Origin of the sequence: Enterobacter cloacae complex sp. CARB60 (genome assembly GCF_036487345.1) — a bacterium.
Lineage (GTDB): Bacteria > Pseudomonadota > Gammaproteobacteria > Enterobacterales > Enterobacteriaceae > Enterobacter > Enterobacter asburiae_D.
On record NZ_JAZKLC010000002.1, the window covers coordinates 1,380,210 to 1,610,895 of the forward strand.

The 230,686-nt window shown below is 56.4% G+C and carries 192 protein-coding genes, 1 tRNA gene, 1 pseudogene and 1 riboswitch (2 of these 195 only partly in view); of the genes and pseudogenes, 123 read left to right on the forward strand and 71 right to left on the reverse strand.

Annotated features, from left to right (window positions below; genetic code table 11):
- Positions 1-122, reverse strand: the 5' portion of a protein-coding gene (locus V4835_RS07735) for a LacI family DNA-binding transcriptional regulator (protein WP_331411823.1). The gene continues 898 nt to the left of window position 1, outside the view; 122 of the gene's 1,020 nt are visible here — the first part of the coding sequence; the start codon lies at positions 120-122; its stop codon lies beyond the left edge, outside the window.
- Between the two features lie 235 nt (positions 123-357).
- On the opposite strand from V4835_RS07735, the gene V4835_RS07740 reads away from it, so the two are divergent.
- The 5 genes from V4835_RS07740 to V4835_RS07760 all read left to right on the forward strand — a co-directional run bounded on the left by V4835_RS07740 (position 358) and on the right by V4835_RS07760 (position 4,340).
- A complete protein-coding gene (locus tag V4835_RS07740) occupies positions 358-801 on the forward strand; it encodes a PTS sugar transporter subunit IIA (RefSeq protein ID WP_063145411.1) in 444 nt (147 codons plus the stop codon).
- Between the two features lie 80 nt (positions 802-881).
- A complete protein-coding gene (locus V4835_RS07745) occupies positions 882-1,154 on the forward strand; it encodes a PTS sugar transporter subunit IIB (RefSeq protein ID WP_023336413.1) in 273 nt (90 codons plus the stop codon).
- 21 nt (positions 1,155-1,175) lie between these two features.
- Positions 1,176-2,567, forward strand: coding sequence for a PTS ascorbate transporter subunit IIC (locus V4835_RS07750; protein ID WP_032659183.1), 1,392 nt, complete (start codon positions 1,176-1,178; stop codon positions 2,565-2,567).
- The gene (locus V4835_RS07755; RefSeq protein WP_029741928.1) at positions 2,564-3,394 is read left to right on the forward strand and encodes a transketolase; all 831 of its coding nucleotides are present in this window, start codon (positions 2,564-2,566) and stop codon (positions 3,392-3,394) included. The genes V4835_RS07750 and V4835_RS07755 overlap by 4 nt, the downstream gene beginning before the upstream one ends.
- Positions 3,387-4,340: a transketolase family protein gene (locus V4835_RS07760; protein WP_331411827.1), complete on the forward strand. Its 954-nt coding sequence runs from the start codon at positions 3,387-3,389 to the stop codon at positions 4,338-4,340. The genes V4835_RS07755 and V4835_RS07760 overlap by 8 nt, the downstream gene beginning before the upstream one ends.
- Before the next feature lie 115 nt (positions 4,341-4,455).
- Here V4835_RS07760 and pta read toward each other — a convergent pair whose 3' ends face one another.
- Both pta and ackA read right to left on the reverse strand, forming a co-directional pair.
- Positions 4,456-6,597, reverse strand: a complete 2,142-nt coding sequence (gene pta / locus V4835_RS07765; protein ID WP_063145414.1) for a phosphate acetyltransferase — start codon at positions 6,595-6,597, stop codon at positions 4,456-4,458.
- Between the two features lie 76 nt (positions 6,598-6,673).
- Complete coding sequence (ackA, locus tag V4835_RS07770) at positions 6,674-7,876, reverse strand: acetate kinase (protein WP_063145415.1); 1,203 nt, start codon at positions 7,874-7,876, stop codon at positions 6,674-6,676.
- Positions 7,877-8,213: 337 nt separating this feature from the next.
- Between ackA and yfbV the strand changes: the two genes are divergently transcribed.
- The 4 genes from yfbV to V4835_RS07790 all read left to right on the forward strand — a co-directional run bounded on the left by yfbV (position 8,214) and on the right by V4835_RS07790 (position 11,835).
- Entirely contained in the window at positions 8,214-8,669 is a 456-nt protein-coding gene (gene yfbV, locus V4835_RS07775) for a terminus macrodomain insulation protein YfbV (RefSeq protein ID WP_023312543.1), read from the forward strand.
- Between the two features lie 92 nt (positions 8,670-8,761).
- A complete protein-coding gene (locus V4835_RS07780; RefSeq protein WP_023312542.1) occupies positions 8,762-9,256 on the forward strand; it encodes a YfbU family protein in 495 nt (164 codons plus the stop codon).
- Between the two features lie 11 nt (positions 9,257-9,267).
- On the forward strand, positions 9,268-9,927 hold the full coding sequence (locus V4835_RS07785) for a sugar phosphatase (RefSeq protein ID WP_045402709.1): 660 nt from the start codon (positions 9,268-9,270) through the stop codon (positions 9,925-9,927).
- A 75-nt stretch (positions 9,928-10,002) separates the two neighbouring features.
- On the forward strand, positions 10,003-11,835 hold the full coding sequence (locus V4835_RS07790) for an SLC13 family permease (protein WP_331411831.1): 1,833 nt from the start codon (positions 10,003-10,005) through the stop codon (positions 11,833-11,835).
- A 49-nt stretch (positions 11,836-11,884) separates the two neighbouring features.
- Here the strand turns inward: V4835_RS07790 and yfbR are convergent, their stop codons facing one another.
- On the reverse strand, positions 11,885-12,484 hold the full coding sequence (gene yfbR / locus V4835_RS07795; protein ID WP_023312539.1) for a 5'-deoxynucleotidase: 600 nt from the start codon (positions 12,482-12,484) through the stop codon (positions 11,885-11,887).
- Between the two features lie 118 nt (positions 12,485-12,602).
- A complete protein-coding gene (gene alaA, locus V4835_RS07800) occupies positions 12,603-13,817 on the reverse strand; it encodes an alanine transaminase AlaA (RefSeq protein ID WP_008500204.1) in 1,215 nt (404 codons plus the stop codon).
- Positions 13,818-14,755: 938 nt separating this feature from the next.
- Here alaA and lrhA point away from each other — a divergent pair.
- The 14 genes from lrhA to nuoN all read left to right on the forward strand — a co-directional run bounded on the left by lrhA (position 14,756) and on the right by nuoN (position 31,347).
- The gene (lrhA, locus tag V4835_RS07805) at positions 14,756-15,694 is read left to right on the forward strand and encodes a transcriptional regulator LrhA (protein ID WP_021241557.1); all 939 of its coding nucleotides are present in this window, start codon (positions 14,756-14,758) and stop codon (positions 15,692-15,694) included.
- Between the two features lie 629 nt (positions 15,695-16,323).
- On the forward strand, positions 16,324-16,764 hold the full coding sequence (gene nuoA, locus V4835_RS07810; protein ID WP_003861475.1) for an NADH-quinone oxidoreductase subunit NuoA: 441 nt from the start codon (positions 16,324-16,326) through the stop codon (positions 16,762-16,764).
- 15 nt (positions 16,765-16,779) lie between these two features.
- Positions 16,780-17,454, forward strand: coding sequence for an NADH-quinone oxidoreductase subunit NuoB (gene nuoB / locus V4835_RS07815; protein WP_003861482.1), 675 nt, complete (start codon positions 16,780-16,782; stop codon positions 17,452-17,454).
- A gap of 89 nt (positions 17,455-17,543) precedes the next feature.
- On the forward strand, positions 17,544-19,346 hold the full coding sequence (gene nuoC, locus V4835_RS07820) for an NADH-quinone oxidoreductase subunit C/D (protein WP_023312537.1): 1,803 nt from the start codon (positions 17,544-17,546) through the stop codon (positions 19,344-19,346).
- 2 nt (positions 19,347-19,348) lie between these two features.
- The gene (gene nuoE / locus V4835_RS07825; RefSeq protein ID WP_006176513.1) at positions 19,349-19,849 is read left to right on the forward strand and encodes an NADH-quinone oxidoreductase subunit NuoE; all 501 of its coding nucleotides are present in this window, start codon (positions 19,349-19,351) and stop codon (positions 19,847-19,849) included.
- Positions 19,846-21,183, forward strand: a complete 1,338-nt coding sequence (gene nuoF / locus V4835_RS07830) for an NADH-quinone oxidoreductase subunit NuoF (protein ID WP_023312536.1) — start codon at positions 19,846-19,848, stop codon at positions 21,181-21,183. Before nuoE ends, nuoF begins: the two co-directional genes overlap by 4 nt.
- Before the next feature lie 55 nt (positions 21,184-21,238).
- Positions 21,239-23,962, forward strand: a complete 2,724-nt coding sequence (gene nuoG, locus V4835_RS07835) for an NADH-quinone oxidoreductase subunit NuoG (RefSeq protein WP_331411832.1) — start codon at positions 21,239-21,241, stop codon at positions 23,960-23,962.
- Positions 23,959-24,936, forward strand: a complete 978-nt coding sequence (nuoH, locus tag V4835_RS07840) for an NADH-quinone oxidoreductase subunit NuoH (RefSeq protein ID WP_047346615.1) — start codon at positions 23,959-23,961, stop codon at positions 24,934-24,936. The genes nuoG and nuoH overlap by 4 nt, the downstream gene beginning before the upstream one ends.
- A gap of 13 nt (positions 24,937-24,949) precedes the next feature.
- Positions 24,950-25,492, forward strand: a complete 543-nt coding sequence (gene nuoI / locus V4835_RS07845; protein WP_003861491.1) for an NADH-quinone oxidoreductase subunit NuoI — start codon at positions 24,950-24,952, stop codon at positions 25,490-25,492.
- A gap of 10 nt (positions 25,493-25,502) precedes the next feature.
- Entirely contained in the window at positions 25,503-26,057 is a 555-nt protein-coding gene (gene nuoJ, locus V4835_RS07850; protein WP_331411835.1) for an NADH-quinone oxidoreductase subunit J, read from the forward strand.
- Positions 26,054-26,356 carry an NADH-quinone oxidoreductase subunit NuoK gene (nuoK, locus tag V4835_RS07855; protein ID WP_003861496.1) on the forward strand — a complete coding sequence of 101 codons (303 nt, stop codon included), beginning with the start codon at positions 26,054-26,056 and terminating at the stop codon, positions 26,354-26,356. Before nuoJ ends, nuoK begins: the two co-directional genes overlap by 4 nt.
- Positions 26,353-28,194, forward strand: coding sequence for an NADH-quinone oxidoreductase subunit L (nuoL, locus tag V4835_RS07860; RefSeq protein WP_063143734.1), 1,842 nt, complete (start codon positions 26,353-26,355; stop codon positions 28,192-28,194). The genes nuoK and nuoL overlap by 4 nt, the downstream gene beginning before the upstream one ends.
- 159 nt (positions 28,195-28,353) lie before the next feature.
- Entirely contained in the window at positions 28,354-29,883 is a 1,530-nt protein-coding gene (gene nuoM / locus V4835_RS07865; RefSeq protein ID WP_023312532.1) for an NADH-quinone oxidoreductase subunit M, read from the forward strand.
- Positions 29,884-29,889: 6 nt separating this feature from the next.
- On the forward strand, positions 29,890-31,347 hold the full coding sequence (nuoN, locus tag V4835_RS07870; protein WP_029740937.1) for an NADH-quinone oxidoreductase subunit NuoN: 1,458 nt from the start codon (positions 29,890-29,892) through the stop codon (positions 31,345-31,347).
- A gap of 199 nt (positions 31,348-31,546) precedes the next feature.
- Here nuoN and V4835_RS07875 read toward each other — a convergent pair whose 3' ends face one another.
- Together V4835_RS07875 and rbn are read right to left on the reverse strand one after the other, a co-directional pair.
- On the reverse strand, positions 31,547-32,551 hold the full coding sequence (locus tag V4835_RS07875; RefSeq protein WP_331411836.1) for a chemotaxis protein: 1,005 nt from the start codon (positions 32,549-32,551) through the stop codon (positions 31,547-31,549).
- 64 nt (positions 32,552-32,615) lie between these two features.
- Entirely contained in the window at positions 32,616-33,533 is a 918-nt protein-coding gene (gene rbn / locus V4835_RS07880) for a ribonuclease BN (RefSeq protein ID WP_063143735.1), read from the reverse strand.
- 71 nt (positions 33,534-33,604) lie between these two features.
- Between rbn and V4835_RS07885 the strand changes: the two genes are divergently transcribed.
- The 10 genes from V4835_RS07885 (at position 33,605) to V4835_RS07930 (ending at position 43,473) form a co-directional block, all read left to right on the forward strand.
- Positions 33,605-34,066, forward strand: a complete 462-nt coding sequence (locus tag V4835_RS07885) for a GNAT family N-acetyltransferase (protein ID WP_063143736.1) — start codon at positions 33,605-33,607, stop codon at positions 34,064-34,066.
- A gap of 53 nt (positions 34,067-34,119) precedes the next feature.
- Positions 34,120-34,425, forward strand: coding sequence for a stress response protein ElaB (gene elaB, locus V4835_RS07890; protein ID WP_008500219.1), 306 nt, complete (start codon positions 34,120-34,122; stop codon positions 34,423-34,425).
- 86 nt (positions 34,426-34,511) lie between these two features.
- Entirely contained in the window at positions 34,512-35,807 is a 1,296-nt protein-coding gene (menF, locus tag V4835_RS07895; protein WP_331411840.1) for an isochorismate synthase MenF, read from the forward strand.
- A gap of 88 nt (positions 35,808-35,895) precedes the next feature.
- Positions 35,896-37,566 (forward strand): 2-succinyl-5-enolpyruvyl-6-hydroxy-3-cyclohexene-1-carboxylic-acid synthase, encoded by a 1,671-nt coding sequence (menD, locus tag V4835_RS07900; protein WP_331411842.1) that lies wholly within the window; start codon positions 35,896-35,898, stop codon positions 37,564-37,566.
- Complete coding sequence (gene menH, locus V4835_RS07905; protein WP_331411843.1) at positions 37,563-38,339, forward strand: 2-succinyl-6-hydroxy-2,4-cyclohexadiene-1-carboxylate synthase; 777 nt, start codon at positions 37,563-37,565, stop codon at positions 38,337-38,339. The genes menD and menH overlap by 4 nt, the downstream gene beginning before the upstream one ends.
- Positions 38,336-39,193: a 1,4-dihydroxy-2-naphthoyl-CoA synthase gene (gene menB / locus V4835_RS07910; protein WP_023312524.1), complete on the forward strand. Its 858-nt coding sequence runs from the start codon at positions 38,336-38,338 to the stop codon at positions 39,191-39,193. The genes menH and menB overlap by 4 nt, the downstream gene beginning before the upstream one ends.
- Entirely contained in the window at positions 39,193-40,158 is a 966-nt protein-coding gene (gene menC / locus V4835_RS07915) for an o-succinylbenzoate synthase (RefSeq protein ID WP_331411845.1), read from the forward strand. The genes menB and menC overlap by 1 nt, the downstream gene beginning before the upstream one ends.
- Entirely contained in the window at positions 40,155-41,516 is a 1,362-nt protein-coding gene (gene menE, locus V4835_RS07920) for an o-succinylbenzoate--CoA ligase (RefSeq protein ID WP_331411846.1), read from the forward strand. Before menC ends, menE begins: the two co-directional genes overlap by 4 nt.
- 124 nt (positions 41,517-41,640) lie before the next feature.
- The gene (locus tag V4835_RS07925) at positions 41,641-42,180 is read left to right on the forward strand and encodes a YfaZ family outer membrane protein (protein WP_024908211.1); all 540 of its coding nucleotides are present in this window, start codon (positions 41,641-41,643) and stop codon (positions 42,178-42,180) included.
- 93 nt (positions 42,181-42,273) lie between these two features.
- The gene (locus tag V4835_RS07930) at positions 42,274-43,473 is read left to right on the forward strand and encodes a nicotinamide mononucleotide deamidase-related protein YfaY (RefSeq protein ID WP_331411847.1); all 1,200 of its coding nucleotides are present in this window, start codon (positions 42,274-42,276) and stop codon (positions 43,471-43,473) included.
- A 33-nt stretch (positions 43,474-43,506) separates the two neighbouring features.
- On the opposite strand, the gene glpC is transcribed toward V4835_RS07930, so the two are convergent.
- From glpC to glpA, 3 genes are read right to left on the reverse strand one after another with little or no spacing between them, the layout of a single operon-like run.
- Positions 43,507-44,697 carry an anaerobic glycerol-3-phosphate dehydrogenase subunit GlpC gene (gene glpC / locus V4835_RS07935; protein WP_331411849.1) on the reverse strand — a complete coding sequence of 397 codons (1,191 nt, stop codon included), beginning with the start codon at positions 44,695-44,697 and terminating at the stop codon, positions 43,507-43,509.
- Positions 44,694-45,911 (reverse strand): glycerol-3-phosphate dehydrogenase subunit GlpB, encoded by a 1,218-nt coding sequence (glpB, locus tag V4835_RS07940; RefSeq protein ID WP_331411851.1) that lies wholly within the window; start codon positions 45,909-45,911, stop codon positions 44,694-44,696. The genes glpC and glpB overlap by 4 nt, the downstream gene beginning before the upstream one ends.
- On the reverse strand, positions 45,901-47,529 hold the full coding sequence (glpA, locus tag V4835_RS07945; RefSeq protein WP_331411853.1) for an anaerobic glycerol-3-phosphate dehydrogenase subunit A: 1,629 nt from the start codon (positions 47,527-47,529) through the stop codon (positions 45,901-45,903). Before glpA ends, glpB begins: the two co-directional genes overlap by 11 nt.
- A gap of 252 nt (positions 47,530-47,781) precedes the next feature.
- On the opposite strand from glpA, the gene glpT reads away from it, so the two are divergent.
- Entirely contained in the window at positions 47,782-49,134 is a 1,353-nt protein-coding gene (glpT, locus tag V4835_RS07950; protein ID WP_063143746.1) for a glycerol-3-phosphate transporter, read from the forward strand.
- Positions 49,135-49,145: 11 nt separating this feature from the next.
- Positions 49,146-50,201, forward strand: coding sequence for a glycerophosphodiester phosphodiesterase (gene glpQ, locus V4835_RS07955; protein ID WP_331411854.1), 1,056 nt, complete (start codon positions 49,146-49,148; stop codon positions 50,199-50,201).
- 89 nt (positions 50,202-50,290) lie between these two features.
- Here glpQ and yfaE read toward each other — a convergent pair whose 3' ends face one another.
- The 4 genes from yfaE to ubiG form a co-directional block, all read right to left on the reverse strand.
- On the reverse strand, positions 50,291-50,545 hold the full coding sequence (gene yfaE, locus V4835_RS07960; RefSeq protein WP_331411855.1) for a class I ribonucleotide reductase maintenance protein YfaE: 255 nt from the start codon (positions 50,543-50,545) through the stop codon (positions 50,291-50,293).
- On the reverse strand, positions 50,545-51,675 hold the full coding sequence (gene nrdB, locus V4835_RS07965; RefSeq protein ID WP_047346599.1) for a class Ia ribonucleoside-diphosphate reductase subunit beta: 1,131 nt from the start codon (positions 51,673-51,675) through the stop codon (positions 50,545-50,547). The genes yfaE and nrdB overlap by 1 nt, the downstream gene beginning before the upstream one ends.
- Before the next feature lie 81 nt (positions 51,676-51,756).
- Positions 51,757-54,042 (reverse strand): class 1a ribonucleoside-diphosphate reductase subunit alpha, encoded by a 2,286-nt coding sequence (nrdA, locus tag V4835_RS07970; RefSeq protein ID WP_063143748.1) that lies wholly within the window; start codon positions 54,040-54,042, stop codon positions 51,757-51,759.
- Between the two features lie 347 nt (positions 54,043-54,389).
- Positions 54,390-55,118, reverse strand: a complete 729-nt coding sequence (gene ubiG, locus V4835_RS07975; protein ID WP_058841537.1) for a bifunctional 2-polyprenyl-6-hydroxyphenol methylase/3-demethylubiquinol 3-O-methyltransferase UbiG — start codon at positions 55,116-55,118, stop codon at positions 54,390-54,392.
- Positions 55,119-55,264: 146 nt separating this feature from the next.
- Between ubiG and gyrA the strand changes: the two genes are divergently transcribed.
- Both gyrA and rcsC read left to right on the forward strand, forming a co-directional pair.
- Positions 55,265-57,901 carry a DNA topoisomerase (ATP-hydrolyzing) subunit A gene (gene gyrA / locus V4835_RS07980; protein ID WP_063143749.1) on the forward strand — a complete coding sequence of 879 codons (2,637 nt, stop codon included), beginning with the start codon at positions 55,265-55,267 and terminating at the stop codon, positions 57,899-57,901.
- 135 nt (positions 57,902-58,036) lie between these two features.
- The gene (gene rcsC / locus V4835_RS07985) at positions 58,037-60,883 is read left to right on the forward strand and encodes a two-component system sensor histidine kinase RcsC (RefSeq protein ID WP_331411857.1); all 2,847 of its coding nucleotides are present in this window, start codon (positions 58,037-58,039) and stop codon (positions 60,881-60,883) included.
- Positions 60,884-60,992: 109 nt separating this feature from the next.
- Here rcsC and rcsB read toward each other — a convergent pair whose 3' ends face one another.
- Positions 60,993-61,643, reverse strand: coding sequence for a response regulator transcription factor RcsB (gene rcsB, locus V4835_RS07990; protein ID WP_331411858.1), 651 nt, complete (start codon positions 61,641-61,643; stop codon positions 60,993-60,995).
- 16 nt (positions 61,644-61,659) lie between these two features.
- Positions 61,660-64,332 (reverse strand): phosphotransferase RcsD, encoded by a 2,673-nt coding sequence (gene rcsD, locus V4835_RS07995; RefSeq protein WP_331411859.1) that lies wholly within the window; start codon positions 64,330-64,332, stop codon positions 61,660-61,662.
- 744 nt (positions 64,333-65,076) lie between these two features.
- Between rcsD and V4835_RS08000 the strand changes: the two genes are divergently transcribed.
- The 6 genes from V4835_RS08000 (at position 65,077) to mgtE (ending at position 72,473) form a co-directional block, all read left to right on the forward strand.
- Positions 65,077-66,192 (forward strand): porin OmpC, encoded by a 1,116-nt coding sequence (locus tag V4835_RS08000; RefSeq protein ID WP_063143752.1) that lies wholly within the window; start codon positions 65,077-65,079, stop codon positions 66,190-66,192.
- Positions 66,193-66,306: 114 nt separating this feature from the next.
- Positions 66,307-67,362, forward strand: a complete 1,056-nt coding sequence (gene apbE / locus V4835_RS08005; RefSeq protein WP_331411860.1) for an FAD:protein FMN transferase ApbE — start codon at positions 66,307-66,309, stop codon at positions 67,360-67,362.
- Between the two features lie 72 nt (positions 67,363-67,434).
- Positions 67,435-68,493 carry a bifunctional DNA-binding transcriptional regulator/O6-methylguanine-DNA methyltransferase Ada gene (gene ada / locus V4835_RS08010; RefSeq protein ID WP_331411861.1) on the forward strand — a complete coding sequence of 353 codons (1,059 nt, stop codon included), beginning with the start codon at positions 67,435-67,437 and terminating at the stop codon, positions 68,491-68,493.
- Positions 68,493-69,149, forward strand: coding sequence for a DNA oxidative demethylase AlkB (gene alkB / locus V4835_RS08015; RefSeq protein WP_331411862.1), 657 nt, complete (start codon positions 68,493-68,495; stop codon positions 69,147-69,149). Before ada ends, alkB begins: the two co-directional genes overlap by 1 nt.
- 69 nt (positions 69,150-69,218) lie before the next feature.
- Positions 69,219-70,862, forward strand: a complete 1,644-nt coding sequence (locus tag V4835_RS08020; protein WP_063143814.1) for a multidrug ABC transporter permease/ATP-binding protein — start codon at positions 69,219-69,221, stop codon at positions 70,860-70,862.
- 174 nt (positions 70,863-71,036) lie between these two features.
- Positions 71,037-72,473: a magnesium transporter gene (gene mgtE, locus V4835_RS08025; protein WP_021241530.1), complete on the forward strand. Its 1,437-nt coding sequence runs from the start codon at positions 71,037-71,039 to the stop codon at positions 72,471-72,473.
- On the opposite strand, the gene V4835_RS08030 is transcribed toward mgtE, so the two are convergent.
- Positions 72,436-73,725 (reverse strand): SulP family inorganic anion transporter, encoded by a 1,290-nt coding sequence (locus tag V4835_RS08030; RefSeq protein ID WP_331414098.1) that lies wholly within the window; start codon positions 73,723-73,725, stop codon positions 72,436-72,438. The two genes, mgtE and V4835_RS08030, sit on opposite strands and share 38 nt — an antisense overlap.
- Positions 73,726-73,912: 187 nt before the next feature.
- Between V4835_RS08030 and mqo the strand changes: the two genes are divergently transcribed.
- The gene (gene mqo, locus V4835_RS08035) at positions 73,913-75,562 is read left to right on the forward strand and encodes a malate dehydrogenase (quinone) (protein ID WP_063143757.1); all 1,650 of its coding nucleotides are present in this window, start codon (positions 73,913-73,915) and stop codon (positions 75,560-75,562) included.
- 135 nt (positions 75,563-75,697) lie between these two features.
- Here the strand turns inward: mqo and eco are convergent, their stop codons facing one another.
- Positions 75,698-76,201 (reverse strand): serine protease inhibitor ecotin, encoded by a 504-nt coding sequence (gene eco, locus V4835_RS08040; protein ID WP_182071309.1) that lies wholly within the window; start codon positions 76,199-76,201, stop codon positions 75,698-75,700.
- A gap of 209 nt (positions 76,202-76,410) precedes the next feature.
- On the opposite strand from eco, the gene V4835_RS08045 reads away from it, so the two are divergent.
- Both V4835_RS08045 and V4835_RS08050 read left to right on the forward strand, forming a co-directional pair.
- Complete coding sequence (locus V4835_RS08045; protein ID WP_063143759.1) at positions 76,411-76,671, forward strand: DUF2534 family protein; 261 nt, start codon at positions 76,411-76,413, stop codon at positions 76,669-76,671.
- A 125-nt stretch (positions 76,672-76,796) separates the two neighbouring features.
- Entirely contained in the window at positions 76,797-77,984 is a 1,188-nt protein-coding gene (locus tag V4835_RS08050; RefSeq protein ID WP_331411867.1) for an MFS transporter, read from the forward strand.
- 38 nt (positions 77,985-78,022) lie between these two features.
- Here the strand turns inward: V4835_RS08050 and V4835_RS08055 are convergent.
- The 3 genes from V4835_RS08055 to V4835_RS08065 all read right to left on the reverse strand — a co-directional run bounded on the left by V4835_RS08055 (position 78,023) and on the right by V4835_RS08065 (position 80,179).
- Positions 78,023-78,099: transfer RNA gene (locus V4835_RS08055), tRNA-Pro, on the reverse strand.
- A 72-nt stretch (positions 78,100-78,171) separates the two neighbouring features.
- On the reverse strand, positions 78,172-79,932 hold the full coding sequence (yejM, locus tag V4835_RS08060) for an LPS biosynthesis-modulating metalloenzyme YejM (RefSeq protein WP_331411868.1): 1,761 nt from the start codon (positions 79,930-79,932) through the stop codon (positions 78,172-78,174).
- Positions 79,933-79,951: 19 nt separating this feature from the next.
- The gene (locus V4835_RS08065; protein WP_008500958.1) at positions 79,952-80,179 is read right to left on the reverse strand and encodes a YejL family protein; all 228 of its coding nucleotides are present in this window, start codon (positions 80,177-80,179) and stop codon (positions 79,952-79,954) included.
- Between the two features lie 134 nt (positions 80,180-80,313).
- Between V4835_RS08065 and yejK the strand changes: the two genes are divergently transcribed.
- Entirely contained in the window at positions 80,314-81,321 is a 1,008-nt protein-coding gene (gene yejK, locus V4835_RS08070; protein WP_331411869.1) for a nucleoid-associated protein YejK, read from the forward strand.
- 52 nt (positions 81,322-81,373) lie between these two features.
- Here the strand turns inward: yejK and rplY are convergent, their stop codons facing one another.
- Together rplY and V4835_RS08080 are read right to left on the reverse strand one after the other, a co-directional pair.
- A complete protein-coding gene (gene rplY, locus V4835_RS08075) occupies positions 81,374-81,658 on the reverse strand; it encodes a 50S ribosomal protein L25 (RefSeq protein WP_029740955.1) in 285 nt (94 codons plus the stop codon).
- Between the two features lie 125 nt (positions 81,659-81,783).
- Entirely contained in the window at positions 81,784-83,544 is a 1,761-nt protein-coding gene (locus V4835_RS08080; protein WP_331411870.1) for a DEAD/DEAH box helicase, read from the reverse strand.
- Between the two features lie 152 nt (positions 83,545-83,696).
- On the opposite strand from V4835_RS08080, the gene rsuA reads away from it, so the two are divergent.
- The 3 genes from rsuA (at position 83,697) to V4835_RS08095 (ending at position 86,240) form a co-directional block, all read left to right on the forward strand.
- Positions 83,697-84,404 (forward strand): 16S rRNA pseudouridine(516) synthase RsuA, encoded by a 708-nt coding sequence (gene rsuA / locus V4835_RS08085; RefSeq protein ID WP_331411871.1) that lies wholly within the window; start codon positions 83,697-83,699, stop codon positions 84,402-84,404.
- 15 nt (positions 84,405-84,419) lie between these two features.
- Positions 84,420-85,616 (forward strand): Bcr/CflA family multidrug efflux MFS transporter, encoded by a 1,197-nt coding sequence (locus V4835_RS08090; RefSeq protein ID WP_045402783.1) that lies wholly within the window; start codon positions 84,420-84,422, stop codon positions 85,614-85,616.
- Between the two features lie 279 nt (positions 85,617-85,895).
- Positions 85,896-86,240, forward strand: coding sequence for a YejG family protein (locus tag V4835_RS08095; RefSeq protein ID WP_028013883.1), 345 nt, complete (start codon positions 85,896-85,898; stop codon positions 86,238-86,240).
- Positions 86,241-86,243: 3 nt separating this feature from the next.
- On the opposite strand, the gene yejF is transcribed toward V4835_RS08095, so the two are convergent.
- From yejF to V4835_RS08140, 9 genes are all read right to left on the reverse strand, one after another.
- Positions 86,244-87,833, reverse strand: a complete 1,590-nt coding sequence (gene yejF / locus V4835_RS08100; protein ID WP_331411872.1) for a microcin C ABC transporter ATP-binding protein YejF — start codon at positions 87,831-87,833, stop codon at positions 86,244-86,246.
- Position 87,834: 1 nt separating this feature from the next.
- The gene (locus V4835_RS08105) at positions 87,835-88,860 is read right to left on the reverse strand and encodes an ABC transporter permease (protein ID WP_032641492.1); all 1,026 of its coding nucleotides are present in this window, start codon (positions 88,858-88,860) and stop codon (positions 87,835-87,837) included.
- The gene (locus V4835_RS08110) at positions 88,860-89,951 is read right to left on the reverse strand and encodes a microcin C ABC transporter permease YejB (protein WP_331411873.1); all 1,092 of its coding nucleotides are present in this window, start codon (positions 89,949-89,951) and stop codon (positions 88,860-88,862) included. Before V4835_RS08110 ends, V4835_RS08105 begins: the two co-directional genes overlap by 1 nt.
- A 9-nt stretch (positions 89,952-89,960) precedes the next feature.
- On the reverse strand, positions 89,961-91,766 hold the full coding sequence (locus V4835_RS08115) for an extracellular solute-binding protein (RefSeq protein WP_331411874.1): 1,806 nt from the start codon (positions 91,764-91,766) through the stop codon (positions 89,961-89,963).
- Positions 91,767-91,840: 74 nt separating this feature from the next.
- Positions 91,841-93,397, reverse strand: a complete 1,557-nt coding sequence (locus tag V4835_RS08120; protein ID WP_331411875.1) for a cyclic di-GMP phosphodiesterase — start codon at positions 93,395-93,397, stop codon at positions 91,841-91,843.
- A 127-nt stretch (positions 93,398-93,524) separates the two neighbouring features.
- On the reverse strand, positions 93,525-94,094 hold the full coding sequence (gene mepS / locus V4835_RS08125; RefSeq protein WP_047346578.1) for a bifunctional murein DD-endopeptidase/murein LD-carboxypeptidase: 570 nt from the start codon (positions 94,092-94,094) through the stop codon (positions 93,525-93,527).
- A 415-nt stretch (positions 94,095-94,509) separates the two neighbouring features.
- Positions 94,510-95,223 (reverse strand): phosphatase PAP2 family protein, encoded by a 714-nt coding sequence (locus V4835_RS08130; RefSeq protein WP_331411876.1) that lies wholly within the window; start codon positions 95,221-95,223, stop codon positions 94,510-94,512.
- Between the two features lie 33 nt (positions 95,224-95,256).
- Positions 95,257-96,243, reverse strand: coding sequence for a CobW family GTP-binding protein (locus V4835_RS08135; RefSeq protein WP_063143769.1), 987 nt, complete (start codon positions 96,241-96,243; stop codon positions 95,257-95,259).
- Between the two features lie 124 nt (positions 96,244-96,367).
- The gene (locus tag V4835_RS08140) at positions 96,368-97,834 is read right to left on the reverse strand and encodes a mannitol dehydrogenase family protein (RefSeq protein WP_331411877.1); all 1,467 of its coding nucleotides are present in this window, start codon (positions 97,832-97,834) and stop codon (positions 96,368-96,370) included.
- 205 nt (positions 97,835-98,039) lie between these two features.
- Between V4835_RS08140 and uxuA the strand changes: the two genes are divergently transcribed.
- Positions 98,040-99,230, forward strand: a complete 1,191-nt coding sequence (uxuA, locus tag V4835_RS08145) for a mannonate dehydratase (protein ID WP_063143771.1) — start codon at positions 98,040-98,042, stop codon at positions 99,228-99,230.
- Positions 99,231-99,347: 117 nt separating this feature from the next.
- Here the strand turns inward: uxuA and yeiP are convergent, their stop codons facing one another.
- The gene (gene yeiP / locus V4835_RS08150; protein ID WP_008500940.1) at positions 99,348-99,920 is read right to left on the reverse strand and encodes an elongation factor P-like protein YeiP; all 573 of its coding nucleotides are present in this window, start codon (positions 99,918-99,920) and stop codon (positions 99,348-99,350) included.
- A gap of 164 nt (positions 99,921-100,084) precedes the next feature.
- Between yeiP and V4835_RS08155 the strand changes: the two genes are divergently transcribed.
- Positions 100,085-100,339 carry a YkgJ family cysteine cluster protein gene (locus tag V4835_RS08155; protein WP_063143815.1) on the forward strand — a complete coding sequence of 85 codons (255 nt, stop codon included), beginning with the start codon at positions 100,085-100,087 and terminating at the stop codon, positions 100,337-100,339.
- Here the strand turns inward: V4835_RS08155 and setB are convergent.
- Positions 100,336-101,517, reverse strand: a complete 1,182-nt coding sequence (setB, locus tag V4835_RS08160; protein ID WP_331411878.1) for a sugar efflux transporter SetB — start codon at positions 101,515-101,517, stop codon at positions 100,336-100,338. The two genes, V4835_RS08155 and setB, sit on opposite strands and share 4 nt — an antisense overlap.
- Positions 101,518-101,879: 362 nt before the next feature.
- Here setB and fruB point away from each other — a divergent pair, with 362 nt between their 5' ends.
- Genes fruB through fruA form a run of 3 tightly spaced genes read left to right on the forward strand, consistent with a single transcriptional unit; the run spans position 101,880 to position 105,644 of the window.
- Positions 101,880-103,010 carry a fused PTS fructose transporter subunit IIA/HPr protein gene (gene fruB / locus V4835_RS08165; protein WP_331411879.1) on the forward strand — a complete coding sequence of 377 codons (1,131 nt, stop codon included), beginning with the start codon at positions 101,880-101,882 and terminating at the stop codon, positions 103,008-103,010.
- Complete coding sequence (fruK, locus tag V4835_RS08170) at positions 103,010-103,948, forward strand: 1-phosphofructokinase (protein WP_008500936.1); 939 nt, start codon at positions 103,010-103,012, stop codon at positions 103,946-103,948. The genes fruB and fruK overlap by 1 nt, the downstream gene beginning before the upstream one ends.
- A gap of 16 nt (positions 103,949-103,964) precedes the next feature.
- A complete protein-coding gene (gene fruA / locus V4835_RS08175; RefSeq protein WP_331411880.1) occupies positions 103,965-105,644 on the forward strand; it encodes a PTS fructose transporter subunit IIBC in 1,680 nt (559 codons plus the stop codon).
- A 47-nt stretch (positions 105,645-105,691) separates the two neighbouring features.
- Here fruA and nfo read toward each other — a convergent pair whose 3' ends face one another.
- The gene (gene nfo, locus V4835_RS08180; protein WP_063143775.1) at positions 105,692-106,549 is read right to left on the reverse strand and encodes a deoxyribonuclease IV; all 858 of its coding nucleotides are present in this window, start codon (positions 106,547-106,549) and stop codon (positions 105,692-105,694) included.
- Positions 106,550-106,613: 64 nt separating this feature from the next.
- Positions 106,614-107,660 carry a YeiH family protein gene (locus tag V4835_RS08185; RefSeq protein WP_023312477.1) on the reverse strand — a complete coding sequence of 349 codons (1,047 nt, stop codon included), beginning with the start codon at positions 107,658-107,660 and terminating at the stop codon, positions 106,614-106,616.
- Between the two features lie 97 nt (positions 107,661-107,757).
- Between V4835_RS08185 and yieE the strand changes: the two genes are divergently transcribed.
- From yieE to cirA, 3 genes are all read left to right on the forward strand, one after another.
- The gene (gene yieE, locus V4835_RS08190) at positions 107,758-108,624 is read left to right on the forward strand and encodes a DNA-binding transcriptional regulator YeiE (protein WP_023312476.1); all 867 of its coding nucleotides are present in this window, start codon (positions 107,758-107,760) and stop codon (positions 108,622-108,624) included.
- A gap of 180 nt (positions 108,625-108,804) precedes the next feature.
- Complete coding sequence (locus tag V4835_RS08195) at positions 108,805-110,274, forward strand: amino acid permease (RefSeq protein ID WP_063143776.1); 1,470 nt, start codon at positions 108,805-108,807, stop codon at positions 110,272-110,274.
- A gap of 224 nt (positions 110,275-110,498) precedes the next feature.
- Positions 110,499-112,469 (forward strand): catecholate siderophore receptor CirA, encoded by a 1,971-nt coding sequence (cirA, locus tag V4835_RS08200; RefSeq protein WP_331411881.1) that lies wholly within the window; start codon positions 110,499-110,501, stop codon positions 112,467-112,469.
- A gap of 99 nt (positions 112,470-112,568) precedes the next feature.
- Here the strand turns inward: cirA and fghA are convergent, their stop codons facing one another.
- Positions 112,569-113,396, reverse strand: coding sequence for an S-formylglutathione hydrolase (gene fghA / locus V4835_RS08205; RefSeq protein ID WP_331411882.1), 828 nt, complete (start codon positions 113,394-113,396; stop codon positions 112,569-112,571).
- A 138-nt stretch (positions 113,397-113,534) separates the two neighbouring features.
- Between fghA and V4835_RS08210 the strand changes: the two genes are divergently transcribed.
- From V4835_RS08210 to mglC, 7 genes are all read left to right on the forward strand, one after another.
- Positions 113,535-114,683 (forward strand): YbfB/YjiJ family MFS transporter, encoded by a 1,149-nt coding sequence (locus V4835_RS08210; RefSeq protein WP_331411883.1) that lies wholly within the window; start codon positions 113,535-113,537, stop codon positions 114,681-114,683.
- A gap of 102 nt (positions 114,684-114,785) precedes the next feature.
- A complete protein-coding gene (gene folE, locus V4835_RS08215; protein ID WP_008500927.1) occupies positions 114,786-115,454 on the forward strand; it encodes a GTP cyclohydrolase I FolE in 669 nt (222 codons plus the stop codon).
- 19 nt (positions 115,455-115,473) lie between these two features.
- On the forward strand, positions 115,474-116,631 hold the full coding sequence (gene yeiB / locus V4835_RS08220; protein WP_331411884.1) for a DUF418 domain-containing protein YeiB: 1,158 nt from the start codon (positions 115,474-115,476) through the stop codon (positions 116,629-116,631).
- A gap of 155 nt (positions 116,632-116,786) precedes the next feature.
- On the forward strand, positions 116,787-117,809 hold the full coding sequence (galS, locus tag V4835_RS08225) for an HTH-type transcriptional regulator GalS (RefSeq protein ID WP_331411885.1): 1,023 nt from the start codon (positions 116,787-116,789) through the stop codon (positions 117,807-117,809).
- Between the two features lie 295 nt (positions 117,810-118,104).
- Positions 118,105-119,103, forward strand: coding sequence for a galactose/glucose ABC transporter substrate-binding protein MglB (gene mglB / locus V4835_RS08230; RefSeq protein WP_063143782.1), 999 nt, complete (start codon positions 118,105-118,107; stop codon positions 119,101-119,103).
- Positions 119,104-119,182: 79 nt separating this feature from the next.
- Entirely contained in the window at positions 119,183-120,703 is a 1,521-nt protein-coding gene (gene mglA / locus V4835_RS08235) for a galactose/methyl galactoside ABC transporter ATP-binding protein MglA (protein ID WP_032658961.1), read from the forward strand.
- A 15-nt stretch (positions 120,704-120,718) separates the two neighbouring features.
- Positions 120,719-121,729 (forward strand): galactose/methyl galactoside ABC transporter permease MglC, encoded by a 1,011-nt coding sequence (gene mglC / locus V4835_RS08240; RefSeq protein WP_029740401.1) that lies wholly within the window; start codon positions 120,719-120,721, stop codon positions 121,727-121,729.
- A 50-nt stretch (positions 121,730-121,779) separates the two neighbouring features.
- On the opposite strand, the gene V4835_RS08245 is transcribed toward mglC, so the two are convergent.
- The 6 genes from V4835_RS08245 to V4835_RS08270 all read right to left on the reverse strand — a co-directional run bounded on the left by V4835_RS08245 (position 121,780) and on the right by V4835_RS08270 (position 127,145).
- A complete protein-coding gene (locus V4835_RS08245) occupies positions 121,780-123,168 on the reverse strand; it encodes a glutamine synthetase family protein (RefSeq protein WP_331414099.1) in 1,389 nt (462 codons plus the stop codon).
- Between the two features lie 124 nt (positions 123,169-123,292).
- Positions 123,293-124,009 (reverse strand): outer membrane permeability protein SanA, encoded by a 717-nt coding sequence (sanA, locus tag V4835_RS08250; protein ID WP_008500918.1) that lies wholly within the window; start codon positions 124,007-124,009, stop codon positions 123,293-123,295.
- 126 nt (positions 124,010-124,135) lie between these two features.
- Complete coding sequence (cdd, locus tag V4835_RS08255) at positions 124,136-125,020, reverse strand: cytidine deaminase (protein ID WP_331411886.1); 885 nt, start codon at positions 125,018-125,020, stop codon at positions 124,136-124,138.
- Between the two features lie 129 nt (positions 125,021-125,149).
- Entirely contained in the window at positions 125,150-125,845 is a 696-nt protein-coding gene (locus V4835_RS08260; RefSeq protein ID WP_063143785.1) for a CidB/LrgB family autolysis modulator, read from the reverse strand.
- Positions 125,842-126,237 carry a CidA/LrgA family protein gene (locus tag V4835_RS08265; protein ID WP_023312463.1) on the reverse strand — a complete coding sequence of 132 codons (396 nt, stop codon included), beginning with the start codon at positions 126,235-126,237 and terminating at the stop codon, positions 125,842-125,844. The genes V4835_RS08260 and V4835_RS08265 overlap by 4 nt, the downstream gene beginning before the upstream one ends.
- 191 nt (positions 126,238-126,428) lie before the next feature.
- On the reverse strand, positions 126,429-127,145 hold the full coding sequence (locus V4835_RS08270) for a type 1 glutamine amidotransferase (protein WP_331411887.1): 717 nt from the start codon (positions 127,143-127,145) through the stop codon (positions 126,429-126,431).
- A gap of 59 nt (positions 127,146-127,204) precedes the next feature.
- On the opposite strand from V4835_RS08270, the gene V4835_RS08275 reads away from it, so the two are divergent.
- From V4835_RS08275 to V4835_RS08300, 6 genes and pseudogenes are all read left to right on the forward strand, one after another.
- A complete protein-coding gene (locus V4835_RS08275; protein WP_331411888.1) occupies positions 127,205-128,002 on the forward strand; it encodes an AraC family transcriptional regulator in 798 nt (265 codons plus the stop codon).
- Between the two features lie 41 nt (positions 128,003-128,043).
- Positions 128,044-128,976, forward strand: a complete 933-nt coding sequence (gene dusC / locus V4835_RS08280) for a tRNA dihydrouridine(16) synthase DusC (RefSeq protein WP_331411889.1) — start codon at positions 128,044-128,046, stop codon at positions 128,974-128,976.
- Between the two features lie 357 nt (positions 128,977-129,333).
- Positions 129,334-130,623, forward strand: a complete 1,290-nt coding sequence (locus V4835_RS08285; protein ID WP_331414101.1) for a carbohydrate porin — start codon at positions 129,334-129,336, stop codon at positions 130,621-130,623.
- A 166-nt stretch (positions 130,624-130,789) separates the two neighbouring features.
- Positions 130,790-131,623: a BglG family transcription antiterminator LicT gene (licT, locus tag V4835_RS08290; protein WP_023336336.1), complete on the forward strand. Its 834-nt coding sequence runs from the start codon at positions 130,790-130,792 to the stop codon at positions 131,621-131,623.
- Between the two features lie 24 nt (positions 131,624-131,647).
- A pseudogene (bglF, locus tag V4835_RS08295) lies at positions 131,648-133,614 on the forward strand (PTS beta-glucoside transporter subunit IIABC).
- A 12-nt stretch (positions 133,615-133,626) separates the two neighbouring features.
- Entirely contained in the window at positions 133,627-135,021 is a 1,395-nt protein-coding gene (locus V4835_RS08300) for a glycoside hydrolase family 1 protein (protein ID WP_331411890.1), read from the forward strand.
- 39 nt (positions 135,022-135,060) lie between these two features.
- On the opposite strand, the gene yohP is transcribed toward V4835_RS08300, so the two are convergent.
- On the reverse strand, positions 135,061-135,144 hold the full coding sequence (gene yohP, locus V4835_RS24365; protein WP_015572324.1) for a small membrane protein YohP: 84 nt from the start codon (positions 135,142-135,144) through the stop codon (positions 135,061-135,063).
- Positions 135,145-135,346: 202 nt separating this feature from the next.
- On the opposite strand from yohP, the gene mdtQ reads away from it, so the two are divergent.
- Positions 135,347-136,765, forward strand: a complete 1,419-nt coding sequence (gene mdtQ, locus V4835_RS08305; protein ID WP_331411891.1) for a multidrug resistance outer membrane protein MdtQ — start codon at positions 135,347-135,349, stop codon at positions 136,763-136,765.
- 50 nt (positions 136,766-136,815) lie between these two features.
- Positions 136,816-137,580, forward strand: coding sequence for an SDR family oxidoreductase (locus tag V4835_RS08310; protein ID WP_331411892.1), 765 nt, complete (start codon positions 136,816-136,818; stop codon positions 137,578-137,580).
- 60 nt (positions 137,581-137,640) lie between these two features.
- Here the strand turns inward: V4835_RS08310 and V4835_RS08315 are convergent, their stop codons facing one another.
- Positions 137,641-138,213 (reverse strand): DedA family protein, encoded by a 573-nt coding sequence (locus V4835_RS08315; RefSeq protein ID WP_331411893.1) that lies wholly within the window; start codon positions 138,211-138,213, stop codon positions 137,641-137,643.
- A 157-nt stretch (positions 138,214-138,370) separates the two neighbouring features.
- On the opposite strand from V4835_RS08315, the gene V4835_RS08320 reads away from it, so the two are divergent.
- Together V4835_RS08320 and pbpG are read left to right on the forward strand one after the other, a co-directional pair.
- Complete coding sequence (locus V4835_RS08320; protein ID WP_033146018.1) at positions 138,371-138,958, forward strand: Yip1 family protein; 588 nt, start codon at positions 138,371-138,373, stop codon at positions 138,956-138,958.
- Between the two features lie 167 nt (positions 138,959-139,125).
- Entirely contained in the window at positions 139,126-140,049 is a 924-nt protein-coding gene (pbpG, locus tag V4835_RS08325) for a D-alanyl-D-alanine endopeptidase (RefSeq protein ID WP_023312453.1), read from the forward strand.
- 94 nt (positions 140,050-140,143) lie between these two features.
- Here pbpG and V4835_RS08330 read toward each other — a convergent pair whose 3' ends face one another.
- On the reverse strand, positions 140,144-140,698 hold the full coding sequence (locus V4835_RS08330; RefSeq protein WP_331411894.1) for a GNAT family N-acetyltransferase: 555 nt from the start codon (positions 140,696-140,698) through the stop codon (positions 140,144-140,146).
- Between the two features lie 112 nt (positions 140,699-140,810).
- Complete coding sequence (gene dld / locus V4835_RS08335; protein ID WP_331411895.1) at positions 140,811-142,559, reverse strand: D-lactate dehydrogenase; 1,749 nt, start codon at positions 142,557-142,559, stop codon at positions 140,811-140,813.
- Positions 142,560-142,748: 189 nt separating this feature from the next.
- On the opposite strand from dld, the gene bglX reads away from it, so the two are divergent.
- From bglX to V4835_RS08360, 5 genes are all read left to right on the forward strand, one after another.
- Entirely contained in the window at positions 142,749-145,046 is a 2,298-nt protein-coding gene (gene bglX, locus V4835_RS08340; RefSeq protein WP_331411896.1) for a beta-glucosidase BglX, read from the forward strand.
- Positions 145,047-145,193: 147 nt separating this feature from the next.
- Entirely contained in the window at positions 145,194-146,111 is a 918-nt protein-coding gene (gene osmF, locus V4835_RS08345) for a glycine betaine ABC transporter substrate-binding protein OsmF (RefSeq protein WP_331411897.1), read from the forward strand.
- A 12-nt stretch (positions 146,112-146,123) separates the two neighbouring features.
- Positions 146,124-147,281, forward strand: coding sequence for an ABC transporter permease (locus V4835_RS08350; RefSeq protein ID WP_331411898.1), 1,158 nt, complete (start codon positions 146,124-146,126; stop codon positions 147,279-147,281).
- Positions 147,274-148,224 (forward strand): ABC transporter ATP-binding protein, encoded by a 951-nt coding sequence (locus tag V4835_RS08355; RefSeq protein ID WP_331411899.1) that lies wholly within the window; start codon positions 147,274-147,276, stop codon positions 148,222-148,224. Before V4835_RS08350 ends, V4835_RS08355 begins: the two co-directional genes overlap by 8 nt.
- Positions 148,208-148,945 (forward strand): ABC transporter permease, encoded by a 738-nt coding sequence (locus tag V4835_RS08360; RefSeq protein WP_331411900.1) that lies wholly within the window; start codon positions 148,208-148,210, stop codon positions 148,943-148,945. The genes V4835_RS08355 and V4835_RS08360 overlap by 17 nt, the downstream gene beginning before the upstream one ends.
- Here the strand turns inward: V4835_RS08360 and V4835_RS08365 are convergent.
- Positions 148,920-149,033: a protein YohO gene (locus V4835_RS08365; RefSeq protein ID WP_008500895.1), complete on the reverse strand. Its 114-nt coding sequence runs from the start codon at positions 149,031-149,033 to the stop codon at positions 148,920-148,922. The genes V4835_RS08360 and V4835_RS08365 overlap by 26 nt on opposite strands.
- 69 nt (positions 149,034-149,102) lie before the next feature.
- A complete protein-coding gene (gene mlrA / locus V4835_RS08370; protein WP_063143802.1) occupies positions 149,103-149,843 on the reverse strand; it encodes an HTH-type transcriptional regulator MlrA in 741 nt (246 codons plus the stop codon).
- 217 nt (positions 149,844-150,060) lie between these two features.
- Between mlrA and V4835_RS08375 the strand changes: the two genes are divergently transcribed.
- Genes V4835_RS08375 through V4835_RS08385 form a run of 3 tightly spaced genes read left to right on the forward strand, consistent with a single transcriptional unit; the run spans position 150,061 to position 152,977 of the window.
- Positions 150,061-151,746 carry a sensor histidine kinase gene (locus tag V4835_RS08375; RefSeq protein WP_063143803.1) on the forward strand — a complete coding sequence of 562 codons (1,686 nt, stop codon included), beginning with the start codon at positions 150,061-150,063 and terminating at the stop codon, positions 151,744-151,746.
- Entirely contained in the window at positions 151,740-152,459 is a 720-nt protein-coding gene (gene btsR, locus V4835_RS08380) for a two-component system response regulator BtsR (RefSeq protein WP_032658907.1), read from the forward strand. Before V4835_RS08375 ends, btsR begins: the two co-directional genes overlap by 7 nt.
- Before the next feature lie 47 nt (positions 152,460-152,506).
- Positions 152,507-152,977, forward strand: coding sequence for a DUF1456 family protein (locus tag V4835_RS08385; RefSeq protein WP_006176388.1), 471 nt, complete (start codon positions 152,507-152,509; stop codon positions 152,975-152,977).
- A gap of 110 nt (positions 152,978-153,087) precedes the next feature.
- Here the strand turns inward: V4835_RS08385 and metG are convergent, their stop codons facing one another.
- Complete coding sequence (gene metG / locus V4835_RS08390) at positions 153,088-155,121, reverse strand: methionine--tRNA ligase (RefSeq protein ID WP_047346535.1); 2,034 nt, start codon at positions 155,119-155,121, stop codon at positions 153,088-153,090.
- 137 nt (positions 155,122-155,258) lie between these two features.
- Here metG and apbC point away from each other — a divergent pair, with 137 nt between their 5' ends.
- Together apbC and V4835_RS08400 are read left to right on the forward strand one after the other, a co-directional pair.
- Positions 155,259-156,368, forward strand: a complete 1,110-nt coding sequence (gene apbC, locus V4835_RS08395; protein WP_029740176.1) for an iron-sulfur cluster carrier protein ApbC — start codon at positions 155,259-155,261, stop codon at positions 156,366-156,368.
- A gap of 114 nt (positions 156,369-156,482) precedes the next feature.
- Positions 156,483-157,640: a DDE-type integrase/transposase/recombinase gene (locus V4835_RS08400; protein WP_331411180.1), complete on the forward strand. Its 1,158-nt coding sequence runs from the start codon at positions 156,483-156,485 to the stop codon at positions 157,638-157,640.
- A gap of 121 nt (positions 157,641-157,761) precedes the next feature.
- Here the strand turns inward: V4835_RS08400 and V4835_RS08405 are convergent, their stop codons facing one another.
- Together V4835_RS08405 and V4835_RS08410 are read right to left on the reverse strand one after the other, a co-directional pair.
- A complete protein-coding gene (locus tag V4835_RS08405) occupies positions 157,762-158,217 on the reverse strand; it encodes a GNAT family N-acetyltransferase (protein WP_331411901.1) in 456 nt (151 codons plus the stop codon).
- Complete coding sequence (locus V4835_RS08410; protein ID WP_023336316.1) at positions 158,192-158,524, reverse strand: RcnB family protein; 333 nt, start codon at positions 158,522-158,524, stop codon at positions 158,192-158,194. The genes V4835_RS08405 and V4835_RS08410 overlap by 26 nt, the downstream gene beginning before the upstream one ends.
- A 476-nt stretch (positions 158,525-159,000) precedes the next feature.
- Between V4835_RS08410 and V4835_RS08415 the strand changes: the two genes are divergently transcribed.
- The 4 genes from V4835_RS08415 to V4835_RS08430 all read left to right on the forward strand — a co-directional run bounded on the left by V4835_RS08415 (position 159,001) and on the right by V4835_RS08430 (position 163,361).
- Complete coding sequence (locus tag V4835_RS08415; protein ID WP_331411902.1) at positions 159,001-160,140, forward strand: polysaccharide export protein; 1,140 nt, start codon at positions 159,001-159,003, stop codon at positions 160,138-160,140.
- Positions 160,140-160,589: an arsenate reductase/protein-tyrosine-phosphatase family protein gene (locus tag V4835_RS08420; RefSeq protein ID WP_331411903.1), complete on the forward strand. Its 450-nt coding sequence runs from the start codon at positions 160,140-160,142 to the stop codon at positions 160,587-160,589. Before V4835_RS08415 ends, V4835_RS08420 begins: the two co-directional genes overlap by 1 nt.
- A complete protein-coding gene (locus tag V4835_RS08425) occupies positions 160,589-162,769 on the forward strand; it encodes a polysaccharide biosynthesis tyrosine autokinase (RefSeq protein ID WP_331411904.1) in 2,181 nt (726 codons plus the stop codon). Before V4835_RS08420 ends, V4835_RS08425 begins: the two co-directional genes overlap by 1 nt.
- Before the next feature lie 76 nt (positions 162,770-162,845).
- Entirely contained in the window at positions 162,846-163,361 is a 516-nt protein-coding gene (locus tag V4835_RS08430; RefSeq protein WP_331411905.1) for a protein disulfide oxidoreductase, read from the forward strand.
- Positions 163,362-163,398: 37 nt separating this feature from the next.
- Here the strand turns inward: V4835_RS08430 and V4835_RS08435 are convergent, their stop codons facing one another.
- From V4835_RS08435 to V4835_RS08445, 3 genes are all read right to left on the reverse strand, one after another.
- On the reverse strand, positions 163,399-164,865 hold the full coding sequence (locus tag V4835_RS08435; protein ID WP_063143809.1) for a pyridoxal phosphate-dependent decarboxylase family protein: 1,467 nt from the start codon (positions 164,863-164,865) through the stop codon (positions 163,399-163,401).
- A gap of 18 nt (positions 164,866-164,883) precedes the next feature.
- Positions 164,884-166,260 (reverse strand): diaminobutyrate--2-oxoglutarate transaminase, encoded by a 1,377-nt coding sequence (locus tag V4835_RS08440; RefSeq protein WP_014884533.1) that lies wholly within the window; start codon positions 166,258-166,260, stop codon positions 164,884-164,886.
- Between the two features lie 332 nt (positions 166,261-166,592).
- Complete coding sequence (locus V4835_RS08445; RefSeq protein ID WP_331411906.1) at positions 166,593-167,600, reverse strand: LacI family DNA-binding transcriptional regulator; 1,008 nt, start codon at positions 167,598-167,600, stop codon at positions 166,593-166,595.
- A gap of 238 nt (positions 167,601-167,838) precedes the next feature.
- On the opposite strand from V4835_RS08445, the gene V4835_RS08450 reads away from it, so the two are divergent.
- Together V4835_RS08450 and V4835_RS08455 are read left to right on the forward strand one after the other, a co-directional pair.
- A complete protein-coding gene (locus V4835_RS08450) occupies positions 167,839-169,080 on the forward strand; it encodes an MFS transporter (protein ID WP_121425345.1) in 1,242 nt (413 codons plus the stop codon).
- 17 nt (positions 169,081-169,097) lie between these two features.
- Entirely contained in the window at positions 169,098-170,531 is a 1,434-nt protein-coding gene (locus V4835_RS08455) for a glycoside hydrolase family 32 protein (protein WP_331411907.1), read from the forward strand.
- A gap of 67 nt (positions 170,532-170,598) precedes the next feature.
- Here the strand turns inward: V4835_RS08455 and V4835_RS08460 are convergent, their stop codons facing one another.
- The gene (locus tag V4835_RS08460; protein WP_331411908.1) at positions 170,599-171,069 is read right to left on the reverse strand and encodes a hypothetical protein; all 471 of its coding nucleotides are present in this window, start codon (positions 171,067-171,069) and stop codon (positions 170,599-170,601) included.
- 159 nt (positions 171,070-171,228) lie between these two features.
- Entirely contained in the window at positions 171,229-172,227 is a 999-nt protein-coding gene (locus V4835_RS08465; protein WP_331411909.1) for a YadA C-terminal domain-containing protein, read from the reverse strand.
- A gap of 617 nt (positions 172,228-172,844) precedes the next feature.
- Positions 172,845-172,941, forward strand: a riboswitch (TPP riboswitch).
- 35 nt (positions 172,942-172,976) lie between these two features.
- Here V4835_RS08465 and thiM point away from each other — a divergent pair.
- The 3 genes from thiM to V4835_RS08480 are packed head-to-tail and all read left to right on the forward strand — an operon-like array spanning position 172,977 to position 175,333.
- Positions 172,977-173,747 carry a hydroxyethylthiazole kinase gene (gene thiM, locus V4835_RS08470; RefSeq protein ID WP_331411910.1) on the forward strand — a complete coding sequence of 257 codons (771 nt, stop codon included), beginning with the start codon at positions 172,977-172,979 and terminating at the stop codon, positions 173,745-173,747.
- Positions 173,744-174,544 (forward strand): bifunctional hydroxymethylpyrimidine kinase/phosphomethylpyrimidine kinase, encoded by an 801-nt coding sequence (gene thiD / locus V4835_RS08475; RefSeq protein ID WP_331411911.1) that lies wholly within the window; start codon positions 173,744-173,746, stop codon positions 174,542-174,544. Before thiM ends, thiD begins: the two co-directional genes overlap by 4 nt.
- 42 nt (positions 174,545-174,586) lie before the next feature.
- Positions 174,587-175,333: a GntR family transcriptional regulator gene (locus tag V4835_RS08480; RefSeq protein WP_331411912.1), complete on the forward strand. Its 747-nt coding sequence runs from the start codon at positions 174,587-174,589 to the stop codon at positions 175,331-175,333.
- Here the strand turns inward: V4835_RS08480 and V4835_RS08485 are convergent.
- From V4835_RS08485 to V4835_RS08495, 3 genes are read right to left on the reverse strand one after another with little or no spacing between them, the layout of a single operon-like run.
- Positions 175,307-176,260 (reverse strand): PfkB family carbohydrate kinase, encoded by a 954-nt coding sequence (locus V4835_RS08485; RefSeq protein WP_063144555.1) that lies wholly within the window; start codon positions 176,258-176,260, stop codon positions 175,307-175,309. The genes V4835_RS08480 and V4835_RS08485 overlap by 27 nt on opposite strands.
- On the reverse strand, positions 176,257-177,261 hold the full coding sequence (locus tag V4835_RS08490) for an ADP-ribosylglycohydrolase family protein (RefSeq protein WP_331411913.1): 1,005 nt from the start codon (positions 177,259-177,261) through the stop codon (positions 176,257-176,259). The genes V4835_RS08485 and V4835_RS08490 overlap by 4 nt, the downstream gene beginning before the upstream one ends.
- Positions 177,258-178,535 (reverse strand): nucleoside permease, encoded by a 1,278-nt coding sequence (locus V4835_RS08495; RefSeq protein WP_331411914.1) that lies wholly within the window; start codon positions 178,533-178,535, stop codon positions 177,258-177,260. Before V4835_RS08495 ends, V4835_RS08490 begins: the two co-directional genes overlap by 4 nt.
- Before the next feature lie 250 nt (positions 178,536-178,785).
- On the opposite strand from V4835_RS08495, the gene fbaB reads away from it, so the two are divergent.
- Positions 178,786-179,838 carry a class I fructose-bisphosphate aldolase gene (gene fbaB, locus V4835_RS08500; RefSeq protein WP_023312424.1) on the forward strand — a complete coding sequence of 351 codons (1,053 nt, stop codon included), beginning with the start codon at positions 178,786-178,788 and terminating at the stop codon, positions 179,836-179,838.
- A 53-nt stretch (positions 179,839-179,891) separates the two neighbouring features.
- Here the strand turns inward: fbaB and yegS are convergent, their stop codons facing one another.
- Complete coding sequence (yegS, locus tag V4835_RS08505; protein WP_331411915.1) at positions 179,892-180,791, reverse strand: lipid kinase YegS; 900 nt, start codon at positions 180,789-180,791, stop codon at positions 179,892-179,894.
- Between the two features lie 141 nt (positions 180,792-180,932).
- On the opposite strand from yegS, the gene V4835_RS08510 reads away from it, so the two are divergent.
- Positions 180,933-181,433 (forward strand): DUF523 domain-containing protein, encoded by a 501-nt coding sequence (locus V4835_RS08510; protein WP_331411916.1) that lies wholly within the window; start codon positions 180,933-180,935, stop codon positions 181,431-181,433.
- 161 nt (positions 181,434-181,594) lie between these two features.
- Here V4835_RS08510 and trhP read toward each other — a convergent pair whose 3' ends face one another.
- The 7 genes from trhP to V4835_RS08545 all read right to left on the reverse strand — a co-directional run bounded on the left by trhP (position 181,595) and on the right by V4835_RS08545 (position 194,062).
- A complete protein-coding gene (gene trhP / locus V4835_RS08515) occupies positions 181,595-182,956 on the reverse strand; it encodes a prephenate-dependent tRNA uridine(34) hydroxylase TrhP (protein WP_023312421.1) in 1,362 nt (453 codons plus the stop codon).
- A 168-nt stretch (positions 182,957-183,124) separates the two neighbouring features.
- Positions 183,125-183,847: a two-component system response regulator BaeR gene (gene baeR, locus V4835_RS08520; RefSeq protein ID WP_063144549.1), complete on the reverse strand. Its 723-nt coding sequence runs from the start codon at positions 183,845-183,847 to the stop codon at positions 183,125-183,127.
- Positions 183,844-185,247, reverse strand: coding sequence for a two-component system sensor histidine kinase BaeS (gene baeS, locus V4835_RS08525; RefSeq protein ID WP_331411917.1), 1,404 nt, complete (start codon positions 185,245-185,247; stop codon positions 183,844-183,846). The genes baeR and baeS overlap by 4 nt, the downstream gene beginning before the upstream one ends.
- Positions 185,244-186,659, reverse strand: a complete 1,416-nt coding sequence (locus V4835_RS08530; RefSeq protein ID WP_331411918.1) for an MFS transporter — start codon at positions 186,657-186,659, stop codon at positions 185,244-185,246. Before V4835_RS08530 ends, baeS begins: the two co-directional genes overlap by 4 nt.
- Positions 186,660-189,737 carry a multidrug efflux RND transporter permease subunit MdtC gene (gene mdtC, locus V4835_RS08535; RefSeq protein WP_331411919.1) on the reverse strand — a complete coding sequence of 1,026 codons (3,078 nt, stop codon included), beginning with the start codon at positions 189,735-189,737 and terminating at the stop codon, positions 186,660-186,662.
- Entirely contained in the window at positions 189,738-192,860 is a 3,123-nt protein-coding gene (locus tag V4835_RS08540) for an MdtB/MuxB family multidrug efflux RND transporter permease subunit (protein WP_331411920.1), read from the reverse strand.
- Positions 192,860-194,062, reverse strand: a complete 1,203-nt coding sequence (locus V4835_RS08545; RefSeq protein WP_331411921.1) for an MdtA/MuxA family multidrug efflux RND transporter periplasmic adaptor subunit — start codon at positions 194,060-194,062, stop codon at positions 192,860-192,862. Before V4835_RS08545 ends, V4835_RS08540 begins: the two co-directional genes overlap by 1 nt.
- 710 nt (positions 194,063-194,772) lie before the next feature.
- On the opposite strand from V4835_RS08545, the gene ecpA reads away from it, so the two are divergent.
- From ecpA to V4835_RS08585, 8 genes are all read left to right on the forward strand, one after another.
- Positions 194,773-195,357: a common pilus major fimbrillin subunit EcpA gene (gene ecpA, locus V4835_RS08550; RefSeq protein WP_032658856.1), complete on the forward strand. Its 585-nt coding sequence runs from the start codon at positions 194,773-194,775 to the stop codon at positions 195,355-195,357.
- Between the two features lie 51 nt (positions 195,358-195,408).
- The gene (locus V4835_RS08555) at positions 195,409-196,083 is read left to right on the forward strand and encodes a hypothetical protein (protein WP_331411922.1); all 675 of its coding nucleotides are present in this window, start codon (positions 195,409-195,411) and stop codon (positions 196,081-196,083) included.
- A gap of 56 nt (positions 196,084-196,139) precedes the next feature.
- Complete coding sequence (locus V4835_RS08560; RefSeq protein WP_331411923.1) at positions 196,140-198,632, forward strand: TcfC E-set like domain-containing protein; 2,493 nt, start codon at positions 196,140-196,142, stop codon at positions 198,630-198,632.
- A gap of 4 nt (positions 198,633-198,636) precedes the next feature.
- On the forward strand, positions 198,637-200,250 hold the full coding sequence (locus V4835_RS08565; protein ID WP_331411924.1) for a fimbrial protein: 1,614 nt from the start codon (positions 198,637-198,639) through the stop codon (positions 200,248-200,250).
- Positions 200,247-200,927: a fimbrial biogenesis chaperone gene (locus tag V4835_RS08570; RefSeq protein ID WP_331411925.1), complete on the forward strand. Its 681-nt coding sequence runs from the start codon at positions 200,247-200,249 to the stop codon at positions 200,925-200,927. Before V4835_RS08565 ends, V4835_RS08570 begins: the two co-directional genes overlap by 4 nt.
- A gap of 152 nt (positions 200,928-201,079) precedes the next feature.
- Complete coding sequence (locus V4835_RS08575; RefSeq protein WP_331411926.1) at positions 201,080-201,760, forward strand: winged helix-turn-helix domain-containing protein; 681 nt, start codon at positions 201,080-201,082, stop codon at positions 201,758-201,760.
- Positions 201,735-202,208 carry a hypothetical protein gene (locus V4835_RS08580; RefSeq protein WP_331411927.1) on the forward strand — a complete coding sequence of 158 codons (474 nt, stop codon included), beginning with the start codon at positions 201,735-201,737 and terminating at the stop codon, positions 202,206-202,208. The genes V4835_RS08575 and V4835_RS08580 overlap by 26 nt, the downstream gene beginning before the upstream one ends.
- 326 nt (positions 202,209-202,534) lie before the next feature.
- Positions 202,535-204,004, forward strand: a complete 1,470-nt coding sequence (locus tag V4835_RS08585) for an EAL domain-containing protein (RefSeq protein WP_331411928.1) — start codon at positions 202,535-202,537, stop codon at positions 204,002-204,004.
- Positions 204,005-204,044: 40 nt separating this feature from the next.
- On the opposite strand, the gene yegD is transcribed toward V4835_RS08585, so the two are convergent.
- A complete protein-coding gene (gene yegD / locus V4835_RS08590) occupies positions 204,045-205,397 on the reverse strand; it encodes a molecular chaperone (protein ID WP_045355491.1) in 1,353 nt (450 codons plus the stop codon).
- A gap of 130 nt (positions 205,398-205,527) precedes the next feature.
- On the opposite strand from yegD, the gene alkA reads away from it, so the two are divergent.
- Complete coding sequence (gene alkA / locus V4835_RS08595) at positions 205,528-206,400, forward strand: DNA-3-methyladenine glycosylase 2 (RefSeq protein WP_331411929.1); 873 nt, start codon at positions 205,528-205,530, stop codon at positions 206,398-206,400.
- Here the strand turns inward: alkA and V4835_RS08600 are convergent.
- A complete protein-coding gene (locus V4835_RS08600; RefSeq protein WP_331411930.1) occupies positions 206,365-209,694 on the reverse strand; it encodes a diguanylate cyclase in 3,330 nt (1,109 codons plus the stop codon). The two genes, alkA and V4835_RS08600, sit on opposite strands and share 36 nt — an antisense overlap.
- 343 nt (positions 209,695-210,037) lie before the next feature.
- Between V4835_RS08600 and udk the strand changes: the two genes are divergently transcribed.
- From udk to asmA, 3 genes are all read left to right on the forward strand, one after another.
- The gene (gene udk, locus V4835_RS08605; protein ID WP_063144535.1) at positions 210,038-210,679 is read left to right on the forward strand and encodes a uridine kinase; all 642 of its coding nucleotides are present in this window, start codon (positions 210,038-210,040) and stop codon (positions 210,677-210,679) included.
- A gap of 91 nt (positions 210,680-210,770) precedes the next feature.
- Positions 210,771-211,352, forward strand: a complete 582-nt coding sequence (dcd, locus tag V4835_RS08610; protein ID WP_023312408.1) for a dCTP deaminase — start codon at positions 210,771-210,773, stop codon at positions 211,350-211,352.
- Positions 211,353-211,374: 22 nt separating this feature from the next.
- A complete protein-coding gene (gene asmA, locus V4835_RS08615; protein ID WP_331411931.1) occupies positions 211,375-213,225 on the forward strand; it encodes an outer membrane assembly protein AsmA in 1,851 nt (616 codons plus the stop codon).
- A gap of 89 nt (positions 213,226-213,314) precedes the next feature.
- Here the strand turns inward: asmA and V4835_RS08620 are convergent, their stop codons facing one another.
- The gene (locus V4835_RS08620) at positions 213,315-214,898 is read right to left on the reverse strand and encodes a TerC family protein (protein ID WP_331411932.1); all 1,584 of its coding nucleotides are present in this window, start codon (positions 214,896-214,898) and stop codon (positions 213,315-213,317) included.
- Positions 214,899-215,590: 692 nt separating this feature from the next.
- Between V4835_RS08620 and V4835_RS08625 the strand changes: the two genes are divergently transcribed.
- From V4835_RS08625 to cpsG, 15 genes are all read left to right on the forward strand, one after another.
- The gene (locus V4835_RS08625; RefSeq protein WP_063144532.1) at positions 215,591-216,727 is read left to right on the forward strand and encodes a polysaccharide export protein; all 1,137 of its coding nucleotides are present in this window, start codon (positions 215,591-215,593) and stop codon (positions 216,725-216,727) included.
- A gap of 6 nt (positions 216,728-216,733) precedes the next feature.
- Positions 216,734-217,177 (forward strand): low molecular weight protein-tyrosine-phosphatase Wzb, encoded by a 444-nt coding sequence (gene wzb / locus V4835_RS08630; protein ID WP_331411933.1) that lies wholly within the window; start codon positions 216,734-216,736, stop codon positions 217,175-217,177.
- A gap of 2 nt (positions 217,178-217,179) precedes the next feature.
- Positions 217,180-219,342 carry a tyrosine-protein kinase Wzc gene (gene wzc / locus V4835_RS08635; RefSeq protein ID WP_331411934.1) on the forward strand — a complete coding sequence of 721 codons (2,163 nt, stop codon included), beginning with the start codon at positions 217,180-217,182 and terminating at the stop codon, positions 219,340-219,342.
- A gap of 151 nt (positions 219,343-219,493) precedes the next feature.
- Positions 219,494-220,336 (forward strand): colanic acid biosynthesis glycosyltransferase WcaA, encoded by an 843-nt coding sequence (gene wcaA, locus V4835_RS08640; RefSeq protein WP_063144529.1) that lies wholly within the window; start codon positions 219,494-219,496, stop codon positions 220,334-220,336.
- The gene (wcaB, locus tag V4835_RS08645) at positions 220,336-220,827 is read left to right on the forward strand and encodes a colanic acid biosynthesis acetyltransferase WcaB (protein WP_023312402.1); all 492 of its coding nucleotides are present in this window, start codon (positions 220,336-220,338) and stop codon (positions 220,825-220,827) included. The genes wcaA and wcaB overlap by 1 nt, the downstream gene beginning before the upstream one ends.
- A complete protein-coding gene (gene wcaC / locus V4835_RS08650) occupies positions 220,824-222,041 on the forward strand; it encodes a colanic acid biosynthesis glycosyltransferase WcaC (protein WP_331411935.1) in 1,218 nt (405 codons plus the stop codon). Before wcaB ends, wcaC begins: the two co-directional genes overlap by 4 nt.
- Entirely contained in the window at positions 222,016-223,236 is a 1,221-nt protein-coding gene (gene wcaD, locus V4835_RS08655; protein WP_331411936.1) for a colanic acid polymerase WcaD, read from the forward strand. The genes wcaC and wcaD overlap by 26 nt, the downstream gene beginning before the upstream one ends.
- Before the next feature lie 16 nt (positions 223,237-223,252).
- Complete coding sequence (wcaE, locus tag V4835_RS08660) at positions 223,253-223,999, forward strand: colanic acid biosynthesis glycosyltransferase WcaE (RefSeq protein ID WP_063144526.1); 747 nt, start codon at positions 223,253-223,255, stop codon at positions 223,997-223,999.
- A gap of 15 nt (positions 224,000-224,014) precedes the next feature.
- Positions 224,015-224,563: a colanic acid biosynthesis acetyltransferase WcaF gene (gene wcaF / locus V4835_RS08665; protein ID WP_029742032.1), complete on the forward strand. Its 549-nt coding sequence runs from the start codon at positions 224,015-224,017 to the stop codon at positions 224,561-224,563.
- Between the two features lie 24 nt (positions 224,564-224,587).
- Complete coding sequence (gmd, locus tag V4835_RS08670) at positions 224,588-225,709, forward strand: GDP-mannose 4,6-dehydratase (RefSeq protein ID WP_063144525.1); 1,122 nt, start codon at positions 224,588-224,590, stop codon at positions 225,707-225,709.
- A gap of 2 nt (positions 225,710-225,711) precedes the next feature.
- Positions 225,712-226,677: a GDP-L-fucose synthase gene (fcl, locus tag V4835_RS08675; protein WP_013097874.1), complete on the forward strand. Its 966-nt coding sequence runs from the start codon at positions 225,712-225,714 to the stop codon at positions 226,675-226,677.
- Positions 226,678-226,679: 2 nt separating this feature from the next.
- Entirely contained in the window at positions 226,680-227,159 is a 480-nt protein-coding gene (locus tag V4835_RS08680; protein ID WP_024908101.1) for a GDP-mannose mannosyl hydrolase, read from the forward strand.
- The gene (gene wcaI / locus V4835_RS08685; protein ID WP_331411937.1) at positions 227,156-228,379 is read left to right on the forward strand and encodes a colanic acid biosynthesis fucosyltransferase WcaI; all 1,224 of its coding nucleotides are present in this window, start codon (positions 227,156-227,158) and stop codon (positions 228,377-228,379) included. The genes V4835_RS08680 and wcaI overlap by 4 nt, the downstream gene beginning before the upstream one ends.
- Positions 228,380-228,382: 3 nt before the next feature.
- Positions 228,383-229,819, forward strand: a complete 1,437-nt coding sequence (cpsB, locus tag V4835_RS08690) for a mannose-1-phosphate guanyltransferase (protein WP_023336268.1) — start codon at positions 228,383-228,385, stop codon at positions 229,817-229,819.
- 111 nt (positions 229,820-229,930) lie between these two features.
- On the forward strand, positions 229,931-230,686 hold the 5' portion of the coding sequence (cpsG, locus tag V4835_RS08695; protein ID WP_063144522.1) for a colanic acid biosynthesis phosphomannomutase CpsG. The gene runs 615 nt beyond the window's last position; only the first 756 of its 1,371 coding nucleotides appear in the window; its start codon is at positions 229,931-229,933; the stop codon falls past the right edge of the window.

Consider the following 230,686-nt stretch of genomic DNA (forward strand, 5'->3'; position numbering starts at 1 on the left):
TCGGAAACCTGTTCGGGCGTGCGGAGTGCACGGGACACGGTCATCGTGCCCACACCGGCAAGCTGTGCGACATCGGCGAGTGTCACTTTACCAGTACTGCGCCGTTTTCGGGTTAAAGACATACACCTTCCTGCTGACCAGACGCGTTCTTCATTTCCTTCGCTTCACGTGACAGGCAGTATACGCCTTAAATCCCTTTTTTTGCTGTGATTTAGCGCCGCGATTGCAATTTGATAGCGCTATCACATTTCTGCATGTTAACCGTTGGTAGCGCTATCTTTGTGATCGCGATCGCAGTCATCCAGCGATGTGTTGAATAAAGTTTGCTCATCTTTAAGCGTGTAGCGGGAGTGAAAAGTGCTCAAAAAATGGATATATGATACAACCATCACGCTGCAGGATAGCGTGGAAAACTGGCCGCAGGCGCTGGAGCTGTGCGCGAAGCCGCTTCTTGATTTGCAGGTGATTGAGCCTGAATACGTCACGGCCATCATCCAGCAGCACCACACGTTAGGACCCTATTATGTGCTGGCACCAGGGCTGGCGATGCCGCATGCGCGGCCGGAGGAAGGCGCCAAAGGACTGGGGTTGTCTTTATTAAAACTAAAACAGGGCGTCTCGTTTGGTGCCGGTGAGTTTGACCCTGTCGATGTCATTATTATGCTCGCGGCACCCGACAAAAATAGCCATATCGAGATGATCTCATCGCTGGCTGAATTATTTTCCAGCGATGCAGATATGGCTGAACTGCATCAGTCGAATACCCTGGAGGAAATTAAAACGATTATTGACCGCTTCTGATTTAATTCTTTAATCCGATTATTCACAACATTACGCGCCAGCGTGATGGGGCGTGCTCTACTCAAAATAAGGGGACAACAATGAAAATCATGGCTATTTGCGGTTCCGGCCTGGGCAGTAGTTTTATGGTCGAAATGAATATTAAAAAGGTGCTTAAAAAGCTGGAGATTGAGGCTGAGGTTGAACACTCCGATCTCTCCTCGGCCACGCCGGGCGCGGCCGATCTGTTCGTGATGGCAAAAGACATTGCGGCCAGCGCCAGCGTGCCGGAAAGCCAGCTGGTGGTGATTAACAACATCATCGACATCAACGAACTTGAAGCGCAGCTGCGCGCCTGGTTCGACAGACAATAACCCTGATAAGGCGAGGTGGATATGTTTATCCTTGAAACGCTGAATTTCGTTGTTGATATTTTAAAAGTCCCTTCGGTGCTGGTCGGTTTAATTGCGCTAATTGGTCTGGTTGCGCAGAAAAAAGCGTTTTCGGACGTGGTGAAGGGGACAATTAAAACTATCCTGGGTTTCATCGTGCTGGGCGGCGGCGCCACGGTGCTGGTGGGGTCGTTAAATCCTTTGGGCGGTATGTTTGAGCACGCCTTTACGATCCAGGGCATTATTCCAAACAATGAAGCGATTGTGTCAATCGCGCTGGAAAAATACGGTGCAGCGACCGCGCTGATTATGGCCTTCGGCATGGTGGCGAATATTATCGTCGCGCGCTTTACCCGCCTGAAGTACATCTTCCTGACCGGTCACCACACGTTTTATATGGCGTGCATGATTGGCGTGATCCTGACGGTCGCGGGCTTTGAGGGCGTGGGTCTGGTCTTTACCGGCTCGCTGATCCTCGGCCTGATCATGGCCTTCTTCCCGGCAATTGCCCAGCGCTACATGAAGCGCATTACCGGCAATGATGAAATTGCCTTCGGCCACTTCGGCACGCTGGGCTACGTGCTGTCCGGCTGGATTGGCAGCAAGGTCGGCAAAGGCTCCCGCTCAACCGAAGAGATGAACCTGCCGAAGAACCTGAGCTTCCTGCGTGACAGCTCGATCTCCATCTCCCTGACCATGATGATTATCTACCTCATCCTGGCGGTGAGCGCCGGGCGCGAGTACGTTGAGGCCACCTTCAGCGGCGGCCAGAACTACCTGGTCTACGCCATCATCATGGCGATCACCTTTGCGGCGGGCGTGTTCATCATCCTGCAGGGCGTGCGCCTGATTCTGGCGGAGATCGTTCCGGCCTTTACCGGCTTCTCGGAGAAACTGGTGCCGAACGCCCGTCCTGCGCTGGACTGCCCGGTGGTGTATCCGTATGCGCCAAACGCGGTGCTGATCGGCTTCCTGTTCAGCTTCCTCGGCGGGATTGTGGGGTTGTTGATCTGCGGTCAGTTTAGCTGGGTGCTGATCCTCCCGGGCGTCGTGCCGCACTTCTTTACCGGCGCAACGGCGGGCGTGTTCGGTAATGCCACCGGTGGACGTCGCGGGGCAATGATCGGCGCCTTTGCTAACGGCCTGCTGATCACCTTCCTGCCGGTCCTGCTTCTGCCGGTGCTGGGCGCCATTGGCTTTGCCAACACCACCTTCTCGGACGCCGACTTCGGCGCGGTCGGGATTGTCCTCGGCAACCTGGCGCGCTTCCTGTCGCCGCTTGCCATTACCGGGCTGGTCGTTGCGCTGTTCGCGCTGCTGGTGGCGTACAACGTCTTCGCGAAAAACAAACCTGCGGGCGGTAACGCGCAGGAAAACACCGGAGCCAAATCATGAATGAGAAAGAGATAACCGAACTCGCGCGTCAGATCCGTCTTGAGACGCTGAAATCCCTGACGCAGCTGGGCTTTGGACACTATGGCGGCAGTATGTCGGTGGTTGAAACCCTGGCCGTGCTGTACGGCGCGGTGATGAAAATCGACCCGGCGGATCCGGACTGGCCGGAGCGAGACTATTTTGTCCTGTCGAAAGGTCATGCGGGACCGGCGCTCTACAGCACGCTGGCGATCAAGGGCTACTTCCCGGTGGAAGAGCTGAGCACCCTGAACCAGAACGGCACGCGCCTGCCAAGCCACCCGGACCGCCTGAAAACGCGCGGCGTGGATGCCACCACCGGTTCGCTGGGGCAGGGGATCTCCATTGCCGGCGGTATGGCACTCTCGCACAGGCTGGCGGGGCGGCCGAACCGGGTCTTCTGCATCGTCGGTGACGGCGAGCTGAACGAGGGGCAGTGCTGGGAAGCCTTCCAGTTTATCGCCCACCATCGCCTGAACAACCTGACGGTGTTCGTGGACTGGAACAAACAGCAGCTCGACGGCGAGCTGGACGAGATCATCAGCGCGTTCGACCTGGAGGGGAAATTCCGCGCCTTTGGCTTTGACGTGGCGACGGTGAAAGGCGACGACGTTCCGGGTCTGCTGGCGGTAACGTCGCGGGTCCCGGCTGCCGATGCGCGTCCGTTAGTCGTCATCCTCGACAGCATCAAAGGGCAGGGGGTGCCGTACCTGGAGCAGCTGAGCAACTCGCACCACCTGCGGTTGACCGCGGAGAGCAAAGCGGCCCTCAACGAGACGATTCGCCAACTGGAGGCTTCACATGATTAAGGTTGCACCGGCAGGACAGAAAGACGCCGTTGAGATGCGCAAGGTCTACGCGGGCTTCGTGGCAAAGCAGATTGAGGCAGGAAGCGAGATTATCGCCCTGGAAGCGGATCTGATGAGCTCGATGGCGATGGACGGGGTGGCGCGCGATTACCCGCAGCACGTGATTAACTGCGGCATCATGGAGGCCAACGTGATCGGCACCGCGGCGGGGCTGTCGCTTACCGGACGTAAGCCGTTCGTGCACACCTTTACCGCGTTTGCCAGCCGTCGCTGCTTTGACCAGCTGTTTATGTCTCTGGACTACCAGCGCAACAACGTGAAGGTGATTGCCTCGGATGCGGGCGTGACGGCCTGCCACAACGGCGGGACGCATATGTCGTTTGAGGATATGGGCATCGTGCGCGGTCTGGCGCACTCGGTGGTGCTGGAGGTGACCGACGCGGTGATGTTCGAGGACGTGCTGCGCCAGCTTATCGACCTCGAAGGTTTCTACTGGGTGCGGACTATTCGTAAGCAGGCGCCGAGCGTGTATGCCCCGGGCTCAACCTTCACCATTGGCAAAGGCAACGTGCTGCGCGAAGGAACCGATATTACCCTGATTGCCAACGGCATCATGGTGGCGGAAGCGCTGGAAGCGGCGCGCCAGCTGGAGCAGGAGGGGGTAAGCGCGGCGGTCATCGACATGTTTACCCTGAAGCCCATCGACCGGATGCTGGTGAAAAACTACGCCGAGAAGACCGGACGCATCGTCACCTGTGAAAACCACAGTATTCACAACGGCCTGGGGTCGGCGGTGGCGGAAGTGCTGGTGGAAACCTGCCCGGTGCCGATGCGGCGGGTGGGCGTCAAGGAGCGTTACGGCCAGGTGGGGACGCAGGATTTCCTGCAGACGGAGTATGGCCTGACGGCACATGACATTGTGTCGGCGGCGAGAGAGCTGCTGTAAATAAAAAAGGCGACCCTTTGTGGTCGCCTTTTTGTTGCCCGGTGGCGCTAGCGCTTACCGGGCCTACGGTCCTGTAGGCCGGATAAGCGAAGCGCCATCCGGCAAGACCTTACAATTACTGCTGCTGCGAAGACTGAATCGCGGTCAGTGCGATGGTGTAGACGATATCGTCAACCAGCGCGCCACGGGACAGGTCGTTCACAGGTTTGCGCATGCCCTGCAGCATTGGCCCGATGGAGATCAGGTCTGCAGAACGCTGTACCGCTTTGTAGGTGGTGTTACCGGTGTTCAGATCCGGGAAGATGAACACGGTAGCACGACCTGCAACCGGAGAGTTCGGCGCTTTGGATTTCGCAACGTCGGCCATAACGGCAGCGTCGTACTGCAGCGGGCCGTCGATCATCAGGTCAGGACGTTTTTCCTGCGCCAGACGGGTCGCTTCACGCACTTTCTCTACGTCGCTACCTGCACCAGAGGTGCCGGTGGAGTAGGAGAGCATCGCTACGCGCGGTTCGATACCGAAGGCAATCGCAGAGTCCGCGGACTGGATAGCGATTTCTGCCAGCTGTTCTGCGGTTGGATCCGGGTTGATCGCGCAGTCGCCGTAAACGTAAACCTGTTCAGGCAGCAGCATGAAGAACACGGAAGAAACCAGAGAGCTGCCCGGTGCGGTTTTGATCAGCTGCAGCGGTGGACGGATGGTGTTCGCCGTGGTGTGAACCGCACCGGAAACCAGACCGTCAACTTCGTCCTGCTCCAGCATCAGCGTGCCCAGCACCACGTTGTCTTCCAGCTGTTCGCGCGCAACGGCTTCGGTCATGCCTTTGCTCTTACGCAGCTCAACCAGACGGGCAACGTAGCTTTCGCGAACCACTTCCGGGTCAACGATTTCGATGCCAGCGCCCAGCTCAACGCCCTGAGACGCCGCAACGCGGTTGATCTCATCCGGGTTACCCAGCAGCACACAGGTCGCGATGCCGCGCTCTGCACAGATAGCAGCCGCTTTAACGGTACGTGGTTCGTCGCCTTCTGGCAGAACAACGCGTTTGCCCGCTTTACGCGCCAGCTCGGTCAGCTGGTAACGGAATGCAGGAGGAGACAGACGGCGGCTGCGCTCGGAGGTCGCAGTCAGGGATTCGATCCAGTCTGCGTTGATGTAGCCCGCAACGTATTCCTGAACTTTCTCGATACGCTCGTGGTCATCAACCGGTACTTCCAGGTTGAAGCTCTGCAGGCTCAGGGAGGTCTGCCAGGTATTGGTGTTCACCATGAAGACCGGCAGGCCGGTAGCGAACGCGCGTTCGCACAGCTTGCTGACGCGTGGGTCCATCTCGTAGGCACCGGTCAGCAGGATCGCACCGATTTCCACGCCGTTCATCGCGGCCAGGCAGGCTGCAACCAGCACGTCAGGACGGTCTGCGGAGGTCACCAGCAGGGAACCTGCACGGAAGTGTTCCAGCATATGCGGAATGCTGCGCGCACAGAAGGTCACGGACTTCACGCGGCGGGTGTTGATGTCGCCTTCGTTAACCACGGTGGCGTTCAGGTGACGCGCCATGTCGATTGCACGGGTGGCGATCAGATCGAAGCTCCATGGCACCGCGCCCAGTACTGGCAGCGGGCTGGATTCCTGCAGCTTAGCCGGGTCAACTTTGACAACTTTCGCTTTGGAAGAGTCGTCGAAGATCTCGGACAGGTCAGGGCGAGTACGGCCCTGCTCATCCACCGGTGCGTTCAGTTTGTTCACGATCACGCCGGTGATGTTGGTGTTTTTCGCGCCGCCGAAGCTGCTGCGCGTCAGTTCGATACGCTCGTTCAGCTGCTCTGGAGTGTCGGTGCCCTGAGACATCACGAAAACGATCTCTGCGTTCAGGGTTTTCGCGATTTCAAAGTTCAGAGACTGGGCAAACTGGTGTTTGCGCGTCGGGACCAGGCCTTCAACCAGCACCACTTCCGCGTCTTGCGCGTTAGCATGGTAGTTGGCGATGATCTCTTCCATCAGCACGTCTTTCTGGTTGCTGGACAGCAGAGACTCAACGTGGCTCATCTTCAGCGGTTCAGCCGCTGGCAGATTGGAGTTCTTGCGAACGATAGTGGTGGTCTGGTCTGGCGCATCGCCACCGGCACGTGGCTGGGAGATTGGCTTAAAGACGCTCAGACGAACGCCTTTGCGTTCCATAGCACGGATAACGCCAAGGCTGACGCTGGTCAGGCCGACGCTGGTTCCGGTAGGGATCAGCATAATAGTACGGGACACGGTTTATCCTCTTTCGTTACCGCCCAAATGGGGCGGGTTACAAAACAGCACCGCCAGCATTGCTGGCGGTGTGGAATCAGGCAGTCAGGCGGTGCGCGTCTTGCGCAATGACCAGTTCTTCGTTAGTTGGGATAACGAGAGCAGGGCGGGTGCCTTCTTTGTTGATGAAGCCAGACTTGCCGAAGCGGGCAGCCAGGTTACGCTCGTGATCAACCTCGAAGCCCAGAACGCCCAGTTTGCCCAGGGACAGTTCACGAACCATTGCCGCGTTCTCACCGATACCACCGGTGAAGATAACCGCGTCCAGACGGCCTTCCATCAGCGCAGTGTAAGAGCCGATGTACTTCGCCAGACGGTGGCAGTAAACGTCCATTGCACGTTTAGCGTCTTCTTTCTCTGCGTAGTTGTCTTCAACGTAACGGCAGTCGCTGGTGACTTCGGTCAGACCCAGCAGGCCAGACTCTTTGGTCAGCATTTTGTTGATCTGGTCAACGCTCATGCCCAGGGTGTCGTGCAGGTGGAAGATGATCGCCGGGTCGATGTCACCGGAACGAGTACCCATCACCAGACCTTCCAGCGGGGTCAGACCCATGGAAGTATCAACACATTTACCGTTGCGGATAGCAGAAACAGAACCACCGTTGCCCAGGTGGCAGGTGATGATGTTCAGTTCTTCAACCGGCTTGTTCAGAACTTTTGCAGCTTCCTGAGTCACATAGAAGTGGCTGGTGCCGTGCGCGCCGTAACGACGTACGCCGTGTTCTTTGTACAGGCTGTATGGCAGGGCATAGAGGTAAGACTCTTCCGGCATGGTCTGATGGAACGCGGTGTCGAATACGGCCACGTTTTTGTCTTTCAGATTCGGGAAGGATTTCAGCGCTTCAGCGATACCGATCAGGTGAGCCGGGTTGTGCAGCGGTGCGAAGGACGCAGAGTCCTTGATGCCCTGGATCACAGATTCGTCGATCACGACGGAGCTGGTGTATTTTTCGCCGCCGTGGACGATACGGTGACCAATCGCAGTCAGCTGAGCAGACAGTTCTGGTTTTTGTGCCAGAATAGTGTTAACGATAAAGTTCAGCGCTTCACTGTGAGCGGCGCCTGCACCTAAAGCCGCTTCTTGTTTGCTGCCGTCCATCTTCCACTTGATACGTGCTTCAGGCAGATGGAAACATTCGGCCAAACCAGAGAGGTATTCGTCACCGTTGAGCGCATCGATGATGGCGAATTTCAGTGAGGAGCTACCGCAGTTCAGAACCAGTACTAACTTACTCGACATGGAAGTACCTATTATTGATACGTGGCTAAAAAAACGTCAGTGAGTCTAACAGCGTAACGCATGATGACTCAGACATTTATGATTAACATCATGCCAAACAAACATTGTGGCATGATGGAAGAAATAACTATGATTTTATGCCATTTTGCACAATTTTCAGCCAATGGCATAATATGCAATAATTTGACGAGTTAATGATTCTCGTCTATGGCCCTATCAGGCTGGCACAGGATACCCGATACGGGGTAGAGATGACAAAATATTTTGAACGTTGTCATAGCTTGTTGTGGTTTTGCACGAAAATTTTAATTTTTATATGTGAAGTTGAGGTACAGCCATGTCGACACCAGAAAACCCGTCCGTAAATTTCTTTAGTCTGTTTCGCCGGGGACAGCATTACGCAAAGACGTGGCCGATGGAAAAGCGCCTTGCGCCTATGTTCATTGAGAATCGCACCATTCGCGCCACGCGCTATGCGATTCGCTTTATGCCGCCTGTCGCTGTCTTTACGCTGTGCTGGCAGATTGCGTTGGGCGGGCAGCTTGGTCCTGCGGTCGCGACGGCGCTCTTCGCGTTAAGCCTGCCGATGCAGGGCCTGTGGTGGTTAGGTAAACGCTCCATCACCCCGCTTCCCCCTTCTATTTTACACTGGTTTTATGAAGTGCGCGGAAAACTGGAGGAGGCCGGGCAGGCGCTGGCCCCGGTCGAAGGCAAGCCGGATTACCAGGCGCTGGCGGACACGTTAAAGCGCGCTTTTAAGCAACTGGATAAAACATTCCTCGATGACTTGTGATTGATCATCGAAACGACGACGAAAAGAAGGCACAGTAACAATCAGTTACCGTGTCTTTTTTTTAAAGTGCAATGCGCTACAGGAGTCGAAAGATGGAAATGACCCATGCTCAACGTCTGATTTTGTCTAACCAGTACAAGATGATGACTATGCTTGATCCCGATAACGCTGCGCGCTACAGCCGCCTGCAAACCATCGTCGAACGCGGTTTTGGTTTGCAAATGCGCGAACTGGACCGCGAGTTTGGCGAGCTGAAAGAAGAAACCTGTCGCATCGTGATCGACATTATGGAGATGTATCACGCCCTGCACGTCTCCTGGACGAATCTCAAAGATCAGCAGTCCATTGACGAGCGCCGCGTGACTTTCTTAGGCTTTGATGCCGCAACGGAAGCGCGTTATCTGAGCTATGTTCGCTTTATGGTGAATACAGAAGGGCGCTATACCCACTTTGACGCGGGCACCCACGGCTTCAACGCGCAGACCCCAATGTGGGAGAAATATCAGCGTATGCTGAGCGCATGGCACGCCTGTCCGCGTCAGTACCATTTAAGCAGCAACGAAATTCAACAAATCATTAATGCCTGACGGAGGTGCGTGTGCAGTGTAGAGGTTTTCTGTTTGATCTGGACGGTACGCTGGTGGATTCGCTGCCGGTTGTGGAGCGTTCCTGGTGCCATTGGGCTGACAGACATGGCATCGACCATCAGGACGTGCTGAATTTTATCCATGGCAAACAGGCCATCACCTCGCTACGGCACTTCCTTGCCGGACGCTCTGAGGACGAAATTCAGGCGGAGTTCAAATACCTGGAACACATTGAAGCCACGGATACGGACGGCATCACCGCCTTACCGGGCGCGCGCGAGCTGCTTGAGCATCTGAACGAAGCGCAGATCCCGTGGGCTATCGTCACCTCAGGCTCCATTCCCGTCGCCCACGCCCGTCATAAGGCGGCAGGTTTACCGAAGCCAGAAGTGTTTATCACTGCGGAGCGCGTTAAGCGCGGCAAACCGGAGCCCGATGCATTTTTACTGGGGGCTGAACTGCTGGGCCTCGCCCCTGCAGAGTGCGTGGTGGTGGAAGATGCGGCCGCTGGCGTATTGGCCGGACTGAACGCCGGAAGCCACGTTATCGCCGTTAACGTTCCTGCGGGATCCCCCCGGCTGGAGGAGGCAGACTTTGTGCTGGATTCACTGACGGCACTGGCTGTTTCGAAAGCCTCTGACGGAGTTGTAACCGTCTCGCTAAAAATGTAATCACATGATATAGCCCCACATTGCTGGGGCTTTTTTATGGCACAATTTCTCCTCTCCCACTGACAAGGACATGTTGTGAACGGTGAACTGATTTGGGTCCTGAGCCTGCTTTTAATCGCCATCCTTCTTTTTGCAACGGGCAAGGTACGCATGGACGCCGTCGCCCTGTTTGTCATCGTCGCGTTTGTGCTGAGTGGTACGCTCACGCTGCCGGAAGCCTTCTCCGGGTTTAGCGATCCCAACGTTATCCTGATTGCCGCCCTGTTTATTATCGGTGATGGGCTGGTGCGTACCGGCGTGGCGACCATCATGGGGTCGTGGCTGGTGAAGGTGGCGGGCAGCAGCGAAACCAAAATGCTGATCTACCTGATGGTGACCGTCGCCGGGCTGGGGGCGTTTATGAGCTCAACGGGCGTGGTCGCCATCTTTATTCCGGTGGTGCTGAGCGTCTCCATGCGGATGCAGATCTCGCCGTCGCGCCTGATGATGCCCCTGAGTTTTGCCGGTTTGATCAGCGGAATGATGACGCTGGTGGCAACGCCGCCGAACCTGGTCGTCAACAGCGAGCTGCTCCGGGAAGGATTCCAGGGCTTCAGTTTTTTCAGCGTTACCCCGCTTGGGCTGGTCATTCTGGTGTTGGGCGTGGTCTACATGCTGCTGACCCGGTTTGCCCTGAAAGGTGAAAAACAGGATAAGAATAAAGAAGGGTGGAAGCGACGCACCTTCCGCGATTTGATTAAAGAGTACCGCCTCACCGGGCGCGCGCGCCGTCTGGCTATTCGTCCCGGCTCACCGATGGTAGGACAGCGCCTGGACGACCTGAAGCTGCGCGAGCGCTATGGCGCGAATGTGATCGGCGTAGAGCGCTGGCGTCGTTTTCGCCGGGTGATCGTCAACGTCAATGGGGTGTCGGAATTCCGCGCGCGGGACGTTCTGCTGATTGATATGTCCACCGCGGACGTGGATCTGCGCGAGTTTTGCAGCGAGCAGCTGCTGGAACCGATGGTGCTGCGCGGGGAGTATTTCTCCGATCAGGCGCTGGATGTCGGCATGGCAGAAGTATCGCTGATCCCGGAATCGGAACTGTTGGGTAAAACCGTGCGGGAAATGGGGTTCCGAACCCGCTATGGCCTGAATGTCGTGGGGCTGAAGCGCGATGGCGTAGCGATGGAAGGGGCGGTGGTGGATGAGCCGATCCTGCTGGGCGATATCTTCCTGGTTGTCGGTAACTGGAAGCTGATTAGCCAGCTCGGGCAAAAAGGGCGCGATTTTGTGGTGCTCAACATGCCTGTCGAGGAGAGCGATGCCTCCCCGGCGCACAGCCAGGCGCCCCACGCGATTTTTTGTCTGGTGCTGATGGTGGCGCTGATGCTGACCGATGAAATCCCCAATCCGGTCGCGGCAATCATCGCCTGCCTGTTGATGGGCAAATTCCGCTGCATTGACGCCGAAAGCGCGTATAAAGCCATTCACTGGCCGAGCATTATTCTCATCGTCGGGATGATGCCCTTCGCTCTGGCGCTGCAAAAAACCGGCGGGGTGGATCTGATCGTTAAAGGCTTAATGGACGTTGGCGGCGGGTATGGGCCGTACATGATGCTGGTCTGTCTGTTTATCATGTGCGCCACCATCGGTCTGTTTATCTCCAACACCGCGACGGCGGTACTGATGGCGCCGATTGCGCTGGCGATGGCCAAATCCATGGGCGTGTCGCCGTATCCCTTTGCGATGATGGTCGCAATGGCGGCCTCCGCGGCGTTTATGACACCAGTATCTTCACCGGTGAATACGCTGGTGCTGGGGCCCGGGAATTACAGGTTCAGTGATTTCGTGAAGCTGGGCGTGCCGTTCACCGTGCTGGTGATGCTGGTATGCGTGGTATTGATACCGGTCCTGTTCCCGTTTTGAGAATTTTGCCGGGTGGCGGCTGCGTCTTACCCGGCATACAAACTAAAAATTACAACGGTGAATCCTGGCTAATCTCATCCAACGATAAATGGAAGCTCGGCACAAACACCTGCATAAAGTAATCCATCTCTTCGCTGCGGCGGGATTCCAGCGTTTTTTCCAGACGCGTTTTCGCCAGTAAAAATTCGTTATTCCCCGCGGACAGCTCTTCCAGACACTTCAGGTAGGCGCAGAGCGCGTCGGCCTGTTTGACCAGCGACTTTTCATCTTCCGTGTACTGATGCTCATCAATGAGCGGCTCAAAGATGTCGCGCAACTCGTCCGGCACCATGTCAATCAGCTTCTGCTGGGCAATCTTCTCAATGGCCTTATATTCCTGCGCAATCTGCGAGTTGAAATATTTCACCGGCGTAGGCAGGTCGCCGGTCAGCACTTCTGACGCATCGTGGTACATCGCCAGCAGGGCAATGCGCTCTGGATTGACCTGACCGTTGAATTTGCGGTTTTTAATGGCGGCCAGCGCGTGAGCGACCATCGCAACCTGCAGGCTGTGCTCTGACACATTTTCCGTGCGGACATTGCGCATCAGCGGCCAGCGGTTGATGAGTTTCAGGCGGGAGAGGTGGGCAAAGAAATGACTCTGACTCATAGGTTACCTTTTGTCTTCACTGCGACAGGCGTTCATTGTGCGGGGAGGGGAGGGAAGATGCAAATCTGAGGGTGTTGTAGGCCGGGTAAGCGCAGCGCTACCCGGCAGAAAGCCAGCGTTACTGATGATAACCGGACAGGAAGCGCCCGAAGCGGCTGATGGCCATTTCGAGGTCATCTTCGCGCGGCAGCGTCACGATACGCACGTGATCCGGCCACGGCCAGTTAAACGCCGTACCCTGAACCAGCAGCACTTTTTCCTGCAGCAGGAAATCGAGCACCATTTTCTGGTCGTCGTGAATATTGAAGCGCTTCGCGTCAATTTTCGGGAACATATAGAGCGCGCCATTCGGCTTCACGCAGGAGACGCCCGGGATATCGTTGATCAGTTCCCACGCGCGGTTGCGCTGTTCGTACAGGCGACCACCGGGAACGATGAACTCGCTAATGCTCTGATAGCCACCCAGCGCGGTCTGGATTGCGTGCTGCGCCGGAACGTTGGCACATAAACGCATGGAGGCCAGCATTTCCAGCCCTTCAATATAGCCTTTGGCGTGCTTTTTCGGACCGTTCAGTACCATCCAGCCCTGGCGGAAACCGGCCACGCGGTAGGTTTTAGACAGGCCGTTAAAGGTGACGGTCAGCAGATCCGGGGCCAGCGCAGCGATCGAGTGGTGCTGTGCCGCGTCGTACAGGATCTTGTCGTAGATTTCGTCAGCAAAGATGATCAGGTTGTGCTGGCGGGCGAGCTCGACGATCTCCATCAGCAGCTCTTTTGAGTATACCGCGCCCGTTGGGTTGTTCGGGTTGATGATCACGATGCCGCGCGTGCGGGGCGTAATTTTTGCGCGAATATCATCGAGGTCCGGGAACCAGTCAGAGGACTCGTCGCACAGATAGTGCACGGCCTTACCGCTGGACAGTGATACGGCAGCCGTCCACAGCGGATAATCCGGCGCGGGTACCAGCATTTCGTCCCCGCTGTTCAGCAGCGCCTGCATCGCCTGCACAATCAGTTCGGAGACGCCGTTGCCGATATAAATATCTTCAACGGTAACATCACGCATACCGCGTGCCTGGTAGTGCTGCATGATGGCTTTACGCGCGGAGTACAGTCCTTTTGAATCGCAATAGCCTTGTGCAGTAGGAAGGTTGCGGATCACATCAACCAGAATTTCATCCGGCGCTTCAAAACCAAATGGCGCAGGGTTACCAATGTTGAGTTTCAGAACCTTGTTGCCTTCTTCTTCAAGGCGTTTTGCCTCTTTCAGAACCGGGCCGCGGATGTCATAACAGACGTTATCTAGCTTGCTGGATTTTTCGATAGGGGACATGAACCTTTAACCTTTTCGCTATTATTGCCACTCCCTGCCGTGGAAGTCAGCACGGAATAATGTACTCCCACCTCGCTTCGTTTTGAAGGGTGTGCAGTAGAAGATTTTGTGCCGGGAGGAAAATTTTGATAAATCTTTTTCGCTGTGCGGGCGCTTTTATGCTGGCGTAAAGTTGTGCGCATGGCGTCGTGTTGGGTTAAATGTGCTATTCATTTGTCAAAATTGTGTATATTGTGCTGGTGAAAATAAGTGGTAAGCAGGACAAAGGTAGCAATCACCCTGAGTGACATTTCGTTAAACCTGAATGCTTGATACCTGTTCCTGTAATAGCATACTGTGGCTAAAAGTTACTCATGTGAAATTAATGTTAAGTGCCATTAATGAATGGTCTTAATCTAAATTAAAATTTATTTATTATTAACCTAAAAAATGCAACTTTAGTTAATTCTAATAAAATTAGTTTAGAAGCTTAACATTCTTCTTTAATCCTCAATATTGCAATAAGACTTATAAATAAAGTGGATTTGGGTTAAGATGTCTTTCAGGAAAGCAGAGGTCAGATGCCAGCTTTTTGTATATCTGACACTGATTTTCCGAATTAATTGATTGTTATTGTTGGAGTTATCTCTGGCTGGAATGTGTCGAACATCTCCTGCTACGTTGACAGCGCTGCGATAAAGATGGCAGAAAAGGTGTTACACCTTTAATGTAATTTACATAAACCTGCGAACATCTAAATATCCTGAACGTTTAAGAGAATAAAAATAACGTCATGAAACGTGCTTTCTGACTGTTGATATAAAGCAGCACAATAACTATCTGTCAGGCAGTCTGCCGGGCCGGGATGCGAGGGAAAATCTTCAGAGGGAATTGCTTAACTGTACACACACAGCTTCAACCCGGGCAGCTCCGCACGAGCAACCTGAAAGTGAATAGATATGATAAATGCAAATCGTCCGATAATGAATCTCGACCTCGATCTGCTGAGAACGTTTGTTGCGGTCGCCGATCTCAACACTTTTGCAGCAGCTGCTGCCGCCGTTTGCCGAACTCAGTCCGCCGTCAGCCAGCAAATGCAGCGGCTGGAGCAACTGGTTGGTAAAGAGCTTTTTGCGCGTCATGGGCGTAATAAGCTCTTAACGGAACACGGTATTCAGCTTCTGGGTTATGCCAGGAAAATTCTTCGCTTTAATGATGAAGCATGTATGTCATTAATGTTTAGCAACCTTCAAGGGGTGCTAACGTTAGGCGCATCTGATGAGTCAGCGGATACTATATTGCCGTTTCTTCTCAATCGTATTAGTTCGGTTTATCCGAAGCTTGCGCTGGACGTTAGCGTAAAGCGTAATGCCTTTATGGTTGAGATGTTAAATGAGAATAAAGTTGACCTGGTGGTGACGACGCATCGTCCCGGGCAGTTTGATTGCCTGACGCTGCGCACATCGCCTACGCACTGGTATTGCGCAGCCGAATACGTGCTGCAAAAAGGCGAGCCGGTTCCACTGGTCTTACTGGATGACCCGAGCCCGTTCCGCGACATGGTGCTCACGGCGCTGAATGAGGCCAACATTCCGTGGCGTCTGGCGTATGTGGCTTCCACGCTGCCAGCGGTCCGTGCCGCCGTGAAGGCCGGTCTGGGCGTAACGGCCCGTCCGGTAGAGATGATGAGCCCCGATCTGCGCGTTCTGGGAAAATCCGATGGCCTTCCTGCGCTGCCGGATACGGAGTATCTGCTCTGCCACAATTCGTCCAGCCATAACGAGTTGGCCAAAGTGGTGTTCGAGGCGATGGAAAACTACCATAACCCGTGGCAGTTTGAGCGCGTTACCTCCGAAGGGGGGGACGACTCCCTGATCGTTGAAGGGGATTTTGAGTGATCGATAGCTCAAAATTCTGGTAACAAAATGTAAGTGTAAAAAAAAGCCACTCGTGTGATTTTCACATGCAGTGGCTTTTTTTAGCAATAATACCCGCTTATGGCGCATGGATTTTCAGGATATTCTATATTTATCAATAATCTAAATGCTTTTGCTTAAAACTTGTCCGTTTTCCGTTCTAACTTCATCCACATCCCTCTCATGTTAAAAAAACAGGAAATATGTTGCCGTTTTCCAGGTTGAATTAACAAAAGCGTGTCTCAGATCAAGAAAATACTCCTATTTGGGGGGAGGAATCGTTGGCAAATCCTGTCAAAATAGGAGGGTTATTTTTTTTACTTCCGAAACGGACACGATTCAACAACATACATTTGACGGAAAGTCATGCACCCACCAGGGTTAAAGGGCACCAAATGTTAATGAGAATCGCTCGATGTAATTTAATGTGAAGAAACCTTTGTTAAAGTTGACAATAGGTTATAGAAAGGAGTAAAAAACCCCATCATTTTGCTGTCTACGTCTCATTTATGACAGTTAGTGTAAGGTTATTTGTTCCTCCCCATGAATCGATGTGATGCCCATCTGCCAGCAAGAGCAGTGTCGTTGGTATCACTTTTGATGAGTAAGCAATGAGTATGTCAACATCCACAGAAGTCATCGCTCATCACTGGGCATTCGCAATCTTTCTTATTGTAGCCATTGGCCTGTGCTGCCTGATGTTAGTCGGCGGCTGGTTCCTGGGCGGTCGCGCCCGCGCAAGGCACAAAAACACACCTTTCGAATCAGGTATTGATTCAGTAGGTACCGCTCGCTTACGCCTGTCTGCCAAGTTCTACCTGGTAGCCATGTTCTTCGTCATCTTCGACGTGGAAGCGCTTTACCTCTTCGCGTGGTCTACCTCCATTCGCGAAAGTGGTTGGGTGGGCTTTGTCGAGGCCGCAATTTTCATTTTAGTGCTACTGGCCGGTCTGGTTTATCTGGTGCGTATTGGCGCGCTGGACTGGACACCTGTGCGTTCACGCCGTGAACACATCAACCCGGAAAACAGTATCTCTAATCGTCAGCAGTAACAGCGAGGCAATAAGATGGATTATACGCTCACCCGCATAGATCCTAACGGTGAGAATGACCGTTACCCCCTGCAAAAACAGGAGATCGTAACCGACCCCCTGGAGCAAGAAGTCAACAAAAGCGTGTACATGGGCAAACTCGAACATGCCATGCACGATATGGTCAACTGGGGTCGTAAGAACTCCATCTGGCCATACAACTTTGGCCTTTCTTGCTGCTACGTTGAAATGGTGACGTCATTCACTGCGGTGCATGACGTTGCGCGTTTTGGGGCTGAGGTACTGCGTGCTTCCCCACGTCAGGCTGACCTGATGGTGGTAGCCGGTACGTGCTTTACTAAGATGGCACCTGTCATTCAGCGTCTTTATGACCAGATGCTGGAGCCTAAATGGGTTATCTCCATGGGCGCATGTGCAAACTCTGGCGGTATGTACGACATCTATTCCGTCGTGCAGGGCGTAGATAAGTTTATTCCAGTGGATGTGTACATCCCGGGTTGTCCGCCACGTCCGGAAGCTTACATGCAGGCGCTGATGCTGCTGCAGGAGTCTATCGGTAAAGAACGTCGCCCACTGTCGTGGGTTGTTGGCGATCAGGGTGTGTATCGCGCGAACATGCAGTCTGAGCGCGAGCGTAAACGTGGTGAACGTATTGCCGTCACCAATCTGCGTACGCCTGACGAAATTTAATTTGCGCCTGTAGGCCTGGAGAACACCTTCGCATATCACTACTCAAATAGCGCGAAGCCAGGCTCAACAGTCACCACGGACCATTTGCAATGGTGAACAATATGACCGACTTAACCGCGCAAGAAGCCGCCTGGCAGACCCGGGATCATCTGGATGACCCAGTCATTGGCGAACTGCGCAACCGTTTTGGGCCGGATGCCTTTACTGTTCAGGCTACCCGCACCGGGGTACCCGTTGTTTGGGTGAAGCGTGAGCAATTGCTGGAAGTTGTCGATTTCCTCAAGAAATTGCCAAAACCGTACGTCATGCTGTTTGACTTACACGGCATGGATGAACGTCTACGTACCCACCGCCAGGGTCTCCCTGCTGCGGATTTTTCCGTTTTCTACCACCTGATCTCAATAGACCGTAATACGGATATTATGCTCAAGGTGGCATTGTCTGAAAACGACATGCATCTGCCGACTATCACCAAACTGTTCCCGAACGCCAACTGGTACGAGCGTGAAACCTGGGAAATGTTCGGCATGACCTTCGACGGCCACCCGCACCTGACGCGCATCATGATGCCGCAGACCTGGACCGGCCACCCGCTGCGTAAAGACTACCCGGCACGTGCAACCGAATTCGATCCGTTTGAGCTGACCAAAGCCAAGCAGGATCTGGAGATGGAAGCGCTGACCTTCAAGCCGGAAGACTGGGGCATGAAGCGCGGTACCGACAACGAGGACTTCATGTTCCTCAACCTCGGTCCGAACCACCCGTCTGCGCACGGTGCATTCCGTATTATTCTTCAGCTTGATGGCGAAGAGATTGTCGACTGCGTGCCTGACATCGGCTACCACCACCGTGGTGCTGAGAAGATGGGCGAGCGTCAGTCCTGGCACAGCTACATTCCGTATACCGACCGTATCGAGTACCTCGGCGGCTGCGTCAACGAGATGCCATACGTGCTGGCCGTTGAGAAACTGGCGGGAATCGTTACCCCGGATCGCGTTAACGTGATTCGCGTTATGCTGTCAGAACTGTTCCGTATCAACAGCCACCTGCTGTACATCTCCACGTTCATTCAGGACGTCGGCGCGATGACGCCGGTCTTCTTCGCCTTTACCGACCGTCAGAAAATCTACGATCTGGTGGAAGCGATTACCGGTTTCCGTATGCACCCGGCCTGGTTCCGTATCGGCGGCGTGGCACACGATCTGCCGCGCGGCTGGGACCGTCTGCTGCGTGAATTCCTCGACTGGATGCCAAAACGTCTGGCGTCTTACGAGAAAGCCGCGCTGCGTAACACCATCCTGAAAGGCCGTTCCCAGGGCGTTGCCGCCTACGGCGCGAAAGAAGCGCTGGAGTGGGGTACCACCGGTGCAGGTCTGCGTGCGACCGGTATTGATTTCGACGTGCGTAAAGCCCGTCCTTACTCTGGCTACGAGAACTTCGACTTTGAAGTCCCGGTGGGCGGCGGTGTCTCCGACTGCTACACCCGCGTGATGCTGAAAGTAGAAGAGCTGCGCCAGAGTCTGCGCATCCTTGAGCAGTGCCTCAACAACATGCCGGAAGGCCCGTTCAAGGCGGATCACCCGCTGACGACGCCGCCACCGAAAGAGCGCACGCTGCAACATATCGAAACCCTGATCACCCACTTCCTGCAGGTTTCCTGGGGTCCGGTCATGCCGGCGCAAGAATCCTTCCAGATGATTGAAGCGACCAAGGGTATTAACAGTTACTACCTGACCAGTGACGGCAGCACCATGAGCTACCGTACCCGCGTGCGTACGCCGAGCTTTGCGCACCTGCAGCAGATCCCGTCCGCCATCCGCGGCAGTCTGGTCTCCGACCTGATTGTGTATCTGGGTAGTATCGATTTTGTTATGTCAGATGTGGACCGCTAATTATGCACGAGAATCAACAACCACAAACCGAGGCTTTTGAGCTGAGTGAAGCAGAACGTGCCGCCATTGAGCATGAGATGCACCACTACGAAGACCCGCGTGCGGCGTCCATTGAAGCGCTGAAAATCGTACAGAAACAGCGTGGTTGGGTGCCGGATGGGGCGATCTACGAGATCGCGAAAGTGCTGGGTATTCCGGCAAGCGACGTAGAGGGCGTAGCCACGTTCTACAGCCAGATCTTCCGTCAGCCGGTTGGCCGCCATGTGATCCGCTACTGTGACAGCGTTGTCTGCCACATCACCGGTTATCAGGGCATCCAGGCTGCGATTGAGAAGAAGCTCAATATCAAGCCGGGCCAGACCACGTTCGATGGACGCTTTACTCTGCTGCCAACCTGCTGCCTGGGTAACTGCGACAAGGGGCCGACCATGATGATTGATGAGGACACTCACAGCCATCTGACGCCGGAAGCGATTCCTGACCTGCTGGAGCAGTACAAATGAAAACTGTAATTCGTACTGCTGAGACGCATCCGCTGACCTGGCGTCTGCGCGATGACAAACAGCCGGTATGGCTCGACGAATACCAGAGCAAAAATGGCTATGCCGGTGCGCGTAAAGCCCTCGGCGGCATGGCACCGGATGACATCGTTAATGCGGTGAAAGACTCCGGCCTGAAAGGGCGCGGCGGTGCGGGCTTCTCCACCGGTCTGAAGTGGAGCCTGATGCCGAAAGACGAATCCATGAACATCCGTTACCTGCTGTGTAACGCCGATGAAATGGAGCCGGGCACCTATAAAGACCGCCTGCTGATGGAACAGCTGCCGCACCTGCTGGTGGAAGGCATGCTGATCTCCGCGTTCGCGCTGAAAGCCTACCGTGGCTACATCTTCCTGCGCGGTGAGTACATCGAAGCGGCGGAAAACCTGCGTCGCGCGATTGCCGAAGCCACCGAAGCGGGTCTGCTGGGTAAAAACATCCTGGGCACTGGCTTTGACTTTGAACTGTTCGTGCACACCGGCGCCGGGCGTTACATCTGCGGTGAAGAAACCGCGCTGATTAACTCCCTGGAAGGCCGCCGCGCGAACCCGCGTTCCAAGCCACCGTTCCCGGCAAGCTCCGGCGTATGGGGTAAACCGACCTGCGTAAACAACGTTGAAACCCTGTGTAACGTTCCGGCTATCCTCGCCAACGGCGTGGAGTGGTATCAGGGCATCTCCTCAAGCAAAGATGCCGGTACCAAGCTGATGGGCTTCTCTGGTCGCGTTAAAAATCCTGGCGTCTGGGAACTGCCGTTCGGTACCACCGCACGTGAAATTCTTGAAGACTACGCGGGCGGCATGCGCGATGGCCTGAAATTCAAAGCCTGGCAGCCGGGTGGGGCAGGGACTGACTTCCTGACCGAAGCCCACCTTGACCTGCCAATGGAATTCGAAAGCATTGGTAAAGCAGGCAGCCGTCTGGGTACGGCGCTGGCGATGGCCGTCGACCACGAGATCGGCATGGTCTCGCTGGTGCGTAACCTGGAAGAGTTCTTCGCCCGCGAGTCCTGCGGCTGGTGTACACCGTGCCGTGATGGTCTGCCGTGGAGCGTGAAGATCCTGCGTGCAATCGAACGTGGCGAAGGCCAGCCAGGGGATATCGAGACGCTTGAGCAACTGTGTCGATTCTTAGGCCCGGGTAAAACCTTCTGTGCCCACGCACCGGGTGCCGTCGAACCTCTGCAGAGCGCGATCAAATATTTCCGCGACGAGTTCGAAGCAGGCATCAAGCAGCCCTTCAGCAATACCCATGCGATTAATGGGATTCAGCCGAACCTGCTTAAAGCGCGCTGGTAACGACAAGAATTTTGATTAACGCTCGGTTTCGACCGAGCCAACTGGAAGCATGCTAATGGCTACGATTCATGTAGACGGCAAAGAATACGAAGTCAACGGGGCGGACAACCTGCTGGAAGCTTGTCTGTCTCTTGGCCTCGATATTCCGTACTTTTGCTGGCATCCGGCGCTGGGCAGCGTCGGTGCTTGCCGCCAGTGTGCGGTGAAGCAATATCAAAACGCGGAAGACACGCGTGGTCGCCTGGTGATGTCCTGTATGACGCCAGCCACCGAAGGCACCTTTATTTCGATTGATGACGAAGAAGCGAAACAGTTCCGCGAAAGCGTTGTGGAATGGTTGATGACCAACCACCCGCACGACTGTCCGGTCTGTGAAGAGGGCGGTAACTGCCACCTTCAGGATATGACCGTGATGACCGGCCACAGCTTCCGTCGCTATCGCTTTACCAAGCGTACCCACCGCAACCAGGACCTGGGGCCGTTCATCTCTCACGAAATGAACCGCTGCATCGCCTGCTACCGCTGCGTGCGTTACTACAAAGACTATGCAGACGGTCAGGATCTGGGCGTATATGGCGCGCACGATAACGTCTACTTCGGTCGTCCGGAAGACGGCGTGCTGGAAAGCGAATTCTCCGGTAACCTGGTAGAAATCTGCCCGACCGGCGTATTCACGGATAAAACCCACTCCGAGCGTTACAACCGTAAATGGGACATGCAGTTTGCGCCAAGCATCTGCCAGCAGTGTTCCCTCGGCTGTAACACCAGCCCGGGTGAGCGTTACGGCGAACTGCGTCGTATCGAAAACCGTTACAACGGCACCGTTAACCACTACTTCCTCTGCGACCGTGGTCGTTTCGGCTATGGCTATGTGAACCTGAAAGACCGTCCGCGTCAGCCGGTTCAGCGCCGTGGCGACGACTTCATTACCCTGAACGCTGAACAGGCGATGCAGGGCGCGGCAGACATTCTGCGCCAGTCGAAGAAAGTGATCGGTATCGGCTCCCCGCGCGCCAGCATCGAAAGCAACTTCGCGCTGCGCGAGCTGGTTGGCGCGGAAAACTTCTATACCGGTATCGCCCAGGGCGAGCAGGAACGTCTGCAGCTGGTACTGAAAGTGCTGCGTGAAGGCGGTATTCACACCCCTGCGCTGCGCGAAATTGAATCTTATGATGCGGTCCTGGTGCTGGGTGAAGACCTGACGCAGACGGGCGCACGCGCGGCTCTGGCGGTTCGTCAGGCGGTGAAGGGTAAAGCACGTGAAATGGCAGCGGCGCAGAAAGTGGCTGACTGGCAGATTGCGGCAATCCTGAACATCGGCCAGCGCGCGAAGCATCCTCTGTTTGTGACCAACGTCGATAACACCCGTCTGGACGATATCGCGGCGTGGACCTACTGCGCACCGGTTGAAGATCAGGCGCGCCTTGGCTTTGCGATTGCCCACGCTCTGGACAGCAGCTCTCCGGCCGTTGAACTGGAACGCGACCTGCAGAACAAGGTTGACGTGATTGTTCAGGCGCTGGCGGGAGCGAAGAAACCGCTGATTATTTCCGGGACCAACGCCGGCAGCGCCGAGATTATTCAGGCGGCAGCCAACGTTGCCAAAGCTCTGAAAGGCCGCGGTGCGGACGTCGGCGTGACCATGATTGCCCGTGCGGTAAACAGCATTGGTCTGGGTATGATCGGCGGCGGCTCGCTGGAAGAAGCGTTAAGCGAACTGGAATCCGGTTCTGCCGACGCCGTTGTGGTGCTGGAAAACGACCTGCACCGCCACGCCTCTGCCGCTCGCGTTGACGCCGCGCTCTCCAAAGCGCCGCTGGTGATGGTCATTGACCATCAGCGCACCGCGATCATGGACAAAGCGCACCTGGTGCTCTCTGCGGCAAGCTTCGCAGAAAGCGACGGTACGGTGATTAACAACGAAGGCCGCGCACAGCGTTTCTTCCAGGTTTATGACCCGGCGTACTACGACAGCAACACCGTGATGCTGGAAAGCTGGCGCTGGCTGCACTCCCTGCACAGCACCGTGCAGAGCCGTGAAGTGGACTGGACGCAGCTCGACCACGTTATCGACGCGGTAGTCGAAAAACTGCCTCAGCTGGCAGGCATTAAAGATGCCGCACCTGAAGCAAGCTTCCGCATTCGCGGCCAGAAACTGGCGCGTGAACCGCACCGTTACAGCGGTCGTACCGCGATGCGTGCCAATATCAGCGTACACGAACCGCGCCAGCCGCAGGATAAAGACACCATGTTCGCCTTCTCTATGGAAGGGAACAACCAGCCGTCTGCTCCGCGTTCACAGATCCCATTCGCATGGGCTCCGGGCTGGAACTCCCCGCAGGCATGGAACAAGTTCCAGGCTGAAGTGGGTGGCTCCCTGCGCCATGGCGATCCGGGCGTGCGTCTGATTGAAGCCTCCGAAACCGGTCTGGACTTCTTCACGACCGTTCCGGCGAGCTTCCAGGCGCAGGATGGCAACTGGCGTATCGCGCCGTACTACCATCTGTTCGGTAGCGACGAGCTTTCCCAGCGTTCACCGGTCTTCCAGACCCGCATGCCGCAGCCGTACATCAAGCTCAACCCGGCGGATGCCGCGAAGCTTGGCGTTAACGCGGGCGCAAACATTGCCTTTAGCTATGACGGCCAGACAATCAGCCTGCCGCTGATTATCTCCGAAGGTCTGACAGCGGGGCAGGTGGGTCTGCCGATGGGTATGCCTGGCATCGCGCCGGTTCTGGCGGGTGCGCGTCTTGATAACCTGCAGGAGGCAAAAGCATGAGTTGGTTAACGCCGGATCTTATCGACATTCTGCTGAGCATTCTGAAAGCGGTTGTTATCCTGCTGGTGGTGGTCACCTGCGGCGCGTTCATGAGCTTTGGTGAACGTCGTCTGCTCGGTCTGTTCCAGAACCGTTACGGACCGAACCGCGTGGGCTGGGGTGGTTCACTCCAGCTGGTTGCGGACATGATCAAGATGTTCTTTAAAGAGGACTGGATCCCGCGCTTCTCGGACCGCGTGATCTTTACTCTGGCACCGATGATCGCCTTCACCTCGCTGCTGCTGGCGTTTGCTATCGTTCCGGTCAGCCCGACCTGGGTGGTTGCTGACCTGAACATCGGCATTCTGTTCTTCCTGATGATGGCAGGCCTCGCGGTTTACGCGGTGCTGTTCGCAGGCTGGTCCAGTAACAACAAATACTCGCTGCTGGGTGCGATGCGTGCTTCCGCGCAGACGCTGAGCTACGAAGTGTTCCTGGGTCTCTCCCTGATGGGCGTGGTGGCGCAGGCCGGTTCATTCAACATGACCGACATCGTCAATAACCAGGCCGACATCTGGAACGTTATCCCGCAGTTCTTTGGGTTTATTACCTTTGCTATCGCGGGCGTGGCCGTGTGTCACCGTCACCCGTTTGACCAGCCAGAAGCCGAACAGGAACTGGCCGACGGTTACCACATTGAATATTCCGGTATGAAGTTCGGTCTGTTCTTTGTGGGCGAGTACATCGGTATCGTCACCATTTCCGCGTTGATGGTAACGCTGTTCTTCGGTGGCTGGCATGGCCCGTTCTTACCGCCGTTCATCTGGTTCGCGCTGAAAACCGCGTTCTTCATGATGATGTTCATTTTGATTCGCGCAGCGTTACCGCGTCCGCGTTATGACCAGGTAATGTCCTTCGGCTGGAAAGTGTGCCTGCCGCTGACGCTCGTCAACTTGTTGGTAACGGCGGCTGTCATTCTCTGGCAGCAGCCATAAGGGGCTATAGACCATGACCTTAAAAGAATTACTGGTAGGCTTCGGTACCCAGGTACGCAGTATCTGGATGATCGGCCTGCACGCGTTTGCCAAACGCGAAACCCGGATGTACCCGGAAGAGCCGGTATATCTGCCGCCGCGCTACCGTGGCCGTATCGTGCTGACGCGCGACCCGGACGGTTCCGAGCGCTGCGTTGCCTGTAACCTGTGTGCGGTAGCGTGTCCGGTAGGCTGTATCTCTCTGCAGAAAGCAGAGACGGTAGACGGCCGCTGGTACCCTGAGTTCTTCCGCATCAACTTCTCACGCTGCATCTTCTGCGGTCTGTGTGAAGAAGCGTGCCCAACCACGGCGATTCAGCTGACTCCAGACTTCGAGCTGGGTGAGTACAAGCGTCAGGACCTGGTGTACGAGAAAGAGGATCTGCTGATTTCCGGTCCGGGCAAATACCCGGAATATAACTTCTACCGGATGGCGGGTATGGCAATCGACGGCAAAGATAAGGGCGAAGCAGAGAACGAAGCTAAGCCTATCGACGTCAAGAGCCTGTTACCGTAAGGAGAGGGCAATGGAATTCGCTTTTTATATCTGTGGCCTTATCGCCATCCTGGCTACGCTGCGAGTGATCACGCACACCAATCCGGTGCATGCGCTGCTGTACTTAATCATCTCGCTGCTGGCCATTTCCGGGGTGTTCTTCGCGCTGGGTGCACACTTCGCCGGTGCGCTGGAAATCATCGTCTACGCCGGGGCCATCATGGTGCTGTTCGTGTTCGTGGTGATGATGCTGAACCTGGGCGGCTCTGAAATTGAGCAGGAACGTCAGTGGTTAAAACCGCAGGTGTGGATTGGCCCGGCAATTTTGTCGGCCATCATGCTGGTGGTGATCGTTTACGCCATTCTGGGCGTGAACGATCAGGGTATCGACGGAACGCCAATCAGCGCTAAAGAGGTCGGTATTACGCTCTTTGGCCCATACGTTCTGGCGGTTGAACTGGCCTCAATGCTGCTGCTGGCAGGTCTGGTTGTTGCTTTCCACGTTGGCCGCGAAGAGCGCGCTGGCGAGGTGCTGAGCAACCGCACTGACGACCGCGCGAAAAGAAAAATGGAGGAGCGCGCATGATCCCCTTAACACATGGACTGATCCTCGCTGCGATTTTATTCGTCCTGGGTTTGACCGGTCTGGTTATCCGCCGCAATCTGCTGTTTATGCTGATCGGTCTGGAAATCATGATTAACGCCTCCGCGCTGGCCTTCGTGGTCGCCGGAAGCTACTGGGGCCAGACCGATGGTCAGGTGATGTACATTCTCGCCATCAGCCTCGCGGCTGCCGAAGCGAGTATTGGCCTGGCGCTGTTGCTGCAGCTCCATCGTCGCCGCCAGAACCTGAACATCGATTCAGTAAGTGAGTTGCGTGGATGAACATGCTTGCCTTAACCATTATTTTTCCGCTGATTGGCTTCGTGCTGCTGGCGTTTTCTCGCGGCCGCTGGTCTGAGAATCTGTCAGCGACCGTGGGCATTGGCTCCATCGGCCTGGCTGCGCTGGTCACAGCGTATGCGGGTATCGACTTCTTTAACAACGGGCGTCAGCCTTTCAGCGTGCCGCTGTGGACCTGGATGTCGGTCGGTGATTTCAACATCGGCTTCAACCTGGTGCTGGACGGCCTCTCGCTGACCATGCTCTCCGTGGTCACCGGCGTTGGCTTCCTGATCCACATGTTCGCCTCCTGGTACATGCGCGGTGAAGAGGGTTACTCCCGCTTCTTCGCCTACACCAACCTGTTTATCGCCAGCATGGTGGTTCTGGTGCTGGCCGATAACCTGCTGCTGATGTATCTGGGCTGGGAAGGCGTGGGTCTGTGTTCTTACCTGCTGATCGGTTTCTACTACACCGATCCGAAGAATGGCGCAGCGGCCATGAAAGCGTTCGTCGTAACCCGCGTGGGTGACGTCTTCCTCGCTTTCGCGCTGTTCATTCTGTACAACGAACTGGGCACGCTGAACTTCCGCGAAATGGTGGAACTGGCGCCGGCGCACTTCGCCGCAGGCAACAACATGCTGTGGTGGGCAACGCTGATGCTGCTGGGTGGTGCCGTGGGTAAATCCGCGCAGCTGCCGTTGCAGACATGGCTGGCCGACGCGATGGCGGGTCCAACCCCTGTCTCCGCGCTGATCCACGCCGCGACCATGGTAACCGCCGGTGTCTACCTGATTGCGCGTACCCATGGCCTGTTCCTGATGACCCCGGAAATTCTGCATCTGGTGGGTATCGTCGGTGCGGTAACGCTGGTGCTGGCAGGCTTTGCCGCGCTGGTGCAGACCGACATCAAACGCGTTCTCGCGTACTCCACCATGAGCCAGATTGGTTACATGTTCCTGGCGCTGGGCGTCCAGGCGTGGGACGCAGCCATTTTCCACCTGATGACGCACGCGTTCTTTAAAGCGCTGCTGTTCCTCTCATCCGGTTCTGTGATTCTGGCCTGCCATCACGAGCAGAACATCTTCAAGATGGGCGGACTGCGTAAGTCCATCCCGCTGGTTTATATCTGCTTCCTGGTGGGCGGCGCGGCGCTGGCGGCACTGCCGCTCATCACCGCGGGCTTCTTCAGTAAGGACGAAATCCTTGCGGGCGCCATGGCGAATGGTCATATCAATCTGATGGTTGCGGGTCTGGTCGGTGCGTTCATGACCTCCCTGTATACCTTCCGTATGATTTTCATCGTATTCCACGGTAAAGAACAAATTCACGCTCACGCAGGGAAGGGGATTACCCACCACCTGCCGCTGATTGTGCTGCTGGTACTGTCCACCTTCGTTGGCGCGATGATTGTGCCGCCGCTGCAGGGCGTACTGCCAGACACCACCGAGCTTGAGCACGGTCGCGTTCTGACGCTTGAAATCACCTCCGGCGTGGTCGCTATCGCGGGCATCCTGATTGCAGCATGGCTGTGGCTGGGTAAACGTACGCTGGTGACTGCCGTTGCCAACAGCGCCCCGGGCCGTCTGCTGGGCACCTGGTGGTACAACGCGTGGGGCTTCGACTGGCTGTACGACATGATCTTCGTTAAGCCGTTCCTGGGCATTGCGTGGCTGGTGAAGCGCGACCCTCTGAACAGCCTGATGAATATCCCGGCGATCCTCTCCCGCTTTGCAGGTAAAGGCCTGCTGTACAGCGAGAACGGTTACCTGCGCTGGTATGTGGCGTCCATGAGCATCGGTGCGGTTGTCGTACTGGCGCTGCTGATGGTGTTGCGATAGTGGTTTTGCCCGGTGGCGCTGCGCTTACCGGGCCTACGAGACCGTAGGTCGGGTAAGCGTGAGCGCCGCCCGACACCACAAACCGCACTAACGCGTGAATTTTGTCGAATTTGTTGAAAATCGGTCCCTTAGGGACTTTAACAAGGAATAAAAATCGCCATGTTACTACCCTGGCTAATATTAATTCCCTTCATCGGCGGCTTCCTGTGCTGGCAGACTGAACGCTTTGGCGTGAAGATGCCGCGCTGGATCGCGCTGATCACCATGGGATTGACGCTCGCGCTTGGCCTGCAACTGTGGTTGCAGGGCGGTTACTCACTGACCCAGTCTGCGGGTATTCCACAGTGGCAGTCTGAGTTCATCCTGCCGTGGATCCCGCGTTTCGGGATTACGATCCACCTGGCGATTGACGGTCTGTCGCTGCTGATGGTGGTGCTGACCGGTCTGCTCGGCGTTCTGGCGGTACTTTGCTCCTGGCGAGAAATCGAAAAATACCAGGGCTTCTTCCACCTGAACCTGATGTGGATCCTGGGCGGCGTTATCGGCGTGTTCCTTGCCATCGACATGTTCCTGTTCTTCTTCTTCTGGGAGATGATGCTGGTGCCGATGTACTTCCTGATCGCGCTGTGGGGCCACAAGGCGTCCGACGGTAAAACGCGTATCACGGCGGCAACCAAGTTCTTCATCTATACCCAGGCGAGTGGTCTGGTGATGTTGATTGCCATTCTGGCGCTGGTGTTTGTTCACCACAACGCGACCGGCACCTGGACCTTCAACTACGAAGATCTGCTGAAAACGCCAATGTCCCACGGCGTTGAATACCTGCTGATGCTGGGCTTCTTCATCGCGTTCGCGGTGAAAATGCCGGTCGTTCCGCTGCACGGCTGGCTGCCAGACGCGCACTCTCAGGCACCAACGGCGGGTTCCGTTGACCTGGCGGGCATCTTGCTGAAAACGGCGGCCTACGGTCTGCTGCGTTTCGCACTGCCGCTATTCCCGAATGCCTCCGCTGAGTTCGCACCGATTGCCATGTGGCTGGGTGTGATCGGTATCTTCTACGGTGCCTGGATGGCCTTCACGCAGTACGACATCAAGCGTCTGATTGCCTACACCTCCGTTTCCCACATGGGCTTCGTGCTGATTGCTATCTACACCGGCAGCCAGCTGGCGTACCAGGGCGCGGTAATCCAGATGATTGCGCACGGTCTGTCCGCAGCTGGCCTCTTCATCCTGTGCGGTCAGCTGTACGAACGTCTGCATACCCGCGACATGCGCATGATGGGCGGTCTGTGGAGCAAAATTAAGTGGCTGCCAGCGCTGTCCATGTTCTTCGCGGTGGCTACCCTGGGGATGCCGGGTACCGGTAACTTCGTCGGCGAATTTATGATTCTGTTCGGCAGCTTCAAAGTGGTGCCGGTGATTACTGTGATCTCCACCTTTGGTCTGGTGTTCGCTTCCGTGTACTCGCTGGCGATGCTGCACCGCGCTTACTTCGGTAAAGCGAAGAGCGAAATTGCTGCACAAGAACTGCCGGGGATGTCGCTGCGTGAGCTGTTCATCATCCTGCTGCTGGTCGTACTGCTGGTGCTGCTGGGCTTCTTCCCGCAGCCGATTCTGGATACCTCGCATAGCGCGATGGGTAATATCCAGCAGTGGTTTGTTAATTCTGCTTCTACTACAAGGCCGTAATTCGCCATGACAATAACTCCACAACAACTGATCGCGCTGCTACCGCTGCTGATCGTCGGATTGACGGTGGTGGTTGTGATGCTCTCCATTGCGTGGCGACGCAATCACTTCCTGAATGCCACGCTGTCGGTCATCGGCCTGAATGCCGCGTTAGTCTCTCTCTGGTTTGTTGGCCAGGGTGGGGCGATGGACGTCACCCCGCTGATGCGCGTTGACGGTTACGCCATGCTGTATACCGGTCTGGTTCTGCTGGCGAGCCTGGCAACCTGCACCTTTGCGTACCCGTGGCTCGAAGGCTACAACGACAATAAAGAAGAGTTTTACCTGCTGGTTCTGATTGCCGCGCTGGGCGGCATTCTGCTGGCGAATGCGAACCATCTGGCCGCGCTGTTCCTCGGTATTGAGCTGATCTCTCTGCCGCTGTTCGGTCTGATTGGTTACGCCTTCCGTCAGAAGCGCTCGCTGGAAGCAAGCATCAAGTACACCATTCTGTCTGCTGCTGCGTCCTCGTTCCTGCTGTTTGGTATTGCGCTGCTGTACGCACAGTCCGGTAACCTCTCCTTCATGGCGCTCGGCAAGAGCCTCGGTGACGGCATGCTGCATGAGCCGCTGCTGCTGGCGGGTCTGGGCATGATGATCGTTGGCCTCGGCTTTAAACTCTCTCTGGTGCCGTTCCACCTGTGGACGCCAGACGTATACCAGGGCGCTCCGGCTCCGGTGTCGACCTTCCTGGCGACGGCGAGCAAAATCGCTATCTTCGGTGTGGTCATGCGTCTGTTCCTGTACGCACCGGTAGGTGACAGCGAAGCGGTTCGCGTGGTGCTGGGCATTATCGCGTTCGTCTCCATCATCTTCGGTAACCTGATGGCGCTGAGCCAGACCAACATCAAGCGTCTGCTGGGCTACTCGTCTATCTCTCATCTGGGCTACCTGATGGTGGCGCTGATTGCGCTGCAGAGCGGTGAGATGTCGATGGAAGCCGTGGGCGTGTATCTGGCCGGCTACCTGTTCAGCAGCCTCGGCGCCTTCGGCGTGGTGAGCCTGATGTCCAGTCCTTACCGTGGTCCGGATGCCGATTCACTGTTCTCCTACCGTGGTCTGTTCTGGCACCGTCCAATTCTGTCCGCGGTGATGACCGTGATGATGCTCTCTCTGGCGGGCATCCCGATGACGCTCGGCTTTATCGGTAAGTTCTACGTGCTGGCCGTCGGTGTGCAGGCGCACCTGTGGTGGCTGACTGCGGGCGTGGTTATCGGCTCCGCGATTGGTCTCTACTACTACCTGCGCGTGGCCGTGAGCCTGTACCTGAGCGCGCCTCAGCAGCTCAACCGTGATGCCCCAACCAACTGGCAGTACAGCGCCGGTGGTATCGTAGTGCTTATCTCCGCGCTGCTGGTGCTGATCTTCGGTATCTATCCGCAGCCGCTGATTGATATCGTGCAGCGAGCGATGCCGCTGATGTAAGGTGAAAGCAAAAAGGCAACGAAAGTTGCCTTTTTTAATGTTTGCGCCCTCTCCCAGTGGGAGAGGGATGGGGTGAGGGCACCAGCCCGCACGTAACGAAAAAACCCGCCTCGGCGGGTTTTTTTTATGGTTTGCCCAGCGGCGCTACGCTTGCAGGGCCTACGGGTTTTGTAGGTCGGGTAAGCGTAGCGCCACCCGACTAAGCCAGCTGCTTCCGGCTAATCAACGGCCCGTCAATCTTCTTCATCGAGCGGTCCAGCACTTCCTCAATCACCGACGACAGCTCGTTCAGCTCAAACTTCGCGACATACCCGTCCGCCTTCACCTTGCGAATATGGTCTTCGTTGGCGTTGCCGGAAAGGGAAGAGTGGATCACCACCGGAATGTCTTTCAGGAACGGGTCGGTTTTAATTTTGCGCGTCAGCGTAAAACCGTCCATCTCCGGCATTTCGAGGTCGGTCAGCACCAGAGCGATCTTATCGGTGATGGGAACCCCTTCAGCCTGGGCCTGTGCCGCCAGCACGCCAATTTTTTCCCACGCCTCTTTGCCGGTGATATGCAGCTGCGCCGGGATCTCCATTGCCTGCATACCTTTCTCCAGCATCGAGCGCGCCACTTTGGAGTCTTCCGCGACGATGGCGACAGCGCCTGGCTTGATATGGAATTTGGTGGTCTTCAGGTTCGTGGCGTGCAGATCGTGATTGGCCGGGGTGATGTCATACAGGATCTGCTCAACGTCCAGCACCATCGCCAGATCGTTGGTATCGGTCTTCTCGTCAAGACACGCAATGCTGGTGATGTAGCGACCGCTGACGGCGGTTTCCGCCGCGTGCACCTGCTTCCAGTCCAGACGCATGATGTTCTCAACCGATTCCACGGCAAACGCCTGCACGCTGCGCGCATATTCGGTAATCAGCAGGATGTTCAGTCCGGTGGTGGGCTTACAGCCCGCCACGGCGGCCAGGTCAATCACCGGGATCACCTGATCGCGAATATTCACCATTCCCATCAGCGGTGATTTCATCCCGGCGGGTTTCGTGAACTCCGGCATCGGCACAATTTCACGCAGCTTAAAGACGTTAATGCCAAACAGCTCGGATTTATTTTCGTTAAGAGAGGTGCCAAGACGGAACAGCAACAGTTCAAAACGGTTCGACAGGGTCAGATTCGCCCTGTCATCAATATCTTTCTGGAAATTATCCATTCTACCCTCGAGAGAAATGCTGACCTTTTAATCGTTATCGGCATCCTGAGGGAAAAATGAAGGACTAAACGCTGACCTGAGCGAAATCTTCGGCCAGCTCACATTCCGGAAACAGCGTGCGGCACTCTGCCAGCAGGCTTGCGCATCCCCGCGCGTCGTAGCGCGAGCTGACGTGGGTGACGATGAGCCGCCCGACGCCCGCGTCACGGGCAAGCTGCGCCGCCTGACGCGTGGAGCTGTGGCCCCGGCTGTTGGCTTTCTCTTCCATCGCCGCTTCAAGCGTCGCTTCATGCACCATTACGTCCACGCCCTGGGCCAGCGTGAGCGCCGCCGGGCACGGGGCCGTATCGCCAAAAATCGCCAGTTTTTTGCCGGGCTGCGGTGCGGCGAGATAATCCTGGCCGTTGATGACGCGTCCGTCCTCCAGCGTGACGGTCTCTCCGTGCTTCAGACGCTGGAACAGCGGCCCGGGTTTTACGCCGTCGGCCATCAGCGCGGCGGCATCCAGCGCGCCGGGTTTGTCATGCGCCTCAATGCGGTAGCCATAGCACTCCACAGGATGATTGAGCGGTTGAGCAGTCACCCGATAATCCCCGTCGTCGAAAACCAGGCCTTCGGTTATCTCAACGACCTCCAGCGGATAATCGGTCCATGACCCGCTCAGGCGCAGCGTAGCTTCAACAAATTCACGAATACCCGCTGGCCCGTAAATCGTCAGCGGGTTGGCGTTACCGGCCATCGAGCGGCTGCAGAGCAGGCCGGGCAGGCCAAACAGATGGTCGCCATGCAGGTGGGTGATAAAAATTTTATCCAGCTTGCCGGGGTGATAAACGGTGTGTAACAGCTGATGCTGCGTCCCTTCACCGCAGTCAAACAGCCACAGCCCGCCCCGGGTGGGGTGCTTAAGATCCAGCAGGATCGCCGTCACGTTCCGTGAGCGGGTTGGCACGCCAGCGGACGTACCCAGAAAAATCAGTTCCATAACGCAATCAGCCCTTTGCCGAACGGGGAGGGGTTTAGTATAACGTGATGAACCCCAGGAAGGAGACTGACATGATCCAGTGGCAAGATTTACATCATAGTGACCTCACCGTTAATGCACTTTACGCCCTGCTGAAACTGCGCTGCGAAGTGTTTGTTGTGGAACAGACCTGCCCGTATCAGGACATCGACGGCGATGACCTCGTTGGCGAGAACCGCCATATCCTCGGCTGGCGGGATAACGAGCTGGTGGCGTATGCGAGGATTCTGAAAAGCGAAGACGATTTTGAGCCTGTCGTCATTGGCCGCGTCATCATCAGCGGCAAGGCGCGCGGCGAAAAACTGGGCTATCAGCTGATGGAAAAAACGCTGGAGGCGTGCCGGAAACAGTGGCCGGACAAGGCGTTATACCTGGGCGCGCAGGCGCACCTGCAGTCGTTCTATGCCCACTTTGGCTTCACGCCGGTAACGGAAGTGTATGACGAAGATGGCATTCCCCACATCGGCATGGCGCGGGAAACGAAACAGGCGTAATGGCGGCACGTTGGCTATAGTTAGCGGACTGGTGTACTAACATGGAGAAAAATATGTCATTTCAATCCTGGGATACCCGTATCGACGACGACCTGGCCTTACTGAGCGAAACGCTTGAAGAGGTGTTACGTTCCTCGGGCGACCCTGCCGATCAGAAATATATTGAGCTAAAGGCCCGTGCCGAGCAGGCGCTGCATGAAGTGAAAAACCGCGTCAGCCATGCGTCAGATACTTACTATTACCGTGCCAAAAAAGCGGTGTATCGTGCCGATGATTACGTGCATGAAAAACCGTGGCAGGGCATTGGAGTGGGTGCTGCCGTAGGTCTGGTACTGGGGCTGCTCTTAGCCCGTCGTTAAGCCGCTTAACCACTCCCTATACGTGGGTACTGCTATTTATGGTCAGTACCCCGTATAATACGAGGTTTTAACAGGGAGAGGTTCGCGTGAATTCGATTTTCCTCGCGCTGGAGCAACTGCGTAGCCAGCTATCGCAAGCGTTACCCGCAGCACCCGGCATACGTCATTTCGACGTCTCTTTCCCGTTAAACGACGCCTTCGATCCCCTCGCCTGGCTGGGCGAGCAGCAGTGTTATCCGCAGTTTTACTGGCAGCAGCGTAACGGCGATGAAGAGCTGGCCGCGCTGGGGGCAGTCACCCAATTTTCCTCTCTGGCGTTAGCCTCGCAGTTTTTGCGCGAGCAAAACGCAGCAGGTGATACCCGTATCTGCGGCCTGAACGCCTTTAATCCGGAGCAGGGTAGCCTCTTTTTACCGCGACTGCTCTGGCGACGCACCGCCGGTAACGCCACGCTGCGCCTGCAGCTGTGGAGCAACCGCTCGCTTCAGGAGGATGCCCGCGCCGCGCTGGATTTTTTACAGCAGCTCCGTCCTGCGAGATCTATCCGTCCGCTGTCCGTTCAGGTTGAGCACGAAACCCATCAGCCGCAGCAGGCCGAATGGCTGAAGCTTATCCGCACGGCGACGGAGACCATCGTGCGCGGTGATTTTGAAAAGGTCGTCCTCGCGAGGGCAACCGATCTGCAGTTCACGCAGCGCGTTAACCCCGTCGCGCTGATGGCGGCCAGCCGCGCCCTGAATTTACACTGCTACCATTTCTGCATGGTATTCGACGCCAGCAACGCGTTTCTTGGCTCTACGCCCGAGCGTCTCTGGCGGCGGCGCGGCAAGCTGCTGCGCACGGAAGCGCTGGCGGGCACCGTCGCCAGCCACAATGATGATAAACAGGCGCAGCGTCTGGGCGAGTGGCTGCTCAATGACGATAAAAACCAGCGCGAAAATATGCTGGTCGTGGAAGATATCTGCCAGCGACTTCAGCACCATACGCAGACGCTTGAGGTACTGCCCGCCCAGGTGGTACGCCTGCGTAAAGTGCAGCATTTGCGCCGCTGTATCTGGACCGAGCTCAAACAGGCCGATGATGAGCAGTGTCTGCTCATGTTACAGCCGACCGCGGCCGTTGCCGGATTACCCCGACAGCCTGCGCGCGAGTTTATCCAGAAGGTTGAACCCTTTAACCGCGAATGGTACGCCGGTTCGGCCGGATATTTATCTCCCGAACAGAGTGAGTTCTGCGTGGCGTTGCGCTCCGCGCGCGTTCTGGAGGATTCTCTGCGGCTCTACGCCGGCGCCGGTATTGTCAGCGGGTCTGACCCGGAGCAGGAGTGGCAGGAGATTGAAAACAAAGCCGCCGGATTGCGCTCTCTGCTCCTAAGGGATTAATACTGAATCGCGCAATCCCGATTCATATCAAAATTCCAATTTTTTCTATTATTTATACTGTGTCGCATTCTTGATACCGGACAATCTCATGTCAGTAAGTTCTTTTAACCGACGCTGGGCGGCGGTGATCCTTGAAGCCTTGACGCGCCATGGCGTCAGGCACGTGTGTATTGCACCGGGTTCTCGTTCAACGCCGCTGACGCTGGCGGCCGCTGAAAACCGGGCGTTGATTCACCACACCCACTTTGATGAACGCGGTCTCGGCCATCTTGCGCTCGGGCTGGCGAAAGTCAGCAAAGAACCTGTAGCGGTGATCGTCACCTCCGGTACCGCCGTGGCGAACCTCTATCCGGCCCTGATTGAAGCCGGGTTAACCGGTGAAAAACTGATCTTACTGACGGCCGATCGCCCCCCTGAGCTTATCGACTGCGGCGCCAATCAGGCCATTCGCCAGCCGGGGCTCTTTGCTTCGCATCCTTCGCAGACGATTTCGCTACCGCGTCCCACCCACGATATTCCGGCAAGCTGGCTGGTCTCCACCGTCGATCACGCCATGGAGACGTTGCGCAGCGGGGCGTTGCATATCAACTGCCCGTTTGCCGAGCCGCTCTACGGTGAGCTGGACGACACGGGTCTTGACTGGCAGCAGTCGCTTGGCGACTGGTGGGAGAGTGAAAAACCGTGGCTGCGCGAGCAGACGCATCTTGAGAGCGCAAAGCAGCGCGACTGGTTCTTCTGGCGGCAGAAGCGCGGCGTGGTGATCGCCGGGCGCATGAGCGCCGCCGAAGGCAAACTGGTTGCCGAATGGGCGCAAACCCTTGGCTGGCCCCTGATAGGCGACGTGCTTTCCCAGACCGGTCAGCCGCTGCCGTGCGCCGATCTCTGGCTGGGTAATGCCAAAGCGGTCACCGAGCTGGCGCAGGCGCAGATTGTGGTTCAGCTTGGATCGAGTTTGACCGGCAAACGGTTACTGCAGTGGCAGGCCACCTGCACGCCGGAAGAGTACTGGCTGGTGGACGCGCTGGAAGGGCGGCTTGACCCGGCGCACCACCGCGGTCGTCGTCTGGTCAGCAGTATTGACGCCTGGCTGACGCTTCATCCGGCTGAAAAACGCAAGCCCTGGGCGGTGGCCATCCCGGACCTTTCGCGCCAGGCGTGGGAGCTGACCAAAGCGCACTGTGAAGCGTTTAGCGAGGCCGGGCTGGCGCACCGTATTCGCCAGTGCCTGCCTGAACAGGGGCAACTGTTTGTCGGCAATAGCCTGGTCGTGCGCCTGATTGACGCGTTTTCGAAGCTGCCCGTGGGCTACCCGGTGTACAGCAACCGCGGTGCCAGCGGCATCGACGGGCTGATCTCCACGGCGGCGGGCGTGCAGCGCGCCAGCGCGAAGTCGACGCTGGCGATCGTGGGCGATCTCTCCGCGCTCTACGATCTCAACGCGCTGGCGCTGCTGCGTCAGGCGTCAGCCCCGTTTGTGCTGATTGTGGTCAACAACAACGGCGGGCAGATTTTCTCCCTGCTGCCAACGCCGCAGAGCGAGCGCGAACGCTTTTATCTGATGCCGCAGAACGTGCAGTTCGAACACGCCGCGGCGATGTTTAGCCTGAAATACCATCGCCCGGAAAGCTGGGAACAGCTGGACGCGGCGTTAAGCAGCGCCTGGAAGCAGCCGGGGGCGACGCTGATTGAGCTGGTGGTGAACGATGCTGACGGTGCGCAGGCCCTGCAAAGCCTGCTTGCGCAGGTGAGCCAGCTGTGATCCTCTCTGGCGTGCAGCGGGCTGGAAAACCAGGCTATCCCTGGCTGGTCTTTTTGCACGGTTTTTCCGGGGACTGCCGCGAGTGGCAGAGGGTCGGTGAAGGGCTCAGCGATTACCCCCGGCTGTACCTGGATCTGCCGGGTCACGGTAGATCCCGGGATCTGGCCGTGGCGGGGTTTGACGAGATGAGCAGGTTGCTCACCCGAACCCTTCTTAGTTACAACATACTGAAATTCTGGCTTGTCGGGTACTCCCTCGGCGGCCGCATTGCGATGTTCCATGCCTGCCAGCAGCCGAAGGGGCTGCTGGGCGTGATGGTGGAGGGCGGTCATCCGGGCCTGCAGGATGCCGATGCGAGAAATGCGCGGCGGGCATCCGACCGCCGCTGGGCGACGCGTTTTCGCACCGAACCGCTGGAGAAGGTGTTCACTGACTGGTATCAACAGCCCGTGTTCGCCTCCCTCACGGACGCCCAGCGCGAGGCGCTGATTACCCTGCGCAGCCAGAACTGCGGCGCGACGCTGGCGATGTTGCTCGAGGCGACCTCGCTGGCCGTGCAGCCTGATTTGCGTGCCGCGCTTGGCGCACGCGATTTCTCTTTTGACTATCTCTATGGCGAACGGGATGAGAAGTTCGCGGTCCTTGCCGCGGAAGTGAACGCCGTTCGCCATGTAATTCCCAATGCCGGACACAACGCACACCGGGAAAACCCCGATGCGGTTATCGCGAGTCTGGCTCAGATACTGCGTTATCGAATAAAGGACACTCTATGATCTATCCTGATGAAAACATGCTCTACGCCCCGGTTGAATGGCAGGACTGCTCCGAAGGCTACACCGACATTCGCTACCACAAATCCACCGACGGCATTGCCAAAATCACTATTAACCGCCCGCAGGTGCGTAACGCCTTCCGTCCGCTGACCGTGAAAGAGATGATTCAGGCCCTGGCGGATGCGCGGTACGACGACAACATCGGCGTGATTGTCCTGACCGGCGAAGGCGATAAGGCGTTCTGCTCCGGCGGCGATCAGAAAGTGCGCGGCGACTACGGCGGATACCAGGACGATGCGGGTACGCACCATCTGAACGTCCTCGATTTCCAGCGTCAGATCCGCACCTGTCCAAAACCGGTGGTGGCGATGGTGGCGGGTTACTCCATCGGGGGCGGTCACGTGCTGCACATGATGTGCGATCTGACCATTGCCGCCGAGAACGCCATCTTCGGCCAGACCGGTCCGAAAGTGGGATCCTTCGACGGCGGCTGGGGTGCCTCCTACATGGCACGCATCGTCGGGCAGAAAAAAGCCCGCGAAATCTGGTTCCTGTGCCGTCAGTACAACGCTCAGGAAGCGCTGGATATGGGCCTGGTGAATACCGTAGTACCGATTGCCGATCTCGAAAAAGAGACCGTGCGCTGGTGCCGTGAAATGCTGCAAAACAGCCCGATGGCGCTGCGCTGTCTGAAGGCCGCGCTCAACGCCGACTGTGACGGTCAGGCGGGTCTGCAGGAGCTCGCGGGCAACGCCACCATGCTGTTCTACATGACCGAAGAGGGTCAGGAAGGGCGCAACGCGTTTAACGAAAAACGCCAGCCGGACTTCAGCAAATACAAACGGAACCCGTAATGCGTCGCGCGCAGGTTTACCGCTGGCAGATACCGATGGACGCGGGCGTGGTGCTGCGTGAACGGCGGTTAAAAACCCGTGACGGCTTCTTTGTGCATCTGCAGCAGGACGAGCGGGAAGGCTGGGGCGAGATTTCGCCTCTGCCGGGCTTTAGCCTGGAGTCGCTGGATGACGCGCAGTCAGCATTGCTGGCGTGGGCGGACGCGTGGCGTGAGGGGGCGGATCCGGCGCTGCCGGACGTGCCTTCCGCGGCTTTTGGTCTCAGCTGTGCGCTGGCGGAGCTGGACGGTAGCCTGCCTGAAGAGGCTAACTACCGCGCGGCACCGCTCTGCACGGGCGATCCTGACGAGCTGTTCGCGCTGCTCTCCGCCATGCCGGGCGAGAAGGTGGCGAAAATTAAAGTCGGTCTCTACGAAGCGGTGCGCGACGGCATGGTCGCCAACCTGCTGCTGGAGGCGATCCCCGACCTTCATCTGCGTCTGGACGCTAACCGCGCCTGGACGCCGCTCAAGGCGCAGCAGTTTGCAAAGTACGTCAACCCGGCGTACCGCAGCCGCATTGCCTTCCTCGAAGAACCGTGCAAAACCCGCGACGATTCGCGCGCGTTCGCCCGCGAAACGGGGATAGCCATCGCCTGGGATGAAAGCCTGCGCGAGGACGATTTTGAATTTGTCGCCGAGCCCGGCGTCAGCGCGGTGGTGATTAAACCGACGCTGACCGGCAGCCTGGCGAAGGTGCGCGAGCAGGTCGCGGCAGCGCACGCCTCTGGGCTGACGGCGGTCATCAGCTCGTCGATTGAGTCCAGCCTTGGGCTGACACAGCTGGCGCGCATTGCCGCCTGGCTAACGCCGGACACGATCCCCGGCCTCGACACGCTGAACCTGATGCAGGCTCAGCTTATCCGCACGTGGCCGGACAGCGCGCTGCCGTGCCTCGACGTCGCGGCGCTGGAGCCGCTGCGATGAGTTTTACCGACTGGCCGTGGCGGCACTGGCGCGCGCAGTTTGCTGATAAACCTGCCCTCAGGCTGAACGACGAGGTGCTCAGCTGGCAGCAGCTGTGCACCCGCGTCGACCGCCTGGCGGCAGAGTTTCACCTGCAGGGCGTGGAGGAGGGCGACGGCGTGCTGCTGCTGGCCCATAATCACCCGCAAACCCTGCTGGCGTGGCTGGCGCTGCTCCAGTGCGGGGCGCGTATTCTTCCCGTTAATCCGCAGCTGCCGCGCCCGCTGCTGGACGTGTTGCTCCCGCAGATGACGCTGCGCTTTGCGCTGGTGCTGGACGGTACCTGTGAGGGTCTTCCTGCCCTGCGCATGCGCGAGCGCGCGGGTGGATATCGCGTTGCGTGGCAACCGTCGCGGCTCGCGTCCATGACGCTGACCTCCGGCTCTACCGGGCTGCCGAAAGCGGCTGTGCATACCTGCGAGGCCCATCTCGCCAGCGCGCGCGGCGTGCTGGCGCTGATGCCCTACGGTGAAGACGACGACTGGCTGCTTTCGCTGCCGCTGTTTCACGTTTCCGGGCAGGGGATTTTATGGCGCTGGCTGCAGGCCGGGGCGCGGTTAACCGTGCGCCAGAAACAGCCGCTGGCGCAGGCGTTGCTCGGCTGCACCCACGCCTCGCTGGTGCCGACCCAGCTCTGGCGCCTGCTTAATACCCACCAGCCTGTCGCACTGAAAGCGGTGCTTCTGGGCGGAGCCGCCATCCCTGTTGAATTGACGCAGCAGGCGCGCGAGCAGGGGATTCGCACCTTCTGCGGCTACGGACTGACCGAGTTTGCCTCTACCGTCTGCGCGAAAGCGGCGGACGGCGAGCCGGACGTAGGCGATGCGCTGCCGGGCAGAGAGGTGCAGGTGGTTAACGGCGAGGTCTGGATCCGGGCGCAGAGTATGGCTTCAGGCTACTGGCGGGACGGCGATCTAGTTCCGCTGACCAACGCGCAGGGATGGTTCGCCACCCGCGATCGCGGTGAATGGCATGATGGCCGCCTGACGATCCTGGGCCGCATGGACAACCTCTTTTTTAGCGGCGGAGAAGGGATCCAGCCGGAGAGCCTTGAGCGTGTTATCGCCCGCCATCCGCAGATTAACCAGGTGTTTATCATCCCGCTGGACGACGCCGAGTTTGGGCAACGTCCGGTGGCGGTGGTGGAGTGCGAGCCGGGCACGGATATCACCTGTTTACCTGACTGGGTCAGGGATAAGGTGGCGCGTTTTGAGCAACCCGTTCGCTGGCTGCTGTTGCCGACCGAGCTCAAAAATGGCGGCATTAAAGTCTCGCGCCGCGCGTTGCAGCAGTGGGTGAACGCATCGCTGAAGGGATAACAGCCGTTTCAATTAGTTACAATCTACCGTTCTGCCGCACGCAGAGTGCTTGATCCCCGGGAGACTCCGGTTAAAATCTCGCGGTTTTGGGACTTCTTTATAATAATTGTGCGGGATCACGACAATGAAAAAAGTGGCATTACTGGGCTTCGGCCTGATGGTTGTATCTGCGGCGGCTAACGCTATCAGCATTAACGGCTCGGCGGGTCAGGATTACACCCACCTGGGCTTTGGCATGGGTACCGAGACTTCCGGTCTGGCGATGACCGGCGGCTGGACGCATAACGATGACGACGGCGACGCGGCGAGCCTCGGCCTGGGTCTGAACGTTCCTCTTGGTCCGTTCCTGGCCACCGTCGGCGGTAAAGGTATCTATACCAACCCAAATGACGGTGACGAAGGGTACGCGGCGGCAGTGGGCGGCGGGCTGCAGTGGAAAATTGGCGACAGCTTCGGCCTGTTTGGTGAGTACTACTATTCACCGGATTCCCTCTCAAGCGGTATCGAAAGCTATGAAGAGGCCAACGCCGGCGCGCGCTGGACTATCATGCGTCCGATTACCATCGAAGCGGGCTATCGCTATCTGAACCTGGCCGGCAAAGACGGCAACCGCGATAACGCGCTGGCCGACGGCCCGTACGTGGGCGTCAGCGCAGGCTTCTAATCACTCCGGCGCGGCGTTCTGCCGCGCCAGTTTCTCTCTTCTCCACCCCGCGTTTGCGCTATAGTGTTTTGACCAAATAAGCGGGAGAACATAATGATTAACGTGGAGATGTTATCCACCGGCGACGAAGTGCTGCATGGACAAATTATTGATACCAATGCTGCCTGGCTTGCCGATCTTTTCTTTGAGCAAGGATTACCGTTAACGCGCCGCAATACGGTGGGCGACAGTCTGGAGTCGCTGGTTGCTATTCTGCGCGAGCGCAGCGAGCACTGCGACGTGCTGATTGTGAACGGCGGGCTCGGCCCCACCAGTGACGATCTCAGCGCGCTAGCCGCCGCTACCGCAAAAGGCGAAGGGCTGGTGCTGCACGAGGCGTGGCTTTCGCAGATGGAGCGCTTTTTCTCCGAACGTGGCCGCGTGATGGCCCCCAGCAACCGCAAACAGGCTGAAATTCCCGCCAGCGCCGAGCTGGTCGATAACCCGGTCGGGACCGCGTGCGGGTTTGCCATGCAGCTGAACCGCTGCCTGATGTTCTTTACGCCGGGCGTGCCCTCAGAATTTAAAGTGATGGTCGAGCAGCAGATCCTGCCGCGCCTTCGCGATCGTTTTACCCTGCCTCAACCTCCGCTGTGCCTGCGTCTGACCACGTTTGGCCGCTCGGAAAGCGATCTGGCCCAGAGCCTAGACCCTCTCCCGCTGCCGCCGGGCGTCTCCATGGGCTATCGCTCCTCCATGCCGATCATTGAACTTAAGCTGACAGGCCCGGCCGAGCAGAAAGAGGCGATGCTGGCCCTGTGGCCCGAGGTGCAGCGCGTGGCGGGCGAAAGCCTGATCTTTGAAGGAACGGAAGGTCTACCCGCGCAGATTGCGGCGCATCTGCAGTCGCGTCAGCTGAGTGTGACCTTAAGCGAGCAGTTCACCGGTGGCCTGCTGGCGCTGCAGCTGTCGCGCGTCAACGCGCCGCTGCTGGCCAGCGAAGTGGTGCCGTTCCAGCAGGAGACCCTGGCGCAAACCGCCCGCTGGGCTTCCGAGAGAAGGGTGAAGCATTTTGCCGGTCTGGCGCTGTTTGTCGGGGGGCTGGATGAGGAATACCTTAACTTCGCGCTGGCGACGCCGGAAGGCACCTGGGCGCTGCGGGTTAAAATGAGCATCACCCGCCATAGCCTGGCGGTGCGTCAGGAGGTTTGCGCCATGATGGCGTTGAACATGCTGCGCCGCTGGCTGAATGGTAAAGAGGTTGCCAGCGAGCACGGCTGGATCCATGTGGTCGAGTCGCTGTTCATCGAGTAAAACCTGTGCCGGGGCGTTTCGCCCCGGCTATGTTCAGCCCAGCGCCTTCGCCAGCAGGGTAATCGGATGTTCACAGCGCTTGCTGGTGGACATCTCAATCTGCCACTTGCAGGTTTCGCAGTCGGTCACCACGATATCCGCGCCGCTCTCTTCAATCTGACGGAACAGCGGGGCGCCGATCGCCTGTGACGTTTCGTAGTTCTCACGCTTAAAGCCGTAGGTTCCCGCAATCCCGCAGCAGCGCGAATCCAGCACCGTCAGCTCCAGGCCTGGAATAAGCCGCAGCAGCTCAAGCGTATAGAGCGACCAGCCCATTTTCTCCATGTGACACGGCGTGTGGTAGACCACTTTCAGCGGTAATGTCCCCAGCGGCAACGTCTGCCCGCTATCCTGTTTGCGCCATAGGAAGCGTGTCGCCAGCTCGATGTGCTCGCGCAGGCCGGTGTTATCCACGTCCAGCAGATGCGGGTACTCGTCGCGCAGGGTGAAGGTACAGGTGGACGAGGTCGCCAGCACCGGAATACCTTTATCGACAATCGCTTCGCGCAGGGAGGTGACATTGCTTTGAGCCTGCCTGCGCGCTTTATCGGTAAACCCGTTGGCAATCAGCGGCACGCCGCAGCACTTCTCTTTGTTCAGTAGCTGAACGCCCGTTCCCATGGCGTTCAGCACCTTCAGCAGATCTTTACCCAGCTGCGGGTGGTTGTAGTTCACATAGCAGCCGTGGAAAAAGACCACCTGGTCGGCATACTTCGCCTGTTCCGCCGCGACGGATTTGTACCAGCGGCGGAAGGTGCCGTGAGAATATTTCGGCAGGCTGCGGTGATGGTCTATCTTCAGCGTCGCATCCAGCAGCTGGCGCACCGGCTTGAGCGAGGTCGCGGCATTCACCATCGGGGCAAACGGCGTCGAGACGCTGCCCATCAGGTCGGTATGGCTCAGGATCGCGTCCCGCAGCGTCGGCTTTTGCGTGCTGTAGCGCGCCCGGGCACGCTGGATGATATCGCCGATTTTAACATCCGACGGGCAGGCGACTTCGCAGCGTTTGCAGTTAATGCAGTATTTCAGCGCCTCGTCGTACAGCTTGCCGTCCTTCAGACGCAGACGCTCGCCGTCCGGCCCGGCCTGCTTTGGCCCGGGATAGCGTGGGTTCACGCCGCTGACCGGGCAGACGGTGGTACACACCGTGCATTTAATGCAGCTTTCAAAACGGGTGTCGTTCATTGTTCAGCCTCCGTGCGCTGGCTAATCTGCTCTGCCACATACAGCGCCGTGACGGCGCAGACCCCGCCACCGCATCCCTGGGCAATGGGATCGTACCCGCCCAGCAGCGAGCCGATGGCAAAGAGATTACTGACGGGCTTACCGGAAAGCTGCGGATGCAGCTGGCTATCGACAATCACGCCGAACTGCTGCCAGGGCTGCGGCGAGAAGAAATCACTCTGATACCAGTCCGCGCGGGAGGCTCGCTGGCGAACATCCAGCCCCATAATGGCTTCCCGGATGCCCTCCCGGCTGCTCAGCAGCCCGTTGCTGAAGAAGCTGCCGCTTGCCAGCACCGTATAGCGGGCACGAAGCGGAATATCGTCGTGGTTGCGCGTCCAGATTTCGCTCACCGCGCCGTCGGTCAGGGTGATTTTTTTCACCTCATCACCCGCCATCCACACGCCGCCCTGCGCGACAAACTGGCGCTGGAGCTGGGTATGCAGGCGAATGCCGGGTACGGAAGGGGGCAGCGTGGGCAGCAGGCCGAGCGAGCAGGGCAGACGATCCGAGAGCCAGCGCCAGAGCCGGTTGTCGCGTAAACCAAAGCAGGCGGGCATCAGCAGGGCGTCACAGCCGTCGCTAAGCGGCCTGAGCGCGTCATACAGCAGCGGCCATTTGTCCTCGTTATCCAGAAAGCGGGCGATATTCACCGCGCGAAACTCGCTCGGGTTATCGCGCAGGACATCAAGCTCGGGCAGCTCTATCTCTGCCGTTTCGGCGTTAACGCCCTGGCGACAGAGCGACGCCGCCGCGAGATGGGGCTGAAAATCCAGAAAGCCGCTAATACCCACGACCCGCACGCGCGCGGCATTGAAGGGAGCAACGGGTACCTCCTCCGGGCTGAGCCAGGCAGAGCGCAGGGTGCCGAGCGGCGTGACGCGCTGGTGATTGAGCCGGGCGCTCCCCTTCAGACGCGCGCCGCAGTCCGCCAGCAGCGCTTCGGTTTCCAGCGCAAAGCGGTCAATATGCTGCGCGCCAATCAGGTGATACGGGTGCTCCGGCGGCAGCTTGTCGCGGTACGCTTCGTCCACCAGATCCAGCGAGCCCGACGAGAAGTGCAGGGCGCTCTGGCCCCGGGTGATAATGGCGCAGCGCAGCCCCTGCTTCGTGAGCTTGATGCCGCAGAGCAGGCCTACCAGCCCGCCGCCGACGATGACGGTATCAAATTTCATCGCGTTGCTCCTTCTCAAGACCGCAAAGCCCCTGGTAGACCCAGCGGGTAAATTCGCTTTCGCGCAGGGCATCGCCCCACGCGACAGGCTGAATGCCTTTCCAGCGCTCGTTTAAAAACGCGCTGAGCTGATCGAGCGACTGGGTGGCGGTGGTGGTGTGAAAACGCTGCAATAGTCCGGCGGCACGACAGGCGCACAGCTCGCCCTGACAGGTCCCCATTCCAACGCGGGTGCGGCGGCGAAGATCGAGCAGGCTGTTGACCGTCAGGCTCTCCACCGCGTACTGCACCTCACCGGCGGTGACGGCTTCGCACTCGCACACCAGGCTGCGGCTCAATCTTCCTTCACCGAGCCACTGTGGCGTTCTGTCGCCGTGGCGGTAAATAGCGGATCCGCGCAGCGGCGCGGGCAGGGAGATAATTTTTTGCAGCGTTTTTTCGGTGGACTGACGCGAGCCGGGCAGGGCTTGTTCTGCCGTCACGCACCGTTCGGTATTGCCCAGCTTGCGGCAGACGGCGTCGGTCGCCCACTCGGCCATCAGGCGGTAGGTCATCAGCTTGCCGCCGGTGATGGTGATAAACCCGTCCATGCCGTCGCGCTCGGCGTGATCGAGCAGCACGATGCCCCGGCTGACGTTACGTCCGCTCGGGTCGTTATCGCTGGCGACCAGCGGACGCACGCCCGCGTAGGCGCGCAGAATACGCGTCTGCGCCATCACCGGGGCCAGTTTTTCCCCTTCGCGCAGCAGGATGTCGACCTCTTCGGCGGTCACGCGGTTGTAGTCAATCTCGCTGTAGTCCACGTGGGTTGAGGTGGTACCGATTAACGAAATGGTGTCGCCAGGGACGAGGATATCAGCATCAGACGGTTTACGGCAGCGGTTGATCACGTGGTTATTGATGCGGTGGTCGAGGATCAGCAGCGAGCCTTTCGCCGGGAACATGCGCACCGACAGGTCCGCGTATTCCGCGATGCGCTGCCCCCAGATCCCCGCCGCGTTGACCACAACGGCGGCATACAGCTCGCTGTGTTCGTTATATTGCGTATCAAGGATCCGCACGCCGCAGATGCGATGACCTTCGCGGATAAGCCCGGTCACCTCGTGCCCGGTCAGGATGTGCGCGCCATGCTCGCGGGCGTCCAGCATATTGGCGGCGGTCAGGCGGAAGGGATCAACGGTGCCGTCAGGCACTTTCACCGCGCCAATAAGCGCCGGGTTAACCGACGGCTCCAGCCGTCGCGCTAGCGCCGGGTCCATGGCCTCAGCCTGAATGCCTGCCACAGTGCAGGCGGTAATAAAGGTGTCCTGAAAGGCGAGGTCATCTTCGGGAAGGGTAATAAAGAGGCCGTCGGTCGGCTCAATGCAGTGGCGGGCGATACGCTTGAGGATCTGGTTTTCAGCAATACATTCGCGCGCGGATTCACCGTCGGTAACCGCGTACCGCGCGCCGCTGTGCAGCAGGCCATGGTTACGTCCGGTTGCGCCCGTGGCGATATCATGGCGCTCCAGAAGCGTGACGCTTAAGCCGCGAAGGGCGCAATCGCGTGCGATCCCGGCGCCGGTTGCGCCACCGCCAATGATTATCACATCGCTGTAGCGAGGATCGTGAATGGTCATTGTTTACCCTCTATGTTCGTTTTTTTATCATTTAGCCATATCAATAGTGTGGTTTGTTTGATTTCGAACATAAACGCGCGAAATTCGAAAGTGAAACGTGATTTCATGCGCTTTTTTGCGCATTCTGTCATATTTCTGTAACAATCTGTGCGTTGATTCACAGTAACAATCACCGTGATTTCTTAACATCCCCGCCTCTGGAATTCAGGTGCGAGCCACCTGCTCATTCAATTCAAGGCCACGGAGGCTGTTATGCTCAGTATCTTCAAACCTGCGCCGCATCGGGCGCGTCTGCCAGAGGCAGAAATTGATCCGCTATACCGCCGCCTGCGCTGGCAAATTTTCCTGGGGATCTTCTTCGGGTACGCGGCGTACTACCTTGTACGTAAAAACTTCGCGCTCGCCATGCCGTATCTGGTGGAGCAGGGCTTCTCCCGCGGCGATCTGGGGTTCGCGCTGTCGGGGATCTCAATCGCCTACGGTTTTTCCAAATTCATCATGGGTTCCGTGTCGGATCGCTCGAATCCGCGCGTGTTCCTGCCCGCCGGCCTAATCCTGGCGGCCGCGGTCATGCTGTTCATGGGCTTTGTGCCGTGGGCAACCTCCAGCATTGCCGTCATGTTCGTCCTGCTGTTCCTCTGCGGCTGGTTCCAGGGGATGGGGTGGCCGCCGTGCGGACGCACCATGGTGCACTGGTGGTCGCAGAAGGAGCGCGGCGGCATCGTGTCGGTGTGGAACTGCGCGCATAACGTGGGTGGCGGTATTCCGCCGCTGCTGTTCCTGCTGGGGATGGCCTGGTTCAACGACTGGCACGCTGCGCTGTATATGCCTGCCTTTGGCGCCATCGTCGTGGCGATTATCGCCTTCGCGCTGATGCGCGACACGCCTCAGTCCTGCGGCCTGCCGCCGATTGAAGAGTACAAAAACGACTATCCGGATGATTACAGCAAAGAGCACGAAGAAGAGCTGACCGCAAAACAGATCTTCATGAAGTACGTCCTGCCGAACAAGCTGCTGTGGTACATCGCCGTGGCGAACGTGTTCGTTTACCTGCTGCGCTACGGCATCCTCGACTGGTCGCCAACCTACCTGAAAGAGGTGAAGCACTTCGCGCTGGATAAATCCTCGTGGGCCTATTTCCTGTATGAATATGCCGGGATCCCGGGCACGCTGCTGTGCGGCTGGATGTCGGACAAGGTGTTTAAAGGTAACCGCGGCGCGACGGGCGTGTTCTTTATGACCCTGGTCACTATCGCGACCGTCGTGTACTGGCTTAACCCGCCGGGTAATCCGGGTGTGGACATGGCCTGCATGATTGTTATTGGCTTCCTGATTTACGGTCCGGTGATGCTGATCGGTCTGCACGCGCTGGAGCTGGCACCGAAAAAAGCGGCAGGCACGGCGGCAGGCTTTACCGGTCTGTTCGGCTATCTGGGCGGTTCGGTCGCGGCGAGCGCCATCGTGGGCTACACCGTTGACTTCTTCGGCTGGGACGGCGGCTTTATGGTGATGATCGGCGGTAGCGTGCTGGCGGTACTGCTGCTGATTGTTGTGATGATCGGTGAGAAACGTCACCACGCGGAAGTGCAGGCGCGTCGTCAATAAGGAGCAATGCCATGAAATTATCTTACGTAACAACCGGCCTGCTGCTGGCGGGCCTGATGACCGGCTCCGCGCTGGCGGCGGATAAAATCGTTATCGCCCACCGCGGTGCCAGCGGCTATCTGCCGGAGCACACGCTGCCGGCAAAAGCGATGGCCTATGCCCAGGGCGCGGATTATCTGGAGCAGGATCTGGTGATGACGAAGGACGACCAGCTGGTTGTCCTGCATGACCACTATCTGGACCGCGTGACGGACGTGGCGGAGCGCTTCCCGGACCGCGCGCGAAAAGATGGCCGCTACTACGCCATCGACTTCACGCTGGCGGAGATCCGTTCCCTGAAGTTTACCGAAGGCTTCGAGATTGAAAGCGGCAAGAAGGTGCAGGTCTATCCGGGGCGTTTCCCGATGGGCAAATCTGACTTCCGCATTCATACCTTCCAGGAAGAGATTGAGTTTGTTCAGGGGCTGAACCACTCAACCGGCAAAAACATCGGTATCTACCCGGAGATCAAAGCGCCGTGGTTCCACCATCAGGAAGGAAAAGACATTGCTGCGAAGACGCTGGAGATGCTGAAACAGTACGGCTACACCAGCAAGAAGGACAAAGTCTACCTGCAGTGTTTTGACGCCGCCGAGCTGAAGCGCATCAAAACCGAGCTGGAGCCGAAGATGGGGATGGACCTCAATCTGGTGCAGCTGATTGCCTATACCGACTGGAATGAAACCCAGGAGAAGCAGCCGGACGGGAAGTGGGTGAACTACAGCTACGACTGGATGTTTAAGCCGGGCGCGATGAAGCAGATTGCGCAATACGCCGACGGCATCGGGCCGGATTACCACATGCTGGTGGCGGAAGGATCGGCCCCGGGCCACGTGAAGCTGACGGCGATGGTGAAAGAGGCGCACGCCAGCAAGATGCAGGTGCATCCGTACACGGTGCGTGCAGACCAGCTGCCGCCGTATGCCACGGACGTGAATCAGCTTTATGAGGTGTTGTATAACCAGGCGGGCGTGGACGGACTGTTTACAGATTTCCCGGATAAAGCAGTGAGCTTTTTGAAGGATTAACGCTGAAATTGCCGGGTGGCGGCTGCGCCTTACCCGGCCTACGAACTGCGGTTTTGTAGGTCGGGTAAGCGAAGCGCCACCCGACGCAATCACATCTCGATCTCTATATCGCCTTTTGCCCGGCAGCAGCAGGGCAAAATTTCCCCTTCGTTGATAAAGGCCAGCGGCTCGGTCAGCCAGTCCACCTGGCCGGCGATCAGACGGCAGCGGCAGGAGCCGCAGTAGCCGGAACGACACTGGTACTCTACTTCTACCTGATGCGCCTCAAGCGCCACCAGCAGAGAAGGGTGCTCCTCCCGACACAGTACCTCAGTGCCGGAAAGGCTTAACGTGACGCGTGACATCAGAGCTGGAAGTCGCTCAGGTCGTCGGTGTTGACTTCAGAATCAATCTGACCGACCAGATAAGAGCTGACTTCCACTTCCTGCGGCGCAACCTGCACGTTATCGGACACCAGCCAGGTGTTGATCCACGGGATTGGGTTAGAGCGCGTCTGGAACGGCAGGTCGAGACCGACGGCCTGCATGCGGATGTTGGTGATGTACTCAACGTACTGGCACAGGATGTCTTTGTTCAGGCCAATCATGGAGCCGTCGCGGAACAGGTAGTCTGCCCACTCTTTCTCCTGCTGAGCCGCCAGCACGAACAGGTCGTAGCACTCCTGCTTGCACTCTTCGGCGATTTCCGCCATCTCCGGATCGTCCGTACCGCTGCGCAGCAGGTTCAGCATGTGCTGGGTACCGGTCAGGTGCAGGGCTTCATCACGGGCAATCAGGCGGATGATTTTGGCGTTGCCTTCCATCAGCTTGCGCTCGGCAAAGGCGAAGGAGCAGGCGAAGCTCACGTAGAAGCGGATCGCCTCCAGCGCGTTAACGCTCATCAGGCACAGATACAGCTGTTTTTTCAGCGCGCGCAGGTTCACGGTAACGGTTTTACCGTTCACGTTGTGCGTGCCTTCACCCAGCAGATGCCAGTAGCTGGTCATCTCGATCAGCTCGTCGTAGTAGTGGGAAATGCCTTCCGCGCGCTTCTGGATCTGCTCGTTGGTGACGATATCGTCAAACACCACCGCCGGATCGTTCACGATGTTGCGGATGATATGGGTGTAAGAGCGGGAGTGGATCGTCTCGGAGAACGCCCAGGTTTCCACCCAGGTTTCCAGCTCAGGAATCGAGATCAGCGGCAGCAGCGCCACGTTTGGGCTACGGCCCTGAATGGAGTCCAGCAGCGTCTGGTATTTCAGGTTGCTGAGGAAGATATGCTTTTCGTGATCCGGCAATGCCTGGAAATCAATACGATCGCGGGAAACGTCCACTTCTTCCGGGCGCCAGAAGAAGGAGAGTTGCTTTTCGATCAGCTTTTCGAAGATGTCATATTTTTGCTGATCGTAGCGTGCCACGTTGACCGGCTGGCCGAAGAACATCGGCTCTTTGAGCTGGTCGTTTTTCGTCTGTGAAAAGGTGGTATATGCCATGAGTGTGTCCTGTGAGAGATTTTGTCAGTCGGGCAAACAAAATCGTAGGCCGGGTAAGCGTAACGCCACCCGGCATTTACATTAGATCTTACATGCGCCGCTTTCGCAGCCATCGTCCTGAATTGACGGCACCATGTCGTCCTGCGCGTCTTCCGCACCGTCACGGGTGTTGTGATAGTACAGCGTTTTCACGCCAAATTTGTAGGCGGTGAGCAGGTCTTTCAGCAATTGCTGCATCGGTACCTTGCCTGACGGGAAGCGCGTCGGGTCATAGTTGGTATTGGCAGAAATCGACTGGTCGATAAACTTCTGCATGATACCCACCAGCTGCAGGTAGCCGTCGTTGTTCGGCATTTCCCACAGCAGCTCGTAGTTATTACCCAGCGTTTCGTAGTCCGGTACGACCTGACGCAGCACGCCGTCTTTCGACGCTTTGATGCTGACGTGGCCGCGCGGCGGCTCAATACCGTTGGTGGCGTTGGAGATCTGCGAAGAGGTCTCGGACGGCATCAGGGCAGAGAGCGTGGAGTTACGCAGGCCGTGGGTCTTGATGGACTCGCGCAGGCCTTCCCAGTCGAGATGCAGCGGCTCGTTGACAATCGCATCCAGGTCTTTCTTGTAGGTGTCGATTGGCAGAATGCCTTTCGCGTAGGTGGTTTCGTTGAACCACGGGCACGCGCCTTGCTCTTTCGCCAGCTCGTTAGAGGCTTTCATCAGGTAGTACTGAATGGCTTCAAACGTCTGGTGCGTCAGGTTGTTGGCGCTGCCGTCAGAGTAACGCTTGCCGTTTTTCGCCAGCCAGTAGGCGAAGTTGATTACGCCGATACCCAGGGTACGGCGGCCCATTGCACCACGCTTGGCGGCCGGGATTGGGTAATCCTGGTAGTCCAGCAGGGCGTCGAGCGCGCGAACCGCCAGCACGGCCAGTTCTTCCAGCTCGTCCAGGCTCTTAATTGCACCCAGGTTGAACGCGGACAGCGTACACAGCGCGATTTCGCCGTTTTCGTCGTTCACGTCTTCCAGCGGTTTGGTCGGCAGGGCGATCTCCAGGCACAGGTTAGACTGGCGCACTGGCGCGACGACCGGGTCAAACGGGCTGTGGGTGTTGCAGTGGTCCACGTTCTGGATGTAGATACGGCCGGTAGAGGCACGTTCCTGCATCATCAGGGAGAACAGGTCTACCGCCTTCACGCGCTGCTTGCGGATGCTGTCGTCTTTTTCGTATTTGGTATACAGACGCTCGAACTCGTCCTGATCGGCAAAGAACGCGTCATACAGGCCCGGCACGTCGGAGGGGCTGAACAGCGTGATGTCTTCGCCTTTCAGCAGACGGGTGTACATCAGCTTGTTGATCTGCACGCCATAGTCCATGTGACGCACGCGGTTGCCTTCCACGCCGCGGTTGTTTTTCAGGACCAGCAGGCTTTCCACTTCCAGGTGCCACATCGGGTAGAACAGGGTCGCAGCACCGCCGCGCACGCCGCCCTGAGAGCAGGATTTTACTGCCGTCTGGAAGTGTTTATAGAACGGGATACAGCCGGTGTGGAACGCTTCACCGCCGCGAATCGGGCTGCCCAGCGCACGGATGCGACCGGCGTTGATGCCGATACCGGCACGCTGGGAAACGTATTTCACGATGGCGCTGGAGGTGGCGTTGATGGAATCAAGGCTGTCACCACACTCGATCAGTACGCAGGAGCTGAACTGACGGGTTGGGGTACGCACGCCGGACATGATTGGCGTCGGCAGAGAAATCTTGAACGTGGATACCGCATCGTAGAAACGCTTCACGTATTCCAGACGGGTGTCACGCGGGTAGTTAGAGAACAGGCAGGCGGCCACCAGAATATAGAGGAACTGGGCGCTTTCGTAGATCTCACCGGTTACACGGTTCTGAACCAGGTATTTGCCTTCGAGCTGCTTCACCGCCGCGTAGGAGAAGTTCATGTCGCGCCAGTGATCGATAAACCCGTTCATCTGCTCGAACTCTTCTTCCGTATAGTCTTCCAGCAGATGCGTGTCGTATTTGCCCAGCTCAACCATTTTCACCACGTGATCGTAAAGCTTCGGCGGCTCAAACTGGCCGTAGGCTTTTTTACGCAGGTGGAAAATCGCCAGACGCGCAGCGAGGTACTGATAATCCGGTGCTTCGCGGGAGATGAGGTCAGCCGCTGCTTTGATGATCGTTTCGTGGATATCAGACGTTTTGATGCCGTCGTAGAACTGAATATGGGAACGCAGTTCGACCTGGGAGATAGATACGTTGTTCAGTCCTTCTGCTGCCCAGTCGAGAACTCGATGGATTTTGTCCAGATTGATACGCTCGGTAGTACCGTCGCGCTTTGTCACCAGCAGACTCTGATTCATGTGGGTTTTACCTGTCCGTGAAATAAAAAATATCCCCCGCTTATCCACAGATCCGTCTTGTGACTAACTCTGTGGATAAATACTACATATAGGGGGTTTGCGATAAGAAAAACGCTATATGGTGAGTATTCTAGTATCGAATCTTTTCAGCACAAGGGTTGATTTTGACGTTAAATTGAGGTTGTGAAAGGGTAAAAAAGGCTAAGTCCTCGTACCGTAAGGCCTGGAAGACATGTCAATAATTAAGAAAAAAAATTCAAAATTTGATCGAGTGCTGATTTCTTCAACGGGAGGTCAGAATTGCGCAACATGATGTCGCGCAATCTTTATAAGAATAACGAATGACGTTAGTCGTTTTTGGCGGTGGTGTGCAACATATAGTTAACATCAACGCCCGGTGCGAGCTTGAATTTATCGGTCAGCGGATTGTAGTGCAGGCCGGTGATGTGCTGCTCTTTGAGCCACGTCTGGTCAACCCAGCTTAACAACTCCGCAGGCTTGATGAATTTCTTCACGTCGTGGGTCCCTTTCGGCACCATGCGCAGCACATACTCCGCGCCAACGACGGCCATCAGCCAGGCTTTACCGTTGCGGTTGATGGTTGAGAAGAAGACCTGACCGCCAGGTTTCACCAGTTTTGCACAGGCGTGCACCACCGACTGCGGATCGGGAACGTGCTCCAGCATCTCCATGCAGGTCACCACATCATACTGATGGGCGTGTTTCGCCGCGTGCTCTTCCACGGTTTCCTGCACGTATTCCACCTGTATACCGGACTCCAGCGCGTGAAGGCGGGCCACCTGCAGCGGTTCAAAGCCCATATCCAGGCCAGTAACATTCGCCCCTTCGCGCGCCATGCTCTCAGCCAGGATGCCGCCGCCGCAGCCGACATCAAGCACTTTCTTACCGAACAGACCGCCGGAACGCTCCGCGATATAGCCCAGACGCAGCGGGTTAATGCGATGCAGCGGTTTGAACTCACCTTCGAGATCCCACCAGCGGGACGCCACCGCTTCAAATTTGGCAATCTCTTCGTGGTCAACGTTGTGAACCACCGGGGATTTTTCGGCATTCATGGGCGCTTTTACTCCTTATTTAGCAAGACAAAGGAGTATATCAGGCAATCCCCGTGAATAAAGCGTATAGGTTTACCTCAATCACCTCGGCTGTGTTATAATTTGCGACCTTTGAATCCGGGATACAGTAGAGGGATAGCGGTTAGATGAGCGACCTTGCGAGAGAAATTACACCGGTTAACATCGAGGAAGAGCTGAAGAGCTCCTATCTGGACTATGCGATGTCGGTCATTGTTGGCCGTGCGCTGCCGGACGTCCGCGATGGCCTTAAGCCGGTACACCGTCGCGTACTATACGCCATGAACGTATTGGGCAATGACTGGAATAAAGCCTATAAAAAATCTGCCCGCGTCGTCGGTGACGTCATCGGTAAATATCACCCGCATGGTGATACCGCCGTTTATGACACCATCGTTCGTATGGCGCAGCCATTCTCCTTGCGTTACATGCTGGTAGATGGTCAGGGTAACTTTGGTTCAGTCGACGGCGACTCCGCTGCGGCGATGCGTTATACGGAAATCCGTATGTCGAAAATCGCTCATGAGCTGATGGCCGATCTGGAAAAAGAGACCGTTGATTTCGTCGATAACTACGACGGCACCGAGCGAATTCCTGATGTGATGCCAACCAAGATCCCGAACCTGTTAGTGAACGGTTCGTCCGGTATCGCGGTCGGTATGGCAACCAACATTCCGCCGCACAACATCACCGAGGTGATCAACGGCTGCCTGGCCTATATCGACGATGAAGACATCAGCATTGAAGGGCTGATGGAACACATCCCGGGTCCGGACTTCCCGACGGCGGCGATCATCAACGGTCGTCGCGGTATTGAAGAAGCGTACCGCACCGGCCGCGGCAAGATTTACATCCGTGCCCGCGCCGAAGTGGAAGCTGACGCTAAGACCGGCCGTGAAACCATCATTGTTCACGAGATCCCGTATCAGGTGAACAAAGCGCGTCTGATTGAAAAAATCGCCGAGCTGGTAAAAGAAAAACGTGTTGAAGGCATCAGCGCGCTGCGTGACGAGTCTGACAAAGACGGTATGCGCATCGTGATTGAGATCAAACGCGACGCGGTGGGCGAGGTTGTGCTGAACAACCTGTACTCCCAGACTCAGCTTCAGGTCTCCTTCGGTATTAACATGGTTGCACTGCACCATGGTCAGCCGAAGATCATGAACCTGAAAGAGATCCTGAGCGCGTTCGTGCGCCACCGCCGTGAAGTGGTGACCCGTCGTACCATCTTCGAACTGCGTAAAGCGCGCGACCGTGCGCACATCCTTGAAGCGCTGGCGGTTGCGCTGGCCAACATCGACCCGATCATTGAACTGATCCGTCGCGCGCCAACCCCGGCGGAAGCGAAAGCAGCGTTAGTGGCTCGGCCATGGGCGCTGGGTAACGTTTCTGCGATGCTCGAACGTGCGGGCGACGACGCTGCGCGTCCTGAGTGGCTGGAACCTGAGTTTGGCGTGCGTGACGGTCAGTACTACCTGACTGAGCAGCAGGCCCAGGCGATTCTGGATCTTCGTCTGCAGAAACTGACCGGCCTTGAGCACGAAAAACTGCTCGACGAATACAAAGAGCTGCTGGAACAGATTGCCGAGCTGCTGCACATCCTGGGTAGCGCAGAGCGTCTGATGGAAGTGATTCGTGAAGAGCTGGAGCTGGTCCGCGATCAGTTCGGCGATGAGCGCCGCACCGAAATCACCGCGAACAGCTCTGATATCAACATTGAAGATCTGATCAACCGCGAAGACGTGGTGGTCACCCTGTCTCATCAGGGCTATGTGAAGTATCAGCCGCTGACCGACTACGAAGCACAGCGTCGTGGCGGTAAAGGTAAATCTGCAGCACGTATTAAAGAAGAAGACTTTATTGACCGCCTGCTGGTGGCAAACACCCACGACACGATCCTCTGCTTCTCAAGCCGCGGTCGTCTGTACTGGATGAAAGTCTATCAGCTGCCGGAAGCAAGCCGCGGCGCACGTGGTCGTCCAATCGTGAACCTGCTGCCGCTGGAAGCGAACGAACGTATCACCGCCATCCTGCCGGTACGCGAGTACGAAGAGGGCGTGAACGTCTTCATGGCGACCGCCAGCGGTACCGTGAAGAAAACCGCGCTGACCGAGTTCAGCCGCCCACGTTCCGCCGGGATCATCGCGGTGAACCTGAACGAAGGCGACGAGCTGATCGGCGTGGATCTGACCTCCGGTTCTGATGAAGTGATGCTGTTCTCTGCCGCCGGTAAAGTGGTGCGCTTTAAAGAGAACGCCGTCCGTGCAATGGGTCGTACCGCTACGGGCGTTCGTGGTATCAAACTGGCTGGCGAAGACAGCGTTGTTTCTCTGATCGTTCCGCGTGGTGAAGGCGCAATCCTGACCGTTACGCAGAATGGCTACGGTAAACGTACGGCAGAAAGCGAATACCCGACCAAGTCTCGCGGCACGCAGGGCGTTATCTCTATCAAAGTGACCGAGCGCAACGGTTCCGTTGTGGGCGCGGTGCAGGTGGACGATGCCGACCAGATCATGATGATCACCGATGCAGGTACGCTGGTGCGTACCCGCGTGTCTGAGATCAGCGTGGTGGGGCGTAACACCCAGGGCGTAATCCTCATCCGTACAGCGGAAGATGAAAACGTGGTGGGTCTGCAGCGTGTTGCTGAGCCGGTGGATGACGAAGAGCTCGATTCCATCGACGGTAGCGTTGCGGAAGGCGATGATGATATCGCGCCGGAAGCCGACACTGACGATGACGCAGCGGATGACGCTGACGAGTAATGTCTCCTGATGCAAAAAAGGGCCGGATTCCGGCCCTTTTCTTTTGCAGAAGCAGATAAGTCAACGTTGCGACCTGGCGCGTTTACCGCTACCTTAACCACATTCTTTTGACCCCGACGGCGGAGCCTCGCCCCCTTGAAATACCTCGTCTCCTTTCGTACTACGCTGAAAGTCTCTCGCTATCTGTTTCGGGCGCTGGCGCTCTTGCTCTGGCTGCTGGTGGCATTGTTCTCGGTGTTTTACATCGTTAACGCGCTGCACCAGAAAGAAGCGGAGATCCGCCAGGAGTTTAACTTAAGCTCCGACCAGGCCCAGCGCTACATTCAGCGAACGTCTGACGTGATGAAGGAGCTGAAGTATATTGCCGAAAATCGTCTGACGGCGGAAAACGGCATCCTTGCGCTTCGCGGGCGTAATGACAAAACCGAAGTCCCGGACTTCCAGCCGCTGTTCCCGGACTCCGATTGCTCCACCATGAGCAACACCTGGCGCGGGTCGCTGGAATCCCTTGCCTGGTTTATGCGCTACTGGCGCGACAATTTCTCCGCCGCCTACGACCTGAATCGCGTATTCCTGATTGGCAGTGAGAATCTCTGCATGGCTGACTTTGGCCTGCGCGATGTGCCCGTTGAGCGTGACGATGCGCTGAAAAGCCTGCATGAGCGTATTGTGAAATATCGCAATGCGCCGCAGGACGAGCGCGGGAATAACATCTTCTGGGTTAGCCAGGGCCCGCGCCCGGGCGTGGGCTATTTCTACGCCCTGACGCCGGTGTATCTCGGCAATCGCCTGCAGGCGCTGCTGGGGATTGAGCAGACCATTCGCATGGAAAACTTCTTCACCCCAGGCAGCCTGCCCATGGGGGTGACCATTCTGGATGAAAACGGTCATCAGCTGATCTCGCTCGCCGGGCCGGATAGCCGGTTAAACGTCGAACCGCACTGGATGCAGGAGCGGTCGTGGTTTGGCTATACATCAGGTTTCCGCGAGCTGGTGCTGAAGAAGAGCCTGCCGCCTTCGTCGCTGAGTATTGTCTATTCGCTGCCGGTGGATATGGTGCTTGAGCGGATCCGCATTCTTATCATGAATGCCATTCTGCTGAACCTGATCGCGGGTGGGGCGCTGTTCACCCTGGCGCGCATGTATGAGCGGAAAATCTTTATTCCCGCCGAAAGCGACGCCCAGCGGCTGGAGGAACACGAGCAGTTTAACCGGAAGATCGTCGCTTCGGCGCCGGTGGGGATCTGTATTCTGCGTACTCAGGACGGGACCAATATCCTGAGTAACGAACTGGCGCATAACTACCTGAACATGCTGACGCATGAGGATCGGCAGAGACTGACGCAGATTATCTGCGGTCAGCAGGTTAACTTTGTCGACGTGCTCACCAGCACGCACACCAACCTGCAGATTAGCTTTGTCCATTCCCGCTATCGCAATGAAAACGTGGCGATTTGCGTGCTGGTGGATGTCTCCGCGCGCGTGAAGATGGAAGAGTCGCTGCAGGAGATGGCGCAGGCCGCGGAGCAGGCCAGCCAGTCGAAATCCATGTTCCTTGCCACCGTTAGCCACGAGCTGCGAACGCCGCTGTACGGGATCATCGGTAACCTCGATCTGCTGCAGACGAAAGAGTTGCCGAAAGGGGTCGACAGGCTGGTGACGGCGATGAACAACTCCTCCAGCCTGCTGCTAAAAATCATCAGCGATATTCTCGACTTCTCTAAAATCGAGTCTGAGCAGCTGAAAATCGAGCCGCGGGAGTTCTCGCCGCGCGAGGTCATGAACCACATCAGCGCCAACTATCTGCCGCTGGTGGTGCGTAAACAGCTGGGGCTTTACTGCTTTATCGAACCGGACGTGCCGCTGACGCTGCACGGCGATCCGATGCGCCTGCAGCAGGTCATTTCTAACCTGCTCAGCAACGCCATCAAATTCACCGATGTTGGCTGTATTGTGTTGCACGTCTGCCGGGCGGGGGATTACCTGAGCATTCGCGTGCGCGACACGGGCGTCGGCATCCCGGCGAAGGAAGTGGTTCGCCTGTTCGACCCGTTCTTCCAGGTCGGGACCGGCGTGCAGCGTAACTTCCAGGGCACCGGGCTGGGGCTGGCGATCTGTGAGAAGCTCGTCAGCATGATGGACGGTGATATCTCCGTGGATACCGAGCCCGGCATGGGCAGCCAGTTCACCATCCGTATTCCGCTCTATTCGGCGCAGTATCCGGCAAAAGCGACGGTGGATGGGCTGAGCGACAAGCGCTGCTGGCTGGCGGTGCACAACGCCTCGCTGAATGACTACCTGACGGCGCTGCTTGCCCACAGCGGCGTGAGGGTGTGTCGCTATGAAGGTCAAACGCCGGATGTGGACGATGTGCTGATCGCCGACGAGATGCCGGAACAGCCGTGGCAGGGGAGAGGGTCGGTGCTCTTCTGTCGTCGCCACATCGGCATTCCTGTCGAGCGTGCGCCTGGGGAATGGGTGCACAGCGTCGCTACGCCGCACGAGCTGTTGAGCCTGCTGGCGCGCATCTACAAAGTGGAGCTGGAAGAGCGCGACGGCGCGGGCGGATTGCCGTCACCGGACTCTCTGGCGTCGGTGAATGACGATATGATGATTCTGGTGGTGGATGACCATCCGATTAACCGCCGCCTGCTGGCTGACCAGCTTGGATCGCTGGGCTACCAGTGCAAAACGGCCAATGACGGCGTGGATGCGCTGAATGTGCTGAGTAAAAATCATATTGATATCGTGCTTAGCGACGTCAACATGCCAAACATGGACGGCTACCGTCTGACGCAGCGCATCCGACAGCTTGGCCTGACGCTGCCGGTGGTGGGCGTAACGGCGAACGCGCTGGCAGAAGAGAAACAGCGTTGTCTGGAGTCAGGCATGGACAGCTGTCTGTCGAAACCGGTGACGCTGGACGTGCTGAAACAGACATTGTCGATTTACGCGGATCGCGTGAGAAAAACCAGAATATAAAAAAGGCCCGCAAGGGCCTTTTTATTTGCCCGGCGGCGCTGCGCTTACGCGGGCCTACGGGCTCTGTAGGCCGGGTAAGCGCAGCGCCACCCGGCATTTACAGTGGGGATCAATCCTTGTCCGTTGCGCTCAGCGTAACGGAGGAGAGATAGTTCAGCAGTGCAATATCGTTGTCCACGCCCAGCTTCATCATCGCTGATTTCTTCTGGCTGCTGATGGTTTTAATACTGCGGTTCAGCTTCTTGGCAATCTCGGTCACCAGGAAGCCTTCTGCGAACAGGCGCAGAACTTCACTCTCTTTCGGGGACAGGCGTTTGTCACCGTAGCCACCCGCGCTGATTTTTTCCAGCAGGCGAGAGACGCTCTCAGGCGTGAACTTCTTGCCTTTCTGCAGCGCAGCGAGCGCTTTTGGCAGATCGGTCGGCGCGCCCTGTTTCAGCACAATCCCTTCGATGTCCAGATCCAGCACCGTGCTCAGGATCGCCGGGTTGTTGTTCATGGTCAGAACGATGATCGAGATATCCGGGAAGTGACGTTTAATGTATTTGATGAGCGTGATCCCATCACCGTACTTATCTCCTGGCATGGAGAGATCGGTAATGAGCACGTGTGCATCAAGTTTTGGGAGGTTATTGATCAGTGCTGTAGAGTCTTCAAATTCACCGACTACATTCACCCACTCGATCTGTTCAAGTGATTTGCGAATACCGAACAGTACAATCGGATGGTCATCGGCAATAATTACGTTCATATTGTTCATGTATAAGGCTACCTTGCTACAGCAAGCTTTTGACGTAGGCGTCAATGTCGCTGATGTATTTTTCAATGCCAGAGGCATCTTTCTCACGAATTAGATGTTCCAGCGTTTCACATAACTGCTTGCCGGGAACCAGATTAAGCATGGCAAACACCCCTTTAAGCCGGTGTGCTGTCTGTGCCAGCGCTGCAAAATCATTCGCAGCGGACTCAGTATACAACCGCTTAACATCATCTGGTACTGTATCAACAAAGAGTGAATAGTATCCGCTGGCGTGAAGCTCGGCATTTTCATTACCGCCTAACGGCGATTCCGCTATCTCTTCCTGCGCCAGCTGCTCTTCTATTAGTTGTAGTACAGCTTCCTGCATCGCATTGCTTATATTAAAGTTGACGCGCAGCTGGCCAGGGCCGATTTTCCGCACGCCTGACTCATCATCGCTTAAAAGCAAGCCGGAGGCAGTAAGATTAGACGGATTATCAGTTAAAAACAGATCAAATTCTTGACTTGCAAGTCTTTCATCCGGCGTGATGCAGGCCGCACCCCAGTTTTCTAACTGGCGAACAACAATATTGCGGATCTCGTTCGAGGTCACATCGACCATCACCACGACATCATCCAGCAGACGTTCTTCATCTTCTTCCTGCGGATTGGCCGCCATTTTCACGTGCAGAGAATAGCGGGTGCCGAGGGATTCACGGGCTTTGATATTCAGATGGCCGCCGAGCTTACGCGCCAGCTGATCGCATAGCCAAAAGGTCAGGGCATTGGCCTTGCCGTAGCGATCGCTTTGCGTGTCATTCAGGAACGGGAAGTGCAGATTATCAATTTCACTCGTTGTGACGCCTTCCCCGGTGTCCAGGATGCGGAACGCCAGGCGGTCTTCTGCCGACTCCTCCGCGCTGACTTCAAGGGTGATCTTGCCGATCTGCGTGGTGGTCACGGCGTACTGAATAATCATCAGCAGAATGCGGCGCAGCGCTTCGCGATCGCCGTGGCGTTTGTCATTCGCAGGGAGATTGTTATTGATCAGCAGCTGCAACCCTTTGCGTTTAATCACGGGCAGCACGTCCGGCACCACTTCATCAATCAGATCCTGAATGGAGAAGAGGGTTGGGGTTCCCTTCCAGAAATCATTCTCCAGCATGTTCGCCAGCTGGATCTCATCAACCATTCTGACCAGCGAATCGGCCTGGCAGGCAAGCTGGTGGCTTTCAGAGGTGTTTAACGCTGCCGCCTGGGTCGCTAGCGTTTTTAACGGCTGCTTGAAGGCATCGCCAATGTTCTGCATGAATGCGGCGCGCCCCTGCTGGTTTTTCTCATACAGTCTTTGTGCCTGCTTGAGCTTTTTATTGACCAGCACTTCGCGATCCTGGTCGCGAATAATGAAGATTTGCGTGCGGGGAGCCACCTGGCTGCGGAACTGACGGATCTCGTACAGTTCATTGTTAATGGTGGCCTGAATCACCCCCTGGTGTTGGTCCGCCATGGTGGTGATGTTCTGCAGGTTAAGATGCGGCAGCAGATGGTCGGCAATTTTGTTGCTCATCACCGTACGATTCGCCTCCTGGTCGTGAACCAGGACCCCAAGCGGCAGCACGGAAACAATCTCTTCATTCAGTGCACGCAATACGCGCAGCTCATTGCTGGTGCCGGCCGGAACCGCAGACGCGTCGCTCTGACGCCCCGACTGGAAACGGAAGGTGCTGTAGCCAAACAGCGCCAGCGCCAGCAAACCGATATTCAACAGCAGAGGCAGCAGGATATTTTGCAGGGTGTCGAGCAACAGCGTGCCAAACGGCACCTGCCACACCAGACGCATACCGGTCGAATTCAGCGATGAGGCAATTTCGATTTTCGAGCCGTTAAAGGAGATCGATACGCTCTCGGCGGCCTCTTTGTCCGACGCCGCACGCATGTTCTGGGTGCTGCTGTCTGGCTCCATGCGGAAGCTGTCGAGCGGCATGTCCGGCGGGATTAAATCATTAATCGGTAAATCGAAGGCCACCACCGTCGCCAGATGTCCTGGCTGGTTGAACGTGGTGCGCAGGGTAAAATAATGACCGTTTTGCCAGGCCAGACGGCGCAGGGAAGAGAAGCTCTCACGTTCATCAAGAGCATTCGCCTGCTGCAGCATCTCTGCCCGGCGGGAATCGACGATGCTGCCGACGGTTGTCTCTTTAAAACCGGAAGAGAGATCTTTTAACGGCAGCGTTGAGATCAGAATCATGCTGTTGTCCTGACCGTTCAGATAGTACATCGACCACGGCACCGTTTCAGCGCCCCAGAGGGTATCCAGATAGGTCGAAATACGCTGCGTCATCTCAAGCGTCGCGCTGTCGTGAGAGCCAAAGATAAGCGCCTCGGTCTTACGCTGCGGTTTTTCGAGATAATAGACATCCTGCTTAAGCCGCGTCTCCTGAAGTCCATCCCCGGACGAGGAGGTCGGGGCAGCCGCGATATTGTCGTAAATCTGCCAGGTGGCGTAGCGCCAGGTATCTATGCGCTTGTGCACGGCATGGGTGATATCAACGACCTGATAGCTCTTATCCTTCAGCCAGGCGTTAACCGCGCTTTGTACCATCACCCCCATGGTGACTAACAGCACAACAATCAAAAGAAGAAAGAAACGGGTGATGCTCCCGGGAAGGAGGGAAAATTTGCTCGGGGCGGTAGTTTCAGTCTGACTCATTGATATCTTTAACCCGTTATGGTCGTGCTCTGTGGCGATAGGGCAGTATAAAGGGTAATAACTGAATTTCCAGCGCCACCGTCCGGGAAGAGGCGACTTTTTCACTGGACAATATCGGCAGCGAGGCGTGCAGTAAACATGTACAAACTCGCCACAGGCGTACAAATAACAGGCGCATGCAGCCAGAAAATAGCACGAATTAACAAGAAATTAAGTTTTGCCTCAATTTTTTTCCCTCGCAAGTTACCCGACGAGAATTTAGTTAATAGTCGTTACAATTACGGAGCGGTAGCACAAAAAAAGAGAAGTTACGTAAAGAAAGGTAAAAAAAAAACCGAATGCGACGCATCCGGTTCAATTAGGGATAAACAGACATTCAAAACTGAATGACGGTAATAAATAAAGTTAATGATGATAGCGAGAGTTATTTTAGAGATTAGGTGCGATCTTGTTTTGTCATTCAGTGCTGTAACGGATTTTATTGTAACTCTTTGATGTTTATATGGTGATTTTTCTGTTTGATTATAAATGCTAATTTTCTAAGCTATTTGTGCTTTGTAAAAGTTCCTTGATATTTACATTTTGAAACATGTTGATAGATAAATGAAACATCTTCAAAGTTTTCGTATCATATTCGCATTGGATTATTCTGTAATTTTGCGGAGAATGAAATTGCCGACTGGTTAATGAGGGTTAACCAGTAAGCAGTGGCAATTATAAGGCATATAACAGAGGGTTAATAAAATGAAAGTTAAAGTACTGTCCCTCCTGGTACCAGCACTCCTGGTGGCAGGCGCAGCAAATGCGGCCGAAATTTATAACAAAGATGGCAACAAATTAGATCTGTACGGCAAAGTTGATGGTCTGCACTATTTCTCTGACGACAAGAGTGCCGACGGCGACCAGACCTACATGCGTCTTGGCTTCAAAGGCGAAACTCAGGTTAACGATCAGCTGACCGGTTACGGCCAGTGGGAATACCAGATCCAGGGCAACACCTCTGAAAGTGACAACCAGGCCTGGACGCGTGTGGCGTTCGCGGGTCTGAAATTCGCTGACGCGGGTTCTTTCGATTACGGTCGTAACTACGGTGTGATCTACGACGTAACCTCCTGGACTGACGTTCTGCCTGAATTTGGTGGCGATACCTACGGCGCGGACAACTTCCTGCAGTCCCGTGCTAACGGCGTAGCGACCTACCGTAACCAGGACTTCTTTGGCCTGGTGGATGGCCTGAACTTTGCCCTGCAGTATCAGGGTAAAAACGGCAGCGTAAGCGGCGAAAACGACACCGGTCGTAGTCTGCTGAAACAGAACGGCGACGGCTACGGTGCATCCGTGACCTATAACCTGGGTGAAGGCTTCAGCATCGGTGGTGCAATGTCTTCTTCCAAACGTACCGCTGACCAGAACAATACGGCTAACCTGGCGCTGAAGGGTGAAGGCGATCGTGCTGAAGTCTATTCTGGTGGTCTGAAATACGATGCCAACAACATCTACCTGGCGGCGCAATACTCCCAGACCTACAACGCGACGCGTTTCGGCAACTCTCAGAGCAGCAGCGAGATTTACGGCTTCGCTAACAAAGCGCAGAACTTCGAAGTGGTTGCGCAGTACCAGTTCGACTTCGGCCTGCGTCCATCCGTGGCTTACCTGCAGTCTAAAGGGAAAGACATCGAAGGATACGGCGATCAGGATCTGCTGAAATATGTTGATGTTGGTGCGACTTACTACTTCAACAAAAACATGTCCACCTACGTGGATTACAAAATCAACCTGGTTGATGAAAATGAATTCACCCGTCAGGCGGGTATCGGTACTGACGATATCGTCGCGCTGGGCCTGGTTTACCAGTTCTAATCGCTTCATCGTGTGACGTAAGGGGCCTGATGGCCCCTTTTTTGTGCCTCTCTGATTCTCACAACTCACCCGTTTTGGTGTACTCTTGCCGCCCTGGCATGAGGATAATAATGAATGGACATGACTTTTTTACGCGCCAGCTTTCTGGCTATGCTTTTTTTCCTGACCGCATGTAACGATCCCACCCCCGTGGCGAAAACCGACGCACCCGCCGCGACGGTGCTCGAAGGCAAAACGATGGGGACCTTCTGGCGCGTCAGCGTGATGAACCTCGATAAAACACGCGCAGATGAACTTCGCGGCAAAATTCAGTCGCAGCTGGACGCCGACGATCAGCTGCTGTCGACCTATAAAAATGACTCGGCGCTGATGCGTTTTAACCTCTCAACCAGCACCTCCCTATGGCCGGTGAGCGAGGCGATGGCCGATATCGTGACCGAGGCAATGCGCGTGGGTTACAAAACCAACGGCGCGATGGATGTGACCGTCGGACCGCTGGTCAACCTCTGGGGATTTGGCCCTAACAAACAGCCGGTGACCACGCCTGAACAGGCGGCTATTGATGACGCCCGCGCGAGGACAGGGTTGCAGCATCTGACGGTGATCAATCAGTACGGGCAACAGTACCTGCAAAAGGATATCCCCGATCTGTTTGTCGATCTGTCGACGGTTGGGGAAGGCTATGCGGCGGATCATCTTGCCGCGCTGATGGCCCAGGAAGGGATTTCCCATTATTTGGTCTCCGTGGGCGGCGCGCTAGTTAGCCGGGGCATGAACGCCAGCGATAAGCCGTGGCGCGTAGCGATTCAAAAGCCGACCGATCGGCAAAATGCCGTGCAGGCGATAGTGGATATCAACGGTCATGGCATCAGTACCTCCGGAAGCTACCGTAACTATTACGAGCTTGACGGGAAGCGTATTTCGCACGTTATCGATCCGCAGACCGGACGTCCCATCACGCATAACCTGGTCTCGGTGACGGTCATTGCTCCCACCGCGCTGGAAGCGGATGCCTGGGATACCGGATTAATGGTTCTCGGCCCGGAAAAAGCCAAAGAGGTGGTTCGTCAGGAAGGGCTGGCGGTGTATATGATCACCAAAGAGGGCGACGGGTTCAAAACCTGGCATTCACCGCAGTTCGACAGCTTCCTGGTGCGCGAAAAAAATTAAAAAGCAAGGTTGCGGGTTTTTTATCAGTGGCACTCAGGCAGGCTCTATGTATGCTTACAAGAGGAGCCGATAATGAGAAACTCGACCTTTATTACCGATGAGGATCGCTGGCAGGCCGTACTGGCCCGCGATCCGCTCGCTGACGAACAGTTTGTCTTCGCCGTGCAGACCACGGGTATTTTCTGCCGCCCGTCATGCCGCGCCCGCCACGCGCTGCGTAAAAACGTCCGCTTTTATCCCGATGCCCACCATGCCGTTCAGGCAGGGTTTCGTCCGTGCAAGCGCTGCATGCCGGACAAACGCAATCCGCAGGAACAGAAGCTGGTGAAAGTAGAACACGCCTGCCGTCTTCTGGAGCAGGAACCTACGCTAACCCTGGAGGGGCTGGCGCAGCAGGTTGCCATGAGTCCTTTCCATTTCCACCGTCTGTTTAAGGCCGTGACCGGCATGACGCCAAAAGCCTGGCAGCAGGCCGCGAGAGGCCAGCGCCTGCGCACCGCGCTGGCACAGGGAGACAAAATTACCGACGCCGTGCTGGCGGCGGGGTTTCCCGACAACAGCAGCTATTATCGTAAAGCCAACGATGCGCTGGGCATGACGGCGAAGCAGTACCGCAAAGGGGATGCGGCAGTGCGTTATGCCATCAGCGACTGTTCGCTAGGACGCTGTCTGGTTGCAGAAAGCGAGCGGGGGATCTGCGCGATCCTGCTGGGTGACAGCGATGCAGAATTAGCCGAGGAGCTTGCCGCGCATTTTCCAAAAGCAGCGCATGCGCCGCTGGAAGAAGATTTCGCGCAGCGGATCCAGCAGGTGATTGCCAGTATTGATAACCGCGACGTACCGCTTGCGCTGCCGCTGGATATTCGCGGAACCGCGTTCCAGCAGCGCGTCTGGCAGGCCCTTCGCAACATTCCCTGCGGCGAAACGGCAAGTTACCAGCAGGTGGCGCAGGCGATTGGCCAACCCAATGCGGTACGCGCCGTTGCCGGAGCCTGTGCGGCAAACACGCTGGCGATTGTGATCCCCTGCCATCGCGTGGTTCGTCACGACGGCGCGCTGTCGGGTTACCGTTGGGGCACGGCGCGAAAGGCGCTATTACTGAAACGTGAGGCGAAACGCCAGGAGGGATAATGCTCGATCTTTTTGCGGATGCTGAACCCTGGCAGGAGCCGCTTGCGCCTGGGGCGGTGATCCTGCGTCGCTTTGCACTCTCCCGTGCGGCGGCGCTGCTTGAGGGTATCGACGAGGTGACGGCGGTTTCGCCGTTTCGCCATATGGTGACGCCGGGCGGCTACACCATGTCGGTGGCCATGGCCAACTGCGGCGAACTGGGCTGGGCGACGAACGAGCGGGGCTATCTGTATGCCCCGAACGATCCCGCGACCGGCCAGCCGTGGCCGCCGATACCTGCCGTTTTTCAGGCTCTCTGCCACGAGGCCGCCGTAGCAGCGGAGTATCCTGACTTTCGGCCGGATGCCTGCCTGATTAACCGCTACGCCGTCGGCGCGAAGCTCTCGCTGCATCAGGACAAGGATGAACCCGATCTGCGCGCGCCTATCGTCTCGGTATCGTTAGGTCTGCCCGCCGTTTTCCAGTTTGGGGGATTACGCCGCAACGATCCGCTCAAACGCATCATGCTGGAACATGGCGATGTGGTGGTGTGGGGCAGGGCGTCGCGGCTTTATTATCACGGCATTCAGCCGCTGAAGCCCGGAGTCCACCCCCTTACGGGCGAATACCGTTTTAACCTGACCTTCCGTCAGGCGGGGGCGAGTAAACTAAAATAAGAATTATTCTTGATGTCCGCGCAGGGCAGTTTACACTGCTGGCTGTTTTTTATTGTCCGGATTGCCTGCATGCAACTACTTCTCCTTGTCTGGCGTCAGTACCGCTGGCCCTTCATCGCCGTAATGGCATTAAGCCTTGCCAGCGCCGCGCTGGGTATTGGCCTGATCGCGTTTATTAACGTGCGGTTGATCGAAATGGTCGACACCTCGCTCTCCGTATTGCCGGAGTTTCTCGGCCTGCTGCTCCTGTTGATGGCGGTTACGCTCGGCTCCCAGCTTGCGCTGACCGCGCTCGGACACCATTTCGTTTTCCGTTTGCGCAGTGAGTTTATCAAGCGGATCCTGGACACCCAGATAGAGCGCGTTGAGCAGCTCGGCAGCGCTTCCCTGCTGGCGGGGCTGACCAGCGACGTGCGCGCCATTACCATCGCGTTCGTGCGTCTGCCGGAGCTGGTGCAGGGGATCATTCTGACCTTTGGCTCGGCCGCATATCTCGCCTGGCTCTCCAGCAAAATGCTGGCGGTGACCGCGCTGTGGATTGCCATTACCATCTGGGGCGGTTTTGTGCTGGTGTCGCGCGTTTATAAACACATGGCGGTACTGCGCGAAACTGAAGATAAGCTCTATAACGATTACCAGACGGTACTGGAAGGGCGCAAAGAGCTCACCCTGAACCGCGAGCGCGCCGAGCATATCTTTAATCATCTCTATATCCCGGACGCGCGCGAATACCGCCACCATATTATTCGCGCCGATACCTTCCACCTGAGCGCGGTGAACTGGTCAAACATCATGATGCTGGGGGCTATTGGCCTGGTGTTCTGGATGGCGAACAGCCTGGGCTGGGCGGACACCAACGTCGCGGCAACCTACTCGCTGACGCTGCTGTTTTTGCGCACGCCGCTGCTCTCGGCGGTCGGTGCGTTGCCCACCTTGCTGAGTGCGCAGGTGGCATTTAATAAGCTCAAAAAATTCGATCTCGCGCCGTTTAAAGCCGAATTCCCACGCCCGCAGGCCTTCCCGAACTGGCAGACGCTGGAGCTGCGTAACGTCACGTTCCGCTATCAGGACAGCGGCTTCTCCGTGGGGCCGGTCAACCTGACGATCCACCGCGGTGAACTGCTGTTCCTCATCGGCGGCAACGGCAGCGGTAAATCTACGCTGGCGATGCTGCTGACCGGACTCTATCAGCCGCAGTCGGGCGAGATTTTGCTGGATGGCACGGCGCTGAGCGCGGAGAAGCCCGAGGATTACCGCAAGCTTTTCTCGGCGGTGTTCACCGACGTCTGGCTGTTTGACCAACTGCTGGGGCCGGAAGGGCAGCCGGCCAATCCTGCGCTGGTGGAAAAATGGCTGGCGCAGCTGCAGATGTCGCACAAGCTGGAGCTACAGGACGGGAAGATCCTCAACCTGAAGCTTTCCAAAGGGCAGAAAAAGCGCGTGGCGCTGCTGCTGGCGCTGGCGGAAGAGCGTGACATCATCCTGCTGGATGAGTGGGCGGCCGATCAGGACCCGCATTTCCGCCGCGAGTTTTATCAGGTGCTGCTGCCGCTGATGCAGGCGATGGGCAAAACCATTTTCGCCATCAGCCATGACGATCACTACTTTATTCATGCTGACCGCCTGCTGGAGATGCGCGACGGCAGGCTGAGCGAGCTAACCGGTGAAGAGCGCGATGCAGCCTCGCGTGACGCGGTGGCGCGTACGGCCTGATGCCAATGTGCCGGGTGGCGGCTTCGCCTTACCCGGCCTACGATTTTGTAGGCCCGTGCAAGCGTAGCGCCGCCGGGCATGCCGCTTTTTTCTCCATCCCGTCCCGTTGTTTATTCTTATTTACATATCCCCGCGCTATGCTTAACCCCAACTCATTTAATGGATTTATGATTGATGTCGGTATTAAAGAAAAACAGCGCCAGACAGCGTGACCAGGAGCGCGCGCGACTCATCTGGCTTCTCACGACCGATAAAGCGGTCACCTCTACGCTATTAGGCAAACTGACCCTGGCTGAGCAATATGATGTCGGCACCCTGGCCGACGATATTGCTGAGGTAGGCGCGCTGGTTGCTCATTTACCCCCGCCGGATCTCGCGGATACCCTTGAAGCGCTTCCCTCGGAAGAACGTCACGCCCTGTGGCGTCTGGTGCAGGATCACGAGCGTGGTCAGGTATTGCTTGAAGCCTCTGAAAACGTCTGGGATGACCTGATCGACGAGATGAGCGACCGGGATATTCTCGACGCTCTGCAAACGCTGGATATCGACGAGCAGATTTACCTCGTTCAGCACCTGCCGCGAAACCTGACCGGTCGCCTACTGGCGTCGCTGCCTGCCGATGAACGCGCGCGCGTGCGTCAGGTGATGCACTACGAGAAAAACAGCGTCGGCGCGATCATGGAGTTCGGCGTTATCACGGTGCGCCCGGACGTGACGCTCGGCACCGTGCAGCGCTACCTGCGTCGTCTGGGCAAGATGCCGGACAACACCGATAAACTGTTTGTCACCTCCCGGGATAAAACCCTGCTTGGCGAACTTGAGCTGAAAACCATCCTGCTCAACAGCACCCAGCGGAAGGTGAGCGAGGTGATGGAAAACGAGCCGATGGTCTTCTCCCCGGAAGACGATGCGGAGAAAGCGGCGCGTACCTTCGAACGTGACGACCTCGTCAGTGCCGCCGTCGTGGATTCTGTCGGCAAACTGATGGGGCGTCTGACCATCGATGAGATCGTTGATGTGGTCTACGAAGAAACCGACAACGACCTGCGCGCGCTCGGGGGGATCAGCGCCGAAGATGACGTCCATGCCTCCGTCGGCAAGGCGGTGAAAACGCGCTGGGCGTGGCTGGCCATTAACCTCTGTACCGCGTTTATCGCCTCCCGGGTGATTGACGGGTTTGAACACACCATTTCTCAACTGGTGGCGCTGGCCTCGCTGATGCCGATTGTGGCCGGAATTGGCGGCAACACCGGAAACCAGACCATCACCATGATCGTCCGCGCGCTGGCGCTGGAAAACATTCAGCCCGGTAACTTCGCCTTTCTGATCTTCAGAGAGATGGGCGTGGCGCTGATCAACGGCCTGGTGTGGGGCGGCATTATGGGCGGCATCACCTGGTGGCTGTATGACGATATGGCGTTAGGTGGGGTGATGATGCTGGCGATGGTGCTGAATCTGCTGGTGGCATCAATGATGGGGGTCATTATCCCGCTGACGATGACCAAACTGGGGCGCGACCCCGCGGTGGGGTCGAGCGTGATGATCACCGCCATCACCGATACCGGCGGTTTCTTTATTTTTCTTGGGCTGGCGACGATTTTTCTTCTTTAAGCCGACGCTTAATGCGGGCGGGGAGGAGCGCCATAACGATAATCCCGCCCAGCACGCCAATCGCCAGATTGCCGGTGGATACCGTGGCGGCTACGGTGACCAGCATGACTACCGTTTCTGCAATCGGGGCCGTTTTCACCGTGGCTGGCTGAAGGCTGTGCCAGCTGAAGGTTTTGACGGCGACAATTGCCATAATGCCCGCCAGCACCGCCATCGGGATTTTGGCCATCACTTCGCTGAGCGCCGTCACCAGGATCAGCAGCACAATGCCCGCCGCAAAGGTTGAAATGCGGCTTCGACCTTTCCCCATCTCCACGTTGACGATGGTTTGCCCAATCATCGCGCAGCCTTCAATTCCGCCATAAAATCCGGCCAGAATATTGCCGACGCCTAATCCAATGCTTTCGCGGCGTTTACCTGACGGTGTCGCGGTCAGCTCATCCACCAGCTTTGCCGTCAGCAGGGATTCCAGCAGGCCGACAAAGGCGATGCTCAACGCGCACGGCCAGATAATGCTCAGCGTCTGTACGTTGAGGGGGACCAGAAGTTCGGTAAGACCTGGCAAACCGCCGCTCATGGAGCCTTCATCGCCCACGGTCGGCAGGATTTGTCCGGTTGAAACGGTGAACAAAGTAAGCACAACAATCGCAATCAGCGGGGAAGGGATGCTTTTGATATAGCGCGGCGCCCACTGCACGATCAGCAGCGTCAGCACGAACAGGCCCACAATCAGCGGGCTTCGGCTCCAGAAATGCGGCACCTGAGCGAAGAAGATCAAAATACCCAGGGCGTTAACAAACCCGGTCATGACCGACTGGGGTATAAAGCGCATCAGCCTTGCCATGCCCAGCACGCCAAACAGAACCTGAATCACGCCAGCCATCAGCACGGCGGGAAGAATGTACTGGACGCCGTGCTGATGCACCATCGGGCCAATGACCAGCGCCACGGAACCGGCCGCAGCCGTGACCATCGCCGGACGACCGCCCAGCACGGACAGGGCAAGACACAGCACCACGGAGGCGATCAGGCTGACCTTCGGATCAACGCCCGCCACCACCGAAAATGAGATGACTTCGGGGATCAGCGCCAGGGCGGTAATCACGCCTGCCAGCGTTTCACGCGTCAGCTGCTTAGGGGAACGCAGCACGTTGGCTACGCGGTTTTCGGGAGATACGGCAGAATGGGGTAAGGACATAACAGTTCGCTGGTTAGGGCAGGCTTCCGTGCGCGCGATCACAAAGTGCAGGATAGTAGCCAGAAAATGCCCCTATTGCCAGCCGCCAGAGTAATCCCCCACAAACAATCCATCATTAAATTTCACAATTACAATAATTTCGTAACCTTTAAACAATATTTAAAAGTTGTTACCGTGCCCCCGCAGCTTTTTTCACCTGCAATTTCCACGCATCAAGCACTTTTACACTAAGGCATAAATTATGAAAAAAATGACTGCCATGCTCTTTTCTCTGGCCGTGGGGCTTAACACCGTCTCCATGGCGGCGAAAGCTGACGCACCAAAAGAGCAGGAAACGGACGTCCTTTTAATTGGTGGCGGTATCATGAGCGCCACGCTGGGAACCTATCTGCAAGAACTGCAGCCGGACTGGTCTATGACCATGGTCGAGCGCCTTGATGGCGTGGCGCAGGAGAGTTCGAACGGATGGAATAACGCCGGTACCGGACATTCGGCACTCATGGAACTGAACTACACGCCGCAGAAAAAGGACGGTTCCATTAGTATCGAGAAGGCGGTAGAGATCAACGAAGCATTCCAGGTTTCTCGCCAGTTCTGGTCTCATCAGGTCAACAGCGGCGTGATGCACGATCCGCACTCCTTCATCAACACCGTGCCGCACATGAGCTTTGTGTGGGGCGATCAGAACGTCAACTTCCTGCGCGCGCGCTACGCCGCTCTGCAGCAGAGCACGCTGTTCCGCGGGATGAAATACTCCGAAGACCACGCGCAGATTAAAGAGTGGGCTCCGCTGGTCATGGAAGGTCGTGACCCGAACCAGAAAGTGGCGGCGACCCGTACCGAAATTGGTACCGACGTTAACTACGGCGAAATTACCCGTCAGCTGGTGACGTCTCTGAAGAAAAAAGAGAACTTCAACCTGCAGCTCAGCACCGAAGTGCGCGGTTTCAAGCGCAACGCGGATAACAGCTGGAGCGTGACCGTTGCCGATCTGAAAAACAACGAAGCCGAGCACGTCATCAAGGCGAAGTTTGTCTTTATCGGTGCGGGCGGCGCGGCGCTGAAGCTGCTGCAGGAGTCCGGTATTCCGGAAGCTGACGACTACGCGGGCTTCCCGGTGGGCGGCCAGTTCCTGGTGTCGGATAACCCGGAAGTGGTGAACCGTCATCTGGCAAAAGTGTACGGCCAGGCTTCCGTTGGCGCACCGCCGATGTCTGTTCCGCACATCGACACCCGTATGCTTGACGGCAAACGCGTGGTGCTGTTTGGGCCGTTCGCGACCTTCTCCACGAAGTTCCTGAAAAATGGCTCCCTGTGGGATCTGCTCAGCGCCACAACCACCTCTAACGTCAAGCCGATGATGGACGTGGGTCTGGATAACTTCGACCTGGTGAAATACCTGATTAGCCAGGTGATGCTCTCTGACGACGACCGTTTCGAGGCGCTGAAAGAGTACTATCCGCAGGCGAAGAAAGAAGACTGGCGTCTGTGGCAGGCGGGTCAGCGCGTACAGATCATCAAGCGCGATCCGAAAGAGGGCGGCGTGCTGCGTCTGGGTACCGAAGTGGTGAGCGATAAGGATGGCACCATCGCCGCGCTGCTGGGTGCGTCACCGGGCGCGTCTACCGCTGCGCCAATCATGCTGCACCTGATGGAAAAAGTGTTTAAAGATAAAGTCGCCAGCCCGGAATGGCAGGCGAAGCTGAAAACCATTATTCCATCCTACGGCACGAAGCTGAACGGCAACGTGAGCGCGACGGAGCAGGAGCTGGAATACACCAGCCGCGTACTGCAGCTGCAGTACATCAAACCGCAGGCTGCGGATGCTGCGCCAAAAGCGGAGCTGAAGCCTCAGCCGGAAAACAAACCGGTTGCGGATATCGCGCTGTAAGGTAAAAGCAAAACGGTAACATCCGTTACCGTTTTTAGTGTTTTCTCCCTCTCCCGGTGGGAGAGGGTTGGGGTGAGGGCACCAGAGCGCACCCTTTCCGGGTCGGGTAAGGCGAAGCCGCCACCCGACTTAATTTCAACGTACTACGGCTTGACCTACAGTCTCATCGGCCTTCCACACGCGATACTTCACTTCCACGTTTTCAGGCGTATACACCACGATCGGCAGCTTGCTGTTGTAGCGCAACAGGCTGTTGTCGCCCAGATACGCCGTCACAAATTTCTTCTCTTTCTTGCCGTCCGGGCACGCCATCATGGTGGAGACCGGAGACGTCACTTTATCAAAGACGTAATAGTCGTAACCCCAGCCTTCCAGGGTTTTGCTTTCCAGCTGACCGCCCAGACGGTGCTGGTTGCAGTCCACTTCCAGCGTCTTGCCAATTAACAGTTCCACTTTGAAGTTCGCTTCATCCTGCTGAACCGGCAGCTGAATCACCTGACGCTTCATCCCTTTGTCCGCCTGCGGGTACGGAGCCACTTTTTCCAGCGGCTGCTCTTTTGGGGTTTCGCTGGCGAAAGCACTGCTGCTGACGCACGCGGCGGCGATGAGGGCGATGGCAAATTTAGGTGCGTTTTTCATTGTCATTCCTTTATGTCAAAACGGTCCTGCGCAGGTTAACATAACAACTATGAATGATTGGTGTTATTTACTTACATTTTCACTCTGTATAGCGTTATGCGCTTTTAAATTACCTGTTTAATGGTTGTTTATGCTGGTGTGGAGTCGGGTGCCAGTTCGTGTTATTTTAGACCTTATATAATGTTATTCATCTGTAAAAGGGAAGAGAGATGGTTCGTGCAAAACTGAAAACACCTGAAGGCCGCAAATTCCTCCTGGCGCTGCTGGTCGTGTTTATGATTGCTGCCGCGTGCGTGGGGCGGGCAACCATTGTTGGCGTGATCGAACAGTACAACATCCCCCTCTCTGCCTGGACAACCAGCATGTATGTCCTGCAATCGGCGATGATCTTCGTCTACAGCCTGGTGTTCACCGTTCTGCTGGCCATCCCGCTGGGCATTTTCTTCCTGGGTGGACGTGAGAAGCGCTAAGCATTCACCTCAGAGAATGAAGCCAGCCTGCGGGCTGGCTTTTTTTATATCAGATGATTTTTATTCGCATTTCCAGGATATTCTGTTTCGAACAAGATTGTTCGACATAAAGCAGGAGATGCGCAATGTTATCCCGGTTTGCAACGCTCAGCCGGATCCCGAAAGGAGTCTGGGTTGTGGGTGGCGTCAGTATGCTGATGGATATCTCCTCGGAGATCATTCACAGCCTGCTGCCGTTGTTTATGGTCACGACGCTGGGTGCCAGCGTGATTTTCATCGGTTTGATTGAAGGTCTGGCTGAAGCCACGGCGCTGTTTATCAAGGTGTTTTCCGGCGCAATCAGTGATTATCTTGGCAAACGTAAAGGACTGGCGGTTCTGGGCTACGGTCTTGGCGCGTTGAGTAAACCGTTGTTTGCTATTGCCTCTTCCTCCGGCATGATTCTTGGGGCACGCTTAATCGACCGGGTAGGAAAGGGGATCCGGGGGGCGCCGCGCGATGCGCTGGTCGCTGACGTTACGCCGCCGGAACTCCGCGGCGCGGCCTTTGGTTTGCGTCAGTCGATGGACACCATCGGCGCATTTCTCGGGCCGCTGCTGGCCGTCGGCTTAATGCTGCTGTGGAATGATGATTTTCGTACCATTTTCTGGATTGCGGTGATCCCCGGCGTACTCGCCGTTGCCTTGCTTTTCTTCGGCCTGCATGAGCCTAAAACCCCTGTCGAGCATAAACGAACGAATCCCATCAAAAGAGAGAACCTCAGGCGCCTCGGTAAAGGCTGCTGGTGGGTCATTGGCCTGGGGGCCATCTTCACGCTCGCACGTTTCAGTGAGGCATTTCTTGTGCTTCGCGCTCAGCAGTCGGGTGTACCGCTGGCGCTGATCCCGCTGGTGATGGTTGCCATGAATCTGCTCTATTTCCTCTCTGCCTATCCGTTTGGCAAGTTATCCGACGTGATGAGCCACACCCGATTATTGCAGTGGGGGCTGGTGGTGCTGATTGGCGCGGACATTGTGCTGGCGCTGAGCACCCACTGGGCAGGCATTATTTTAGGCGTTGCGCTTTGGGGGATACATATGGGCATGACCCAGGGGCTGCTGGCGGCAATGATTGCTAAAACCGCACCTGCGGATCTGCGCGGTACCGCCTACGGTATTTTTAGTCTGGTCAGCGGCGTGGGGTTATTAGTCGCCAGCCTGGGGGCAGGGGCCATCTGGGAGACGTTTGGTGCGCAGTATACGTTTTATGCCGGGGCGGTGATTTGTCTGGCGACGCTGGTTTATCTGCGAAAAACACCTGACGAAATGGAATAAAAAAACCAGCCGTAAGAGGCTGGTTTTGATAATAATTTTGGTCGGCACGAGAGGATTTGAACCTCCGACCCCCGACACCCCATGACGGTGCGCTACCAGGCTGCGCTACGTGCCGACGCATAAAAAGAATACTACTCGATTCCGTTTTGAATGCAAGGGAATCTGTCGCTAACTGGTTTATTATTAATCAGTTAGCGATAAACCGCTTCTCATCCGTCAGGACCTGCAGCAGGAGGCTCAGCTGCGGTTTCTGGTCTTTCAACCGTTCACCCTGCAGATTATACGTCTGATAATTCCCGTTGCTGTTCAGCACCAGCGTCAGCTTCGGCGTGGTCACCACCAGCGTATTATTCCCCGCAGCCGTTACCCAGTTGTGGCGGCGCGCGGCGCTGAAGAGATCCTGCCCCTGCGAATACTCGTTTGCCGGTGTGCTGACGTGCAGCAGGCGTTGCATCAGGGTAGTCATCACATCTTTATGCTCAGTGAGCATATTGATGCGCTGCGCAGGCGTGCCTGGCCAGTGGATCACCAGCGGAACCTGCAGATTCGGACGAGACCAGCTCATACTCTTCGTCTCGTCACCTAACGGCACGCCATGACCCGCGGTTACGATCACCACGGTGTTGTCCAGCTTGCCAGACTCACGTAGCGCGTCGAGCACGCGGCCTATCTGCGCATCAACATCGCCAGCCGCGCGGCCATAACGGCGCGCAAAGTCCTTCTTATTGCTGTCAGCAAGCGTTGTGCCGTTAAAGGCAACCCATGAGAACCAGCGGTTATCTTCCTGGGCGTAGCGCTGCAGCCAGTTTATCCATTGGCTGGCGGTCTGCGCATCGGACTGATTTTGTGCCGTTGGCAGTGAGAAATCGGACAGCAGCGCCTGGCGGTAGAGCGGGCTGTTAAATCCATCGGAGGAGAACAACCCTAACTGATAGCCTTGCTGATTCAGCCCGGTGATCAGCGCCGCAGGCGTGCGGGTAGACAGTACGCCGTCCATGTAGCCAGCTGAAATGCCATAGAAGAGGCCAAAAATGCCCGCATCGGTTGAGTTACCGGAGCTCATATGCTGAGTAAAGGAGACGTTTTTACTGGCGAAATCGGCCAGCGCAGGCATCTGCTTCTCGTAGCGCGAGTAGTTCAGGCCATCGACGGTGATCAGCAGGACGTTTTGCCCGCGTCCCATATCGCGGTACTGCAGGTCGCTCAGAGGATACTGAACGCTGACCGCTTCCGGGTTACCCTGTTCGACCAGGCGTCGCTGGTACTCCTGCGCATCAAGCAGGCCGTGTTTCTCGAGGAAGCGACGGGCCGTCATCGGATATGAGAGCGGCAGGTTAGCGCGCTGCATGGTAATAGGGCGATAGAAGTTCGCATCCGCCCAGATATACATGATGTGCGAACTGATAAAGGAGACGAAGAAGAGTGCGGCGACGGGCTTCGCGTAATGGCGTCGCCGGGTCAGGCTGCGAAGTTTTTGCCAGCTCCAGGTGGCAAACAGCATCTCAATCAACAGGATCACCGGGACGCTGATAAACATCAGCTGCCAGTCACGGGCCGTTTCGTTCTGGTCGGGGTTAATCACCAGTTCCCAGACGATGGGGTTGAGGTGCAGGTGGAAGCGGGTGAACACTTCACTGTCAATAAGCAGCAGCGTCATCCCCACCGTCGCAAGGATGGCGGACAAGAATCGCATCAGACGCTGCGACATGACGATAAACGTCAAGGGGAACAGGATCAGCAGATAGGTGGCGAAAACCAAAAAGCTAAAGTGACCGACAACGCTTATCCAGGAGTAGATACGCCCGGTTAGCGTTGTTGGCCAGTCTGCGACAAACAGATAACGACAGCCAATGACCGTCGCCAACAGAATGTTGAACAGGGCAAACCAGTGCCCCCAGCTGACCATCTGGGAGACTTTTTCACGGTAGCGCTGACGATTCGTCACCATAAACTGTTGTTCGTATCCCTTAATGGGCCGGGTCGTTGCTGACGGACGACTGTAAAGCCTGGGCGAACGATTTTGCGATCGCCTGACGCTGAGCCGGAGCAACGCTGGTGTTAATCAGGTTGGTGACCATATTTCCCAAAACCATCAGGGAGAGATCGGTCGGCGTTTTATGTTTTTCCAGTACGTTGACCAGCTCACTGAGCAGTTGTTCAACGTGTTCATCACTGTAGCGGGAATGTTGTGGCATAAATCAAAATCAGTTTGTTGATGAAAGGGCAACATATTACCGTAGCAACAGCTTTTTTTCCCCTTTTTTATCTGTTGTTGCACACATGTCCTGGTGGTGGTTGAATACCGCCCGGTCTAAAAGGAGAGTTTATCATGAGTCTGGAAATCAACCAGATTGCCTTGCACCAGCTTATCAAGCGTGATGAGCAAACCCTTGAAGTGGTGCTGCGCGATTCGTTAGTGGAACCCACGGCGACCGTTGTGGAGATGATGGCAGAGCTGCATCGCGTCTACAGTGCCAAAAATAAAGCCTATGGCCTGTTCAGCGAAGAGAGTGAACTGGCGGATAGTCTGCGCCTGCAGCGTCAGGGCGAAGAGGATTTTCTGGCGTTTAGCCGCGCCGCAACCGGGCGTCTGCGCGACGAGCTGGCGAAATATCCGTTTGCCGACGGCGGGATCGTGCTGTTCTGCCACTACCGCTATCTGGCGGTAGAGTATCTGCTGGTTACCGTGCTGAATAACTTAAGCAGCATGCGCGTGAACGAGCAGCTGGATATCAGCTCAACGCATTATCTGGATATCAACCATGCGGATATCGTGGCGCGTATTGATTTGACCGAATGGGAAACCAACCCGGAGTCGACCCGCTACCTCACTTTCCTGAAGGGGCGCGTGGGCCGCAAAGTGGCGGATTTCTTTATGGATTTCCTCGGTGCCAGCGAAGGTCTCAATGCCAAAGCGCAGAACAAAGGGCTGCTTCAGGCGGTTGACGACTTCACAGCAGAAGCGCAGCTCGATAAATCCGAGCGCCAGACCGTGCGTCAGCAGGTCTACAGCTACTGCAACGAACAGCTGCAGGCAGGGGAGGAGATCGAACTGGAGTCCCTGTCAAAAGAGCTGGCTGGCGTCAGCGAAGTCAGCTTCCAGGAATTTACGGCTGAAAAAGGCTATGAACTGGAAGAGAGCTTCCCGGCGGATCGCAGTACGCTGCGTCAGTTAACCAAGTTTGCCGGCAGCGGCGGTGGGTTAACCATCAACTTTGACGCAATGTTGCTGGGTGAACGCATCTTCTGGGATCCGGCCACCGATACGCTGACCATTAAAGGCACGCCGCCGAACCTGCGCGATCAGCTTCAGCGCCGCACCTCGGGCGGGAAATAACAGCCATAAAAAAACCCCGCAGAAGCGGGGTTTTTTTTCGACGTGTTTGCGATTACGCGCGAACGAAGTCGATGTGAGACAGTTTTGGCTTGAACGGGTGACGCTGAACAGCCTGAACTTTCACTTTTTCTTCTTTACCGCCAACAACGATGGTCAGAACTTCGCTGTAGAATTCAGCTTTGGTCTGCAGGTTCCACAGTTTGTCGTGATCCAGTTCGATTGCAACTGGAGCAGCTTCGCCACCGTAAACGATAGCCGGGAACTTGTTAGCGTTACGCAGGCGGCGGCTCGCACCCTTACCCTGCACGTTACGTACTTCTGCTTCGATAGTGAACATTGATTTCTCTCTGTATTTAAAACCCTGCTACAGGCGACCCAGCAGCAGGTGAGTGTTCTGCCTCACGGATGTGAAGCGGGCGGCATTTTATACTCAAATGCCCCTCACATCAATGAAAAGTCCCGCTAACCGCGCAATTCGTTGGCGCGACGGAAGCGACCTTCGTAGTCAAAGAGTTTCTCACGCACCTGCCAGAACTGGCCTTTCTTACGGGCGACGACAAAATCCGGATGGCGCAATAGCACCTGCTGGCGCACGATATCGGCCACGGTTATCCAGCGCAGGGGGACGCCCGGCGTTCGGGTATGCGGGCGGATAAACAGCTGTTCGAAGGCCATTCGCTGAGCAGGCGTCTGGACCCGGAAGCGCTCGCTGACGTCCGCCCCGTCTTCGTCGTAATAGGTGATTTTCAACCACTCACCTTTTTCATCGGCGCCGGGCTGCAGCGCCATGCCGGAACAGCGCAGCACCAGCGCATCTTTCAGCTTTAGCGCCGCTTTCAGCATGTCGTCCGGGTCAACCAGCACCGTGTCGCATTCCCGGCAGCGGCGCGCGGCAATGTCGTTTTCGGCGTTGCACTGCGGGCAGTTTTTGAACCGGAAGCGGAAATCGCACTGCTCGCGATGCCCGTCATCATCTTCAAACCAGCCCTGACAGCGGCGGCCAAAGTGTTCGATCAGCGTACCGTCGGCGGTGGTTTTTCCCCAGAAGGTGTTGGCAAACCCGCAGGCAGGGCAAAAGACCTGCACGGGCACGTTGTCGCTTTTCCCTTTTGGCGCGCCGACTTCAGGCGTATAGAGATCGTGCGGGTTACCCGCATAATCCAGGATCAGGCAGTCGGTTTTTCCCGGGGCCAGGCGCAGGCCGCGGCCAACAATTTGCTGATACAGACTGACCGATTCGGTCGGGCGCAGAATGGCGATCAGGTCGACGTGCGGGGCGTCAAAGCCGGTGGTCAATACCGACACATTTACCAGATAGCGGAACTGCTGGGCCTTAAACGCGTTAATCAGGCTGTCGCGCTCCGGGCCGGGCGTCTCGCCGGTGATTAACGCCGCGTCGCCGGAGGGTAGTAACCCGGTGATTTCTCGCGCGTGCTCAACGGTGGCGGCAAAGATCATCACCCCTTTACGCGTCGCGGCGAACTCCTCAATCTGGCTGATGATATGCGGCGTAATACGCTTCTGCTTTTTCAGCTCCTGGTTGAGATCCGCTTCGCTGAATAATCCGTTGCTCTGCGCCTGCAAACGGCTGAAATCGTACTGCACCACCGGCATATCCAGCCGTTCAGGCGGCGTCAGGTAGCCATGTTTAATCATGTAGCGCAGCGGAAGTTCGTAAATGCAGTCGCTAAACAGGGCCTTGTCATCGCCGCGCACCATGCCGTGATAATGGTAGCGATAGATCCAGCCTTTCCCCAGACGAAACGGGGTCGCCGTCAGGCCCAGCAGGCGCAGGCGAGGGTTCACCGCTTTCAGGTGAGCCAGGATTTGCTGGTACTGGCTGTCGTCGTCATCGCTGATGCGGTGACACTCGTCGACAATCAGCAGCGAAAATTCGCTGCGAAACAGGTCCAGATTGCGCGCCACCGACTGCACGCTGCCAAAGACCACTTTGCCGTGGCTCTCTTTGCGCTTCAGCCCGGCGGCGAAAATATCGGCTTCTAGCCCAAGTGCACAATACTTGGCGTGGTTTTGCGCGACGAGCTCTTTGACGTGCGCCAGCACCAGCACGCGACCGCGCGCCAGACGCGCCAGTTCGGCGATGACCAGGCTCTTGCCTGCGCCGGTCGGGAGCACAATCGCCGCCGGCTCGCGGTGTTTACGGAACCAGGCGAGGGTGGCGTCAACGGCTTCCTGCTGATAGGGACGAAGTGTAAAAGTCATAGGGTCTCGGTTTCGTTATTCCGCACATAGTATGCCACGAAACTTTTTCCCTTGAGTGGCGCAACCAGACCATTATACTGAACCGTTCCAGACTGCTTCTTTTTTCGGACCTGTTGTCCGACTTCCAGCACCATTAAGGCTAAAAAGATTTCATGCGACTTGATAAGTTTATCGCTCAGCAACTCGGCGTAAGCCGCGCTATTGCCGGGCGCGAAATTCGCGCCTGCCGCGTTACCGTGGATGGCGACATTGTGAGAGACACCGCTTTCAAACTCCAGCCCGAGCATCAGGTGGAATATGACGGCAATCCGCTGACCCAGCAGCACGGTCCGCGCTACTTCATGCTCAATAAGCCGGAAGGCTACGTCTGCTCAACGGACGATCCGGATCACCCAACGGTGCTCTATTTCCTCGACGAACCGGTGGCGCACAAGCTGCACGCCGCAGGCCGTCTCGACATCGACACCACGGGTCTGGTGCTGATGACCGACGACGGGCAGTGGTCGCATCGCATTACTTCCCCGCGTCACCACTGCGAGAAAACCTATCTGGTCACGCTGGAGTCGCCGGTGTCGGATGACACGGCAGAGCAATTCACGAAAGGCGTTCAGCTGCATAATGAAAAAGATCTGACCAAACCCGCCGTGCTTGAGGTAATCACGCCGACCGAAGTCCGTCTGACCATCAGCGAAGGGCGTTACCATCAGGTGAAACGTATGTTTGCCGCCGTGGGGAACCGCGTTGTGGGCCTGCATCGTGAGCGGATTGGTGCGATTGAACTCGATCCCGACCTGGCGCCAGGCGAATATCGCCCGTTAACGGAAGAAGAGATCGCCAGCGTCGGTCTGCCTTCGCACTAATTTCAGGAGAGCTCTGTGACCACCAGGCCACACTCGTCGTTCAAAATCGTCTTCATTCTTGGCCTGCTGGCCATGCTGATGCCGCTGTCTATTGATATGTACCTGCCTGCGCTGCCGGTAATTTCTGCACAGTTTGGCGTCCCGGCGGGCAGCGCGCAGATGACGCTCAGCACCTATATTCTCGGCTTTGCCCTCGGCCAGCTGTTTTATGGCCCGATGGCGGACAGCCTTGGACGCAAGCCCGTCATTCTGGGCGGGACGCTGGTCTTTGCGGCCGCAGCGGTGGCCTGTGCGCTGGCGCAGACCATCGATCATCTGATTGTCATGCGCTTCTTCCACGGTCTGGCGGCGGCAGCGGCAAGCGTGGTGATTAACGCCCTGATGCGCGATATCTACCCGAAGGAAGAGTTCTCCCGGATGATGTCGTTCGTGATGCTGGTGACGACGATTGCGCCGCTGGTGGCACCCATGGCCGGTGGTGCGGTGCTGGTGTGGTTTAGCTGGCACGTGATTTTCTGGATCCTGGCCCTGGCCGCGCTGCTGGCCTCCGCGATGATCTTCTTCTTTATTGATGAAACGCTCCCTGTCGAGCGCCGTCAGAAATTCCACATCCGAACCACAATCGGCAACTTTGCCTCGCTGTTTCGCCACAAGCGCGTGCTCAGCTATATGCTGGCAAGCGGGTTCAGCTTCGCCGGGATGTTCTCCTTCCTGAGCGCCGGGCCGTTTGTCTACATCGAGCTGAACCACGTTTCGCCGCAGCACTTCGGCTACTACTTTGCGCTTAACATCGTCTTCCTGTTCATCATGACCATCATCAACAGCCGTTTTGTCCGGCGGGTGGGGGCGCTGAACATGTTCCGCGCCGGGCTGTGGATCCAGTTTGTGATGGCTATCTGGCTGGTGGTGAGCGCGTTTCTGGGCGTGGGCTTCTGGGCGCTGGTGGTTGGCGTGGCGGCCTTTGTCGGCTGCGTGTCGATGGTGTCATCTAATGCGATGGCGGTGATCCTGGATGAGTTTCCGCACATGGCGGGCACCGCATCGTCCCTGGCGGGGACGTTCCGCTTCGGCATCGGCGCTATCGTTGGCGCGTTGCTTTCGATGGCTACCTTTACGACGGCATGGCCCATGCTGTGGGCGATGGCTTTTTGCGCAACCAGCTCGATACTCTTCTATCTTTACGCCAGTCGACCGCGAAAAGCGGCCCACTAAAACACAGAGAAGGCCCGACAGGGCCTTTTTTGTTGATGCATATCAACCAAACCCCCGTTCGTTTATTCCGTGTTTGTTTATTTTATGTAAAATCTATTTGTGTAAAAAGTCACATCATTGTATTCAAAAAGGTTGAGTTAGATCGCAGAAACGGGTACATATAGCGCCGACGCGAGCCTGGAAATAGATAAAAAAGCGCTGAATAGTGCAGGCTGGCGATGATGTGTTACTATAAATGTAAATAAATTGTGAAGTAAATTTTGCTTCCGGGGAACGAACGTGAATACATTACAACTCTCCATTGTCCATCGCTTGCCCCAGAGCTATCGCTGGTCGGCGGGTTTTGCAGGTTCGAAAGTTGAACCGATTCCGCAAAGCGTCGCGGGCTGCGAAAACTGCCTGGTCGCGCTCAAGCTGCTGAGCCCGAGCGACGAAAATGCATGGCGGGTGATGGAGCGTCTCAGTCAGGCCCTGACGGATATCGAAGTGGACAGCTCCGTACTGGAGTGTGAAGGTGAGCCGTGCCTGTTTGTGAAAAGCCAGGACGAGTTTGCCGCCACCTGCCGTCTGAAGAATTTTGGCGTTGCCATCGCTGAGCCTTTCTCCGGCCAGTATCCCTTCTGACCGCTAGTCTGCCGATAACAGCTGGCGCGTGTAGCGCTGCGTTGGCGCGCTAAATACGCGCTGGCACTCACCCTGCTCGACCACTTCTCCCTGTCGCAACACAATCACCTGATGGCATAGCGCCCGCACCACCTGTAGATCGTGGCTGATAAAGATATAGGCCAGCCGGTGCTTTTCCTGAAGCCCTTTCAGCAGGGCCAGGATCTGCGCCTGAACGGTTCTGTCCAGCGACGACGTCGGTTCATCCAGAATAATCAGCTCCGGTTTCAGGATCAGCGCGCGGGCAATGGCGATACGCTGGCGCTGTCCGCCGGAGAATTCAGCCGGATAGCGGTGGCGGGTCTCGGCGTCTAAGCCTACTTCGGCCATCACCCGCATAACTTCCTGCTCTCGCTGCTGAGCGCTCAGGCCGGGCTGATGCACGCGCAGACCCTCTTCGATAATCTGTAACACGCTGAGCCGTGGGTTAAGCGAGGAGTTAGGATCCTGAAACACCACCTGCATGCGGGGCCGCACGGGCAGCATCTGACGGCGGTTCCAGCGGTGCAGCGGCATATCGTCGAAGAGGATCTCGCCCTCAGAGGCAATTAAGCGCAGCAGCGCCAGACCGGTGGTGCTTTTGCCCGAACCGGATTCGCCCACCAGCCCGAGGGATTCTCCCGGGCGCAGCGAGAAGCGGATGTTTTTCAGCACCGGGTTCCGATCGACAATGCGGCGCAGAATACCTTTGCGGATCGGGAACGAGACGGACAGATCCTCAACGCGCAGCAGCGGTGTGCTGTCAGCCGCGAGAGGAACCGGGTCGCCGGAGGGTTCGCTGTCGAGCAAACGCTGCGTATAGGGGTGCTGCGGCGCGCTCAGCAGCGTGGACGCGGTATTCTGTTCAACGCACCGTCCGTTTTGCATCACCGCGACGCTGTCGGCCAGCTTTCTTACAATGCTCAGGTTATGCGTGATAAACAGCAGGCTCATGTTCAGCTCGTCACGCAGCTCCCGCAGCAGCGTCAATATTTGCGCCTGTACCGTCACGTCCAGCGCCGTTGTAGGCTCGTCGGCAATCAACAGCTCGGGGCGCGTGAGCAGCGCCATGGCAATCATCACGCGCTGGCGTTCGCCCCCGGAGAGCTGGTGCGGAAAATCGTTCAGCCGTTTGGCCGCGTTACGTATGCCCGTTCGCTCCAGACAGTCCAGAATTTCTCCCCGCGCGGCCTCTTTGCGCATCCCCCGATGCAGGGAGAGCACTTCATAGAGCTGTTTTTCAAGACTGTGCAGAGGGTTAAGCGAAACCATCGGCTCCTGGAAGATCATGGCGATTTTGTTGCCGCGAATGCCGCGCAGGGTATGTTCGTCGGCATGCAGCAGCGAACTGCCGTGAAAAAGAATATCTCCCTGCGGGTAGCTCACCGGCGGAGAAGGCAGCAGCCGCAGGATGGAGAGTGCCGAAACGCTCTTGCCTGAACCCGACTCGCCCACCAGGGCCAGCGTTTCCCCGGGCTGGATCTGCAGCGACAGGTCGGTGACCACGGTGCGCGTCTCGCCCTGCGTTGAAAAAGCAATCGACAGGTTATCAATACTGAGAAGGGGCTGGGTCATTTTATACCGCCTTGTTCGGATCGAAGGCATCGCGCACGGCTTCGCCAATAAAAATCAGCAGCGAAAGCAGCACGGCCACGGAAAGAAAGGCGGCGATGCCTAACCACGGTGCCTGCAGGTTGTTTTTGCCCTGCAGCAGCAGTTCGCCGAGCGACGGGGAACCCAGCGGTAGCCCAAAGCCAAGAAAATCCAGCGAGGTGAGGGTGGTGATGGAACTGCACAGAATAAACGGCAGGAAGGTGAGCGTTGCGACCACCGCGTTGGGCAGCATATGGCGGAAGATGATCCCGCGGTCGCTCACGCCAAGCGCCTGCGCGGCGCGAATATAGTCGAAATTACGGGTACGCAAGAACTCCGCCCGCACCACGCCCACCAGCGCCATCCAGCCGAACAGGACGGTGATGCCTAACAGCCACCAGAAGCCAGGCTGCACCACGCTGGAAAGCAGGATGATCAGAAACAGCGTTGGCATACCTGACCAGACTTCAATAACCCGCTGGCCCCACAGGTCGATTTTCCCGCCGTAGTAGCCCTGAACGGCGCCCGCCACGACGCCCATCACGCTTGAGAAGATCGTCAGCATCAGCCCAAAAAGAAGAGAAATTCGCGTGCCATAAAGGATGCGCGCCAGCACGTCGCCGCCGTTCGCATCGGTTCCCAGCCAGTTTTGCGCGGAGGGCGGGGAAGGGAAGGGGGTCGTAGTGGAGAAGTTAATGCTGTTTGCGCCAAAGCGCACCGGCGCCCAGAGTGCCCAGCCGTGCTGCTCAATCTGCTGGCGAAGCCACGGATCCTGATACTCCGCCGGTGTCGCAAACGGGCCGCCAAAGTCGCTTTCGCTGTAGTTGGCGATAACCGGCACGTACCAGCGGTCGTTAAAATGCACCAGCAACGGTTTGTCGTTGGCGATCAGCTCCGAACACATGCTTAAGGCAAACAGCACGGCAAAAATCCACAGCGACCAGTAGCCGCGGCGGTTGTGGCGAAAACGGGCCCAGCGGGCCTGGTTGACGGGGCTTAAACGCGGCATCAGCGGCCCTCAAAATCGATTCGGGGATCGACCAGCGTATAGCTGATATCACTGATGATATTCAGCAGCAGGCCAATCAGGGTGAAAATATAGAGTGTGCCAAACATCACCGGATAATCGCGCGATACGGTAGCCTCATAGCCCAGCAGCCCCAGGCCGTTGAGCGAGAACATCACCTCTATCAGCAGCGAGCCGGTAAAAAACATGCCGATGAACGTGGCCGGAAATCCGGCGATCACCAGCAGCATGGCGTTACGGAACACGTGTTTCCACATGATCTGCTTCTCGCTCACGCCCTTGGCGCGGGCAGTCACGACGTACTGTTTACGAATTTCATCGAGAAAGGCGTTCTTGGTCAACATGGTCAGGGCCGCAAACCCGCCGATGACCGTTGCCAGCACCGGCAGCGTGATATGCCAGAGATAGTCAGTGATTTTCTGATACCACGGCAGGGAGCTGAAATCGGCGGAGACCAGCCCCCGCAGCGGGAAGAGGTCGAAATAACTCCCCCCGGCAAAAAAGACAATCAGCAGGACGGCAAACAGAAACGCCGGAATGGCATAGCCGATGATGATGAACGTGCTGCTCCAGATATCGAAGCGGCTGCCGTTATACACCGCTTTGCGGATCCCGAGCGGTATAGAGACCAGATAGATAATCAGCGTTCCCCACAGCCCCAGCGTTATCGACACCGGCAGGCTTTGCTTGATCAACGTTAACACTGAGGCACTGCGAAACAGGCTATCGCCAAAATCAAAGCGGATGTAATCCCAGAGCATTTTGAAATAGCGCTCGTGAATCGGTTTGTCAAAGCCGTAGCGGTGGGTGATCTCGGCGATCACTTCCGGATCCAGCCCGCGGCCGCCGCGATAATGGCTTTCACTGATATTCCCTACGCCGGTTCGCGCATGGCTCGCGCCCATCCCTTCGCCGCCGCCGGGCATGCCGCCGCTGTTGCCAAATTCAATAGCGGCAATCGCCTGATCGACCGGGCCGCCGGGGGCGATTTGCACGATAAAAAAGTTAATCGTGATGATGGCCCACAGGGTGGGGACGATCAGCAGGAGACGACGTATAAGATAGGCACCCATGATGATTCCTTAGCGCCGCTCAGCGGGAAGTCTGGCGGCTTTGTTAACGTCATACCACCAGGTATCAAAGCCCAGGGAATAGACAGGGCGCACGGCGGGCACGGAGAACTTGTCCCAGCGCGCCAGGCGATCTTCGCCCATATACCACATCGGCAGCATGTAGTAGTTCCAGGTTAAGACCCTGTCGAGGGCGCGCCCGAGCGGCAGGAGCTTTTCTTTATCCCCCTGCGCCGCCACTATTTTCGCAATCAGCGCGTCAATCGCCGGGCTTTTTACCCCTGGCGCATTGTATGAGGAGTCGATGTAGCTGGAGGCCCAGGAAATTTGCAGGTCCGAGCTGGGCCACGGCTGGGCGGGCCACAGGCGCTGCATCATGTCGTAATCACGGCTGCGCATGCGGCTCGTTATCTGCGCGTTATCGACCTGGCGAATGTTCATGGTCACGCCCAGCCGCTCAAGGTTATGCTTGAACGGCAGTACCCACTGATCGTTGCCCCCGGACGAGAGCAGCAGCTCAAAGCTGAGAGGCTTACCCGTTTTGGCATCCACACGCTTTTGATTTTTCAGGTGCCAGCCCGCGTCATCCAGCAGCTTGCTGGCCTTGAGCAGGTTGTCGCGGTCGTAACCGTCCCCGTTCGAGGCGGGCGGCTGAAACACGGTGGTGAACACCTGCGGCGGAACCTCCGCTTTCAGCGGTGCCAGCAGAACCAGCTCGTCGGCTTTCGGATAATCACGCGCGGCGTACTCGGTATTTTGAAAATAGCTGTTGGCGCGGCTGTAAGCCCCGTAAAACAGCGCTTTGTTCATCCACTCAAAATCAAAGGCCAGAGATATCGCTTCCCGCACCCGGCGGTCATTAAATACCGGACGCTGAATATTAAACGCCAGCCAGCGGGTGTCCTGGGCAGACTCATTTTTGTGCTCGTCTTTGACGATATAGCCTTTTGCGAAATTTTTGCCGATATAGCGGGTCGCCCAGTTTTTGGCGCTGCTCTCTACGCGTAAATCGAAGGCGCCGGCTTTGAACGCTTCAAACGCCACGTTATCGTCGAGGTAGTAATCATAGCGAAGGGTGTCGAAATTCCAGCGCCCGCGGTTTACCGGCAGGTTGGCCGCCCAGTAGTCTTTAACGCGAGAGTAAACGACATATTGCCCCATGCGCCAGTCGGTGATGCGGTATGGGCCGCCCGCCAGCGGCGGCGTGGAAAGCGGGTCGCTTAGCTTATGATTTTTCCAGAATGATTCAGGCATCACCGGCAGAGAGAACAGGCTAAGCATGTTCTCCTTGTTCGGTTCGCTCAGCTCGATGCGCACGGTGAGCGGTGCGATGGCTCTGACGGATGCGCCTTTATACACGATGCGGAACTGGGGGACGCCTTCGGTCATGAATTTATGGAAGGTGAAGGCGACGTCGCTGGCCTTCACCGGCGTACCGTCATGAAAACGTGCCCGCGGGTTCAGCGAGATTTCCGCCCAGGCGAAGTTATCGGCGTAACGCACGTTCTCGGCAATCAGCGGATAGTAGCTGCCGGGCTCGTCATCAGACGTGACAAAGAGCGTATCGTAAAGCGATTCCGTCCGCGCGGCCGCCACGCCGCGCAGGGCGAAGCGGTTGAAGTTGTCGAAGGTGCCGGTAGCGGAAAGCGTGACCTTTCCACCCTTCGGCGCGGCTGGGTTAACGTAATCGAAGTGCGTGAAATTGACCGCATATTTCGGCTCGCCAATCACCGCGAAGGCGATATTTTCTTTGATGGCCTGCGCCTGGCTGGACAGGCTCGTTAATGCCAACATCAGCAACATAAAGCGCATAAGCATCTCGCGGCAGCTCCCTCTTTTACAGACCGGCTCGGTTAAGCTGAATAATAAGTGACGTCACGGGCAATGTGAAATTATTCACCGTCGGGTGAAACGTCAGGACGCCATTTGCGGAACTGTTCCAGCGGCATCGGGCGGCTAATCCAGTACCCCTGAAGGAAGTTAACGCCATGCTCGCGCAGCCAGGCGGCCTGTTCCGGCGTTTCCACCCCTTCGGCGACGGTCAACATACTCAGCCGTCTTGCCAGCGTCAGCACGGCATCCAGCACCGGTGACGTTACCGTCTCAGTCCCTATCGCATTAACAAACCCACGGTCGATTTTGAGGTAGTCCATGGTGAAATGCTCAAGATAAATCAGCGCGCTGTGGCCGGTGCCAAAATCATCAATGGCGATTTCAAACCCTTCGTTATGCAGCCATTCGAAGAGGCTGTTGGCTTCCCGATGATTCAGCATGTCGCGCTCGGTAATTTCCAGCACGATCTGGAAGTAATCCGGGGGCAGTAACGCTTTGAAGGTGCGCATATCGTCCTTGAAGCTTTCCGCATGCAGATGCCCCGGCGCAATGTTAATGCCCACCTTTGCGCCCGGAGGTAACAGGGTTTGTAACACGGGGGCATCGTGAATGATAAGGTCAAAGAGATGCAGCGTCAGCGGGACGATCAGCTTCTGCGCTTCGGCGAAGTTGATAAACGCGTCCGGCGGAATTTCCCCCATTGTCGGGTGTTTCCAGCGCATCAGCACTTCAAGGCCGGTCATTTTGAGCGATTTGGCATCAACGACGGGCTGATAGACCACGTAAAACTGGCCGCGCTTAATGGCGCTTAAAATCTCTTTACCCGGATTGAGCCGAATGCTGAGGATATAGTAGTTGAGCGATCCGGCACAAATACCGCACACCAGCCCGAAAAACAGGGCGTAGAGAATTTCATCGCTGGTCCATGCGTCCGCATACAGGTTTATGGTCAGGGGAATGTCTTTCAGCGTCGCGGTACGGGCCGGGATTTCATCCAGGTCATGCGCGTTGAGCAGCGTGCTGGACCGCGTTGACAGCGCATGATCGCCAATGATGATGGCTATCCCTGTGAATTCGTCCTGGCGCGCGGTGTAGAGCAGGTAAGGCGTCAAATTGAGATTCACCGAGGTGAACACGCCGCCGTCCTTCACTAACGGGTTACGGTACCAGATGGCGATGGCAGGCTTGTTGGGCAACATCGGGGTGCCTGGAAGCAACGCCATATCGATCTGCTTATCGATGTGCAGCTCGGGTATCAGCTCCTCCATCGGGAAATTCATCGGGCCGGTGGCGGAAGAACAGAACGCCATTTTGTCTCTGACCAGCAGGAATGCGCGAACATTAATGCTAAAGGCCGCGCGCGAGGTAAGCTCCTGATTGACGTCGTGGCAGTTGTTCAGCGTGAGCGGCTGGAGGGTATCGACAGCGTTTTTCAACTCATCGAAATAGCTCTCCATATAGCTGCTCACGTCGTGGATCAGGGTGTCGAATTTGACTTCCCGCTTGTGGTAGCTCCAGAAAAATTGCAACGAGCCCAGGAGCAGGGCGGCGATCAGGCCTGTGATAATGCTGAGGATTAATATCTTGCGATTGCTGGAGAAGTAGCGGGTGAACATAGACGTCGTGATTCCTGAAATGCCGCTGGATGTATTCAGTGTAACGGGCAAAAAAAAACACTGCCGAAGCAGTGCTTTTTTTCATCATATCGTCAGCCAAGGGATAACCAACGATACAATAGTCATATTAACTGCGGGTCAGTACGCGGCGTGCTTCGTTATAGCGCTTCTTCCAGTATGGTTCATTCATGCTGGAAATGGTCACACCGCTACTGGTGGAGGCATGTACAAACTGGTCATTACCAATGTAGATGCCAACATGTCGACCTGTAGAACCGGCACGGAACAGGACTAAATCACCGGTGCGCAGTTTGGTACGTGAAATCGACTTGCCCATCTCCTGCTGTTCATAGGTTGAACGCGGAAGATCTAACCCAAACTGCTCGCGGAACGTACGCTGTACAAAACCGGAACAATCAATACCTGTTTTTGTGCTGCCGCCAAGACGATAGCGCACGCCTTTCCAGCTTGCATACTGGTCCATAATACGGGACTTAACGTCCAGATTACGTACCATATTTTCAAATTCATCCTGAGAGGCTTGCAGTGACGAGGAATCTTCCATTCCCACAACACGCGTCTCAGGATGCATATTCTTTGCGGTGTTCGATGTACTACATGCAGACAACAGTACCGCGACTGCTATCGCCGGGATCCCCCGTAAGATATATCTCAGAAACGGTTGAGATTTGACCATGTTGTTTATTATCCCTTGAAGTCCTTAACGACAAATATCGTTATAAAAATGCCAAACGTGACGAGACTAATTATCTGTTCACATTGAGACAATTGTTTCTGGTCACATTTGTGGCACAGCGCACAAAATTATTCACCAAGGAAATAATTATCTCTATGGGGCAAAACGAGTTCGAGATTAACCGATTGCCAGGGGTATTGCGAGTAAAAAAAGCCTTTTTTTTATAAGAAAATGTGATACAGAAAGTAAAAACATAGAATTGCGCAAAATAGCGACGGATCCGCTGCGCCAGTATGCAATTGCTTCATTTTTAACATGAATATGATGACGAGAATATGACAGCGGGGAAAGATCGCGGCGAGAACGCTATCAGGGATCATGTCGATCCCTGATAGCCCACGTTAATTTAGGTTAGTTATTTGTTTAATTGTTGTTGCGCTTTACCGGGAAGATAGCGATCGAACAGCGCTATTATCCTGTCGCTCAGCGGGGTCATTAAACACCACGGCAGCGCAATCAGCGCCACGGAGAGCGAACCGACGGCAATATCGGTGAACCAGTGGGCGCCAATCATTACGCGCGGGAAGGCAAAAACCACAAAAATAATCAGGGCTATGGCAAAGGCTTTTCTGCCGAAATAGCGAAGCATAATTGCGGAAAAAATAAGCAGCATCATGCCGTGATCGCCGGGGAAACTGTCCTTCGACGCATCTTTTGTTGGAATATGCAGCAGTTCGCTGACGCGATTAATATCGGTGAAGAATAGCGTTGGGCTTGAACGCTTAACCGGAATAATCGCGGTTGCCAGCTGGTTAATGACGACGGCAAACAGCAGCATCACCAGACCGATAATGAGAATACGCCGACGCCCGGCTTTATCCTCTTTCAGCCAGAAAGAGAGCATCAGGCAGCCCATGGCCAGCAGCGAGAAGCCGTCGAAGGCGCGGTTGTTGGTAATTGCTACCAGCCACAGGAACGCGTTGCTCTTCACCAGCTCCTGGTTGAAGAAGTGAAAAATGGCAGAATCCAGCGGGAACCAGAAACCATGATCCGCCGGGATATACCAGGAGAAGAAAAGCGCCAGACCGGCGACATTAAGCAGTAATATCAGGGGAAATCGAGTTGTCATAACGTTCTGCATAGAGTGAAAACTGGGGCAACGTTAGCCGCCCGAACTTAAACGAATCCTCAACAGGCTGGACTGGAGGGCATTCCAGTCGGCGTTAACCGCACTAATTAACTCTATTCGGCTGTCAGGCGGCGCCACATTTTGGGTTTCAATAAAGAAATCGTCGCCCTGACGGTTGATCCGCACCAGCCCGTCCGGCGTGCGCATGATCCCTTTCACGCGATCGACGGGAGCAAGTCTGGCCCACTCCAGGATCCCGATGGTATCGAAAACGGTTTCAGCATCAAAAATCCATCCGCAGGCCTGATATCCCTGGCCGCTGTTCAGGTTACGACGCCAGCGCTGGTGCTCCGGCAGGCTGAGGGCAGCCAGGCCCTGCTTAACCGGATGACTGTGCGCATGATCGGCGCTGGCAGGCAGCTCGGTGAGGTTCAGACGAGGAAGGTCAAGCAGGGCGCTATCAATATTCCCCTGGGTGGTCTGCACCCGCGTGCGATTGCCGCCGAAATGTTGCCACCACGCGTCCAGCGCGGCCTGGCTTTCCGCCGTGGCGCGATCTTCTTTATTGGCGACGATAACGTCCGCCGAGGCGAGCTGATCGCGGAAGTTCTCATTGGCCACCGCCTTGTCATCCAGAAGCTGACGCGGATCGAGCAGGCACAGGGTGGCGCGCAGATCGATCCACGGCTCGTAAACCGGCGCGGTCAGTAAATCGAGGATCTGCTTCGGGTGACCCAGCCCGGTGGGTTCGATCAGCAGGCGGTCAGGTTTGCCCTGACGCAGCAGGGTATTGAGCCCGACCTGCATCGGCAGACCATTGACGCAGCACATGCACCCGCCGGGGATCTCTTTAATCATCGCGCCGCTGGATGACAGCAACGCGCCGTCAATGCCCACCTCGCCAAATTCATTGACCAGCACGGCCCATTTCTCGGCCGGATCTTTGTTTGCCAGCAGGTGGAGAATTGAGGTGGTTTTACCGCTGCCGAGAAAACCGGTGATAAGGTTGGTTTTGGTCACGTGTGCTCCGAAAGAGAATTGTGATGCTATAACACTGTTCTCTCTATCCTGGCGAAAAACGTGACCTGTGAGAAGAGGAGGGGCGAACGGAGGCCTCATCCGTTCGCGTTAAGCGCAATAATCGTTAAATATTTAACGTTTCGATAACAGCCTGACGTGCGCCGTGGCGGGTAATGCGCTGGTATGCCTGGCTGACCGCCTCTACAAACACGCTGTTTTGCGCGAGATCGTGACCAAAGACCTCGCTCAGCCCCAGCAGGGCGTTAACGCGGTCGGCGTCGCTGCTGGCGACGACCATCGTGCGGATTTTCTCGCTGAGGGGATCGCGAACATCAATCGCGTTGCCACGGTCGTCGGTGCCGCTGACGTAGCGTATCCAGCCGGCCACGCCCAGGGCCAGCAGCGGCCACGGTGTTTTTCGCTCAAGATGAACGCGGATCCCGTCCAGCATTCTTTGCGGAAGCTTCTGGCTACCGTCCATCGCGATTTGCCAGGTCCGATGCTGGAGTGCCGGGTTGGCAAAGCGCTCGAGCAGGCTATCGGCGTAGGCGGTGAGGTCGACATCCTTAATGCGTAATGTGGGTGCCTGCTCGTCCAGCATCAGCCGACGGGCGGCTGCACGGAACGCAGCGTCCTCCATGCATTCATTAATATGGGCGTAGCCCGCGAGGTACCCCAGATATGCCAGGAAAGAGTGGCTGCCGTTGAGCATGCGCAGTTTCATCTGCTCCCAGGGCAGAACATCCTGCACCATCTGGACACCCGCGACTTCCCACTCCGGACGACCGGCGACAAAATTATCTTCCACCACCCACTGAATAAACGGTTCACAGCTGATGGCGCACGGATCTTCAACGCCGAGCGCGTCGGTGATTTCCGCCAGCGAGGCGTCTGTCGCAGCGGGAACAATTCTGTCGACCATCGTTCCCGGGAAGCTCACGTGGCTATCAATCCATTCTGACAGCGCCGCGGAACGCTTTTGCGCCATGCCCAGCACCGCGTTTTTCACCACGTGCCCGTTGTCGGGGATATTGTCGCAGGAAAGCACGGTAAACGCAGGCAAGCCTCGCTCGCGGCGGCGGTGAAGCGCTTCGACCAGGATCCCGGGGGCGGAATGCGGCTCTGAGGGGGTTTCAAGATCGTGAATTATCCGGGCGTTGTGCAGATCGAGTTTCCCGGTCGCGGGATCGATGCAGTAGCCTTTTTCCGTGATGGTGAGCGACACAATAGCGACCTGAGGCTCGCAAAATTTCTCAATAATGGCGGGCAGAGAGTCCAGCTTTGCGTTCAGGCATTCATGAACGGCACCGACGATAATCGCCTCATTGCCTTCTGCACCTTTCTCCAGCACGGTGAACAGGTGATCCTGCGCGCGCAGCTGGCCCATCAGCACGTCGCCGCTGAAGAGGCTAATCTCACAAATCCCCCAGTCGCCGCCTTTTTCATTCAGCACCCGGTTTGTTAACAAAGCCTGGTGCGCGCGGTGAAAGGCACCAAAGCCAAAATGGACGATGCGGGAGCGTAACTGCGTGCGATCGTAGCGAGGTTGCTGAACGTGGGCAGGAAGGGCGGTGGAGGCAATTGTCTTCATGAGATACACACCTGATTAACCATTAATTAACAATGCCAGTGTAAAGTTATATGACAGCAAATAAAATTGGTGAGCCGTAAATATCCCCGTTCTGTGAGTTTGATCAATCAATGTGTGGCGGTATATTGACCCTTAGCGGTAAACATGTATGGTAGTCGTCATTGCAGTAACGCATATTGGTATAACAACTTAAGAGGGTGAGGCAATGGAACAAACCTGGCGTTGGTACGGGCCGAACGATCCGGTTTCTCTTGATGATGTGCGTCAGGCTGGCGCAACGGGTGTCGTCACGGCGCTGCATCATATTCCAAACGGTCAGGTATGGCCGGTTGAAGAAATTCAACAGCGTCAGGCGCTGCTGGCGGAGAAGGGGTTAACCTGGTCTGTAGTGGAAAGCATTCCGGTTCACGAAGACATCAAAACCCATTCCGGTGAGTACCAGACCTGGATTGCTAACTATCAGCAGAGCATTCGCAACCTGGCGACCTGCGGCATTGATACGGTCTGCTATAACTTTATGCCCATCCTCGACTGGACGCGCACCGACCTTGAATACCAGATGCCGGACGGCTCGAAAGCGCTGCGTTTCGATCAGATTGCCTTTGCGGCATTCGAGCTGCACATTCTGAAACGCCCTGGTGCCGAAGCGGATTACACCGCGGAAGAGCAGCAGCAGGCGCTTGCGTGGTTTAACGCCGCCAGCGACGCGGATATCGAAAAGCTGACCCGTAATATTATTGCGGGCCTGCCGGGGGCTGAAGAGGGGTATACCCTGGATCAGTTCCGCGCGCGCCTGGCGGAATACGGCGATATTGATAAGCACCAGCTGCGTGAAAACATGGCGTACTTCCTGCGCGCTATCGTGCCGGTCGCAGAAGAGGCGGGTGTACGCCTCGCCGTGCATCCGGACGATCCACCGCGTCCTATCCTCGGCCTGCCGCGTATCGTTTCCACCCTTGAAGATATGCAGTGGCTGAAAGAGACGGTAAACAGCATCTATAACGGCTTTACCATGTGTACCGGCTCCTACGGCGTGCGTGCGGATAACGACCTGGTGCAGATGATCGAAACCTTCGGCGATCGTATCCACTTCACGCATCTGCGCGCGACCTGCCGCGAAGAGAATCCAAAAACCTTCCACGAGGCGGCGCACCTGGGCGGCGATGTGAATATGGTGGCGGTGGTAGACGCCATTCTGGCGGAAGAGGCGCGTCGCAAGCAGGCGGGCGATGTGCGTCCTATTCCGTTCCGTCCGGATCACGGTCACCAGATGCTGGACGATCTGCGTAAGAAAACCAACCCGGGCTATTCGGCGATTGGCCGTCTTAAAGGGATGGCGGAAGTGCGCGGCGTTGAGCTGGCGCTGAAGATGACGAAGTATCCTGAGCTTCTGTAAGCTCTGTTGCCCGGTGGCGCTGCGCTTACCGGGCCTACAAAAAAACCGGCCTGAGAGCCGGTTTTTGTATTTTTCCAGGTCGGGTAAGGCGAAGCCGCCACCCGACAAACGCCGCAATCAGTCAGCGCGACCCATATAGCGTTTTTCTTCGATATGGATGCGGATTTTCTCGCCAGCGGAGAGGTATTCCGGCACCTGCACAACCAGGCCGGTCGTCAGGGTAGCCGGTTTGTTGCGGGCACTTGCGGATGCGCCTTTGATGCCCGGTGCGGTTTCAACGATTTCCAGATCGACGGTCTGCGGCAGCTCCAGCGCCAGCAGCACGCCGTCCCAGGTCAGGACCTGCATGTCAGGCATGCCGCCTTCAGGGATGAACAGCAGCTCTTCTTCAATCTGATCTTTGGTGAAGATGTACGGGGTGTAATCTTCTTTATCCATGAACACGTATTCGTTGCCGTCTATGTAAGAGAAATCAACATAGCGACGGGTCAGGGTCACGGTATCGACGATATCGTCACCTTTAAAGCGCTCTTCCACTTTCAGGCCGGTACGCACATCGGCGAAACGCATTTTGTACAGCGTTGCTGCACCACGGGCGCTCGGGGCCTGAATATCGATATCTTTCACAATCAGCAGTTTGCCGTTGTAATTCAGCACCATACCTTTCTTAATTTCGTTCGCTCTTGGCATTGCAGTAATCCTGTTTACGGGAGGTAAAAAATATCGCGCCAAATTACTCGCGCGCGGCCTTTCAGGCAAGAGGAATTCGTGGCTTTTGCTATCAATACGCAAAAGGTGTTACTGTGCGCGCGATGCCCGACTGCGCGGGCGATCGTCAGCGAAAGAGAGCATTTATGGATTGCCGTCCAGACTGTGGCGCGTGCTGTACTGCACCGTCCATTTCAAGCCCCATTCCAGGAATGCCGGAGGGTAAACCTGCCAATACCCGCTGCGTTCAGCTCTCTGAAACCAATCTATGCATGATCTTTGGCTCACCGTTGCGCCCGAAAGTCTGCTCCGGGCTTCAGCCCGCTGCCGAAATGTGTGGCAGCACGCGAGGGCAGGCGATGACGTATCTTCTTGAGCTGGAAGCGCTCACCGCGCCTTAAACGTCTTTAATCCTCGCCAGACAGCCAATCGTCAGGGTACACATCACCAGCGCAATCCAGAACACCGTGTGATAGTTCCAGATTTCGGCCACGACACCGGCCATTGAGCCCGCGATAATCCAGCCCACGCGGGTGGTATTAGTATAAAGGGTGGTGGCAGAGCCCGCCTGACCCGGCATCAGATCCTGAAAATAGAGCATGCCTATCCCGGCGAGAATGCCAATATAGATGGCGTTCAGCAGCTGTAATGCCAGCAACAGCCCCGGCGTATGTACCGTCAGCATACCGATATAGAACAGCAGGCCGGCGACGGCGGCGATGCGCATTAAAAAACGCTTCCCGAAGCGCTTTGCGTAATAGCCCGCTATAAGCATGGTCGGGATCTCCAGCCCGGCGGCGGTACCCATCATAATGCCCGCCAGCTTCTCCGACAGGTGCAGTTCATCAATAATAAACAGCGGCATATTGATGATATACAGGCTGTTGGTGCCCCACATCAGCGTGCAGACAACAAACAGGAGCAGGGCATCGCGGCGGTTGCGGCGCGGCGCTTCCAGCACTCCCGTTGCCACTTTCGGCTCTTTGCGCATGGACGGCAGGAAGAACCACACCAGCGCGCCGCACGCCACAAACGCGACGGCCGCACTCAGGTACATCACCGTAAAGCCAAAACCCATCGCCAGCGCGTAGGCCAGCGGCGGACCAATCACCCATGCCAGCGACACCTGAGCGCGCAGGACGGAGCTGAACATCACCGCTTCACGTCCGGTATGGTCGGCGTGTTCGCGGGCAAGGGCGAACAGCTGGGGGTTCGCCGTTGAGCCAAAGCTGCTCAGGAATACCCCGACGAAGAGCAGAATGAAATAGTTGCGGTTCCAGGCAAACAGAACGCAGGCCATGACCCCCAGCAGACAGCAGAAAACGATCAGGCTTTTACGATCGCCTTTTCTGTCGGAGCGTCCCGCCAGAAACTGGCTGACCAGGATGCCGATGATGGCGCTTCCGGTAAAAAAGAAGCCCACCATTGCCGGGCGGACGTGAACCTCATTTGTCAGGAATAAGCTCAATGTCGGGGTCTGTAACGCACCGGCAATGCCCGTGAAGAAGGCAACCACCAGGAATGCCGCTGAGGTCAAATCAAAGGGCTTCGGCGAGACGGCCGCAGGGGTGTTATGCATGTTTTATAATTAGCGAGTAGCAGAGAGGAGGCGGAGTTTACGCCGTCAGCTAAAAAATAAACAGTGGGTGCGGTCAATGATGCCACGAAAAATCAAAATGGCATTTCAACTTATCTCTCACCTGGCTGAACTTAGCTGAAACTGTCTTGCTGAACTTCAGCAAAATTCAGCTGAACGAAGAAGAAATGTGCTGTATCTCTAAATTCTGAGATCGGAAATACGAGTTTACTTGCAAGACATTGCAGAAAGCGCAAGACTTTTTGAAACGTTTCAGCGCTATCTTGTTTTAACAAACGGAGCAGGCTAGCGCATTTTTTCTCATTAAAGCTGAAACGATTCAAGTTCAGCAGGAGTGGAGAACCATGTTCCAGTTATCTGTTCAGGATATCCACCCGGGCGCTCAGGCCGGGGATAAAGAAGAGGCTATTCGCCAGGTTGCCGCTGCGCTCGTGCAGGCGGGTAACGTCGCGGACGGCTATGTCAACGGCATGCTGGCCCGCGAACAGCAGACCTCAACCTTCCTCGGCAATGGCATTGCCATTCCGCACGGCACAACCGACACCCGCGATCAGGTGTTGAAAACCGGCGTTCAGGTTTATCAGTTCCCTCAGGGCGTGCTCTGGGGCGACGGTCAGGTGGCCTATGTGGCTATCGGCATCGCGGCCAGCAGCGACGAACACTTAGGTCTGCTGCGTCAGCTGACGCATGTCCTGAGCGATGACGATGTGGCTGAACAGCTGAAGTCCGCTACCACAGCTGAAGAGCTGCGCGCCTTGCTGATGGGCGAAAAACAGAGCGAAGCGCTGAAACTGGATAATGAAACGCTGACGCTGGATGTGGCTGCCTCCGATCTGGTGACGCTGCAGGCGCTGAACGCGGGTCGTCTGAAAGAAGCCGGCGCGGCGGATGCCACGTTTGTGGCGCGCGTAATTAACGATAAACCGTTGAATCTGGGTCAGGGTATCTGGCTGAACGACAGTGCTGAAGGCAACCTGCGCAGCGCTATCGCCGTGAGCCGCGCGGCCAATGCGTTTGACGTGGAAGGCGAGCGAGCGGCCATGCTGGTGACCGTGGCGATGAACGACGATCAGCCGGTTTCCGTGCTGAAGCGTCTGGGCGATCTGCTGCTGAACAACAAAGCTGAAAAACTGCTGAACGCTGATGCCTCCACCGTGCTGGCTCTGCTGACCAGTGATGATGCGCCGACTGAAGACGTGCTGACCGCTGAGTTCGTGGTACGTAACGAACACGGCCTGCATGCCCGTCCGGGCACCATGCTGGTGAATACCATTAAACAATTCGAGAGTGAGATCACCGTGACGAATCTTGATGGCACGGGCAAACCGGCCAACGGCCGTAGTCTGATGAAAGTTGTCGCGCTGGGCGTGAAGAAAGGCCACCGTCTGCGTTTCACCGCGCAGGGTGCCGATGCTGAACAGGCGCTGAAAGCGATTGGCGACGCCATCGCGGCGGGTCTGGGGGAGGGCGCATAATGAGCAGACGTGTTGCGACTATTACGCTGAACCCGGCTTATGACCTGGTAGGATTTTGCCCGGAAATTGAGCGCGGCGAAGTCAACCTCGTGCGTACCACTGGCCTGCATGCTGCGGGTAAAGGGATTAACGTCGCGAAAGTGCTCAAGGATCTCGGTATCGACGTCACCGTGGGTGGATTCCTCGGTAAAGATAACCAGGATGGTTTCCAGCAGCTGTTCAGCGAGCTGGGTATTGCCAACCGTTTTCAGGTTGTTCAGGGCCGTACCCGCATCAACGTTAAGCTTACCGAGAAAGACGGTGAAGTGACCGATCTGAACTTCTCTGGCTTCGAAGTAACGCCGTCGGACTGGGAGCGTTTTGTTAACGACTCTCTGACCTGGCTTGGTCAGTTTGACATGGTCTGCGTCAGCGGCAGCCTGCCGTCCGGCGTGAGCCCGGAAGCGTTTACCGACTGGATGACGCGCCTGCGCAGCCAGTGCCCGTGCATCATTTTTGACAGCAGCCGCGACGCGCTGGTTGCGGGCCTGAAAGCCTCGCCGTGGCTGGTGAAGCCGAATCGCCGCGAGCTGGAGATCTGGGCGGGTCGTAAGCTGCCAGAATTAAAAGATGTGATTGACGCTGCCCATGCGCTGCGCGAGCAGGGTATCGCTCACGTGGTGATCTCTCTTGGTGCAGAAGGCGCGCTGTGGGTTAACGCGTCTGGTGAATGGATCGCCAAACCGCCGTCAATGGAAGTTGTCAGCACCGTTGGCGCAGGGGATTCCATGGTTGGCGGCCTGATTTATGGTCTGCTGATGCGTGAATCCAGTGAACATACTTTACGTCTTGCCACCGCCGTTGCTGCCCTGGCCGTAAGCCAGAGCAATGTCGGCATTACCGATCGTACCCAGTTAGCCGCGATGATGGCGCGCGTTGACTTAAAACCTTTTAACTAACAGCAGGAGAGGAATAATGAAAACGCTGCTGATCATTGACTCCGGTCTCGGACAGGCTCGCGCCTATATGGCGAAGACCTTGCTGGGCGCGGCGGCACAAAAAGCACATCTGGACATTATCGATAATCCAGGCGATGCAGAACTGGCCATTGTACTGGGCGACAAAATCCCGGCTGACAGTGCGCTGAACGGCAAAAAAGTGTGGCTGGGCGATATTAATCGCGCGGTGGCACACCCGGAACTGTTCCTGAGCGAAGCGAAAGGTCACGCGTCTGTCTACAGCGCGCCTGTCGCGACGGCACCGGCTGCGGGTCCGAAACGCATTGTTGCGGTGACGGCCTGCCCGACGGGGGTGGCTCACACCTTTATGGCAGCTGAAGCCATTGAAACCGAAGCGAAAAAACGCGGCTGGTGGGTTAAAGTTGAAACGCGCGGCTCCGTCGGTGCCGGTAACGCTATCACCCCAGAAGAAGTGGCTGAGGCCGATCTGGTGATCGTGGCGGCGGATATCGAAGTGGACCTGGCGAAATTTGCCGGTAAGCCAATGTATCGTACGTCTACCGGCCTGGCGCTGAAAAAGACCGCGCAGGAGTTTGATAAAGCGCTGGTGGAAGCGAAGCCGTATCAGGCAACCGGTGCGCGTCCAACCGCGACGGAAGGTAAGAAAGAGTCTGCAGGCGCCTATCGCCATCTGTTGACCGGTGTGTCTTACATGCTGCCGATGGTGGTTGCGGGCGGTCTGTGTATTGCCCTCTCGTTCGCATTTGGTATTACCGCGTTTAAAGAGCAAGGCACGCTGGCCGCTGCGTTAATGCAGATTGGCGGCGGATCCGCGTTCGCACTGATGGTCCCCGTTCTGGCAGGCTTTATTGCCTTCTCCATCGCTGACCGTCCTGGCCTGACGCCGGGTCTTATCGGCGGTATGCTGGCCGTGAGCACTGGTTCTGGCTTTATCGGCGGTATTATCGCGGGCTTCCTCGCCGGTTACGTCGCGAAGCTCATCAGCTCGAAGCTCAAGCTGCCGCAGAGTATGGAAGCGCTGAAACCGATTCTGATCATCCCGCTGATTTCCAGCCTGGTGGTCGGTCTGGCGATGATTTACCTGATTGGTAAGCCGGTTGCAGGCATCCTGGCGGGTCTGACCCACTGGCTGCAAACCATGGGCACCGCGAACGCGGTTCTGCTGGGTGCTATCCTCGGCGGCATGATGTGTACCGACATGGGTGGTCCGGTGAACAAAGCGGCGTACGCCTTTGGTGTTGGCCTGCTGAGTACCCAGACCTACGCACCGATGGCTGCCATCATGGCGGCAGGCATGGTGCCGCCTCTGGCGCTCGGTCTGGCGACGATTATTGCCCGTCGTAAGTTCGATAAAGCGCAACAGGAAGGCGGTAAAGCGGCGCTGGTGCTGGGCTTGTGCTTCATTACCGAAGGCGCGATTCCGTTCGCAGCACGTGACCCAATGCGCGTTCTGCCATGCTGTATCGTCGGTGGTGCGGTAACGGGTGCAATCTCCATGGCGATTGGCGCGAAGCTGATGGCACCGCACGGCGGTCTGTTCGTGCTGCTGATCCCGGGCGCCATCACCCCGGTCCTGGGCTATCTGCTGGCGATTATCGCGGGTACGCTGGTGGCGGGTCTGTCTTACGCGGTGCTGAAGCGTCCGGAAGCGGAAGTCGTGGCAAAAGTAGCGTAAGCGTTAAACAACAAAAAAGCCGGGTGCATAATGCAACCCGGCTTTTTTTATGCCGCCTGTTCAGCGGTTTGCTGTGCCTTCAGCCAGGCAATCTCTTCCGCCCAGATGTCCGGGTTAATGGTTTCCAGCACCATCGGAATACCGTCGAAGCGGGCGTCCTGCATGATGAAGCGGAACGCATCATGGCCAATGTTGCCTTCGCCCAGGCTGTGGTGGCGGTCAACGCGGCTGCCGAACGCACTTTTTGCATCGTTCAGGTGCATGCCGCGCAGGTACTGAAAGCCCACAATGCGCTCGAACTCATCAAACGTGTTTTTCGTTGCCTCGGTGGTGCGCAGGTCATAACCGGCGGCAAACGCGTGGCAGGTATCAATGCACACGCCAACGCGGGATTTATCCTCCACGCCGTCGATAATCGCCGCCAGATGTTCAAACCTAAAGCCGAGGTTGCTGCCCTGACCGGCGGTATTCTCAATCACCGCGGTGACGCCTTTAGTCTTGTCCAGCGTGATGTTGATGGATTCGGCAATGCGCGCCAGGCAGGCATCTTCGTCGATTTGCATCAGATGGCTACCAGGATGGAAGTTCAGCAGCGTCAGCCCCAGCTGTTCGCAGCGCTGTACTTCATCAAGAAACGCCTCGCGGGATTTTTCCAGCGCCTCTTCAACCGGGTGACCGAGGTTGATCAGGTAGCTGTCGTGGGGGAGGATCTGGCCGGGCCCGTAGTGGTATTTCTCACAGGCGGCTTTGAAATCATCAATCACCTCAGCGGTGAGCGCTGCGGCGCGCCACTGGCGCTGGTTTTTGGTGAACAGGGCGAAAGCGGTCGCCTCGATTTCGGCGGCGCGAATGGCGGCATTCGCAAGGCCACCTGCAGCGCTGACGTGCGCTCCAACGTATTTCATAAAAAAACTCCTGCTAACCCGAAACGCTTATGATAGCGGGTTAGCAGGAGAAGGACGAGATGGTTTATGCCATCAGGCTGTGCACCGCGAGGTTAATCGCACCGCCGCCGACAATCAGCCAGATGAAGAGCACCAGCGCCATCAGCAGCGGTTTGGCACCGGCTTTTTTCAGCGCGCTGACGTGTGTGGTGACCCCCAGCGCCGCCATCGCCATCGCCAGCAGCACGGTATCCAGCGTCACCAGCATATCGACAACGGCTTTCGGCAGCAGGTGGAAGGAGTTGAAAATCGCCACCACGATAAACAGGATCGCAAACCACGGAATGGTGATTTTGCTTTTCTGATTACTGTCCGCCGGTGCCAGCTGCTTAACCCGCGCCGCGAGGAAAATCAGGAACGGCGCCAGCATCATCACGCGCAGCATTTTGGCAATCACCGCCGCGTTTTCTGCTTCCGGGTTAATGGCATGTCCTGCCGCCACCACCTGGGCCACTTCGTGCATGGTCGAACCGATGTAGATGCCGTAGGTTTCCGGGCTAAACCAGTGCGCCACCAGCGGATACATTGCCGGGTAAAGGAAGATCGCCAGCGTACCGAAGATTACCACCGTCGCCACCGCCACGGTCACCTTGCTGGCTTCGGCTTTAACCACGGGCTCTGTTGCCAGCACCGCCGCCGCTCCGCAGATACTGCTCCCGGCACCGATCAGCCAGCTGGTTTGCTTATCCAGGCCAAAGACTTTCTGGCCGATAAAGCAGGCCAGTAAAAAGGTGCTGGTCAGGGTCAGGACGTCGATAGCAATTCCGCTCACGCCCACGTCCGCAATCTGCGAAAAGGTGAGGCGGAAGCCGTAAAGGATGATCCCGAGGCGCAGCAGGTGCTGTTTGGCAAAGATCACGCCGCCGTCGCAGGATTTCCAGATATGCGGGTAAACGGTATTTCCCACGACCATGCCCAGCAAAATGGCCAGCGTCAACGCGCTAAAGCCTGCGCCTGCGATAGCCGGGATGCTGCCGCCCCATAATGCTACGGCGGTCACTGCTGCGCTAAGCGCGAGGCCCGGCACGAAGTGCCACACTGTACGATGATGTTGTAAGGTGATTTCTGACATAACCTTCTCCTTTGTCTGGCTAAAGGTTACGGCGCTCTGGCTTAAAAATAAAATTGATTATATACTTATAATCAATCTATATAAGTGGTAAGTAACCATGCACATTACATTGCGTCAGCTGGAGGTGTTTGCCGAGGTGCTGAAAAGCGGTTCGACGACCCAGGCGTCACAAATGCTGGCGCTCTCGCAGTCTGCGGTCAGCGCGGCGTTGACCGATCTTGAGGGACAGCTGGGCGTTCAGCTTTTCGACAGGGTAGGGAAGCGTCTGGTGGTCAACGAGCACGGCCGTCTTCTTTATCCACGCGCGCTGGCGCTGCTCGAGCAGGCTATCGAAATCGAACAGCTGTTCCGCGAGGACAACGGCGCGATCCGCGTCTACGCCAGCAGCACCATTGGGAACTACATCCTGCCGGAAGTGATTGCCCGCTACCGCCGGGATTTCCCCACCCTGCCGCTGGAGATGAGCGTGGGCAATAGCCAGGACGTGATCAACGCGGTGATCGATTTCCGCGTGGATATCGGCCTCATCGAAGGGCCTTGCCATAACGTCGATATCATTGCCGAGCCCTGGCTGGAAGACGAGCTGGTGGTGTTTGCGTCCCCGGCCTCGTCGTTATTGCAGGGCGAGGTGACGCTGGAGCGCCTGGCGCAGGCGCAGTGGATCCTGCGCGAACAGGGCTCCGGCACGCGTGAAATTGTCGATTATCTGCTGCTTTCCCATCTGCCGCATTTCCAGCTAGGGATGGAGCTTGGGAACTCTGAGGCCATCAAGCACGCGGTGCGTCATGGCCTGGGGATCAGCTGTCTTTCGCGGCGCGTCATTGCCGAACAGCTTGAAACGGGGTCGCTGGTTGAAATCCCGGTTCCATTGCCGAAGCTGGTGCGCACGCTATGGTGCATTCATCACCGCCAGAAACACCTTTCCAGTTCTCTGCAGCGTTTTCTGCGCTACTGCGCCATTTAACGCTCCCCGGTGGCGCTTCGCTTACCGGGGCTACGCGCGCCTGTCACCCCACATTTTTATGCTTTACTTATAATCCTGGCCGAGTCATGAAGCTCTCTTATAACTGAGTATTTCTGCCGGAAGGAACGCGGATCGTCTGCTACAATCGCGCCTCATTTATTAAATGGACAGCATTTTCATATGGTTTCAGAAATTAAAACCACAGAAGCGCCCACGCTACGTCGTGAACTCAAGGCGCGTCACCTGACGATGATCGCTATTGGCGGCTCAATCGGTACAGGTCTTTTCGTTGCCTCTGGCGCAACAATTTCGGCAGCAGGCCCGGGTGGGGCACTCTTCTCTTATATCCTGATTGGCCTGATGGTGTACTTCCTGATGACCAGTCTCGGCGAACTGGCCGCGTACATGCCGGTATCCGGTTCGTTCTCGACCTACGGTCAAAAATACGTTGAAGAAGGCTTCGGCTTCGCGCTGGGCTGGAACTACTGGTACAACTGGGCGGTCACTATCGCCGTTGACCTTGTCGCCGCACAGCTGGTGATGAACTGGTGGTTCCCGGATACGCCGGGCTGGATCTGGAGCGCCCTGTTCCTGGTCGTCATCTTCCTGCTGAACTACATCTCCGTGCGCGGTTTCGGCGAAGCGGAATACTGGTTCTCTTTGATCAAAGTGGCAACCGTCATCATCTTTATCGTCGTCGGTGTGGCGATGATCGTTGGTATTTTCAAAGGCGCAGAACCTGCTGGCTGGAGTAACTGGGCGATAGGCGATGCGCCGTTTGCCGGGGGACTGTCGGCGATGATTGGCGTGGCGATGATTGTCGGCTTCTCCTTCCAGGGGACCGAGCTGATTGGTATCGCCGCCGGTGAGTCAGAGAACCCGGAGAAAAATATTCCGCGTGCGGTCCGTCAGGTCTTCTGGCGTATCCTGCTGTTCTATGTGTTCGCGATCCTGATTATCAGCCTGATCATCCCGTACACCGATCCAAGCCTGCTGCGTAATGACGTAAAAGACATTAGCGTCAGTCCGTTCACGCTGGTCTTCCAGCACGCCGGTCTGCTTTCAGCCGCGGCAGTGATGAATGCCGTTATCCTGACCGCTGTGCTTTCAGCCGGTAACTCCGGGATGTACGCGTCCACCCGTATGCTCTATACGCTGGCATGCGACGGTAAAGCACCGCGTATCTTCGCGAAGCTGTCCCGTGGCGGCGTACCGCGTAACGCGCTGTATGCCACAACGGTGATTGCCGGTCTGTGCTTCCTGACCTCCATGTTTGGCAACCAGACGGTATACCTGTGGCTGCTTAACACGTCCGGGATGACGGGCTTTATTGCCTGGCTGGGGATTGCCATTAGCCACTACCGTTTCCGCCGCGGCTTCGTCAAGCAGGGTCACGATATTAACTCGCTGCCGTATCGCTCCGGCTTCTTCCCGCTGGGTCCCATTTTCGCTTTCATTCTGTGCCTGATCATTACGCTTGGGCAGAACTATGAAGCGTTCCTGGCGGACACCATTGACTGGGGCGCCGTCACGGCGACCTACATTGGTATTCCGCTGTTCCTCGTCATCTGGTTTGGCTACAAGCTGACGAAAGGAACAAAATTCGTTCGCTACAGTGAAATGGAATTCCCGGAACGATTTAAACAATAACCGCACTTCCTCTCTTTTAACCCGCTCATTCGAGCGGGTTTTTTTATTCCCGCAGGCTGAAACAAAGATATATTTCTTAACAATTTAATTGATAATAATTATCGTTTGCTTTATCGTTATCAAAAATAAGCGTGTCACCGACCCACCGCAGATGTGGGCGGCAGGGAAGACGCTGTGAGCAATGATGATTTGATTTAGTTGTATTTACCTCATGGAGATATGGAATGTTTAGGTTGAATCCCTTCGTCAGGGGAGGACTTTGTGCGTCCGCAATGTCCCTGGCCCTGCCTGTTATCGCAGCGGAATCCGGCGACACAATGGTTGTAACGGCCTCCGCGACCGAGCAAAACCTGAAAGATGCACCCGCAAGCATCAGCGTGATTACCCAGGAAGATTTGCAGCGCAAGCCCGTTCAGAATCTGAAAGATGTGTTACGGGATGTGCCGGGCGTTCAGCTCACGAGCGAAGGGGACAACCGTAAAGGGGTAAGTATTCGTGGACTGGACAGCAGCTATACGCTGATCCTAGTCGACGGCAAGCGCGTCAACTCGCGTAACGCGGTGTTCCGCCATAATGATTTCGACCTCAACTGGGTGCCGGTTGACGCCATCGAACGAATCGAAGTGGTACGCGGACCGATGTCTTCTCTGTACGGTTCCGATGCGCTGGGCGGCGTGGTGAACATTATCACCAAAAAAATCGGCCAGAAATGGACGGGCACCCTGAGCGCCGACTCCACGATTCAGGAACACCGCGACCGTGGAGATACGTACAACGGCCAGTTCTATACCAGCGGTCCGCTGGTGGACGGCCTGCTGGGGCTGAAAGCCTACGGTAGCCTCGCGAAGCGTGAGAAAGACGGTCAGCAGAAATCCTCCACCACGGCGAGCGGTGAAACGCCGCGCATTGAAGGCTTCACCAGCCGCGATGCGAATGTGGAGTTCGCCTGGACACCGTCTGAAAATCATGACTTTACGGCGGGCTACGGTTTCGACCGTCAGGATCGTGACTCGGATTCCCTCGATAAAAACCGCCTTGAGCGTCAGAACTACTCTCTCAGCCACAACGGTCGTTGGGGCGTCGGCAACAGCGAGCTGAAGGTCTACGGCGAAAAGGTGGATAACAAAAACCCGGGCAACAGCAATCCGATCACCTCCGAGAGCAACGCGGTGGACGGAAAATACGTGCTGCCGCTGGGCGAAATCAACCAGCTGCTGACCTTCGGCGGCGAATGGCGTCACGATAAGCTGAAAGATCCGGTCAACCTGACGGGCGGTTCCAGCAGCAGTACGTCGACAAGCCAGTATGCTCTGTTCCTGGAAGATGAGTGGCGTATTTTTGAACCTCTGGCGCTGACCACCGGCATCCGTATGGACGACCATGATACCTACGGCGATCACTGGAGCCCGCGAGCCTATCTGGTCTACAGCGCGACCGATACCGTAACGGTGAAAGGGGGCTGGGCCACCGCGTTTAAAGCGCCGTCGCTGCTGCAGCTAAGCCCGGACTGGGTCACCGGCTCGTGCCGCGGTGCCTGTGAGATTGTCGGTAACCCTGATCTGAAGCCGGAAACCAGCGAGAGCTTCGAATTCGGTCTCTACTACAGCGGGGAAGAGGGCTGGTTAGAGGGCGTGCAGGCCAGCGTCACCACCTTCCAGAATAATGTGGATGATCGCATCAGCATTAACCGTACGGCCAGTGTGACACAGGCCCAAAGCTACCCTAACTACGTTGGCCTGAATGCGGACGGTGAACCGATTTTCCGCTACTACAACGTTAACAAGGCGCGCATCCGAGGGGTAGAGACCGAGCTGAAATTCCCGCTGGCGGACGACTGGAAAGTGACGCTGAACTACACCTACAACGACGGTCGTGACATCAGCAACGGCGGCAACAAGCCGCTGTCCGATCTGCCGTTCCACACCGCTAACGGTACCGTTGACTGGAAGGCGACGCAGGACTGGTCGTTCTATGTTCAGGGCAACTATACCGGTGAGAAACGCGCGCTGACCAGCAGTGCAGCAACGCCGGGTGGCTACGTCATCTGGAATACCGGCGCCGCGTGGCAGGCGACGAAAAGCGTGAAGCTGCGCGCGGGCGTGCAGAACCTGCTGGATAAAGATCTGAGCCGTGACGATTACAGCTATACGGAAGATGGCCGTCGCTACTTTGTCGGTGTGGATTATAAGTTCTGATGTAACCTTTATGCCCGGTGGCGCTTCGCTTACCGGGCCTACAACAACCACGAATGTAGGCCGGGTAAGGCGAAGCCGCCACCCGGCAATCACCCGCACTTACCCAAACAAATGCTTCGCATGGAAGCGGAGATGATCCTCAATAAAGGACCCGATAAAGTAATAGCTGTGGTCATACCCCGGCTGGATGCGCAGCGTTAGCGGCCAGTCCTTCTGGCGTGCCGCTTCTGCCAGCACCGCAGGCTGTAGCTGTCCGGCGAGGAACTGATCCGCATCGCCCTGATCGATAAGCATCGGGATCGCATTTGCCGAGCTGCTGGCCAGCATCAGCGCATAGCTGTCCCATTCCTGCCATTTTGCTTCATCTTCACCCAGATAGTTCGTGAAGGCTTTCTGCCCCCACGGCACCTGAGTAGGGTTCACAATTGGCGCAAATGCCGACACGCTGACGTATTTTCCCGGATTTTTGAGCGCCATGATTAGCGCTCCGTGTCCACCCATGGAGTGGCCGCTGATGGCGCAGCGGTCGCTTACCGCAAACCCGGAGTGAACCAGCGCGGGCAGCTCGTCGCGAATGTAATCATACATGCGGTAGTGGCGCGCCCAGGGCTGCTCGGTTGCATTCAGATAAAACCCGGCGCCTTTGCCCAGGTCGTATCCTGCGTCGTCGGCCACATCGTCGCCACGCGGGCTGGTGTCTGGCATCACCAGCGCAATGCCCAGCTCGGCGGCAAGTCGCTGCGCGCCCGCTTTGGTGGTGAAGTTTTCGTCGTTGCAGGTCAGGCCTGACAGCCAGAACAGAACCGGCGGATTTTCCGCTGGCGGCAGGAAAATGCTGAACGTCATCGCACAGTTCAGAACGGTGGAGTCATGCCGCCAGCGCTGCTGTCGACCTTCAAAACAACGGTGCTCTTCGAGCAGTTCCATGCAGGGCTCCTTAATGAGAATGCGTATTCATAAAAACCATAATACAGCCTTTTCATTGACCTGTGAGTAACTTTCACTTTCGCCAGACGGCGAGATGCTGCATCATAAATTTACTTTTCTTTAACAATTGGAGCCGTCATGGCGCTGCGTATTGCGCTCAGTGGGTTTGTCGTTCTGGTGGTGGCGATGGGGATAGGGCGCTTTGCCTTTACGCCTCAGGTGCCGCTCATGATTGCTGCCGGGCAGCTTACGCTGACCAGCGCGGGTCTGGTCGCGGCGATGAATTATCTGGGCTATCTGGTGGGCGCATGGGATGCCATGCGCGCGCACCGCTTTGTGGAAACGCGCCTCTGGCTTGGCATTACCGGTGCGGTTGCGCTGACGCTGCTCTCCGCGGCGGCGGATAATGCCGTCGTGCACGGCCTGCTGCGCTTCGTGATTGGCTGCATGAGCGGCTGGTCCATGGTACTGATTGCCGCCTGGACCAACGAACGGCTGGGGCAGCTGGGTAAACCGGGCCTGAGCGCTGCCGTGTTTGCCGGACCGGGGGCGGGCATTGCCCTGAGCGGGCTGCTCGCCGTCTATATTCAGGCGAAATCCCTTTCGGCCGGGGCGGCATGGCAAATCTACGGCGTGCTGGCGCTGGTGCTGATTGCGCTGGTGGCGCGTTACCTGCCGCGGTCCGGGCAGCTCCATCGGCCAGGCACCGCGCCGGAGCCGCTGGTGCTGACGGCGGATTTAAAGCGCCTTGTCTGGAGCTACAGCCTGACCGGGTTTGGCTATATCCTCCCGGCGACCTTCCTTTCACAAATGGCGGCGGTGCGTTTTCCCGGCAGCCTGTTTGCCCAGTTTGTCTGGCCGATTTTTGGCATCGCCGCCGTGGTGGGCATTGCGCTCAGTATTCTTTTACGCCACACCTCAACGGCTAACCGCAGGCTGGCTATCGTGCTGTGGTTACAGGGGGCTGGCGTGCTGGCGGCCTGGCTGCTGCCGGGGATTGGCGGTTTGCTGACGGGCGGGCTGCTGGTGGGCGGCGGCTTTTTGTGCGCCGTGCAGCTCTCTCTTTTATATGGTCGCGAGCTGGCGCCAAACCATACGCGCTATATGGCAGGCCTGCTCACCACCGGGTATGCGGTTGGGCAGTTGATTGGCCCGATGACCTCGGCGTTATCAACCTGGCTTACCCACCGGCTGGAGCCCGCGCTGGGGCTGGCGGGCGTTGCGCTGTTCGTCGGGGGAGCCCTGGTCTGGAATCGTCACGCTGAAAGGCAACAGCAATTGCAATAATTATCGTCGTGAATACTGGATTATGTGCGCGGCCTCACGCACAATGAGCGCATACTTTTGCCACAACGAGGGCAAAAGACGCCACACCTGCAGGAGAACAAAATGTCATCACTCAGTAAAGAAGCTGCCCTGGTCCACGAAGCCCTGGTTGCGCGCGGTCTTGAAACGCCACTGCGTCCGCCCGTACAGGATTTGGACAATGAAACCCGCAAGCGTCTGATTGCCGGTCATATGACCGATATCATGGAGCTGCTGAATCTCGATCTGAGTGACGACAGTCTGATGGAGACGCCGCACCGCATCGCGAAAATGTACGTCGACGAAATTTTCTCCGGTCTGGATTACGCCAACTTCCCGAAAATCACCGTCATTGAAAACAAGATGAAAGTGGATGAGATGGTGACGGTACGCGATATCACGCTGACCAGCACCTGCGAACACCATTTTGTGACCATCGACGGTAAAGCGACCGTGGCGTATATCCCAAAAGATACGGTGATTGGCCTGTCGAAGATCAACCGCATCGTGCAGTTCTTTGCTCAGCGTCCGCAGGTGCAGGAGCGTCTGACGCAGCAGATCCTGACCGCGCTGCAAACGCTGCTGGGCACCAATAACGTGGCCGTATCTATCGACGCGGTTCACTACTGCGTGAAGGCGCGCGGCGTGCGTGATGCGACCAGCGCGACCACAACAACCTCGCTGGGCGGCCTGTTTAAATCGAGCCAGAATACCCGCCAGGAGTTCCTGCGCGCGGTACGTCACCACAACTAAGTCTTACAGGGCAGGAACCATGGAGCGAAACGTCACGCTCGATTTTGTTCGCGGCGTCGCCATTCTCGGTATCCTGCTGCTTAATATCAGCGCCTTCGGTCTGCCGAAGGCGGCTTATCTCAATCCAGCCTGGTATGGCGACATCACGCGCAGTGATGCCTGGACCTGGGCTGTCCTCGATCTCTTCGCGCAGGTTAAATTCCTCACGCTGTTTGCCCTGCTGTTTGGCGCTGGTCTGCAGCTCCTCCTCAAACGCGGTACGCGCTGGATCCAGTCGCGCCTGACGCTGCTGGTGCTTCTCGGCTTTATCCACGGCCTGTTCTTCTGGGACGGCGATATTCTTCTCGCGTATGGGTTAGTCGGGCTCATCTGCTGGCGTCTCATTCGCGATGCGCACAGCGTAAAAAGCCTGTTTAACACCGGCGCGATGCTCTACGTCATGGGGCTTGCTGTACTGCTGCTGCTGGGGATGATCTCCGGCGAGGCGACAAACCGTGCCTGGATCCCGGATGCCGCCAACCTGCAGTACGAGCAGTTCTGGAAGCTGAAGGGCGGTACGGAAGCGATAAGCAACCGCGCGGATATGCTGGGGGATAATCTCCTTGCGCTGGGGGCGCAATACGGCTGGCAGCTGGCGGGCATGATGCTGATGGGCGCGTCACTGATGCGCACCGGCTGGCTGAAAGGCGAATTCAGCCTGCGTCACTATCGGCGAACGGGTGTCGGGCTGGTGCTGCTCGGCGTGCTGATTAACCTCCCGGCGGTCATTGCGCAGTGGCACCTCCACTGGGATTACCGCTGGTGCGCATTCCTGCTCCAGGTGCCGCGCGAACTGAGCGCACCGTTCCAGACCATCGGCTACGCGGCGCTGATCTATGGCTTCTGGCCAACGCTTTCCCGCCTGTGGATCGTCAGCGCTATCGCCTGCGTGGGCCGCATGGCGTTGAGCAATTACCTTCTGCAAACACTGATATGCACCACGCTTTTCTATCGCTTTGGCCTGTTTATGAAATTCGACCGCCTCACGCTGCTGGCGTTTGTTATCCCGGTCTGGGTGATTAACCTGGCGTTTTCTGTTCTCTGGCTACGCTATTTCCGCCAGGGACCGCTGGAGTGGGTGTGGCGGCAGTTAACCGCACATGCTTCAGGGGTATCATTGAGAAACACATTCAGATAACGATCTGGATCACAATCATTAACAAAACGGATGTAAGCGTTTTCATGAGTGTGAGCTTCTTCACGTAGTCCCCTTCCTCTCGCTGCCAAAATAGCCACCTTGCTAAACACAGGGGGTGTCTGTGAGTTGCTGCAATCCTTTGAAGGATGGTGAATATGATCACCATTCGTGACGTCGCCCGTCAGGCGGGCGTTTCTGTGGCTACCGTGTCACGCGTTCTTAACAATAGCGCGCTGGTCAGCCCTGATACCCGTGAAACCGTAATGAAAGCCGTGACCCAGCTCGGGTACCGGCCAAATGCCAATGCGCAGGCGCTTGCGACGCAGGTCAGCGACACCATCGGCGTGGTGGTGATGGATGTATCGGATGCCTTTTTCGGCGCGCTGGTGAAAGCGGTCGACGTGGTCGCCCAGCAGCATCAGAAATATGTCCTGATCGGCAATAGCTATCATGAGGCGGAAAAAGAGCGCCATGCCATCGAAGTGCTGATTCGCCAGCGCTGTAACGCCTTGATTGTCCACTCAAAAGCCTTGAGTGATGAAGAGCTAACCGGCTTTATGGATCAGATACCCGGCATGGTGCTGATCAACCGCATCGTTCCCGGCTATGCCCATCGCTGCGTCGGGCTGGATAACGTCAGCGGCGCCATGATGGCCACGAAAATGCTCATCAACAACGGACATCAGCGGATCGGTTATCTGGCCTCCAGCCACCATATTGAAGATGACGACATGCGGCGCGAGGGGTGGCAAAACGCCCTGAAAGAGCACGGCATAACGCCGTCAGAAAGCTGGACAGGCACCGGTACGCCGGACATGCAGGGCGGTGAGGCGGCTATGGTCGAGCTGCTGGGCCGCAACCTGCAGCTTTCTGCGGTGTTTGCCTATAACGACAGCATGGCGGCAGGGGCCCTGACGGCGCTGAAAGATAACGGCATTGCAGTGCCACAGCATTTGTCACTCATTGGCTTTGATGATATCCCGATTGCCCGTTACACCGACCCGCAGCTGACAACGGTGCGCTACCCCATTGCTTCTATGGCGAAACTGGCGACTGAGCTGGCGTTACAGGGGGCGGCAGGGCTGCTGGACCCGGGTGCAACGCATTGTTTCATGCCGACTTTAGTGCGTCGGCACTCCGTCGCGGCTCGACAAATTGTGGTTCCGATCACTAACTGATTACATGATGTGATGTAACCGTTTTCAATCTGTGAGTAAATTCACAGTATCTTAACAAGGCGCTGACTATGATGTCAGCGTTTTAGGAGCTGAAACGCTATGTAACGGTGATTATTCACTTTCACTATAGCCAACGTGCCGCAAACAACGAATAAAACGCATTTCTGGAGCGTTACCGAACACGGAAGATAGAAATTTTATAAGTGAACTTCGGCTGTCAGTAACGTTTTATTAACACCTGCCCGCCGATCGTTATTCACAAGAACTACCCTGCATAAAAAAAACCGGAGATACCATGAATAAGAAGGTGTTGACCCTGTCTGCTGTAATGGCAAGCATGCTTTTTGGTGCAGCAGCGCACGCTGCGGATACCCGTATTGGTGTGACCATCTATAAATACGACGACAACTTCATGTCTGTTGTGCGTAAAGCGATTGAGAAAGATGCGAAAGCAGCGCCAGACGTTCAGCTGCTGATGAACGACTCCCAGAACGACCAGTCCAAACAGAACGACCAGATCGACGTTCTGCTGGCGAAAGGCGTGAAGGCCCTGGCCATCAACCTGGTTGACCCGGCTGCAGCAGGCACGGTTATTGAAAAAGCGCGCGGCCAGAACGTGCCAATCGTCTTCTTCAACAAAGAACCTTCCCGTAAAGCGCTGGATAGCTACGACAAAGCGTTCTACGTCGGTACCGACTCCAAAGAGTCCGGTATTATTCAGGGCGATCTGATCGCCAAACACTGGGCGGCGAACCCGAACTGGGACCTGAACAAAGACGGTCAAATTCAGTTCGTGCTGCTGAAAGGCGAACCTGGCCACCCGGATGCTGAAGCCCGTACCACTTACGTTATCAAAGAGCTGAACGACAAGGGTCTGAAAACCCAGCAGCTGGCGTTAGATACCGCGATGTGGGATACCGCTCAGGCGAAAGATAAGATGGACGCGTGGCTGTCCGGCCCTAACGCGAACAAAATCGAAGTGGTTATTGCCAACAACGATGCGATGGCAATGGGTGCGGTAGAAGCGCTGAAAGCGCACAACAAATCCTCCATTCCTGTGTTCGGCGTCGATGCGCTGCCGGAAGCACTGGCGCTGGTTAAATCCGGTGCAATGGCCGGTACCGTGCTGAACGATGCCAACAACCAGGCGAAAGCGACCTTCGATCTGGCGAAAAACCTGGCCGACGGTAAAGGTGCGGCTGATGGCACCAACTGGAAAATTGAAAACAAAATCGTTCGCGTACCTTACGTGGGCGTAGACCAGTCCAACCTGGCTGAGTTTATCGGTAAATAAGTTAGTTGTTATGTCTCCACTGGGCGCAATTCGTTGCGCCCATTTATAACGCGATATGCGAGGCCAACAAGGTATAATTATGGTCAGCACAAATACTCAGTCGTCCGGTGAATACTTGTTGGAAATGAGCGGGATCAACAAGTCCTTTCCCGGTGTTAAGGCACTCGATAATGTTAATTTAAAAGTGCGTCCTCACTCTATTCACGCCTTAATGGGTGAGAACGGTGCGGGTAAATCAACATTATTAAAATGTCTTTTTGGGATCTATCAAAAAGATTCTGGCAGCATTCTTTTTCAGGGGAAAGAGATCGATTTCCATTCAGCGAAAGAAGCGCTGGAAAACGGTATCTCGATGGTTCACCAGGAATTAAACCTGGTGCTGCAGCGTTCAGTCATGGATAACATGTGGTTGGGGCGTTATCCAACCAAGGGTGTCTTTGTCGATCAGGAAAAAATGTATCGCGACACCAAAGCGATTTTCGATGAGCTGGATATTGATATCGATCCGCGCGCCCGCGTGGGAACATTATCCGTCTCCCAGATGCAGATGATCGAAATCGCCAAAGCGTTCTCCTATGATGCGAAAATTGTCATCATGGACGAACCAACATCGTCATTAACGGAAAAAGAGGTTAATCACCTTTTTACCATTATTCGTAAGCTAAAAGATCGCGGCTGCGGCATTGTGTATATCTCCCACAAAATGGAAGAGATCTTCCAGCTGTGCGATGAGATCACCATCCTGCGCGACGGTCAGTGGATTGCCACGCAGCCGCTGGAAGGGCTGGACATGGACAAGATCATCGCCATGATGGTTGGCCGTTCCCTGAACCAGCGCTTCCCGGATAAAGAGAACAAGCCGGGCGAAGTCATCCTGGAAGTGCGCAATCTGACCTCGTTACGCCAGCCGTCCATCCGCGATGTCTCCTTCGACCTGCACAAGGGTGAAATCCTGGGGATTGCCGGTCTGGTCGGTGCAAAACGCACCGATATCGTGGAAACCCTGTTTGGCATCCGTGAGAAAGCTCAGGGCACCATTACGCTGCACGGAAAGAAAATTAACAACCACAACGCCAACGAAGCCATTAATAATGGTTTTGCGCTGGTGACGGAAGAGCGTCGTTCGACCGGTATTTATGCCTATCTGGATATTAACTTTAACTCGTTAATTTCTAACATTCGCAATTACAAAAACAAAGTCGGACTGCTGGATAACTCCCGCATGAAGAGCGATACCCAGTGGGTTATTGACTCCATGCGCGTGAAAACGCCAGGACACCGCACCCAGATTGGTTCGCTGTCAGGCGGTAACCAGCAGAAAGTCATTATCGGACGTTGGTTATTAACCCAGCCAGAAATTCTGATGCTGGATGAACCGACCCGCGGTATTGACGTCGGCGCGAAGTTTGAAATTTATCAGCTGATTGCCGAGCTGGCGAAAAAGAATAAAGGGATCATTATTATTTCTTCCGAAATGCCGGAATTGTTAGGGATCACGGATCGTATTCTGGTTATGAGCAATGGTCTCGTCGCCGGTATTGTTGACACCAAAACGACAACGCAAAACGAAATTTTGCGTCTTGCGTCTTTGCACCTTTAAGATCAGGGGCTCCTCATGAGTGCGTTAAATAAAAAAAGTTTTCTCACTTACCTGAAAGAAGGCGGTATTTACGTTGTTCTTTTAGTACTGCTGGCTATCATTATTTTCCAGGACCCTACGTTCTTAAGCCTGCTGAACCTGAGTAACATTCTGACCCAGTCCTCCGTGCGTATTATCATTGCGCTGGGCGTGGCGGGCCTGATCGTGACCCAGGGGACGGACCTTTCTGCCGGTCGCCAGGTGGGTCTGGCGGCGGTTATCGCGGCAACCCTTCTGCAGTCGATGGAAAACGCCAACAAGGTCTTCCCGGAAATGGCCACCATGCCGATTTTCGTGGTGATCCTGATTGTCTGCGCCATCGGTGCCGTGATTGGTCTGATCAACGGTATTATCATCGCCTACCTGAACGTGACGCCATTTATCACCACGCTGGGTACGATGATCATCGTTTACGGTATCAACTCCCTGTACTACGACTTTGTCGGTGCTTCACCTATCTCGGGCTTTGACAGCGGCTTCTCGACCTTTACGCAAGGGTTTATCGCGCTGGGCAGTTTCCGCCTGTCGTATATCACCTTCTATGCGCTGATCGCGGTGGCCTTCGTCTGGATCCTGTGGAACAAAACGCGCTTTGGTAAAAACATCTTCGCTATCGGCGGTAACCCGGAAGCGGCGAAAGTCTCCGGCGTAAACGTTGCCCTGAACCTGCTCTTCATTTATGCGCTGTCCGGCGTGTTCTACGCCTTCGGCGGGATGCTGGAAGCGGGCCGTATCGGCTCTGCAACCAACAACCTTGGCTTCATGTACGAGCTGGATGCGATCGCAGCCTGCGTGGTGGGCGGCGTTTCCTTCAGCGGCGGTGTGGGTACGGTACTGGGCGTGGTGACCGGTGTGATCATCTTCACCGTCATCAACTACGGGTTGACCTATATCGGCGTGAACCCGTACTGGCAGTACATCATCAAAGGCGCCATCATTATCTTCGCAGTTGCGCTGGATTCACTGAAGTACGCGCGTAAGAAGTAAGCTTCTCGCGTGTTACACGGCCCGCTCACCGAGCGGGCTTTTTTTATGCATTATGCCAGCTGTGACTCCTCTCGGGTCACAATGCGTTCAAACCAGTCGAGTTCAGAGAGCTTGCAGGCGACCCACTGTTCGGAAAAGGCGTCGCCCAGGCTGTCGGTGAGGTATTGACAGCGGGCAAAGGTCTCAATCGCCTCCTGCTGAAACAGCGGCAGTTCGGGCTGCTCATCCTGCGGTTCGGGCAACTCCTCCTCGTCGATGTTTTCCAGCCCGTACAGCATACCGGTAAGGATAGTGGCTGCCACCAGATACGGATTGGCATCAGCCCCGGCCAGCCGGTATTCGATACGACGGTTGTGGTCATCCGAGCAGGGAATACGCAAAGCGGCGGAGCGGGTGTTATAGCCCCAGGAGTTAAATACGGGTTCCGTCAGGTTTTTACGCAGGCGACGAAACGCGTTGACGCCCGGCGCAAGAATGGCGATAGAGGCGGGCATCAGCGCCAGCTGGCCCGCGATGCACAAGCGCATCATGCTGTTAAGCGCGTTCACCGGAGAAGCAAAGACGTTTTCGCCGTGACTGTTATTCAGGCTGAAATGGAAGTGCAAGCCGCTGCCGGACAGCTGGCTGAAAGGCTTAGCCATAAAGTTTGCCTGCAGGCCGTGCTTTTCGGCAACGTATCGGGTCAGGCGACGAAGCGCCAGCACATTATCGCAGACCTCAACGACGCGATGGCCGTGCTTCAGGTTTAATTCGTACTGACTGGACTCGGCCTCCGCCACGATCCCGGACAGCGGGATGCGCTGCAGGTGCGCCAGCTGTTCCAGCTCGTCAAACAGCGCCGCGCGGGCTGTCGTAGTATCCATGTGAAAACAGCCCTGATTTTGCGGATCCCGATCGTCATGCCCCGTCAGATAGAACTCGATTTCCGGGGCAATCACCGGGAAGAGGCCGTGCTGGTGGAAGCGGGCCAGCACGTTCTGCAGTATCACGCGCGGCTCAAGCGGGCAGGGGGTGTCGTCGCTATCTTTCATCGTCAGCAGGATCTGCGCGTTGTGCTGCGGATCTTGCGGACAGGGGCGCAGGGAACCGGCGACCGGAACGCAGAGTCGGTCCGGCTCATCATGAAGCGGGGCGGCGATTTTTCCTTTCTGATCCATCAAGTAGACCGAAAGGGGAAAATAACAGCCTTTTTCCAGGGTCAGCATGCTCTCCACCGACAGACGCTTGCCGCGCATCGTGCCGTTGATATCGTTCAGGTAAACGTCTACATGTTTCGTCTGCGGGTAACGTTCCAGATAATCTGCCACTTCCACTGAAATGTTGTGCTGCAGGGCGTCAATTTTTTCATCAAGCCAGAGACCGGAATTGAGAGCGCCGGGAAGTGATAAACCGGGAAAGTTAAAATACGGACGGAGACTTTTGAGGAAAAACGCATTCATTATTGAGTTCATAGTCATTCTTCAATGAAGCCGTAGCGGCAGTGAACTCAGCTTAAAGGGGGCGGCGTAAAGGGGGGATAAAAAGCCTCAGGACCGGCGTAAAGAAAGCATAAAGGCGGTCCTGTTATTTCTCTTTTTTCTGCATATCAAGCAGCTGTTCGGGCGTGACGGCCGGGTAACCCTGGGCATCTTCCGGTACTTCATGCATCGCCGGAATGGGCACCAGCGGGCCTAAAAAGCGCGGTTCGCGTTTGAAAATATACAGGTCAGCCAGCGCGCCAAAACGGGCGCCAAACTCGCGGACGCGCACGCTCAGCATATCTTTTGGCGACGGCACCGCGTAGCACTGCGCCTGAATGCCCATGTGCAGCGCGATAAACAGCGCGCGTTCGCAGTGGAAGCGCTGGGTGATGATGATGAAGTCGTTGGTGTCGAAGACTTTGCGCGTGCGCACGATGGAGTCCAGGGTGCGGAATCCGGCGTAGTCGAGCACGATATCGGCAGGGTCCACGCCCGCCGCAATCAGGTCCTTCCGCATCGTCACCGGTTCATTGTAGCTTTGCAGGGCGTTATCCCCGCTTAACAGCAGGTAGTTCACCTTGCCGCTGTTGTAGGCGTTCAGCGCGCCCTGAATGCGGTAACGGTAATACTGGTTAATGACGCCGGTGCGGTAATACTTGGCGGTGCCGAGCACCACGCCAACCTGACGATAGGGCAGGTCCTGCAGGTCATCAAAGATGTAGGGGGCGGTTTTCCAGCTCATCCAGCGGTCGAGACCCAGCACGATCAACAGCAGTATGCCGACCAGGACAGACAGGCTGTAAAAAACGCGCTTTAACATGGAGATGGCTCGTTCGTGGATGAAATTTAACTCAGGCTACTTTACCCGCCTGGTTAGCGCAAGAAACAGCGACTCAACTGAGGGGTTTTTCAGCAAACTGGCGGGCATTTCTGCCCGCCAGAAGGATTACGCAAGCAGTACGCGGTCAATTGTCGTACAGCCTAACGCTTTGAGCGTTGCGGCGGTGGCATCCCACTGGAGCAGTGGCGCATCGGCAATCTCAGCCAGAACGGCGCGCTGAATGTCCGGATAGTCATAGCCGTTCAGGCTCAGCAGGTTAAGCGCGCCCTGCAGCGGTGGCAGCGTTGGGTTAAACGCGGCGTTTTCCGCATAGCTGCCGCTAAAGATTCGGCCATCGCGGCACTGCAGCGCCACGCCGCTCGGGGACTTGCTGTACGGCGTATGGCTCTTGTTGGCCGCGGCAATGGCTGCCTGGTTCAGGTCATCGCCGGACAGGGCGAAACCGTGGTCCTGTTCGTCCATCAGCAGCGTTTTGATCTCCAGATCTTTCGGGCCAAACGCGTCTGGAAGGTAATCTGCCAGCGTGTGCGGCGCGCGGCCCGGCAGGTTGATGCGCAGCTGCAGCCCGCTGTTCAGCTCGTTCATGAACTGACGGCAGTGGCCGCAGGGGGTGTAGTTAACGGTAATGGCGCTCAGGGCTTTTTCACCGCGCAGCCAGGCGTGGCTGATGGCGCTCTGCTCGGCGTGAACGGTCTGCTGCATGGTCGCGCCCAGGAACTCCATGTTGCCGCCGAAGTACCAGGTTCCACTGACGCCGCGCGCAATCGCCCCGACGTTAAAGTGGGAGAGATCGGCGCGCGCGCAGGCGGCAGCCAGGGGAAGCAGTGCGAAAGCCAGCGCGTCTTCGTCCAGTCCCGTTGCCTGTTTCAGCATCGTGACCTGCTCCGCGGTCAGCAGGGCGGGGAAGTGTGCATCTGCCAGAACGGGAGCCAGGGCTGACTGCAAATTCTCTGCAAGCTGGGCGAAAGCAGCTTGAAAACGTGGGTGCATGGCGTTTGCCTCATAAAGGTTAATGGATCGGTAGTTTACGGAGCCGTCAGGGCTTTATATGTGATCCACTTCTCATTATGTATGCAACTTATGAAATCAAAATGAAATTTGCGCGACGCATCGCAAATTTTAGCCCATCACCGCCAGAATCAGCGGGAAAATGAACGGGGCCAGCAGGGAGGTAATAATCCCGCAGATCACCAGCGCCAGCGAGCTAAACGCCCCTTCCTGATAATCCAGCTCCGCACAGCGTGCAGTGCCCAGGGCGTGGGAGGCGGTCCCCATCGACAGCCCACGTGCCGCTTTAGTGTGAATACGCATGCCGTTCAGCAGGGTATGACCAAACACCGCACCGAGAATACCGACGAAAATGACGCACATCGCGCTGATGGCCGGGATCCCGCCGAGGCTGCCACCGACCGCCATCGCGATAGGCGTGGTCACCGATTTAGGCAAAATAGAGGCGGCAATCTGCGGGGAGGCCCCCATCAACAGCGCCACCGACGTGCCGGTGATCATCGCCACCAGGCTGCCCACAAAACAGATGGTGATGATGGATTTCCAGCGGGCGCGGATCTGGTGGAGCTGCTCATATAAAGGAAAGGCGAGCGCCACAACGGCGGGTTGCAGCAGGTCGTTTAGAATTTTGCTGCCGGCAAAGTAACGTTCGTAAGGAATGCCGGTGAGCAGCAGGAACGGAATAATGACCACCATCGCCACCAGCAGCGGGTTCAGCAACGGCATTTTGAAACGTGCGGCAAGCTTGCGCGCGGCGAAGAATACCACCAGGGTTAACGGCAGCGACCACCAGATATTGGCCATCATTTTTTTGTTTTCTCCCCGACCACGTTACGTTCGCCATGCACCAGATGCGAACTCCAGCTCACCACCAGGAAAACCACCAGCGTGCTGACCGCGCAGGAGACCACAATCGGGCCGAACTGGGCTTTGAGCAAATCAAAATACTGCATGACCCCGACGCCGATAGGCACGAAAAGCAGCGCCATATAGCGAATGAGGACGAAGCAGCCGGGGTTGACCCATTTTGCGGGCAGGATTTGCAGCGCCAGCAAAACAAAGAGGATCAGCATACCGATAATGCTGCCGGGAATGACGATGGGCAGCAGCGACGCGATGAAAATCCCGGCATACAGGCAGGCGTAAATCAGGACGAATGCGCGCAGATATTGCCAGATAATGTTCAATGATTTGCTCATGGTGTTAGTCCTTGCTGAAACGCATTCATCATACAATTAAACCTAAAAATGTGCCACGGATCACATCATGAAATTTGAGCATACCAGACATTCCAGAATGGAACGTCCGGTATCTCCGCACAGGGCCAGGCTACAGTTTAGAGGAAAGGGCGTGCGGTGGCGAAGTGAGGAGCCAGTGAAATGCCTCTGAGTCAGGCATGGTGTTGGGCGGTGAGTTTATCCAGAAAGGAAAACAGCACCTGATTCATTTCGCAATAATCATGCGAGCGAAGTTTTTCCGCCGTTTCGACAAAACGAAATTCAGCCGCGCGGCGGAGATCGTTCTGCGAATGTTCAATCAGCCGCTCAACGACCTCCGGCGTCAGCTCCATATGGCACTGAAAACCGTAAACCCGTTCGCCATATTGCACGATCTGACGGGGACAGCCCTCGCTGTAAGCGAGCACCTTAGCCTGCGGCGTTAACCCTGGCATGTCGTTATGCCAGTGACCGACGCTCAGCTCGTGGCCAAAATCCTTAAACAGCGGGTTGGCCTTGCCTGCCTCTGTGAGCCTGACGGGGAATTTGCCGATCTCTTTTTCCGGGCTATGGCAAAACGCTGCGCCCAGCGCTTCACCGATAAGCTGCGAGCCCAGACAAACGCCAATCACCGCTTTACCCGCCTCTATCGCGCGGCCGATGAGCCGCATTTCCGCCTGCGCATCAAACCAGGGGCACTCCTTAAGCGTGGTGGCAGGCGACTGCGGGCCTCCCATGATGATAAGCACGTCTGTGCTCTCCAGGTCTTCGGGTAGCGGATCGCCCTGATAAACTCTGGAGTAGCTCAGGCTACAGCCGCGATTTTTCCCCCAGATTTCATAGGCGCCTGGCGCTTCGAAATGTTCATGAATGATAAAATGAATGTGCATTGCGTCTCTCTCCGGTTACGTGTACAAGCAGCATCATAAGAGGAAGGGAGGAATGTGAAATGCCAACCGTTATCGATAAAACGCCAATTCACGACGATGCCATCGGATGGTCCAGAGGGGCAATTAGCTATACGCGCGGCGAAGTGGATCCGCCTCACCGGCATTCGCAGGGGCAACTTTTGTTTGCCATCAAAGGGGTGATGCTGGTCGAAACCGGCAATAAGCGTTGGGTCATACCGCCTCAGCGCGCGCTGTGGATCCCTCCCTTTCAGGAACACACCTACAGCGTGTTATCCGCAACGGAGCTCCGGGCGGTCTGGTTTAGCCCGGCGCTGATATCACAATGTGAACCTTTTAAACGAAAAGAAGAGGTTCACGTGATTATGGTGACAGCGTTGTTCAAAGAGCTGATTGCCGGGCTGTTCAGCGCGGAATACCGGCCAGCCACTCAGCGCAGCATGGCCGTTTTGCTGCTCGACATCCTCAGCGAGACGCAGCAGATTTCGGCCGAATTACCGATGCCCGTTGATGAGCGCTTACATCGCGTTGCCTGTGACATCATTGCCAACAATCTCTGGGATGTTTCTATGGAAAGGCTGGCGGAACAGGCCGCGATGTCTGAACGCACATTTTCACGCGCGTTTATCAAAGATACAGGGTTTAGCTTCCGGGCGTGGCGACAGCGCGCAAGGATTTGTGCCTCGCTGGACCTGCTCGCAAACGGATACCCGGCTAAGCAGGTGGCCTGGACGCTGGGGTTTTCTGGCCCGGCGGCATTTGCGGCGGCGTTTCGCGCCATTGTCGGGGCAACGCCGGCTGACTTTTTCCCTGAACAGAAGCGCTTCCCAGCGGTATAGAGAGCGGCTACTATAGCGCGTCTTTTTTCACAGGTACTGCTATGCGTGTTTTACTGGCCCCAATGGAAGGCGTGCTCGACTCCCTCGTGCGCGAGCTTCTGACCGAGGTGAACGATTACGATCTCTGCGTGACGGAATTTCTGCGCGTGGTTGATATGTTGTTGCCGGTAAAATCCTTCTTCCGCCTGTGTCCCGAGCTGCACAACCAGAGCCGGACCTCTTCCGGCACGCTGGTGCGTATTCAGCTGCTCGGCCAGTACCCCGAATGGCTGGCGGAGAACGCCGCCCGCGCGGTTGAGCTGGGTTCTTTCGGGGTGGATCTCAACTGCGGCTGCCCGTCGAAGCTGGTGAACGGCAGCGGCGGCGGGGCGACGTTGCTGAAAGATCCTGAGCTGATTTACCGCGGCGCGAAAGCAATGCGTGAAGCCGTGCCCTCGCATTTGCCGGTAACGGTTAAGGTGCGCCTGGGGTGGGACAGCGACGCGCGGCAGTTTGAAATCGCCGATGCGGTGCAGCAGGCCGGGGCCACCGAGCTGGTGGTGCATGGCCGCACCAAAGACGATGGCTACAAAGCCGAGCGCATTAACTGGCAGGCTATCGGTGAGATCCGCAAACGCCTCACCATTCCGGTGATCGCCAACGGCGAAATCTGGGATTACGAGAGCGCGCAGGCCTGTCTGAACGCCACCGGCTGCGATGCGGTAATGATCGGTCGCGGCGCGCTGAATGTGCCCAACCTCAGCCGGGTGGTGAAATATAACGAGCCGCGTATGCCCTGGGCAGACGTCGTCACGCTGCTGCAAAAATACAGCCGTCTGGAAAAGCAGGGCGACACCGGTTTGTATCACGTCGCGCGAATTAAACAGTGGCTGAGTTATTTACGCAAAGAGTACGATGAAGCGCTGGGGTTATTTCAGGAGATTCGGACATTACAGACTTCGTCTGATATTGCCCGGGTGATTCAGTCTAAATAATAAGCGTTAAATTGCTCACACTTTTTTAAATCAGAAAACAGTTTAGGTTTTCAACGTGGCGCGACGGTGTTAAGGTGCCACTGTTTTCAACGCAGGATTGTTACTGGTTAACAGGCAAAACCTAAGCGTTTCACAGCATTTTGCTGTGGAGCGCTTAGGTTTTTTTTTGCCTGTCGTTTACGCAGGAGTGACATTTGGCTTAGCGCTTTTTACTGATTTTAAAAAATGAAATATCGACAGGAAATAGAAAAATTTCCTGCGGCCGGTTACGCACTCAATACTCAATCACAGGTTGTTATCATGGCATATAAAAATAAACTCTATGCGCTCGCCTTATTGACGATATCCCCGCTGTCGATGGCGCAGGACTGGAACGGAACGGTATTAGGGTTTGAAGCTCCACCGGAGCCTGTTCTGGGCGAAATGCTCGGAATACGTAAAATCCTTAACGATAACGGATTTACCTATAACCTCGGATACCTGAATGAAATTGGCTGGAACGGCGGTGGCGGATATAACCACGACTCCCACGTGGCCTATATTGACCAGTTTGCGCTGACCTTCAACCAGGACCTGGAGCGCTGGACCGGTATCCCGGATGCGCGTATCGAGGGGAACATCGTCAACCGTAACCACAATGACGACCTCACCACCAAACGCGTGCAGGATCCGCGCGTCAACTTTAACGACCTCACCCAGGAGAGCTGGGGCGGGCAGTCGATTACTCGTCTCGGCTGGCTGACCTTTGCCCGCAGCTTTGACGACCGGCGTCTGACCTGGCGCATCGGGATGATGAACAAGGTGCAAACCTTCGATCAAATTATCCCCTGCGATTTCCAGCTGCTGTCGCAGTGCGGCGGGAAGTCAGCCAACTCGCTGACCTGGAACAACTGGAACGTTCACACCTGGGGCACCACGCTTGCCTATAAATTAACGCCGACGCTGACCCTGAAGGGCGGCGTGATGGAGCAAAATCCGGAGGCCTCCAGCCGCAGCCACGCCTGGAGCTGGTCGACGAAGGGCAGCAAAGGGGTCTTACTGCCGGTTGAAATCGAAGCGCGTCCGCTGATTAACGGCCTGCCGGGCGCGTACAACCTGGGCGTGGTGTTTACCAACGCGCCGCAAACCGATCTCTATCGCGGTAAATCCGGCGGTGCGGGCGCGACGGACCCTAACGGCTTTGATACCCACAGCCGGACCTGGTTCATGTATGCCGGTCTGAACCAGCAGATAACGCAACATCAGGATGACCCGAATCGCGGGTTGAGCACCTCTTTCAGCATGAGCCTTGCGGATCAGAGCACTAACTACATGCACCAGGTTTACGCCGCCTCGCTGCGCTACCGGGGGCTGTTTGATGCGCGACCGGAGGACTGGATTGGCTTTGGCTTAACCTGGATTGATATGAGCAGCCAGTACGCCCGCAATCAGCGTTACCTGAACAGCCTGAGCGGCGTGAGCGATTACAACAATCCGGCATATCACCCGGTGCCGGGCCATTCCCTGAACGGCGAGTTTTACTACCGTTTTCGTCCCGTGCCGTGGCTTGAACTGCAGCCGGGCATTCAGTACTGGCACCATCCCGGCGGGGTCAGTCGCACCCAGGATGCCTGGGTCACCGAGCTGAAAACGGTGGTGAGCTTCTGATATCAGCGTAGCAAGTTCGATCCGCGTCACGTTTCTGATGCGTGACGCATTGAGGCTACGAATGAAACTGATAGAGTGCCAGAACTGGATTGTTACTGCTTAGGCAGGCAAAACCTGATTTTCTGGCATCTGCCGGAGGTCAGGTTTTTTTGTTTCTGGGGTTCAGATGAAAATCGCCAAGATACTCAATAATAACGTGGTGGTTGTTCAGGATGAGCGCGGGCGCGAACAGGTGGTGATGGGCCGTGGGCTGGCCTTTCAGAAGCGCGTCGGTGAAGCGCTGGATACCGCGTTGGTTGAAAAGGTGTTTGCGTTACAAAGCGATGAGCTGGTGCGTCGACTTGGGGAGCTGCTGAGTCAAATTCCGCTGGAGGTGATGACCACCTGCGACCGCATCATCGGGCTGGCGGCGCAGCGGCTGGGCAAGTTGCAGGAGAGTTTGTATATCACCCTAACCGATCACTGCTACTTTGCTATTGAGCGGCAGAAGAAAGGGCTGGCCATCAAAAACGTGCTGCTGTGGGATATTAAACGGCTGTATCCGAAGGAGTTCGAATTAGGGCAGGAGGCGCGGGCCATTATCGCCAGACGCCTTAACGTCGAACTGGAGGAGGATGAGGCCGGGTTTATCGCGCTGCATCTGGTCACCGCGCAGCTGAACAGCGAAATGCCGGAAGTGATGCACGTGACGCGGGTGATGCAGGAGATCCTGCAGCTGGTGAAGTATCAGCTGCAGCTTGAGTACGATGAAGAGTCGCTCAGCTATCAGCGTTTTGTTACCCACCTGAAGTTTTTTGCCCAGCGGATGCTGACCCGCACCGTGGTGGAAGATGACGACGTCTCGCTGCATACGGCAGTAAAAGACAACTACGCGAAAGCGTGGAAATGCGCCGAGAAAATCGCGCAGCACCTGAACAAAAGCTATCAGCGTGAGCTGACAACCGAAGAAATTATGTTCCTCGCCATTCATATCGAGCGGGTGAGAAAAGAGGGGCGTTAAGCCTCAAAACAGGATTGTTACTGCATCACGCAGGCAAAACCTGAGCGCGGCCTTCGTAAGAAGGTCGTTCTCGGGTTTTTTTATTTTTTGTACTCAGTCAACAGGTGCCTGCGGGCATCGGATGTAAGGAAATCGAGATGGAATACCAGGCTTTAGCGAAGGATATTCTCGGCCACGTTGGCGGAAAAGAGAACATCGTCAGCCTCGTGCACTGCGCGACCCGGCTTCGCTTCAAACTGAAAGAGAACCAGAAAGCGGATGCGGAAGGGCTTAAGAAAAACCCGGGCGTCATCATGGTGGTCGAAAGCGGCGGCCAGTTTCAGGTGGTGATTGGCAACCACGTTCACGACGTCTGGCAGGCGGTGCGCAATGAAGCAGGCCTTTCCGATGACGCGCCCGTGGCGGAAGAGAAGGGCGAAAAGGGTAATCTGCTGGGCCGCCTGATTGATATCGTCTCCGGGATCTTCACCCCGTTTATCGGCATTCTGGCCGCGTCCGGTATTCTGAAAGGGCTGCTGGCGCTGGCGGTTGTCTGCGGCTGGCTGAGCACCGAGAGCGGCACCTATAAAATCTGGTTTGCCGCCAGCGACGCGCTGTTCTTCTTCTTCCCGCTGGTGTTGGGCTACACCGCCGGGAAAAAATTCGGCGGCAACCCGTTTATTACCATGGTGATCGGCGGGGCACTCACTCACCCGATGATGATCGCCGCCTTTAATGCCAGCCAGCAGCCGGGGGCGGTTTCCGAGGCGTTTCTCGGCATCCCGGTGACCTGGTTTAACTACAGCTCGTCGGTGATCCCGATCATTCTCGCCGCGTGGGTCAGCTGCTGGCTGGAAAAACAGAGCACCAGGCTGCTGCCGTCCTCGATGAAAAACTTCTTCGCGCCGCTGATCTGCTTAGGATTAACCGTGCCGCTGACCTTCCTGGTGATTGGCCCGCTGGCAACCTGGCTCAGCCAGCTGCTGGCCAACGGCTACCAGTGGATTTACGTCCTGGCACCGTGGCTGGCGGGCGCGGCGATGGGCGCGCTGTGGCAGGTCTGCGTCATCTTCGGCCTGCACTGGGGGCTGGTGCCGCTGATGATTAATAACCTCGCGGTGCTGGGGCATGACTCCATGCTGCCAATGCTGCTGCCTGCGGTGTTCGGCCAGGTGGGGGCTGCGCTGGGGATCTTCCTGCGTACCCGCGACGCACGTCAGAAAATGCTGGCCGGGTCGTCCGTGACGGCAGGGATCTTCGGCATCACCGAGCCAGCGGTCTATGGCGTTAACCTGCCGCTGCGCAGACCGTTTATTTTCGGCTGCGTGGCGGGGGCAATCGGCGGCGCGATTGTCGGCTTCAGCGACACCCACGTGTACTCCTTTGGCTTTGCCAACGTCTTTACTATCGCCCAGATGATCCCGCCGGGTGGGGTAGACGCCACGCTGTGGGGCGGCATTATCGGCACCGTGGTGGCGCTGGTGCTGAGCTGCGCCCTGACCCTGGTGGCGGGCATGCCGGCACGCTCAGCGCCCGAGGCGGTTGCGCCAGCGGGTGAAAACGATGTGCTGGCGCCGATGACCGGCACCGTTCTGGCGCTCGACCAGGTGCCGGATACCACCTTTGCCAGCGGCCTGCTGGGCAGCGGTGCCGCGATCATTCCCTCCGACAACAGGGTGGTTGCCCCGTTTGCCGGCGTGGTGGCTTCGCTTTTCCAGACCAAACACGCCATCGGCCTGCTCAGCGACAGCGGGATTGAAGTGTTGATCCACGTGGGTATCGACACCGTGAAGCTTGACGGCAAGCCGTTTACCGCCCACGTGACGGTGGGCGACAAGGTGCGGCCGGGCGACCTGCTGCTGGAGTTTGACCGACAGGCGATTATCGACGCCGGATACGACCTGGCGACCCCGATTATTATCAGTAACAGCGATGAGTATCGTGACGTGGTGACCGTGGCGGCAACGTCCGTCAACGCCGGTGCGCCGTTACTCAGCGTAAGCCATCAATAACAGGAGAACGTGATGAAAACTTTCCCGGACGATTTTTTATGGGGCGGCGCGGTTGCCGCGAATCAGGTAGAAGGCGCGTATCTGGAGGATGGCAAAGGGTTGTCCACCTCAGACGTTCAGCCGCAGGGGGTCTTCGGCCCGGTGGTTGAGCGCGTGGCGGGCGACAGCGGCATCAAGGATGTCGCCATCGACTTCTATCACCGCTACCCGGAAGACATCAAGCTGTTCGCAGAGATGGGCTTTAGCTGCCTGCGCGTCTCCATTGCCTGGACCCGCATTTTTCCGAACGGCGACGAGCTGCAGCCGAACGAGGCGGGGCTGGCGTTTTACGACCGGCTGTTTGACGAGCTGGCCGCGCACGACATTACCCCGCTGGTGACGCTGTCGCATTACGAGATGCCGTGGGGGCTGGTGAAACAGTACGGCGGCTGGGGCAGTCGCCAGACCATTGGCTTCTTCGAGCGCTACGCCCGTACCGTGTTTACGCGCTACAAAGAGAAGGTGAAGCTCTGGCTGACCTTCAACGAGATCAATATGTCCCTGCACGCGCCGATGACCGGCGTGGGCCTGCCGGAAACCAGCAGCAAAGGGGAGGTGTACCAGGCGATCCACCACCAGCTGGTGGCCAGCGCGCTGGCGGTGAAGGCCTGCCATGAGATTATCCCGGATGCCAGAATCGGCAACATGCTGCTGGGCGGCCTGATGTATCCGCTGACCTGCAAGCCGGAGGATGTCCTGGAGACGCTGCAGGAAAACCGCGCGTGGCAATTCTTTGGTGACGTACAGTGCCGCGGGTCGTATCCAGGGTATATGCAGCGCTTCTTCCGCGACAGCGGGATCCAGCTTGAGGTCACGGATGCCGACCGCGAGGCGCTGAAATCAACCGTCGATTTTATCTCGTTCAGCTACTACATGACGGGCTGCGTCACCGCGGATGACGCTCTCAACCAGCAGGCGCGCGGCAACATCCTGAGCATGGTGCCAAACCCGCATCTGGCCAGTTCCGAATGGGGCTGGCAGATTGACCCCATCGGTCTGCGCACCCTGTTAAACGTGCTCTGGGATCGCTATCAGAAGCCGTTGTTTATCGTGGAAAATGGCCTCGGGGCGAAGGATAAACCGGAGGCGGACGGCGTGGTGCAGGATGACTATCGCATCAGCTACCTCAACGACCATCTGGTACAGGTGCGTGAAGCGATTGAAGACGGCGTTGAGGTGATGGGGTATACCAGCTGGGGGCCAATTGACCTGGTGAGCGCGTCTAAAGCTGAACTCTCTAAGCGCTACGGCTTTATTTACGTCGATCGCGATGATAGCGGTAACGGCACGCTGGCGCGCAGCCGTAAGAAAAGTTTCTACTGGTATAAAGAGGTTATTGCCACGAAAGGCGCTTCGCTGAAAGCGTGATATCAAGGCCGTTGCCCGGCAATGCGCCGGGCAAATAAATCAGAAAATCATCTTGAATACGCCGGTGACCACTAAGAGCCCTATCAGAAATATAATCAAAATAACCCACAGTAATATTTTCATTCCCTTCTCCTGCTCATGTATGTCCTGAATAAGTGTAGCAGCGTATTTATATTTGGCATGAATGTATTCAACTTAATCATTATCTTTGGGAATAAATTTCCGAGTATTAAAATGTATGACAATTTGCGGATTGCCACGCGTTACTAAAACAACGAACGACATCGAGCGTAACGTGCGCCTTTATTTTTGAGTTTATGGCGTCATGAAACGTTCTCTTATTTTATCTCTGAGTGCTCCCTTCGTTTTTATTCTGGCCGCCTGTGCGCCTGAACATGCCACGGTATCTCCCATTAAAGCGCAAACCACTGCGGCGTCGGTGAATACGGTTCTGAATCATCAGGACTGGCCGAAAAATGAGTGGTGGAAAGCGTATAACGATCCCCAGCTTAACGGGCTGATTGCGAAAGCATTAAGCGATGCGCCGGATATGCAGATTGCCCGCCAGCGTATTACGCTTGCCGAAGCCCAGGCCAAAGCCGTTATGGCGGCCGATGGTCCACAAATTGATTTTTCCGCCGATGCGGAACGGCAGAAAATGTCCGCCGAAGGGCTGATGGGGCCCTTCGCCGTTACCGACCCGGCTGCAGGCACCACCGGGCCGTGGTACACCAACGGCACCTTTGGCCTGACCGCAGGCTGGGATCTCGATCTGTGGGGCAAAAATCGCGCCCGGGTCGAGGCCCGGATTGGCAAAGTGAATGCGCAAAAAGCGGAGCTGGAGCAAACCCGCCAGCTGCTGGCCGGCAGCGTGGCGCGGCTCTACTGGGAGTGGCAAACTCAGGCCGCCGCGGGGGAGGTTCTCGCGCAGATCAAACATGAGCAGGACAACATTATCGGCGCCGACCGCGAGCTGTATCAGCACGGGATCACCTCCTCCGTTGAAGGGGTGGAAACCGATATCGACGCCAACAAAACCGAAGAGCAGCTGGCAGAAGTCAACGGGAAGATGAAAGCCGTCGAGGCGCGTCTGGTCGCGCTGACGAACTCTTCCTCCGTGACGCTTACGCGCCATGTGCTGCCAACGGTAGACGCTTCGTTACCGTCGACGCTCGGTTATGAACTGCTGGCACGCCGTCCGGATCTTCAGGAAGCGCACTGGTACATCGAAGCCTCCATGAGCGAGGTGGAGGCGGCCAGAGCGGCGTTCTATCCTGACGTAAACCTGATGGCGTTCTTACAGCAGGATGCCCTCCATCTGAGCGATCTGTTTCGCTCGTCAGCGCAGCAGATGGGCGTGACCGCCGGATTGACGCTGCCGATTTTTGACAGCGGCAGGCTGAACGCCAGCCTTGATATCGCCCAGGCGCAGAATAATCTCTCGGTGGCAAACTACAACAAAGCGGTGGTCGAAGCCGTCAATCAGGTGGCACGCACGGCCAGTGAAGTCGAAACGCTGACGGCGAAGAACCGCCATCAGCAGCTGGTTGAAAAAGATGCGGCGCGGGTTGTGGCGCTGGCGCAGGCGCGTTTCAGCGCGGGGATCGTTGCGGGCTCCCGGGTCAGTGAAGCCAGAATACCGGCCCTCAGGGAACAGCTCGCCGGAGTGCTGCTGAAAGGCCAGTATGTTGACGCCACGCTGCAGCTGACGTCGGCGCTGGGCGGTGGCTATCACCACGGCTAAAAAAGGTCATTATCTATACTTACCTCTTCGCAGTTTTTCAGGAGGTGAGTATGACCAGAGTAGCGATTGTCACCGCATCGGATTCCGGGATTGGTAAAACCACGGCCCTGATGCTCGCCGGGCGCGGGTTTGATATTGGCGTCACCTGGCACTCGGATGAAAAAGGCGCGCTGGAAACCTGCCGCGAAGTCGAAGCGCAGGGGCAGCGCGCAGAGGCTATCCATCTTGATTTAAGCACGCTGCCGGAAGGCGCAGAGGCCATTGAAACGCTGATTGCGCGTTTTGGTCGGCTGGACGTGCTGGTCAATAATGCGGGTGCGATGACCAAAGCGCCGTTCCTTGATATGCCGTTTGACGACTGGCGGACGATTTTCACCGTCGACGTGGACGGCGCCTTTCTCTGTTCACAAATTGCCGCCCGGCAGATGGTGAAGCAGGGGGAAGGGGGGCGAATTGTGAACATTACCTCGGTGCATGAGCACACGCCGCTGCCGGAGGCCAGCGCCTACACGGCGGCAAAACACGCGCTCGGCGGGTTAACCAAATCCATGGCGATGGAACTGGTTAAGCACAATATTCTGGTGAACGCCGTCGCGCCGGGTGCCATTGCCACACCGATGAACGACATGGACGACAGCGAAGTGAAGGACGGTTCAATGCCGGAAATCCCGCTGGCAAGGCCAGGTCACACCAGAGAGATTGCCAGCCTGGTCGCGTGGCTGTGCGACAGCGACGCCAGCTACACGACGGGGCAATCGTTTATTGTCGACGGGGGTTTTATGCTGGCGAACCCGCAGTTTAAGCCGGAGGGGTAGATACCTTATTCCCTCTCCCTGTGGGAGAGGGTTAGGGTGAGGGCATCAGGCCGCACCCGGCTACTCATCATCCCGCGTCTTTTCCCGATGCTTCAGCCACAGCCTGACCCCAATCACCGCCACAACCACCAGAATCAACCACGCCCAGTGCTTCAGGTGCTGGTCGAGATTATGCAGCCATGGCGCAATCACTTCGCCCCCCACGTAGCCGAGCGTCGTAAAGATCAGCGCCCAGGCAATCGCACCCGCAATATTGAGCGGCAGGAAAATTTTGGGCGGCAGATGGCTGGCGCCAATCAGTATTGGCCCGATGATGCGAAAGCCATACATAAAGCGCGTGCCGATGACGAACAGATAGGGATGACGCTGAATGAGCCGTTGAGCGCGGCGGATTTTCTTCTGGTGCTTTGCGAAACGCTTAAGCAGCGTTGGCCCGAAGCGCAGCCCGAGAAAGTAGAGCAGCTGATCGCCAATCATCCCGCCCAGCGCGACCGCGGCGACGACCAGCGGGAATTTCAGCAATCCCTGATGCGCGGCGACGCCGCCTAACAGCGTGATGGTTTCACCTTCTGCCACGCTGCCGATGACCAGCGCGGCATAGCCATATTGTTCAATGAGTGCGTTAATATCCATTACGTAAATGTTATCTCCCTCTGCGTACCTCGTTTAATCATATACCCCATGAATCAACAGCGGGGAAATCAACGGAAATTTCCCACTGTACAGAAAATAATCTAAAGCCTGCATTATACTTAAGGTATCGCTGACGGGCCGACAACAAGGGGGCGCTATGAACCATGTCTGGGGACTTTTCTCCCATCCCGATCGTGAAATGCATGTCATTAAAAGTGAGAACGAAACGGTCTCGCATCATTACACGCATCATGTGCTGCTGATGGCTGCGGTGCCGGTAATATGCGCTTTTATCGGAACAACACAAATCGGCTGGAACTTCGGTGACGGCACCGTGGTTCAGCTTTCCTGGTTTACCGGGCTCTATCTTGCCATTGTTTTTTATGGCCTGATGCTGGCGGGCGTGGCGATAATGGGGCGTGTCATTCACTGGATGGCGCGCAACTACCCGCAACGTCCATCGCTGGCGCACTGTATGGTCTTTGCCGGATACGTCGCGACCCCGCTGTTCTTAAGCGGTATTGTTGCGCTCTATCCACTGGTCTGGCTGTGCGCGCTGATCGGTACTATTGCCCTCTTTTACACCGGGTATCTGCTGTATCTGGGGGTTCCAACCTTCCTCAATATCAATAAAGAAGAGGGCCTGAGTTTTTCCAGTTCGACACTCGCCATTGGGGTGCTGGTGCTGGAGGCGCTACTGGCGCTGACGGTTATTCTTTGGGGTTATGGATACCGTCTCTTCTGAGTCCACTGCATTGCTGGCGTAAATGCCAGCAATGCAGCATCTGTTCACGATTATCCGCTGGCGACAACGCCCGGTGACCGCTATGATGCCGAAGCCAGCCTGTGTTTATCCGTTGATACAGGCGGTGTACGTCATGACGTGCGTGAATAATTATCAGAAGTCTCACCATGCTGAAATTCCGAGTCTCTTTACTTAGCCTGGCGCTGCTGCTGGGCGCGTCCGCTGCCGTGCCGGCCGTCGCTAAAACGCCCGCGGTGACCGCCGCCGCTGCCCAACCGCAAATTGCGTCCGGCAGCGCGATGATTGTCGATCTCAACACCAATAAGGTGATCTACGCCAGCCACCCGGACCTGGTGCGCCCGATCGCCTCGATTACCAAATTAATGACCGCGATGGTGGTGCTTGATGCCCATCTGCCGCTGGACGAAAAGCTGAAAGTGGATATCAGCCACACGCCGGAGATGAAAGGGATCTACTCTCGCGTGCGTCTGAACAGTGAAATCAGCCGTAAAAATATGCTGCTGCTGGCGCTGATGTCGTCTGAAAACCGTGCGGCGGCGAGCCTGGCGCACCACTATCCGGGCGGCTACGACGCCTTTATCCGCGCGATGAACGCGAAAGCCAAAGCGCTGGGGATGACCAATACGCATTATGTTGAACCGACGGGTCTGTCGATCAACAACGTCTCCACGGCCCGCGATCTGACGAAACTGCTGATTGCCAGCAAACAGTATCCACTGATTGGTCAGCTCAGTACCACCCGTGAAGAGATGGCGACCTTTGCTAACCCGGCCTATACGCTGCCGTTCCGCAACACTAACCATCTGGTATACCGCGATAACTGGAATATTCAGTTAACGAAAACCGGCTTTACCAACGCGGCAGGACACTGTCTGGTGATGCGCACCGTGTTTAACGGTAAGCCGGTGGCGCTGGTGGTGATGGATGCCTTCGGCAAATATACGCACTTTGCGGACGCGAGCCGCCTGCGTACCTGGATTGAGACCGGGAAAGTGCAGCCCGTTCCGGCCGCAGCATTGACGTATAAAAAGCAGAAAGCGGAACAGATGGCGACGGCGCAGAACGACTGAGCCGTTTGTGCGCGCTGATGCCCTCACCCCGACCCTCTCCCACAGGGAGAGGGAGAAAACACTAAAAACGGTAACCCAGGTTACCGTTTTGCTTTTATTCCGGCAGCGTCCAGTCTCCATCGTTGAGCGGGCGCTGCATAATCACCGTATCCCGCCAGTCGCCTTTCTTATACCCCACGCTGCGCAGCTGGCCGACAATCTCGAAGCCGTGCTTTTTATGCAGCCGCAGCGAGCCTGAATTATTGTTGCCATCTCCCACAACGGCAATCATCTGCCGCCACGGGCCTTGTTCGCAGCGTTCAATCAGCGCAGACATTAACGCCGAGCCAAAACCGCGCCCGGTAATGCTGGCATCCACGTAAATCGACTCTTCCAGGGTATAGCGGTAGGCGTGTCGCGGACGGTAAGGCGTGGCGTAACAGTAGCCCACCACGATGCCGCGATACAGCGCGATAAGCCACGGTAAACCGCTCTCAGCCACGCTTTTCATACGCTGACGCATTTCATCAACGGTGGGGGGAACTTCTTCAAATGACGCGCGCCCGTGAAGCACATGCCAGGCATAGATCGCGGCGATGGCATGCACATCATCGGGAAGGGCATCGCGCACTTCCAGTTCGGTCTCGGATAAAACATCAACAGCCGACATGATGTGCCTGCTCCTCGTTATAGAATGCCGGAGAAACGTTACTCCGGCGTCAGAGAGTCACTCTATTACGATTAAGGCGCGCTAAACAATCTCTCAAATTTGGCTGTAGGAATTAATCAGACGCTTGCGTTATGCGCTGCTCCGCATCTGCGCTCTCTTTCCAGTATTTCTTCCGCGTTGTTTTACCAATCCCGGGATTCATGCTGTTTGTGGGGTCATTCTCGCGATAAAACTGCTTAAGTGCGTCAGGGGCATTATAAAGATGCCCGACGTTGTGTTCCGCAGGATATTGTGCGCCGCGTTCATGCAGCAGGGCGAGCATCTGCTCCTTCAGTTCGTGTGCATCGACCCCTTTTTTGACGATGTAATCCTGATGGAAGACATAACACATAAAGTGGCCGTAATAGAGCTTATGCACCAGCTTGCTGTCGATTTCCGGCGGGAGGTGCTCAAACCACTCGGTGTCGTTACGGCGCAGGGCGATATCCAGCGCCAGAATATCTTCCACCTCTTCGGAATGCACCGCCTGGTAACGGATGGCGGCACCCGCAGCAGCGAAGCGGTGCAGGAAGGCTTTGCTGCCTTCTTCCGGCGTGCAGGCAAAGAAATCACCCTCAGCGGTTTTGAAGAACTCGGTAAGCCAGGTCTGCGCTTCGGCAATCCCGTCCCCGGCCATTTTCAGCAGCAGGTGGTGTTCGTATTTGTCGCGCCAGGTTTTCATTCTCTCCGGTAAATGCGCCGGGAAAACGTTGCCCAGCTTCTGCATAAAGCGGTCGGTGAAGTGGGGTTTGAACAGCGACACTTTCTCCAGCATCGCGTCGGTGCGGCCCTTCATGGTGAAGAAGAACGGCATTTTGTCGGTGCCGAGCTTGTCGATCATCAGGAACGTATCTTTGCCGTAACGCTCGGCGATGTCGTAAATGTCCCGGTGCATGTACTCGCCCGCTACCGGCAGATGGCTGAATTCCCCCAGAATATGACGGCGGATCTCCGTCAGAACCTCAGGCTGATTGGTACCGATGTAAAACACCTGCTGCTTTTTCTCTGCCGGGAAGGTATCCAGACGCACGGCAAAAACGGCAAGCTTCCCGGCGCAGCCGGAGGATTCAAACAGGCGGTCCGGGTCGGCGTTATAGCGCGCAGGCGTATCCGCGTCGATATCCCGCACGCGGGTCACGTAGTCGTGATCGTGCGCGTGGCGGCCATCGTGCTGCACGTCTTCGTCCTTCACGCGATCGTCATCAAGCTTGCTGAGGATCTGCTCTGGCGTCACGCCGAGATCAATCCCCAGATGGTTCACCAGCGTCAGCTTGCCGTTTTCGTCAATACGGGCAAACAGCGACATCTCGGTGTAGGCCGGGCCGCGCTGCACCAGCGAGCCGCCGGAGTTATTACAGATCCCGCCGACCACCGAGGCGCCAATACAGGATGAGCCAATCACCGAGTGCGGCTCACGACCCAGCGGCTTAAGCGCTTTTTCCAGGGAGTAGAGCGTCGTGCCGGGGAACGCGAGCACCTGCTCGCCTTTATCGAGCAGGTGAAGCTTGTCGAGGCGCAGGGTGCTGATAATCACGATGTCGCGATCGTAATCGTTGCCGTTCGGCGTAGAGCCTTCAGTCAGGCCGGTATTGGCGGCCTGCATTAAAATAATCTTGTCGGCGGTGACGCAGGCGCTGAGAACGCGCCACAGCTCCAGCAGCGTGCCGGGGAACACCACGGCCAGCGCCTCGCCCTGACCGGAGCGGAAGCCCTTACGGTAGCGGGCGGTTTTGGCCGGGTCGGTAAGCAGGTGAGAGGAGCCAACCAGGCGCGACAGTTCGTTAATAAAAGTCGTGTTATCGTTTGTTCGAACAGAAGACATCTTCCACTCCTTGTGGTGGGGCAAATTTCTCGTTTTAAAGCATAGCGCGATTAACTGTTAAGCGGTCGAGTATTCACGAGAAAAATCAGAGAATAACCCTGCAACGTTCTGAGGGTTTATGGCACACTGCGCTTTTCGCACGGTATGGCCGAGATCGTCCGGCGGTTATTGATGAGAGAGTAAAACGACATGAAATGGCTATGTTCTGTAGGTGTCGCCGTCAGCCTGGCGCTGCAACCTGCGCTGGCAGAGGATTTGTTTGGTAATCACCCGCTCACGCCTGAAGCACGGGACGCGTTTGTCACGGAATTGCTCAAGAAAATGACGGTCGATGAGAAAATCGGCCAGCTGCGTCTTATCAGCGTCGGCCCGGATAACCCGAAAGAGGCCATCCGTGACATGATTAAAGAGAGCCAGGTGGGGGCGATTTTTAACACCGTCACCCGTCAGGATATCCGCAAAATGCAGGATCAGGCGATGGAACTCAGCCGCCTGAAAATTCCGTTATTCTTCGCCTATGACGTGCTGCACGGCCAGCGTACCGTCTTCCCTATCAGCCTCGGCTTAGCCTCCTCCTTTAACCTCGACGCGGTGAAAACCGTCGGGCGCGTGTCGGCCTATGAAGCGGCGGACGACGGCCTGAACATGACCTGGGCGCCAATGGTGGACGTCTCGCGCGATCCGCGCTGGGGCCGTGCGTCGGAAGGCTTTGGCGAAGATACGTATTTAACGGCCACGATGGGGAAAACCATGGTGGAAGCGATGCAGGGCAAAAGCCCGGCAGACCGCTACTCGGTGATGACCAGCGTCAAACACTTCGCAGCCTATGGCGCAGTGGAGGGCGGCAAAGAGTACAACACCGTCGACATGAGCCCGCAGCGCCTGTTCAACGACTACATGCCGCCGTACAAGGCAGGGCTGGATGCGGGCAGCGGCGCGGTGATGGTCGCGCTGAACTCGCTGAACGGCACGCCTGCGACGTCCGATTCCTGGCTGCTGAAAGACGTGCTGCGCGACCAGTGGGGCTTTAAAGGCATCACCGTTTCTGACCACGGCGCGATTAAAGAGCTGATCAAACACGGTACCGCCTCCGATCCGGAAGACGCCGTGCGCGTGGCGCTCAAGTCCGGCATCAACATGAGCATGAGCGACGAGTACTACAGCAAATACCTGCCGGGGCTGGTGAAGAGCGGCAAGGTCACGATGGCGGAGCTGGACGATGCCGCGCGGCACGTGCTGAACGTGAAATACGACATGGGGCTGTTTAACGATCCATACAGCCATCTGGGGCCGAAGGATTCTGACCCGGCAGATACCAATGCAGAAAGCCGTCTGCACCGCAAAGAGGCGCGTGAAGTGGCGCGCGAAAGTCTGGTGCTGCTGAAAAACCGCCTCGACACGCTGCCGCTGAAAAAATCCGGCACCATTGCCGTGGTGGGCCCGCTGGCCGACAGCAAGCGCGACGTGATGGGCAGCTGGTCTGCCGCGGGCGTGGCCGATCAGTCCGTGACCGTGCTGACCGGGATCAAGAGTGCCGTGGGTGATAACGCGAAGGTGGTGTACGCCAAAGGGGCGAACGTCACCAACGATAAAGACATCGTCACCTTCCTCAACCAGTACGAGGAGGCGGTGAAGGTCGATCCGCGCACGCCGAAGGAGATGATCGACGAGGCGGTGAGTACCGCGAAGCAGTCTGACGTGGTTGTCGCGGTCGTGGGCGAAGCGCAGGGGATGGCGCACGAGGCCTCCAGCCGTACCGATATCACCCTTCCGCAGAGCCAGCGCGATCTGATCGCCGCCCTGAAAGCCACCGGCAAGCCGCTGGTGCTGGTACTGATGAACGGGCGTCCGCTGGCGCTGGTGAAAGAGGATCAGCAGGCTGACGCTATTCTGGAAACCTGGTTCGCCGGTACCGAAGGCGGTAACGCCATCGCCGACGTGCTGTTTGGTGATTACAACCCGTCGGGCAAGCTGCCGATGTCCTTCCCGCGCTCCGTCGGGCAGATCCCGGTCTACTACAGCCACCTGAACACCGGTCGCCCGTACAATGCCGACAAGCCGAACAAGTACACGTCTCGTTACTTCGACGAAGCTAACGGCCCGCTGTATCCGTTTGGTTACGGCCTGAGCTACACCACCTTCAAGGTCTCTGACGTGAAAATGTCGGCACCGAGCCTGAAGCGTGACGGCAAAGTTACCGCCAGCGTTGAGGTGACCAACACCGGCAAGCGCGAAGGGGCGACGGTGATTCAGATGTACGTTCAGGATGTCACCGCGTCGATGAGCCGTCCCGTGAAGCAGCTGCGCGGCTTCGAGAAGGTCAACCTGAAGCCTGGCGAAACCCAAACCGTCAGCTTCCCGATTGACGTGGATGCGCTGAAGTTCTGGAACCAGCAGATGAAATACGATGCGGAACCCGGCAAGTTTAACGTCTTTATCGGCGTGGATTCCGCCCGCGTGAATAAAGGCGAGTTCGAGCTGCTGTAACCTTTCCCTCCTTTGCATCCCCCGTTCTGCGGGGGATGCGTCTTACCTTATGCTAAAAAGGCATTTTGACGGTTAATTCGGCCGTTTTAAGCTACGCTTTTCTCTCAAGCCTCTGAAAAAGGCAGCAAAATAAATGAGGATAGTAGAATGACGATGGCAAAGGGGATGTTGGGATCTGCGATGCTGCTGGCGGCGCTGAGTCTGCCGCTACAGGCGGCGGAGCCGGTAAAAGTGGGCTCAAAGATCGATACCGAAGGGGCGTTGCTCGGCAATATTATTTTGCAGGTGCTGGAAAGCCACGGCGTGAAAACCGTCAATAAAGTCCAGCTTGGCACCACGCCCGTCGTGCGCGGCGTGATCACCTCCGGCGAGCTGGATATCTACCCGGAATACACCGGCAACGGCGCGTTCTTCTTCAAACAAGAAAACGATCCTGCATGGAAAAACGCCAGCGCCGGGTATGAAAAAGTCAAAAAACTCGATGCGGAGCAGAACAAGCTGGTCTGGTTGACGCCTGCGCCTGCGAACAATACCTGGACCATCGCGGTGCGCAAGGACGTGGCGGAGAAAGGTAAGCTGACCTCGCTGGCGGATCTCAGCCGCTATCTGAAAGAGAAGGGCGACTTTAAGCTCGCGGCGTCCGCGGAGTTTATCGAGCGTCCTGATGCGCTCCCGGCGTTCGAAAAAGCGTACGACTTCAAGCTCGACCAGGCGCAGCTGCTTTCGCTGGCGGGCGGGGATACCGCGGTGACCATCAAGGCGGCGGCGCAGCAAACCTCTGGCGTTAACGCGGCCATGGCCTACGGTACCGACGGCCCGGTGGCGGCGCTCGGCCTGCAAACCCTGACCGATCCTAAAGGCGTACAGCCGATTTACGCCCCGACTCCGGTTGTGCGTGAGGCGGTGCTGAAAGCCTATCCGGAGATTGCCGACTGGCTTAAGCCGGTCTTCGAAAAGCTGGATGAAAAAACGCTGCAGCAGCTGAATGCCAGCATTGCCGTCGAGGGGCTGGATGCCAAGAAAGTGGCCGCTGACTTCCTGAAACAACAAGGGCTTGTGAAGTAACGGGAAAGGGCTGTGCCAATAAAATGTCATAACCGCGTACTGCTGCTGTTGGCCTGCGTGGCCATCGCGGCAGTCGCGCTGCCGTTTGTGAATGTCGCTCCTAACCGCCTGATGTCAGGGGAGGGGCGCTATCTCTGGGAAGTGTGGGCGTTCACGCCGTGGTGGCTGGCGGCGGCGCTGGGTGCGTGGGTGGCGCTATCGCTCTGGCAAGGGCGTACGGCGCAGTGGCTGACGCTGCTCCTCGCGGAAGGGCTGTTTATCATCCTGTTCTGGGGGGCCGGACAGGCGGCGACGCATATGGCGTCGGCGGAAAGTCCGCTGGCGAGAACCACGGTGGGCAGCGGCCTCTGGCTGTGGCTGGCTCTGTGCCTGCTGGCCAGCAGCGATGCTATTCGTCGACTCATCTCCAGCGCCGTCTGGCGCTGGGTGCTCAACGCGCAGATATGGTGCATTCCACTTTTCCTGCTGTTCAGCGGTGAGCTGAACAATCTCTCGCTGTTAAAAGAGTACGCCAACCGTCAGGAGGTATTTGATGATGCCCTGGCGCAACACCTGACGATCCTCTTCGGCACGCTTTTTCCGGCGCTCCTGCTCGGGATCCCCCTGGGCATGTGGTGCTATCGCCACCCTTCACGACAGGGCGGGGTCTTTGCGGTACTCAACGTTATCCAGACCATTCCTTCCGTTGCGCTGTTTGGCCTGCTGATTGCCCCGCTGGCCGGGCTGGTGAAGTCATTTCCGGTGCTGGGAACGCTCGGCATAGCCGGAACGGGGTTAACGCCCGCGCTCATCGCGCTGGTGCTGTATGCGCTGTTGCCGCTGGTGCGCGGCGTGGTCGCGGGGCTGGGCCAGGTCGCGCCGGATGTGCTTGAAAGTGCCCATGCGATGGGGATGAGCGCACGGCAGTGTTTCTGGAAAATTCAGCTCCCGCTGGCGCTGCCCCTGCTGCTGCGCAGCCTGCGGGTGGTGGCGGTACAAACCGTCGGCATGGCGGTGATTGCGGCGCTGATTGGCGCGGGCGGCTTTGGCGCGCTGGTGTTCCAGGGGCTGCTGAGCAGTGCGCTCGATCTGGTGTTATTGGGCGTGGTTCCCACGATTGCGCTGGCGGTTGTCGTCGACGCGCTGTTTGCCTTATGGCTCGCGCTGCTCAGGAGAAGAGCCAATGATTGAATTTCATGATGTCAGTAAAACCTTTGCAGGTCGCCCGGCGGCGAGCCACCTGAACCTCAACTTTGCCGAGGGCGCGTTTTCCGTGCTGATTGGCACCTCTGGCTCGGGAAAATCCACCACCCTGAAGATGATTAACCGTCTGGTTGAGCATGACAGCGGGTTGATCCGCTTTGCGGGAGAAGAGATCCGCAGCCTGCCGGTGCTGGAGCTGCGCCGTCGGATGGGCTATGCCATTCAGTCTATCGGTCTCTTTCCCCACTGGACGGTGGCGCAGAACATCGCCACCGTGCTGCAGCTGGAGAAATGGTCGCGGGCAAAAATCGCTGACCGGGTGGATGAACTGATGTCTCTGCTGGGCTTAGAGCCCGCGCTGCGCGACCGCTATCCTCATCAGTTATCCGGAGGCCAGCAGCAGCGCGTGGGCGTGGCGCGCGCGCTGGCGGCCAACCCCCAGGTGCTGCTGATGGATGAACCCTTCGGCGCGCTGGACCCGGTCACGCGCGGGGCGCTGCAGGCAGAGATGACCCGCATTCACCGCATTCTCGGACGCACGATCGTTCTCGTGACGCACGATATTGATGAAGCGCTGCGCCTGGCCGACCATCTGGTGCTGATGGATCATGGTGAAGTGGTGCAGCAGGGCTCGCCGCTTGAGCTATTAACATGGCCGAAGAACGACTTTGTGCGCGAGTTTTTTGGCCGCAGCGAGCTGGGCGTGAGGCTGCTCTCCCTGCGGACGGTCAGCGACTATATGCGTCGGGAGGAGCTCCCGGTGAGCGGCGAACCGCTGCAGGCGCAGATGAGCCTGCGGGATGCTCTCTCGGCGTTTGTCGCGCGCCAGTGCGAGGTATTGCCCGTCTCGGACTCCGGCGGGGCGCCGTGCGGAACCTTACATTTTCGCGATCTGCTGGCCGGGGAGGTGACGCGTGAAGGCACTGCGTGATCCGCTCCTCTGGCTGGTAGCGCTCTTTATCGCCTTACTGTTTCTGATGCCTCACAGCGCGGCGCTGTTTAACACCCTTTTTCCCGGGCTGCCGCGGCCGGTCTATCAGCAGGAGAGCTTTATTAATCTCGCCCTGGCGCATCTCTGGCTGGTGGCGCTCTCAAGCGCCATCGCGGTTGTGTTGGGGGTAGGGGCAGGTATCGCGGTCACGCGGCCTGCGGGCAAGGAGTTTCGTCCGCTGGTGGAGACGATAGCGGCCATTGGTCAGACGTTTCCCCCGGTGGCGGTGCTGGCGATAGCGGTTCCGGTGATGGGCTTTGGCCAGCAGCCCGCCATTATTGCGCTGATTTTATACGGCGTATTGCCGGTGCTGCAGGGCACGCTGGCGGGCCTCGCGGCGGTACCGGCGTCGGTGCTGAGCGTGGCTGAAGGGATGGGGATGAGTCGCGGCCAGCGGCTGCGCAAGGTTGAACTGCCGCTTGCGGCACCGGTTATCATTGCCGGGATCCGCACGTCGGTCATTATTAACATCGGGACGGCAACCATTGCGTCAACTGTAGGTGCCAATACGCTGGGAACGCCGATTATTATCGGCCTGAGCGGGTTTAATACGGCTTATATTGTGCAGGGGGCGGTGCTGGTCGCGCTGGCGGCAATCGTCGTCGATCGCCTTTTTGAGCGGCTGGCGCTGTACCTCAGCCGACACCGCCGCGAACAATAAACGAATATCCTGCCAGCATCACGCCGCCGATACCGCTCACGGCCATCAGGACAAAAAGGGTAATAATGGCCAGTTTGGTTGCCTTCATCATGTGCTCCTGTTGTTAATGGAACAATTATACGGTGAAGCGCAACTGTTAATGAACCATTAAATGCCGTTATGGCTCATCCGGGCCAAGGGAATAAACCGGGTAACCATTCTCGCGCCATTCCGTCAGCAGCTGTTGCTGCGTGGCGGAGGGCACTTCACCACACCAGACCAGCAGGGTCTGGCCGTCGAAAAACTCGGGCTTAAGCTGCGCCAGCGAGTGCGCCAGGACATCCACGCGCCAGCCCTTCTGGGTCGCAATCCACGCTTCCAGCCACAGGCGGGTGGTATCGTGCACGTTCCAGCCGACCACCAGCGCATCTTTTCCGGCTTTGTTCTTCGCCGAGGCCAGGCAGACGGCAATGTAGTTGATCAGCACCCCGTCGAGCATGCTGAGCAGCGCCTGCAGGGTGGACTGCTGGCACTGCAGGCGTCGACGGAGCGGAATGAAAAGGTGGTTGATCAGCGTCTGTGCCGGATAATCACGGCCCTGCTCTTTTATCCATGCGCGCAGGCGCTGAAGATTGCCCGCCTGCAGGAGTCGCAGCAGGGTTTCCTGCTGTTCGCGCCAGAGGTGATGCGTGTCCGGATCGTCGTGGCTCAGCAGGGACTTCACCTTGCCGACCTGCACCCCGTTGTCGATCCAGCTTTTAATTTCGCGAATGCGGTCGATATCGGCCTCATTGAAAAGGCGATGCCCACCGTCGGTCCTCTGCGGTTTGAGTAATCCATACCGTCTCTGCCACGCCCGTAGGGTAACGGGATTGATATCACAAAGGAGTGCCACTTCACCTATTGTGTAAAGCGCCATATTCGCCCCCTGGCTTACGCGTCCCCAGCTTAACTGTAGACTCACTTTGGCGAACCAGGAAGGATTGGTTGATTTTTGAACAAACAATGCGAAGCATGTGCGATATTCTGAAAAAGGTGTGATAACGGACACGATTTTGCGCTTTTTTGGGATGCTTCAAAGAAAGTAAACCCGCATCAGTGTATGTTACGCGTTTTTAGCGTGTGCGGTTTTGAGTATGTACGAGTTTAATCTGGTGCTGCTGTTGCTTCAGCAGATGTGCGTGTTTCTTGTCATTGCCTGGCTGATGAGCAAAACGCGCCTGTTTATCCCGCTGATGCAGGTCACCGTACGTCTGCCGCATAAGCTGCTCTGCTACGTCACCTTCTCTATTTTCTGCATCATGGGGACCTATTTTGGTCTTCATATCGAAGACTCTATTGCCAATACGCGCGCGATCGGCGCGGTGATGGGCGGACTGCTGGGGGGGCCCGTCGTCGGTGGCCTTGTCGGTTTAACCGGGGGACTGCATCGCTATTCCATGGGCGGGATGACGGCGCTCAGCTGTATGATCTCCACGATCGTGGAAGGGCTGCTCGGCGGGCTGGTGCACAGCTACATGATCAAACGCGGCCGCCCGGATAAAGTCTTTAGCCCGCTCACCGCCGGTGCCATTACCTTTGTGGCCGAAATGGCGCAGATGGCGATCATTCTGCTCATTGCCCGTCCGTTTGAGGATGCGCTGCACCTGGTCAGCAGCATTGCCGCCCCGATGATGGTAACCAACACCGTGGGCGCGGCGCTGTTTATGCGTATTCTGCTCGACAAGCGCGCCATGTTTGAGAAGTACACCTCGGCGTTTTCCGCCACGGCGCTAAAGGTCGCCGCCTCGACCGAAGGGATCCTGCGGCAGGGATTTAACGAAGAGAACAGCATGAAGGTCGCACAGGTGCTCTACAAGGAGCTGGATATCGGCGCGGTGGCCATAACCGACCGCGAGCGGCTGCTGGCCTTTACCGGCACCGGGGACGATCATCATCTGCCGGGTAAACCGATCTCCTCAGCCTACACGCTGCGCGCCATTGAAACCGGTGAAGTGGTGTATGCCGACGGTAACGAAGTGCCTTACCGCTGTTCGCTGCATCCGCAGTGCAAGCTGGGCTCCACGCTGGTGATTCCGCTGCGCGGGGAAAATCAGCGGGTGATGGGCACCATCAAGCTGTATGAGGCAAAAAACCGTCTGTTCAGCTCGATCAACCGCACGCTGGGGGAGGGGATCGCCCAACTGCTGTCAGCGCAAATTCTTGCCGGGCAGTATGAACGGCAGAAAGCGCTGCTGACGCAGTCCGAAATTAAGCTGCTGCATGCCCAGGTCAACCCGCACTTCCTCTTTAATGCCCTCAACACGCTTAAAGCGGTGATCCGCCGCGACAGCGATCAGGCCGCGCAGCTGGTGCAGTTTCTGTCGACCTTTTTCCGCAAGAACCTGAAACGGCCGTCGGAGATCGTCACCCTCGCCGATGAGATTGAGCACGTGAATGCGTACCTCCAGATTGAGCAGGCGCGTTTCCAGTCGCGCCTGCAGGTGACGCTCTCCGTTCCGGACGAGCTGGCGTATCAGCATCTTCCTGCCTTTACTCTGCAGCCTATTGTCGAAAACGCCATTAAACACGGCACGTCACAGCTTCTGGGGACAGGGGAGATAACCATTGCCGCCAGCCGTTTTAATCACCATCTGGTGCTGGATATTGAAGATAATGCCGGGCTTTATCAGCCTTCCGCCTCCGGCGGTTTAGGGATGAGCCTGGTGGATAAACGCCTGCGCGCGCATTTTGGCGACGACTGCGGTATTACCGTCGCCTGCGAGCCAGACCGATTTACCCGTATTACCGTACGACTGCCGCTGGAGGAAAACGCATGTTAAGAGTGCTGATTGTGGATGACGAGCCGCTGGCACGGGAAAACCTGCGCGTTCTGCTGCAGGAGCAGCCTGATATTGAGATTGTGGGGGAGTGCGCGAACGCGATTGAGGCCATCGGGGCGGTGCACAAACTGCGCCCGGACGTGCTGTTCCTTGATATTCAGATGCCCCGCATCAGCGGGCTGGAGATGGTCGGCATGCTCGACCCGGCGCATCGCCCCTACATCGTGTTTCTGACGGCGTTCGACGAATATGCCGTTAAGGCCTTCGAGGAGCACGCGTTTGACTATTTACTCAAGCCGATTGAAGAGACGCGTCTGGAAAAAACGCTCACCCGTTTACGCCAGGAGCGAACCGTACAGGACGTTACGCTGCTGCCGGAAAACCAGCAGCCGCTGAAGTTTATCCCCTGCACCGGGCACAGCCGGATCTATCTTTTGCAGATGGATGATGTGGCGTTCGTCAGCAGCCGCCTGAGCGGGGTGTTTGTCACCAGCGCGGAAGGGAACGAAGGGTTTACCGAACTGACCCTGCGCACGCTGGAGAGCCGTACGCCGCTTATCCGCTGCCATCGCCAGTATCTGGTGAACATGGCGCACCTGAAGGAGATCCGCCTGGAAGATAACGGCCAGGCCGAGCTGGTGCTGCGTGCCGGGCAAACGGTACCCGTCAGCCGTCGCTATCTGAAGAGTTTGAAAGAGGCGATTGGCCTGTAAAACTGGTACACTGCGCGCCATTGCAACATCGACAGTTAAAGGCACTCATGATTAGTAATGACATTCTTCGTAGCCTGCGCTACACCCTGAAAGCAAACAATAACGACATGGTGCGCATTCTTGCGTTGTCCGATATGGAAGCCACGTCTGCAGGTTTCGATACCTGGATGACCAAAGAAGATGAAGAGGGCTTTGTTCGCTGCCCGGATATTATCCTTTCTGGCTTCCTGAACGGCCTTATCTACGATAAGCGCGGCAAAGATGAGTCTGCGCCAGAGCTGGCGCTGGAGCGTCGCGTGAACAACAACACGGTGCTGAAAAAGCTGCGCATCGCGTTCTCGCTGAAAACGGACGATATTGTGGCGATCATGACGGAGCAAAAATACCGCGTATCCGTGCCGGAAGTGACCGCCATGATGCGCGCGCCGGATCATAAAAACTATCGCGAGTGCGGCGACCAGTTCTTGCGCAATTTCCTGCGCGGGTTGACCCACCGGGTGCATCACCCGAAGGCGTGATTTTTAGCCGGGTGGCGGCTTCGCCTTACCCGGCCTACAAAACCCGTAGGCCCGTGCAAGCGCAGCGCCGCCGGGCAAAAAAAAGCCGGAGACACTCTCCGGCTTTTTTGTTATTTCACCTGCTGACCCGGCTTCGCGCCTTCGTCTGGGCTTAACAGGAAGATATCTTTCCCGCCAGGGCCCGCAGCCATCACCATCCCCTCAGAGATGCCGAAGCGCATTTTGCGCGGCGCCAGGTTCGCCACCATCACGGTCTGACGACCGATCAGCACCTGCGGGTCCGGATACGCTGAGCGGATGCCGGAGAAGACGTTGCGCTTCTCGCCGCCCAGATCCAGCGTCAGGCGCAGCAGCTTGTCAGAACCTTCCACGAACTCCGCGTTTTCAATCAGCGCCACTCGCAGGTCGACTTTGGCGAAATCGTCAAAGGTAATGGTTTCCTGAATCGGATCGTCCGCCAGCGGGCCGGTGACCGGTGCTGCAGCCGCCTTCACCTCTTCTTTAGACGCTTCCACCAGGGCTTCAACCTGCTTCATCTCGATGCGGTTGTACAGCGCCTTGAAGGTGTTCACCTTGTGGCCGAGCAGCGGCTGCGCCATTGCATCCCAGGTCAGTTCAGTGTTCAGGAACGCTTCAGCACGGGCTGCCAGCTGCGGCAGAACCGGCTTCAGGTAGGTCATCAGCACGCGGAACAGGTTGATGCCCATAGAGCAGATGGCCTGCAGATCGGCATCGCGACCTTCCTGTTTCGCCACCACCCACGGTGCCTGCTCGTCCACATAGCGGTTTGCCAGGTCGGCCAGCGCCATGATTTCGCGCACGGCTTTACCGAATTCACGGGTTTCCCATGCTTCGCCAATGGTCGCTGCCGCGTCGGTAAAGGTTTTGTACAGGGCAGGGTCAGCCAGTTCAGCCGCCATCACGCCGTCAAAACGCTTGGCAATAAAGCCCGCATTACGGGAGGCCAGGTTCACCACCTTGTTGACGATGTCCGCGTTCACGCGCTGCACGAAATCTTCCAGGTTCAGGTCGATATCGTCGATGCGGGAAGAGAGCTTCGCGGTGTAGTAGTAGCGCAGGCTGTCCGCATCGAAGTGGTTCAGCCAGGTGCTGGCCTTGATGAACGTTCCGCGGGACTTGGACATCTTCGCGCCGTTCACCGTCACGTAGCCGTGTACGAACAGATTGGTTGGCTTGCGGAAGTTGCTGCCTTCCAGCATCGCCGGCCAGAACAGGCTGTGGAAGTAAACGATATCTTTACCGATGAAGTGATACAGCTCGGCCGTGGAATCTTTCTTCCAGTATTCGTCGAAGCTGACGGTGTCGCCACGCTTGTCGCACAGGTTCTTGAAGGAGCCCATGTAGCCGATTGGCGCATCCAGCCAGACGTAGAAATATTTGCCCGGTGCGTTCGGGATTTCGAAGCCGAAGTACGGTGCATCGCGGGAGATATCCCACTGCTGCAGGCCGGATTCGAACCACTCCTGCATTTTATTCGCCACCTGCTCCTGCAGCGCGCCGCTGCGGGTCCACGCCTGCAGCATTTCGCTGAAGGACGGCAGGTCGAAGAAGAAGTGCTCGGAATCACGCATCACAGGCGTGGCGCCGGAAACCACGGATTTCGGCTCGATAAGCTCGGTCGGGCTGTAGGTCGCGCCGCACACTTCGCAGTTATCGCCGTACTGGTCCGGGGATTTACATTTCGGACAGGTGCCTTTGACGAAACGGTCCGGCAGGAACATGCCTTTTTCCGGATCGTACAGCTGAGAGATAGTGCGGTTTTTGATAAAACCGTTCTCTTTCAGACGGGTGTAGATCAGCTCCGACAGCTCGCGGTTTTCATCGCTGTGCGTGGAGTGATAGTTGTCATAGCTGATGTCAAAGCCAGCAAAATCAGTCTGATGCTCCTGACTCATTTCGGCAATCATCTGCTCCGGGGAAATCCCCAGCTGCTGCGCTTTCAGCATGATCGGCGTGCCGTGGGCATCGTCCGCACAGATGAAATTAACCTCGTGGCCGCGCATTCGCTGGTAACGGACCCAGACATCAGCCTGGATATGCTCCAGCATGTGGCCGAGGTGGATTGAGCCGTTGGCGTACGGCAGTGCGCACGTTACCAGAATTTTCTTCGCGACTTGAGTCATAGTAGGCATTACTTCTTTTAACTGTGAAAAGGGTTTTTGATATTACCAAAAGGGGCATTATTAAGTAAGCACAAACCACGGCCTTTCAGGTAAACTTGTTCATCTAAGGTCTTATTCACAAGAACAAAGGAGTCGGGATGAGTTCTCAATCCCAGGCCAAATCACCGGAAGCCTTACGAGCAATGGTCGCCGGGACGCTGGCTAACTTTCAGCATCCAACCCTGAAGCACAATCTCACTACGCTGAAAGCGTTACACCACGTTGCCTGGCTGGACGATACGCTGCACATTGAGCTGCAGATGCCGTTCGTCTGGACCAGCGCCTTTGACGCGCTGAAAGAGCAGACCAGCTCTGAGCTGCTGCGCATTACCGGCGCAAAAGCCATTGACTGGAAGCTGAGCCACAGCATCGCCACGCTGAAGCGCGTGAAAAACCAGCCGGGCGTGAACGGCGTGAAAAACATCATCGCCGTGAGTTCAGGCAAGGGCGGGGTGGGGAAATCCTCTACTGCCGTAAACCTGGCGCTCGCGCTGGCGGCAGAAGGGGCAAAGGTCGGTATTCTGGATGCGGATATCTACGGCCCGTCTATTCCGAACATGCTGGGCGCGGAAAACCAGCGCCCAACCTCGCCGGACGGCACCCATATGGCGCCAATCATGGCGCACGGTCTGGCGACCAACTCCATCGGTTATCTGGTGACCGACGATAACGCGATGGTCTGGCGCGGCCCGATGGCCAGCAAGGCGCTGCTGCAGATGCTGCAGGAGACGATGTGGCCGGATCTGGATTATCTGGTGCTGGACATGCCGCCGGGCACCGGTGACATTCAGCTGACGCTGGCGCAAAACATTCCGGTCACGGGGGCAGTCGTCGTGACCACGCCGCAGGATATCGCGCTGATCGACGCCAAAAAAGGCATCGTGATGTTCGAGAAGGTGGAAGTGCCGGTGCTCGGTATCGTCGAGAACATGAGCATGCACATCTGCAGCAACTGCGGTCACCACGAGCCTATCTTCGGTACGGGTGGCGCAGAGAAACTGGCCGCGAAGTATCATACCCAGCTGCTGGGACAGATGCCGCTGCACATTACCCTGCGTGAAGATCTGGACAGCGGAAAGCCGACGGTGGTCAGCCGTCCGGACAGCGAGTTTGCGGAGATGTATCGTCAGCTGGCGGGTCGAGTTGCGGCGCAGCTCTACTGGCAGGGCGAAATCATCCCAGGTGAAATCGCGTTCCGCGCGGTGTAATTCCCCAGCGCTGGATTGCCGGGTGGCGCTTCGGTATGAACCGGAAACATGGGTAACACTTTAGACCGGATACATGGGTAACAGTTATAACTGGCATAGAAGAGGAGACTCGCTATGCCCTGGACTGAGACCCGACCTATGCAACGCCTTGATTTTATCCGTGCCTGCCATGCAGGTACGGACTCCTTCTCCGCTCTTTGCCGTCTTTTTGGCATCAGCCGTAAAACCGGCTATAAATGGCTTCAGCGTTTTGACCCCTCTGACCTGTCATCTCTCTCTGACCGGTCGCGCGCGCCACACTCCCACTCCCGGACGGTTCCTGATGATATCGCCGGACACCTGACTGCCCTGAGGCAAAAACACCCTGACTGGGGCCCCAAAAAACTGCGGATGTGGCTGCTCAATCATCACGTCGATTTTACCGTCCCTGCTGCCAGCACTATCGGCGATATCCTCAAGCGTGAAGGCCTGGTTCCGGATAAAAAGCGAAAACGCAGAACACCGGGTAATCGCCAGCCTCTGACCATCATCAGTGAGAACAATCAGGTCTGGAGCGCTGATTTTAAAGGCAAGTTCAGGCTGCTGAGCAGAGAGTACTGCCATCCCTTCACCCTGACCGACAATCACAGCCGGTACCTTCTGAGCTGCCGGGGAACGGACCGGGAGAGCGAGCCCTTCGTCAGGCAGTGCCTGACGGATGCGTTCCTGGAGTACGGTCTGCCGGAAGTCCTGAGAACGGATAACGGTCAGCCGTTCGCGGGAACAGGTATCGCCGGGTTAAGTCGCCTTGCCGTCTGGCTGATAAAGCTGGGCATCAGACCGGAACGTATCAGAAAGGGGCATCCGGAAGAAAACGGCCGTCATGAGCGAATGCACCGCTCGCTGAAAAGTGCAGTGAAACAGGGCAACACCTTCATGACGATGGAAGAACAACAGCGGTGGTTCAGTGACTACCGGGAAGAGTTTAACCACGAAAGGCCGCATGAAGCCCTGGCGGGTGCAACGCCCGGAACGGTGTGGAAGCCCTCAGGCCGGCACTGGGATGGCAGGGTTCCTGAATATGCTTATCCGGAAGGAGGTACGGTCTACAGGGTGAAATCGAGGGGGACACTCTATATGGGAAAAAAGGGGACGGTGTTCCTGAGTGAAGCGCTGACTGATGAGTACATCATGCTGGAAGAACAAGATGATGGCCTTGAAGCCATCATCTTTAACGGAATAACGCTTGCGTACTATGACCGAAAAACCCAGAGTGTGCTCCGGATAGACTAAAAAGTGTTACCTATGTTCCCGGTCTGATCTGTCACCTATGTATCCGGTCATACACTTCGCTTACCCGGCCTACAAATGGCACCATCACGTAGGTCGGGTAAGGCGAAGCCGCCACCCGACTTTAACCCAACCGATAGTGCATCAAATAATACTCTCCGTCCGGAGAATTACCCGTCGCCTCAATGTGCCAGCCGTGTCGCTGGTAAAACGCAATAGCCCGCGCATTCTTCACCAGACACTTAAGCGAGCCCGTACTGGTAAACGTTTTCTGCACCTGTTCCAGGAGCACATGCCCGACTCCGAGGCTTTGATACCCCGGGTCAACAAACAGGTTGTGCAGGAAATTATCGTTCGCCCAGACGGAGGCAAACCCCAGGCGATGGCCGTTCTGAACAGCAACCCAAATCACTTCGTCACGGGTTGCCGCGTCAAAATCTTCAAGCTGCCAGTCAGAACTGTCCAGCCATGGCCAGGCAACGCGCCGGGCGTGGAGGTAGAGCGTGCGCAGGAAAGGGCGGTCACTTTCCTGCCAGGAGCGAATCAGAATTGCGTTAGCGGTGATAGAAAATATCTCCATTGTAGGCTTTGTAGATCTTGCCATCAGCATCGCCAATCAGCACGTAGTTCTCACCCATGTAGGTCCAGTGGGTTCCGGCATCCGGAGCCGGCAGGTTACGCAGCTGGTACTGTTTGATAGTGTACTCCGGCGTTTGATACTGCGCCGGTGCCGTGTCGCCAATCTTGAATTTCGTAAAGTCAGCGATGAACTCTTGTTCTTCATAGGCCTTGATGCCAGATGGCGCAGCGGCCGTTTGCGGGGCTGCGAATGCGGATCCCGCCAGAGACAGTAATACACCCAGAAGCAGCAATTTACGCTTAGCCATTTTTTCTCCAGTGATATCGTTACAGATACTTTTCGTCTGCGGATCGTGCAAAGCGGAGCAGACAGTCCATTTTAAGTATCAACGCAGGTGATGTTTGAAAAAAAATGTAACAAAAGTGGACGGTTTTGTGTAGTCGAATGGGATGATATTTATCGGTATGGTGAATATTGTATGTGTTTTATATTTTTAAAATTTATAATTTCATTAATCAATTCTGAAAATAACTTCCCGCGTCAAAATTACACTGCTATGCGAATGCTTTCCCACTTAAGAAGATTTAATATCGTCTTCGGGTGAAGCGCGCTTACTTCCGTTTTCTACAAGACCGTTGTTTTTTAAGAGACCGGATGGGGTGCGTTTTATCATGCCATAATTTCATATTGCAGAATAATAATTAATTAAATTTCATGGATTTACGTTGAGTCCCTTTGCAAGCTTGACGATAAACGCAACGTTAAAAAGAAATATTTATATAAATGAAAACTACAACTGCATTTTCGCTGTTATTTCTTACTGTCAGTCAGTTGACAGGGTGTGTATTTTCCCCCGGCCAGAGTTTGAGTGTATCCGGAAAAAAAGTCATTGCTGTGGAAGACGCTAATTATCAGCTTGATAAGCGCGTAGAAATTTTTCCTCTGACGCCGGGATTGATTGAAAAGCTACGCCCGACCGTATCGAAATCTCAGGCAAATCCTAATCTGGATGAGCAGATCAAAAACTGGGAATACCGTATTGGCACAGGCGACATCCTTACGGTCACCGTGTGGGATCACCCAGAATTAACGACGCCCGCGGGACAATATCGTAGTGCGAGCGATGCCGGCAACTGGGTCAACGCCGATGGTACGCTCTTTTATCCCTACGTCGGTAAACTGCGGGTGGCGGGTAAAACGGTTTCACAGGTCCGTGAAGAAATTACAGCTCGGCTGGATAAGGTCATTGAGAGCCCGCAGGTGGACGTCAGCATTGCCGCCTTCCGTTCCCAAAAAGCCTATGTCACCGGAGAGGTCGAAAAATCGGGCCAGCAGCCCATCACTAATATTCCGCTGACGGTGATGGATGCGGTCAACGCCGCTGGCGGTCTTTCTGCAGATGCCGACTGGCGTAACGTTGTGCTGACGCATGGTGGCCAGGACTCCCGCCTTTCGCTCTATGCGCTGATGCAGCACGGCGATTTGACTCAAAACAAGCTGCTTTATCCGGGCGATATCCTGTTTATTCCCCGTAACGACGCCCTGAAAGTGTTCGTGATGGGCGAGGTAGTTAAGCAAAGCACGCTTAAGATGGATCGTAGCGGCATGACGCTGGCCGAAGCTCTGGGGAATGCCGGAGGGCTTAACCAAAACATGGCCGATGCAACCGGCATTTTTGTTATTCGGCAGGTAGCGAAAAAAGGCGATACGGACAAAATTGCCAATATCTATCAACTGAATGCGGAAGATGCGTCAGCCATGGTGCTGGGGACGGAATTCCAGCTGGAACCGTATGACATTGTCTACGTCACCACAGCACCGTTATCGCGCTGGAATCGCGTGATCACCCAGCTGGTGCCTACCATCAGCGGCGTCCATGACCTGACCGAAACCGTTCGTTTCATCAGATCGTGGCCGCAGTAATGTTCCAGTCAATCTTAGTGGTCTGCACCGCCAATATTTGTCGTTCACCGATTGGTGAGCGGCTGTTGCGGCAGTTATTACCCGGCAAGCAGGTGACTTCGGCTGGTATTTTTGGACTGGAAGGACGCCCGGCGGATGCGGCTGCGCAGGCTGTCGCCAGGCGTCATGGCGTTTCGCTGGAAGGGCATGTTGCCCGCAAGGTGACGCGCAGCCTGTTGCAAAAGTCCGATTTGATTCTGGTGATGGAGCCAGAACACCTCCGTTTCATTGCCACTATGTCCCCCGAGAACCGGGGTAAATCGCTGCTCTTTGGACAATGGCTGGAAATCAGGGATATTCCCGACCCGTATCATAAAAGTCGTGAAGCCTTCGAATATGTTTTCGAGCAATTGGGAAAAGCCAGTCAGGAATGGGCTCGTCGTTTGAGTCAACAAGGAATGAAGCAGTAATGTCGTCTTCAAAATTAGAAAAATATAGTGCTGCGACGCCGCAGAATAATGAGATCGATCTACTTCAGCTGCTTGCTGAGATGTTTGATCACCGGATGATGATCGCGTGCGTCACGCTCCTGCTCACGGTATGTGCGGGGATCTACGCATTCAGCGCCACGCCTGTTTATCAGGCTGATGCCCTGGTTCAGGTTGAAGCGAAACAGAATAACTCGCTGCTCAAGGACCTGGCCTCGTTCGGGTCCGATCTTTCGCCAGATGTTGCACCTGAACTTTTACTCCTTAAATCACGGATGATCCTGGGAGAAACCGTCGATCGGTTAGGGATGACGTACCGCGTTAAGCGGCGCGTGTTCCCTGTCATCGGGGCGTTATGGGAAAACGTGCTGGGACTTAAATCCGATAAAATAACGATTGGCGCGTTGACTATTCCTCTTCTGGAAGGTAAGCCGCAAACGCTTTTACTCACCGTACGGGAGCAAGGGCGGTATCGTCTTGAGGGAAATACGGTTGAAGCAGACGGCGTTGTGGGGAAAACGCTGGTTAAAGATGGAATATCGCTTCTGGTGACATCCCTCAGCGCAGAACCCGGCACCCAGTTTACCCTCGAAACCGTCACCAGACTTGATGCGATCAACGCCATTCAGAACAGGCTTACGGTTGTTGAGTCGGCGAAACAGAGCGGTATGATCGCATTAACGTTAACGGGTGAAGACCCCGGCAAGATCGCCACGGCGCTTAATACGATTGCTGAAAATTATCTCAGTCAGAATATTGCGCGCCAGGAAGCGAAAGATTCGCGCAGCCTTACGTTCTTACAGGATCAATTACCTAAGATCAGCCATGAACTGGATGAAGCCGAAGCGCGACTGAATGCCTATAGAGAGCAGCGTGATTCTGTCGATTTATCTCTCGAGGCGAAGTCAGTCCTTGATCAGGTGGTTAACGTGGAGAATCAGCTTAACGAGCTGACGTTCCGCGAAGCGGAGGTTTCCCAGCTTTTCAAAAAGGACCATCCCACCTATCGTGCTTTACGCGAGAAGAAACAAACGCTTGAGCGGGAGCGCGCGCGTCTGAATAACCGCGTCTCATCCATGCCTTCCACGCAGCAGGAAATATTACGCCTGAGTCGTGACGTTGAATCCGGGCGTACCATATATCTACAGCTGCTGACGCGTCAGCAAGAGCTGAGTATCTCGCGCTCCAGCGCTATTGGAAACGTGCGGATTATTGATCCAGCGGTGACGCAGCCAGACCCAATCAAACCACGCAAAGGGCTCATTATCGTATTCGGTATGCTGATGGGGTTGATGCTCTCTGCAGGAACGGTCCTGGTGCGTTCAGCCTTTAAGCGGGGCATTACCTCATCTGAACAACTGGAAGTGCAGGGGATACCGCTTCTGGCGACGCTCCCGCGCTCGGTGTGGCTCTGGAAAAAAACGCACCTGCGCAGGAAAAACCTGTTTGCTTCCCACTGGAAGCACAGGACGTCGAACATACCTTTTCTGCCCGTTCACCGTCCGGCAGATATGTTCGTCGAGGCGGTACGCGGGCTGCGCACCAGTCTGCATTTTACCATTATGGATGCCACAAACCGGATCGTCGTGGTGTCTGGCCCCACGCAGGACTGCGGAAAGACGCTGGTCAGTACTTCACTGGCGTCGATTGCCGCTCAGGCCGGACAGCGAGTGCTGTTTATTGATGCGGATATGCGCAAGGGCTATGTCCACAATGTTTTCAAACTGAGCAATCATCGGGGATTATCCAGTGTGCTCGGAGGCGCCGTTGAGTGGCAGGAGGCGATTCAACGCTTCGAGAAAGGTGGAATTGATGTACTGACCTGCGGACCCCAACCTTCGCATCCCGTTGAGCTGCTCATGAGTGAACGCTTCCTGGGGGTGATATCGCAGATTGAAAAGCAGTATGACATGGTGATTGTCGACACTCCGCCTGTGCTTGCCGTGACGGATGCCTTGCTGATAGCCAGAGCTGCAGCCACCACGCTGCTGGTTGCCCGCTTTGGTAAAACCAGCGTTAAAGAGATCGAGACTAGCCTGAAGCGTATGGAACGGATGGGCGTGAAGGTAAATGGCGCGATCCTGAATGATATCGTGAAATCGGCTGCGCTCTATTACAACTCGGGATATAGCCATTACGACTACGGCTATACCCAGGAGTAAACCTGGCGCGACACTTCTTTACAGCGTAATGGCGTATTGCCCGTTAAGATGACCTTCGTTAAAACATGAGGTCACAATGGATAACCGCAAAATCAGTCGACTGCGTCGCTGGGCGAGGGAAGGGATCATGCTCGTTCTGCTGACGCTGGCCGTGGTGTGGGGTGTTGATCAGTATCGAAAACCGCAACTCCCCGTCAGTTTTAGTGCAACACCGATGCAGAGCATCGACGGCACTATTCACGATATCGCGGCGCTCAGCCAGGAGCGCCCGCTGCTGATATACGTCTGGGCCACCTGGTGCAGCATATGCCGTTATACGACGCCTTCGGTTAATCTGCTGGCAGAAGAGGGTGGAAACGTGGTGAGTATTGCCATGCGTTCCGGAGATAACGCAAAGCTTGCGCGCTGGGTTGAAAAGAAAAAGCTGAGTATGCCGGTGATTAACGATGCAAACGGTGACTTGTCGCAACAGTGGCAGGTGAGCGTCACGCCAACGCTTGTGGTTGTGTCGAAGGGAAAGGTGGTCAGTACCACGACGGGCTGGACGAGTTACTGGGGATTAAAAATCAGGATGTGGTGGGCAGGCGTATAAAGATAAACCCCTCTTCCGGCGGAAGAGGGGTTTTGTATTACTTAGCCAGAACTTCCTGCGCGGTGCGCTCAACCAGCGACAGCAGGATTTTAATATCCTCCAGCGTCACGGTTGGGTTCAGCAGCGTCAGCTTCAGGCAGGTGACGCCGTTATGCTCGGTCACGCCGACGTTCGCACGGCCGGATTCCAGCAGCGCATCACCAATTTTCTGGTTCAGCAGGGCAATACCCGCGTCGTCCACCTGGACCTGACCACGGAAGCGGAACAGAACGCTTGCCAGCTGTGGCTGCATAACCAGTTCCAGAGCAGGCTGCTCTTTCACGTAGGCCGCAACCTGCTGCGCCAGCGTCACGCCGTGATCGATGATCGCCGCGTACTGCTCCTGACCCAGCGCTTCCAGGCTCATCCACAGCTTCAGCGCGTCGAAACGACGGGTGGTCTGCAGAGATTTGGACACCAGGTTAGGCACGCCCGCTTCTTCGTCGAACTCAGAGTTCAGATAGGCCGCCTGATAGCGCATCAGCTCATAGTGACGCGCTTCTTTCAGCAGGAACGCGCCGCAGCTGATGGTCTGGAAGAACTGCTTGTGGAAGTCCAGGGTGACGGAATCCACTAGCTCGATACCGTCCAGGTAATGACGATACTGCTCAGACATCAGCAGCGCGCCGCCCCAGGCCGCATCAACGTGTACCCAGATGTTCTGCTTCGCGGCCAGCTCTGCAATGGCACGCAGCGGGTCGATAGCACCGGCATCGGTGGTACCTGCCGTCGCGACGATCGCCAGAATCTGTTCGCCGTTCGCATTGCACTGCTCAATTTTCGCCGCCAGATCGGTGAGATCCATGCGGGAGAATTCGTCCGTTTTCACCTGCACCACGGACTGGTAGCCCAGACCCATCAGCGCCATGTTTTTCTGCACGGAGAAGTGGGCGTTTTCGGAGCACAGCACGCGGATCTTACGCAGATCGCCCACCAGACCGTCCTGCTGAACGGAGTGACCCTGACGCGCGAAGAACGCATCGCGAGCCAGCATCAGGCCCATCAGGTTGCTCTGAGTACCGCCGCTGGTGAAGACACCTGCGTCGCCGGCCTGATAACCCACGCGGGTACGCAGCCACTCAATCAGTTTGATCTCGATAATGGTTGCGGACGGGCTTTGATCCCAGGAGTCCATACTCTGGTTAGTGGCGTTAATCAGCACTTCCGCCGCCTGGCTTACCACCAGGCTTGGGCAGTGCAGGTGCGCCACACACTGCGGGTGATGAACGGACAAGCTGTCTTTCAGGAAGAACTCTACGGCGCGTTCAATCGCCGCTTCGTTGCCCAGCCCTTTCGGGTTGAAATCCAGCTTAATACGGTCGCGCAGTTCCGCGACCGTTTTGCCCTGGTACATCTCAGGCTGTTTCAGCCACTGCATCACAGCCTGAGTGCTTTGCTCAATCGCCTGCTGGTAAGCTTCAATGCTCTGCGCAGAGGAGAACAAAATTGGGTTTGAATCAGACATCGTAATCAATAACTCCGGTTACGCCGGGCGAACGCCCGCAGCAAGCAGTGCCTGCTCAAATTTATCCAGGAAGATTTTCAGCTCTTCGTCGCTGATCAGCAGAGACGGCAGCAGACGCAGAACGATACCGTTACGGCCACCGCGCTCCAGAATCAGACCGGCTTCGAAGCACTTCTTCTGAATCAGTGCCGACAGCTCGCCGTCGCCCGGGAAGCAGCCCATGTGGTCAGCGGCTTCGTGTGGCTTAACGATCTCAATACCGATCATCATGCCCAGACCGCGCACGTGGCCGATGACCGGATAGCGTTTCGCCATCTCTTTCAGCTGGCCTTTCAGCCATTCGCCTTGAGCTGCCACTTTGCCTGCGATGTTCTGGTCTTTCAGGATTTTCAGCGTCGTCAGACCGGTTGCCATCGCCAGCTGGTTGCCGCGGAAGGTACCGGTGTGGTGACCTGGCGCCCATGCATCGAACTGCTTTTTGATACCGAGCACGGCCAGCGGCAGACCGCCGCCCACTGCTTTAGACATCACGATGATGTCTGGCTCAATCCCTGCGTGTTCGAAGGCGAAGAATTTACCGGTACGGGCAAAGCCAGCCTGAACTTCGTCGAGGATCAGCAGAATGCCGTGTTCCTGAGTCACTTTACGGATGCGCTGCAGCCACTCAGCCGGAGCCGGGTTCACGCCGCCTTCGCCCTGAACCGCTTCCAGAATCACCGCGGCAGGTTTACGCACGCCGCTTTCAACGTCGTTGATCAGGTTATCGAAGTAGTAAGTCAGCGCTTTCACGCCCGCTTCACCACCGATACCCAGCGGGCAACGGTACTCGTGCGGGTAAGGCATGAACTGTACTTCTGGCATCATACCGTCAACCGCTTCTTTCGGAGACAGGTTGCCGGTCACGGACAGCGCGCCGTGGGTCATACCGTGGTAACCACCAGAGAAGCTGATGATACCGCTACGACCGGTCACTTTTTTCGCCAGCTTCAGCGCCGCTTCAACGGCGTCCGCACCGGATGGACCGGTGAACTGCAGGCAGTACTCTTTGCCCTGACCAGGCAGCAGAGAGAGCAGGTATTCAGAAAACGCGTCTTTCAGAGGCGTAGTCAGATCCAGGGTATGTAACGGCAAGCCGCTGGTAATGACATTTTGGATGCTTTTCAGCACATCAGGATGGTTATGGCCAAGCGCAAGGGTCCCCGCGCCTGCTAAACAGTCAAGGTATTCTTTATTGTCTGCATCGGTGATCCACACGCCTTCTGCTTTAGTGATGGCTAAAGGCAGTTTGCGCGGATAACTCCTGACGTTAGATTCAAACTCGGCCTGACGGGCCAGATAGGTTTCGTTGCTTTTGTGGGCATCTACGGTGTCAATACGGACTTTATCCGTCATCATATCACTCCTACAACCGCCGCTTCGTTATGAGCCACGATTGAATAAAAAGTTAAAAAACAGATGGGGGCCTGAAAAAAACGCCGCCAATATAGAGCCTTTTGCCACGGGGCTCAATGGTTAATTTGTTTACTGTTTTGTGACACGGGGCTATGGGGAGAAAATATCCCCATTTTTAAAATGAAAATTGCATTTTATGCCAAATAAAAACAGCCTGTTACAGGCTATTTGTCCGGTGTGTAAAGTCGCAGAAAAGAGTGTGACAAAACGTGCCATCGAATGGCAAAAAGGAGGCTGGCTCTCTCTATTCCTTTGTCATGCGCAAAAAGCGGTGCTCATGATGCATGCACAATGGAATCACGCATTAAAAAAGGGCTTTCAACGCGCGTGGTGTTCTGATGCTCTTCACCGTTAATTATATGCAAGGCGCTCAGGCGACCAATTTCATAGTGCGGCAGTTGAACCGTAGTGAGGGGAGGCAGGAACAACTCCCCAATACCCACCATATTGTCATAGCCGATAACCGCGACATCCTCCGGTATGCGAAGCCCTTGCGCCAGCAGCGTCTGGTACACCATAAACGCAATACGGTCATTGCCGCAGATAACGGAGTCGAACTGGGGAATACCATCCTGCATGTGCGCCAGCAACACTGACGGGATATCACGATAGTGCTCGTCCCCTAAGGCCATATAGCTGTGCGACAGGCTGTGCGGGTCGAGCCCCGCTTCACGGCATGCGCGTTCCAGCCCCTGACGGCGTCGGGTTGTGGCCAGGTGTCCCGCAGGTAAATGCAGGCAGAGAGGTCGTCGATACCCCTGTGCGAGTAACGCCCGCACGGCGGTATATTGCCCCTGTTCATCATCGGGAATATAGCTGGCGACCTTTTCGCCGTCACTTTCGCAGTTGGCCAGCACGCAGGGAAGGGTGAGGAGTTTGGCCGGGAGAGGAACCTGACGTAACCCCATGGTGGTGTAGATAATTCCGTCAGGCCGATGAGAGAGGAGAAGGTCGACAATGGCGTCCGGGTTGTCATCGGTAAACATATTCATCACGAAGCTGTTCCAGCCGTGCATTCTGGCCGTCTCTTCAATAGACAGCGTGATGTCCACCGAGAAAGGTGTCGTCACCGTATCGAGCGCCAGTACGCCTATGGTTTTCGGCGAGGCATGCGCGCCGCGTATTTTCTTGGCGGACAGGTCAGGAACGTAGCTGGTCTGCTCGATAGCCAGCTGCACTCGCGCCAGCGTTTCCGGTTTAAGGCGCTCCGGGCTGTTAAGCGCGCGGGAAACCGTCATCAGCGATACGTTAGCCAGTTTTGCGACGTCCTTCAGGGAAGCCATTTTGTTACTCCGTTAATGCTCTGTGTGAGAGGGTATACAACTAAGTCGCTGATGTAAAAGGAAGGCTGATGCCCGGATGAGGTCATGCTGACCTCAGTGATGAATATTTGATCGCGATCTCACTTTCTCAATGTTAACGTTAACTTTCGTGATTAACATCTTAAATTTTAGCCAAACAGCATGAGAAAGAAACAATGTTATCGTTACCATTGCGTCATTACTCCAACATGAGAATGTCATGATGAAAACGCATCGCTCTCACAGCTACCCTTTACTGAGCGCATTACTGTTTTTCTTTTTTGTCACCTGGTCATCTTCCGGCTCGTTACTCTCCATCTGGCTTCATCAGGAAGTAGGCTTAAAAGCGGGGGATACCGGCGTTATCTATGCCGTGCTTTCCGTCTCCGCGCTTTTTGCACAAATCTGCTACGGGTTTATTCAGGACAAACTCGGCCTGCGCAAAAACCTGCTCTGGTTTCTGACCAGCCTGCTCGTTCTTTCTGGTCCGGCTTTTTTGCTGTTTGGCTATCTGCTGAAGATTAACGTGCTGCTCGGCAGCATTTTCGGCGGGATTTTTATTGGCCTGACGTTTAACGGCGGGATAGGAGTGCTTGAGTCCTATACCGAGCGCGTGGCCCGCCAGAGCCAGTTTGAGTTCGGCAAGGCGAGGATGTGGGGATCGCTTGGCTGGGCGGCGGCAACCTTTTTTGCGGGGCTGCTGTTTAACATTAATCCGAAGCTGAACTTTGCCGTCGCGAGCTGCGCAGGGCTGGTGTTTTTTGTTTTGCTGGCGCGTCTCAGGGTCTCTTCCGCACCGCACGCTATGCAGGAAGCGGTGTCCGGCGGTAAGGTCACGCTGGAAGATGCCTTGCGCCTGCTGACGCTGCCGCGTTTCTGGGCGCTGGTGTTTTTCGTTATCGGCACCTGTATTTATGGCGTTTATGACCAGCAGTTCCCGGTCTATTTCTCCTCCCAGTTCCCGACGTTGCAGGAAGGAAACGCCATGTACGGCTATCTCAACTCCTTCCAGGTTTTCCTTGAGGCGGCCGGTATGTTTTGCGCCCCGTGGCTGGTGAATCGCCTCGGTGCGAAAAATGGCCTGATTTTCGCGGGAATGGTGATGGCGATGCGTATGGTGGCATCGGGTCTGGTTGAGGGGCCGGTATTGATCTCCATTACCAAGCTATTGCACGCGGTTGAGCTGCCCGTTTTGCTGGTCTCAATCTTTAAATACAACAGCCTGCATTTTGACAAGCGGCTCTCTTCCACCCTCTATCTGGTGGGCTTTGCCTGTACAAGCTCGGTGATCGCCTCGGTTCTGTCGCCGCTGGCCGGTTACAGCTATGAGAAATACGGCTTTGCCCAGTCCTATCTCATTATGGGTCTGTTAGTTTTCAGCACCACGCTCATCTCCATCTTCCTGTTGCGCTCGGGTAAGTCCTCTTCTGACCCGTTAATGCCGCAACCCTCCACTATCTGACTGAAAAGAGTAGACAAATGACATATTCCATTGCCAAAGCTGAACAGGAACTGCAGGCCAGAGAAGGCAGTCTTAACCTGCGCTGGTATCCGCGTTACCACCTCGCCGCGCGTGCCGGCTGGATGAACGACCCGAATGGCCTGGTGTGGTTTGACGGCTGGTATCACGCCTTTTACCAGCATCATCCATACTCGACCCAGTGGGGGCCGATGCACTGGGGCCATGCGCGCAGCAGGGACTTAGTTCACTGGGAGCACCTCCCGGTTGCACTGGCGCCGGAAGGGCCAGAAGACAAGGATGGCTGTTTTTCCGGATCGGCGGTAGTCGATGGCGATACGCTGGCGCTGATTTACACCGGACATAAATTCCACGGCGACCCTGATGATGAGGCTAATCTCTACCAGGTGCAGTGTCTGGCGACCAGCCGTGACGGTATTCATTTTGCCCGGCAGGGAATGATTGTTGACACGCCGCCAGGCCTGCATCACTTCCGCGATCCGAAAGTGTGGCGTGAAGGGGAGAGTTGGTACATGGTTGTCGGCGCGCGGGACGGTGAGACGGGCCAGGTGTGCGTATACCGTTCTGCCGATCTGCACGAGTGGCAGGATATGGGCATTCTTGCGGTGGCTGAAAAAGAGATGGGCTACATGTGGGAATGCCCGGACTTTTTCACCCTCCAGGGTAAACGCGTGCTGATGTTTTCGCCACAGGGGTTGGCGGCAGACGGATTCAAAAATCGTAATCTTTTTCAGAGCGGCTACCTGCTGGGCGAGTGGCAGCCCGGTCAGCCTTTCGTGCGTGAAGGGGAATTTGTGGAGATGGATCGCGGGCATGATTTCTATGCGCCACAAAGTTTCCTGACTCCCGACGGCCGCCGCATCATTATTGGCTGGCTGGACATGTGGGAATCGCCCCTGCCGGAACAGCAGGATGGCTGGGCGGGTATGCTCTCTTTACCGCGCGAGCTGACGCTTGGTGCGGATAACCGTCTGCAAATGCGCCCGGCCAGAGAAGTCGAAAGCCTGCGCAGGGCGTGGTTCCCCTGGCCGGTGAGCACGCTTAACAATCAGCAAATCACTCAGGTGGAAAGCTGCGACGCGCTGGAGGTCATTCTCCAGTGGGATTGCGTCAACAGCAGCGCGGAGCAGTACGGTATTCGTCTCGGAGACGGGTTACGTATTTATGTCGATGCCCAGATGCAGCGCCTGGTGCTGGAGCGTCACTATCCGCAGTATGGCTTGTGTGGGACCCGAAGCGTCGCGCTTAACCTGAGCGACACGCTAAACCTGCGCCTATTTTTTGACAACTCGTCGGTGGAGGTGTTTGTCAATGAGGGGGAAGCGTGCCTCAGCAGCCGCATTTATCCTGAAGCGGGGGCTCGCGAGCTGGCGTTGTTTGCCTGGACGGGGAGTGCGTCGCTCATTGATGCCGGGGCGTGGCAGTTAGAGTAAATGGGTTACATCAGAAAAATCCAGTAAGGTTCGGGAATAATAAAGGCGACGGGTGTCGCCTTTATTATTATTTAATCTTTCTGGCGTAGCCCTGGAACTGACCTTCTTTACTCACCGCTAATTTGCCTTTAGCAGGGTAGTAAATGAAGGTGTATAACCCTTGCGAATAAACCTTTGCCCGAGGCTCGTTTTCATCCAGCGCGCCTAATACACCGTCAACATTTAGGATCTCTCCTCTAATCGCGATCGTCATCTTTTCCCATTTAAAGGCGTGCGTTGCTTTAGCTGCCTGAGCATGTTGTTTCGCGTCTTTCTTAACCCAGATACCCGTACCTGCGGCGGCATCACGCGCGTTCGCCCATGCTGCATTTTGTGCGGATTCATTGTACGCATTCTGGCGGTTTTGCTCAGCCAGGTAGCACGTATCTGTGCTAATCCCCTGGCGTTCACATTCAGCCATGCGCTGAGCAGGCGACGTACATGCAGAAAGCAGAGCAGCAGCACCCGCCATGACTACCGCTAAGCGTGTTTTTTTCATTATGCAAAGACCTTAAATTAAAAATATACAGCAGGAGGATGTTCAATATCCGCAAATATAATAAGAGTGATACATACAACCTAACCATATGCCAATAAGGATAAGTGCCATATATAATATTAAAGAGATAAAAATATACTTTGCCATGCTGCTTTTCTATTAAAAGCCGATACCTACACCGACGGAAGCACCCATGTTATTCGCGGTGTCATCAGAGAAACTGACTTTGGCGATCGTATGTGAATTGACGTTAACGGATGCCCCGACGGCAAGGGCGCTTTCACTATTGTACGTTGCACCGCCAGCAGAAAACATAACATGCTGATTTGTTTGTACCTGCGGTAAACCTGCCATCGCCATAGCGCCCGAGATACCGGCGTTGGCCTGCTTCTTATTATTATCCACTTCGTCGTGCAACGATTTGAACTGCTGGCTGGTGTTGTTATTCATTGCCTGTAACGTCTGCTTGGTTGCCTGAAGTTCCTGAGCGGTGGCGGTAACAGCCTGGCTGTTGTTGGCCACTTTCGTTTGCGTTGCTGCGTCTACCTGCACGCGCGTTACGGTAGTCGCCACGCCATCTTTACCGTTATGACCATCTGCGCCGTCGCGTCCGTTAATTCCTGCTGCCCCCTGTGCTCCCGTATCTCCCTTTTCACCTTTCGCACCATCTTTTCCATCTACGCCGTTGACTGGTTTTGGCACATTCTCTAAAGAGGTGATGCGTTGCTCGTGATCTGTCAATACGTTGCCTTGTAATTGGGTTTGGTTTTGAAGCTGAATGATATTAGAACCATTTTTTACAACGTCTAATAACGCAGTGTCTGCTTTTTGACTAGCGGTATCAGCAAGAGCACCGGCACGTTTAGCCTCACCATCAACACGATTAATTTCATCTACCCGATTACGGGATTCAGCATCTAAATCGCCGCGTAAAAGGGATATTGACGTGGAGTTAGAACTCACTCCACCTTTAAGCTTATCAATATCATCTAAATCATAAGATTTGATTGATTCGTCTTGACCGTGGATGGAAAGAAAAACATTGCTACCATCAGTTGTTTGGATCATCGCTTCAGCAGCTGTAGCAACATGGAATGAACCACCAGCAACCACATACAGTGCAAAAACAGAAATAACAGACTTATTCAAAGGTTTCATTTTAAAGGACCACATCATTAAAGTATTGAAAAATAATATTAGCTGAACGGTTTTCGTCAGACAGATGATTAACCATCAGTGACGGTTGAACTCTGTCTTATTCTTTTTTAGTAACGTGAATTAACTATCAATTAAACCCAAGCTAATGATTTTGATCTAAATCATAAATAATATGAATAAATACAGCGAAGGGGTGCGGTAACTCTATGATTTATTTAATGTATACATTAATTTGTGAGTTGCGTGATAAATTTATAACTCGCTTTAAGTAATTGATTAAATATGAATATTCAGCGTGGTTAAACAGCTGAGTGGATTCTCTTTATTTCATATGAAAGAGGTTCGTGTGTCTTATAAAAGAGTAAGTCACACGTAATAAGAGAGAAAAAATAATAGCCTTGGTAAAAGTGCGTAATAAAGGTTTTCAATAACGCGTTAACAATTATTGAACCAGAATTAACTAAAGCGTAATAAATATAGTCAAATGACTGGAAAGTACGACTAGAAATTTCCGCTGTGACTAGCCCGGCGATAAATCGAAACTCCTTGCGCCTGGCCTACGGCCGCGGTTACACTATATATTGTTAATGATTTTTCATAACTCTCTGTTTTATATGTATTTTGACTCGGGGTGCCCTTCTTTGTGAAGGCTGAGAAATACCCGTATTACCTGATCTGGATAATGCCAGCGTAGGGAAGTCAGATGCCTTCCCGGTCATCGCTTCTTCACGCAAGGCAGGAGCGAACCCATGCAGCCTGACCTGCTCGATTTACACGTATTACACCACTTCCGAACCCGTTCTCCGCTGACTCACTGTATGACCAACGATGTCGTACAAACCTTTACGGCCAACGTTCTGCTCGCGCTTGGCGCATCCCCCGCGATGGTGATTGAGGCCGAAGAGGCCGAACAGTTTGCCGGAATTGCCGATGCGCTGCTGATTAACGTTGGCACGCTGACTTCACCGCGCGCCCAGTCGATGCGCCGGGCGATTGAGAGCGCAGTGGCGGCAGGCAAGCCCTGGACGCTGGACCCGGTTGCCGTGGGCGCCCTGACGTTCCGCACCCGTTTTTGCCATCAAATCCTTGCCCTGAAACCGGCCGCCATTCGCGGCAATGCCTCTGAAATTCTTGCCCTTGCCGGAATGAGCGCGGGCGGGCGCGGCGTTGATACGACCGATACCGCCGCCAGCGCGGTGCCCGCCGCACAGGCGCTGGCTCGCCAGACTAATGCCGTTGTGGTCGTCAGCGGCGAGGTGGATTACATCACTGACGGGCAACGCACCCGCTCGGTAACGGGCGGTGACCCGCTGATGACGCGCGTAGTGGGAACCGGATGCGCGCTTTCTGCCGTTGTGGCGGCGAGCTGCTCGCTGCCGGGCGATCGGCTGGATAACGTCACCGCCGCCTGCGGATGGATGAAGCGGGCCGGAACGGTGGCCGTTGCGCAGTCACGTGGGCCAGGCAGTTTTGCCAGCGCGTTCCTGGATGCGCTCTATACGCTGGAGGAGCAGGCATGAAGCGGATTAACGCCCTGACCATTGCCGGCACCGATCCCAGCGGCGGCGCGGGTATCCAGGCTGACCTGAAAACCTTCTCGGCCCTTGGCGCGTACGGCTGCTCGGTCATTACCGCGCTGGTGGCGCAAAACACGCGCGGCGTGCAGTCGGTTTACCGTATTGAGCCGGATTTTGTTGCCGCGCAGCTGGATTCGGTGTTCAGCGACGTCCGCATCGATACCACCAAGATCGGCATGCTGGCCGAGACGGACATTGTAGAAGCGGTAGCCGAACGGCTTAAGCGCTATCAGGTGCAAAACGTGGTGCTGGATACCGTCATGCTGGCAAAAAGCGGCGATCCGTTGCTCTCCGTCTCCGCCGTCGAGACGCTGCGCAAAAAGCTGCTGCCGCAGGTGGCGCTCATTACGCCCAATCTGCCGGAAGCCGCCGCGCTGCTAGGCACATCGCATGCGCAAACTGAACGCGAGATGAAAGCGCAGGGGAACGCGCTGCTGGCAATGGGCTGCGGCGCGGTGCTGATGAAGGGCGGGCACCTGGATGATGCCGAAAGTCCGGACTGGCTCTTTACCCGCGACGGCGAAGTACGTTTTACCGCGCCGCGCGTGCGGACCAAAAACACCCACGGCACCGGGTGCACGCTCTCTGCCGCGCTGGCGGCGCTGCGTCCCCGGCATGATGGCTGGGCCGATACGGTGCGCGAAGCGAAAATCTGGCTCTCCGCGGCGCTGGCAAAAGCCGATACTCTGGAAGTGGGTCACGGTATTGGGCCGGTTCATCATTTTCATGCATGGTGGTAACCCAGTATACTGGCAGGAAACACCACGCCTGGGAAAACAGAGATGGAACAAGCGCATACCCGGTTAATCGCTCAACTGAATGAACGGATCGCCGCGCCTGACAACACGCCGCTGTACCTGAAATTTGCCGAAACGGTAAAAAACGCGGTGCGTAGCGGGGTGCTGGAGCACGGGAATATTTTGCCCGGCGAGCGCGATCTGAGCCAGTTAACCGGCGTGTCGCGCATCACCGTGCGAAAAGCGATGCAGGCGCTGGAGGAAGAGGGCGTGGTGACGCGTTCCCGTGGCTATGGCACGCAAATCAACAATATCTTCGAATATTCGCTGAAAGAGGCGCGCGGCTTTTCCCAGCAGGTGGTGCTGCGCGGCCAAAAGCCTAATACGCTATGGGTCAACAAGCGGGTGGTGAAGTGCCCGGAAGAGGTCGCAAACCACCTGTCGATCTCGCCGGACAGCGAAGTCTTTTTGCTCAAGCGCATTCGCTATGTGGATGACGATGCGGTGTCGATTGAAGAATCCTGGGTACCGGTTGGGTTAATTCCCGATGCGGATGCGATTGGCATTTCGCTGTACGACTACTTCCGCAGCCAGAATATTTTCCCGCAGCGCACCCGTTCACGGGTAAGCGCCCGTATGCCGGACAGCGAGTTTCAGGCGCACATAAAGATGGACGAAAAAATACCGGTGCTGGTGATCAAGCAGGTCGCACTTGACCAACAGCACCGGCCGATTGAGTACAGCATCAGCTACTGTCGCAGCGATCTATACGTCTTTGTGTGCGAGGAGTAGCGCCTCGCGAGTCGGGGCGCAATCCCCGCCGCGGTGGCTGACCACCCAGGACGCCACGGCATTCCCCAGCAGAACGGCGTCTGCCAGTGACCATCCCGCCGCCAGCCCGGCAAGCGTGCCGCCCGCGTGGCTGTCGCCAGCGCCAATGGTATCCACAACCGTCGCCGGGAACGCCGGAACAACGCCCGAGGCTTCGCCGTCATACCACGCGGCGCCGTCTTTATCATGCCGCACAATCAGCGCAGCGCCGAAACGCAGCTGCCACTCCGCTCCCAGATTTTCAGCCGCAACGCCCAGGCGTTCGGCTGCGATCTCCGCTTCCTGACGATTAAGCGACACAATCGGCCTGCAGGCCATAATCCGCGCCATCAGCGCGTCGGGGATATCCGCGATGCGGGGACCGAAATCAATAAAGGCCGTCACCTCCTGCAACCCCTCCAGCCAGCATGTCAGCAGCTCGCCGCACGGCGAGGCCAGCTGATAGCCGGATAAATAGATCAGGCTGTTCGACGGGATGTTAAGCACATCAAGCCAGCGCTGCTGCCACTGGTTCTCCACGCCGCTAAAGGACATAAAGGTGCGCTCGCCGTCTGGCTCCACGAGCGCCAGGCACCAGCCGTTATCGCCGGTTTCGGCCTCGATGGCGCTGTGCAGATCCTGCTTCGCCATGGCGTTGCGGATGATGTCCGCCCACACGCCATGACCGACGGGCAGGGCGTTTTGCGCCGTAATGCCGAGACGCTTCAGGGCGATGGCAATGTTCAGCGCGCAGCCGCCAATATTCACGCCCTGCTGTTTGAGCTCGATATCGCACCCGCGCCAGGGCAGGGCGTAGGCGTCGGCGATGACGTCAATCACCGCTGCGCCCAGCACCGTTACCGGGCGCGTGGCGTGCAGGGTGTCGAGGCGTTGGGCAAATGAATTCATAGGCCCTCCCTTTGCTCCCGGTAGTGCAGCAGTTTCTCGCAATAGTGGCCGAAATCGAGCCGGTTGACGGCGTCGAGTTCGGCTTTGAGCGCCGGGTTAATGGCCTGCACGCCGTGGAGCGCGCCGCAGATGGCCGTCGCCATTGCGCCAATGGTGTCGGTATCGCCGCCCAGATTGGCGCATAAAATGGCGCAGCGGTTCGGGTCGGTTCCCGCCAGTTCTACCATCGCGATGGCCGCCGGGACGGACTCAATGGTGCTGGTTCCTGCGCCGACAAGCTGATAAATCTGCTCGCTGGCGGAGTCGATGCCGTTGGCTTCCCGTACGGTCTTAAGCGCCAGCTCAATACGTGCCGCCAGCGACGCGCTGAAGGTGGTGGTTTTCGCCTCCTGCGCATAGCGGGCGATACCCGGCAGGGCATCGACGATGTTCTGCCAGCTTTCGCCGTCGACGGCGCGGGAAACCGCCCAGGCAATCACCGCCGCACCGGCAATGGCGAGATCCGATTTATGGGTCGGGCTGGAGGCCAGCGCGACCTGCTCAACAAAGTATTCCAGACGCGTGGCCGGGAGTAGGCAGCCCAGCGGGGAGGCGCGCATCGCCGCCCCGTTGGTCACGCCGTTGTTTTCCAGTTCGCTAACCGGTTTCCCGTCGCGAATCGCGTTAAGCGCGATTTTGGAGGTCGGGCCGAGCACGTTCTTATTAAATGCGTCGAAATCGAGCGCCCAGCGCAGAATATGCTTGCCGATAACGTCCGCGTTAATTTCTCCCTCACACTCGATAATTGCATCCGCCAGGCACAGCGCCATTGAGGTATCGTCGGTGAACTCTGCCTGTTTGAAGTAGCAGGCCGCATTATTCTCTGCCGGGCCGGGTAAAAAACGGTCGATCCAACCGAAGTGCGCCTTGACGCGCTTTCTCGGCCACAGCTCCGACGGCATGCCCATCGCATCCCCTAACGCCTGCCCGTAAAGGGCACCGAGAACACGTTCTTGTTTCATTTAACTTCCCCTTGTGTCAGCGCGGTATCGCCATCAACCACCTCAATTGCGGTGATCTCTTTATCCGATTCGCGGAAAAACAGCATAAACAGCACGGCAATCACGGCAATCATGATTGCACCAAACGCCCACATTCCGGCCCAGTTGAAGGTCAGCCCATTCACCGGCTCTTTGTATGCGAACATTTTTTCCATCATTACGCCGCCCAGGCGGTAACCCAGCAGGCTCCCAAAGCCCTGGCAGCACAGTGTAATCAGGCCCTGCGCGGCGGTGCGCATGTGCACCGGCGCTTTTTTATCCACGTAGATGTACGCGGTGACGTAGTAGAAGTCGTAGCTCACGCCGTGCAGCAGAATGCCGAGGAACAGCAGGGCGTAGGTGAAGTACTGTTCCGCTCCGCCGTAAACGAAGAAACCGTAGCGGATGGCGGCAGTGATCAGACCCAGCAGTAAGACCTTCTTAATACCAAAGCGTTTGGTAAAGAACGGCAGCGCCAGCATAAAGAAGATTTCGGAGAACTGGCCGAGCGTCATCCAGCCGGTGGCGTTTTTCATCCCCACTTCGGTGAGATAGCCGTTGGCGAAGATGTAATAGAAGGCCAGCGGCATGGCGAACAGGAACGAGCAGAAGAAGAACACCAGGAAGTTTTTGTCGCGCAGCAGGATCAGCGCGTCCAGCCCCAGCATCACTTTGATATCCAGCTTGCCGGTGCTTTTCGGCGGGGTGTTCGGCAGGAACAGCGCAAAGACGCCGAGCAGGGCGGAGCTGGCTGCCGTCATCAGCAGCGGGATATTGGTATCGGAAATGTCGCTGTAGCCCAGCATCTGCGGCAGGAACCCGCACGCCAGCCCGGAGGCGATCCAGCCGATGGTGCCCATCACGCGGATGCGCGGGAAATCGGCCTCGACGTCGTCTACGTTGGCGAAGGCAATGCTGTTGGTCAGCGCGATGGTCGGCATATAGGTCAGGGAGTAAACCAGCAGCAGCGGGAAGAAGGTGCTGAACTGGGTTTGCTGTGCGGCGAAGTACATCAGAATCGCACCGGCGAACATCAGCACCGCCAGCACTTTCTGGGCGGCGAAGAAGCGGTCCGTCAGCGAGCCGACCAGAATTGGGGAGAGGATAGCGGCAATGGCGGTACAGGCGTAAGACCAGCCGATTTCACCGGCGGTAAAACCGCTTTTGCTCAGCCACAGCCACAGCGGCACAAACCACGCGCCCCAGATAAACCATTCAACGAACATCATGAATGACAGTTGGACTTTCGTTTTCATTTTTTAATCCTGCATGTCAGAGAGGGTACGCCTTTAACATACCACTCAATAATACCTTTTAAATACCTTTGTGGTGATTGTTTGATCAATGTAACAGTTTTGTTGTACACGAATCGAGCCAGCAGATTGTGCTGAAAAAAAATGCAGAGGGTGGAAAATCTGTTAAGTCGGTACCAGGCTTAGTCTGCCCATAAAAGATGGGACTGGATAAACACACACCGACACGACGTCGGACTTACGGGAGTATCACATGACTGATATTGCGCAGTTGCTTGGCAAAGACGCCGACAGCCTTTTACAGCATCGTTGTATGACCATTCCAGCCGACCAGCTGTATCTGCCTGGTCATGACTACGTTGACCGCGTGATGATCGACAACAACCGTCCGCCTGCGGTCCTGCGAAATATGCAGACGCTCTACAATACCGGGCGGCTCGGCGGCACCGGGTATCTCTCTATTCTGCCCGTAGACCAGGGCGTTGAGCACTCGGCGGGCGCCTCTTTCGCGGCGAATCCGCTCTACTTCGATCCGAAGAACATTGTTGAGCTGGCGATTGAAGCGGGCTGTAACTGTGTCGCCTCCACCTACGGCGTGCTGGCTTCGGTTTCGCGTCGCTATGCCCACCGCATTCCGTTCCTCGTGAAGCTGAACCACAACGAAACCCTCAGCTACCCTACCGAATATGACCAGACCCTCTATGCCAGCGTCGAGCAGGCGTTCAACATGGGGGCGGTGGCGGTAGGGGCGACCATCTATTTCGGTTCTGAGCAGTCTCGTCGTCAGATTGAAGAGATCTCCGCGGCGTTTGAGCGTGCGCACGAGCTGGGCATGGTGACCGTACTGTGGGCATATCTGCGCAACAACGCGTTCAAGAAAGACGGCGTGGATTACCACGTGTCGGCCGACCTGACCGGGCAGGCGAACCACCTGGCGGCGACCATCGGCGCGGATATCGTGAAGCAGAAAATGGCCGAGAATAACGGCGGCTATAAAGCGGTGAACTTTGGCTATACCGATGACCGCGTTTACAGCAAGCTGACCAGCGATAACCCGATTGACCTTGTGCGCTACCAGCTGGCGAACTGCTACATGGGCCGTGCGGGGCTGATTAACTCCGGCGGCGCGGCGGGCGGTGATACCGACCTGTCAGACGCGGTGCGTACGGCGGTTATCAACAAACGCGCGGGCGGCATGGGGCTGATCCTTGGCCGTAAGGCGTTTAAGAAATCGATGGCCGACGGCGTGAAGCTGATCAACGCGGTTCAGGACGTCTATCTGGATAGCAAAGTAACGATTGCCTAACCTGAGGGCGAAACGTAGGCCGGGTAAGGCGTAGCCGCCACCCGGCAATACATTCAGCGCAAAAGCACACAGTCCGGCGGTAGCCGACACTGCAGCGCGCCGGGCAACACCTCAATGCGGAACTGCGTCCCGCTCAGCGGCTCTCCGTCGAGGTTAAAGGTCATTCCGTGCGGAGCATTCACTTCAAACCACGCCGATTTCCCGGCAATGATATTTGGACTCTCTTCCGGCTGCGTCAGCGTGGTAAACAGCGCGGGCAGCAGGCCGTCGCCAGTGAAAATACGCAGCTGTAGCTGACCGTCATTGATCAGCGCCTCCGGGCACAGCTGCTGCCCGCCGCCAGCCTGACGCCCGTTGCCGATGCCAATCACCAGCGCGTCACCCTGCCACTGGAAATCCTCGCCGCGAATTTCGCAGCGGTCAGGCTTGAGGGTGTCCATACGCATCAGGCCGTGGATCAGGTACGATACGCCGCCCAGCGCCGCCTTCAGTTTTTCGGGCGTTTCGCTGGTGATGCGCGTGCCGAACCCGCCCGTCGCCATGTTGATAAAGCAGGTTTTTTCATTCACCTGCGCAATATCCACAGCGGTGGCCTTGCCGAGGATCGCCAGCTGGAGCGCCTTCTCTAACTCTTCCGGGATCCCGGCGCTGGTGGCAAAATCATTGGCGGTGCCGAGCGGTAAAATGCCCATCACCGGCCGGTTTGCCGGGGGGAGGTCGATAAGCGCTGATGCAATCTCATTGATGGTGCCGTCGCCGCCGCCGGAAATGATGGTGTTGACGCCAAGCCCGAGGGCTTCATTGATATAGCGTGCCGCGTCGCCTTTTTCCCACGTCACCCTGACGTGGATGCGCGCGCCATCGTCACGCAAACCCTGAATCACCTGACGCAACAGATCGTTGCCCGCACTTTTGCCATTGAGAATCAATAAACTGTCTGGATAGGTTGCCATCCGCGCTGCTCCCTTTTTTAGCGTTAGTAAGAGTGTATAGCAGAGAGGAAAAAAGCGGGTAAGAACAGGATGAAAGGAACAAAATAGGCACGAAAGCGCGTTACACTTCAGCGATGACGTCAATGTAATCACAGGAAAGTGATGATGAATAAAATTTTGGTAAGCGCTTGCCTGATGGGCTTCAGGGTTCGTTATAACGGAAGTGAAAAAGCGCGAATGAACGAGCAACTCGCTCGCTGGCAACAGGAACAACGTCTGGTTATCCACTGTCCTGAACTTGCGGCCGGGCTGCCTGTACCTCGTCCTCCGGCAGAGATTATGTCCGCTGATGGCAAAGACGTGATGCACGGACAAGCCAGAATTATTGAAAATACAGGGCAGGATGTGACTGAGCATTACCAGCTTGCAGCCTGGCTCGCGCTACGTACAGCTCAGGAATCTGGGTGCAGCGCTGCATTGTTAACCGATGGCAGCCCAACGTGCGGGAGTCAGTTTATTTATGACGGATCTTTTGGCGGGATACATAAAGCGGGGATGGGTGTTGCGGCATCGTTGCTTGCAGAGCATGGAATAGCCGTGTTCTCAGAGAAGCAAATCGACGAGCTTATTGCCTGGGTTGAGGAAAGAGAAGGCAAAAAATAAGCCCGCGTAAGGGAGATTACGCAGGCTAAGGAGGTGGTTCCTGGTACAGCTAGCATTTATGGGTTATGTTTTTCAGCGGGGGGATAATACCCGTATTGAACGAAGCGGTATGTGATCCGATTCTAAGAATTATCCCAGCGCGAAAAAATTTCCCTGATCAACTATTTGCCGTGCGGGTTTCGGGTGCTTTCACCGTTGAAGTTACGCATCAGCAGCGCGAACTTCAGCTCCACCTCTTCCGGAACCGGCAGCCAGACGGTATGACCGTCACCCGGCGCCACGTCAATCGCTTCGCCTTTGCCGTTTTCCAGATGCTCCAGCGTAAAGTTCATGTTGCCCTGCGGGGTCATCAGCTCCAGGCTGTCGCCTTTGGTGAATTTGTTTTTCACCGCGACGGCCGCCAGCGCGCCTTTGCGCTCGCCGGTGAAGTCGCCGACAAACTGCTGGCGCTCGGAAACGGAGTAGCCGTGCTCGTAGTTCTGGTAGTCGTCATGGGTATGACGGCGCAGGAAGCCTTCGGTATAGCCGCGGTGCGCCAGGCCTTCCAGGGTTTCCAGCAGGCTGGTATCGAACGGTTTACCGGCAGCTGCATCGTCGATGGCTTTGCGGTATACCTGCGCGGTACGCGCGCAGTAGTAATAGGATTTGGTGCGGCCTTCAATCTTCAGGGAGTGCACGCCCATCTGGGTCAGACGCTCGACGTGGGCGATGGCGCGCAGATCTTTCGAGTTCATGATGTAGGTGCCGTGCTCGTCTTCAAAGGCGGTCATGTACTCGCCCGGACGTTTGGCTTCTTCAATCATAAACACGCTGTCGGTTGGCGCGCCGATGCCCAGCGTAGGCTCGACGTTGGTCACCGGGATCGGCTCGTGCTTGTGGACGATGTTGCCGACGTCATCCTCTTTGCCTTCCTGGACGTTATATTCCCAGCGGCAGGCGTTGGTGCAGGTGCCCTGGTTCGGGTCGCGCTTGTTGATATAGCCGGAGAGCAGGCAGCGGCCGGAGTAGGCCATGCACAGCGCGCCGTGAACGAAGATTTCGATTTCCATATCCGGCACCTGAGTGCGGATCTCTTCAATCTCTTCCAGGGAAAGCTCGCGGGAAAGAATGACGCGGGTCAGCCCCATCTGCTTCCAGAACTTGACCGTTGCCCAGTTGACGGCGTTAGCCTGTACGGACAGGTGAATATCCATCTCCGGGAAGTTCTCCCGAACCAGCATGATTAAACCCGGGTCCGACATGATCAGCGCGTCCGGCCCCATATCCACCACCGGCTTCAGGTCACGGATGAACGTTTTCAGCTTGGCGTTGTGCGGCGCGATGTTGACCACCACGTAGAATTTTTTGCCCAGGGCATGCGCTTCGTTGATGCCGAGCTGCAGGTTCTCGTGGTTGAATTCGTTGTTACGCACGCGCAGCGAGTAGCGCGGCTGGCCCGCATAAACGGCGTCGGCACCATAGGCGAAAGCGTAACGCATATTTTGCAGCGTTCCCGCCGGGGAAAGGAGTTCCGGTTTAAACATGTTTGTTCTCGTTCTGATGACAGGTCAGATCCGCGTGCACCAGGTGCAGCGGTAAGGGGAGATCCCCCACTTTAAGGGCGGGCATTGTAGCGCTGCGGGGCAGGGAGGTAAAGTTATTGTGCCGGGTGGCGGCTTCGCCTTACCCGGCCTACATTAACCAGCGGCTGACTAGGCAATCCTGCACGCATCCGCTTCCCAGCGATACCCCACGCCGTACACCGCGCGGATAAACGACTGCTCGGCGTCCAGCGCCTCCAGCTTGCGGCGCAGGTTTTTGATATGGCTGTCGATGGTGCGGTCGGTCACAACGCGGTAATCGTCATACAGACGGTTCAGCAGCTGCTCGCGGGAGAAGACTTTTCCCGGCTCGTGGGAGAGGGTTTTCAGCAGGCGGAACTCCGCAGGCGTCAGGTCCAGCAGCTTGCTGCGCCAGCTCGCCTGGAAGCGGCTTTCGTCGACAATCAGCGGGCTTTCGGCGTCAAGCACCTGAAGCTCGCGCTGCGGCCTGCAGCGGCGCAGAATGGTTTTGACTCGGGCGACCACTTCACGCGGGCTGTAGGGTTTGCAGATGTAATCGTCCGCGCCAATTTCGAGCCCCAGCAGGCGGTCAATCTCTTCAATTTTGGCGGTGACCATGACGATTGGCACGTCGGAGAAGCGACGAATTTCCCGGCACAGGGTCAGACCATCGGTACCGGGGAGCATCAGATCCAGCAGGATCAGGTCCGGTGGCGTCTGGCGCACATAGGGCAGCACCTGATCGCCGTGGCTGATAAGCGACGGGGCGTAGCTGGCCGCGCGTAAATAGTCGATCAGTAACTGCCCAAGTTTCGGCTCGTCTTCGACAATCAAAATGCGTGGCGTGTTTTCGTCAATCGGTAGCTCGGTCATACTTCTCTCGATAAATCCCGTTCCAGAGGTAACTCTACTGTAATGCTAACCCCGCCAAAAGGCGAATGGGCGGCGCGGATCGTGCCATTATGCGCCTCGACGATGTTAACGCAAATCGCCAGCCCCAGGCCGGAACCGCCGCTGGCGCGGTTGCGGGAGCCTTCGGTACGGTAGAAACGTTCAAACAGTTTTTCCAGCTGCGCGTCCTGCACGCCGGGGGCCGAATCCGCGAAGGTGAGGGCAAAGCGCCCGTTTTCCTGCCTGCCGGAGATGTGCAGGCCGCCGCCGCTGTCGGTATAGCGCAGGCTGTTCTCCAGCAGGTTGTTGAACAGCTGCATCAGCCGGTCTTTGTCGCCAAACACCACCGCGCTGTCCGGCAGGGAGTGGTTGATTGTCAGGTTGCGGCTGGCAAACCGCTCGCGGAAGGCGCCGCTGATCACTTCCAGAATGTTAATCACGTCCACCGGCGCTTTCTGGTAAGCCAGCGCGCCTTCGTCGGACATGGAGAGCTGGTGGAGGTCGTTCACCAGCTTGGTGAGCGTACCCACCTCCGCCTGCAGAGAGGCCACCGATTCGGGCGTAAACTGGCGCACGCCGTCCTGAATGGCCTCCAGCTCGCCGCGCAGCACCGCCAGCGGCGTGCGCAGCTCGTGGGAGATATCGGCCATAAAGTCGCGGCGCATCTGCTGGTTCTTCTCCAGCGTGCTGGCGAGCTGGTTAAAGTCCTGCGCCAGCTTGCCCAGTTCGTCCTGGCTGCGGGTATCGACGCGGGTGGTGAAATCCCCGGCGGCCAGCTTGTGCGTGCCTTCCACCAGCCGTTTCACCGGGGCGAGCAGACCGCGCGCCAGCGGGAAGGTGGCGAGCGCGGCGAGCAGGGTGGAGAGGGCGACAATCAGCCAGCTTGTCCGACGCTGCTGGCGGTCAAAGTTGATGTCGGTGTTGCGCGTCAGGCGCTCCACCGGAGAGGCGATAACCCAGCCGACTGTCGCATTATTGACTTTGATCGCACGACGGGTGCCGTCCGGCGGTATCGGCGCGCGCGGTCCCACCAGCGTGCGCATGTCCTGGTCAATCACCCAGAACTGGGTGCGCCAGCCGTGCGGCGGCATGCCTGGCCCCGGACGATCGTCACCGGTATCGTGCTCCAGCGAGCGCAGGATCTGGAAAATAAAGCGGTCGTTATTGCGCAGAAAACGCCAGTTGCCGTGCTGGGCGTACTGTTCACTCAGCGCATCGCTTAATCCCTGTAAACGCTGTTCATTGCCATGCTTGATGTAATCAATAAAACCGCGCTCGAAGCTGATCCGCACCGCCCAGTGCATGGTGACCAGCAGGACGATACAGGTGGCAAATATCGCCACGAAGAGCTTGCCGGTAATGCCCGGACGCCAGAATTTCATGAACCACTCCTTTTGCCGCGCCTAATCACGACGTTCTTGCTGGTATCATCCGGCACTCTGGCGAAGATGAAAGCGGGCAGGGCGATGATGACCGCCATGCTGAGATAGGTATACAAAAAGACCTGATGCGCCACCGGCGTGTCGACGCTGAGATGGTGCTGGCCGTACATGCCGAGCAGTAAGCCCGCGATGGTCACCCCGACGCTCATTGAGAGCTGCATGATCATCGACAGCAGGCTGTTGCCGCTGCTTGCCAGATCGTCCGGCAGGTCCTTCAGCGTCAGGGTATTCATCGAGGAGAAGCGCATGGAGTTGACGATCCCCTGGCAGAACAGCACCAGCGGCAGAACGTAGTACCAGCCCATCAGCGCCACGGCCATAAACAGCAGACTCACCAGCGCCAGCCCCAGTGTGGCGGTTACCAGCACGTGACGGTAGCCAAAGCGGTTCACCACCTGCACCACGATGCGCTTCATTCCCATGCTGCCGAGCACCATCGGGATCATCATCAGTCCCGCGTGGAAGGGCGAAAATCCCATTCCGATTTGCAGGAAAACGGGCGTCATAAACGGCAGCATGCCGCTGCCGACGCGCCCGGCGAAGCTGCCGAACAGGCCAAGGCGGTAGGTAGGGTTTTTAAACAGGTTCAGGCTGAACAGCGCCTTATCGTTACCTCTGGCGTGCCACAGGTACCACAGTATGGCGGTAACGCCGAGCGCGATCAGGAGCCCGAGCGTCAGGGGCGAAATCCCCAGCCCTTTTTGCCCGTCGAGCGCGAGGGTAAGCGTGGCCATCCCCCCTGCCAGCAGGATGAAGCCAAAGAGATCGAATCGCCGCGTCTGCATTTTGTAGTTCGGCATCAGCGTCAGGGTGGCAATCGCGCCGATGATGCCAACAGGAAGATTGATTAAGAAAATCCAGTGCCACGAGGCGTACTCCACCAGAATGCCGCCGAGCGCCGGGCCCAGCAGCGGCCCCACCTGGCCGGGCAGGGTCACAAAGGTCATCGCCGCCATGTACTGCTCGCGCGGCACAATCTTCATCACCGTTAGCCGCCCGACGGGCACCATCATCGCCCCGCCAACGCCCTGCAGCACGCGCGCCATCACCAGCTGGTCGAGGGTGTTGGCCTGCGCGCAAAACAGCGAGCCGATGGTAAACAGCACGATGGCGGTAAAGAAGATATTCCGCACCCCCACTTTGTCCGCCAGCCAGCCGCTGGCAGGCAGCATCACGGCAACCGTCAGCACGTAGGAGACAATCACCATATGCATATGCAGCGGGCTCTCCCCCAGGCTTTTCGCCATGGAGGGGAGGGCGGTGTTGACGATGGTCGTATCCAGCGACTGCATAAAGAAGCCGAAGGCGACTATCCATAGCTGCCAGCGAACGTTAGCGGGGAGATCGGTCATCTACTCGGTCACCGTGGTTCTGTTTTTACGCGAAAAGCGCAGCCGCAGGCGGTCGAAGAACAGATAGACCACCGGCGTGGTGTATAGCGTCAGCAGCTGGCTCATGACCAGGCCGCCGACAATGGTGATCCCCAGCGGCTGGCGCAGCTCTGAGCCGTCTCCACCCGAGATAACCAGCGGCAGCGCGCCAAACAGCGCCGCCAGGGTGGTCATCATGATCGGACGAAAACGCAACAGGCAGGCCTGGAAGATCGCCTCTTCCGGCGACAGATTTCCGTTGCGCTGGGCGTCCAGGGCGAAGTCCACCATCATGATCGCGTTTTTCTTCACAATACCGATCAATAGCATGATCCCGATGAGGGCGATAAGGCTGAACGGCGCGCCGAACAGCTCCAGCGCCAGCAGCGCCCCCACGCCCGCCGACGGCAGCGTCGAGAGAATGGTCAGCGGGTGAACGTAGCTCTCGTACAGCACGCCCAGCACAATATAGACCGTGGCGATGGCGGCCAGAATCAAAATCACCTGCGAGTTCATCGTCTCCTGGAACACCTGCGCGGTCCCGGCAAAGCTGCCGCGCACGGTGGACGGCACGCCAAGCTGCGTCATCGCGCGGTTGATTGCGTCGCTGGCCTCAGAAAGCGACGAGCCGGCGGGCAGGTTAAAGGAGATGGTCGACGACGCCGAAAGCCCCTGATGGTTCACCGACAGCGGCGCGTTGGCGGGCTGCCAGCTGGCAAAGTAGGAGAGCGGAATCGCCTTGCCGTCGTTGTTAATCACAAACATTTTGTCCAGGGCACTGATGTCCTGGGTATAGCGGGGATCAACTTCCATCACCACCTTGTACTGGTTCATCGGCTGGTAGATGGTGGAGATCTCGCGCTGGCCGAAGGCGTTGTTCAGCAGGCTGTTGGCGGCTTCAACGTTAATGCCCAGACGCGACATGGTTTCGCGGTCGTAGGTCAGGGCCATCTCGGCGCCGTTGTCCTGCTGATCGGAGTTGACGTCCGCCAGCTCCGGCAGGGCGGCCAGCGCCTTGCGGATCTTCGGCTCCCACTCGCGCAGGGCGGCTAAATCGTCCGAGAGCAACGTGTACTGATAGCTGGCGTTCGCCTGACGGCCGCCGACGCGGATATCCTGAACGGCCATCAAAAACAGGTTTGCCCCCGGCTCTTTGGCGAGCTTCACCCGCAGGCGGTCAATCACCTGCTGGGCGGTTTCGTTGCGTTCGCCGCGCGGTTTCAGGGTAATAAACATCATCCCGCTGTTGACGCGTGACCCGCCGGTAAAGCCGGTGACGTTATCCACGGCTTTGTCTTCACGAATGATCTTCATAAAGTCCTGCAGCTTGCCGCGCATCGCCTGGAACGAAATGCTCTGGTCCGCCTGAATCCCGCCCATCAGCACGCCGGTGTCCTGCTCGGGGAAGAAGGTTTTCGGGATGGTGATGTACATCCACACGTTGAGCACGATGGTGCCGATCAGCACCAGGCCAACCAGCCGGGTATGGTTCAGCACCCACTTCAGCGATTTGCCGTAGCCTTCCTGCATCGCCATCAGGAAGCGACCAAAGCCTTTGCGGCGCGGCTGCGAATGGGGTTTGCTGCGCTTGAGCATCCAGCCGCACATCATTGGCGTCAGCGTTAAGGAGATAACCAGCGAAATGCCGATAGCGACGGAGAGGGTGACGGCAAACTCGCGCAGCAGCCGCCCCGGCAGCCCGCCCATCAGCAGCAGCGGCAGGAATACCGCCACCAGCGACAGGCTCATGGAGAGCACCGTAAAGCCCACCTCGCGCGTGCCCTGCAGCGCGGCCTGCAGCGGCTTCACGCCCGCTTCCAGGTGGCGGGAAATGTTTTCCAGCACCACGATGGCATCATCCACCACGAAGCCCGTGGCAATTGTCAGGGCCATCAGCGACAGGTTGTTGAGGCTAAACCCGCACAGGTACATGGCGGCAAAGGTTCCGATCAGCGAGACCGGCACGGCCACCGCCGGGATAAGCGTCGCGCGGCCAGAGCGCAGGAACAGGAAGACCACCAGGATCACCAGCGCGACGGAGATAATCAGCGTTTGCTCCACCTCTTCAAGCGAGGCGCGAATGGTCGGCGAGCGATCCTGCGCAATTTGCAGATCGATTGCTGCCGGGATGGTCTCCTGCAGGTCCGGAAGGCGGGCGCGAATGCTGTTAACCGTCTCAATAATGTTCGCTTCCGGCAGCTTGCGGATCATCAGCAGAATGGCCGGCTTAGCGTTGGTCATCCCGGCGTTACGCACGTCCTGCACCGAGTCGGTGACGCTGGCAACGTCGCTTAAGCGCACCGCCGCGCCGTTGTTGTAGTGAATAATGAGCGGCTGATATTCCGCCGCGGTTTTCAGCTCGTCGTTGGTGTGGATCTGCCAGCGGTGGCTACCGTCCTCAATCGCCCCTTGCGGCTTGCGGACGTTGGCCGTGCTGATGGCGGAGCGCACGTCATCCAGCGACACGCCCTGGTTGAACAGCGCCTGCGGGTTTAGGCCCACGCGCACGGCGGGCAGGGAACTTCCGCCGACGCTCACGTCACCGACGCCGTTAATTTGTGAGATTGTCTGCGCCAGCTGGGTAGACGCAAAGTCGTAAAGCTGCCCCTGCGAGTACGTATCCGAGGTCAGCGTCAGGATCATGATCGGCGCATCGGACGGGTTGGCCTTGCGGTAGGTTGGGCGGCTCGGCATCCCGCTCGGCAGCAGGCTTTGTGCGGCGTTAATGGCCGCCTGCACGTCCCGCGCCGCACCGTTAATATCCCGGTCGAAGCTGAACTCCAGAATGATGCGCGTGCTGCCCAGCGAGCTGCTGGAGGTCATCTCGTTGACCCCCGCAATCCGCCCAAGGGAACGCTCCAGCGGCGTGGCAACCGACGAGGCCATGGTTTCCGGTGATGCTCCCGGCAGCGAGGCGCTCACCATGATCACCGGGAAATCCACCTGCGGCAGCGGCGCCACCGGCAGCAGCCGGAAGCCCAGCACGCCGCAGAGGGTAATGGCGAGCGAGATTAAAATCGTCGCCACCGGGCGATAAATGAAGAGGGCGAAAAACTTCACTTATGCCTCCTCTTCACGTTTCGGGAAGCGGCTTTTGGTCCACAGCGCCAGGCGGTCAAACAGCAGGTAGATCACCGGCGTGGTGAACAGCGTGAGTACCTGGCTTACCAGCAGGCCGCCGACCATGCCGATACCCAGCGGACGGCGCAGCTCCGCGCCGACGCCGGTGCTGAGCATCAGCGGCAGCGCGCCCAGCAGGGCCGCCAGGGTGGTCATCAGGATCGGACGGAAACGCAGCAGGCAGGCCTGGAAAATGGCATCGCGCGGCGACATGCCCTGCTCGCGCTCGGCGGCAAGTGCAAAGTCGATCATCATGATGGCGTTTTTCTTCACGATCCCGATAAGCAGGATAATGCCGATGATGGCAATGACGTCCAGCTCGCTGCCCGCCAGCATCAATGCCAGCAGCGCCCCCACGCCCGCCGTCGGCAGGGTAGAGAGGATGGTGATCGGGTGGATAAAGCTTTCGTACAGTACCCCGAGCACGATGTACATCGCCACGACCGCCGCGACGATCAGCCAGATGGTGTTACCCAGCGCGGCCTGAAACGCCAGCGTGCTGCCCTGGAACTGGGTCTGAATATCGGACGGGAAGCTGAGTTCTTTTTCAGCAGCCTGAATGGCCTCCACCGCTTCGCCGAGAGAATAATTGTCCGGCACGTTAAAGGAAATGGTGGTGGACGGGAACTGATCCAGATGGTTGATCGACAGCGGGGTATAGCGTTCTTCCACCGTGGCGATAGCGCTCAGCGGCACAATACCGCCGTCTTTGCTGGTCAGGCGCACCGAGTCCAGCCCCGCCAGGCCGGGCGTGTTCTCCGTATTGTGCTCCAGCACCACGCGATACTGGTTGGCCTGGGTGTAGATGGTGGAGATCAGGCGCTGACCGAAGGCGTTGTACAGGGCGTTGTCCACGTCCGACATGGTAATGCCCAGGCGGCTGGCGGTATCGCGGTTGACGTTCACGTACGCCGCCAGCCCTTTGTCCTGCCAGTCGCTGCTAACGTCGGCGAGCTGCGGCAGGGTTTTGAGCTTATCCACCAGCTGCGGCACCCAGGTGCTGAGCGCGTCCAGCGAGGTGGCCTGCAGCGTGAACTGATACTGCGTGCGGCTGACCTGGGTATCAATGGTCAAATCCTGAATCGGCTGCAGGTAAAGCTCCACGCCCGGCACGCGCGCGACGGCATTTTGCAGACGCTCAATGACGGCGTTGACGCGATCGTCGCGTTCATCCAGCGGCTTGAGGTTGATCTGCAGACGCGCGCTGTTGAGCGACGGGTTGGTGCCGTCGACGCCCACGTAGGAGGTTAGGCTCTCCACCGCCGGATCTTTCATGACGATCTCAGACACCTGCTGCTGGCGCTGTGCCATATTGGCGAAGGAGACCGACTGCGGGGCCTGAAGCGTGCCCTGAATAATGCCGTTGTCCTGGATGGGGAAGAAACCTTTCGGAATGAAAATCCACAGCATCACGCTGAGCGCCAGCGTTCCCAGCGCCACGCCGAGCGTGGCCCACGGATGGTTAAGGACTTTCGCCAGCATGCGACCGTAGGCGGCAATAATGCGTTCGAACATGCGCTCGGAGGCGCGCGAGAAGCGGTTTTGCTTGCGCAGGGACTCGTGGCTCAGCATGCGGGCGCACATCATCGGCGTCAGGGTCAGCGACACCACGGCGGAGATCAAAATGGCGACCGCCAACGTCACGGCAAACTCGCGGAACAGTCGCCCGACGATATCGCCCATAAACAGCAGCGGGATCAGCACCGCAATCAGCGAGAAGGTCAGCGAGATAATGGTAAAGCCGATTTCGCCCGCGCCTTTCAGCGCGGCCGCCAGCGGTTTTTCACCTTTCTCGATATAGCGCGAAATGTTCTCGATAACGACGATGGCGTCGTCCACCACGAACCCGGTGGCGATGGTGAGCGCCATCAGCGTCAGGTTATTAATCGAAAAATCGAGGAACACCATCACCGCAAAGGTCCCGACCAGCGAGAGCGGCACGGCGACGGCGGGAATAATGGTTGCCGGAACGTTGCGCAGGAACAGGTAAATGATCATGACCACCAGCGCAATCGCCAGCATCAGCTCAAACTGTGTGTCGGTAACCGACGCGCGAATATTCGTGGTGCGGTCTGAAAGCACCTTCACGCTGACCGATTTCGGCAGGCTTTCGATCAGCTGCGGCAGCATGGTGCGGATGCTGTCGGCGGTGTCGATGATGTTGGCGCCCGGCTGGCGCTGCACGTTCATCACGATCGCCTGCTGCCTGTTGGCCCAGGCGCCGAGCCAGCTGTTTTCAGCACCTTGCTCCACGGTCGCCACGTCGCCCAGACGCACCGGAGCGCCGTTCTGGTAAGCAACAATCAGCTGGCGGTATTCATCGGCGGACTGCATCTGATCGTTGGCAGAGAGCGTCACGGCGCGGGTGGGGCCGTCCAGCGAGCCTTTTGCCGAGTTAACGTTGGCACTGCTGATGGCGGTGCGGATGGTTTCGCTGGTCAGGCCCAGCGCGGCAATCGCCTGCGCGTTCAGCTTCACGCGCACGGCGGGGCGCTGGCCGCCCGCCAGAGTGACGAGGCCGACGCCTGAGACCTGAGAAATTTTCTGCGCCACGCGCGTTTCGACCATATCCTCGACCTGCGTCATCGGCATGGCGGAGGAGGTGACGGCAAGCGTCATGATTGGCGGATCGGCCGGGTTCACCTTGCTGTAGACCGGCGGGTTAGGCAGGTCCGACGGCAGCAGGTTAGTAGCAGCGTTAATCGCGGCCTGCACCTCCTGCTCGGCGACGTCCAGCGACAGCGCCAGCTGGAACTGCAGCGTTACCACGGATGCCCCGCCGGAACTCTGGGAGGACATCTGTTTTAGCCCCGACATCTGCCCAAACTGGCGCTCCAGCGGGGCGGTAATGGCGGACGTCACCACGTCCGGGCTGGCGCCTGGATAGAGAGTGACAACCTGAATGGTTGGGTAATCCACCTCCGGCAGCGCCGACACGGGCAGGAAACGATAGCCGATAATCCCGGCGAGCAGGATCGCCACCATCAGCAGCGTGGTGGCGACAGGGCGGAGGATAAACAGGCGTGACGGCCCGCCTGTAGAGCCTGGCGGCATAACCTGCATCAGGATTTCTCTCCCTGTTTCGCAGGTTCAACCACTTCCACTTTGGCCCCTTCGGTCAGACGGTCAATGCCGTCGGTGACCACGCGGTCGCCTGCGGAAAGGCCGGCGGCGATGACCACAGTCTGGCTGTCCTGAATCCCGGTTTTCACCAGGTGCTTGCTGACTTTGTTATCGCTGTTAAGTACCCAGACGAAGTTACCTTCGTTACCCATTTGCAGCGCAGCGGTGGGGATCACCACCGCGTTCTCTTCGGTAGCGACCAGCATTCGCGCGTTGACGAACTGGTTCGGGAAGAGGGCATCGTCCTGGTTATTAAAGCGCGCCTTCAGCTTGATGGTGCCGGTGGTGGTGTCGATCTGGTTATCCAGGCTGAGCAGGAAGCCTTCGCTCAGTTTCTGCTTGTTGGTGCGGTCCCAGGCTTCCACCACCAGCCCCTTTCCGGATTTCTGCGCCTGCACCACGGTCGCAATGTCGCTTTCCGGCAGGGTAAAGACTAAATCAATCGGGTGAGTCTGGGTGATCACCACGATGCCCGTGGTGTCGCCGCTGGAGATCTGGTTGCCGATATCGACCTGCTTCAGGCCCACGCGCCCGTCAATCGGCGCGGTGATGCGGCTCCAGTCCAGCTGCAGCTGTGCGCTGGCCACGGCGGCCTCGTCGGCTTTGATGGTGCCCTGCGTTTCGCTGACCAGCGACTGCTGGGTATCCAGCTCCTGACGAGACACAAGGTTGGTTTTCACCAGCTGCTGGTAGCGAGCCAGATCGCGACGGGCGTTGGCGAGGGTGGCTTTGTCTTTCGCTAGCTGCCCCTGCGCCTGGGCAAGGGCGACCTTAAACTGGCTCGGGTCGATTTCCGCCAGCAGATCGCCCGCTTTGACCTGCTGCCCTTCCTGGAAGTGAATGGCCATCAGCTGGCCGTCGACGCGGCTGCGCACCGTCACGGTGTTGGCGGCGGTAATGGTTCCGAGACCGGTAAGGTAGCGAGGAACGGCTTTATTCACCGCCGTCGCCGCCTGTACCGGCGCCAGCGCGCCGCCGCGCATGCCGCGACGGCCTCCGGCGGCTGGGCCCTGCGACGCGCTCCTGGCACCGGCGGGTGCCGGGGCGTTAGCGGATTGACTGTGCCAGTACCAGGCGGCGGCAAGGACCACCACAATGATGCCAGCGGCGATTGCCCAGCGGGATTTGTTACTGCCTTTCATCGTTATACGTTCTCATCCTGAAGACTTCGGGGAATGATACTAGTTTAGTCAGCTAACGCAGCGGAAAAATGGAGGAAATATGGAAGACTGTCAGGAATGGTCTGAATGGTGCCGGTGCGGCTTCGTTGCGTGACGCTTCGCGGATTCTGTTTAATCCAGGAATATTTCTTTATTCGTGGAATATTCCGAAGCCACACTGCTTCGATGAAAAATATAACCTGCTGCTCAGCGTTTATTATTAACTAACAGTCTAGGAATATTCCTGACATTATTAATATAGGATAGGATTTTTCCCTCGCTTACTAAATTGATGCATATTTTTAGCAAATATTTAACAAGTATTTTTATTTTAAATCGAGTTGAATAATTAATTGATTCATAATGTTTTTTAGCTTTTTCGCATTCTTTTTCTATTTTGATTTGTATCAAAAAATCAAAATAGATTTAAAATCCTTAATTTTTGTTAAAATCAGAATTAAAAACTATTAATTAATTATTAATAAGGTTTTAATGTTATCGTTGAGTGTTTCCAACCTATTCATGCTAAGAAAATTCCTAGATGTGTTAAGTTTTTTCGTATTTTGTGGTGTTGTGGGGAAGGTTATTTCGAATAATACTTTTTGGCGCGGCAAATCTCGCTCGCAATTAAATGGAGCATCCTGGTTCTTATAAAGAGTGCCTGGTTGCGCGTTTGTTCTCAGGAGAAAAAAATGAAAAAGTTATTATTGGTGGCCTCTCTGGTTTCTGTATTCGCAGCAGCAAATGCAATGGCTGATGTGACTGCATCTGCTACAGCGTCATGGGATGCAACGGCTACAAAAGATACAACCAGCATGCTGGTTGTTACTCCGCTGAACTCACTGACTTTCCAGTATGCGGAAGGCCTGAACGGGTTTAACTCTCAGGACGGCGCTTTTGACGTAACCATTCAGGGACAAGAAAGTGCGACAGATTTCGAGCTGACTGCACAGGTCATCAGCAATACACTGACCAACGCAAGCGGCGATGCGTCTACGCTGGACGTGGGTGTGGCATGGAACGGCAATGCGCTTTCCAGCGCGTCTGAAACCGTTCTGGTTAACTCCTCTTCAACCTCTGGCCTCGAAAGCCTGATGGCGGATGGTGCTTATAACGGTGCTGAGCGCGTGAGCGATCAGTCCAGCTTCAAGTTCTCCATTTCCTCTGCTACCTCTGACGGTACGACTCCGGTAACAGATTACTCAGCGCTGCCTGACGGCTACTGGACTGGCGATGTGAAAGTACAGTTCAACGCGACCTGGACCACTCCAGCGTAATGAATAAAATTCGGGAGAGTGACTCTCCCGAATTTTCTCAGGAAATAAGTAATGACTAAATATGTGCCAATAGCCATGTTGGTAGGGATTGCTACATCCTTTTCCAGCTGGGCAATTAATGTGGGTGATATTACATCGATAATGATTTCCGAAGAGAGTTCATTATCGAAAGAAATCATCAACACGACGGATTCTGCGCGCTACGTGAGTGTGACGGTAAAACAACTCTCCTCTCCGCTGCCCGGCGGCGTCGAGCTGAACGCTAATCCCGGTGAATTATTATCGACACCCGCCAGCCTTATTCTTCCTGGCGAAGCGAAAGATGTGTTCCGTTTTTTCTATAAAGGTCCGGAGGATGATAAAGAGCGTTATTACCGCCTGCAGTGGATAGACGAGCCGATCAGTGAAAGCGCAACCACCAAAGCCGGTAAAGCCGCGACGGCCACGGCCTCGGCGGAGATTGGCACCATTATGGTTGTTGCCCCGCGCAAGGAGCGCTTCGACTACAGCCGTCAGGGCGACCTGATTACCAATACCGGCAATGTCTCATTTCGCGTGATCGCCTACGGCGCCTGCAAGGACAAGGCGCAGGATCAGGGCAGGGGCTGCCGCGAGCGTTATTACGTCATGCCGGGCACAAAAATAAGGCTGCAAAAAAGCGATGTGTCGAATAGCCGTACTCGTATTGGCATCTGGCACGGCAAGCAATTTATTACAGTGAAGTAAAAACATAACGCCATTACCGGTACCAAAAATTAAAATGCCGATGTGTAAGGATGCGTATGTCGTTTAAATATCTCATTGGGGGAAGTGTATTTCTCTCGCTAGCGTTAACACCAGGCTTTGCACATTCTGCGCCTGTGAAGATCGGGAAATACGTTATTCCTGGCGCGTTTGCCCGTTCGCTGGAGCAGGGAATGACGGTTCCGGTATTTATTCGCTATCAGGAAACGGACGAAAAGAGTCAGCAGAAAATTGCGGACGCGGTGATCTCTCTGGTCGACGGGAACATTACCGTGAAGTCGATTATGGTTTCCGACCTGCCAAATAACGCCGTGCTGTCGGATAAAACCCGCGCCATGGTAGAAAAAATCGCTGACGCTAAGTTTGTGGATAACACCGCGATTGCCCTGACGCCGGAAGCCCGCCTGCAGCTGAACGTTTCGTCGTTTCACCTGGAGATGATCGTCAGCCGGGACGCGCTAACCGAGGCGGTAGTGGCGCGCAGCACCTTATTAGGCCCGTCCAGCGTGGACAGGCTCTCTAACGTGCTTAATTACAATTTCGGCACCTATTACAACGACTATCAGAATGGCAGCAGCTCGCGCAGCTATTTAACGCTGGATAACACCCTGTCGCTTCGGGAGCATCACTTCAATATTAACGGTTCGGTATACGGTATTGGCGAGAGCAACAGTTCGAGCAAGGTGTATCGCGCGATGTACGAACGCGACTACGAGGGCTATCGCCTGGCGCTGGGAATGCTTGATACGTGGAACGTGCAGTCCATTGCCAGCCTGAACGCGCTGAACGGCGGAAAAATCTACGGCGCCAGCTACGGCAATAAAGGCAGCACAGTGGTGGAAAATACCGCGCTGTCGCTGACTCCAATTACGGTCTTTCTTCCGGCCGCCGGGGAAGTCCACGTCTTCCGCGACGGGCGCTTGCTGAGCGTGCAGAACTTCAACATGGGCAGCTACGAAATTGACACCAGCCGTTTTCCCTACGGGGTTTACGACGTGACGGTGGATATCGTGGTGAACGGCCGCACGGTGAACACCCGGGTCAGCCGCGTGAATAAAATCTTCGCGCGCCAGCAGGCCGCCGGGCTGGACCAGCTCTCATGGCAGGTGTTCGGCGGATCGCTGGATTACGATCGCGTAAGCTACAAGCGCAATCACTACCACAATGCCGGCAGCGAGCGGACCTGGATTGCCGGCGGTGCGGCCTCTCTGACGCTGGCGATCCTCTCCGGCCTGAACGTGAAGTCCACGCTGTACGGCTTTGATTCCAACGCCGTTAACGAAACCGACCTGACCTTAAACGCCAATGAATACGTGAGCGTGGGCACTCAAACGCTGGTGGCAAACGACGGCACCTGGCGCAACGTCAGCAGCGTGAGCCTCAACGCTCCCGGCGGGTTTGGCTCGGTGTGGGCGTCACGCGAGGACAGCAAGATTGGCGACCGTTTGCCGGTGCAGGAGCGCGATAACTACTCCATTGGCGGCACGATTAACCTCGGACGCTTTATTCCGCACGGCGGATCGCTGACGGTGAGCCAGACGGAAAACCGCTACTCGGGCAACAAATATCGCAACCTGGATTACAGCACCACGCTGTACGCCGGGCGTTACGCCACCGTCGGCCTGCGCGCCGGGGTGCAGCGCTATTACTACAACAACCAGAATGACGACGGTCGCCAGGAGCGTTACGTCAGCCTCGACTTCTCGCTGCCGCTGGCCTCCTGGCTGAGCGTCGGGGCATCGCGGGATCGTTACGGTGCAACGCAGGGCAACATCAGCGCCCGCAGGCAGTTTGAAGACGGGCCAATTACCTCGGCGGGGATCGCGGCCTCCACCCGCCTGAGCGGCGAGCAGAACTACGGCAACGATTATTCCGTGAACGGCAACATGAGTTACGCCACCAAATACAACGCCGGGACGGTCTCCGTTACCCGATCGGCGGATAACGCCACCAACCTGAACTTCTCATCCCAGGGTTCGGTTGCCTGGGCGGGGGGCGATTTCGGCCTCAGCAAAGAGCGCCAGCGTTCCGGCATCATCGTGAAAACCGGGCTGGCAGGGGACGGCAAGCTGGCGGCGAAAATCAATAACCGTCACTACGTCCTGAGCGGCAAATCGAGCTTTATCGCGTTGCCGCCGTACGCACAGTACAAGCTGGAGATCATGAATGACCGCAACTCCGAGGACAGCTTCGATATCGTCTCCGGGCGTAAGCAGTCGCTGAACCTCTATCCGGGCAACGTTGGCGTGGTGGCGCCGGAAGTGAAAAGCATGGTGACCGTCTTCGGGCGCGTGCGCTATCCGAACGGACAGCTCGCGGCCAATACCGATATTCATAACCACATCGGCAAAACGCGCACCGATGCGAAAGGTGAGTTCGCGATTGATATCGATAAGACATTCCCCGTCATTACCCTTGTTTCGGCGAATGGCAACATCTGCGAAGCCGATTTAGATCTGGAAAAAGCCCGCGGCGCAGCGTGGGTCGGGGACGTGCAATGCGCACTGCAATCGACTATGGCGCAGAGATAATGCTATGAAAAATGTTAACCTTATTCTTCCGTTACTCGTTGCGGGTGCATTGACGCCGCTGGCGGCGAACGCGTTGACCGCGTCATCGTCCGGCTCGGTCAGCAATAACTTTCTGTTTATTGAAAACGCCGTGGACGGTGAGTATTTCATTACCCCCTCTGCGCTCGATCCTCGCTTTAGCGGATCCAACACCTGGGTGAAATACGGCACCTCGCAGGTGAGCCTCGGCTATCTCGGCTACGTGGGCTGGACGGCTCCGGCGAATAACTATCAGGATATGTGGATCGATAATTCGCCGATTGACGGGCCGTTTAGCGGCATCCGCTGTTACAGCGGTACGCAATGCCCAACGTCCGGCTATATCTCCGGTCAGGGCCGAGACAGCAATGGTTTCTACCACGCTCAGGTCGGCTCGGTCGCGGGCGTGGTGGGCGGGGCGTACGGCTTTGCGTCGCTGAGCGATTCGGCCTACGAATATTTTCGCGCGATGCCGACCGGCAGCAGCGAAACTTATGTCTTTAACCGCTGCTATACCTCGATTAACTATGATTACGCGGGGGGCGAGCGCTGTAAGGATCAAAGCACCGGGCGCTGGAACTACGTGAACTACACCTTAACCAAGCGCGGCCATCTGGCGCTGGAATCTACCAGTGCGTTCCAGGAGCTGTGGATCGCCAGCGACGGGACGCCGAGCATTACCAATGACTCCGGCGCCTGCGAGTTGGGGGTTGTCGGAAACGTAAGCGGCGTGATCTGCAAAATGGTCAGCTACAGCCTTCAGCAGACCGCGAATCTGACCGCCTCGCTCACCTTCAGGGCCTATATCGATTCCGCCGCGCTGGGCTTTACCCCAGCGGCGTCAACGGTGCGTTATTCCGGTAACGGCTCGAACTGGTATAACTTCAGCGCGACGACGGCCTATTACAATGTCTTCTCAACGGACGGCCATTACGTCTATCTCTTTTTGTCGAAGACGTTTCTTAAAAACCTTGTCGACTCGGGCTACAGCATTACCAACAGTCAGCCTTTTACCTTTGCTTTCCGCAATAGCTTAACGCCGGAGTCGGGGCATTACGAGTTCACGCCATCGTTGCAGCTGAACATTATTCCGAAGGAGTATGGAATCAGCATTGTCTCGTCGAATAACACCACGTCGGCAAGCGGCAGCGGCACCATCGGCGATGATACCCCGATTGGCATGGACTATGTCGTCACCGTTTCCGGCCCGCGCCAGGCGGACAGTATTACCGCTCAGGTCACGGGGGACACCACGACCATTAACAATACGCCGTACTGCCTGTTTACCTCCGCGCAGGGCGGGATCAGCGTGCCGATCCCGGCGTATCTGCAGTACAGCAACCAGTCGGGCAGCGTGACGCAGGTGCGCAATAGCTGCGGCGAGGCGCCCATCAGCCTCAACGATGCGTTGTGGCAGCAAACGCCGTGGGATGCGAATAACACCGACGACGGAAGCTACTTCAGCACCGGCTTATCGCTGCTGTTTCCGATGAATGACTCCCGTTCGGCGCTGACGGTTGCAGGCTCCGACTGGGAAGGCGTGGTTAGCGCCAGCGGCGAAATCAAAGTCACCGCAAACTGGCTGGGTGTCACCAAATGAAGCGCTGGTATGCGGCAATCATCAGTGCGGCGCTGCTGAGCTTTTCGGCGCACGCCCTGTATCTCGATTCCACGATTTACGAGATGCCTGCGGACAAGTCATTCATCAGCAAACGTATTTTTAACGACAGCAAAAAGCAGAATGTGTATCGAATTTCTGCGGTGAAAATTGATAAGCCCGGGCCGGGCGGGGAGAAGCGCCAGGATATAGAAGAAGGAGAGCTGATCTTTGCGCCGCTGACGTTCTCGCTGGCGCCGGATGCCGGGGAGTTTTTTAATATTTTCTACCGCGGCCCGCAGGATGACAGGGAGCGCTATTACCGGGTGCAGTTCACGGAGCTGCCCGTCACGATGTTCCCGGAGCGCAACGGGGGGAAAAGAAGCGAAGCGATACCGGCTATCGCCCTGGATACGATACTGGTGGTGCGCCCGAGAAAAATCGACCTGCGCTATACCCTGGATGAGCAGGACGGGGTGCTTAAAAATACCGGGAACACTTTTTTTAAAATCATTGTGCAGCAGGGATGCAATTCTACTGATGATGAGGCCACTATCCGTTACGTTCTCCCCGGAGAAACGTATCGAAGCAGCGGGTTAAAAAATCAAAATAAAAAATTCATTGTCGCTTTGCACAAGTATATGCCTATTGGCAATGCGTGTTTTAAACCCGACTCATAAAATCTAAATAAAAATATTCTTATATTGCTAACCTGTATAAGGTAAATATACTCTGTATAGGTTGTTTGCATAATGAACGAAAAATATAAGAGTTTGTCTGGATGAGAAAGATAATTAATGGTCGGGTTTTGTACGACTCTGAGAAACGAGAATTGAGCATACAAGATCAACAACTTGTTCTTTCCGCTTCGGTGGCAAGGTTACTGGATTTTTTTATTATAAATAATACTCGCCAATTAAGCCGCGAATTGATCATTGACGAAGTCTGGGCCAAGTATGGCATGAATCCCTCCGGACATAGTCTTAATAAAAGCATTAGTTTGTTACGCAAGGGGTTTTCTGCGCTAGGGATTGACGGTGTTATCATTACCATTCCGCGAGAAGGCTTTATTTTTCAGGCACAGGTCAACGATAACCGTGAACATATATTGGTTGCTACTGAGAAAGACGTAACGAATGTTAATCATGCAGTGACGTTTCCCTGGAACAAAACATTTTTAGTCTGGATTGTTTTTTTTCTGGTTGTGGTGGGATGTATGGGTATTTTTCTCACCGTAATGTTTCGCAGTAACGACGGCGTGGTGCATATTTCAAATGCCGGAGTCTGCGAAGTGTATACGATGGATGATAATTCGTCGGAGAAAATTTTTAAGTTTCTGCATTCGAAGCGATGGGAAGGTTTTAATACCATGTGTAACGGCACGAAGAAAACCATTATATTTTATGACGATAATAGCCTGTCTAAAGGCAATAAACTGAAAGAGCACTTCTTCAGTATTTGTATGATGGATGAAAAAGAGGTGGCGTATGAGTGCCAAAATTATTTTTATTAGCATCATAGCCGCGCTGGTCGCTCTGTTCTCCATTGTACTTCACCGCGGGGCAATCCCGGTGGCGCTGGTCTGTACCTCTAAATATCATATCGAGCTGGACACGCAAAAAGACGGGATAAAAATAAAGGGAGAGGTTCTCCAGGTATTCAGGATCTCTTCGGAAAAAGACGGGATGCTGTCGCAGGTTGGCGTGCTGGACGTAAATGATAAACAGTACGCCGTGAATCGCACAACGTCGCTGCGTTTTTTAGGCAAGGATAGCGACGGATATCTGCGTACAGAGCGCCTGGCAATAGTCAAGAACGATAATGACGATCTGCCTGAAGCGATAACGGATCTGCTGATGTCAAAACAGACGCTGTTTTATTACAAGGTCATCCATATTGACGACAATGTGTATGGTATCAGGGATTTGCGCCGCACGCTGATGGTCTGTCGTGCGAAGTGATCCTCTGCTTTACAATAATTTACAGGCATTTTTCTCTGTTGATTGATTTTTTTTGAAATTTAAGTTTGTGTGGTTGTGAATGTAAGGGCATTTGTTTGTACTTGCCGCAGCCAAGAAAATTCCCTGTTCTGGTGATGGGAATATTCTTATTATTTTAACTCTGATTGTAACCGTAGCCCGGGGGATATAAAAAGCTTTTCCGTAGCTTTGCAATGAGAATATTAATTATCTGACATGTATGTCGTTGGAAACCGAATCAATTGTGAATGTTCTCTCTATTTGAGGGAGGGGTAGCCTTTGCAATTAAAACCATGATGGTGATGATTATGAACACGAAAAAGGTCTTCCTGCTTAGTTATGACATTTATCTTTTCTCAGGGATTAGGTCATTTTTACCTAATCTGATACTGGTGGATACCGGAACCTATATCAACGATTCTGATATATCCACGCCCCAGTACAAAACCTGCCTGTTAATTATTGATAGCAGAATGCCATTTGGCCTGGTTAAAAGGTGGCTGCAAAGAAACAGCAGTCAGTTTATCAGCATCAAGAGCATGGTTATTAGGCTGAGTGAAAATAAATGTATTAACCGAGGCTTTGAATATGCGGAGTTTATTGATGCCAAACTGGACGCTGATGCCGTCTTTGATTCGCTGAAGCAGATTTTGATGGCGAATACTGAAAACGGTGCGCCCGCCAGAATAGGCCTTGTGGATGAATTTCGCCTGAGCGACTTTGAACAGGAAATGCTTAATGCCTCATTCACCCGAACCGGCCAGGAGGAATTTTGCCGGGCAAATTCGCTGGCGGTGAAATCACTTTATCGCTATCGGGATAAAATAACCCATCGTCTGGAATTTGATAATTTCAACGAGTCCATTATTTTTCTTTCCCGTAACGGCCTGCTGGCAGAAAGAATAAGTGGAAATGAAAAACCGCCGCGCTATGTCTGTGATAATAACGAGGCCGATCGATTGAGCCTGGCGCTGAAAAATGAGGAAATTATTCCGTATTATCAGCCTATCGTCGGCAGCAATGGAGAGCTGAGTGGGGTTGAGGTGCTAGCGCGCTGGCCGCTGGGTCATAATTACGCCATTTCCCAGCGTGAGTTTATTCCGCTGGCGGAAAAAAGCGGGCTTATTAATGAGCTGACCAGCTATTTAATGAATAAGGTAGCCAGCGATTTAAATCACAGCATTCACCGGCACGGACAGTCCTTTTTTGTCGCCTTTAACGTAAGCCCTTCAAGCCTGAGCAATCCCGTCTTTTACTGGGAGTGTCTTAACTTTTTAGAGTTAACGGAATCGTTGCCGATAAAGCTGATGATCGAAATAACCGAAAACCAGACGCTGGTGATCACTCCGGCAATAAAAGAGCTGATCCGCTCCCTGCGCAATCGCGGGGTGCTGTTTGCGCTGGATGATTTTGGCACGGGGTATGCGAATCTTTGCTATCTGAACGAGCTTGAACTCGATGTGATTAAAATCGACAAGACCTTTATCAACGGCATCCACGCGCATGAGCAGTCGCTGCCGATGCTGGAGTCGATAATAAACCTGGCCGCCATTCTGGGGCTGCAAACCGTGGCTGAGGGGGTGGAATATGACTACCAGCGCGACTGGCTTGTGGATAATCAGGTCGACTACCAGCAGGGGTACTTTTTTATGCCCCCGGTGGCGCTGGCGGAGTTCAAAGGCTTCATGAAGCGGTGTGAAAATATCGCGAGGCCCGTCCGGGAAAAGAAGTCTCCAGGGCAGGAAAAGCAGAATAATCCGCGCCTTACCGCACCCTGAATTCGCTCGCCCCGTATCATAGTCAGGGGCGAGCGTAGTTTTAACTAAACATCACCTGCGCCCAGCGTGCCAGCCCTGCGGTAACGGAGCCAAAGTCATCCCCACCGGCAATCGGAATGCCCGGCAGCTGTTCCGCCAGCGCTTTCTTGATCAGCGGCGAACGGGCGCTCCCCCCGGTCAGGTAAATGACGTCCGGCTTCTCTTTGCCGTTCTCCAGCGCCAGCTGCACCTGCTCCAGAATGCGCTGCAGCGGCTGCGCGAGCGCCGTCTCCAGCCCGTCCTGCGAAATCGCCGTGGCCAGATCGTCGCTGATAAACGGCAAGGAGACCGCATGTTCAGCGCGGTCGGAAAGGGCAATTTTGCTCTCTTCAGCAGTACGCACCACGCGGTAGCTCAGGCGCTGACGCCACACCTTATACAGCAGGGCGACTTTTTCGGCGTCCTGCGCGTCACGCACCAGATCGTTAAGGAAGCGGCCGTTTGCTGTGCTGTAAAAATCACTCTGCGCAGGCACGTCGTTAATGGCAATCGCGTTCCACCACGGCAGGATCGGCAGGGCGATGCCTTTTTCCGTCTGACCGCCCATGCCGAGCAGCGGCATCAGGCTCTTGAATGCCAGCGCGATATCCAGATCGTTACCGCCTACGCGACAGCCGCTGTGCCCCAGCAGGCTATTTTCACGATCGCGACGGTTATGCCACTGCGGTCCCATCAGCAGCAGCGAGCAGTCCGTTGTACCCCCGCCGATATCCACGACTAACACGCGCTTCTCTTCCGTCAGCGTGGCTTCAAAATCCAGCCCCGCCGCAACCGGCTCATACTGGAACACCACGTCGCGGAAGCCTGCGCGGTGCGCCGCGCGCTCAAGGATCCCCTGCGCCTGCTGGTTGGCCTCGTCGCCGCCCAGCCCCTGGAAGTTGATCGGGCGGCCAATCACCGCCTGGGTAATCGCATCTGACACCTGCGTCTGCGCCTGATTGCGAATATGCAGCATCATCGCGCACACCAGGTCTTCGAACATCGCCACCTGCTGCGGCTTCAGGCCGCTGGCGCCGAGGAAGGATTTTGGCGACTTAACGAAGTAAACCTCTTCCGGGTCTTCAATATAGTGCCCGAGCGAAGAGAGGCCGAACTGCACGCTGGACGGCGAAACGTCGATGTCTTCCTCGCGGTTAAAGCTGACAGCCCGGCGCAGCAGCGCCTGGGTCTCCGCCGCCGTGGCCGGAACCTGATGGTGGCGGAACAGCCATTCGCTTACCGCTTCACGCGTCGGCGCGCAGAGCATTGAGGGCAGCAGCGTGCTCTCTTTTTCCATTTTCAGGAGTTGTGGCTGTCCGTTTTGCATAATCGCAACCGAGCAGTTTGCCGTACCGTAGTCGAATCCAATAAACACGATAAATCCCCATGCCAGTGAGAAGGGGCGAGACTTTAACGAAATGTCTTCATGGCGACAACAGGAATATGAAAGCAAGGCAATACAAGGTCTTTCCGTTTATGCTGATAAGAACAAAAAAGGAGCAACGATGTATACCCTGACATGGCTTCCCCCTTACGACTGGCAGTGGATGTTTGGCTTTCTTGGCGCGCGTGCGGTGACGGGCATTGAAACCGTTACAAACGACTACTACGAGCGCAGTTTTGCCTGCGAAGGGCATCAGGGGATATTTCGCGTCACGCCGGATATCACCACCCATACGCTGACCGTCACGCTCAGCCCGGGGTTAATCCCGGTTGCGCAGACGTGCCTTGAACGCATCGAACGCCTGTTCGATCTCGCCTGCAACCCGCAGCACGTTGCGGATACGCTGGGGGATCTCGGTGCTGCCCGGCCAGGCTTGCGTTTGCCGGGGGCAATGGATGCCTACGAGCAGGGCGTCCGGGCGATCCTCGGACAGCTGGTGAGCGTGGCGATGGCGGCGAAACTGACGTCGCGCGTGGTGGCGCTGTGCGGCGAACCGATCGCGGATTGTCCGGGCTATCTCTGTTTCCCCACGCCGGACGCGCTGGCGGCAGCGGACCCGATGGCGCTGAAAGCGTTAGGTATGCCGGTAAAGCGGGCGGAGTCGTTAATTCATCTGGCACAGTCGGTCATCGACGGGACGTTTCCGCTTTTCCCGCCCGCGAATATTGAGGCCGGGATGAAAGCGCTACAGCAGCGGCCGGGGATAGGGCGCTGGACGGCAAACTACCTGGCCCTGCGCGGCTGGCAGGCGAAAGATGTCTTTCTGCCGGATGATTATCTGATTAAGCAACGCTTTGCCGGGATGACGCCCGCGCAAATACGTCGTTATGCCGAGCGCTGGCAGCCGTGGCGCTCTTACGCGCTGCTGCACATCTGGTATACCGACGGCTGGGCGCCGTCAGTTGATGGCGAAATAGCTGGTGTTGAGCAGTAGATCCAGCGGCTGCGGCTCGGCGATGGTGTCCCCATAGATAAAATCAATGCCGATGCCGGAGAGCGTATCCATCATGATGGGCTGGTTGCAGGGGCCCGCGATGGTTTTCATTCCCAGACGCTGGGCGTGGCCCTGAACAATGGTCACCATCATCTCATCCATCAGATTGCCATAGACGTTGCTTACCACCTCTGCGTCCAGCATCAGATAGTCGGCCATATTGGCCGTCAGGTGGGTAAAGACGTTCATGTCGCGGCCGACCTGGCTGAAGATCACGCGGCAGCCCGCCTGGCGAAGCTTTTGCAGACTCCGCTGCAGGTTTTTATCCGGGCTGCACACCACGTCGGCTGAGATAACCAGATGCAGGAGGCGGCCCGGCATCGGGCTTTTATCCAGCAGGTCGAGAAGTTCATCAACCAGCGTTACGCTGGCTAAACCGGCCTCGGAAAGCGGCAGTGCCACTCCCATGCCTTTACTGGCGACCTGTGCGGCAGAGGCGCGGAAAAATTCGCTAAAAATACGTCTGTCGAGGGCGTGTAAAAGCTCTGGCTCCGCCAGGCCCGAGCGGAAGGCATGCTCCTCCTGGACTTCGCCCTGGCTGGTCCACAGGCGTAACGACAGCAGCCAGAAATTACTGCTTTCCGGGATGCGCGGGGAGGCGACGCTGCGGGCAATCATCATCAGGTGATTGTCTTTAATCATGTGCCACTGTTCATCAAGCGACATCATGCTGCGCGTGCTGTGATCCCGCTCCTGCTGGGGCTCGTAAACTGTCACCATGCCGCGCCCGCTGTTTTTCGAGGCATAACAGGCGATATCCGCCTGCGACATGATCTCCGACGCCTGATGATTATTTTCATCAATCAGCGTGATACCTGCGCTGGCGCCGATCCGGTGCAGGCGGCCTTCCCACATAAAGTGATAGTCATTGATCGCCTGGATCAGGCGACCGGCGATATAGCGTGCGCTTTCAATATTGCAGTCCGGTAGCAGTAACCCGAACTCATCCCCGCCCAGACGCGCCAGCACGTCGCTGGAGCGGAGCATGGTCAACATCAGGGAAGAGAGTTCCCGCAGCAGGGCATCCCCCGCCGCGTGGCCTGCCGAATCGTTGACGGCTTTAAAGCGATCGAGGTCGATAAAGACCAGAGCATGACGCTGGCGCGTTTCGCGAACGGTCTGCAGGAGTCGTTTAAGATGATTTTCGAAGCTGACCCGGTTTGCCAGATGGGTCAGCGCATCGTGGGAGGCGCTATAGCTCAGCTGACGCAGCATTTTGCGCGACTCGGTCACGTCCTGGATAACGATAACCGAGCCAATATTCTGCCCATCCAGCGTGCTGAGCGGCGTAATGCTGTAATGAATATCAAAATTCCCGCCGGTACGGCAGTTCAGCACCACGTCCTGATCGATATCGGAACGGGACATGTCGCCGCTGTGAATATTCTCCATCAGCGGCCCTTTTTCACCAAAGGTGATGTGCAACACCTTCAGAACCGGCTGGCCGATAGCCTCGGTCTGCAGCCAGCCGCTCATTTTCTCGGCCACCGGGTTCATAAAGGTGACGTTCATGTTGTTATCGGTGCACAGCACCGCTTCACCGATGGAGTCGAGGGTGATGTGCAGACGCTCTTTTTCCTGGAAGAGGGCCTCGTTGAGCTGTTTAACCTCGGTCATGTCCATATTGATACCGAGCAGCCGTTCGACTTCACCCTGCTTGTTGAGCACTCGGTTCGCCAGGGAGCGAATATGGCGCACGCCTTCCTTCACGCGGATGCGGAATTCCAGCTTAAACGGCAGGCGGGAAATCAGCGAGTCCCGCAGCACCTTCTCAGCGTGGGCACGATCTTCCGGCAGCATCGTGTCATGCCAGAGCTGCCAGGTAGGCTTGATGTGCGGCGGAATTTCATACAGTTCAAACATCCGCTTGTCCCAGCTGATAATGTCTGGCTCCAGATCCCACTCCCAGATGCCGATGCCGCCCGCTTCGTTGGCGAGCGTAATGCGCTCCATCAGGCGCTTATTGACCCACTCGGTCTGCTTCAGGTCGTTAATGTCTTCAATCTGGGCAATAAAATAGAGCGGCGAGCCGTCGGCATGACGCACGACGGAGACGGCAAGCAGCGCCCAGACCACTTCTCCGTCGCGGGTGTAATAGCGCTTCTCGAGGGTATAGGTATTGATGTCGCCGTTGACCAGCTGTTCAAGCTGTTCCAGGTCGGTGTGCAGATCTTCCGGCCAGGTGAGCTGCTGGAAGGTCAGTGACTGAAGCTCCGTCTGGCTGTAACCGAGGAAATTACACAGCGCCTTGTTAGCCTGAAGCCATTTTCCTTCAATGCTGACCAGCGCCATACCAATGGCGGAATACTCCATCGCATTGCGGAAACGCTCCTCGCTTTCGGTGATGTGTTTGCGCTCGGCGCGGAAGGCGTACATCACCATGGTCATCACGTTGGCTGGCAGGAGCAGCATCAGGAACGGCAGCCAGGGGGCGTTCAGCATCGTCCCGACGTGCTGGGTGGTCAGCGCCACAGGGTTTCGGGCAATCATCAGCGACACCACCATCACGGTGACCAGAAACACCATGAACGCTTCCATCCTGGGCAAGCGCACCGCGCTCCACATAAGCAAAACGATAACGCAGGTAAAAGGCCACGGCAGCCAGGTGATGGCTGCCCAGCTGAGGGCCAGCGTCACGGCTAGCGTCGTCAGCGTTTCCAGCAGCAATCTCGGGTCACGGTGGCGCAGCAGATAATGCGGTTTAAACAACAGTCCTAACGGCACCAGCGCCAGCGCGCCAATCGCTTCTGACAGCACCCAGACGAAGAAATTGCGCAGGGGGGCAGAGCCGGGGGCCAGCAGAGACACCAGAATGCCGCCCACCAGCGGCGGTACCACTGCGCTGCCGATGGCCACGCGGATCCAGTCACTCAGATTCTGCAGCGGGTTGTACCAAGGAAGCAATCTGCGCAGCAGCAACGCGCCGATAGCGGCCTCAATCACGTTAATAGAAGGGTATATAAGGCTGACCGATCCCCACGAAAACAACATCCACGAAGCAAGAATGTTGCCGAACGTGCAGGCCAGAGCAATGCCCGGCCACATTTTTCCTGCATGGCGGTAAAACGCCACCATCATAATCGCGGTGGGGAACCAGAGCGGGGCCAGCAGGGTGCCGAACCGGGTGAGCTCCAGCGAAAATAAGGTAAAGATAAAGGTGACCAGGCCCAGACAGACAAGTCGTATTAAAGGATGTGGGGTGGTAACCAAAACCCGCTGGTATTGTTTATTCATTACCGCTTTATCCAGAGACGCCATGCCGTCAGGGAAGATGTCCGAACGCGTGAATTTGATAATTTGGTTTATGCTAGTACAAACAATTTACAATTCATATGGTGACCGCTCAGAATTTGACACCACAGACTTATTAAATAGAGACTCCGGGAAAAAAAGCACTTAAACGCTGAAAAAACGTTCATTTAAATTTCACTCAGGGAATAAAACCCCACTTTTCAGCCAGTCTCGCAGAACCTGTGCATTCGACTGGTATCACGCCCGCGAAATCCCTATAATTGCCGCGTTTGACGCTCCGGCGTCGCCCTTCCTTAACATCCAGGTTAATCAGGTCGCTAAATTTATGACTGATAAGTCTCATCAGTGCGTCATTATAGGCATCGCCGGCGCATCGGCTTCAGGTAAAAGTCTAATTGCCAGTACGCTTTATCGCGAACTGCGTGAACAAGTAGGTGATGAGCATATCGGCGTCATTCCCGAAGACAGCTATTACAAAGATCAATCCCATCTGTCGATGGAAGAACGCGTCAAAACCAACTATGACCACCCCAATGCGATGGATCACAGCTTGCTGTTCCAGCATTTAGAAGCGCTTAAGAGCGGCAATGCGATCGAGCTGCCCGTTTACAGTTACGTAGAACACACCCGCACTCAGGAAACCATCCGCATCGAGCCGAAAAAGGTCATTATCCTTGAAGGCATCCTGCTGCTGACCGACGCCCGCCTGCGTGAATCCATGAACTTCTCGATCTTCGTCGATACCCCGCTGGATATCTGCCTGATGCGCCGCATCAAGCGTGACGTGAACGAACGCGGCCGTTCGATGGACTCCGTCATGGCGCAATACCAGAAGACGGTTCGCCCGATGTTCCTGCAGTTTATTGAACCCTCCAAACAATACGCCGATATCATCGTGCCGCGCGGAGGTAAAAATCGCATTGCTATTGATATCTTAAAAGCGAAAATCAGCCAGTTTTTTGAATAAGCCGCGTTAATTGTGTACCGTTCAGAGATAACCTGGTTTTACCCTGAGCGCTTACCGCCTCAGGGTACGATGCATGAAAGGAGAAAGTGCCGTGCGTCTTTGCGATCGCGATATAGAAGCCTGGCTGGATGAAGGCCGTTTGTCTATTACCCCACGTCCACCTGTTGAGCGTATCAATGGTGTGACCGTTGATGTACGGTTAGGCAATAAATTCCGCACCTTTAGCGGCCATACCGCACCGTTCATTGATCTTAGCGGGCCGAAGGACGAAGTCAGCGCCGCGCTCGATCGCGTGATGAGCGACGAAATCGTTATCGACGAGGGTGAAGCCTTTTATCTGCATCCGGGTGAACTGGCCCTGGCGGTGACGTTTGAATCCGTCACCCTGCCTCCGGACCTGGTCGGCTGGCTTGATGGCCGTTCTTCGCTGGCGCGACTGGGGCTGATGGTTCACGTAACCGCGCACCGTATCGATCCCGGCTGGTCGGGGCGTATCGTGCTGGAATTCTTTAATGCCGGTAAATTGCCGCTGGCGCTGCGTCCGGGCATGATGATCGGTGCGTTAAGCTTTGAACCGCTGTCAGGCCCGGCAGATCGTCCTTATAACCGTCGGCAGGACGCAAAATATCGCGACCAGCAGGGCGCGGTTGCCAGCCGTATTGATAAAGACTGATCGTTAGCCCATTGAGGATGCCATGAGAAGAGTTCTGACAACGCTGATGATTTTGCTGGTGGTGCTGGTGGCGGGCCTTTCGGCGTTGGTTCTGCTGGTTAACCCCAACGATTTCCGCGCTTACATGGTGCGGCAGGTCGAGGCACGCAGTGGTTATCAACTGAAGCTTGACGGGCCGCTGCGCTGGCACGTCTGGCCGCAGCTCAGCATTCTCTCTGGCCGCATGTCGCTCACGGCGCCAGGGGCGTCCCAGCCGCTGGTGTCCGCAGACAACATGCGCCTTGATGTGGCGCTGATCCCGCTCATTTCCCATCAGCTGCAGGTTAAACAGGTGATGCTGAAAGGCGCGGTGATTCAGCTCACCCCGCAAACCGAAGCCGTGCGAGATGCGAATGCGCCGGTTGCGCCGCGCGAAAATACCCTGCCTGATGAACCGTCTGATACAGGCTGGTCCTTTGATATCGGCAAGCTGAAAGTTGCCGATAGCGTGCTGGTTTTCCAGCATGAGAATGCAGAACAGGTGACCGTTCGCAACATTAACCTGCAGATGGAACAGGACGATCGCCATCTTGCGTCGGTGGAGTTTAGCGGGCGCATCAATCGCGATCAGCGCGATTTGACCCTGTCGCTGAATGCTAATGTGAACGCCTCAGACTATCCGCATCAGCTTACGGCTGACGTCCAGCAGCTGGACTGGCAGCTGACGGGAGCCGATCTGCCCACCCAAGGTATCGCCGGGCAGGGAACGCTGCAGGCCGTGTGGCGCGAAGAGCAAAAGCAGCTGGAACTGGATAATCTCAACCTGCAGGCAAATGACAGTAGCCTGAAGGGGCAGGCGAGCGTCACGCTCGAAGAGAAGCCGAAGTGGGTACTGAATCTGCAGTTTGACAAGCTCAACCTGGAAAACCTGCTGCCACCTCTGCCAGCCAGCGCCACCGATAGCGATGCCGCGCAGACGGGGCAAAGCCAGGCACCAATATCCCGTCCGGTTATCTCGTCGAATCTTGATCAACCTGACTATAACGCCCTGCGCGGATTCACGGCGGATATTCTGCTGAAGGCCAATAGCCTGCGCTGGCGCGGTATTGATTTTACCGACGTGAGCAGCCAGATGTTTAACCATAACGGTTTGCTGGTTATCTCCGAACTGAGCGGTAAGATGGGCGCGGGGAACCTCTCGCTGCCCGGCACGCTGGATGTCCGTAAAGACGTTGCCAGCGCCGAATTCCAGCCGCGTCTCGACAACGTTGAGATAGGCACCATCCTGAAAGCGTTTAACTATCCGATATCCCTGACGGGGCAGTTGACGCTTGCCGGTGACTTCTCAGGCACGAAAATTGATGCTGATGCTTTCCGCCGCGAATGGCAGGGGCAGGCGCATCTTGATCTGAAAAACTCCCGCATGGAAGGGCTTAACTTCCAGCAGCTGGTGCAGCAGGCGGTCGAGCGCAGCAGCGATGTGAAAGCCCAGGAAAACTACGACAGCGCCACGCGCCTCGACAGCTTCACCGCGGACCTGACGCTGGGCAACGGACAACTCTCCCTCGACGGAATGCAGGGTACCTCTTCACTCTTATCAATGACGGGTAAAGGTAAGCTGGATTTGGTGAAAGAGACGGCGGACACGCGCTTTAACGTGCAGGTACTTTCCGGCTGGCAGGGTGAAAGCAAGTTCATCGACTTCCTGAAAGAGACGCCGGTCCCGCTGACCGTATACGGCAAATGGCAGTCCCTGAATTACAGCCTGCAGGTGGATCAGATCCTGCGTAAGCATCTGCAGGACGAAGCGAAACGTCGGCTTAGCGGCTGGGCGGATCGTAATAAAGATTCACAGGATGGCAAGGATGTGAAGAAGCTGCTGGATAAGCTTTGATGTCCGTTGCGCCGGGTGGCGGCTTCGCCTTACCCGGCCTACAAAAGCCTGTATCGTAGGCCGGGTAAGCGCATCGCCACCCGGCTTTTTTACACCTCAAAATCCAGTTCTTCCTCATCCCGCAGCGGAATGAGCTGAACCTTCTGCACGCGATGGTTTTCGATTTGCAGGGTTTTGAGCAGATAGTCCCCCACCTGAACCTCTTCCCCCGGCTGCGGAATTCGCTGTAAATACTCCATCAGCAGACCGGCAATGGTGTGATATTCCCGTTTTTCATCCAGCGGAAGCGGCACAAATTGCACCAGGTCTTCAAGCGGCATATGGCCGTTAGCCGTCCACGAACCGTCTGCGTTTTTCTGAATATCATGGCGAGCGTCAATCTCATCTACCTCGTTTGGCAGATTGCCGGCGATGGTTTCCATCACGTCGCTGAGCGTGACCAGCCCTTCCACCGAACCAAACTCATCCACTACAAAGGCAAAGTGGGTGCGCGCGTTGCGGAATTGCTCAAGGGCAGAAAGCAGCGGTAGCCCCTCCGGGAAAACCAGCGGCTGGCGTACCAGGGCGCGCAAATTCAGCGGCTCGCCGTGAAGCTGCTGCTGGAGAAGGTCAATAACGTGCACCACGCCCAGCAGCTCCTCTTCCTCTTCACCGCCGGTCACCACCACGCGGGTGTGCTGGTTTTTATCCAGCAGGGCCCGAATTTGCTCTTCCGGCGCCGTCAGGTCGACATGTTCAATGTCATGCCGTGAGGTCATGATGCTGCTGACCGTCCGCTGATTCAGATTGAGCACCCGCTCGATCATTCGTCGTTCCTGCGGGTCGAAGATCAGCCCGTCGCTGTGATCGGCGAGCATGGCGGAGGATTCGGCGTCCAGCTCTGCATCCTCTTTCTTACCGCTTAACAGGCGCATAACCGCGTCGGCCGTGCGCTGACGCAGGGTCTGATTTGCGGAAAGGAAGCGGCGGCGGTTAAATATCGCCAGCTGGTTAAGCGCTTCAATCATGACGGAGAACCCGATGGCGGCGTACAGGTAGCCTTTCGGAATATGGAAGCCAAAACCGTCGGCCACCAGGCTAAAGCCAATCATCAGCAGGAAGCTCAGACAGAGGATCACGATGGTCGGGTGACTGTTCACAAAGCGGGTCAGCGCCTTGCTGGCCATCACCATCAGCGTGATGGCAATAATTACCGCGGCCATCATCACCGCAAGGTGGTCCACCATCCCGACGGCGGTGATCACCGAGTCCAGGGAGAAGACCGCATCCAGCACCACAATTTGCGCCACTACAGGCCAGAATTTCGCCCCGCGGCGCTGGGTTGGGTTCTCGCTGTCTTTGCCTTCCAGCCGCTCGTTGAGTTCCACCGTGGCTTTGAACAGCAGGAACAACCCGCCGAAGAGCATGATGAGATCGCGGGCGCTAAAACTCAGACCGTGAAGGGAGAACAGAGGCTGAGTCAGCGTGACCAGCCAGGAGATAGAGGCCAGCAGCAGTAACCTCATCACCATCGCCAGCAGCAGACCCGTCACGCGCGCGCGGTCGCGCTGGGAAGGGGGCAGTTTTTCAGCGAGGATGGCGATAAAGACCAGATTATCAATCCCGAGCACTAACTCGATGACGACCAGCGTAACCAGCCCGGCCCAGATTGAGGGATCGGCAATCCATTCCATAGTAATAGCAATACCTTCTGTTATATGACGAATGTCACACTTCGATCATGGATAAAGCTGGGGGAAATTGCAATGCCGGGCTGAGATTTCTCTTAATACGACGGTTAAAAAAGAGAGTATTCTCAACGGGGTGTAAATAAGCGAAATACGTATATTTAATTACAAGGAAAGCATTTTAGGATATATCGCAGCTGATGGTTTCTGCTCTCTTTTTGTCAATATAAAGAAAATCCTAAAAGGTCAAAAATTTGCTCTTAATATTAATCTTAAAAACTGATATTAGGACAGTTGTCTCCTTGCCTGCTATTAGGTTAGCTGCAACAATTCTCCCAGCATCAAATGTTAAATCTCGGTGTTGCTATTTTTGTTCGGTCTTCAGGGATGGTTATTCATTATCCGTCAGCTTTCTCAAGCGACTGATATATTTCCAGAAGACCTTGCTCAAGAGGGTGTCTATCCATAACACATTGTTTAGTCAGTGGATTGGTAACTGAAAGCCAAGGGCGGTAGCGTGCCTGAAAGCGTGTGAATGAGCCTCGATTATTCTGTCAATAGCCAATGGATGAATAAGCTTTTTTTAGGACTGATGCCAGTTATATTTCTATTTGATTAACTGCATGCTGAAACCCAATACGACCCGAGCTTATTTAAATTGCACAGGATAATTACTCTGCCAAAGTGATAAATAATCAATGATGAAATCCAAAATGAAATTGATGCCATTATTGGTGTCTGTGACCTTGATGAGTGGTTGCACGGTCTTTCCCGGCAGCAATATGTCAACAATGGGTAAGGATGTGATCAAGCAACAGGATGCCGATTTTGATCTCGACAAAATGGTGAATGTTTATCCACTTACGCCTCGTCTGGTCGAACAATTACGTCCACGACCGAATGTTGCCCAGCCGAATATGTCGCTGGACCAGGAAATTGCCTCCTACCAGTACCGCGTGGGGCCGGGTGACGTGATCAACGTGACCGTCTGGGACCACCCAGAACTGACCACGCCAGCGGGCCAGTACCGCAGCTCAAGCGACACCGGTAACTGGGTGCAGTCAGATGGCACCATGTTCTATCCCTACATTGGTAAAGTTCATGTTGTGGGGAAAACCCTTGCCGAGATCCGTAGTGATATTACCGGCCGCTTAGCGCAGTACATCGCCGATCCGCAGGTGGACGTTAATATCGCCGCATTCCGCTCGCAAAAAGCCTATATCTCCGGCCAGGTGAACAAATCCGGCCAGCAGGCCATCACCAACGTTCCTCTGACCGTACTGGATGCCATTAACGCCGCGGGCGGGTTAACCGACGGCGCCGACTGGCGCAACGTCGTGCTGACCCACGAAGGCAAAGAGCAACGTATTTCGCTGCAGGCGCTGATGCAAAACGGCGATCTGACCCAGAACCGTCTGCTCTATCCGGGCGACATTCTCTACGTGCCGCGCAATGACGATCTGAAAGTCTTCGTGATGGGTGAAGTGAAGAAACAGAGCACCCTCAAAATGGACTTCAGCGGTATGACCCTGACCGAAGCGCTGGGCAATGCGGAAGGCATCGACCTGACCTCGTCGAACGCCAGCGGTATCTTCGTTATCCGTCCGCTGAAAGGCGAGGGTACGAAAGGCAAGATCGCCAACATCTACCAGCTGGATATGTCCGATGCGACCTCTCTGGTGATGGCAACGGAGTTCCGTCTCCAGCCATACGATGTGGTGTACGTCACCACCGCGCCGGTTGCCCGCTGGAACCGTCTGATCAACCAGTTGCTGCCAACCATCAGTGGCGTTCGCTACATGACGGATACGGCGCGCGACATTCATACCTGGTAATCCGCGATGTTTAACAAAATTCTGGTGGTATGCGTGGGGAACATTTGCCGTTCCCCTACGGCTGAACGGTTGTTGAAACACTACCAGCCCGAACTGATCGTTGATTCGGCAGGGCTGGGTGCACTGGTTGGTAAAGGCGCTGATGAACGCGCGACGAGCGTGGCGCGGGACCATAACCTTTCCCTCGACGGCCACGTGGCCCGCCAGGTCACTGGCCGCATGTGCCGGGAGTATGACCTGATCCTGACGATGGAAAAACGCCATATTCATGCGCTGTGCGATATCGCTCCGGAGATGCGCGGCAAGGTGATGCTGTTTGGTCACTGGGACAATGAACGTGAAATCCCCGATCCGTATCGCAAAAGCCATGAGGCCTTTGAGGCGGTTTACACCTTACTTGACCAGTCTGCCCAACAGTGGGCGCAGGCACTGAAAGTTCAGCAGGGATAACAATGACAGAAAAAACAAGACCTTCTGCCGCCCCGACTTCGGGCAGTGATGAAATTGATATTGGGCGCCTGGTCGGCACTGTTGTAGAGGCAAAGTGGTGGGTGCTTGGCATTACCGCCGTGTTTGCCGCGGCGGCCGTCGTCTATACGCTGTTCGCCACACCTATCTACAGCGCCGACGCGCTGGTGCAGATCGAGCAGAATACCGGCAACTCGCTGGTGCAGGACATCGGTTCCGCGCTCGCGAACAAACCGCCGGCATCCGACGCCGAAATTCAGCTTATCCAGTCACGTCTGGTGCTGGGTAAAACGGTTCACGACCTCGGGCTCGATATTTCCGTCACCAAAAATACCTTCCCAGTCTTTGGTGCCGGCTGGGATCGTCTGATGGGGCGAAGCAATGACACGGTTAAAGTCACCGACTTCGTGCTGCCGAAAGGGGCTGCCGATCAGACGTTTACCCTGACGGTGCTTGGCCCGAAACAGTACCAGCTAACCAGCGACGCAGGTTTTAGCGCGCGCGGTGAGGTGGGGCAGATGCTGACCAAAGACGGCGTCAGCATGATGGTCAGCGCGATTAACGCCCAGGAGGGCGGTGAATTCACCGTCACCAAATTCTCCACGCTGGGGATGATCAACAATCTGCAAAACAACCTGACCGTCACCGAAAACGGTAAGGACACCGGCGTGCTGAGCATGACCTTTACCGGTGAAGATAAGGATCAAATCCGCGACATCCTGAACAGCATTACCCGCAACTATCTTGAGCAGAACGTTGAGCGTAAGTCGGCGGAAGCGGCGAAAAGCCTGGCCTTCCTCGCGAAACAGCTCCCGGAAGTGCGCGCCCATCTGGATGACGCCGAGAACAAGCTGAACGCCTATCGTCAGGATAAAGACTCCGTTGACCTGCCGCTGGAGGCGAAATCGGTCCTCGATTCGATGGTCAACATTGATGCGCAGCTCAACGAGCTGACCTTCAAAGAGGCGGAGATTTCCAAGCTTTACACCAAACGTCACCCGGCCTACCGCACGCTGCTGGAAAAACGCCGTACCCTGGAAGAGGAGAAGGCGAAGCTCAATGACCGCGTGACCGCGATGCCGAAAACGCAGCAGGAGATCGTGCGTCTGACCCGCGACGTCGAGTCCGGACAGCAGGTTTACATGCAGCTGCTGAACAAGCAGCAGGAACTGAAAATCACCGAAGCCAGTACCGTGGGCGACGTGCGCATCGTCGATCCGGCCATTACCCAGCCTGGCGTGCTGAAGCCGAAGAAAGCGCTGATTATTCTCGGCAGCATTATTCTCGGCCTGATGCTCTCCATCGTGGGCGTGCTGCTGCGTTCGCTGCTCAACCGCGGCATCGAAAGCCCGCAGGCGCTGGAAGAGAGCGGTATCAACGTCTATGCCAGCATTCCGCTGTCCGAGTGGCAAAAATCCCGTGACAGCGTCAAAACCATCAAGGGCGTTAAGCGTTACAAACAGAGCCAGCTTCTGGCGGTGGGTAACCCGACCGATCTCGCTATCGAAGCGATCCGTAGCCTGCGTACCAGTCTGCACTTCGCCATGATGCAGGCCAAAAACAACGTCCTGATGTTAACCGGCGTCAGTCCGTCAATCGGTAAAACCTTCGTCTGCGCCAACCTGGCGGCGGTGGTCAGCCAGACCAACAAGCGCGTGCTGCTGATCGACTGCGATATGCGCAAGGGCTACACCCACGAGCTGCTGGGTACCAACAACGTCAACGGTCTGTCGGAGATCCTGCTCGGCAAAGGCGAAATCAGCCAGAGCGCGAAACCTACAACGGTGCCGAAGTTTGACCTGATCCCACGCGGTCAGGTGCCGCCTAACCCGTCCGAGCTGCTGATGAGTGAACGCTTCACCGAGCTGGTGGAGTGGGCGAGCAAAAATTACGACCTGGTGCTGATCGATACGCCGCCAATTCTGGCCGTGACCGACGCGGCCGTTGTTGGCCGCCACGCTGGCACCACGCTGATGGTGGCGCGTTACGCGGTGAACACCCTGAAAGAGGTGGAAACCAGCCTGAGCCGCTTCGAGCAGAACGGCATTGAGGTGAAAGGGGTGATCCTGAACTCCATCTTCCGCCGCGCGACCGGGTACCAGGATTACGGGTATTACGAGTACGAATATAAGTCTGACAGTAAATAATAAAACACACCCCATACCCCTCACCCTAACCCTCTCCCCAAAGGGGAGAGGGGACTGTTCGGTGCTGGATTTGGGGGACGAACGTAATGATAACCACTGGCTGCCTTTCACCCTCTCCCCTTTGGGGAGAGGGCCGGGGTGAGGGGAAAAAATGACCACACAACGCCCTTTAGTTTCAATCTATATGCCGACATGGAATCGTCAGCAGCTGGCGATCCGCGCAATCAAATCCGTTCTGCGACAGGATTACGATAACTGGGAGCTGATCATCGTTGATGACTGCTCTTCCTCGTATGAACAGCTGCAAAAGTTTGTGACTGACCTCAACGACCCGCGGGTGGTCTATACGCATAACGCCATTAACTCCGGCGCATGTGCGGTGCGTAATCAGGCGATTTTGCAGGCCAAAGGGGAGTATCTGACCGGGATCGACGACGATGACGAATGGACGCCGAACCGCCTGTCTATCTTCCTGTCGCATAAAGAACAGCTGGTTACGCACGCTTTCCTGTATGCCAACGATTATGTCTGTCAGGGGGAGGTGTACTCCCAGCCCGCGAGCCTGCCGCTGTATCCGAAATCACCGTACTCTCGCCGCCTGTTCTACAAGCGCAACATCATTGGTAACCAGGTCTTCACCTGGGCGTGGCGTTTCAAAGAGTGCCTGTTCGATACCGAACTCAAGGCCGCGCAGGATTACGACATCTTCCTGCGCATGGTGGTGGAGTACGGCGAGCCGTGGAAAGTGGAAGAGGCCACGCAGATCCTGCACATCAACCACGGGGAGATGCAAATCACCTCCTCGCCGAAGAAGTTCTCCGGCTACTTCCATTTTTACCGCAAGCACAAGGACAAGTTTGACCGTGCCAGCCGTAAATATCAGCTCTTTACCCTCTATCAGATCCGCAATAAGCGCATGAACTGGCGCACGCTGCTGACGCTGCTGTCCGTGCGTAACGGCAAGCGCCTGGCTGACGGGCTTCGGGGGAAATAATGTTTCTGGAAGATTGCCGCGCTAACAGCTGGAGCCTGCGCCCGTGCTGCATGGTTCTGGCGTACCGCATCGCGCACTTTTGCTCGGTGTGGCGTAAGAAAAACGTGCTGAACAATATCTGGGCGGCACCCGTGCTGGTGCTGTACCGCATCATCACCGAATGCTTTTTTGGCTATGAAATTCAGGCCGCTGCCACCATTGGTCGACGCTTTACCATCCATCACGGCTATGCGGTGGTGATTAACAAGTTCGTGGTCGCCGGGGACGATTTCACCATTCGTCATGCGGTCACCATCGGCAACCGTGGGCCTGACAGCCTGGCCTGCCCGGTCATCGGCAATAACGTCGAGCTGGGGGCGAACGTGGTGATTATCGGTGACATTACGATTGGCAATAACGTCACGATTGGTGCTGGCAGCGTGGTGCTGGACAGCATTCCGGATAACGCGCTGGTGGTGGGAGAAAAAGCCCGCGTGAAGGTGATTAAATGAACATTCTGCAATTTAACGTACGCCTCGCAGAAGGCGGAGCGGCAGGCGTGGCCCTGGATCTTCACCAGCGCGCGCTACAAAAAGGACTTCAGTCTCGCTTTATTTACGGCTACGGCAAAGGCGGCAAGAAAAGCGTCAGCCACGATAACTTCCCGCAGGTGCACAAGCACACGCCGCGTCTGACCTCGATTGCCAACATTGCTCTGTTCCGTCTGTTTAACCGCGATCTGTTTGGCAATCTGAACACGCTTTACCGCACGGTTACCCGCACCACGGGCCCGGTTGTGCTGCATTTTCACGTGCTGCACAGCTACTGGCTGAATCTGGAAGAGGTGGTGGCGTTTTGTCAGAAGGTGCAGGCCCACAAGCCCGACACCCGCTTTGTCTGGACGCTGCACGATCACTGGAGCGTGACCGGGCGCTGCGCGTTTACCGACGGCTGCGAAGGCTGGAAAGATAACTGCCAGAAGTGCCCGACGTTAAGTAACTACCCGCCGGTGAAGGTGGATCGCGCGCATCAGCTGGTGGCCGGAAAGCGTCAGCTGTTCCGCGACATGCTCTCGCTCGGCTGTACGTTTATCTCTCCAAGCCAGCACGTGGCCGATGCCTTCAACAGCCTGTACGGGGCAGGGCGCTGTCAGATCATTAACAACGGCATCGACGTGGCGACGGAAGCCATTCTTGCCGAGCTGACCCCGGTGGCGGAAACCGCAGGCAAACCGAAAATCGCTATCGTTGCGCATGACCTGCGTTACGACGGCAAAACCAACCAGCAGCTGGTGCGCGACATGATGGCGCTGGGGGACAAAATAGAGCTTCACACCTTCGGCAAGTTTTCACCGTTCGAAGGGGGCAACGTGGTGAACCACGGGTTTGAAACCGACAAGCGCAAGCTGATGAGCGCGCTGAATGAAATGGACGCGCTGGTGTTCAGCTCCCGCGTGGATAACTACCCGCTGATCCTGTGCGAAGCGCTCTCAATCGGCGTGCCGGTGATTGCCACCCACAGCGATGCGGCACGTGAAGTGCTGGAAAAGTCCGGCGGAAAAACCTTCACGGAGCAGGAGGTTCTGCCTCTGGTACAGTTGCCGAAGGCGCAGATTGCTGAGACCGTTTTTGGCACTGACCTGGAATCGTTCCGCAACCGCAGCCGCAAGGCCTACAGTGGACAACAGATGCTGGAGGAATATGTCTCGTTCTATCAGAATCTGTAGTTATCTGCTGCTGCCGCTGATCTACCTGCTGGTCAACGTCAAAATTGCCCAGCTCGGCGAAAGCTTCCCGATAACCATCGTGACCTTCCTGCCCGTTCTGCTTCTGCTGTATGTCGATAAAATCAACCTGAAGAAGCTGATGATTGCCCTAGGGCTGGGCACGGGCCTGACGCTGTTTAACTACATCTTTGGCCAGTCGCTGGATGCCAGTAAATACGTCACCTCGACCATGCTGTTTGTTTATATTGTTATTATTATCGGAATGGTCTGGAGTATTCGGTTTAAAACTATTTCTCCGCACAATTATCGGAAAATTCTTAGGTTCTTTTATATTGCCGTTGCGTTAATTGTTATGCTTGCCGCACTGGAGATGGCGCAAATTATTCTGACCGGTGGCAGCAGCCTGATGGAGATAATTTCGAAATATCTCATTTACAGTAACAGCTATGTATTGAACTTCATCAAGTTTGGCGGGAAGCGTACTACGGCCCTCTATTTTGAACCGGCGTTTTTCGCTCTGGCGTTAATCTCAATTTGGCTCAGCATCAAACAGTTTGGTATCAAAACGCCTAAGACCGATGCTATGATTCTTGCAGGAATCGTTCTGTCTGGATCGTTCTCAGGGGTAATGACATTTATCCTGTTTTACCTGCTGGAGTGGGCGTTCCAGTACCTGAACAAAGATGCGATTAAGAAAAAACTGCCGCTGGCGATTATCTCTCTGACGGTGTTTATGGTAGGCGTGATATTTGCTTTCCCTTACATCTCAGAACGTCTGGGGGATTTGGGAACGGAAGGGTCATCGTCCTATTATCGCATCATTGGGCCACTGGTGATGGTGGGTTATTCCTTAACCCATATTGATGGTGTAGTAAGATTCGGCTCACTTTACGAATATGTTGCATCATTCGGAATCTTTAACGGTGCGGATGTCGGTAAAACCATAGACAATGGTCTGTATCTGTTAATTATTTATTTTTCGTGGTTCGCCGTACTGTTGACCCTGTGGTATCTGTTTAAAGTTTTCAAAATGATGATTAACGCGTTTGGTGATAACCAGAATTTTCGCGTTCAGCTTTATCTGTTTACTCCGGTGTCGCTGTTTTTTACCGGGTCAATATTTAGCCCGGAATATGCTTTCATGATTGTCTGTCCGTTTATTCTGCGCAAAGCGCTTAATATTACGAACGCATGACGAAATGAGGTGATTTATGTTTCTTAGCGTCATTACTGTCGCTTTTCGTAATTACGAAGGGGTGGTAAAAACCTGGCGCTCGCTGCGCAACCTGGCGCGCGATCCAAGCCTCACCTTTGAGTGGATTGTGGTCGACGGCGGCTCGAACGATGGCACGGCGGAGTTTTTGGAAAAACTCAACGGTGAGTTCAACTTACGCTACATCAGCGAGAAAGATAAAGGCATCTACGATGCGATGAATAAAGGCATTAACATGGCGCAAGGCCGTTATGCCATCTTCCTGAATTCGGGCGACGTTTTCCATGATGACGTGGCGCTATTTGCCCGTCAGCTGGCTCGCCAGAAAGAGGACGCCATGTATATTGGCGATGCGCTGCTCGATTTTGGCGACGGACATAAAGTGTGCCGCAGCGCGAAGCCAGGCTGGTATATCTATCACAGCTTGCCGGCCAGCCATCAGGCCATTTTCTTCCCGGTAAAAGGTCTGAAAAAACAGCCTTACGATTTGCAGTATAAAGTGTCTTCGGATTATGCGCTGGCTGCCAGTTTGTATAAGTCAGGTTACCCGTTCCGTCGAATTAAAGGGCTGGTGTCTGAATTTTCAATGGGCGGCGTGTCAACGTCGAATAATCTGGAATTGTGCCGGGATGCCAAAAACGTACAGCGTAAAATATTACGCGTGCCGGGGCTCTGGGCAGAATTGTCTTATTTATTGCGCCTGCGGACCACGGGCAAAACGAAAACCTTATATAACAAAGCCTGAATATAAGGAAACGCAATGCAGGATCTGAAAGGTTTCTCCGTGCCGAAAGGCTTTCGGGGCGGAAACGGTATTAAGGTACAGCTGTGGTGGGCCGTTCAGGCAACGTTATTTGCCTGGTCGCCGCAAATACTGTACCGCTGGCGTGCCTTTTTATTGCGCCTGTTTGGCGCAAAAATAGGAAAAAACGTAGTCATCCGACCTTCTGTGAAAATTACCTATCCGTGGAAATTAACGCTTGGGGATTACGCATGGGTTGGGGATGACGCGGTGTTATATACCCTGGGCGAAATTACGATTGGCGCAAATTCGGTGGTTTCACAGAAATGCTATTTGTGCACCGGCAGCCACGATTTTATGAGTCAGCATTTTGATATTACCGCTTCGCCTATTGCGATCGGTGAAAAATGCTGGCTGGCAACGGATGTTTTTGTTGCACCGGGTGTTTCTGTTGGCGATGGCACGGTAGTCGGTGCCCGCAGCAGCGTTTTTAAATCGCTACCGGCAAATAAAATTTGCCGTGGCAACCCCGCAGTGGTGATACGCGAACGCGTTGAAACTGATTAAATTCATAAGTAGAGGAATATAAACATGTCTAAAGTCGCTCTCATCACCGGCGTTACCGGGCAGGATGGTTCTTACCTGGCAGAGTTACTGCTGGAAAAAGGTTATGAAGTGCACGGTATTAAACGTCGTGCGTCTTCTTTCAACACCGAGCGTGTTGACCATATCTATCAGGATCCTCACTCCGCGAACCCGAAATTCCATCTGCATTACGGCGATCTGACGGACTCCTCCAACCTGACCCGTATTCTGCAGGAAGTACAGCCGGATGAAGTGTACAACCTGGGCGCGATGAGCCACGTTGCGGTCTCCTTCGAATCCCCGGAATATACCGCCGACGTTGATGCCATGGGTACGCTGCGTCTGCTGGAAGCGATTCGCTTCCTCGGCCTTGAGAAGAAAACGCGCTTCTACCAGGCATCCACCTCTGAGCTGTACGGTCTGGTGCAGGAAATCCCACAGAAAGAGACCACGCCGTTCTACCCGCGCTCTCCGTATGCGGTAGCAAAACTGTACGCCTACTGGATCACCGTGAACTACCGTGAATCCTACGGCATGTACGCCTGTAACGGCATCCTGTTCAACCACGAATCTCCACGTCGCGGCGAAACCTTCGTCACCCGCAAAATTACCCGCGCTATCGCTAACATCGCGCAGGGTCTGGAGTCTTGCCTGCACCTCGGCAACATGGATTCCCTGCGTGACTGGGGCCATGCCAAAGACTACGTGAAAATGCAGTGGATGATGCTGCAGCAGGAACAGCCAGAAGACTTCGTCATTGCGACCGGCGTGCAGTACTCCGTACGTCAGTTCGTTGAAATGGCCGCGGCACAGCTGGGCATCAAACTGCGCTTCGAAGGTACCGGCGTGGAAGAGAAAGGTATCGTGGTTTCCGTGACCGGCCACGACGCTCCGGGCGTGAAGCCTGGCGACGTGATTGTGCAGGTTGACCCACGCTACTTCCGTCCTGCTGAAGTGGAAACCCTGCTGGGCGACCCAACCAAAGCGCACGAGAAGCTGGGCTGGAAACCAGAAATCACTCTGCAGGAGATGGTCTCTGAGATGGTAGCCAAAGATCTTGAAGCAGCGAAAAAACACTCTCTGCTCAAGTCTCATGGCTACGAGGTTGCCATCGCGCTGGAGTCTTGAGAATGACAAAACAACGTATTTTTGTCGCCGGTCATCGCGGAATGGTGGGTTCCGCGATTGTTCGCCAGCTGGAACAGCGCGGCGACGTCGAAGTGGTTGTCCGCACCCGCGACGAGCTGAACCTGCTCGACAGCCGTGCGGTACAGGACTTCTTTGCTAACGAACGCATTGACCAGGTGTATCTGGCGGCGGCGAAGGTGGGCGGCATTGTCGCTAACAACACCTACCCGGCGGATTTCATCTACGAAAACATGATGATCGAGAGCAACATCATTCACGCGGCGCATCTGCACAACGTGAATAAGCTGCTGTTCCTCGGGTCGTCCTGTATTTACCCGAAAATGGCGAAACAGCCGATCGCCGAAAGCGAACTGCTGCAGGGCACGCTGGAAGCGACCAACGAGCCTTACGCGATTGCCAAAATTGCCGGGATCAAGCTGTGCGAGTCCTACAACCGTCAGTACAACCGCGACTATCGTTCGGTGATGCCGACCAACCTGTACGGACCGCACGACAACTTCCACCCGAGCAACTCGCACGTGATCCCGGCGCTGCTGCGCCGCTTCCACGAGGCGACCGCCGAGAACGCACCGGACGTGGTGGTGTGGGGCAGCGGCACGCCGATGCGCGAATTCCTGCACGTGGACGACATGGCTGCGGCCAGCATTCACGTGATGGAGCTGGATCGCGAAGTGTGGCAGGAGAACACCGAGCCGATGCTGTCGCACATCAACGTCGGTACCGGCGTGGACTGCACCATTCGCGAGCTGGCGCAAACCATCGCGCAGGTGGTGGGCTACAAGGGCCGCGTGGTGTTTGACGCCACGAAACCGGACGGCACGCCGCGCAAACTGCTGGACGTGACCCGTCTGCATCAGCTGGGCTGGTATCACGAGGTGTCACTGGAGCAGGGGCTGGCCAGTACCTACCAGTGGTTCCTGGAAAACCAGCACCGCTTCCGGGGGTAACGATGTTTTTAAGTCAGGAAGATTTTGCCACGGTAGTGCGTTCCACTCCGCTCATCTCAATTGATTTGATCGTGGAGAACGAACGCGGCGAGTTCTTGCTGGGGAAACGAACCAACCGTCCTGCACAGGGCTTCTGGTTCGTGCCCGGCGGGCGCGTGCAGAAGGATGAGACGCTGAGCGATGCGTTTGAGCGTCTCACTCTGGCGGAACTGGGCCTGCAGCTGCCGATGGCAGCGGGCCAGTTTTACGGGGTCTGGCAGCACTTCTATGACGATAACTTTTCAGGCACCGGGTTCACCACGCACTACATCGTGCTGGGGTTCCGCCTGAAGGTGAGTGAGGCAGACCTGCGTCTGCCTGATTCTCAGCATGACGACTACCGCTGGCAGACGCCAGAGGCGCTGCTGGCCAGCGACAATGTGCATGACAACAGTCGTGCCTATTTCCTGGCCGATCGTCAGTCCGGAGTGCCGGGCTTATGAAAATTTTAGTGTACGGAATCAACTACTCGCCGGAATTAACCGGCATCGGGAAATACACCGGCGAGATGGTCGAGTGGATGGCGAGCCAGGGACATGACGTGCGGGTCATTACCGCGCCGCCGTACTACCCGGAGTGGAAAGTCGGGGAGCGCTACTCAAGCTGGCGCTACCGTCGCGAAGAGGGTGCAGCGACCGTCTGGCGCTGCCCGCTGTATGTCCCTAAGCAGCCCTCAACGCTGAAACGGTTACTTCATCTGGGCAGCTTTGCCCTGAGCAGTTTCTTCCCGCTGATGGCGCAGCGTCGCTGGAAGCCGGATCGCATCATCGGCGTGGTGCCGACGCTGTTTTGCACGCCGGGCATGCGCCTGCTGGGCAAACTCTCCGGTGCGCGCACGTTGCTGCACATTCAGGATTACGAAGTTGACGCCATGTTGGGCCTGGGGATGGCAGGCAAAAGCAAGGGCGGCAAGGTGGCGAAGCTCGCCAGCGCGTTTGAGCGCAGCGGCTTACACAACGTGGACTACGTCTCGACGATCTCGCGCTCGATGATGAACAAGGCGCAGGAGAAGGGCGTTCCGGCCCGGAAGGTGATTTTCTTCCCGAACTGGTCCGAAGTGGCGCGTTTTCGCGATGTGACGGAGCAGGACGCTCAGGCGCTGCGCACGCAGCTCGGTTTGCCTGAAGATCAAAAAATCATTCTTTACTCAGGCAACATCGGCGAAAAGCAGGGGCTGGAGAGCGTGATTGAAGCGGCCCAGCAGCTTAGCAAACATCCGTGGACGTTTGTGATTGTCGGGCAGGGCGGTGGAAAGGCGCGGCTGGAAAAAATGGCCGGCGAACGCGGCCTGACTAACGTGAAATTTTTCCCGCTTCAGTCTTACGAGGCATTGCCTGCGCTGCTGAAGATGGGCGACTGCCATCTGGTGGTGCAAAAACGCGGCGCCGCGGATGCGGTGCTGCCCTCCAAGCTGACCAACATTCTGGCAGTGGGCGGCAACGCGGTGATTACGGCAGAAGCCGAAACAGAATTAGGCCAGCTGTGCGACAGCTATCCGGGAATTGCCGTGTGCGTGGAGCCGGAATCGGTCCCGGCGCTGGTGACCGGAATTGAACGGGCACTTGCCATGCCAAAAGTGAACACGGTGGCACGTGAATATGCCGAACGCACGCTCGAAAAAGAGAACGTGCTGAGCCAATTTATTGCAGATATACGGGGATAAATCATGAGTCAAACCACTTTGTATCCGGTTGTGATGGCTGGTGGCTCTGGTAGCCGGTTGTGGCCGCTGTCCCGCGTGCTCTATCCAAAACAGTTCCTCTGCCTGAAAGGGGATCTCACCATGCTGCAGACGACGGTAAACCGTCTGCACGGCGTGGAGTGTGAAAGCCCGGTGGTGATTTGTAACGAACAGCACCGCTTTATTGTTGCCGAGCAGCTGCGCCAGCTGAATAAGCTTACCGAAAACATCATCCTGGAGCCTGCCGGTCGTAACACCGCGCCTGCGATTGCCCTGGCGGCGCTGGCGGCAAAACGCAGCAGCCCGGACTGTGACCCGCTGATGCTGGTCCTCGCGGCAGACCACGTTATCCAGCAGGAAGACGCGTTCCGCGACGCGGTTCGTGCGGCCATTCCTTACGCCGAGAGCGGCAAGCTGGTGACCTTCGGCATCGTGCCGGATCTGCCGGAAACAGGCTATGGCTACATCCGCCGCGGCAGCGTGACGCCGGGTGAAGGCGACAGCGTGGCGTTTGACGTGGCGCAGTTTGTCGAAAAACCGAATCTGGAAACGGCGCAGGCCTACGTTGCCAGCGGTGAGTATTACTGGAACAGCGGGATGTTCCTGTTCCGCGCCGGACGCTATCTGGAAGAACTGCGCAAATACCGCCCGGATATTCTGAACGCCTGCGAGAAAGCGATGGCGGTGGTGGACCCGGATCTCGACTTCATCCGCGTGGATGAAGAGGCTTTCCTCGCCTGCCCGGAAGAGTCCATTGACTACGCGGTGATGGAACGTACGGCAGACGCCGTCGTGGTACCGATGGATGCGGGCTGGAGCGATGTGGGCTCCTGGTCCTCCCTGTGGGAGATCAGCGCCCATACCCCGGAGGGTAACGTCCACCACGGCGATGTCATTAGCCACAAAACGGAAAACAGCTACGTTTACGCCGAGTCCGGCCTGGTGACCACGGTCGGGGTGAAAGATCTGGTGGTAGTCCAGACCAAAGACGCCGTGCTGATTGCCGACCGTAACGCCGTGCAGGACGTTAAAAAAGTGGTTGAACAAATTAAGGCCGATGGTCGCCACGAGCACCATATTCACCGCGAAGTTTACCGTCCGTGGGGGAAATATGACTCCATTGACTCCGGTGACCGCTACCAGGTGAAACGCATCACCGTGAAGCCGGGCGAGGGGCTGTCGGTGCAGATGCACCATCACCGCGCCGAGCACTGGGTGGTGGTCGCGGGTACCGCTAAAGTCACCATTGACGGTGAAGTCAAACTGCTGGGTGAAAACGAGTCCATTTATATTCCGCTGGGGGCGACGCACTGTCTGGAGAACCCGGGGAAAATTCCTCTCGACTTAATTGAGGTGCGCTCCGGCTCGTATCTGGAAGAGGACGATATCGTGCGTTTCCAGGACCGCTACGGGCGGGTGTAGCACTCTGCATTATGCCCGGTGGCGCTGCGCTCACCGGGCCTACGAATGACAAAAAAATCAATTTGGCCATTTAGTGGTCAGGGCCGACTGTTGCCTGAAAAAGGGGTCATCATGGAAAAATTAACCTGTTTTAAAGCCTACGATATTCGCGGCAAGCTGGGCGAAGAGCTGAATGAAGATATCGCGTGGCGCATTGGCCGCGCGTACGGCGAATATTTAAAACCACAGACCATCGTGCTGGGCGGCGACGTGCGTCTGACCAGTGAATCCCTGAAGCTGGCCCTGGCGAAAGGGCTGCAGGATGCGGGCGTGGACGTGCTGGATATCGGCCTTTCCGGGACCGAAGAGATTTACTTTGCCACCTTCCACCTGGGCGTGGACGGCGGTATCGAAGTGACGGCCAGCCATAACCCGATGGACTACAACGGCATGAAGCTGGTGCGCAAGGGCGCCCGTCCTATCAGCGGCGATACCGGCCTGCGCGACGTGCAGCGCCTGGCGGAAGCCAACGATTTCCCGCCGGTGAACGAAGCGAAGCGCGGCAGCTACAAAAAAATCAACTTGCAGAAAGACTACATCGACCACCTGCTGGGCTATATCAACGTGGCGAACCTCAAGCCGCTGAAGCTGGTAATCAACTCCGGTAACGGCGCGGCCGGCCCGGTGGTGGACGCGCTGGAAGCCCGCTTTAAGGCGCTGAACGTGCCGGTGACCTTCATCAAAGTACACAACACCCCGGACGGCAACTTCCCGAACGGTATTCCTAACCCGCTGCTGCCGGAGTGCCGCGACGACACCCGCAACGCGGTGATTGAGCACGGCGCGGATATGGGCATCGCTTTTGACGGTGACTTTGACCGCTGCTTC

Bases quoted from the DNA above. Each gene is read 5' to 3' on its own strand.
- V4835_RS07745 (WP_023336413.1), top strand. From the start codon at position 882: ATGAAAATCATGGCTATTTGCGGTTCCGGCCTGGGCAGTAGTTTTATG.
- V4835_RS07750 (WP_032659183.1), top strand. From the start codon at position 1,176: ATGTTTATCCTTGAAACGCTGAATTTCGTTGTTGATATTTTAAAAGTC.
- V4835_RS07755 (WP_029741928.1), top strand. From the start codon at position 2,564: ATGAATGAGAAAGAGATAACCGAACTCGCGCGTCAGATCCGTCTTGAG.
- V4835_RS07760 (WP_331411827.1), top strand. From the start codon at position 3,387: ATGATTAAGGTTGCACCGGCAGGACAGAAAGACGCCGTTGAGATGCGC.
- ackA (WP_063145415.1), bottom strand. From the start codon at position 7,876: ATGTCGAGTAAGTTAGTACTGGTTCTGAACTGCGGTAGCTCCTCACTG.
- yfbV (WP_023312543.1), top strand. From the start codon at position 8,214: ATGTCGACACCAGAAAACCCGTCCGTAAATTTCTTTAGTCTGTTTCGC.
- V4835_RS07780 (WP_023312542.1), top strand. From the start codon at position 8,762: ATGGAAATGACCCATGCTCAACGTCTGATTTTGTCTAACCAGTACAAG.
- yfbR (WP_023312539.1), bottom strand. From the start codon at position 12,484: ATGAGTCAGAGTCATTTCTTTGCCCACCTCTCCCGCCTGAAACTCATC.
- alaA (WP_008500204.1), bottom strand. From the start codon at position 13,817: ATGTCCCCTATCGAAAAATCCAGCAAGCTAGATAACGTCTGTTATGAC.
- lrhA (WP_021241557.1), top strand. From the start codon at position 14,756: ATGATAAATGCAAATCGTCCGATAATGAATCTCGACCTCGATCTGCTG.
- nuoA (WP_003861475.1), top strand. From the start codon at position 16,324: ATGAGTATGTCAACATCCACAGAAGTCATCGCTCATCACTGGGCATTC.
- nuoB (WP_003861482.1), top strand. From the start codon at position 16,780: ATGGATTATACGCTCACCCGCATAGATCCTAACGGTGAGAATGACCGT.
- nuoC (WP_023312537.1), top strand. From the start codon at position 17,544: ATGGTGAACAATATGACCGACTTAACCGCGCAAGAAGCCGCCTGGCAG.
- nuoE (WP_006176513.1), top strand. From the start codon at position 19,349: ATGCACGAGAATCAACAACCACAAACCGAGGCTTTTGAGCTGAGTGAA.
- nuoF (WP_023312536.1), top strand. From the start codon at position 19,846: ATGAAAACTGTAATTCGTACTGCTGAGACGCATCCGCTGACCTGGCGT.
- nuoG (WP_331411832.1), top strand. From the start codon at position 21,239: ATGGCTACGATTCATGTAGACGGCAAAGAATACGAAGTCAACGGGGCG.
- nuoH (WP_047346615.1), top strand. From the start codon at position 23,959: ATGAGTTGGTTAACGCCGGATCTTATCGACATTCTGCTGAGCATTCTG.
- nuoI (WP_003861491.1), top strand. From the start codon at position 24,950: ATGACCTTAAAAGAATTACTGGTAGGCTTCGGTACCCAGGTACGCAGT.
- nuoJ (WP_331411835.1), top strand. From the start codon at position 25,503: ATGGAATTCGCTTTTTATATCTGTGGCCTTATCGCCATCCTGGCTACG.
- nuoK (WP_003861496.1), top strand. From the start codon at position 26,054: ATGATCCCCTTAACACATGGACTGATCCTCGCTGCGATTTTATTCGTC.
- nuoL (WP_063143734.1), top strand. From the start codon at position 26,353: ATGAACATGCTTGCCTTAACCATTATTTTTCCGCTGATTGGCTTCGTG.
- nuoM (WP_023312532.1), top strand. From the start codon at position 28,354: ATGTTACTACCCTGGCTAATATTAATTCCCTTCATCGGCGGCTTCCTG.
- nuoN (WP_029740937.1), top strand. From the start codon at position 29,890: ATGACAATAACTCCACAACAACTGATCGCGCTGCTACCGCTGCTGATC.
- V4835_RS07875 (WP_331411836.1), bottom strand. From the start codon at position 32,551: ATGGATAATTTCCAGAAAGATATTGATGACAGGGCGAATCTGACCCTG.
- rbn (WP_063143735.1), bottom strand. From the start codon at position 33,533: ATGGAACTGATTTTTCTGGGTACGTCCGCTGGCGTGCCAACCCGCTCA.
- V4835_RS07885 (WP_063143736.1), top strand. From the start codon at position 33,605: ATGATCCAGTGGCAAGATTTACATCATAGTGACCTCACCGTTAATGCA.
- elaB (WP_008500219.1), top strand. From the start codon at position 34,120: ATGTCATTTCAATCCTGGGATACCCGTATCGACGACGACCTGGCCTTA.
- menD (WP_331411842.1), top strand. From the start codon at position 35,896: ATGTCAGTAAGTTCTTTTAACCGACGCTGGGCGGCGGTGATCCTTGAA.
- menB (WP_023312524.1), top strand. From the start codon at position 38,336: ATGATCTATCCTGATGAAAACATGCTCTACGCCCCGGTTGAATGGCAG.
- menC (WP_331411845.1), top strand. From the start codon at position 39,193: ATGCGTCGCGCGCAGGTTTACCGCTGGCAGATACCGATGGACGCGGGC.
- menE (WP_331411846.1), top strand. From the start codon at position 40,155: ATGAGTTTTACCGACTGGCCGTGGCGGCACTGGCGCGCGCAGTTTGCT.
- V4835_RS07925 (WP_024908211.1), top strand. From the start codon at position 41,641: ATGAAAAAAGTGGCATTACTGGGCTTCGGCCTGATGGTTGTATCTGCG.
- V4835_RS07930 (WP_331411847.1), top strand. From the start codon at position 42,274: ATGATTAACGTGGAGATGTTATCCACCGGCGACGAAGTGCTGCATGGA.
- glpC (WP_331411849.1), bottom strand. From the start codon at position 44,697: ATGAACGACACCCGTTTTGAAAGCTGCATTAAATGCACGGTGTGTACC.
- glpB (WP_331411851.1), bottom strand. From the start codon at position 45,911: ATGAAATTTGATACCGTCATCGTCGGCGGCGGGCTGGTAGGCCTGCTC.
- glpA (WP_331411853.1), bottom strand. From the start codon at position 47,529: ATGACCATTCACGATCCTCGCTACAGCGATGTGATAATCATTGGCGGT.
- glpT (WP_063143746.1), top strand. From the start codon at position 47,782: ATGCTCAGTATCTTCAAACCTGCGCCGCATCGGGCGCGTCTGCCAGAG.
- glpQ (WP_331411854.1), top strand. From the start codon at position 49,146: ATGAAATTATCTTACGTAACAACCGGCCTGCTGCTGGCGGGCCTGATG.
- yfaE (WP_331411855.1), bottom strand. From the start codon at position 50,545: ATGTCACGCGTCACGTTAAGCCTTTCCGGCACTGAGGTACTGTGTCGG.
- nrdB (WP_047346599.1), bottom strand. From the start codon at position 51,675: ATGGCATATACCACCTTTTCACAGACGAAAAACGACCAGCTCAAAGAG.
- nrdA (WP_063143748.1), bottom strand. From the start codon at position 54,042: ATGAATCAGAGTCTGCTGGTGACAAAGCGCGACGGTACTACCGAGCGT.
- ubiG (WP_058841537.1), bottom strand. From the start codon at position 55,118: ATGAATGCCGAAAAATCCCCGGTGGTTCACAACGTTGACCACGAAGAG.
- gyrA (WP_063143749.1), top strand. From the start codon at position 55,265: ATGAGCGACCTTGCGAGAGAAATTACACCGGTTAACATCGAGGAAGAG.
- rcsB (WP_331411858.1), bottom strand. From the start codon at position 61,643: ATGAACAATATGAACGTAATTATTGCCGATGACCATCCGATTGTACTG.
- rcsD (WP_331411859.1), bottom strand. From the start codon at position 64,332: ATGAGTCAGACTGAAACTACCGCCCCGAGCAAATTTTCCCTCCTTCCC.
- V4835_RS08000 (WP_063143752.1), top strand. From the start codon at position 65,077: ATGAAAGTTAAAGTACTGTCCCTCCTGGTACCAGCACTCCTGGTGGCA.
- apbE (WP_331411860.1), top strand. From the start codon at position 66,307: ATGGACATGACTTTTTTACGCGCCAGCTTTCTGGCTATGCTTTTTTTC.
- ada (WP_331411861.1), top strand. From the start codon at position 67,435: ATGAGAAACTCGACCTTTATTACCGATGAGGATCGCTGGCAGGCCGTA.
- alkB (WP_331411862.1), top strand. From the start codon at position 68,493: ATGCTCGATCTTTTTGCGGATGCTGAACCCTGGCAGGAGCCGCTTGCG.
- V4835_RS08020 (WP_063143814.1), top strand. From the start codon at position 69,219: ATGCAACTACTTCTCCTTGTCTGGCGTCAGTACCGCTGGCCCTTCATC.
- mgtE (WP_021241530.1), top strand. From the start codon at position 71,037: ATGTCGGTATTAAAGAAAAACAGCGCCAGACAGCGTGACCAGGAGCGC.
- mqo (WP_063143757.1), top strand. From the start codon at position 73,913: ATGAAAAAAATGACTGCCATGCTCTTTTCTCTGGCCGTGGGGCTTAAC.
- eco (WP_182071309.1), bottom strand. From the start codon at position 76,201: ATGAAAAACGCACCTAAATTTGCCATCGCCCTCATCGCCGCCGCGTGC.
- V4835_RS08045 (WP_063143759.1), top strand. From the start codon at position 76,411: ATGGTTCGTGCAAAACTGAAAACACCTGAAGGCCGCAAATTCCTCCTG.
- V4835_RS08050 (WP_331411867.1), top strand. From the start codon at position 76,797: ATGTTATCCCGGTTTGCAACGCTCAGCCGGATCCCGAAAGGAGTCTGG.
- yejM (WP_331411868.1), bottom strand. From the start codon at position 79,932: ATGGTGACGAATCGTCAGCGCTACCGTGAAAAAGTCTCCCAGATGGTC.
- V4835_RS08065 (WP_008500958.1), bottom strand. From the start codon at position 80,179: ATGCCACAACATTCCCGCTACAGTGATGAACACGTTGAACAACTGCTC.
- yejK (WP_331411869.1), top strand. From the start codon at position 80,314: ATGAGTCTGGAAATCAACCAGATTGCCTTGCACCAGCTTATCAAGCGT.
- rplY (WP_029740955.1), bottom strand. From the start codon at position 81,658: ATGTTCACTATCGAAGCAGAAGTACGTAACGTGCAGGGTAAGGGTGCG.
- V4835_RS08080 (WP_331411870.1), bottom strand. From the start codon at position 83,544: ATGACTTTTACACTTCGTCCCTATCAGCAGGAAGCCGTTGACGCCACC.
- rsuA (WP_331411871.1), top strand. From the start codon at position 83,697: ATGCGACTTGATAAGTTTATCGCTCAGCAACTCGGCGTAAGCCGCGCT.
- yejF (WP_331411872.1), bottom strand. From the start codon at position 87,833: ATGACCCAGCCCCTTCTCAGTATTGATAACCTGTCGATTGCTTTTTCA.
- V4835_RS08105 (WP_032641492.1), bottom strand. From the start codon at position 88,860: ATGCCGCGTTTAAGCCCCGTCAACCAGGCCCGCTGGGCCCGTTTTCGC.
- V4835_RS08110 (WP_331411873.1), bottom strand. From the start codon at position 89,951: ATGGGTGCCTATCTTATACGTCGTCTCCTGCTGATCGTCCCCACCCTG.
- V4835_RS08115 (WP_331411874.1), bottom strand. From the start codon at position 91,766: ATGCTTATGCGCTTTATGTTGCTGATGTTGGCATTAACGAGCCTGTCC.
- V4835_RS08120 (WP_331411875.1), bottom strand. From the start codon at position 93,397: ATGTTCACCCGCTACTTCTCCAGCAATCGCAAGATATTAATCCTCAGC.
- mepS (WP_047346578.1), bottom strand. From the start codon at position 94,094: ATGGTCAAATCTCAACCGTTTCTGAGATATATCTTACGGGGGATCCCG.
- V4835_RS08130 (WP_331411876.1), bottom strand. From the start codon at position 95,223: ATGACAACTCGATTTCCCCTGATATTACTGCTTAATGTCGCCGGTCTG.
- V4835_RS08140 (WP_331411877.1), bottom strand. From the start codon at position 97,834: ATGAAGACAATTGCCTCCACCGCCCTTCCTGCCCACGTTCAGCAACCT.
- uxuA (WP_063143771.1), top strand. From the start codon at position 98,040: ATGGAACAAACCTGGCGTTGGTACGGGCCGAACGATCCGGTTTCTCTT.
- yeiP (WP_008500940.1), bottom strand. From the start codon at position 99,920: ATGCCAAGAGCGAACGAAATTAAGAAAGGTATGGTGCTGAATTACAAC.
- V4835_RS08155 (WP_063143815.1), top strand. From the start codon at position 100,085: ATGGATTGCCGTCCAGACTGTGGCGCGTGCTGTACTGCACCGTCCATT.
- setB (WP_331411878.1), bottom strand. From the start codon at position 101,517: ATGCATAACACCCCTGCGGCCGTCTCGCCGAAGCCCTTTGATTTGACC.
- fruB (WP_331411879.1), top strand. From the start codon at position 101,880: ATGTTCCAGTTATCTGTTCAGGATATCCACCCGGGCGCTCAGGCCGGG.
- fruK (WP_008500936.1), top strand. From the start codon at position 103,010: ATGAGCAGACGTGTTGCGACTATTACGCTGAACCCGGCTTATGACCTG.
- fruA (WP_331411880.1), top strand. From the start codon at position 103,965: ATGAAAACGCTGCTGATCATTGACTCCGGTCTCGGACAGGCTCGCGCC.
- nfo (WP_063143775.1), bottom strand. From the start codon at position 106,549: ATGAAATACGTTGGAGCGCACGTCAGCGCTGCAGGTGGCCTTGCGAAT.
- V4835_RS08185 (WP_023312477.1), bottom strand. From the start codon at position 107,660: ATGTCAGAAATCACCTTACAACATCATCGTACAGTGTGGCACTTCGTG.
- yieE (WP_023312476.1), top strand. From the start codon at position 107,758: ATGCACATTACATTGCGTCAGCTGGAGGTGTTTGCCGAGGTGCTGAAA.
- V4835_RS08195 (WP_063143776.1), top strand. From the start codon at position 108,805: ATGGTTTCAGAAATTAAAACCACAGAAGCGCCCACGCTACGTCGTGAA.
- cirA (WP_331411881.1), top strand. From the start codon at position 110,499: ATGTTTAGGTTGAATCCCTTCGTCAGGGGAGGACTTTGTGCGTCCGCA.
- fghA (WP_331411882.1), bottom strand. From the start codon at position 113,396: ATGGAACTGCTCGAAGAGCACCGTTGTTTTGAAGGTCGACAGCAGCGC.
- V4835_RS08210 (WP_331411883.1), top strand. From the start codon at position 113,535: ATGGCGCTGCGTATTGCGCTCAGTGGGTTTGTCGTTCTGGTGGTGGCG.
- folE (WP_008500927.1), top strand. From the start codon at position 114,786: ATGTCATCACTCAGTAAAGAAGCTGCCCTGGTCCACGAAGCCCTGGTT.
- yeiB (WP_331411884.1), top strand. From the start codon at position 115,474: ATGGAGCGAAACGTCACGCTCGATTTTGTTCGCGGCGTCGCCATTCTC.
- galS (WP_331411885.1), top strand. From the start codon at position 116,787: ATGATCACCATTCGTGACGTCGCCCGTCAGGCGGGCGTTTCTGTGGCT.
- mglB (WP_063143782.1), top strand. From the start codon at position 118,105: ATGAATAAGAAGGTGTTGACCCTGTCTGCTGTAATGGCAAGCATGCTT.
- mglA (WP_032658961.1), top strand. From the start codon at position 119,183: ATGGTCAGCACAAATACTCAGTCGTCCGGTGAATACTTGTTGGAAATG.
- mglC (WP_029740401.1), top strand. From the start codon at position 120,719: ATGAGTGCGTTAAATAAAAAAAGTTTTCTCACTTACCTGAAAGAAGGC.
- V4835_RS08245 (WP_331414099.1), bottom strand. From the start codon at position 123,168: ATGAATGCGTTTTTCCTCAAAAGTCTCCGTCCGTATTTTAACTTTCCC.
- sanA (WP_008500918.1), bottom strand. From the start codon at position 124,009: ATGTTAAAGCGCGTTTTTTACAGCCTGTCTGTCCTGGTCGGCATACTG.
- cdd (WP_331411886.1), bottom strand. From the start codon at position 125,020: ATGCACCCACGTTTTCAAGCTGCTTTCGCCCAGCTTGCAGAGAATTTG.
- V4835_RS08260 (WP_063143785.1), bottom strand. From the start codon at position 125,845: ATGATGGCCAATATCTGGTGGTCGCTGCCGTTAACCCTGGTGGTATTC.
- V4835_RS08265 (WP_023312463.1), bottom strand. From the start codon at position 126,237: ATGAGCAAATCATTGAACATTATCTGGCAATATCTGCGCGCATTCGTC.
- V4835_RS08270 (WP_331411887.1), bottom strand. From the start codon at position 127,145: ATGCACATTCATTTTATCATTCATGAACATTTCGAAGCGCCAGGCGCC.
- V4835_RS08275 (WP_331411888.1), top strand. From the start codon at position 127,205: ATGCCAACCGTTATCGATAAAACGCCAATTCACGACGATGCCATCGGA.
- dusC (WP_331411889.1), top strand. From the start codon at position 128,044: ATGCGTGTTTTACTGGCCCCAATGGAAGGCGTGCTCGACTCCCTCGTG.
- V4835_RS08285 (WP_331414101.1), top strand. From the start codon at position 129,334: ATGGCGCAGGACTGGAACGGAACGGTATTAGGGTTTGAAGCTCCACCG.
- licT (WP_023336336.1), top strand. From the start codon at position 130,790: ATGAAAATCGCCAAGATACTCAATAATAACGTGGTGGTTGTTCAGGAT.
- V4835_RS08300 (WP_331411890.1), top strand. From the start codon at position 133,627: ATGAAAACTTTCCCGGACGATTTTTTATGGGGCGGCGCGGTTGCCGCG.
- yohP (WP_015572324.1), bottom strand. From the start codon at position 135,144: ATGAAAATATTACTGTGGGTTATTTTGATTATATTTCTGATAGGGCTC.
- mdtQ (WP_331411891.1), top strand. From the start codon at position 135,347: ATGAAACGTTCTCTTATTTTATCTCTGAGTGCTCCCTTCGTTTTTATT.
- V4835_RS08310 (WP_331411892.1), top strand. From the start codon at position 136,816: ATGACCAGAGTAGCGATTGTCACCGCATCGGATTCCGGGATTGGTAAA.
- V4835_RS08315 (WP_331411893.1), bottom strand. From the start codon at position 138,213: ATGGATATTAACGCACTCATTGAACAATATGGCTATGCCGCGCTGGTC.
- V4835_RS08320 (WP_033146018.1), top strand. From the start codon at position 138,371: ATGAACCATGTCTGGGGACTTTTCTCCCATCCCGATCGTGAAATGCAT.
- pbpG (WP_023312453.1), top strand. From the start codon at position 139,126: ATGCTGAAATTCCGAGTCTCTTTACTTAGCCTGGCGCTGCTGCTGGGC.
- V4835_RS08330 (WP_331411894.1), bottom strand. From the start codon at position 140,698: ATGTCGGCTGTTGATGTTTTATCCGAGACCGAACTGGAAGTGCGCGAT.
- dld (WP_331411895.1), bottom strand. From the start codon at position 142,559: ATGTCTTCTGTTCGAACAAACGATAACACGACTTTTATTAACGAACTG.
- bglX (WP_331411896.1), top strand. From the start codon at position 142,749: ATGAAATGGCTATGTTCTGTAGGTGTCGCCGTCAGCCTGGCGCTGCAA.
- osmF (WP_331411897.1), top strand. From the start codon at position 145,194: ATGACGATGGCAAAGGGGATGTTGGGATCTGCGATGCTGCTGGCGGCG.
- V4835_RS08355 (WP_331411899.1), top strand. From the start codon at position 147,274: ATGATTGAATTTCATGATGTCAGTAAAACCTTTGCAGGTCGCCCGGCG.
- V4835_RS08365 (WP_008500895.1), bottom strand. From the start codon at position 149,033: ATGAAGGCAACCAAACTGGCCATTATTACCCTTTTTGTCCTGATGGCC.
- mlrA (WP_063143802.1), bottom strand. From the start codon at position 149,843: ATGGCGCTTTACACAATAGGTGAAGTGGCACTCCTTTGTGATATCAAT.
- V4835_RS08375 (WP_063143803.1), top strand. From the start codon at position 150,061: ATGTACGAGTTTAATCTGGTGCTGCTGTTGCTTCAGCAGATGTGCGTG.
- btsR (WP_032658907.1), top strand. From the start codon at position 151,740: ATGTTAAGAGTGCTGATTGTGGATGACGAGCCGCTGGCACGGGAAAAC.
- V4835_RS08385 (WP_006176388.1), top strand. From the start codon at position 152,507: ATGATTAGTAATGACATTCTTCGTAGCCTGCGCTACACCCTGAAAGCA.
- metG (WP_047346535.1), bottom strand. From the start codon at position 155,121: ATGACTCAAGTCGCGAAGAAAATTCTGGTAACGTGCGCACTGCCGTAC.
- apbC (WP_029740176.1), top strand. From the start codon at position 155,259: ATGAGTTCTCAATCCCAGGCCAAATCACCGGAAGCCTTACGAGCAATG.
- V4835_RS08400 (WP_331411180.1), top strand. From the start codon at position 156,483: ATGCCCTGGACTGAGACCCGACCTATGCAACGCCTTGATTTTATCCGT.
- V4835_RS08405 (WP_331411901.1), bottom strand. From the start codon at position 158,217: ATGGAGATATTTTCTATCACCGCTAACGCAATTCTGATTCGCTCCTGG.
- V4835_RS08410 (WP_023336316.1), bottom strand. From the start codon at position 158,524: ATGGCTAAGCGTAAATTGCTGCTTCTGGGTGTATTACTGTCTCTGGCG.
- V4835_RS08415 (WP_331411902.1), top strand. From the start codon at position 159,001: ATGAAAACTACAACTGCATTTTCGCTGTTATTTCTTACTGTCAGTCAG.
- V4835_RS08420 (WP_331411903.1), top strand. From the start codon at position 160,140: ATGTTCCAGTCAATCTTAGTGGTCTGCACCGCCAATATTTGTCGTTCA.
- V4835_RS08425 (WP_331411904.1), top strand. From the start codon at position 160,589: ATGTCGTCTTCAAAATTAGAAAAATATAGTGCTGCGACGCCGCAGAAT.
- V4835_RS08430 (WP_331411905.1), top strand. From the start codon at position 162,846: ATGGATAACCGCAAAATCAGTCGACTGCGTCGCTGGGCGAGGGAAGGG.
- V4835_RS08435 (WP_063143809.1), bottom strand. From the start codon at position 164,865: ATGTCTGATTCAAACCCAATTTTGTTCTCCTCTGCGCAGAGCATTGAA.
- V4835_RS08440 (WP_014884533.1), bottom strand. From the start codon at position 166,260: ATGATGACGGATAAAGTCCGTATTGACACCGTAGATGCCCACAAAAGC.
- V4835_RS08445 (WP_331411906.1), bottom strand. From the start codon at position 167,600: ATGGCTTCCCTGAAGGACGTCGCAAAACTGGCTAACGTATCGCTGATG.
- V4835_RS08450 (WP_121425345.1), top strand. From the start codon at position 167,839: ATGATGAAAACGCATCGCTCTCACAGCTACCCTTTACTGAGCGCATTA.
- V4835_RS08455 (WP_331411907.1), top strand. From the start codon at position 169,098: ATGACATATTCCATTGCCAAAGCTGAACAGGAACTGCAGGCCAGAGAA.
- V4835_RS08460 (WP_331411908.1), bottom strand. From the start codon at position 171,069: ATGAAAAAAACACGCTTAGCGGTAGTCATGGCGGGTGCTGCTGCTCTG.
- V4835_RS08465 (WP_331411909.1), bottom strand. From the start codon at position 172,227: ATGAAACCTTTGAATAAGTCTGTTATTTCTGTTTTTGCACTGTATGTG.
- thiM (WP_331411910.1), top strand. From the start codon at position 172,977: ATGCAGCCTGACCTGCTCGATTTACACGTATTACACCACTTCCGAACC.
- thiD (WP_331411911.1), top strand. From the start codon at position 173,744: ATGAAGCGGATTAACGCCCTGACCATTGCCGGCACCGATCCCAGCGGC.
- V4835_RS08480 (WP_331411912.1), top strand. From the start codon at position 174,587: ATGGAACAAGCGCATACCCGGTTAATCGCTCAACTGAATGAACGGATC.
- V4835_RS08485 (WP_063144555.1), bottom strand. From the start codon at position 176,260: ATGAATTCATTTGCCCAACGCCTCGACACCCTGCACGCCACGCGCCCG.
- V4835_RS08490 (WP_331411913.1), bottom strand. From the start codon at position 177,261: ATGAAACAAGAACGTGTTCTCGGTGCCCTTTACGGGCAGGCGTTAGGG.
- V4835_RS08495 (WP_331411914.1), bottom strand. From the start codon at position 178,535: ATGAAAACGAAAGTCCAACTGTCATTCATGATGTTCGTTGAATGGTTT.
- fbaB (WP_023312424.1), top strand. From the start codon at position 178,786: ATGACTGATATTGCGCAGTTGCTTGGCAAAGACGCCGACAGCCTTTTA.
- yegS (WP_331411915.1), bottom strand. From the start codon at position 180,791: ATGGCAACCTATCCAGACAGTTTATTGATTCTCAATGGCAAAAGTGCG.
- V4835_RS08510 (WP_331411916.1), top strand. From the start codon at position 180,933: ATGATGAATAAAATTTTGGTAAGCGCTTGCCTGATGGGCTTCAGGGTT.
- trhP (WP_023312421.1), bottom strand. From the start codon at position 182,956: ATGTTTAAACCGGAACTCCTTTCCCCGGCGGGAACGCTGCAAAATATG.
- baeR (WP_063144549.1), bottom strand. From the start codon at position 183,847: ATGACCGAGCTACCGATTGACGAAAACACGCCACGCATTTTGATTGTC.
- baeS (WP_331411917.1), bottom strand. From the start codon at position 185,247: ATGAAATTCTGGCGTCCGGGCATTACCGGCAAGCTCTTCGTGGCGATA.
- V4835_RS08530 (WP_331411918.1), bottom strand. From the start codon at position 186,659: ATGACCGATCTCCCCGCTAACGTTCGCTGGCAGCTATGGATAGTCGCC.
- V4835_RS08540 (WP_331411920.1), bottom strand. From the start codon at position 192,860: ATGCAGGTTATGCCGCCAGGCTCTACAGGCGGGCCGTCACGCCTGTTT.
- V4835_RS08545 (WP_331411921.1), bottom strand. From the start codon at position 194,062: ATGAAAGGCAGTAACAAATCCCGCTGGGCAATCGCCGCTGGCATCATT.
- ecpA (WP_032658856.1), top strand. From the start codon at position 194,773: ATGAAAAAGTTATTATTGGTGGCCTCTCTGGTTTCTGTATTCGCAGCA.
- V4835_RS08555 (WP_331411922.1), top strand. From the start codon at position 195,409: ATGACTAAATATGTGCCAATAGCCATGTTGGTAGGGATTGCTACATCC.
- V4835_RS08560 (WP_331411923.1), top strand. From the start codon at position 196,140: ATGTCGTTTAAATATCTCATTGGGGGAAGTGTATTTCTCTCGCTAGCG.
- V4835_RS08565 (WP_331411924.1), top strand. From the start codon at position 198,637: ATGAAAAATGTTAACCTTATTCTTCCGTTACTCGTTGCGGGTGCATTG.
- V4835_RS08570 (WP_331411925.1), top strand. From the start codon at position 200,247: ATGAAGCGCTGGTATGCGGCAATCATCAGTGCGGCGCTGCTGAGCTTT.
- V4835_RS08580 (WP_331411927.1), top strand. From the start codon at position 201,735: ATGAGTGCCAAAATTATTTTTATTAGCATCATAGCCGCGCTGGTCGCT.
- V4835_RS08585 (WP_331411928.1), top strand. From the start codon at position 202,535: ATGAACACGAAAAAGGTCTTCCTGCTTAGTTATGACATTTATCTTTTC.
- alkA (WP_331411929.1), top strand. From the start codon at position 205,528: ATGTATACCCTGACATGGCTTCCCCCTTACGACTGGCAGTGGATGTTT.
- V4835_RS08600 (WP_331411930.1), bottom strand. From the start codon at position 209,694: ATGAATAAACAATACCAGCGGGTTTTGGTTACCACCCCACATCCTTTA.
- udk (WP_063144535.1), top strand. From the start codon at position 210,038: ATGACTGATAAGTCTCATCAGTGCGTCATTATAGGCATCGCCGGCGCA.
- asmA (WP_331411931.1), top strand. From the start codon at position 211,375: ATGAGAAGAGTTCTGACAACGCTGATGATTTTGCTGGTGGTGCTGGTG.
- V4835_RS08620 (WP_331411932.1), bottom strand. From the start codon at position 214,898: ATGGAATGGATTGCCGATCCCTCAATCTGGGCCGGGCTGGTTACGCTG.
- V4835_RS08625 (WP_063144532.1), top strand. From the start codon at position 215,591: ATGATGAAATCCAAAATGAAATTGATGCCATTATTGGTGTCTGTGACC.
- wzb (WP_331411933.1), top strand. From the start codon at position 216,734: ATGTTTAACAAAATTCTGGTGGTATGCGTGGGGAACATTTGCCGTTCC.
- wzc (WP_331411934.1), top strand. From the start codon at position 217,180: ATGACAGAAAAAACAAGACCTTCTGCCGCCCCGACTTCGGGCAGTGAT.
- wcaA (WP_063144529.1), top strand. From the start codon at position 219,494: ATGACCACACAACGCCCTTTAGTTTCAATCTATATGCCGACATGGAAT.
- wcaB (WP_023312402.1), top strand. From the start codon at position 220,336: ATGTTTCTGGAAGATTGCCGCGCTAACAGCTGGAGCCTGCGCCCGTGC.
- wcaC (WP_331411935.1), top strand. From the start codon at position 220,824: ATGAACATTCTGCAATTTAACGTACGCCTCGCAGAAGGCGGAGCGGCA.
- wcaD (WP_331411936.1), top strand. From the start codon at position 222,016: ATGTCTCGTTCTATCAGAATCTGTAGTTATCTGCTGCTGCCGCTGATC.
- wcaE (WP_063144526.1), top strand. From the start codon at position 223,253: ATGTTTCTTAGCGTCATTACTGTCGCTTTTCGTAATTACGAAGGGGTG.
- wcaF (WP_029742032.1), top strand. From the start codon at position 224,015: ATGCAGGATCTGAAAGGTTTCTCCGTGCCGAAAGGCTTTCGGGGCGGA.
- gmd (WP_063144525.1), top strand. From the start codon at position 224,588: ATGTCTAAAGTCGCTCTCATCACCGGCGTTACCGGGCAGGATGGTTCT.
- fcl (WP_013097874.1), top strand. From the start codon at position 225,712: ATGACAAAACAACGTATTTTTGTCGCCGGTCATCGCGGAATGGTGGGT.
- V4835_RS08680 (WP_024908101.1), top strand. From the start codon at position 226,680: ATGTTTTTAAGTCAGGAAGATTTTGCCACGGTAGTGCGTTCCACTCCG.
- wcaI (WP_331411937.1), top strand. From the start codon at position 227,156: ATGAAAATTTTAGTGTACGGAATCAACTACTCGCCGGAATTAACCGGC.
- cpsB (WP_023336268.1), top strand. From the start codon at position 228,383: ATGAGTCAAACCACTTTGTATCCGGTTGTGATGGCTGGTGGCTCTGGT.